The sequence below is a fragment of the Pseudoalteromonas sp. PB2-1 genome (genome assembly GCF_045040605.1).
GTDB classification, from domain to species: Bacteria; Pseudomonadota; Gammaproteobacteria; order Enterobacterales; family Alteromonadaceae; genus Pseudoalteromonas; species Pseudoalteromonas arabiensis.
In genome coordinates, this window is sequence record NZ_CP090667.1 from 2,753,162 (window position 1) to 2,983,847 (window position 230,686).

Genomic DNA, 230,686 nt, shown 5'->3' on the forward strand with positions numbered 1-230,686 from the left:
AACAAGTTAGCGAGTTACAAGGGGAAAGAGTAAAGGAGTACCGTAGGCGTGAAATTTATTTCGCGCGATGGTTCAACGAGCCATCAGCTTTCAGACTGACGGCTAAACCTCCGCTCTTTACCTCGCTTTTCCTACCAATAATCGCACATTCCTCAAAGTTAATAACACTTTAATGCTGAACCAGCTAGGCTAATAACATCGTGTTTTAAAATATGGAGTTACTATGAAAAGGTCTTTGTTTAACAGTTTAATCATCGCCTCGATTAGCTTGCCGAGTTTGCAAGCCTGTGCTCAGCCGGAACAAAAGATTCCACTGGATGCCAGCGCGAATAACTACAAACTAGAATTAGTAAGCGAAGGAATTCAAATTCCTTGGGGTATGGCTTGGCTTAACGAGCGTGACTTACTCGTTACCGACAGACGTGGCGAGCTTAGGTTAATTCGTGATGGCAAACTCGTTGAGCAAACAGTTAAAGGAACACCTAAAGTACATGACGAAGGCCAAGGCGGCTTATTAGATATAGAGCTTGATCCGAACTTTGCCGACAATGGTTGGATTTACTTTTCGTACTCAGGCTATGAAGGTAATGGTGAAGGTTACAATACCTCGATTATGCGCGCCCGCTTTAAAGATATGACACTTGTTGACCAGCAACTGTTGTTTGATGGCGAGCCAAATATTAAAACAACGAAACACTATGGTTCGCGTATTGAGTTCGACAAAGACGGTTACTTGTACTTCTCTATTGGCGACCGTGGTAAAAGAGACGTTCACCCACAAAGCCTAGACTATGATGCGGGTAAAATTCACCGTATCAATAGCGATGGCTCTATCCCTAAATCAAACCCGTTTTATAACCATAAAACGACTCACAAAAGTATCTATTCGTATGGACACCGTAACCCTCAAGGTATGGCAATGCATCCTAAAACGGGGGTTATATGGAGCCATGAACATGGCCCTCGTGGCGGCGATGAAATTAACATAGTTAAAGCGGGTGCAAACTATGGTTGGCCTGAGATCACCTATGGGATCAACTACATTGGCACAACAATTACCGACGAAACCAGCCGCGCAGGAATGGAGCAACCTGATTGGTATTGGGTGCCTTCAATTGCCCCTTCTGGCATGGAATTTATCACCAGTGACAAATACCCACAGTGGCAAGGTCACATTGCCGTGGGTTCGATGAAGTTTGGCCACCTTGTTTTGGTGAAACTTGATGGTGACAAAGTAACTGGTCACAGTAAGGTATTTGAAGGGGTTGGTCGCGTACGCAGCCTTGCCACCCATCCTAATGGTGATTTATATCTTGGTGTTGATGGTGTGGGTGTTTATAAGGTTGTACCTAAGATATAACTGTAAGATGTGAACGTGCGGACTATCGCGTATTGTAGGTGTGAAATTTATTCCGCGCGATGATTTTTGCAATATCAAGCAATAAAAAACCACAGAGAAAGTTCTGTGGTTTTTTACGTATAGCTTACAGCGATTAACTTCGAGCTATTAATTATAAAACAATAATACTCGTTACTAGGTAAGCGATGAAGGTTAACGCACCGCCGAATAAAGCATACGGCATTTGGGTTTTCACGTGAGTTAATAAATCACACCCTGATGCAATGGCCGATACCGCGCTGGTATCTGAAATTGGCGAGCAGTGATCGCCAAACACACCGCCACCTAAAATAGCCGCAATCACTAATGAAGGTGGTAAACCCAAAGCTTGAATGAGCGGTACACCGATTGGAATCAGAATCGCGAATGTGCCCCACGAAGTACCTGTGGTAAATGAAATTACCGCACCGGTTAAAAATAACACTGGCACAACTAAGTAAATAGGTAAAAAGTCACCTACTAGGCCTGCCACAAATACTCCTGTACCTAAGTCTTTTAAGCTTGCACCTAAGGTGAGCGATAGCAATACAATAGACACTAATGGCAGTAACTCACCCATGCCTTTAAAGCCAATATCAACAAGCTTATGGTGAGTAAATTCACGAGAGCTAATCATTAGAAAGTAAGCCACAACACACGCTAAAATAGTGGCATATAGCACTGATTTAGAACCACTACCACTGGCAATATCGCCATCACCAGTCCAGAACATAAAGCCAACCATACTACCGATTAAGGTAATAAGTGGAATAAGCATGTAACGGGCTTTAGAGCCTTTTACTTCTTCTGCAAGCTCCGTTTCTTGCTGTTCAAAATTCTCTTCTGCTTGCTTTAAAGGGCCATGTACTTTGTCGAAGGTAATCGTATAAAACACGATAAGTAACGCGATAATAGCGTAGAAGTTATAACCAATGCTGCCCCACAGCACAGATACCGCAGACTCTTCCATTTCGTAATTACTCAGCAGACCAAGCACATATGCGCCCCAGCCATTGAGTAAAATTAAGATACACACAGGTGCGCTGGTACTATCAATAATGTAAGCAAGGCGCGCTCGGCTCATTTTAAATTTATCGAATAAGCCACGAGACAAAATACCCGAAGTTAGAACACTTAAGTTCGATTCAATAAATACCGCAATGCCCGAGAACATGGTTAAGTAACCCACTTGGCGCTTACTTTTTGCCACGCCCTTATTCATTAATAAATTAACCGTTGCAGCCACACCACCCGATTCACGAATGTAGGCAAGTAAAGCACCAATTAAAATACTAAAAATAAGAATACGGCTATTACCTGGGGAACTGGCAACTTCAATAACCCGCTCAATGGTATTGATAAAGGTGAAAAACAAGGTATTACCTTCACCATTCAGAGCAAGTAAAAACTCAGACGACGCAACCGCGACCAATAACGCCATGATCACTTCTTTGCGCCAAAACACAATTAAGATAGCAATCAAGGGTGGTAAAATTGAATACCAAGACATAAAAACCCTTTTAAATTAAGATCAATATTTTATTTTTATTATGCTAAAACCCGCTAAGCTTAATGGCTTTACCGCTAAACTCAACTTAAATCGACTAGTGATTTAATATACTCTCATAAATCAGTGAGATAATAGAGCCATACTTGCCTGTTTCGAAACGCTTTCCGACAAATTCGTAATTTTCTAGTGAGCCTTCAATGGGTGTATGCCGTGCATTGGTTAAAAGTACAATTGCTAGGTCATATTCGGGATCAATCACAGTTACTGTGCCAGTCCAACCTGTATGACCAAAGGCGCGGGGGCTGGCATAAGGGCCAAAATGCCATTTACGCGCTTGGTGTCCTGCTCTTCGCCACCCTAAGCCATACGTTTCATCACTCGCTTGCGGCTGAGTGAACTGCGCAAGCACTTGTGGGGTAAATAATTGTTTATTATCGTAGCCACCGCCGTTTAGCAAAACTTGCATTAATACAGATAAATCTCCTGCGGTACTAAAAAGCCCCGCATGTCCGGCTACGCCATCTAAGGCATAAAACGCTTTTTCATCATGTACTTCACCTTGCAGTACATCGGTACGAACATTTTCAAATTCAATACGTCCGCCGCGAGTGTTACCCTTTATTTCAGTGGCGGCAATTTGCGAGGTTAAAAAGCCTTTTTGTAATGGGTTATAAACCGTATGCGTTAAACCAAGTGGCTGATAAATTTGGCTTTCAACATAAGCATCTAGGGGCATACCGCTGATGCGTTCAACCAGCACACCTAACAACATATAGTCGATATCAGAATATAAGTGCTTTACGTTACGACCCGCCACAAAGGGGACACCAGTTAATAGTAGGTTTTTGGTACGCAGGCTATTTTGTGAAAAAAAGCGCTCACCAAATTTATTGTCTTTACGGTGAAAATCAACCACAGCGGGGTAACCTGCGCTGTGGGTAAGTAAGTCTTTCACTAAACGCTGCTCACGACCGCTGCCCCTAAATTCTGGTAGGTAATAAAACAGCGGTTTTTCTACGTCGAGTTTACCTTCGCTGGCAAGTTTCATCAGTGCAAAGTTGGTGGCAAACATTTTTGAGTTCGAGGCAATATCAAACAAAGTATCGTTTTGCATGGCTTGTGGGGTTTTAAGCTCACTGCCATCAGCATGGTACTTTTTAGCTGCGCCATAATGGCTTAATTTAATCAGTTTGCCATCTTTAACAATTGCAAGCACAGCCCCTGGAAAGCCCTCTTTAATCTCTTGATTAATTAATTCATCAACGGCGTTAAAGCTATATTGGCTGCTGCTCTTTACAAGTTTAGGAAAAGGGAAACGTAAGGTTAAGCTTGCATCCGCAGGCTGGATATTTTCAACTTTAAACGTATTGATGCCATCATGAGTACGTTTATACAAGCTGTATTGGTAGGTTTGCTCTGCGGTAAGTGGCGAGGCAATATTAATTTTTTCACCATTAATATAAATGTCTGCGCTAATCGCATCGTGATTTTCAATAATTATTTCACCACGACCTTTAAAAGCTGTAAATGTGCCCCTGTCGTTTACTAGCGCGCGACTACTCGGATCAAGTGCAGGAATACGTGCTATCACTTGTGCATTAGCCAGTGTTTTTGGCTCTGGCTCAACCGCTTGCTGTTGCTGCTGATATTCTGTAAATAACCGCTCAAGTTTTTTAGGAAAGTACTTTTCTAATAATGCAAAAAGGACGGATGCAGTTCTAGCATCATTATTACCACTTACATGCCAAGGTAAAAAGTGCATTTGAAAGGCACTCAAAGCATCTAGGGTTTGAAAATCTAGCTGCCCTGTTGCAATCACCTCATAGCCGTAGCTGCGCAGCGCTTTTTGCACAAGCTCTGTTGAAGGCTTTGATGCACTAAATAACTGCCAATATTTATCAACGGTGTCACTGTCGTACCACGCACCGATACCCGCTTTATAAAGTTGATACCAAGGAAAGCGCGGGCCAGGGTCGTTCTTACGGCTTGGGGCAATATCAGAATGACCAACCACTTGAGTTGGACCAATATCAGGGTTTCGAGCAAGAATATCTTTACTTAATTTGATAAGTAACTCAATTTGCTTGGCATCGTAATCAGGGTAGATACATAGTTTACTTGCATCATTTTGCATCGCAGGTTTACTTTGTTCAGGTGTGTGACAGGTAGGTACGTTAACGATTTCAATACCAATTGAGTGATCGTTTAAGTCTTCTCTGCCTTGCCAAAAACTACGTCCTGCGTGCCATGCTCTGTCTTTTTCATCAACGAGCTGAATAATTTCTAAATCGTCTTTTGGGTAACTTGAATCGCCCGACTCAGGTAATAAGTAATGAGAGCTTAGGCCTCCTTCATCGACTAATGCACGCATCGATTTTTCGTAATCAATGGCGGTGTAATGCATCACTAAAAACTTTACCCGATGACTGTAGTTGGCTGATTGCGTATAGGTATATTGATTACTGGCACAGCTAACTAATAATGCCGCACTACAAAGATAGCACAGCTGTTTAAGTAATGTTTTCAAAGAGATAAAACTCATAACCGATTCATACCTGATGATTTAAGCGTTGACGATTCTCAGCAATACAGTAGCAACACCCATGTAACATGTAAAATATTTTATTTTACATAAATGGAATAAAAAGCATATTTTATCTTTCTCATGGTAAATATTGAGTACACTCAATAATTAGTGTTGTATCTATTATGGAATAAAACTATATTATTCCATCTAAATTAAGAAAAATATTCCAAACTTAAGTCAGCTAAAACAAAAATAAGTCGTCATGTTAAACAGCCAATGTGCCATATTCATATTTGAAGCATGCAATAAGCAAGACTAAGTTAAATAAACAAAGTGAGCCCTATGTCTACTTTTGTAAAAATTAAAGCCTTACGCCAATCTTTATCGAGCAGCGAAGCTAAGCTGGCTGATTTCACATTAAATTCGGCTAACGCTATTCGTAATTTGTCATCGGTTGAATTAGCTAAAGTGGTTGGTGTGAGTCAATCAAGCGTGGTGAAGTTTTCACAAAAATTAGGTTATAAAGGTTTTCCAGCTTTTAAGCTTGCGGTGATTGATGCCCTTAATGATGAAAGTAGCGAACCCAAACTCCATGGCAAAATTACTTTAAATGATTCGCTTGAGCAAATCGCTGAAAAATTACTGAGCAGTAAGCTTGCTGTTTTAACTGAAACAAAAAACCTTAACGAAGCTGCTGCAATTGAAAAAGCTGTCGAGCTATTAAAATCAGCAAAACGCATTCTTATTTGTGGCGTGGGTGGTTCAGCACTGGTTGCAAAAGACTTTTCATATAAATTACAAAAGCTCGGTATGCCAGCAATCGCTGAGCCAGATGGACATGCGCAACTTGCCTATGTGGCCACCTTTTCTAAGGGCGACTTAGTTATTGCTATTAGTGAGTCAGGCATGACCCGCGAAATTGCCGAAGTAGTTAAACAGGCCAAGAAAAACGCAAGCTCAGTGATCTCAGTAACAAAATTTGGTAGCAGCCTAGTCGCCGACTCAGCAGATGTAAAACTCTACTCTGTCGCTGAAGGAGAATCTGTTCGCTTATCATCTATTTTAGCGCGAACAGCTCAGGACTTTGTAATTGATATTCTTTTTATCGCCCTTACACAATCGAGCCGCCAAGGCCGTAAATTGCTGGAACATTCTAACGAAGTTGTTGGCGAGTTTAAGAATAACTAATTTAGTTTTTTACGCTTATTTGAATAACAAAGCAGCTTAGGCTGCTTTTTTAATAATTTTTGTTTTAAATACGCTCCCCACCCCCATACAACTCCAAGCCCCAAATTTATACACTATAAAGCAGTGAGAATGTATTACAGAGTGCACAAACAGCATAGCGCCTTTGCATAGTATACAAACTGCCTATTTTTTACCTAAAACTACTTATATATTTTATTCCCAACAAACAACATTTAAATGAAAAAATATTCTTGACCAACACTAATAACACCTGTTTAATATGTGGGCAACATAATTTTAAAGTTCATGTCTCAACTGGGTAAGTAGTCCACCAAAGCATATAAATATAAGGACGGGAAACAATGAAACAACATGCATCCTCTCTCGCGCTAAGCTACATAGCAAAAGCGACCAATCATGCACTTCGCGCAAAAAAAACAGCCTTAACAGGTGTCGTTATGGCCGCAGCTTTAACAAGCGCACCAGCCTTAGCTAATCTAACGGGTGGGATCAAAGGTAAAGTATCAACACCAGCGGCACAACAATCATTGGCAGGGATCACAGTTACAGCCAAAAGTAATGTCATGCCTAAAGCACGAACCGTTACTACACGTGAAGATGGCAGCTACGACTTACCACAGTTAAAACCTGGTACTTATGAACTAACCTTCACCGACAAAAACGGCGTTTCACAAACCATGACGGTTGATGTTTTGCTTGAGCAAACATCGAGCCTCAATATTACGTTAGGTGGCGCAGACGAAAATGTTGAAGTTATCACCGTAACCGGTAGTAAATTATACCGCCAAGGTAAGTCAGCACTAACAAACTCTCTTGGTCAAGAAGGTATTAATAATGTACCTGTAGGCCAAGATTACCGTGATTTATTAAAACTTGTGCCAGGGGTAGAGCTTTCAGCAAATACAACATTAGGCCCCTCAGCAGGTGGCTCTGGTGTAGACAATTCGTATGGCTTTGATGGGGTAAATGTATCGCTGCCTATGTATGGTAACTTGGCGTCTGAACCTTCAACCCACGATGTTGCTTATGTAACCATGGACCGCGGTGGCGCGAAAGCGGTTGGTTTTAACCGCTCTGGTGGTTTTTCTGTTAATACCGTGTCTAAGTCTGGTACTGATGAATTCCACGGTAACATCGAATACAAAGCACAGCCAAAAAGCTTTGTTGCAACGCCAGTGGGAGAAGAAAGCTATGAGATGGATAAAAGCTGGCTAACAGCAAGTTTAGGCGGCCCACTTATCGAAGATACCCTCTATTTTTATACCTCATATTATCGCCCTGAAGAAACACGCTCTAATAAAGGTACGGCCTACGGTGATGTTAAAGACTATGAAAGTGTTCGTGATGAATACTTTGGTAAATTAACTTGGGCACCGACCGACGATATTTTAATTAATATTTCACAACGAACCTCGGATAAAACACTTAAAGGTCGCTCAATTGGTGCTTACGAAACAGATAGCGTCTCTGCAGGTGATAAAGCTGATCAAGATATCTTTACACTAGATGGTTCATGGATTTTAGGCTCTGCAACCACCCTATCATTCCAGTACAGTAAATTTGATTTAGAAACGGGTTCACAGCCTGATAACCCGCTTAGTGTTGTTCCTTCATTAAACGGCCAACTTGATGTCAATAATCTAACGGAAATGGGTTATTTTTCAGTACCTAGCTTAATAGACTATGATCCCGCTGACGGGTTCACCGAAGAGCAAATTGCGATACACAACGCTGGAGCCTCAGCACTCATCAACACCTATGGTTATCTAGAAGATGGCGTGATGAAAGGCAGTGGCGGTGTTGGTGCATTTGCAACTTATGATAATCAAAACTTCTATCGTGACTCTTTTGAAATAAACCTAGAGCATGAATTTGACTGGGGCGATACATATCACACACTTCATTTTGGTGCGAAGTGGGAAGAAGGTGAAGAGCAACTTACACGCTTATCAAATGGTTGGGGACGTATTGCATACATTGGTGGCTTAGTTGATCCTGATGCCGATACTGAAGGCTTTGACCCTGCTGATGCGGTTTACCGTGCCCATGTACAGCAAATGAGCTTAGCAACCGATGGCGGCACAACAGTTTCGGGGATTAACTCAGAAACGCGAAGCCTCAACTTTGAAATTAACGATACCATTGAGCATGGGGATTGGACCTATAACTTAGGTTTACTTGTTAGCCAAGACACTTGGTATGGCCAAGGCTTGAAAAAGAAATCTGGCACAATCTCTGGCTACGAAGTCGCTCCTGGCCACAAATATGAAATGTATCAAACAGATTGGAAAGATATGCTGCAACCGCGATTAGGTGCAACATGGACCTACTCAGGTGAAGACTCAATATTTGCCAACTTTGCAATCTATAACCCAGAAGCAAGCTCACTTTCACGGGCAGCATCTTGGGACCGTAATACCCGCGCCGAAATCGAACTGCTTTTAGATGAATCGGGTAATATTCTTTCGGCATCTCCGCGCCGTGGTTCATCGGGTAAAGCATTTCAAGAAGATATGAAACCTCGTCGTATTAACGAGTTTACATTGGGTACAACCAAGTATATTGGCTCAGACTTGGTATTGCGTGCTCACGTACGTCACCGTAAAGGTATGCACTTTTGGGAAGATATGCCAAATACAGCACGCTTAACAGACTACTCTGGCGTTGATGCTGACGGCGTACCACAGCATATTGCAGACAAAGGTTTATATATTGATAACCTAGATGCGATTCGCGATGAAATCGGTGGTTCTTCGTATGTAATCGCCGAGGTTGATGGCGGTGAAACCAAGTACTGGGAAGCAAGCATCGAAGCTGAGTACATGGGTGAAAATAGCTATATCAATGCCTCTTATGTATGGAGCCATTACTACGGCAACTTTGACCAAGACAACACCACCACAACCAACGATGCCAACAACTTCATCGGCTCGTCGTACTATGGTGATGGTCGCGGCCGTTATTCATGGGATAACCGCTACGGTAAGCTCTCAGGCGATAAACCACATCTATTAAAAGTGTATGGTTATTACACATTGCCTTGGGAAGCCAACTTAGGTGCTTATTTCGTATTCCAATCTGGTAGTGCATGGGAGAACTGGGATGGTACTCGATATGGTTACTCATCAACCACAATATCTAGCCACGTTAGCCGCTATGCAGAACCAGCTGGTTCTCGCAGAACAGCAAGTCATTGGCAACTTGACTTAAACTACACGCAAGACTTTAAGTTCTCAGGTGATATGGAATTACAATTGCGTGCTGACTTATTCAATGTGTTTAATCGTCAAACGGGCTATAACAAAAACCCATATGTATTTGATGAAAACTACGGTGAATCACGCAGCTACTATAACCCTCGCAGCTTACAGTTATCAGTTAACTTTAAGTTCTAAAAACCAGTTAAATCCTGTTGGGGGCCGCATATGCGGCCCTTTTTTATACTCAATAAACTGAGTAACATACCTATCTTGATTACGCTCTCGCTGCTCTATTTTTTAACGGATAGAGCCTGCATATTAAAATGTAGAGATAGAATTATAGAAAGCAGAAAAGCAGCCCCTAAAGGTAGCTTTAAGCGAGGAGTATTCTGATGCCTGTCAAGACATATAACCAAAGCCAAGGCGTTTCATAGCTGTTGTGTATCTATTTTAAGATTTAATTGAATCGTCAGGTTTGGCTAAAACTAAAAACGAGGCCTCTGCCTCGTTTAGTAATTATTACTGATAAAGTAAATAAGGTTGTCGCTGTCGTTTAAAGGTAGCTAAATCCTCCTGCCAGCTTTGCCTAATTTGCTGCTCAGTTTGGCCTGCTTCAATGGCTAAACGTAATTTATCAGTGCCTGCGAGCTTATCCATAAAGTCAGGACGTTCAAAAAAAGTCTGTTTGGTCTCTCGCAACGTGTGGTAGGCCGATATAAATACACTTAAATCTAGACCATGTATTGTTGAGTCACGTAAATCTTGACCAAATACTTCGACTCCTTTGAATTTAGGGTGCATTGAAGCACCTTTAATCGCCCTTGGCGTAAAACTAAACTCGCCGAGTTTAACTGGCGAGTAACCGACAACTTGAAACGGAAAGTCAGTGCCACGGCCAATAGTCACAGGGGTTGCTTCAAAGAAGCACAATGATGGGTAAAGCGCAATTGACTGGGCATTTGGCAAGTTAGGGCTTGGTTTTATTGGTAACTCATAAGCCATAGTGCGATCATAATTCACAACAGGCACGACGCTTAGCTCAAGCTTACCTGCGTCATTTATCCAACCTTCACCTTTGATCATTTGGGCAAGTTCAGCCACTGTCATACCGTGTAAAACAGGAATTTCGTGTATGCCAACAAACGAGCGAAATTTTGCTTCAAGGATAGGCCCATCAACATAGGCAATATTCGGGTTTGGCCTGTCTAGTACCACAACCTCTTTATTATTTTCAGCGGCGGCTTCCATCACGTAATGCATTGAGCTTATATAGGTATAAAAACGCACACCAACATCTTGAATATCAAAAATAATAACGTCTAAATCAGCGAGCATCTCAGGGCTTGGCTTTTTGTTGCTGCCATAAATAGATACAACATCGATACCTGTTTTAGCATCTACTGTGCTTTTAACGTGAGCGCCAGCGTCATGATCGCCGCGAAAACCATGCTCTGGGGCAAATATTTTGCTAACGACAACGCCTTTATCTAGTAATGCATCAACTAAATGTTGGCCATTGACCACTGATGTTTGGTTAACCACTAAGCCAACACGTTTTCCTTTTAATGCTGGTACATAGGCTTGAAAATTGGCTGCCCCCACCTGTAAAGGCAGTGCATTTTTAGGCGCTTGTACAGGCGTTTCTTGGCAACCTAAAAGCGCAAAACAACTAACGAGTAAAGCAGCTAATAAACGCATTATTCTTCAACCGCCTTACGTAAAAAGCCACCCGCTTTTGAAAGTAGCTGTTTTGCTTCAGGTGCAGGTTTTCCGGTTAATACGATTAAAATAGCCAGTTTCGCGCTTTGCTCTGCTTGCTTTAATGCATCAACAGCTTGCTGCTGGGAACAATCTGTTGCTTGCATAACAATACGAATAGCACGAGCATGTAGCTTTTCGTTACTAGCATTCACATCAACCATGAGGTTTTTATAGACTTTACCGGTGCGGATCATGCTGGCTGTACTTAGCATATTAAGTACGAGCTTCTGCGCGGTGCCCGATTTCATACGTGTAGAACCAGTCACAGCTTCTGCACCCACCACGGGGCAAATACCAATTTGTGGTAAACGCATCACTGCTGAATCAGGGTTACAAGTGACACCCACAGTGACACAACCTAGTGATTTAGCGTATTCAATTGCCGAGCAAACATAAGGAGTACGGCCACTGGCAGCAATACCAACTACGACATCTTTACTGGTTAAATTGGCATTTTTTAAGTCTTCAATAGCAAGTGTTGTACTATCTTCAGCGCCTTCTACGGCTTTTTTAACCGCAGTGTCACCACCAGCAATAATGCCGAGCACTTGCTGATCGCTCACGCTATAAGTAGGCGCACATTCAACCGCATCCAAAATACCTAAGCGACCACTGGTGCCAGCACCAATGTAGATTAACCTGCCACCTTGTTGAAATGCTTCAACTACATGATCGACAGCTTCACTAATTTGTGGGATCACTAGTTTCACGGCACCCGCTACTTTGTGATCTTCATTATTGATTTTAGTGAGGATCTCAGTGGAGCTGAGCAGATCGATATCCAAAGTGTCTGGGTTTTGTCCTTCAGAGACAATACCGTTTAACTCTTCGAGTAACTCACGTTGTTGCTTAAAGACGTGCTCAGGGCTCATTGGGTTGTCCTTTTTCAATAATGTCATGGTAATGCTTTACCGCTAAAATGGCGGCACCAGTTAATGAATCTCCTTTACAAGGAGATAATTCGTTTTGTAAAGCGAGTGGCAATAACGGCTGGCTAACTTTCGCCAAACCACCAATTAAAATCACCGGTAATGGCGAGTTGCCTCGGCTTTTATTGATTAACCCAACTACCGATTGGGTATGCTCTGTTAATACCGTTTTTGCCGCCTCACAGTCGTTTTGTAAGCTAAACACCAACGGACTAAATGCTGCATAATCCGCGGGTTTTGCTTGTTTAAGCCAACTACTAATTGTTTGACGAGTGCATCCTAGCTGTTCACTCAAACGAATCGTTAATCGGCTTTTTGGTAAATTGTAAATATCTATATCATTTAATAATTGCTGCACAGCCATCAGGCCGATACGTGCACCACCGCCAAAATCATCAACGGTAAAACCCCAGCCGCTCACCAACTTAGTTTGCTTTTGCGCGTTTAATCGTGCCCCAACAGCACCGGTGCCAAGGGCAATAACCACACATGGCTCACCAAGATTAGCACCATATAATGACGTAATGGCATCGCTGGTGATTTGTAAACTGGCAAACTCTATTTCATACACCAGTTTCAGCATCACTTTAAATTGCTCAGCAAGGCTCTGCGATGAACCACCGGCAATCCCCATAACGGTGACGATTTCACTTGGCTCTGCGCCACTTTGCTGGCAAACATCACGGGTCACTTTAACAATGTTTTCTAACGCTAAATCAAGATCATTCGAGATTGATGCTGAACCAGCTTGAGCATGAAATGTAGCACCACTTGCCTGCTCTTTTAGCTCAGCTAACACTTTAGTGCCGCCACCATCGATGGCTAAAATATAGCGTAAGGCCATTTATGCGCTCTTCTCGTGCGCCGCTTTACCTAGGCAACACACCAATGTCGCAAGCAAAGTGCCAATGCATAGCTGCCAAGTAAAGCCTAAGTAAAAACGCATTGACTCAGGTAGTAACCAGTCAATCATGTACGGCTGCATTAATAAGGTCACCATAAAGCCCGCTATTAGCGCTGCTAACACTGAACCTTCACTGCCTCGTTTGGTGAATAAGGTCGTAAAATACACACCTAGTAAGCCACTGTACGAAAACACCATTACACTTAGCGCAAATTTTAATAATGGCATATCACTGTATTGCTGCCAGAAATAACAAAGAATAGCCATGAGCGCTAAGGCAAGGCTCACCAGTGCCATCCCTACACGACCCGCTTTTACAAAGTGATGGTCGCTTACTTGTTTGTTTTGTTTTTCTAAGTACGGGCGATAGATATCTTGTACGATGACTGAAGACATCGAACTAAGCCCAGAGTTCAACGTAGAAATAGCGGCAGCAATAATACCAACGCTGACTAAACCTTTAACCCCAGCTGGTACTTCGTTTAATACGTAGTACATAAAGATTGTGATTTTTTCGCCATTAAATTCTTGTACAACCGTTTTCCCTGCCTCGCTATTCATTAATGCAGGTTGCTGATAAACAATATAAAGCAGCAAACCAATAAAGATAAAAATAGCCATAACTGGGATCACCATCACCACCGATAGTAATAACGCTTTACTGCCTTCTTTTGGGCTTTTACAGGTTAATAAACGCTGCGTCATATCTTGGTCTAAACCAAAAGCCGCGATGTTTAAAAGCACAAAACCTGTTAATACAGAGGCCATGTTAAACACCCCTGACGGGCCAAAATCTAAATCAAATTTAAACAGCGCAAGTTTTGAATCTGCACCTGGGCTTGGCTCATTCAGCGTTGCAATAATGGTTGAAAAATCAGCCGGAATTACACTCAGCAGGCACCAAATAACCGCAATAGCCGCACTAACATAAACAATACTTTGCAGCACATCTGAGTAAATAACACTGCGAATACCACCTAAAAAGGTATAAAGCAAACCAGCAAGTGCCAGCACTAAAGTCGCGATAACCACACTGTCAGCATTGATATTGCCATATAGAATCATCGCCACAGCAATAGCCGCCATGTATAAACGGGCGCCACTGGCAAACACTCGGCCAAATAAGTACATCAAGCCGCTACGGCGCTTTGCTTTAGGACCAATGCGTTTTTCTAATAACTCATAGACCGTATAAACTTTTTGCTGGTAGAACTTTGGAATTAAAAACGCCGATACCACAAATGCAGCAATAAACGCGCCTATATTGGTTGCAATGTAAGAGAAGTCCCCTTGATAGCCTTGATCTGGCCCACCGATAAACGTTGCCGCTGATTGCGACGTAGCTAAAACAGAAATAGCCACCATCCACGTTGGCATGCTATTTCCGCCTAGAAAAAAATCTTGGCTTGAGTTAGCGCGTTTGCGATTAAACCACCAGCCACTTAGCAATAAAATTGCACCGTAACTTGCGAATACGAGCCAATCGAGAAAAGCGTAATTTGCACTCATTTATTATCCTAACTCAAACCTTGTTGGAATATATTATTCCACCATTATGACAAAATTAAAATAGTTTTATTTTATTATTTTTATTCAGCTAAGCTAGGTAATTGCCACTGACTTTGCTTTTGTTGATATTGCGCCTTGGTCAAGCTGACTAATAACGGCTTTTTACGCTCATCTAACCAAGCAAGTAGAGCATCCATATCGCTTTCTGTCATTGCTGTACAACCTGCTGTAGGCTTACTTGGCGCTCGCCATAAATGCATAAAGATACAACTGCCCGCACCATTAATATTGCTTGGGTTATGCTTAACTACAATGCCTTTTTTATAAAGGTTATCTTGGCTGTAAATATCACGACGCATCCATTCTGAAGAGTCTTTTACGGCATCTTCGCCTACTTGTGCTTTATCAACCAATTGGTTGTAAAACGGCGAGCCTTTTACATCAATACAATAATCATTGGCGGTCATTGCTTGATAACTGAGGTTCGTTTGCAGTGAATCTAAATAGCCAAAGGCAGTACCTAGTTCAAAAACACCTGCTGGTGCTTTACCATCCCCTTCTTGTTTTTGCAGGCCAGGTTGTGCAGGATGCAGCCCCACTCCCCAAGCAAGACCTGTACGGCCAAGCACCACCGCATGTTGCTCGCCTTGTTGTTGCCAGCTACCGGCGCTTTTTTCAAAACGATACAGTGTGGCATCAATAGCATCACTATCATTAGCGACCACCACCACGAGCTGCTGATGACTGTTATCAATAACAGGTTTAGGTAACTCTTTGCTGGCACAAGCCGATAAACTCATAGCTGCAATAAGACTGACTAGTTTTTTCATGCTGGCCATACTCCGTTTGTAATTGGTTCAAGTCCCGCTATTGATTCAATGCCAAGACCTGGGGCATCGGATAAGCGTATTTGTGGGCCGCTAAATTCAACGCCCCCTTGCACAGGGTCATACTGACCAAGGGCAGGGCCATCTAAATCGATTTTACTGATTTGCTGCGCTTTGGCTGAGGCTAAATGTGCAGCACCAGCAACGGCAATACTGCCCTCTAGCATACAGCCAATCATACATTCCGCTTGGTATTGGGCTGTAATATTAGCAATCTCAATTGCTCGGCTTAAACCGCCCGTTTTCATTAATTTAATATTGATAATATCAACTGCACCAAGTTCTAAAAGTTGGATCACTTGCTTAGGTGAAAAGGCGCTTTCATCGGCCATAATCGGGGTGTTCACTCGCTCAGTAATATATTTGAGACCTTGAATATCACTGCTTTTTACTGGCTGCTCAACCAACTCTAATACCACGCCTGCTTGCTCTAGTTGTAGCAGTGCAAACACAGTTTGTTTGGCATCCCAGCCTTGATTTACATCTAAACGTAACTGCACCTTAGCGGCAAAGCCTGCATGGATTGCTTTTACACGTTCAATGTCTTGATTAAGGTTATTGCCGATTTTTATTTTTAATACATCAAAGCCTTGCTCAACCGCGCGCTGACAGTCACTGAGCATTTTATCTATGTTGTCGACACTAATGGTGATATCAGTTTTCAGCGCTGACTTACCACCACCTAGTAACTTATATAAAGGCGCTTGGTAGAGCTTACCCCATAAGTCATAAACCGCCAGCTCTAAGGCCGCTTTTGCACTGTTGTTACCAATCACCGTTGATTGAATAATGTGAGTAAGCTGATTGATGTTTTCGACTTCTTGCCCGACTAGTTTAGGGGCAATAAATTGCTGAATGACCGCTATCATCCCTTGATGGGTATCGCCTGTAATAACCGGTGTTGAGGCCGCAGAGCCATAGCCGATTTGGCCACATTCGGTGTCGATTAAAACCACTAAGTCTTCGATAAAACTCACTTCTCTCAGTGCAGTTTTAAATGGGGTAACTAATGGCACTTTGAGCTTTGCAAAGCGAACAGCTTTAATTTTCATATTGGCCTCTAGCGAATACGCTTAATGTTATAAACACGGTCTAAATAGCTGGTTTCTTGAGATAATCTAAGTGGCAATAAGGGCGTGACCGACACCCCATTCAAGGCACTACTATAAAAGCTACCATCGCCTTTGTTATAGCCTAAGCCTTTAACGTCATGAATAACATAAGGCTCGCCGTGATGCTCCCCTAAGTACATCATCACATGACCCGGAATATAAATTAGATCGCCAATAGCCATGTTTTTAACCGTCGGCAACTTAGCATCCGCCGCGGTATTTTTATCAAAACGACTATTTTGTCCGTATTCGCTGCTGCCTTGCTGGCCTGAATTACGTGGCATTAATAGACCAAAGCTTTTATAAATCTCACCAACAAACCCAGTACAGTCGCGGCCATTGTAATCATGCCCCCAACCATAACGCTCGCCTAAAAACTTAAAGCCTTGTTTAATCAGATTCTGCTCGTTGTAGTCTAGGTAGCCTAAATTTACATCGGCAGTTTTGCTGATCATCGCGGCTTTAATAACAAGTTTGCCTTGCTCATCGCGGGTAGGTAACTGTACAACATGGCTAGCATAGCTGTTTTGGCCGTTGAGCAAATACGGTACTTGCTCATTATCAACTAAAGGTAAGCGTACTCCCATATCGAGCTGTACTTCTGAAAGGCTTTCATCGCTTGGCACATAAGCGGTATTTACTTTTGCATCAGTTACCACCAAGAAGTTATCTTGTTCGCGATAAGCTTTTATTTTATCTGCATCTGCAAAAGCAAGATCTTCGGCAGGCGCCCACGCTAAGTAGTTGTAAGCACGTACTAACAGCCATTTTTTATCTGCGCTTTGATGCAATACAGCAACCGCTTCCCCTGGGAACATACCGCTTTCTTGAAAGCGATCTAAGTCTTGATCAAGGCCACTATTTAAAACCCGATCCCAGGTTGGAAAAGTGCGTAATGCCGTGCGCTTAACGACCACAGCAAAGCGTACTTCATTGTTATCAGCGACTTTATTAAGGTCTAAATTAGCCTGATATTTTGCAAAATCTTTCGCGGTGAGTTGCCGTCCGTCGGTAAAAAAGCGCGGGCTTTTTTGGAATTGAGCTTGCCGAATGAATGGCGCGTGTTAGCTCGTCTTTAGTGAGCGATTTTTGAAATGACAGTGGATCAACAATGTATTTATTATCTTTAATTAATTTCTCGTTGAAGGCTGCAATTTGCGCCTCCGTCATGATCATTTTTGCTGATGCACCTTTCGCTAACCAGTAACTTGGTGAAAGCTGTGACTGGGTGACCCCGATAACATCTGATTGCCAACCCTCAGCATGCATAGGTGCACTAAAAGCAACACCTAAAGTAATTGATAAAGCGATAATTGAACGACGCATAGCTGTTCCTTAATTCTTAGTAAATGCGTGAATTTAACAATTTAGCAAATACATGCTGCCCCTTACTTGCAGGCCAATAAGCTGTTCCGCATACACAAAACAAAATTCACAATTATTATTTTTTTTGGAATATTTTATTAAATTTACCACAAATTTATTATGAAGCAAGGTAACTTAATTTTCATACTTATTAACTTATTTGCATCCAAGGTGTTAGCAACTACGTTTATAGTGTAAACCTCCCTTGAAAAGGAATTTATAAAAATGAACAAGTTATACCTATTGCTGGGCTGCATTAGCTGCTCAGGAGACGCGTTAGCAAATATAGAAAAAATCACAGTGTATGGGCATCGCACAGGATTAATAGGTGAATCAATTAGTGCCTCTAGCGGTGTTATTGGTCAAGGTGAAATTGAAAACCGTCCCATGCTAAGAAGTACTGAAATGCTTGAACTCATTCCAGGTATGGCGGTAACGCAACATAGTGGCTCAGGTAAAGCAAATCAATACTTTATTCGTGGTTTTAACTTAGATCATGGGACTGATTTTGCGACCAATATAGATGGTATGCCGATTAATATGCGTAGCCATGGCCATGGTCAAGGTTATACAGATTTAAACTTCATCATTCCTGAAACGGTTGCCACCGTTAGCTACCAAAAAGGAAGTTATGATGCTCGACAAGGTGATTTTTCTACAGCCGGCAGTGCCTATTTTCACCTTACAGATAATCCAAAACACCAGCAACTCGACTTTACACTTGGTGAAGATAACTACTTAAGAGCAGTTGCCATAGGCCATATAAAAGTTGGCGACGGAAAATTAATAGCTGCAACAGAGTGGCAAGGTTATGATGGCCCTTGGCAAGACATTGATGAAGACGTAAATAAAAAGAACGCCCTACTTCGCTATGTGAACGAATCAAAAAGTGGCAACTTATCAATTACAGCTATGGCTTACGACAACAGCTGGAACTCTGCTGATCAAATCCCTCAAAGAGCTATTGCTCAAGGTATTATCTCTGAACTAGGGTCGCTGGACACCACGCTAGGTGGTGAATCGAGTCGTTATAGTTTATCGACGAACTGGCAAAACGAACACTTTGCAGCTAACGCTTATATTATTGATTATGAGCTAAATTTATTTTCTAACTTCTCTTATTTGCTAAATGACCCTATTAATGGTGACCAATTCAACCAACAAGATAAGCGCACAATTTCAGGCGGAGCTCTGAGCTATCAATTTTCCGATAAATTAAACGCTATACCTGTAAATCATAGTGTTGGTATAGAGCTTCGTAATGATAATATCGATAATGTGGGGCTTTATAATACGAAGGCCCGTAAGTTTTTATCTACTGTTCGTGAAGACAGTGTAGATGAAACAAGTTATGCCGCATTTTGGCAAACTCAATTAACATTAAGCGAGCAGCTTGAGGCGACTATCGGTGTTCGTTATGACTATTTAGATGCCAGTGTAGATAGCAACAATACGGCTAACTCAGGAGAAGCTGATGACGACTTGCTTGGTTTTAAAGCGAGCCTAACCTACTTATTCAGCGATAACTTGGCAGGTTATGCAAACTGGGGGCAATCCTTTCACTCAAATGATGCTCGTGGCGCGACAATTAGCCTAGACCCCGTCACGCTTGAAGCTGCTGACACTGTGGACTTACTTGTTAAAAGTAATGGTGCAGAAGTGGGTATGCGCTACTTTGATGAAAAGCAATTCAACTTTTCTGCCGCACTTTGGTGGCTAGAGCTTGATTCTGAATTATTGTTTGTTGGCGATGCTGGTAATACAGAAGCCAGTGATGCTTCAAAACGTTACGGCTTAGAGCTTAGTGCATACTATTGGCTAGCCGATACACTAAGCCTAGATGCTGAGGCATCATTCACTCACTCTCGTTTAGATATTGATAGTAACAATGACCGTATCGAAGGAGCTGTTCCTATCGTTGCAAGCGCCGGTATAAACTGGCAAGTAACTGAGCAATGGCAAACCTCATTACGCTTACGTCATATTGGTAAACGTATGTTAAGTGATGATGGCGACAAGCGCTCAGAGCCGCTTACAGTCGTAAATGGTCTTGTTAGCTACCAACAAACTCATTGGAAAGTAGGCTTAGAGCTACTCAATCTGTTCGATAGTAACGACCATGATATCGATTATTACTATGCTTCACGCTTAGCGGGAGAGCCCGCAGAAGGCATAGAGGATAACCACTTTCACCCTATTGAACCTCGTACAGTGAGACTTAATCTAAGTTTATTGTTTTAATAATCGCTCTATACGTTTTAAAACCTACGTATAGAGCCCCTACCGTGTGAGGTCGTCATTTATGGCGAAACTATCCTTAATGCGCGTGAAACAAGTTTCACGCCTACGGGGTACATTTTTCGTATTTTGAGTTGGGAGTTTAATTTGTGGTGTGAAAAGTGTGTGATTCGCGAATTTCAGGCACAAAAAAACCGACTTTCGTCGGTTTGTTCACTTTCTATTAGAAAGTGGCGGACGCGGGAGGATTCGAACCTCCGACCGCCTGGTTCGTAGCCAGGTACTCTATCCAGCTGAGCTACGCGTCCGCAGTGTAGTGATGCATGTATGAGTCTTGCATTGACTGTATCTTAAAGACACAAAAAAACCGACTGCTTGTCGGCTTATGTCACTTTCTAAGAGAAAGTGGCGGACGCGGGAGGATTCGAACCTCCGACCGCCTGGTTCGTAGCCAGGTACTCTATCCAGCTGAGCTACGCGTCCGCAAATTGCATTTTATAATCTTGCAGTGATTTTTCAAAAGTGGTGGGCGCAGGAGGATTCGAACCTCCGACCGCCTGGTTCGTAGCCAGGTACTCTATCCAGCTGAGCTATGCGCCCACTTTTTGATTTTAGTAAAGGATGGTGGGCGCAGGAGGATTCGAACCTCCGACCGCCTGGTTCGTAGCCAGGTACTCTATCCAGCTGAGCTATGCGCCCATTCTTTACTTTACAAGAAAACCATTAAAAAAATGGTGGAGAAGGAGGGATTCGAACCCTCGATAGAGCTACAAACCCTATACTCCCTTAGCAGGGGAGCGCCTTCGGCCACTCGGCCACCTCTCCATCTTGTGGGGCGTATAATAAAGATTTCAGGCAATATGTCAAACACTTTTCAAGGAAAATAGTGTAGATGGTCACAGAATGGTCATAACAACAAAAAACAGGCAATTTTTTGCTCAGTCTTTCGCTGGTTTTTCCTTATTAGTCAATATATCTAAGCCTGTTAAAGGAATTAGCTCATCAGTCATTTCTGCGAGATATTGATCTTGATAACCCAATTGTTGAAATTCAGCAATACACGCACGATAAAACGCTTCACGCTGGTGCTCGCTTTTATTAGCTTCAGTAGACAACTGCGAAGGCTTCTTTTTCATTATTATAAAGTCCATTTACGCATTGGATGATAATCGCGCAATTTTCTCATAACCAGGTTAAAAATAACACTATTACAATTACACTTTAGAATAAAAAGTTAAAAATACGTGACTATTAAAAAACAGCAATTCTGTAACTCTTTTTAGATCAGCTAATTAAAAAAAGAATGTAAGGGGACAAGCGGAAAATTTCAGAATTTTCTGATAACAAAACGCCGCTTAAAAGCGGCGTTTTAAAGACATTAGCTGATTAGTCAGCTTGAGGACGCATGTGTGGGAATAAAATCACGTCTTTAATGGTTGGTGAGTCAGTAAATAACATCACTAGACGGTCAATACCAATCCCCTCACCCGCTGTTGGCGGTAAGCCGTATTCTAATGCACGGATGTAGTCTTCATCGTAGTGCATTGCTTCATCATCACCGGCGTCTTTTTCTTCAACTTGACGCGAGAAACGCTCAGCTTGGTCTTGTGCATCGTTAAGCTCAGAGAAACCATTGGCTAATTCACGACCGCCTACGAAGAATTCGAAACGATCAGTCACGAATGGGTTTTCATCGTTACGACGTGCAAGTGGTGACACTTCCCACGGGTAAGCTGTGATGAAAGTTGGTTGAATTAACTTGTGCTCAGCTGTCTCTTCGAAGATTTCACATAAGAACTTACCTGGACCCCAAACGCAGTTTTCTGGCACTTTAACGTGTACTTGCTTAGCGTACGCTTTAAGTTCTTCAAAATGATTTTCAGGGTCATTAAATACAGCCGCATCAAAGTCTGGATTGTACTTAAGAATAGCTTCGCTCATTGTTAGGCGTGCAAAAGGTTTCCCAAAATCATATTCTATTGAATCTACCACTTCACCGTTTTCGTCTTTCGTTGTATTAACAACAATTGGTGAACCAAGTACGTCTGTCGCAACAGTGCGTAGCATGTCTTCTGTGATATTCATTAGGTCAATGTAATCAGCGTATGCTTGGTAGAATTCGATCATGGTGAATTCTGGGTTATGGCGCGTTGATAAACCTTCGTTACGGAAGTTACGGTTGATTTCAAATACACGCTCAAAACCACCAACAACTAAACGTTTTAAGTAAAGCTCAGGGGCAATACGTAAGTACATGTCGATATCAAGTGCGTTGTGGTGTGTTACGAATGGACGTGCAGACGCACCACCAGGGATCACTTGTAGCATCGGTGTTTCAACTTCCATGAAGTCACGATCAGCTAAGAAACGACGGATACCTTCGACAACTTTTGAGCGAATACGGAATGTTTCACGCGTCGCATCGTTAGTGATTAAGTCAACATAACGTTGACGGTATTTAGTTTCTTGGTCAGATAAACCATGGAACTTTTCTGGTAACGGACGTAATGACTTAGTAAGTAGCTCGTACTCTGTCATTTCTACGTATAGGTCACCTTTACCTGATTTATTTAGTGCGCCTTTAACACCGATGATGTCACCGATATCAAGTTGACCGTATTTTGCTTTTAATTCTTTTTGTACGTCTTTTGAGGCGTACGCTTGAATTTGGCCTTTCATGTCTTGTAACGCAAGGAAAGGACCACGTTTTGCAAGAATACGACCCGCTACTGATACAACGTGCTGCTCAGCAACTAATTCTTCTTTCGATTTATCACCAAACTCAGCTTGCAAATCAGCCGTGTAATGTTCACGACGGAATTGGTTTGGATGACCGTTGGCAGGGCAATTTTCGCGGATTGCGTCTAATTTGCCACGACGCTCAGCGATTAACTTATTTTCGTCTTGGATTTGATCAGTCATTTTTTAGCTCTTTTTTAGCTTGGTGGTTATAGGCCAGATTTAAGGCTGGCTTCAATAAATTTATCTAAGTCGCCGTCAAGAACCGCTTGAGTATTACGGTTTTCAACGCCTGTACGTAAGTCTTTAATGCGCGAGTCATCAAGCACGTATGAACGAATTTGACTACCCCAGCCAATGTCTGACTTTGCATCTTCTTGGCTTTGTTTCTCTGCATTTTGCTTTTGTAGCTCAAGTTCAAACAATTTCGCTTTTAGCTGTTTCATTGCTTGGTCTTTATTCTTGTGCTGTGAACGCTCATTTTGGCACTGAACAACCGTATTGGTTGGCACGTGAGTAATACGTACCGCTGATTCAGTGGTATTTACGTGCTGACCACCGGCACCAGATGCACGGTAAACGTCAATACGTAGGTCAGCCGGATTAATATCAATTTCGATATTATCGTCGATTTCTGGGTAAACGAATGCCGATGCAAACGAGGTATGACGACGACCACTTGAGTCGAACGGGCTCTTACGCACTAAACGGTGAACGCCTGTTTCTGTACGTAACCAACCGTATGCATATTCGCCAACGAAACGCACAGTTGCGCCCTTGATACCAGCCACATCACCATCAGTTGCTTCAACAAGTTCAACTTTAAAGCCTTTTGCTTCACCCCAACGTAAATACATACGCAGTAACATGTTACACCAGTCTTGTGCTTCAGTACCGCCTGAGCCTGATTGTAAATCAAGGTACGCATCGTTTTGATCTTGCTCGCCAGAGAACATACGACGAAACTCAAGCTTTTCAAGTTGTGCATTTAAATCTTCAAGTTCAGCTTCAGCTTCTTGGAAAGTTTCTTCGTCTTCAGCTTCCACTGCAAGTTCAACTAAACCTTCAACATCGTCTGTGCCCGTAACGAGATTATCAATGGTCTCGACGATAGCTTCTAGTGATGACTTCTCACGGCCTAACGCTTGCGCACGCTCTGGCTCGTTCCATACTGCTGAATCTTCAAGTTCTGCGTTAACTTCTTCTAACCGCTCTTTCTTAAGAGGGTAGTCAAAGGTACCCCCGAAGCAGTTCAGTACGTTCGCGAATTTCCTTGATCTGGTTAATCACAGGATTCACTTCAAACATGTACATTACTCCAAAATGGCTGATTTACCGCGCACAGCTTACGACAATAATTACGGTAAATTATCTACAAATATTAAAAACGCCCGATTTTAACAAAAAACCGAGCGTTTTATTAGCCTTTTATGCCGATAAAGACGATATTTTTATGTCACTTTTTGTAGCTCTCGAATAATCAGTTGTAACGAAAATTTGCCACGGAATTCATTTATATCGAGCTGATAAGCAGCTTTGACGTACCTCACTTCAGTGTCTGGCCATGCACGTACGTCAACACCAAATGCAATACCGTCAACTAAGCGCCCTGATTGATGCTTTAAAACCAGTTTTAAGTGCTTTTCACCGACAATACGCTGCTGTATTACTTCGAAAACATGTTCAAACACAGGCTCGGGAAATTGCTGCCCCCAAGGTCCTGCATTTTTTAGCTGATTGGCAAACTCCATCGAAAAGCAGTCATTGGGCAGTTCACCGTCGGTTAGCAAAATACTTTGTTTATGCTCATCAGTCAGTGTGTCGGTCACCATTTTCTCAAACACCGCTTTAAATTCATTAAAGCATTGCTCATTGATACTCAGCCCCGCCGCCATAGCATGACCGCCAAATTTGCTAATAAGATGTGGATACAGGGTATTTACTCGCTCGAGTAAATCGCGCATATGCAGCCCTTCAATTGAGCGGCAGGAACCTTTTATTTCACCATTATCGCCAGCTGCAAAAATAACCGTAGGACGGTGATACTTCTCTTTTAAGCGCCCTGCCAATATGCCTATCACACCTTGGTGCCAATCGGCTTGATATAAACAAATGGCATCCGGCACTGACTCTGTTTTAAACGCTAACCGGTCAAGCACGGCTTGTGCTTCAGTTTGCATGCCCTGCTCTATTTCACGGCGCTCATGGTTAAGGCTATCAAGCTCGCCGGCAATACGGCGTGCTTGATTTATATCGGTTGATAATAAACAGGCTATGCCTAAACTCATATCATCTAAACGCCCTGCTGCATTTAAGCGTGGCGCCAATGAAAAGCCAAAGTCACTGGCACTTAAACGAGCTGCATTGCGATTTGCCACTTCGATTAACGCACTGATCCCTGGGCGTGTTTTACCACTTCGAATACGTGCTAAACCTTGATGCACTAAGGTGCGGTTATTGGCATCAAGCGCAACCACATCAGCAACGGTGCCAAGAGCAACAATATCAAGTAATTCGGCCAAATTAGGCATTGGTTTATGCTGAAAATACCCTTGTTCACGTAAATGGCTGCGCAGTGCAATCAATAAATAGAACGCCACGCCAACCCCAGCAATGGATTTTGATGGGAATGAGCAGTCATGGCGATTTGGGTTCACTATCGCATCGGCGTTTGGTAATGCTTCACCTTGCAAGTGATGATCAGTGACCAGCACTTTAATACCTGCTTGCTTTACAATAGCAATGCCATCAATACAGGAGATGCCATTATCGACGGTAATCACCAGCTCAGGCTGCATTGTCACGATTTGCTCAGCAAGTGCAGGGCTCAAACCATAACCAAGGCTAAATCTGTCCGGCACTAAATAGTCTAGGTTCTGTAAACCAAACATAGCCAAACCTTGCATCAAGGTTGCGGTGCTCGTTGCACCGTCGGCATCAAAGTCACCCACTATTAGCACACGGCTTTGTGATGCCAGCGCGTCTTGTAATAACAACACAGCTTTGTCTATGTCTTTAAACAGCTTAAAGTCATGTAATGTTGCTGCACTATTATCTAATTCTTTGGCATCTTGAACCTGACGAGAGGCATAAATTTGCTTGATAACTGGATGTAAGTGATGTGGAAGATATGAGTCATCAACACGAGGGCGAACTTGGATTATTTTTTCCATGTTGGACGTATTACTTTCTTAGCTTAAAGCGGATTAAAGGCCTACCTAAATAGGCCTTTTTATAAAAAGATTATGAAGATGTTTTTGGCAATGCATCAAGTGCTTGGCTGATTTGCGCTGCTGATTGATAACCTGGGATCATCGTACCATCTTCTAAAATAATAGCCGGCGTACCCGACATACCAAAGCTTTGACCAAGTTGGTAATGCTCAGCGATTGGCGCACTACACCCTTCAACAGTGGCAACATCTGCACCCGCTTTGGCTTCTGTAAGCGCTTCAGCGGGGTCTTTTGCACACCATACATTCATTAAATCTTGGTAACCTTTACCACGTAAGCCACCACGTGGGAAAGCAAGGTATTTAACTGTGATACCTGCATCTAAAAAGTCATCTAATTCACGGTGTAATTTGCGACAGTACCCACAGGTGATATCAGTAAATACGGTGATAGAATGTTTCTCATTCTTTGCTTTATAAACGATCATTGAATCTTCATATTCAGCAATACCCGCTTTACGTACATCGCTCAACGCATGCTCTGTAAGGTTTACGCGATTTTCTAAATCAATTAATGTGCCTTGCATTAGAAATTGACCATCAGGGCTTGCGTAAAGTACCCCTTTATCTGTAATCAGTTCTTTAAGACCAGCGACAGGGCTTGGATTTATTTGCTTTACGGTTACACCTAATTCGGCAAATTTAGCGATGATAGGCGCATCTGCAGCGTCGGTGGTCGATACACCATTGGCAATCACATTAAGACTTGTGCCAAGCAATGCCGTGGCTAAAACTAACTTTTTCATAACTATCCTATATCCTGATCATTTCTAGTATAGACCGGTACATCTTTAAAAATCTTGCACTACGCACGTGGGTGATGTTGCTCGTGTACCGACTTCAATCTCTCATTGGCTACATGGGTATAAATTTGAGTTGTTGATAAGTCACTATGACCTAACATCATTTGTACCACCCTCAAATCAGCTCCATGATTAAGCAAATGCGTTGCAAACGCATGACGCAGCGTATGTGGTGATAATGGTGATTCAACTGATGCCAAAATAGCATAGTGTTTAATACGATGCCAAAAGGTTTGTCGTGTCATGCCGATTCCACGTTTAGATGGAAACACAAAATCAGTGGCATGCTTAATCATATGCGAACGGCCCACTTTCAGAAACTGTTCTAGCCAATACATGGCTTCTTCACCAAGGGGCACTAAACGTTCTTTATTACCTTTACCTTTTACAAACACCACAGCTTGACGCAAGTTAATCTGCTCCATTCGAAGCCCCACCAGCTCAGTAACACGAAGTCCTGTTGCATATAAAAGCTCAAGCATGGCCTTATCGCGAAGCCCCATTGGATCTTCGATATCAGGAGCCCCAAGGAGTGCTTCAACCTCGGCTTCTGACAGCGTTTTAGGTAATGACTGCCCTGCTTTTGGCTGAGCAATATTGACCATCGGCGAATCAGCTATCGCTTTTTCACGTACAAAATACTGATAAAAACGTTTAAGTGCGCTAATACTACGCGCGGTACTACGTGATTTAAGGCCTAAATCAACGCGATACGCTAAATACGCTTCAATATCTTCATTACTCACAGCTAGAAGATCTTTATCTTTTAAAAATTGACAAAACTTTTCAAGGTCACTGCGATAAGCAGCGAGTGTATTTTCGCTGACTCCCTGCTCAAGATACAGCGTATCTAAAAATAACTCTAAATGTTCGGCGTTATTTGCTGTTATTACACCTTTTTGGGCTTGGGAATTATTATCAGCCACGCGTACTCTCATCCTTATCAAGGTATCAATTGATTATACCTTACGGTAAACTTGCGCCTATCATATCAGGCAAATACACAGTGATAAATACGATGCAGATTGGTTTATTTTATGGTTCTACAACCTGCTACACAGAAATAGCAGCTGAAAAAATTCGCGATATTATCGGCCAAGACATAGTGAGTCTTCACAATATCAAAGATGAGCCATTAAAAAATGCTGAGCAATTCGATTTTGTTATTTTCGGCATTTCAACGTGGGACTTCGGTGAATTACAGGAAGATTGGGAATCAATTTGGGACGACATTAAAGATGTTAACCTAAATGGTAAAACCGTGGCTCTGTTTGGCATGGGCGATCAACAAGGTTACGGCCAGTGGTTCCAAGATGCGCTCGGTATGTTACACGATGAAATTTGCGACCAAACGATCACTTTATTAGGCAAGTGGCCAAATGATGACAGTTACGAGTTCGAGGCTTCAAAAGCACTCACTGAAGATGGTAAACAGTTTGTTGGCTTAGCACTTGATGAAGACAGTCAATATGAACTGAGCGATGAACGTATTGCCTCGTGGGTTGAACAAGTCATGACTGAATATAGCGAAAGCTTGTAAAAATAACGCCTATAAAGCCAAGCATTGCTTGGCTTTTCTAGTGTTTACTCTACACGCTGCCAATACTGGTTACGGTAGAAAAAAGCAATATAACCGCGAACTTCAAGTACTTGACCTTGTTCTTGTGGCGTCAGTTTTAAGGTATAGGTCTTACCGCTATTCGGGTCAAGAATCTCACCATCTTGCCAGCTTCCATCTCCCGCATCAGTTGCCCCCTCGATTATTGTCATGCCAAGAATTGGTTGATTTTTCTTATCACCATCACACTCTTCACAGATAGCATCCTGCTTTGCTGGATTTAGAATTTTTTCTACTTTGCCTGTTAATACGCCATTTTGTTCGCTAATGCGTACCAGTGATTTTGCTTCATTTGTCTCTTCATTTATTGTTTTCCAAAGTCCCACAGGATTCAACGCAGCAAAAGTATATTGAGAGAAAAGTAATGCACTTAAAGTTATAGATAAACGTAACATAAACAGCTCTTATAATTTTAAAACGCCACCACTATAGCAAGGCTTGAGTAAACACTCTATTTTTAGATAGTTACATTTTTAAATAAAAATCCTTACACAAAGAAACATACTCATCACTATAGCCGCCATCTGCAGCATGAATAGTCAAAGAATGTGTCTGACACACCTCAGACTGTAAAGAAAATAACATTAAACTTCGGCTGGGTGGCTTTTTTAATGTGGTGCGTACATTACACATACGCGCCAAGTTCCATCCTTTACACTTAGCTTGTTCAATAAAAGAAGATGCCTCTTTGCAGGGTAAAATTACATTGAGTAAGGTGTTGGCGTGACTTAACTTAGTACAACACTCAATTAACTCAGAAAAACCAAGACCATCTGTATGACGCGCCGTATTACGTGCTTCATTGTCCCCTTTTAGACTCGCATTAAAATACGGAGGGTTAGTAATAATTACATCAAAGGGCTGTGTTGATTGAAAAGACTGTATGGCACCATGATGTAAACAAATTTCAGGCCAAGGACTATTTGCAAAGTTAAACTTAGCGTCAATGCACGCCTCAGCATCTACTTCGATTGCCACCACTTTCGCCTTTGGAGCACGCTGTTTTGCCATCAAAGCAAGCAATCCCGTTCCTGTACCTATATCGAGAAGGGATTTTGCATTTGCCAATTCAGCCCAAGCACCTAATAAAATACCATCTGTCGAAACCTTCATCGCAGAACGAGTTTGCTCAACTGTAAATTGTTTAAACACAAAGCCTGACATTTTTTCACCTTTTCATTCACCACAGTGCTGATAGCTAGTATAATCAACTCTAATTGTCCTCTATTTATGTCACTCTATGCAATTTTCTGAATTTGATATCGATAACAAGCTGTTAAATGCCATCAATAAAATGGGTTTTGATACGCCAACAAGTATTCAACAACAAGCGATCCCTGAAGCACTACAAGGTCGTGATATTTTGGCATCTGCCCCTACTGGTACGGGTAAAACAGCCGCGTTTTTGATTCCTGCAATTCAATACTTGCTTGACTTCCCACGTCGCGATCCAGGTTTTGCACGGGTGCTGATCATGACCCCCACTCGTGAACTTGCTTATCAAATTCATGAGCAATGTGAACTGCTAGCTGCACAAACGCACTTAAAAATAGGTGTTGTCACGGGCGGTATTAACTATGGGACACATAAAGAGATTTTTGAAAGCAATAACGACATTCTTATTGCGACACCAGGTCGCTTAATGGAATACCTTGAAACTGAGAACTTCCATGCTGAAAACGTCGAAATGCTTATTCTCGATGAAGCGGATCGCATGCTTGATATGGGCTTTCGTAAAGAAATGCTACGTATCTGTGATGAAGCACGTAATCGTCGTCAATGCTTCTTATTCTCTGCCACGTTAGAAGGCGACAGCGTTGAGTTGTTTGCCGAGCGTATTTTGAATGACCCTGCACTACTCGAAGCAGAGTCGTCACGTAAAGAAAAAGGCAAAATTCACCAGTGGGTGCACTTAGCAGATGATTATAATCACAAATTAAAGATGCTCATTGATACGCTTAACAGTGACGAGCTGCAAAAAGCCATTGTCTTTGTAAAAACACGTGAGCGCCTTGAAACTCTGATTGGCGCTCTAAACAACGAAGGACTTCGTGTAGCTTGGCTACGTGGTGAAATGCCACAAGATAAACGCATGAAAGCAATGGAAAATTTCCATTCTGGTCGCAATAAAATTTTAGTTGCAACTGACGTAGCGGCGCGTGGTATTGATGTAGCTGATATTAGCCATGTAATTAACTTTGATATGCCCCGTACAGCAGATGTGTATGTGCACCGAATTGGCCGTACAGGTCGTGCAGGTAAAAAAGGCACAGCAATTTCATTTGTAGAAGCACATGACGTTGCTATTTTGGGTAAGGTTGAACGTTATATTGAACAAAAGTTAAAGCGTCGTGTTATTAAAGGGTTAGAGCCACAACACAAAGAAGCAAAGATCCCGTCGAAAAAGAAAAAGGATCCAGTAAAGATGAAGGCTAAAAAAGAAAGCAAAGGTAAAAGCGAAAAAGAAAAAATAATCTTCGTAGATACTGTAATAACTAAAAAATGCCGTGCTTGTCACGGCATTTTTGTGTGTACTTTTTGCTGCCGTTTTTACTAACTAGTGTGTAATTAATTCATAGCTTTTTTTCCTGAAATAACTAGTGAAAATATATTATCCTTTAAAATCAACATATTAAATATTGGAATAAAAATTGTAACTGGTTCAGCATATGCTCATCATTCACGAGGGAATCGTATGAACCGTTTTAAACTAACAGTAGTACTTACATCATTTTGTTGTATTTTTTTACTTGCATGCGCAACACAAGTTAGCGCTAATACCAGTGTATTAACTACTAGCACATCGGCTCAACCTCGACTTCAGCAATTAGCACTTCACAAGCTGATGAGTAATCCTAATTTTTCTATCGAGAACCTACAAGTTATTGTTAACGGTGATACGATTGAATTATACGGTTCCACGGAAACGGGCTTTAAACGCGCATTGGCACAAAAGTTTTTAGAGCACAGCCAAGGAGTTAGCCGTGTGAAAAATAACCTTAAAGTCAGCCAGTCTGATACCGCTAAGTTTTAAGGTTATTTTCTAAAAGAATAAGTAACTTAACGTTAGTTACTTATTCTCCTTTAGCGTCTAAATTGATAAATTTAGCAAGTTCTTCTGGTTGACCTGCTAGGCTCATAATTTGTTGGTTAATTTCTAGCATCGTTTTGCCCTCAGGTAAACTTGCAGACAAAGATAATGAAGATAAACCGTTGGCAAAATTAGTAATCGCTGTGGCTAAATCTGCGCTAACAGGAGCTTGTTGCAGCTGCATTGTGACCATTTGCTGAAATTGCTCGTGGGTCATACCTTGCGCTTTTAAAAAGCTTTCTACTACCGCTTTTAATTCACCTTGATTTTCAATCGCAAACTCTACACTGCGAGGCTCCAACTCAGACATGGCAGCCATCATCTTTGACTGCTGCTGAAGCTGTTGCTCAAGAGTTGGTTGTGCACCGCCAGAAGCTTTTTGTTGTTGGCTAATAGCAAGTGATGCTTCCATCAAAGGGGTAGACTTGGCTAACCCTAAATTAAACGTCACATCAGCTACATCCGCTGCGGTTACTTTCAGCGCAAAGTCACTATCACCTGAGTCTTTATTGTAATCAAGCGATGAGTCTACATTATAACTTTTAGAGGCTAGCTTACTGTTGGCGCTTTGTGGCAGCTGTGCCAAGAAAGAATCGCTAAAGCGAAAGTTAGTCATTACAAACCCAGTGTGTGGAGGAATGGCATCTTCCTCATAGCCTGTTACTTCAATGGTATCAATACTGGCAACTTGCTCATCACCTTCAACACTTTGCACTTTGATGCCAGATAGCTGCACACTGTTATTAAATACACTCGCTGAAATATTATCATACATCACCTCAACACCACTTTGGGCTGATAGTGCAGCAATTTGCTGATCAACCACTTTTTTCACTTCCTGTGTTGCTGTGTAGTTCGCATAATATGCGCCACCGGCAACAGCTGCGACAGCAACTGCAATTACTAACTTCTTCATTTTATTTCCTTTAAGTTGGTGCTAATTTCTTGAGAATGTTGAGCTTAAAGGTTCAACACAACCCTAGCTTATCAAATTGTCACTAATTAATTAATGACAAGAGCTCATGCACCGTTTTCACAGGCGTAATTTTTGCTCCTAAACCTTCCATTGATTTATGGTAGTTTCGATATGGAATAAATATTTCTGTAAAACCATGCTGTGCAGCCTCTTTTACTCGCGGCACACCACTATCTATAGGTCTGACATCACCGTTTAAGCTCAGTTCCCCCATGATGCAAGTTGTCCTAGGCACAACAAATTCATTGAGACTGCTTAACAGTGCCGCGACTAAAGCAAGGTCAATACAAGTCTCTGACTCATCTATCTTTAAGCCGCCAACAATATTGAAAAAAGTATCATGGAAAATTTTCGTTTTTGTATGTTTGCGTAATATACCGGTAAGCATTTTAATTCGATTCATATTCAATCCAACGCAAACACGTTGTGGAAACTCTGCTTCGGTTTCTGTTGTTAAACATTGAATTTCTAGGAGGAGGTTACGGTTCCCCTTACGAATACAAGTGATTGCTGAACCTGGCGATTCAGTACTTGAACCCGATAAAAATATCTCACTTGGGTTATCAACACTGAGCATACCGCGCTCACACATTCTGAAAATCCCCACCGTATCAATATCACCAAAACGGTTTTTGTTAGCACGTAAGGTACGTATTTGTCCGTCGTTAGTATCTATATGAAGCAGTGCATCAACAATATGCACTAACGTTTGTGGACCCGCTATTTCATTGTTTTTATTAACATGAGCAATGATAAACATAGTCACGTCATGTTGCTTACAGTATTGTGTTAGCGCTTGTGCTGCGCTTTTAACTTGCGATGGTGAACCGGGGCTGCCGTTTGCCGTTTCAGTTACCACGGCCTGAATTGAGTCAATAACAGCAAACTTAATTTTATTTTTATCAAGCTCTTCGATAATCGCTTCAACACTGGTTTCAGACAGTAAGTAAAGCTCATCTTGGTTGTAATCCAAGCGCAAGCGATTAACTCGATTTTTAAACTGCGATAATGATTCTTCAGCGGTACAGTACAAAGAGGGCATTAATTTTGACATACGCGCAATTAAATCGGACAACAAGGTCGTTTTACCTGCTCCTGGATCACCAGAAATAATATTCACCGAACCTGTGGTGACACCACCACTAAGCACGCGATCAAGTTCGCCAATTTCAGTCAGACGTTTTTCAGCTTCAGCCGTTTCGACCTCATTAATTTTTTTAGAACCGCCACCAGCGCCTCCCGCATAACCTGCCACCGCTGCGCGACTTGCAGCCTGTTTAGATTGCCCTGCTGAAGGTTTAAATTCTGCCAGTGTATTCCAAGCACCGCATTTACACTGCCCCTGCCAACGCTGATAGTTCATACCGCACTCTGTGCAGACAAATTCGATTTTTGCTGATTTTGCCATTGAGCTTTACCTATTTTGGTCGCTGATTTGTGATGTATTTAAATGTACAATAGACAACTGAACTAACGATTTAAGATGTCGGCATCTCTAGAGACGACACACAACGGACGTACCTCAAATCAATTCCCTTAAGGCTTTATTCGCTGAACTGCGTAATAACGCTATATTTTAGGGCATAGTTTTTGCTTACAAATAAAGTTTTACAGTGCTTGCCATTTATTTGGCGAATACCTATAACAATAACTAATGAAATAAAAAGTGGTTCGCAAGGCGTTTTAACACTGTGGTTGCCTGCTAGTATACCTACTTTTTTCGATTGACGGTGATGGTTTTATAAATGGCTGAAGACATACTGCTTAAATATGAAGACCTTGTTGAAGAGCTCAAGGCACATTTAGGCACTCCCCAGTTCGACAAACTATTTAAATCAAAGACAGCTAGCTTAACAAAGCCAGAGCAGTTTTTGATCAAAATGGAAATGTCACGTTTATCTCAGCCTGTGGCTCGCTTTATAGATTTACGAGGTCAAGTTACCGGTCAAGTTAGGCCTTACGAACACGAAGGCAAGCAACATTTTATGGACGACATGGCCATTGAGGTGTTCGAAGACGCAATCAAACGCCACGGTGGTTACACGCTTGCTGTATACGAAGCGGTTATGAATACCGAAAATAACCACAGAGTAATGCAAAAAAAAGCAAACGAAAATACCTCTTCAATCGAAGATAACGGCGACTTACCTGCCAAAGTAATTAAATTTGCCTCTTATGAAAGTCGTCGTGAAGAGCGCATGAACTACTCAATAAAAATTACTGTTGAGCTAGATAAGAGCGGCAAAATATCGGCTTCGACTTCAGACATCTCCCTAAGCGGCGCAAAAATCAAGCTCTCACCTAAATATAAAGTCACCAAGGGACAATTAATTGGTTTACGCTTAGTTGGGCTTGAACAAGACTTTGAGTTAGGTTTAAAAAACGGCATTCAATACGAAGTTGTTGCTGTAGAGCAAGTGTCGCGTGAGTACAATCATGTTCGCTTAAAACGCACCTTCATTGAGAATAATGAACAATTCGATAGCTTTCTAAAAAGCTTTATTCACGGCAATAAGCGCCGCTACAAGATTAACCTCGATAACACCTTGGATGCAGTTGTTTCGAAAGGCTATGAACAATATTATATCCCGCGTGTTACCTCGCTTTACACTTTTTTAAGCTTACAAGGTAATAAGTTATACCCCACTTTAGCGTTAACAACCGAAAATAATGCATTTATACATCGTTATTTTTGTGATGAACGTAAGCTGTCATGCTTATATAGCATTATAAACCAACAGCGAATAGGTCATCTTTTAAGTACTGTCGATGCAGTAAAAGAGGAGTACCTGTATACCTTTACGCATGTGGTCGCTGGAAAGATTTATTATTACTCAGCCACACGAACGGAACTTGATAGCCAACCTGAAATTCGAAATTTATTTTTTGGTTTTGGTAGCCAAAAAGAGAGCTGGCAATGCTTTAAGTTACAATTAATGCCAAGCCACCCTGAAGATTCATATATTCCGCTATCTTTACCGAGTAGTGCAGGTAAGGATATCGAAAAGCTAAATAAGCCACCAAGCCCTAGAGTTCAGGGGCTTATTAAAGATGTTAAGTACTTATTAATTCTAACTGCTGTTGGTTCGAAGTATGAGCAACACACTTACCAGCAACGTACATTCGACAAGCGGTTAGTGAATCAATTAAAGCAGTTTGGTCATACTAAACATAAAACGCCGCCGCCACTTACACCTGTCGCGCTTGAATACGTCAATTTACGCGCTCATAAACGTTATTTATATAAAACAGCGGTCTCTGTTACTCATAATGACAAATTAATTTCAGGCCATACTCGTGATCTATCGGTCATGGGTCTACAAATTGAGTGTGATAACCCTGTTGAGTTTAAAAAAGGCGATATAATTAAGTTAAGCCTTCCCGATTTACAAAAAATAACTAAAAAACATGACTTATCAAGCCTTGCTTATGAAGTGATGGCGATAAGCAAATCACTAACAACTGTTAACTTAAAAGTACACCGTCTTACTGACTTACCCCATATGGGCATTCAATTTTTCACGGCACTTATTGAAAACAATAAAGATAAGTTGCACGCCTGTGAAGAGTCCCCCAAAATACCAGGGCTTTCTACAGCACTAAGAAACATGGTGACTAAAAGTGTTTGCCAGCTTCCGTTGTACTTCCATAAGGAAGCCGCTCATTTTAAAGCAGGCGCGATCGGGCTTGGCTTATACCCGACGCCATTACATATACTTTTACAAAACTTTGCCCTGCTAAATGAGCAAACGCAGATCGATGGCTTTTTATCTACCGATCAGATCACAGAGGTGATCACACCACTGATTAAAGATCGTAGTCGCCAAGATCCACCTTTACCATTTACTTTATTTGTACGTTTTGATCCACGTAAAGCAACAATCAACGAAGCAATAACCAGCCGCTGTATTAGTGAAGATGACTATCAGCCACAGACCTTATTTATAAAAAAAGCACTCAAAAATGATTTAGTGTTTATCTTTCGTTTGTATGTGTCTCGCACTGGCCGTCCAGACATAGACTATTTATCAAATGAGCTTAAATATGTAAGCCAGTATGCACTACATAAAGCAAAAGACCTTGAAGAAGCACTCTGGGCTGTTGCAGGGGTTGGGGATGTAATTGACATAACAGATGAAGCGCTTACTCATTTTGATATTGATGAGGTACTCAAAACAGAAATGAATAAGCGTAAAAAAATATGGTTAAAGCGTGTAATCTAATGGGATTGCTAGTAGGTATGCAACTTGTAACAGAGAACCTTCATTAATTGCTGTATCTGCCTGTTCGACTACTTTAGGTTTACCATGAACAGCAACGCCAAGCCCTGCTTTAGCCATCATTTTTAAATCATTCGCGCCATCACCCATGGCAACGGTTTGACGGTTATCAAGCCCGAGTCTTTGTTGAATTTGCTCGAGCACGCGTGCTTTTTGCTCGGCATCAACAATCGTTCCAGTTACTTTACCTGTCAGGCGGTTATCTTTAAATTCGAGCGTATTGGCGTGCACTTCATCAAGACCAATAAGTGATTGAACGTGTTCTGCAAATGGCACAAAACCACCAGAAGCAATGGCAAGGTGCCAATTATGCGCTTTTAGATACTGGCACAATTCGGTAATGCCAGGCATCAGAGGTAGATTTAGCTTTAGCTCATTGATTAACGCTACATCGATACCTGCAAGCTTTGCTACTCGTTGATTTAAGCTTTGTGTAAAGTCAAGTTGACCTGCCATCGCTTGCGCAGTGACAGCTGCAACCTCATCGTACACATCAGCTAAACGTGCTATTTCATCAATACACTCTATCGTAATCGCTGTAGAGTCCATATCCATTAATAAGAGCCCTGCTTCATTCACATTAGCAGGGTTTGTAAGCTGCACTAACTGATAACCTTGCTCAGCAGAAAACGCTTGCAATAACAAAGGACTCAATGGCTTTGCTGAATCACTGTATAGGCACCATGCTGGTAACAGTGTTTCTGTAGGCTGATAGCAACAAATAGAGAGATTACTAAAACCATGTTGCGACAAAAACTCTACAAGGTTAAGCAATTTAGCTGCTGAGAATTCACAACCAAATGCAACACTTGCTACGCCATGATTTGCTTTAGGTAGTAAATTGGTCTGAATAAGATGATTATTTTTAATTTCATACCAGCAATTTAGTATTATTTCTTCGGCTAAATTTGCTGAACTGGTTGCAGCTAAGCTAAGCTGTGACATAGTGGCTCCAATTAGACTTATGTCTGTGATTAAACGCGTATTTGCTACTCGTAATCAATTAACTAATAAGGTTATTATACAGACTTAGTTGTATCATCAATCATAAAAGCTGTCAGCAGCGCATTCGGTGACTATGAAAAATAACCATCTTAAGCCTCCTTTTTCCGCCAGCTATCGCCAACGACTGGTGCGATTAAGCTTAGCGGCCGCATGTTTTGTGCTTTTAAGTTGGGTTGCGGTTAATAGTAGTTTTCAATCTCATCAACTACTTTATGACAGTTCAAATAGCACCGCTATCAGCCTCACTAAATTTATGGCACTCAATGCACAGACCCCTTTACAGGAGAAGAATAAGCCTGCGCTGAATATGCTGTGCAATAACATTGCTGAAGATGAGTTTGTTTTAGCAGCAACCATCTATGATCAACAAGGGATACAAATAGCCGCAAGTGATAACTGGCAAAGCCATCACACCTTTGGCTTACTGCCAGATTCAACACCAGGTATTAGCCGCTTAAAAACTCCTTTCGTAGAACCTGTGATAAGTGATGACGAGCGCCCTATTGGCTTTGTTGCTATTACTTATTTAACACAAGCTTCTATAGCGACAAGCCACAGCAGCTTTCATGATTTAGGCCGCCAAGTGCTTCTTATGCTTGTAATTACTTGTATTTTTACTTGGCAACTTGGCCGAGGGTTAAAACGCTGGCAAGTCAATCGTTATATGCGAAAAAGTGCGGAGCAAGATTCATAAAGTGCCTGAGCAAGCTCTTTTTGCGCATCGCCCGTTACATCTTTAAGTTCACACAAATGAGTAAATACATCACGCACTTTAAGTGGTGTATTTACCAGCCCTTGAAACCCTGCCAACGGCATTGATGGTGAATCGGTTTCAAGCACTAAATGCTGAGGCTCAATTGCGCTTATAACTTTACGAGTTTTAGCTGCACGTGGGTAACTTATCACGCCACCGATCCCCAACTTAAAACCTTGTTTTATATAACTCTGGGCTTGTTGTTCAGAGCCTGAAAAGGCATGAATAACACCACCGTATTTGGGTTTACAGCGCTTAAGTGAGCGAGCAATTAAATCGTGACTTTGTCTGTGATGCACAATCAGTGGTAAAGCAAGTTGGTTTGCAAGCTCTATTTGCCCTTCAAAAAGCTGCGTTTGTTTATCAAGGTCATCAATACTACGATCTAGGCCACATTCACCGACGGCAATAAATTGCCCTAAATGGGCTTTTGCTAGCTGCTCTAATTCAGCAAGTTGATGAGATTGGTGATCAGATAAAAAATAAGGATGTAAGCCTAGAGCAACTGAGATACTTGGCTCTGATTTAGCAAAAGAGAATAGTTTTGTAGATTGTGCCAAGCTCACACCCGGCACAATAAAGTGCTCGACCCCTATTTGCTTGCATGCTTTGATGAGCTCTGTGCGAGTCTCATCAAATTCGCTAAAATCAAGGTGGCAGTGGGAATCGATAAAACGCATTTAAGGATTTAAACGACCAAACTGCCAACTACCGTCGGCTTGGCGTTGATACATAAAGCGATCGTGTAAGCGGTGCGCACCACCTTGCCAAAATTCGATTTTAGTCGGTTCAACACAATAGCCTCCCCAAAAATCGGGGAGTGGAATTTCACCCTCAGAAAACTTTTGCTTCATTTTCGCGAATGTTTCCATCAACACCTTGCGTGATGACACTGGGCGACTTTGCTCTGATGCCCATGCAGCTAACTGGCTTTCTTTAGGACGCGATAAAAAGTACTTAGCCACAGCCGTTGTTGGTAAGGGTTTAGCCTCACCATAGACAATGACTTGTCGCTCCATATGGTGCCACGGAAAGTGAAGAGAAATTTTGTTATTACCTTTGAGCTCCTGCGCTTTGCGCGAGCCGGTATTGGTAAAAAACACAAAGCCATTTTCATCAAGATGCTTTAACAGCACGATACGCTGCGATGGCTGACCATGTTCATCAACCGTTGCTACCACCATCGCAGTAGGATCAGGTAAGTTAGTTGCAACAGCTTGCTCAAGCCATTTTTCAAACTGCTTGATTGGAGATGCATCAAGCATCTCTTCAGATAAACCATCCTGTAAATATTCACGGCGAATATCTTCAAGTTTCATAAAATTCCCTCTACGCTATCGGCTAAAGATTAATCAAGGTTATTGAGCTGTCAATTTTGTTGGGTTTCGCTGCGCTCAAAGCGAACTACACGAAGCAGAGTTCACCTAAGTAGTTTAGCCTAAGACAAGGCGGAAAACCGACTTATCGTTGAGTACTTAAGCCTCCTGCAAGTGTTCTGTCAAAGCGAACTACACGAAGCAGAATTCACCTAAGTAGTTTAGCTTAAGACAAGGCGGAAAACCGACTTATCCCTATGAGCATACGTGGTTTGTATGTGATTAGGGTCAGTCGGTTTGACAACGCAGTATTAGGTTAAAATACGACGGTGATTACATTTGCTCCATGACTTCGATACCTAAAAGATCCAACCCTGTTTTCAATGTCTTCGCAACCAAATTACACAGTACTAAACGGCTGTCACGAACACTTGGCTCTACGCCTTCTTTTAGAACTGGGCAGGCTTCGTAGAACGTCATATATAGGCTTGCTAGTTCATATAGGTATCCACATAATACGTGCGGTGTTGCTTCGCTGATCATTAGATCAAGTACTTCTTCTAATTGTAGAAGTTTAAGTGCCAGCGCTTTTTCTTGTGGTTCGTTGATTGCAACGTCTGCTGTTAATGACGCAGCATCAATACCTGATTTACGGAAAATACTGCGAACACGTGTGTATGCATATTGTAAGTAAGGCGCTGTCGCACCTTCGAAGCTCAGCATAGTATCCCAGTTGAAAATATAGTCGCTTGTGCGGTGCTTAGACAGATCCGCATATTTCACTGCGCCAATACCTACTTTACGGGCAATTTCGCTACGCTCTTCGTCGCTTAAGTCTGACTCACGCTCAGCAAGTTTAGCTGCTGCACGGGTAATTGACTCTTCAAGTAAATCAGCAAGTTTAACTGTACCGCCCGTACGCGTTTTGAATGGTTTGCCGTCTTCACCCATCATGGTACCGAATGGGCAAAATTCATAGCTTGTTTCATCACGTAATAAACCCGCTTTACGTGCTGTTAGCTCAACTTGATTGAAGTGTAAGCTTTGACGAGCATCTACAAAGATTAAGATACGATCAGCACCCAGTTTATTCGAACGGTAATCACAAGCAGCTAAGTCAGTTGTTGCATATAAGAAACCACCACCTGATTTCTGTACGATAAACACTGAAGGCTCACCGTCTTTGTTAGCCAGTTCATCTAAGAACACCACTTGTGCGCCTTCAGACTCAACGGCAATATCTTTGTCTTTTAATAGCGCGATAATGTTGGCAAGTTCGCTGTTGTAGGCACTTTCTGCCATGATGTCATCTTGCGTAAGTGTCACGTTCAGACGCTTGTAAACTTCTTCAGAGTGCTTTACAGACGTGGCAATAAATAACTTCCATAGTTTTTCACAGTGTGCATCGCCACCCTGTAATTTAACAACGTAATCACGGGCTTTATCAGCAAAGCCTTCTTCATCATCAAAGCGCTTTTTCGCATCACGGTAGAAGGTTTCTAAATCAGCTAACGCCACAGATTCTAAATCAACACCTTGCTTGATTTGATCTTCTAAGTGCGCGATTAGCATACCAAACTGCGTACCCCAGTCACCCATGTGGTTTTGACGAACAACGTCATCGCCACGGAACTCAAGGGCACGAACAACTGCATCACCAATGATGGTTGAACGTAAGTGACCTACGTGCATTTCTTTCGCAAGGTTAGGAGATGAGTAATCTACCACCACTTTTTGCGCCGTTGCATGTGGCGCAACAGCCAGCTTTTCGTCTTCATTTGCTGCTTTTAAGCTAGCTGATAAAAACTCAGGCTTTAAATGAATGTTGATAAAACCTGGGCCTGCGATTTCAGTTTTTTCTGCGATATCAGCAAGGTCTAGATTATCGATTATTTTTTGTGCTAGTTCACGCGGGTTTGATTTTAATTTTTTAGCCGCGCCCATTGCGCCATTGATTTGGTAATCACCAAACTGTGGGCGTGTGCTCTGCGTGACCGCTGGGTTAGTGTCTTCAGGTAACCCTGCTGCAACCATAGCAGCAATTGCCTTTTCGATTAAAAGAGTACGAATATTCATTGTAATTTTTACCTTTATGGCCCGCTGTGCGGGCACTTAAATTTGAAGCAGACTTAGCGTATTAGTTTTCGCGTGTATGGTTGAACTTGATGTCTGGATAGCGCTCCATCGACAAGTTTAGGTTTACACGACTTGGCGCGATATAAGTAAGGTTATCGCCACCATCAAGCGCTAAGTTGCTTTCGCACTTACGCTTAAACTCTTCAAGCTTTTTGGTATCGTCTGAGCTTACCCAACGTGCAGTGTTAACACTCACGCCTTCGTAAATCGCATCAACGTTGTATTCTGCTTTTAAGCGTGCCACAACTACATCAAACTGTAGTACACCGACCGCACCAACGATAAGGTCGTTATTAATAAGCGGTCTGAATACTTGCACAGCGCCTTCTTCAGAGAGCTGAACTAAGCCTTTCAACAATTGCTTTTGTTTTAATGGATCTTTTAAGCGAATACGACGGAATAATTCTGGTGCGAAGTTAGGAATACCACCAAACTTCATTTTTTCGCCTTGCGTGAAAGTATCACCAATTTGAATCGTACCATGGTTATGTAAACCAATAATGTCGCCCGCGTAAGCATCTTGCGCTCGCTCACGATCACCGGCCATAAAGGTTACCGCATCAGAAATACTCACTTGTTTACCAATACGCACATGGTTCATTTTCATACCTTGGCTATATTTGCCCGATACAATACGCATAAAGGCGATACGGTCACGGTGTTTAGGGTCCATGTTCGCTTGGATTTTAAATACGAAACCAGAGAAATTTTCCTCGGTTGCTACAACTTGGCGGTCTTCTGTTTCGCGCGGTAATGGCGCAGGCGCCCACTCAGTTAAGCCATCAAGAACGTGGTCAACACCAAAGTTACCAAGTGCGGTACCAAAATACACAGGTGATAGTTCACCTGCTAAGAACATATCTAAATCAAACTCGTGAGATGCGCCAATAACAAGCTCGAGCTCTTCACGTAGTTGCTCAGCAAGATCACTACCAATTGCATTATCAAGTTCAGGGTTGTCTAACCCTTTAATAACGCGCACTTCTTGAATTGTATGGCCTTGGCCTGTGCTGTATAAAATCGTCTCTTCACGGTGAATGTGATACACCCCCTTGAATTCTTTACCACAACCAATTGGCCAAGTAACAGGCGCACAGGCGATGTTTAACTCAGTTTCGACTTCGTCTAATAGCTCCATTGGGTCACGAATATCACGGTCACACTTATTCATAAAGGTTACAATAGGTGTAGTACGTAAGCGTGTTACTTCCATTAATTTACGAGTACGATCCTCAACACCTTTCGCCGCATCGATTACCATTAAACATGAATCAACCGCAGTCAATGTACGGTAAGTATCTTCAGAGAAGTCTTCGTGTCCTGGGGTATCAAGTAAATTAACTAGACGCTCATTGTAAGGAAATTGCATAACAGACGTGGTTACCGAGATACCACGTTCTTTTTCCATTTCCATCCAGTCTGATTTTGCGTGCTGGTTTGAGCCACGGCCTTTTACGGTACCGGCTTTTTGAATCGCTTGTCCGAATAACAGAACTTTTTCTGTAATGGTGGTTTTACCCGCATCTGGATGCGAGATGATCGCAAAGGTGCGTCGTTTATTAATTTCGGTAGTTAAATTAGACATGTAAGCCGCTTTTAGTCAGAACAAAGTGCCACTGATACTCACTCCATAAAAAGTAAGCAGCGCACACTGTAAAAATAAAATAGAATTGTGGCCATTATACCCTGTTTGTCTTAGCCAAAAAAGCAGCGATTGTAAGTAATTATTCAACCTTTTTGTTGTTTTAGTTGTTCATCTTTTTCTAAGCTTGTGTAATCAAGTTGTAACGCATACTATTGGTAAATTACACGGAGGGAAATAAAGTTAGGTCATGAAAACCAGTAAACTCAGCATTCGATTATTATGGTATATCACGCCGCTTGTGATCTTACCTTTGTTATTTTTAGGCGGGTTTACGCTGACCAATGTAACTAACTCCACAAAAAAACAAGCTGAACTTATTGTCAGCCGCTTTGTTGAGCAACAACAACAAAAAATATTTAACTATATTGACTCCTTCCACTCGATCACCCGACTTTTATCAACATCCCCTGTGCTTGCTGATTTTTTAGCTCGCGATACAGACTCAAAAACCCAATATATTGAACATTTGGGTGAGTTAATGAATGTATTTGCCAGCTATTCGGAGGCCTATCCTGATATTGTAAGTATTAACTACTTAGCGCCAGATGGAACCAGTGATGCCTTCTATTCGAGTCAATTAACACCCGCTCCTAAAGAGTATCCATTTTTTAAACAAGTACAGCAGTCAAACTTACGGCAACAACAGTTTATGATCGCAAAAGAGGATGGCTCCACCAGCCTGTATTTTGTGCATCCAATTTACAACATAGATTATTATTTGAAGCGCCCGCAACAACTAGGCTTTATTGTTGTACATGTTGAGCCCTCGATTTTAAACACCAGCATCCTCGAAGCGCCTTTTAATAATACCTTAAATTTGTTTTTAACCACTAAAGGGCAAATTCTTTTTAGCTCTGACTATGATTTACGGGGTAGTTATTTAAGTGAATATGAACTAGAGCAAATTAAGAGTCTTGCTGACTATGGCAAACTTGCCAGTATTGAACTTTCTAGCATTGATAAAGAAGAGCGTATTATTTACGCAGTACAAATGACCGATGGTGATTACTTTGTATCAACCACACCTAAAAACCTTCTCTACCAGTCTGGCAAAGCGATTAGCCTTATCACCGCTTTAATTGTCATTATTTCAGTGATCGCTTTACCCATTCTTATTTATATTGTTGTTCGCAACCTACTCCTCACCCCTGTTGAGTTACTTGGTGAAGCGAGCCACCGTGTTGGGGATGGCGATTTATCCGTGTATCTGCCAGCCCATACAAACGATGAAGTCGGCGTGCTTTTCAACGACTTTAACCACATGGTGAATCAAATTCGTCATTATCAAGATGAGCTTGAAGAATATAAACATCACTTAGAAGAAAAGGTAGAAAGCCGTACAAAAGCCCTTGAAGCTATGAACAGCAAGCTTGAGGTGGCCATTGCGCAAGCTGAACAAGCAAACCAATTAAAAAGCCGCTTTTTAGCTAATATGAGTCATGAAATTCGTACACCACTCACCGCAATTATGGGTTTTACAGAGCAACTCTTACATAATAAAAATGCAGTCAATGATGAGCAGCACTTAAGCACCATTTTACGTAATTCAAAACACCTACTTGAACTGATTAATAACATTCTCGACTTGTCTAAAATTGAAGCCGAAAAACTGGCCGTAGAGTGTAGCCCCTGTCACGTTGTGCAGCTTGTACATGACATAGACTCAATTATTCGCCCTTTGGCGAATGAAAAACAACTGCAATTTGATATCGATTACAGTTTACCCATCCCCAAAATCATCAACAGCGACACTACTCGTTTAAAACAAATTTTGATCAATATTGCTAGTAATGCGGTGAAGTTTACTGAGCACGGCTCTATCTCTATTAGCATTTGTTACAACAGCAGCAAACAATTCTTAGAATTTGCAATTAAAGATACCGGTATTGGCATGTCTGAGCGTGAAGTCGAAAGGGTATTTAAGCCATTCGAACAAGCTGATGCGACGACAACTCGCCGCTTTGGTGGCACGGGACTTGGGTTATGTATTTCAAAGAATTTAGCGCAATTATTAGGGGGTGATGTCCACCTAATTAGTGAGCCTGGCAATGGAAGTTGTTTCACAATTCAAGTAGCTTGCCACCTAAATGCTAAACAATTACAGGATGACGCCTTTATCTATGACCATAAACAGCTTTCACCGGATAAAGACTTACTCTTATCATTTGCTGAAAATAACTTTGATGCCAGTATTTTGGTTGCTGAAGATAATCCCGATAATCAGTTACTGATCAAGCTATTATTGCAGACATGGGGGCTTGAGCCTGATATAGCCAAAAATGGCGCAGAAGCTGTAGAAATGGCATTAGTTAATGACTACCAACTAATTATAATGGATATGCAAATGCCTGTAATGGGTGGCTTAGAAGCGACCCAAATGCTTCGACACGCAGCCTATGATGGCCCTATCATTGCGTTAACAGCCAATGTCATGAAGACTGATGTAGACAGGTATATCAAAGCTGGCTGCAACGAAGCTTTAGCAAAACCCATTGACAAAAGTGCCCTAGAACAAGTTTTAGTTAGTTATTTAAATATAGAAAAAGACAGCCAGAATAAGTGGGAAAACTTACTAAAAAGTGATAAGTTTCAACAAATTAATGAAAATTACCGCTCAAAGTTACCAGATTATTTGGGTCAAGTTATTCAGCTTTATCGTGCTAAGGAATGGGAAGCACTGCGCTCATTAGCACACAGCTTAAAAGGCAGTGCGGGATGTTTTGGCTTTGAAGCTATTCATAAAACCGCAGGGCAACTTGAAAGCGCGCTACGTAGTAATGATACTGAGCAGGTTGATGCAAGCTATGAATCACTTATTAGTGCACTTGAAAACGCCGCCTAATGGGCTTAAAAACGCAGCGTTAACCCCATTAAAATTGCGTTTTCATTGCCTGTTGCAGTTGGGTAGTAATTTTTTCGCACTGACATATGTGAGAAGCCCGCACGTTCATATAAAGCAATCGCACGATTGTTAGATTCGCGTACTTCCAAAAATAGGTTCTCAGCTTCATGCTGTTCGCCATACTCAATAAACGCCGCTAGTAATTGCCTTGCTATTCCCTGCCCTTGGTATTTAGGTGCAACACAAATATCCATCAAGGTGTAATCAGGGCCTGCCTTCTCACCGATATAGAAACCCAGCATGTCGTCGCCTTGAAAAGCAGCAAGATTAAAATAACGACCCGCTAAACACGATAACATGGTTTTTTCTGTCCACGGATGACTATGACAGGCATTTTCAATGACCATTAGCTGTGCAATATCATTTGCATCAACAGCTCTAAAGTTTATCAAGTTGTTCACCAATTAAAGACCAAAGTTGCTTTTTCTGCTCATTAGTGAGCTTATCGCTTGGCAAGCTTAAACAGCCCTCTTGCCAACTTATACTGGTAGCCTTAACAATCTGCGTTATTACTAAAGGAGACAACGCTTTTTCAAGATCTTGATGAAGCTGTAACGGAAGCGTTATGGGTGTTTGTTGAGGCGTAGATATGTGTTCAAGCGGAGCGTCAGACACAGTTTGAAAGTGTTGATTTAACTCTAAAGGTTGTACAGAAAATATCGCAGCGTAACTTGGGTTCATAACGACTCAATCATGATTAAGAGCAAGTAATATAAGAAGATTTGCGATTAAAGTAAAGTAGGAAGAAATGGCAGGGGCGGAGAGATTCGAACTCCCAACCGTCGGTTTTGGAGACCGCTGTTCTACCAATTGGAACTACGCCCCTGCAATGACGGTGAATTATATAGAGCTTTTTATAAAGGTAAAGTAAAAAAACACGATTTGCAGTTCAATTGCTTTCAAAATAAACAAAACGGCGAATTAGCAAGCTAACAAAGCTCTTTTTAAACATACCCAAGCTATCTGCAAAAAGTAAAAGAGCCAAACACAGTTATAATCATTTAAAGCACTTCATTCGCTTGAAAGATAATGTTGCTGAATAACAAGTTGAAGGTACTCAATAAATGCTTTTACTTTTTTGAACGGATATCTACGCCCAGAATAAAAAGCATACAAAACCAAATCTTCAGGCTCATCAGCTAAGGAATCTATTTTTGTTAACAGCCCTTCTTCTAGCTCTTGTCTGCACGCTTCAAAAGGAAGTATCGCAAAACCTAACCCTTTGAGTGCAGCAGACTTTGCCATATGCCCACTATTTACTTTATAACGGGATGCAACATTAACTGTGCCTGCTCGTTTGAATTTCCATGGCATTCCTTGTAAGACTGATAAACTTGTAATACAGGGAAGCTTACCAAGTTCAGTCGTTGAATTTGGTTTAGGATGTTTATCTAGTAAAAAAGGAGAAGCTACGACACAACTTGGCCAACGCACTAGCTCTTTTGCAACCCATCCAGAATCCTCCACAGGGCCTCGTCCAAAACGTATCACTATATCAAACCCTTCTAATAGCCCCTCTTCAGGATTAAGCTGAGTATCACAACTTAACTGAATGTTAGGGTGTTTATAACAAAACTCAGCCATAGCCTCTGCCAAAAACGGTAAATCAGGTGTAATGACTTTTAAATGCCCCGAAACTAAATCACTATTTTGATAGGTTTCTTGTAAAACATCCCCCATCGCAACAAGCAGCGGAGTTAAGTTTTGATAAAGAAGTTCTCCCGCTTCTGTCGCGACCATTTTTCGTGTTGTACGTTCCAATAACCGTACATTCAACGCGTGTTCTAAAAGTGCAACATGACGGCTCACATTTGATTTGGGAATTTGGCACAGCTCTGCGGCCCGCTTAAAACTTAATTGTTCAAATACCTTCTGGAAGCTAAGAAGCCACTGTAATTCAATATTGTTTAGCAAAACTATCTCATCAAATGGGATTTACAAACCAAAACTACCATATTTATCCTATTTATTGGACCAGTAATAATCATTTTTTTCTTAAACTGGGAAGATTTAAATGAGTTCAATTAAAAATATAGCCATTATAGGTGCAGGTGTTGCAGGCCTTGCGTTAGCGATATTTGCAAGAAAACAAGGTATCAAGGTTACCTTATTCGAAAGAAACACCAGCTTTTCTACAATCGGTGCTGGCGTTACGTTATGGCCTAATGCGACTTTTGTGCTTGAGCAGCTAGGTCTAATAGATGATTTCACCCAGTGTGGGGGTCAGCCAGTTGCTATGCGACAGTACGACAAACAAGCCACTCAATTGGGTGAGTTTAATATTCAAACACTAAACTCTCTGTGCGGCTTTCCAACTATTAGCATATTACGTCGTGACTTAATAAAGATACTCGCCGAGCGACTAGAGAAACTGGGTGCCACTATTCACTTCAACCAAGCCGTCAATACTCAGGACATTGCGCAATTAAAAGATAAGTTTGATCTTGTAGTAGGCTGCGATGGACGAATGCAATCGAAAGCTCGAGAGTATCTGTATAAAGTGCCTATGCCAACTAAATACCAAGGCTTCATTAATATAATTGGTACCAGTGAAATTGATCTGACCCCTTTTGAGCAGACAATTCATGACTTTAGAGTTAATAATGAACGCTTTGGTATAGTACCTGTAGCAAACCAACATTGTTACTGGGCTGCTGCATGGCCTAGTAACCTTGATAAAACGAAACAAATGGAGCAGTGGTTTGAAGAAATGCATGAGCGTTTTCAAGATTGGCCTAAAAAAGTTCAACAGGTACTTAATAGTTATAATCCACGCAGTTTAAAACGCATATTTGTACATGATATCGACCCACTTCCCTATTGGCACAAGGAGAATCTCATTATTATCGGAGATGCTGCACATGCTTCCTTACCCACATCGGGGCAAGGTGCTAGCCAAGCGCTTGAAGATGCTTGGCATCTAGCTCAATTATTTAAGACCGAATTTAGCCTCAATGTTATTTTGAAGAAGTTTTATGAAACTCGTATTCATAAAACCTCCAGCGCCCAAAACATGGGTAGACTAATAGCTCAGCATATCTTTCAACAATCATCTAATTCGGCCACAGATGCACCAAGTATATCCGCAGAAGAGCTCAGTCAACTCTATATGCAAGGACTAGACTTAACTCATACCAAATGATAACCGTCTAAATAACAAAAACCCGCTTCAAAAAAGCGGGCTTTGGCCCAAGTAGAAAATTCTGTCATATCACGACGAAGTTCTTGTTTCTCTTTAATACTAAGCCTCCACGGAGCAGAAGTGGTTCTATCCACCTTGTGTCGCCAACTTGTCGCTGTACATTTTAGATAGCGCATCAAAACATTGGTTACCAGCAAGAAGCCTCAAAGGGTTCATATATCCACTATTACAATCGATACCGTCCCATCGATATATTGGAGACGATAATTCTGTTTAGGCCGTGAATCGGCTTAACTTACTGTCGGGAATTAGTTGACCGCTACAAAGCTCGAGATAAAACCCCACACTCTCTGATGTGTGGGGAACTTTATGTAATAGGCTATTTACATAGCAGGTTGAATGCCGTTAGGGCAAGCACCTGGTGAGCCTGTGCCTGGAATAGTGGCCGGCACTGTTGGCACTGGGTAATCGCTCTCTAGTAATTGTATGGAATTGTGGTTGACTGCCGGTACGGTTTCAATATTACACCCGCGAGCGCCACCTGAATCGAAGCCACCACCGACTTTACCTTTACAAATGAAGGAGCAACTAAAGTGCGCATCTTGTAAATCGTGCACGTTATACTGCTGACAGCCAACAGCGGGGTCAGTGCCAACGGAAATGAGTTTACCTAACCATGCAGGGTTTTTTGCCCGACTCTCCAACTCTTTATTCACTGTTTCAGCGGTGGCACATCGACGTGTCACATAACGTGATCCATCAATGAGGTTTTCGACATCATTGATGCAATATTGATATTTGTAAAACTCAGCGGAAGCCAATGATTCAGGATTACCAGCAGCATCAGAGCCACAAACAGCAGTCTTGTGCGAGCGCTCGCAGATAAATTTCGGTCCACGGCACACATCGCATGATACTGGTGATGTCGGTGTTGGGTTAACCGCATCTCCTCCACGGCTGTTTTTGATAGGCAAGGTGGCGCTGACCGTTTGACCTTTAGTATCAGTGACCGTCAGCGTAATATCCCCTCCGATATAGGTGCATTCACTCGCAGGTTTGCTAATGGTTGCCGTTGGGTTGTCGGTTGTTTCACCACTTAGCACCACGCCTTTGGCTGGCGGTGTCCAGCTATAGGTGTAGGGTGGTGTGCCACCGGTAATTACCGGTGCATGCAAACTTACTAACTTATCGATACCATTTAGCGAAGTCAGATCCGCGTTTATGCTTTTAAGTGCGGCTGTCAGTTTGCGACTGTCGACTAACGGTAAAGTTGCCGGAGCTGCTGGTTTGATCAGCACTGTATAACTTTGGTTGCCAGCCTGATAATGACCTGGCGTATCACCAGCTACTATGTCGAGTTTATAGGTACCAGCAGTGCCTGTTTGCGGGTTGATGCTGATGGTAGCTGCATTTAGAGGAGCGAAGGCATCGGCTGGCGCGGTACTCGGCGTAACGGTCCACGAAATAGTCGTTGGCGTTATCGGTGCAGAACCTACGCTGCTTATAAAATCTACAGTAACATCTAACTTTGGATCACCTTCAGTTAAGGTTATGTCTGTTGCACTTTTTGGCATTACAACAATAGTCGGTTCATAAACCACGACATTTATCATGTCTTGCTGCGAAGCACCACCTACTATTGGCATCCCGACCACAGTAAAAGTGAGCGTTGTATCGCTCGTCACATCAGGTGCCGTAAATGAGGCGTTATATTGATTGGCACCACTTAGCGCAACTATTGGTATTCCTGCCGTTTGCGTCCATTGATAACTGGCGAGACTGCTGCCCGTTGCATTTAGAATAACTGTTTGCCCTGCGCGCACGCGCAGATCAGCACCAGCACTAATACTAGGCGCAGCCAATACTTCCACCATCGCCGTTTGTGATACTTTATTACCTGTTCCTTGTGCGGCAAAAGTGAAGATATATTGGTTCTCGTTTCCATAGGCTGGAGCGATAAAGGTACTGGTTAAACTGCGAACATCGCCCTTGACGCTGCTATTGCTGAGCGTAATGGTACTGGCCGCCGTAGGAAGTTGGCTCCACGTTAAACTTTGCACCGTTGCAGGGCTGCTTGAGTCTGCATCGATCACCGTACCGACTAAACTAACGATTTGTCCTTCATTGACATAAAGAACAGGAGTAACATGTGCCGATATATCGGGCTGGCCTTGCACTGTAACTGTTACTTGGTCTTTTTTGACTCGACCATTACTAGTAACCGAGAGTTCAAATACCAGGTCTTCGCTGGTGCCCGCAGCTTTAGCTGGAGAGGTAAATGATGCATTCAAAGTATTTGCATTTTTTAAAGGGGTGACATCTGAGCCTGAAATCTGCGTCCAAGTATAAACTGGTTCATTGGCATGTTGCACACTGCCGTGCAACTGTACATCACTTAAACTTTCAGCAATAGAAAAATCATTACCAGCGCTGACCAGTAAAGGTAAAGCGGGTACGGTCACGACAACGCTATCTTTAGCCGTATTACCCAAACTGTCGATTACCGTCAGGTTGTAGTTAAGCTCTACTTCATGGGTCAGAGACGGCGCGATAAATGATGGGTTCGCATCACTGATACTGCTTAGTGCGGCATTCGTATCATCTGTCCAACTATAGGTGTAGGGCGGTTTCCCTCCTGCAACATTCGCATTTAAGTACCCCGTTTGCGTGGGTGATAAATCAAAGTCGGCGCCCAAGTCGACACTCATGTGGCGATCTTGAATGGTCACTGCAACCGTGGCGGTAGCCGCATTGACCGAATCCGTTGCCGTAACTTGCAGTTTGATCGTAGTATCAGCATCCACATTGGGAAGGTCTAAGCTTGCATTCGCTGAGGATCCGTTGATAATGTTTGTTGTCGTCAGTGATGTTGTGCCGGCATCAGCAAGAGTCCATGCATAGCTTACCGCACCATCGGCATCTTTAGCCGATGCCAATAAATTGAGGGTATTACCTTCAGCCAATGTGCGTGTTGCTGCACCAGCTGTTACTTGCAAAGCATTGTTCACATGGTAAGTGACACTATCGGTAGCAGAGCCGTTAGCCGTATCATTTACTGTCACTTCAAGGGTCACAGTAGCAGGGCCATTCGGTGCGATAAAGCTTGGAGTAGCGGTGTTTGGATCTGTAAGGCTAATGCCTATACTAGTGGTTTCTACCCATAAATAACTGAGTGAACCAAAGGTGTTGCCAAGACTGACTCTCGGCTTCACTGTCTCATTTGCAGTTACGGTCGCATCATTAGAGGCGGTTACCATTAACGGCAACTTCGGTGGTGCGACTACTGGATCAACTGTCACAGTCATTTGTGCTTTTGCTACAGCTGACCCATCGCTCACTTCGACTTCTATTACAATATCTTGATGGCCGCTCACACTAGGAGCAGTGAAACTTGGCGAATCCGTTTTATCATCTGCAATCGTAATGGTTGGGCCACTTAATTGCGCCCACTGATAGTTTAAGGGACCACTGGCGTTCATCACTGTCGTTTTAGGGTGCACCACATGACCACTGTATACGCTTTCATGCCCAGCCATACTGAGCGCAAGTGTGGGTCTGCTTGGCGCATTAACAGGTACTGCCTGAAACTGAGTATCAGTAGTTTTAGTAATCACTTTACCTTCAGGTGAGGTATAGGTAATGGTTGCCTGAAGCTTAATGTTGGTATTACTGCTTACTGATGGCGCATTAATGATGGGCTGAGCTGTATTGTCACCAGCAATTATCAAGTCATTAGGTTTTGGATTTGGCTCAATCACCGTCCATAGGTAAGAAAGAGATGCCCCGTTATCTAAAGGGGGGACATGGATATCGATGCTTGGTTTAAAAGTTTTGCCGGATTCTACCTGAACGGGAGCTGCTGTACTGACTCCAGGGCCTGTTGCCAAGTGACTACCTATTTGGTTTTGATGAGGTGCCAGCTTAAATACAGGTTTAGCGGTATAAAGTAGCGAATCGGAAACAGTATTGGTGCCATCTGTCACAGTAACATTGACTCTAATACCTGTTTCTGAATTGACATTAGGCACAACAAACACAGGGTGCTCTGTTGTCGCATCTGTAAAGGCAACATCGCTACTCTCCCACAATACTGATACACGATCAAGCGTACCGGTGATAGTTGCTGCAGGATATACAAAATCCCCTTCTTCAACTAAACAGTTGGTGGTGCAGCCCTTTGGTTTAATAATCTGTACCGACAAAGGCGCAGTTGCCTTCACTTGAATATCGTGTGTAATACTCACTTGATGGCCATCGGCATCAGTTACTTGTACTACCCATTGAAAATCGGTGTCGGTTGTAACCTCTGGCGGCGTAACCTCGGTAGTTTTTCCATTAACACTACTTATCATAGCGTCTGGACCTTTTGTTTGCGTCCATTTATAGGTAAAAGGCCCTTTGCCACCATTAACCTCGGCAGTCAAACTAACAGAACCATGACCATTGTATACTTGATGCTTAGCACCTTGCTGAGGCTGTAAAGGTCCAGGCTTTATTTCTACTTGCTGTGTCTGTGATGTGCTTTTTCCGCTACTAATTTCAGTGGCTGTTACTTTAAATTCAAGTTTTCCCGGCTGCTTGGGCGCAACGAAAGATGTGGTTTGGCTGGCACTGTCTATTAAGTCTACTGTGGTACCGCTCACTTGCTGCCATTCATAGGTGAAGCTTCCACCGCCACCAGACTTTTCGGCTTTTGCTGTTAAGTGGACTGTTTGCCCTGAAGTGCTTTGCTTAACTGTATGTGACGATTGAGAGTTTGCATCAACTTTGCCCGTTCCAGTATTAACCTGGTTAACAAAGCTGATGCCCCTTGGCTTAACCGTGAGAACCACAATCGTATCAAACAACAAGCCGCTGGTGTCTTCAGTTTGTGCTGAGAAAAATAACTCTGTGTCCTGAAAAACATTAGGTGCTGTAACCTCAACTCGATTATCTATTTGTTGCCAAGATACTGTTTGTTCACTTAATAGTTCCCAACTTATCTCTTTGTCACTATCAACCAACCCATTAACCGTATAAGCCGCATTTAAAATGACCTTGTGTTCAGAAGAAACTTCCGTTGGGCCTGTAACCTCTAATGACTCAACATCTCCAATAACGTCAACCGGTGAGGTAATGTCTATGGTGATATCCTTGCTTAGCGACATACCTGAGAACCTAGCTGTTACACGAATACTAGCTTGCTCAATATTTGACGGTGCTACAAAGAACCCTTGGTTACTATTACTAACTAAGCCAAGTGGTAATACACTCTCTTCCATCCAAAGGTAACTCGCGCCATCAATATTTTGTCCATTTTGTTGTAACTGAACCTCAATCACTGCAGATTGACCCACTTCTACGGATAAAGGCGCTCGGACCAACTCAATTGTAAATTCTTTACTTGTACCTGATGACACTGAGGTTCGGTCACAGGCCACTAGAAAGAATAGCATTAAAAGTAAACCAAAACCTTGACTAGGCAATTTCATAAGTAACAGTATCCGTATCATAAAAAAGATAGAAAGTTTTAAGATTATTTAAGCCTAAAAAGCATAACCACACTTAAAACTTCGATAACCTAAATTGATACTAGACTCAAAATTAAAACTCTGCAATTTGTCCCTTTTTCATGAATCAAAAGAACACGATCTTACTGTTAAATTCAGTCCTGTTCTCGCAGTTCAGCTTATTAGGGTTGCCACACTCTTAGATAAACTAGCCTTGGAGTCTTGTGATGTGCCTGCCACTGGTGGTTACAGAAACCAACTGACCGACTATTCCAGCGAGTAATTATCCACCACATCCCCTCCAAAAGTGCCTACCATTACTAAGCTGGTATGACACAAATTCCATAGACCAACGTTGATTTAACACTATTGTCTTAGCTCTTTGCGTTTCTTCACACCCGCCCTCTTCAGTGTCGAGGCGATAGGCTTGCTTTTAGCTCTGAATCCAGCATTTTCCTTTGAGCAAATCCTGTAACATAAGCTACCCACACTGGGGATATTTAATCGCCAGCGACTGAGCCCAACAAACTTATAAGCCACACATTCAGTGTACCAACAGGCACACCGATTAATTGAAGAACGTTCCACCGCTACCACACCTGATATATCAGTGACGGTACATCCAGATGTCAAAAAAGAATCGTATGTAAACGACTATGATCATCTTTATCTATGGTTTTATATGTATTTTTATATTCGAAGTCTCTCGGAGCTGATCGGTAATGTTATAATCATAGCCTAGGCTCGATTTGGTTAAGTCAGTTGCGTTGACGATCAGGACGAGCGAGTCGAGTTACCTACTATTCTAAAAACTCTGTGTTTTACATTTAGGAATGATTAGTTAGCCAAACGAGTATAAGTAAAGTACTAAGAGAACTTTACAGGCTAATTAAAAATTATTTTAGCCTTTATAAAGTGTTAAATAAAACTGACTAGATATAATTAAATTTAAAGTAATTATTTTCGAAAATAGTTCTAAATATGTGTAACCTTGAAGAAAAGTGATGCTTAAAACCATTTCGATTTATTTTTAATCTTGTCTTAACTCAGCACCATAAAATACCCGCTACCTTACTCGCTTTATGTATTAGAGTTTTTACCCTTAGCAGAACAGCTTAATAGGTGAAAGGGCTCGAAGCTCGCAAAGACTAGGAGCTATTAATAGACATCAGCCTAAAAAGTCAAAGACGCATAAGCGTATTTTAATCTATCTGATATATAGTCGTTCAAACCCTATCTGATAATTCCTTGTTTTTAATTGCTGCCTATACAACTAAGTTCTTACTACTCGTCGACGTTTTAGTTCAGCTTTGGCTTAACGTCTGAGCCCACTTTTTCTTCAGCAATTAACGGTCGTGAAACTGAACTTACTCTGCTTAGTTACCATTTTGCTTTTGATCCGATTTTTTTATAGCTCATTGATATTAAGGTATTTCCAATCAGTAGAGCACATTATAAATAATCAAGAATGCTACAGCACAAAAGACAGTATTATATTACTTTATCACTTTAAAACTTTTCTGTTAGCTACCACTTTTGCACTCTATCTAACGGTCAAATTTCCCAAGAGATATCAACTCCAGTTCAGCTTCTGATTTAATCTGTATTTATGTGACACTCAAATTATTGTTAGTCAATACACTATTCAAAGGTACTTCCGTATCTAACAGCTTTAAGCTTACCTATTTTATGAATATCCATCGCGCTTTGAATCATATTTTACGCTCAAAATAACAATTTTCATCATTTCCATGTTAACCATATCACTTACCCCATTCTAAGTTGTTATACAACGCTTCTTAAAAATCGCTCGGTGAGTTAGCAGAAGGTCGAGAAAATATAGGTGATTACCTTCTTCAAGACGAGTAAAATTTGCAGGGCGTTTTCTTGGTTGATGAACTGTAGAGCGGCTAGTTAGATCGGTACACCATCACTGACTACGTACGGCGACCAAAGGGCCAGCGTCTTATTTTGTCGATTTGATCGACCGATCCATCATAAACTCGCCCTACCATCTTCAACCTATTTTGGAATACCTCCATTTTGTCAGCAATGACTTTCATCTTCAGGCAGTGCCCAGTGTTACGCAGCCACAGCCCTAAAAATAGAAGCCAGCACTACAACGAAAACTAATATCTCCGCAAGGTTTTTTAGGAAAGTAAAAATTCATTAAAAAGGCCAGTCAGAAATACTGACTGGCCTTTTTTATCTAACAGAAACTAGATTAGGTTTTTACAACCAAGTCTACTCCCACTCGATTGTTGCCGGTGGCTTACCTGAAATATCGTAAACAACACGTGAAATACCATCGATTTCGTTGATGATACGGTTAGAAACCACACCTAGGAACTCGTAAGGTAAGTGTGACCAACGTGCCGTCATAAAGTCGATTGTCTCTACACAGCGTAGCGATACAACCCAGTCGTATTTACGCGCATCACCCATTACACCTACCGATTTAACTGGTAAGAATACAGTGAAGGCTTGACTTACTTTGTGGTAAAGCTCTGCTTTGTGTAGCTCTTCAATGAAGATAGCATCTGCGCGACGTAGTAAGTCACAGTACTCTTTCTTGATTTCACCAAGTACACGAACACCTAAACCAGGACCTGGGAATGGGTGACGGTAAAGCATGTCGTAAGGTAGACCAAGCTCAAGACCAATTTTACGTACTTCATCTTTGAATAGCTCACGTAACGGCTCAACAAGACCCATTTCCATGTCGTCTGGTAAACCACCTACGTTGTGGTGAGACTTGATTACGTGTGCTTTACCTGTTGCTGATGCAGCAGATTCGATAACATCTGGGTAGATAGTACCTTGACCTAACCATTTTGCGCTTTTCAGCTTTTTAGCTTGCTCGTCAAATACTTTAATGAAGGTATGACCAATCGCTTTACGCTTATCTTCTGGATCTGACTTACCTGCTAAGTCTGCTAAAAATTGATCTTCAGCATCTACTTTAACAATGTTTAGGCCGAACTTGTTGCCAAACATGTCCATAACTTGCTGACCTTCGTTTAGACGAAGTAGCCCGTTATCAACGAATACACATGTTAGCTTGTCGCCAATTGCACGGTGAATAAGCATTGCAACAACAGATGAATCAACACCACCTGATAAACCTAAGATGACTTCGTCATCACCTACAGTTTGTTTGATACGCTCAATCGCATCGTCGATGATTTTAGCCGGAGTCCATAGCTTTTCACAGCCACAGATATCAATCGCAAAACGCTCAAGTAAACGTTGACCTTGATGCGTGTGAGTTACTTCTGGGTGGAACTGCACGCCGTAGAAGCGCTTTTCTTCCCAAGACATTGCAGCATGTGGGCATGTAGACGTTTTAGCCGTTGTTTTGAAAGTCTCTGGTACTTCCATTACTTTATCGCCGTGGCTCATCCAAACGTCTAGTACGCCTGCACCGCCATCAGTAATGTGGTCTTCGATAGCGTCGAATAACGCACAATCACCTACTTTTTCAACCTGCGCATAACCAAACTCTTTCTTATCAGAGCTGTGTACGCTACCACCTAGTTGCGTTGCCATTGTTTGCATGCCGTAACAAATACCAAGTACTGGCACGCCTGCGTTAAATACATACTCAGGAGCACGTGGGCTGTTTTCAAGTGTTGTAGACTCAGGACCACCCGACAAAATAATACCTTGTGGATTAAATTCGCGGATTTGCTCTTCAGTTACATCCCATGCCCATAGCTCACAGTAAACACCAATCTCACGTATACGACGTGCGATTAACTGTGTGTATTGCGAACCAAAATCTAAAATGAGAATTCGTGAATCGTGAATGTCTTTGCTCATGGAGTATCTCGTTAGTCAGGAACTGCTCTCCCAAAGGGAGATGATAAATAAATTAGGGCTAGCAAATGCTAGCCCATTGTAATTTCAATACCTTAAGGTAATTAACCTAAGCGGTAGTTTGGCGCTTCTTTAGTGATTTGCACATCGTGAACGTGTGATTCACCCATACCAGCTGAAGTAACACGAACAAATTGAGGTTTAGTATTTAACTCTTCAATTGTTGCACAGCCAGTTAAGCCCATTGCACTGCGAAGACCGCCCACTTGTTGATGGATGATTGTCGCAATAGGGCCTTTATAAGCAACACGGCCTTCGATACCTTCAGGAACAAGCTTGTCTGCTTCGTTCGATTTTTGGAAGTAGCGGTCTGATGAACCTTCTTTTTGGTCCATAGCGCCAAGGCTACCCATACCACGGTAAGACTTGTAGTAACGACCTTGATATAGCTCAACTTCACCCGGTGCTTCTTCAGTACCTGCTAACATTGAACCCACCATCACACATGATGCACCTGCAACAAGTGCTTTTACGATGTCACCTGAGAAACGAATACCACCGTCAGCAATAACAGGGATATCACGGCCTTTTAAGCCTTCAACTGCATCAGAAATAGCAGTGATTTGTGGAACACCACAACCTGTTACGATACGAGTAGTACAGATAGAACCAGGACCAATACCCACTTTAACAGCGTCAACACCCGCATCAGCAAGGGCAATCGCACCTTCAGCTGTTGCAACATTACCTGCTACGATTTGTAGATCTGGGTATGCTTGACGTGTTTGAGCAACACGGTCGATAACACCTTGTGAGTGGCCATGTGATGTATCGATAAGTAATACATCAACACCTGCTTCAACAAGGGCTGCGATACGCTCGTCAGTACCTGCGCCAACACCAACAGCGGCACCTACACGTAGACGACCTTGCTCGTCTTTACATGCGTTTGGTTTGTCTTGTGCTTTTTGATAATCTTTTACAGTGATCATGCCTTTAAGTTTAAAAGCATCATCAACTACGAGAATTTTTTCGATACGGTGCTCGTGCATTAGACCTAAGATTTCATCACGGTCTGCACCTTCTTTAACAGTCACTAACGATTCTTTTTTCGTCATAACGGTAGAAACAGGTTGCTCAAGTTTGGTTTCAAAGCGCATATCACGGCTTGTAACAATACCCACTAGGTTATTATCACCATCCGTCACAGGGAAACCTGAAAAACCTTTATCTTCTGCTAATGCTATGGCATCAGCAATTGTTAGATCCGCAGTCACAGTAACAGGGAAAGAAACAATGCCTGCTTCGTACGTTTTAACTTTACGTACGTTTTTAGCTTGCTCTTCAATTGTCATGTTTTTGTGGATGAAACCTAAACCGCCCTCTTGCGCTAGCGCAATCGCTAAACGAGCTTCTGTTACAGTATCCATAGATGCTGAAACTAGCGGCAAGTTAAGATTGATACCACGCGTTAAGCGAGTTGAAATATTTGCCGTGTGTGGCAAAACAGTAGAATGACCTGGTACTAGTAGTACGTCGTCAAAGGTAAGAGCTTCTTTAGCAATTCTAAGCATATTGGCAACTTCTCACATGTGGATCTGAGTATAAGGAATTGCGGCCAAATTTTATCAGCGTTCTAAACCCGAGTAAATAAAATTGTGCAATTATTTATGATAAAGTAGCCTTAGTTTATGGCAAAGAGATTAAATTTAGCTGCAATGGGTAATTCACAAGACATTTATACCGTATCACGCCTTAATAAAGAGATCCGAAGTGTGCTAGAACGCGGCTTTTCTTCTTTAGTGTTAAGTGGTGAAATTTCAAACTTTATTGCGCCTGCTTCAGGGCATTGGTATTTCACATTAAAAGACGATCGCGCACAAGTAAAAGCAGCTATGTGGCGCGGTAATAATCGTGGCCAAACATTTCGCCCAACGAATGGCGCACAAGTAACTGTGCGTGCCCGTGTATCTTTGTATGAACCGCGTGGTGATTATCAACTAATTGTTGAACATATGGCACCAGCTGGTGAAGGCTTATTAAAACAAGAGTTCGATGCGCTTAAAATGCGCCTTGCCGCCGAAGGCCTGTTTAGCTCAGCTTATAAAAAACCATTGCCAACACATATCAATCGCGTTGGCGTGATTACCTCGGCCACAGGTGCGGCCATTCGCGATATTTTAACCGTCTTGAAACGCCGTGCTCCCCAACTTGAAGTGGTGATTTATCCGGCCATGGTGCAAGGCGCTGATGCTCACAGCCAATTAATAGAAAAAATAAACATCGCCAATCAACGTAACGAAGTGGATGTACTGATATTGGGTCGTGGTGGTGGTTCATTAGAAGATTTATGGTGTTTTAACCATGAATTACTCGCACGCGCCATTTATGCCAGCAACCTGCCTATTGTCAGTGCTGTGGGTCATGAAGTAGACACCACTATCAGTGACTACGTTGCAGATATACGCGCAGCCACACCTTCTGCAGCAGCCGAGTTGGTCAGTCCAAATAGTGAGGAGTTACATAGCAGAGTAAATCAGCTTGTTAGGCATTTAAATCATGCCTTTAAACACGCGTTGGCAGTTAAACGTACTAGAGCGACGCAATTTGAGCATCGCTTACAACTGTGTCACCCACGAAATCAACTCAATCAGCAGGCACAAAAGCTGGATGAATTGAGCCTTGCTTTACATCGTGCTATGCAAAGTACAATTCAGCGCCATGAGCGAGTACTTGGCAACCTTACTCCTCGTTTAATGCAAAGCTCACCAGAAAAGCAACTTACTCGCTATGAGCACTTGCTTACCCAGCTGCAAGGTCGTTTAACACAAGCTATACAGCACCAATTTACAACATCCCGTAATCATCTATCACTGCAGGCGAGCCGCTTAGATTCAGTCAGTCCACTAAGTGTATTAGCGCGTGGTTATAGCATTACTAAAAACAAACAAGGTCAGGTGGTGAAATCAGTGTCACAGGTTAATAGCGGAGAATTGCTCACTACCGAATTGGCAGATGGCCAGTTGCAATCAAAAGTGGTTTGATTAATCTGTACTTACAACGATGACTAGCTCATCGTCACTCGAAGTGGTGGAAGTGTATTTGAACTGTTTCCACCAGCTTTGCAGCATTAAATCATCTGTTATATTTCGCCAATAATGCTCAGGAAGTACTGTAACGTCATCTGGGCGTTGTAACTTAAACTGACAAACTGAACTTTTACACTTAGAAACGCTGACATTTGGCTGTATAGGTAAGTCAGCCATAATTAAAAAGTCACTCATAGCTGTTTCAACTTGATAGGCCCATGTTTCATTGCGTTCTTGCTGTGCTAAAAGCGTGTAAAGCTGATCAAGGTGGGAGTCTATTTCATCGGATGTAAGTGCGTTAGTGCGATAACGTGCAATCACAGCCTGCTGGCTCTCGACTTGTAATTCAAGCTCGGCAATTTGCTGCTTAAGCGCTTCTTGAGTTAATTCTTCAGGTGAAGTTTGATGCCCAACATTAGAAACTCCACTCACACTAATAGGTGCAACTGGCGCTGCCTGCTCAGAAATAGCCGGCTCTATAACACTTATTTGCGCCCGCTCTGAAGTTGGCAAAACGGTGTTATCAGTTTGAAGCATAAACATGATGATAGCGCCACAAATAAATGACGCTACAATCGACAAACCAAAGGCTAATTTAGACAAGGTTCTTTTTGCTCTTTATTGTAAAGAACTACAGCATTGCACTGGTATGAGATGCATTGCTTGCGCTTGTGGTGCTGTCATCCAGAAAGTTTTGATTCATACTTTCCGCTGGACAAGGACAGCTCGGTTTACCCACCACTTTAGCAGGTACCCCAACAACGGTTGTATGTGCTGGAACAGGGCTTAATACGACAGAGTTTGCACCTATGCGTGCGCCCTCTCCTACCTCGATGTTACCCAACACTTTCGCACCGGCACCAATCAACACACCCGCGCGAATTTTAGGATGGCGATCACCTTGTTCGTTACCCGTACCACCTAAAGTAACCGATTGAAGAATCGATACATTATCTTCAATAACCGCTGTTTCACCAATTACAATCCCAGTTGCATGGTCAAACATAATACCATGACCCACTTTACAAGCAGGGTGAATATCAACACCAAATACCTCAGAAGTTCTACTTTGAATAAAGCGAGCAAGTTCTTTTCGATTCTGTAACCAAAGGCAGTTTGCAAGTCGGTGTGCTTGTATTGCATGAAAGCCCTTTAAGTTAAGTATCACCGTTAAGTAGCTATCTGCGGCAGGGTCACGATCTTTTACTGCTTTTATATCATGAGCGACATGGGTCAACATCAAATCACACTTAACAAAGGCCTGGTCAAACAATTCGCGAATTGTGAATGCTGAAACCACTGCATCCGCTAACTTATTAGCAACAATAAAACTTAGCGCCGAACCTAAGCACTCATGATTTAACACACACGAATAGACATGACTTGCTAAAAGAGGTTCACGAGTAACGACTTCGTTTGCTTCTTCGCGAAGCTTTTGCCAAATTTCATGACGCATAATTTTGCCTTTCTGGTTATACCTAACTGCTATTACTTAAGTTTAACGGATTTGTAGCAAGATGTACTAACCCGTTGTTTATTTGTTCTGGTTATATCTAATAACCAGAGCGTCATCGTTATTTGCTATTAAACATAAAAAATGCCCCTAGGCAGGGGCATTGATTAGTTATTATTGAAATACTTTTTCGACATCAAGTACTTTAATATTTTTCGCCGGTATCGCAAGTTTATAGTCTGCAATCACTTTATCTTCAGCAACAAGCTCTGCTGGTTTTTCAGCGTTGTACACCATAGGCGATGTTTGCTCTGAGGCTAGACGTTTTTGCATGTCCTTGCCGTCACCAGTAATAAACACATAGTGGATATTCTCTGTTTGCAAGTTATCGCGAATAACACGATTCACATCATCAAGGGTTAGCTTTTCAAGCTTGCCGCGCACATAGTCAACAAAGCTCTCTGTATTATAGAACTCACTATCAAGCGCATAACCTAATTGGCGATCTTGGCTTGCAACCATTTGTGGCACAAAGTTAATTAAGAAGTTACGCGTCGCTTCAAAATCTTCTTTGCTGATGCCATTTTTAATCAGCTTATCAAGCTCAAATAATGCCGTACGCGTTGCAAAGTGCGCATCGTTATTAGAACGAAGCGGACGTAACCACACTTGGAAAATTTGCTCTGAACGGCCTAAGTTAGCATCAGGTTTAGTTTGGAACATACCACGCGGGAAGTACTCAATGTAGGCATAGTCACCATAGTTCATACCACGGGTTTGACGAATACGCTGATACAAGAAGCTGTTTGAGCTACGGTGTTCACCAAAGTAAGAGCGCACTAACCAAAGTGCGGTCCAGTCATCGCTGCTACGAATTGTATCGATTGGGAATCCAAATGACACAGCGGTAGACTGCGCTGATTTTTCAACAATCGTTGCATGATGCCCTTGAAGGGCTGGCGCATCTGGGATCGTTAAACGACTTTCTTTACCTTGTGCAAGCGATGTTAAATCTTTCATCATAGTTGATTTAACATCACTCGGAATAGCACCAATTAAACCTACAGTTAACTTAGATTGGGTAAACTGGTTAGCATAAAACGCTTTTACATCGTCAAGCGTCAGTGCTTCGAGATCTGATAAATCACCATAGTTATAGCTTTCATACGGGTGGCCTTTATAAAGCTGATGATAAAGCACTTCTTTACCTAATTCTTCATCATTTGACGCTTTAAGGTCTGCTTTAATGCTATCGATAAGCTCTTTTTTCAGACGCTTGAAATCATCTTCTCTAAAGCCAGGATTTAACAATTGATCGCTAACAAGTGCATACCACTTGGCAGCATTGTCTTTATGCACACGACCACGTAAAGAAATCATCTCTTTATCGATTTGATAGCCAAAGCTTCCTGCCAGTGGGTATAACGCTTTTTGAATATCTTTGTAGCTCATCGTTTCTGAGCCACCTTGCGCTAGCATTGCAGCAGTGAGTGCCGCTAAGCCTTTTTTGCCTTGTGGATCAGCTGCTGCGCCGGTATTAAATAACCAGTTAACATCAACCAGTGGCGAGCTATTGGTTTTATCAAGTACTTTAAAATGACGCTCTGTTGGGGCTTGCTCAATACTGGCAACCGCCGCGTTTAAGTCAACCTCTTGATCAAAACCTGCCACTTTATCAAGCGCCGACATTGTCACAGTAGTACGGCTTGAATCAACAAAATATTTGTTTGCTACCGCTTTGATATCCTCAGGAGTGATGCTATCAGCAGTCGCGTAAAGTTGGTTAATCACCTCAGGGTCGCGCTCAAAGTGCATGTAGCTTGCAAGTGTTGAGGCAATTGACTGTGATGAATCAAGACCATTGATAAAGCTGTATTTTAAGTTAGATTTTAAATCAGCTAACTTTTGTGCATCAACAAGCTCTGTGCGTGCTTGTGCATAAGTACGGTTAATCGCATCACGCGCTTTTGCAAGGTCCGCTTCGTTTTCGACTTTTACAAAAACATGTAATAACCCAGGATCTTTAGTATCTGGGTTATAGGTAAACATTTGGCTGGCAATTTGTTTATCAACAACCAGCTCTTGATAAAGTGCTGAGTTGTTAGAGAAATAAAGCTGTGAGATCAAATCAAGGGCTGCACGGTCTTTTTGAGTTGGATCCCATGCGGTGCCTTTGTAAGACACAAGCAACCAGTGACCTGGTAAACCATCATTTTTCTCATGTACATATTTTGCTGCTTGTTGTTTTGGCTCAACAGGAATATCAGCTTGGTAATCACCTTTTTTCCAGTTGCCCCAGTGCTTTTTCACCATTGCCATGGTTTCTTGTGGATCAACATCACCAACAATAACTAAAGATACATATTCAGGTTTATAAAACTTAGCGAAGAACTCTTTACCATACGCCATTTGATCAGGCATAGCTTCAATGTCTTCAAAAAAGCCCATGGTGGTGTGTTTATAAGTATGTTTTTCGAATGCTTCGTTACGAACAGCAGAAAGTAACTTACGAATTGGGCTGGCATTATTCTTTAGATATTCCCCTTTTACGGTAAGCGCTTCAGTGCGGAACTGTTCTTCGCTGTAAGTCAGATTTTGAAAAATATCCGCTTCGATTTCGAGTACTTTATCTAAATGTTCTTTTGAGAAGTTTAAGTGGTAGTTAGTGTAATCGTTGGTTGTGTATGCGCGATTATCAACACCTGAGTTTTTTAGAATATCTGAATACACATCTTGCGGGAATTTTTCAGAGCCTTTAAACATCATATGCTCAAAGAAGTGTGCAAAACCGGTTTTACCTGCTTCAACCTCATTACGTGAACCAACCGATACCGGAATTTGCAGTGATACGACATCTGGGTAATCTGTTTTTACTACCATCACGCGAAGGCCGTTTTCAAGCTCTTCTAATAGGTAACCTTGACTAAATACACGATTATCATCTTGGTTTACTGACTGCTCAATGCCGGCTTCTTTAACCATAGTTGACTGTGAATTACTTGCGCATCCACCGAGCGCTAGCGTGACAGCAACAGCTGTTGCTAATAATCTAAATTTCATTATGTTCCCTTGTTAGTTATTTTTCTCATAGTTATTAATCGTTGATTATGCACCAAAGTACCAGAAAATATGAGGGTTGAAGGCAGAATTAATGTAAACAGGTGTGTCAATTTTTACGAACAACGGCCTCTTAAGTTGAGCAAAATTCATAGTCATTGAAAAACTTTCACGAAAAAAATCTATCTAGACGTCTAAATGGCTGCTATATTATCCTCATAGACGCAACTACAGCTGGAATGAGGATTATGGCTTTATCATTACAAGAGAAAATTGAAGACACCAATCAAGGTGTTTACCTTATTGGTACCACACCGCCTAAATCTGGCACTGATAAAGCTCAGCTTGAAACCATTGCGCAAAAGCTATTAGGTCGCTTACACGAAATTGAATACGATGGTGTGATTATCTATGACATTCAAGATGAAAGTAGCCGTACGGCAAAACCACGCCCATTTCCATTCAAAGAAACCGTCGATCCACGGGAGTACTCTCATTTATTACGTAACTTGTCTCAACAAGATGTCATTACGTACAAAAGCGTTGCTCAACGCGGTGAAGCTGAGTTTAACGAATGGCTAGCAGAAACTCGTAATGATTTTGATTTAAAAAACTTAGTGTTAGTTGGTAGCCCATCATCTCATGGCGATATCAAATTGAGCCTGCCAGATGCTTATAAAACACTTCAAAAACAAGATAATGATATATTTTTAGGTGGCGTTACTATAGCAGAGCGTCATGCCAGCAAACGCAATGAGCATGAGCGATTGCTTGAAAAAACGGAACAAGGTTGTCAGTTTTTTATCTCCCAAGCTGTGTATAACGCACAAGCCACAATCGATTTAATCACCAGTTATGCGCGTAGCTGTAAAGCGCTTAGCATTTCACCGAAACGAATCATTCTTACTTTCACACCCTGTGGTGGTGAGAAAACACTTGAGTTTATGCAGTGGTTGGGCATATCTGTACCAGAAGCAACAAAATGGCGCATGCTTGATTCCGCTAACCCACTGAGCGAGTCTGTACGTATTTGTCGTGAGAATCTAGACCTAATATTACAAAGCTGTGCGCATTTAAATGTACCGCTTGGCTTAAATATTGAGAGTTTAACTAACCGTAAAGAAGAAATTGATGCATCTATCAATCTTTACCGTTTACTTAAAGCAACGATGGAATTAAACCTAGCAGAAAAGCAAATAGCCTAAACACGCTTAGAGGCTTGCTTTTTCTCATACATATCTTCATCTGCACGTTTTAGTAGTTCAGCAAATGTTTCAGCACGATGACCAAGTGCGGCATAGCCGATACTAAGGCTAAGCTCTGGCAAGCCCTGACTTTGCAGGTTTGCCTTAAACGTGCTTTCAAGCTTTTTCATAATCGTATCGATACAATCACCATTATTAACTTGAAGAAGCGCAACAAACTCATCACCGCCTAATCGACCGATAATATCAGCCTCTCGTAAGGTGCCTTTCATTGTGTCAGCAAGGCTAATTAGAGCTTGATCTCCTACCTCATGACCATAATTATCATTAAGCGGTTTAAAGTCATTAATATCAATAAATAAGCAGCATACTTCAAAGCCTAGACGAGCTGCTAGATTTAATTTATGTTGCGAAAGTAAATCGAGGGCGCGGCGGTTATAGATATTCGTTAATGGGTCTAGCATCGCAATTTCACGCATTTGTGCGAAACTATCTAACAGTGCTAAATCATCTTCAACCATGTCTCTAAGTTGCTTTATCAGCTCTATTAGGCTTGGTTGATAATGAGTTTGCTCAAAATCCATCACACAAAATGTGCCAAATGGCTCTCCATTGGGCCAACAAATTGGTACACCCAAATATGATTCAATGCCATCTTTAATGTAGGGACTGTCATGCCACTGACTGTCCTCACTCACATGCGGGACATAAAGTGGTGCTAAATCACGCACCACTCGCTTACAAAAGATATTATCGTCAGCACTTGATTCTGCACCAACATCATAGGGGTTTTCTTGTTGTTGGCTTGACACAATGATGCGATACGCATCATCACTTTTCTGCACGATAAAACCAGCTGGCGCAGAAAATAGCTCAGTCATTAAATCGATTGTTTTTTGCCACTTTTGTAGCGAAAACTGGTTGTCCGGTTGACGAAATGCACATTTATTGGCTTCAAACATACTACACACTCAAATTAACCAGTGGATAGTTTAAATATACGCCAAATTTAACGACGTCTCGGACTTTTTTTTCCTAAAATACGTTTTTTGTCTCGTGAACGACGTGCTTTATTGGTGTTTTTTCTGATTTGTTTCGGCTCTTTGCTTAAGTCAGGTTCATAACCGGGTAACCACTGCGGTGTAAGGCGTGTATCGAGCAGAATATCAATTTCATCAAGCAGGTATTGCTCGTCAATACTCACCAGCGACATTGCAAAACCTTTTTCACCCGCTCGCCCAGTACGGCCTATTCGGTGCACATAATCCTCTGCAACATAAGGCAGTTCATAGTTTATCACGTACCTTAAAGAGGCAATATCAAGACCACGCGCAGCAACATCTGTTGCCACAAGTACACGCGTTGCGCCAGATTTAAAGTTTTGTAGTGCCTTGTCACGTGCGCCTTGGCTTTTATCACCGTGGATGGATTCGGTTTTTAGTCCATCTTTACACATTTCTTTAGCAAGTAAATCAGCGGTTTGTTTGGTACGGGTAAATATCAGCACTTGTTGCCAGTTTTTCATACCAATCATATGTGACACCAACTCACGCTTGCGATCTTCATCAACCGCATAAACAACTTGCTCTACTTCTGTCGCAGCGGAATTACGTTTATTCACTTCAACCAACTTAGGGTCATTTAAGAGCTGTTTGCTAAGGTTAAAAATGCTGTCATCAAATGTGGCTGAAAAAAGTAAGGTTTGACGCGCTTTTGGCACATGTCGCAAGATACGTTTTATCTCGTCGATGAATCCCATATCAAGCATGCGATCAGCCTCATCAAACACCAAGGCATTAATGCTTGAAAGCTTAATACTGCCTTTAATCACATGATCAAGTAAGCGCCCAGGTGTTGCTACCACAAGCTGTGCGCCTTTTATGGCTTTGATCTGTGGCCCAATACTGGCACCGCCATAAGCAAGTGCTGCTTTAATTGCGGTGTTAGCACCATAGCGCTCTACACTTGCAAATACTTGCTGAGCAAGCTCGCGAGTTGGCGTTAAAATAAGTATTTTAACCGTGTCAGGGAGTACCTTTTCAGATAACAAATTATGCAGTAGAGGTAACACAAACGCAGCGGTTTTACCTGTTCCTGTTTGTGCACTGCCCATCACGTCAGCGCCCGATAAAATAAGCGGGATTGTCTGCGCTTGAATTGCAGTTGGGGTTTGATAATTTTCCGCTTGCAGAGCTTCTAAAAGTTCGGGGGCAAGGTTTAATTCTGAAAAAGTCGCTACTGACATGATATGAAGTACATTGGCTATAAAGCGAGTATTGTACGCACATGGCCACAAACAAAAAAGGCGCTAATGCGCCTTTTATCTAAAACAGTACAATTAAGCGTGGTTTAGTGTACTTTTACGTTGATTATAAAAACTAATTAATTCATCAACCGTTGCTTGGCAGTACTCGCGAATGCCAGAAACAACCATGTGCTTTTCACCTGAACCGACTTTCTCACCATTTTCTAGTAAATTAAATCGTAAGATAATTTTTCCGCGTTTGCCTGTGTAAGTGAAATCAGGTTCAACAAACTCAAGCTCTGGCTCTTCAATATCAAGACGCTCTAGATTAATTAGCATTGATTCATAAATAACCATAGGTCTTGCAGGGTTAATCATTACATCTTGTTTCGCCATTAATGGGATAATAACATGCGGAAATGCGGCACCTGAAAACTCAACATAGTTCTTAATCAAACTATTTGTAAGTTTAGCGCATTGGCTTACAGCCCCTTCACGCTTCACTTTAAGCATGATTTTATCACCATCAGTAATGGCAAATTCATCAGCCCCAGCAGGAAAAGTTAATTGCGATGTTTCATCCACCATGCCTGCAAAAGTGAATTCCATTTTCTCACTGATGCCGTATTGGTTTAATACAAGTGAAAAAAGAAGATCACCGGGTACACAAAACTTTTTTGCGTCGATGTCGTGAAGTGGATTGAAATCATCCGCTACAGACTTAGCAAAACGACTTCCCTGCTCACGAGAGATAGAAACATAATCAGCGTGCTGCTGATAATAAGGACTTAACATAATTGTTCACTGCTTAAACTACTTATAACCTGACTATTCTACCAGAAAAAATGGGGAGAGAGGTCGAATCTGTTCACAATTCAACGTTTAAGAACAAAAAACATAAGAGTGCTTAGAAAACACTCTGGGCGATCTTGTATCTTTTTGTACACAACCGTTACTAAATAAAAACTGACGAACTATTTCCACACAAAATCATTCAATAAAAAATCAACTAAGGCATTAACATGAGTATTTTTCCATGCATAGCTTAAATGGTGATAACCACCTACTGAAGTAGATGGTTTAGAGGCGAAAACAATAAAGCCGAGCTGAGCTCGGCTTTATTGTAGATTGCATAGTAAAGCTATGCTTGTGGATAATCCCGATAAGCACGCTCAATATTTTTCGCTTGCTTCTTCGATACACCAATATGCGCGAGTGCCACACGTAAACGTGCACGTGAAAGGTCAGAACCTAAAATTTCCATCGCATCAAGAACCGATGTTGATGAAGTCTTCCCTGTGATAGCCACAAAAATTGGCTCAAGGAAGTCTTTAATCTTCAATTCATGGAAAGTTGCAACCGCTTTTGCAATCGCAAAAATCTCTGACTTCTCCCAGCTGCGTAAGCCTTCAAGTTGCCAGATAAAGAACTGTAATGCTTGGCGAGTTACATCTTCACCCGCTTTACCTGCCGTTAATAGCGCAGGGTCGTAACTTGGAATACCACCCACAAAGTGACCCGCAAGGTCAACCATGTCTGAAAGCGTATTAATACGTGTTTTTGCTTCTGGTAATACTTTAGCGAATAGCTCAGAATTAAATTTCCAATCAACAAAACGTTGCATTAGTTCTGCATCAGATAAATTCTCACGGATCCACATACCGTTTAACCAGCTAAGCTTATCCACGTCGAAAATAGGCCCACCCAGTGATACACGCTTCATATCAAAGTGTTCAATCATCTCATCTAAGGTGAACTTTTCACGCTCATCAGGCATTGACCAACCCATACGGCCTAAATAGTTTAATAGCGCCTCTGGTAGGTAACCCATTTCTTTATAGTAATTGATTGAAGTTGGGTTTTTACGTTTCGATAATTTTGACTTATCTGGGTTACGTAGTAACGGTAAGTGGCCAAGTACTGGCGCTTCCCAACCGAAGTCTTCGTATAATTTTAATAGCTTAGGCGCTGAGTTGATCCACTCTTCACCACGGAAGATATGGCTAATTTGCATGTGGTGATCATCAACAACGTTAGCAAGGAAGTATGTTGGGAAGCCATCTGCTTTAAGTAGCACTTGCATGTCTACGTTTTCCCATGGGATCTCAATTTCGCCACGTAGGTAGTCGTTAAACTTAAACGTGCCCTCACTTGGGATCTTCATACGTATTACGTATGGCTTACCTGCTTCAAGGTTCGCTTTGATTTCGTCTTCTGAAAGATTTAAACCACGACCATCGTATTTAGGGCGTAGGCCTTCGGCCATTTGCTCTTCACGCATTTGGTCTAGCTCTTCGCTGGTTGCAAAACAGTAAAATGCTTTACCCTGTTCAACTAACTGATGCGCAAATTTCTTATATAAATCGCTACGCTCAGATTGACGGTATGGACCAAACTCACCGCCCACATCTGGACCATGATCCCAGTTTAAGCCTAACCATTGTAAGCTATCCATAATAGCTTGCTCTGATTCTGGTGTACTACGAACTTGGTCTGTATCTTCAATACGTAACACAAACTCACCGCCTTGCTGCTTAGCAAAACAGTAGTTAAATAATGCGATGTATGCAGTACCTAGGTGCGGGTCACCTGTTGGTGACGGAGCAACACGGGTGCGAATTGTCATGGTTATATCTCTCAAAAGACAATTAAAAATTTGCCAAATGCTAGCACAGCACGGGCTATAATCGAAGTGAAAAGCCGCTTTATGCAGCGACTTTATCTAAATAAGCAATGATATCGTTTGATTCGTACAACCAAGTTACTTGGCCGTTTTCTTCAATACGTAAACAAGGTACTTTAATTTTTCCACCCTGCTCGTGTAACTCTTGACGAAATTGCTGGTTACCTTTCGCATCACGGGTTTCAATGGCTAAGCCTTGACGCTTAATAGCACGACGTACTTTTACGCAAAAAGGACATGCTTTGAATTGGTACAATTTAAATTGCGATGTCACTGAATCAAGTGCAGCTTGCTCAGCCGCAGGACGTTTTTTACTGCGTGGTGTAAAAATAAAATCAAAGAATAAAATAATGCGACCGAGTAACCAACGAACAAACTTCATGTAAAATCTCATACTGATTAAAATTGATGGTGGGCAATTTTAACACAGCAATAATCGCGACAACAGATTCAAAAAAGCTCTATTGAGTCATCAGGGCGCTTGCTCTCTTGAATCCCTAGCTCAGCGTACGATGTTACCTGATTACGACCATTATTTTTAGAATGATATAGTGCAACATCTGCTTTTTGAACAAGGCTTGCGACCATTTCAAACTCACAAATAGGTAAAAAACCGCAACTGACGGTTAGATTTCCAACTTGAGGAAAAGGATACTCTGCGACACAAGCACGAAAACGATTAAGTGCATTGCGCGCATCTGTTTCATCAGACGCTTGAAACAAAACAGTAAATTCCTCACCACCGTAACGAAAAACATAGTCTTCAATGCGAAAATTATTTTTAAGCAATTGGGCTACCAGTAAAATAACTTCATCACCAATAACATGACCAAAATTATCATTAACACGTTTAAAATGATCAATGTCCACCATCGCCAGATACCAGTGAGGATGGTATTGATGATCTTTTGGCTCAAGTGTCGCTTCTGCTGCGATATCAATCACTTTTTTATCAAAGGTTTGTCTATTTAATAGCTCAGTAAGGGGATCTAATTTAGACTTGTGTAGCAATGACAATTGGTTAGCATAGATATTTAGCATATAAATGGCTAACATACTTGAGCGATCTGAAAGCTCTTTTTCAGACTCTATCACCAGCACACCCATCACATTTCCTATATGGTAAATGGGCACATAGGTAGAAATAACCCCATAATTGCGGCTAATGCGAATTTTGTTGCGACTGACTTTCTCTATTAACTCACTTACTTCATGCTCATTTAACTCTTCAATAACTGAGTCTTTGTTAAGTAAACGAGCTGGTAGCCCAGGTTTGAATAACTTGTTCACATAAATAGCGAACCGTGAAAACTCTTCGAGCTCCGTCACCGCATTGATAAGCGCCTGATCAAGTTCAGGCTCTTCTTCTTGTTGCGTTATTGAGATTATCCAGTCATGTCCGCAAGCGTTTGCTGGCATTTAGAAAGCCCCCTAAACTAACTATAACTTTAGTCTAGTTAACTTTATAAAAATTACTAAAAAACTACAGTAAAATCATATCATCTCGATGGATAACTTCACTGCTGGGTGCAAATGCAAGTAGTTCGGTTATTTGCGATGAATGGCAGCCTTTAATTTGATCAATTTCTTGGTGGTTAAAATTAACAAGACCTTTAGCAATACACTGCCCTTGATTAGACACTACTTCAATCACATCACCGCGCTCAAACTGTCCTCGCACAGTCTTTACACCTTTTGCTAGTAAGCTCGCGCCACGCTCTTTAAGCGCAAGGCTTGCACCATCGTCAATCACTAATTGCCCCGTACTTTTAGGCCCTGCAAGTAACCACTTTTTGCGGCCATCTTTTGGCGCTGTAAGTTTTAAAAAACGTGTACCAGGAAGCTTGTCGGCCATGCAATTTAAAATCACATTTTTGCCCACACCTTTGGCAATAATCACCTCAACACCCGCGCGACGTGCAATATCGGCAGCTTGCAGCTTGGTTGCCATACCACCGGTTCCAAGTGTTGTACCACTGCCACCAGCAAGCTCTCTGAGTTCATCATTAATATGCTCAACTTCGTTGATAAGTGTTGCATTGGCATCAGAGCGAGGATCGCCAGTAAATAGCCCTTCTTGGTCAGTTAACAGTAACAGCTTTTCCGCATTTGCTAAAATCGCGACTAAAGCAGATAAGTTATCGTTATCACCGACTTTAATTTCGGCGGTGGCCACGGCGTCATTCTCGTTAATAATTGGCACCACATTGTGAGCAAGTAGCGCATTTAAGGTATCGCGAGCGTTTAAATAACGTTCACGGTCTTCTACATCGGCGCGAGTCAGTAGCATTTGCCCAACATTCACACCATATAAAGCAAACAAGCTCTGCCAAATATGAATAAGCTGCCCTTGACCAATTGCGGCCAGCATTTGTTTTTCAATCAAAGAACGGCCACAGGGGGTAACTAGTTGCTCGCGTCCAGCAGCAACCGCGCCACTTGATACTAAAACAACCTGATAACCCTGTTTTTTTAATTCGCAACATTGGCGAACAAGTTCAACCATATGTGCTTTATCTAATTTGTCTGTACCGCCAGTCAATACACTTGTACCTAGCTTTACAACAACGACGTGTGGCCTTTGCATGTGTGTTTTAAAGTCTGTAATAAATAATAGAGAATTTATATATACCAGTTAACAGTTTTTGAACAAGTAAAAAAAATTCATGCTAGGATCACGCTCTCGTTTTTTACTCAATATCGACACCTATGCCAGCCAGTATATGCTTAATCATCGCGACCTTTTTATGGGGTAGCTCTTACATTGCGTTAAAGCACGCAATCAATGTTTACGACCCTGTGTTAGTGATTTTTTTAAGAATGCTAACCACATTACTGATTTGTTTATGTTTATGGCGCTATGTGATCCGCTTTGAGTTTAAACAAGGTGACTGGAAGTATTTAATTGGTATGTCATTAGCTGAACCCTGTTTTTATTATTTATTTGAAGGGCATGCCCTTGAATACACGTCAGCATCACAAGCAGGGGTAATCGTCTCTTGTTTACCAATTATTGTCGCCATTTTGGCGTTCTTAATATTAAAAGAGTACATCAGTAAAGCTATTGTCGTTGGTTTTACCTTGTGTATTGGTGGCAGTATTTTATTAACGCTGTTATCACCAAGCACTGAACAAGCCCCTAATCCACTACTTGGTAACTTTTTAGAACTGATGGCGATGGTGTGCGCCGCCTTTTATACCGTAAGCGTAAAACACTTAGTGACACGCTATTCACCCCTTACCTTAATTGCAATTCAAGGTTTTAGTGGTAGCTTGTTCTTTGCGCCTTTTTTATTTTTTATCGAACTACCGAGCGAAAATCAGCATGATTTAAGTGCCCTATTGAGCATTCTATATTTAGGCTCATGTGTCACGTTAGGTGGCTATGGCATGTACAATTACGCCATCAGTAAAGTGTCGGTATTAACAGCTGCCGCCTACTCTAACCTCATTCCTATTTTTGCGTTAATTTTGTCAGCCATCCTACTAGGCGAAGTACTAACTGTGTGGCAATGGGTGAGTATTGCGGTGGTATTCGCCGGTGTTATTGTTAGTCAACGTCATCAAGAGCTCAAAGTTGACGTAGACGACGATAATTTATCAGCGGATACCAATAGCCTAAATTCAGTTCCTGACGCTAACGAATCAAAAGGATAACAGGTTAATAAATAAAGGCCTGATTGCGCTAAAAAGCCCTGTTCGCTTTGATGAATAACATCAATGCTGCGAACTTGATAGTGTTCAACCTGGCCATTTTGCAACTGCATAGAGAATTGCTCACCTACAGCGACATGTTTTAGAAATGCAAAGTGGGTGTCGTTATGACCGGCAATCACTACCCCATTTTTGCTGCCAAGTTCTCCACTTGGTAAAAAGTGCCCAGGGGCAAACGCGAGGTTTCGCCCCGACGCACCAGCAAGTACCGTCAACTCTTGCTGCTGACTTGGCCAATTTATGCGCGCGGTGACATAACCATCGGCGTAAAACCAAGGCCTCACTTGCTCATTAGGTCTTTGCAAAGCTTGCTGCCAAGCCGACTCAATTAGCGTCTGCGCAAGCCAAGCTTTCGCCTGCATATAACCGCCATTGGCAAGTAATGCGATGCCAAGTAAGGCGCTGCAAACTGGCAACGCTTTTTTTAGCGTCGCCATTGCCATAACCCCGAAAAAGCAAGTAACAGTAACCCAAGTAGCATAAATACGCGGCTTTGTCCGTCGGTTTGCGGTAGCGTCATGCCGTTAGGGAGTTTGTTGGCTACTTGCATTGAACGCTCTGCAATCTCATTACCCGCATAGTTATCAACCGCAATAAAGGCTGTAAAAGGGCTGAGCAAATGGTGCTGAAGTGCCAATGCTTCAACTTCTGCGCGCACCGCATCCTTTTCGTTATAAAGCAGCAGTGACTTAATTTTTTGTCTTGCCCAGAGTCTAGCGATACCTTCACCGTTTGCAGCATTGGCCGTTGCTAAGTTAATGGTCATGGGTCCTGTGTTTGTTTGCCCTTTTAATGTTAAGTGCTGACTGCCATCAAGCTTCATGGCAACCAAAACCGGCTCTGAAAAATACAAGTCAGGTAACGGCGAAGGCCAGTATTCAAGTGCTGCTTTATCGCCTTCAAACGCAAGCTCTGTAACAGCAGGATGTGCCAGCTTATCAAAAAGCAGCTGCATTTTTGGCTGTACTTGACTAGTGCTACTAATAAAAGTAAAAGTACCACGGCCAATATCAGCCGCTCTGGTCATAAAAAAGCTATTAGGCGCACTGCCAATACCCACAGTAAAAAGCCTGCTGTCACCCAAGTCAGATTGAATTTGCTTAAATAACTGCGTTTCGTTACCCACACTGCCATCGGTTAAAAACACCACTTGGCGTACAAAGCCATCATGCTGTTTGCCATCAAGTACCTGCGTCAGTGCTTTTGCGATTTCGGTGCCACCATCTGCTTGAAGGCCATAAATAAAGCGTTCAGCGCGGCGAATATTAAAATCATTAGCAATCATCGGCGTGTCACTTAATAGCGAGACTTCGTTATCAAAACCTATGACATTAAAACTGTCATTTTCATCCAGTAACGATAAGGCATAAAACAAGGCCTGCCTTGCCTGCTCCATAGATTGACCATGCATTGAACCTGAGGTATCAACAACAAACACCATCTCACGGGGAAGCCGTGCTTGCGAGGTAAAGTGATCGCTTGGCGGCACTAGCATTAATAAGCCATACTCTTGCCCTGCGACTGTTTCGGTAAAAAATGCAGCCTGTGAGTGAGCTTTATCAAGGGGTTTAAATGTTAGCTGAAAGTCTCTATCCATCGGAATGTCACGATTAAGCGATAATTGATAACGGCCAAAACTCGGGTTATCGACTTGCATACCGTCTAAGTTGGCGTTGATGTAACTAAGCTCTAGGCCAATATCCATCGAAATTGCAAGGTTTAGGCTCGCATCAGACTCTTGGCTTTTAGCATGGTGAAAAACAGGTTTTAGCCAAGCTGATGCCACTTGCTCTGTGTCAGTTGTTGGCTCAAACTTTTTCTCTGTATTAACTGTTTGCTGAAGATCTGCCGTTAAAGGTTCGTATCGCGGCGTAATAGTGGTCGGAAAACGCAACGAAAATACACCATCACGAAAACCGATGATCTCTTGGTATTGCAAGGTAATTTCAATTTCTTCCCCTGCTCCAAGATTTGCCACATCAGTAGAGAAAATATTAGCACGTTGCTGGCGCACTAAAGCGGCACGTTTACCCTGCTTTTGAGCTTGCACAAATTGCTGTTCAGCCTGCTGCTTAAGCGTAATATTGCCTGTGATAATGCGCTCACCAATTTGCATTTGCATGGCATGCACAGCACTTTCATCAGGTAACGGAAACACATAGCGGGCATTGACCGCAAATGGATGTGGGTTTTGATAACGTTGTTTAACAACAACATGATTAATCAGCCCCGTGAGTGTCATAGTGACATCGTTTTTCACTAGTAACCCCGACGACACCTGTCTATTTGAGTCATCATAAAAACGCAATTCGGCACTAGCGTTAGCAGCGAACACAGGGCTAACAGCATAACCTAACAGCAGGATGAAAAGGCTCATATACATGAGCCTTTTGGTACGTTTACTCAACATAATTAGTCACTCCATCGACCGATGAATTAGTGGTTACTTTGCGCTGTACGCAAACTACTTTGTGTCACAGGGCGCGTCGTCAATGTTACGCGGCGGTCAAAGATGTTGTCTTCGTAGTTATTTGAATCAGCAACACTTTGCTGCTCACCAAAGGCGGTTGCAGTTAAGCGGGTATGCGGCACGCCTTGTTTAATTAAGTAGCTTTGCACGGCATTTACACGCTGCTTTGAAAGCATTAAATTAGCCAACTCATCACCGCGCTGATCTGCAAAGCCATTTAAATCGATAGCCAGATTTGGCTGGGCAATCAGTAACTGAGCTACTTTGTCGAGTTGATTAGCAAAGTGCGGGGCAATTTCACTAGAGCCCGTTTTAAACTGCACCGTCATGGCCAGTAAAGTATTAAGCTGGGCTTGTAGTAACTGCTCTTTTTCATCCGCTAATAATTCAAGCTGCTCACTTAGGGCGGCGTTATCGGCTATCACTTGTTGGTAATCTGCGGTTTGCTCTTTCATTACGACTAATGCGTGAGCTTGTTCATCAATGGTGTTTTCTGCCGCTTCTTTTTCACCAATTAAGCCGCCTGCAAATGCGCCCACAAACGCGCCAATTGGACCGCCGACTAAGCCGCCAACTACGGCACCAGCACTAAGGCCTATCGCTGTTTCTTTTGGTGTATCTTGCTTTGTTTGATTTGCAGCAACCGCATACTGTGTTGTTGATAAAGCAGTGGTAATGACAGCGGCAATAATTAATTTTTTCATGGTTTAATCCTTTTTTTACTTAATTGCTTGGCAACATTGGTTGGTGTTGCGAACTTGGTATGGAGCTATTAAAACAAGTCGAAATGGCAATAAAGGGGATCAAAAAAGGCAAACTGCTGAGCAATTGTGGCAGAAAAATGGCAATCGCATTTTTGCCAGTACGCAAGGCAAAAAATTAGGTATAGTTCGCTATAGAAAGAATTTAAGTAAGTATTAACAATGAAGAAAATAGCAATCGTTGAAGATGAAACAGCAATCCGCGAAAACTACGCAGAAATGCTCAGTGCTCAGGGCTATCAGGTGGTAGGTTTTGCTGACAGAGCAAGTGCTGAACTGGCATTTAGTCAATCTTTACCAGACTTAGCCATTGTTGATATTGGTCTTGGCCATGAAGTAGATGGTGGTTTTTTACTTTGCCAAACTCTACGCAGCCTTTCTAAAACTTTACCGATTATATTTTTAACCGCTCGCGATAGCGAAATTGATACCGTGTGTGGCCTGCGCATGGGTGCCGACGATTATTTAACCAAAGACATCAGCATGGCGCATCTTGCTGCGCGAATTGGCGCACTATTTAGACGCCTCGATGCATTTGATCAACCCGCCGATCAAACCGCTCTTTTGCATCGCGGCACGTTAAAGTTAGATACCCAACGCATGCAGGTTTTTTGGCAAGAGCAACTGGTTGATTTAACTGTAACAGAATTTTGGATGGTGCATTCACTTGCGCAGCGTCCAGGTCATGTTAAAAGCCGTAACGAATTAATGAGTGATGCGAAAATTTATGTTGATGACAGCACGATTACCTCGCACGTAAAACGCATTCGAAAAAAATTTATTGCTTTAGATGATGCATTTGACTGCATTGATACAGTTTACGGTATGGGTTATCGCTGGGAGCAAGCTTAATGCTGCGTTTGGGGCTTAGAACAAAGTTTATTTTCTTATCCTGCTTTTTATTTTTATTACCTTGGCTTGGCTATGAGTATGTGTGGGAAATGGAAAAGTTCTTAAGGCAAGGGCAAGAAAAAACCTTAGTAGGCACAACACGTGCACTCGCCACCGCATTACATGAGCGCCCCGCTTTGTTTGACTCGCAAACCAACTTTTTAGATCAAGTGGTAAAAGGCCGTGATTTATACGCTTACAACCTAAATAACCCGATTCAACTTGATGGTAAACTGTCGGAGTGGCAGCCTTATCAAAGCTTATTTTGGCATTATGATAAGCGCTACTTACAAAGTTTAAGCAATGATCATCAACAGAGTGATCTTAGTTTTGATCACATGGTGGGCAAATACGAAAACTACCTTTATGCGGCGTTTAAAGTCACAGACAGCTCTTTGGTGTATCGTGCTAAAAATGTGCTTAGCTTTACCCGCAACGATCACTTACAGATCATGTTAAAAACACCTGCAGGTGAATTTAAACGTTATGTGGTGGCTGCCCGTCAAGATGGTTGGGTCAATGCCTTTGATGCTTCAACACAACAGCCGGTCACTAAAATTCAGGGGTATTTTAAAAGCACCGACACGGGGTATAACATAGAGCTGCGTTTTCCGCTTTCGATGTTAGGTAATAAGCTCGGTTTTGCGATTGAAGATTGGGATGAAGGCAAAGCTGAGCCTCAGCTTATGTCGACCTCAAACCTACAAAATCCCAATGATATCGGCTCTGTTTTAGTGCCTTCGCCAGAAATTAACCGTATTTTGAAAGGCATGGGCCACAGTGGCAGTCGAATTTGGGTCGTCGATAACCATCATCGTGTACTTGCGCAATCAGGCTCAATTCATCATGCCGATGGCGTTTGGGCAGACGGCCTAAAAGATGCGCCCGCAACAACGTGGTGGCAACGCTTTGAGCAAGATTATTTGCATCCTCTTTACTATAAAATATTAACTCGCCCAGAAAATGAATTTATTGATACCTTACATGATGTCGCTGCGATGCAAGGTACTCATATAGCCAGTGCTTTAAATGGTAAACCCGCATCATCATGGCGCTTAACCCCAGATAACAAAGCCGTTATTTTATCTGCTGCCTACCCTATTTGGATCCAAGATAAAGTGATTGGTGCAGTAATCGCAGAAGAAACCACCAATGGCGTGCGCACTCTGCGTAATAAGTCGCTAGAGAAGCTATTTAATGTCATTTTAGCGGTGATGCTTGTGGGCACTGTGACCCTGTTCTTTTTTGCGTCACGAATTTCCAGCCGTATTCGCCGCCTGCGTGATAATGCCGAACAAGCCATTGATGCCCAAGGGCGTATTACTGGCAAAATAACCTATGCCGATTCGAATGATGAAATTGGTGACCTTTCTCGTAGCTTTGCCAATATTGTTAGTCGTTTAAGTGGTTATACTGATTACTTAGAAAATATGTCATCACGACTCTCCCATGAACTACGCACGCCTGTGGCTGTTGTTCGCTCATCACTTGAAAACTTACAGATGCAGCCGCAATCTGAATTGAGTCAAAAATACCTCGACCGTGCCAGTGAAGGGGTTGAGCGGTTGGGTAAAATTATTACCACCATGAGCGAAGCAACGCGTCTTGAACAAAGTATTCAAAGCGCCGAAGCTGAAGAATTTGATCTGAGCAAGGTGATCACAGGCTGCATGCAAGGCTATCAAATAACCTATGGTGAAAGCCTATTTACCTTGTCGCTTTGTAAAGAGCCGTTAAATGTCAGTGGCGCACCCGAGTTTATTGCTCAATTGCTTGATAAGCTCATCAACAATGCACTTGAGTTTAAAACTTCACAAAGCACAATTTCAGTCAGCTTAATCAAGCAAGAGCAACATGCATTATTAAAAATCAGCAACCAAGGACCTCTGCTACCTGACGGTTTAGTTGAACACATTTTCGACTCAATGGTCTCGGTGAGAAGTCAGCAACATCAACAGCAGCCCCACTTAGGCTTAGGTCTTTATATTGTAAGGCTTATTTGCGATTACCATAACGGTAAAGTAGCCGCTGAAAATTTAGATGATGGCACGGGTGTTGTGTTTACTGTGGAGCTGCCTATTAAATAAGCGAATTTGTGTTACATATGATTACAGTTTAATGACGCATTATTCACCGATAATTCAGCTTCAACTGCTTAGTATTTGTCGTATAAATGGTAAATTCGACATTAAGGGGGGTATCATGCAGTCTGGATTACAACGCGAGGAAATAGAGTTTATTATGGGACTGTATAACTGTAATGATACAGCTGACAAACCAGTCAAACCTAAAAAGCCTGTAAAAAAAGCGGCCAATAAAAAAATTGATGCAGCGCAATATAAGTCACCAAGTTATTTGACCTAATCAATCTTAGCTCATTACAATAGCGCACCTTTGCAATGTGACGCTTTGTTATGAAAAAACACTCTCCAAAAAAAGAACTGATCTTACTGCCTGTTTTATTCGTCGCTATTCTGCTTTGTGTCGTAGGACACTTCTTACTTCAGCCAAATTATCAAGACAATCATACAGTGGAGTATTTACTAGCTGCATTGCCTTTTGCTTTATTTGGCCTAGTGATTATCGCCTTTAAAATTGCTAGTAAAAGCGATAATCAGGATTAGTTTATAAAACGTGATAACCAAACCAATCCGGTTTCATTGCTTGTGATTGCCCGCTTGGAGTTAACTTGATTGATAAGTGACTATCGAGCAAGTCAATCGCAAAACAATCATCGACATCGTGTAAATCATCCTTATGGAGATGGCTTAGCCCTGCAAGTAAAGACTCTTTCGCACGTTGTTTAGCTTCTTCACTGCTGCGAGCAACATAGAGTGCAAAATCATGCTGCTCTGCCAACCTATCAGCACGATAGGCACCTAGATTCACAAAATATAGTTTTTCAGGTTGTCCGTGCGCTTCTTCAACAACCTCTACCTTGTATCCATCAATGTGCTGAATTTGCATGTAACTATCCATGTGCACATTGTTTTTATCACCGACCCACTGTGCTTTTAATTTTGAGTATGTTTGTTCAATTGTGCTTCCCACCACAAATCGCACATCATGCATTTCTATGTGGCAACCTTGAATACGTCCACCAAGGTAGACTAAAAAAAGTGACATGAATTTTCCTTATGCTAGCTCTACATTAAGTTTTCTACATTAATGTTGTGTTTTTTTATTAGCTTATAAAAATCTGAACGGTTCCGTTTTGCAAGCTTAGCGGCCTCTGCGACATTGCCGGCTGCCATCTTTAAGGTATTGATTAGATAGTCGCGCTCAAACTCTTTTTTCGCATCATTCAGCGAAAGTGGTTCCGCAATACTTACATTACTATTGAGTGCAGATTCCACCAGTTGAGCAGAAATAACTCCGCCTGGCGTCAAGGCTACAACTTGTTCAATCACGTTTTGTAGTTGGCGAATATTACCAGGCCAATCATACCTCACTAGCGCATGCATCGCATCGCTTGCAAAACGTTTTTCGTCTTGATTCATGCGCTTTGCTATCTGCCCTGCAAAATGCTGTGCCAGTAAGCTTATATCTTCACGGCGTTCACAAAGAGGTGGTAGCTTTAAATTAACAACGTTCAATCGATAATAAAGATCTTCTCTAAACTGTTGGTTATTTATCGCTTCAGGAAGGTTTTTATGAGTGGCAGATACAACTCTGACATCAATTGGAATTTCTTCTTGGAAACCAACAGGGCGAATCGTTTTCTCTTGTAATACGCGTAGTAACTTCACTTGTAAGTTCAGTGGCATATCACCAATTTCATCTAAAAACAGTGTGCCGCCTTGTGCTTGCTGAAATAAACCTTGATGATCTTTCACAGCCCCTGTAAAGGCACCTTTTTTATGCCCGAATAATTCCGACTCTAATAGCTCACCAGGTACTGCACCGCAGTTAATCGCTACGAATGGACCGTCACTAACGTGGCTATGCTGATGGATTGCTTGTGCAAGTAGTTCTTTACCTGTGCCGCTGGCACCAGATATGAGTACGTTAACCTGTGTCGGCCCCAGTAACTTAACCTGTTCAAGTAAATGCAGCATCGCGCCGCTTCGCGTCACGATATTGGTTTGAGTGGGCGCTTCCTCTCCGTGCACGCCATGGATCTCTATTGCTTTTGCTAAGCTGTCAAATAACTCATCTTTATCAACAGGCTTTGTAATAAATGCAAAAATCCCCTGCTTTGTCGCCTCGACTGCATCAGGAATCGAACCATGCGCTGTCATCATAATGACAGGCATAGATGGGTAGCGGCTTTGCAACTGACGATGCAGCGCCATCCCGTCCATTTCGTCCATTCTTAAATCGGTAATTACCGCGTCGTAGGTTTTATTTTTAAGTTCTTGAAGAGCCACAATGCCACTTTCAGCAGTACTCACTTGATAACCTTTAGACTCGATTCTTATTGCTAACAGCTTTAATAAACTCGCGTCATCATCCACTAGTAACACGCGAGGTTTACTTACTTCATTCATACTTACTGCTCCTTAGTCTCTTCGCGAAGAAGAAGTTGCTGCTCAATCGTAGCCAGTGACGACAGTGTTTTTTCCATTTTTTCGGTTAATGCTTGCTTTGCTTGTTTCGCTTTTAAATGCTGCTTAACACTTTGCTTTTGAAGCCAAAGGTACTGCTTTATATCATCTGGCCAATAGTAAGCTTGATCTGTTTTGTCTAGTAACTCCAAGGTTTTTTCTGGATTTGCTTCGCTCTCTAGACACAGTGATTTAAACAACGCTTTGATTTCTTTTTCACCGACATAACTTACTTTTTTATGTGTGTTTTTATAGCCTCCGCATTGCTGGGCATGCCAAGCAATAACAATATTTGCAGGCGGATACATTGGCTCACTTTTCGGACGCGGCTTGGGATTTGGCTCTCCCTCTTCGGGTGTTACATGTTTTTTATTAACTACTTGCTGCGTTTGCTCTGTTACAGGCTTAGGTTCTAGCAACGAACAGCCCGAGAGCATTAGTGCAGCAATCATCATAAAATTGGCTTTATTAGCTAAGCCCATATCAGTTAACTCCCTGGGTTAATTGAATTGGTAATATTACGGTAAAACAGCAGCCATGTGGGTCGTTGTCTTCAAGCTTTAGTTCACCGTTTAATTGTTCAACTGTTTCTTTCACAATAGTAAGTCCTAAGCCACTGCCCATCTCAGCTTGGTTTTTGGCATTCTTACCTTGATAAAATGCACCAAAAATAGACATTTTTTCGGATTCATCGACACCAATGCCAAGATCGCTCACCGACACCATAAGCTTACTGTGTTTAAATGTCACCTTAATGGTAACTGCTTCTTTTTCTGGTGAAAATTTTAATGCGTTGGAAATAAGCTGCACTAAAATCATTTCTAATAATTCCGTTGAAATATAAAGAGAGCGGCTAGGTAACTCATTTAACCAAAGCAACGATTGGTCTCGCGCTATTAGGCGATGTTCAAAATGTCGCTCTATTTTGCTCATCATCACCGAAAAGTCTAATTCGGTGATGCTCTCCTTACTGGTGCGAATTGCATTATAATTTAAAAGGCTTTCAATCATAATGCGTAACCGCGCCATACTTTGCGTAATAAGCTCTAATACTGCTTGCTGCTCTGCATTAATAGGTCCAACTATTTCATCAACAAGTAGATCTGTTCCTTCAACCATAGAAGCCAATGGGGTTTTTAATTCATGTGTAACATGACGTAAGAATGTATCTTTTTGCTGTTCAAGCATATGTAGTTGCGCTTGTACCCACTGTAACTTGTTGCCCAACTCAATCAACTCAGCAGAACCTTTAACAGAAATATTTTGTTGCCAATGTCCTTGTCCCAGTTTATCGATAACAGATGTCAATTCGCGTAAACGCCCACTGATCCGCCATAAAAACCCGCCACTCACCAGCAAAGTAATAGGGATCAATGCCAATAGCCAATTTATAAATGACGCTTGTAAGGTTTTTAAGTGTTGTTGGTTTTTCGTGATGCGTAATTCATTCTGATCACGTAGCCACACCGTTTGCTCTGCAATTAGTTTACTGGCTGGTGCAAACAGCTCACCATCTTGCTTTTGTTCATCTACTAAGTGTTGCTGAGCAAAGCTCAACACATCAGCCAGCTGCTGCCATTGGTTAACGTAATCTGGTGAGGGACTCAAAAAAATTAGCTCATCAATGCTTTGCAAAGATGACTGCCATTTATTTGCAATTAAGGTATCAAGTGATTCACTTTTCAACACCCAGTTTTGCCTCGTTGCTCGCTCAAGGCTATTTAGGTCTTGCTTAAGACTATTAAATGTTTTGGTTACTAAGTAGTTATCGCTCACTATTTTTTGAGTGACAGCAAGCTGCTTGTTGAGCGCATTTAAAAATAGGATCACCACCAAAGATAAAGGCAATAACGATAAAAGAGTACTAAATACAAACTGCCCGATTAAGTTGGGACGCCAATCGAGTAGGTGTTTGAACTTGCTGCTAGCTTGCCTTTGCATAGGTTTCCTTCAAGGTGTGACAGGTATAAATTATCTATGAGCTAAGTTATACACTGGCTGAATTTTATCTGAAATTCAGCACTATTTTCACTAAAAAATCAATATCGTTGCAATTTGGAGACAAACTAAACAACTGATTTTAAAAGGTTAAATTTAAAAGTTTATTTTCCCGTTGCAAAAAAGACACAAAACCATGTAAGAATTTCTACCGACACACGCTCAAAAACACATAACAGTATGATAATTAAGAAATTTTAACTTTGGCATTGTTTTTGTATTAGAGTAAATAATTAATTTTCTTAGGAATTAAAATGAAGAAATTAGCCCTTGCTGTGCTGACGGCTGTGTGTTGTATCTCAACAGCGACTTATGCCCTTAATTTAAATGATTCTTTTAAAGAACTGGACAAAGACAGTAACGGCACTTTAAGTGAATCAGAGGCATCGGAAGACGCACTGTTACACGACAACTTTTCACAAATTGATACGAATCAAGATGGCCAAATTTCTTTTTCAGAATTTCAATTGTTTGTTCAATAGGAGATTGTAATGAAACAACTTATTGCCGCTTTCTCGCTGATGTTTTTAGTGATCAGCGCGACCGTTTTAGCATCACAAATGGATGTACGTTTCGCTAAATTTGATACGAATGCCGATGGTGAAATTTCGCTTACAGAAGCCACACAACATGAGGACTTACTGAAGCAGTTTGCTGATCTAGATAAAAATGACGATCAGGTTCTATCAGAGCAAGAGTTTGAGAAATTCAAACTTTAACGACTTAAAGTGTTTGCCATAATCCCTGAGGGAGTGTGTAAACGGATTTAATTTTGGGAATTAAATTATGGCAAGCACTTTCACTAACAAGGAGCGCAGTATGAAAATAGTCTCAGTTATTTCACTAATCCTTATTACGTTTAGCTTTAATAGCTTTGCATTAGATGTAAAACAACGTTTTAATCATCTCGATAAGGATAAAGATGGCTATTTAAGCCCTGACGAACTTACGCCTCAGCCTCATCTTAAAAAGCGTATAAGTCAGTGGGATCAAGATAATGACAAGCGCATATCACTCCTTGAGTTTAAAAATTATTTAACAAGTAAGAGCTAACAAACAATGACAAGATTAACCATCACCAGCTTAGTTTCATGTTTTCTTTTTAGTACTATGAGCTTAGCCTCTGGCAGTATTGGTGAGAAGTTTAAACAACTTGATCGCAATGATGACGGCTATTTAAGTCGCTCTGAATCAGCACGAGACCCAGCACTTTGGTCTCGTTTTCAAAGTTACGATAAAGACAAAGATAACAAGTTATCGCTCGCAGAGTTTGAAGTTTACGCTAGCAAATAAATTGAGGGTGTGCCAAGCACCCTTCCCCTGCCATTTTTGTTCAAGTAGTTGCAGTTTATTACAACTCTGATACTGTTTTTATAAATCAATAAAAACAAGACAATTATGAAATTCATCATCGGCTTACTCGCATCAGCATCACTATCCTGTTTTGCAAACACAACGGTCATCTATAACGTCAATGGCTACACACCGACCTATAAAGGGGATACTAAGCAGTTTTCAACACTGGTTATTAAAGACGGCAAGGTGGTCAAAACAGGCAATGACTCCTTAAAAGCCAGTTATCCTGATGCAACGGCCCTAGATGGTGAACAGGCGACTTTACTACCTGGGCTTATTGACGCTCATGGCCATGTTATTGGCCTTGGTAATAACCTATCACAACTGGATGTTAGAAATACCCGCTCAGTTGATGAGGTAGGAAAAAAGCTCGCAGAATTTGCGAAAGATAAACAAGGCTGGATCATTGGTCGTGGCTGGAACCAAGAGCAATGGCCAGGCGCGCAATTTCCTACGGCAGCAGACTTAGACCGCTATGTAAAAGATAAGCCTGTGGTACTGTCTCGAGTTGATGGCCATGCGGTGTGGGTTAATTCGAAAGCCATGGCGCTTGCTGGTATCGAAAAAGACACTCGCTCTCCTGCTGGTGGTGAAATTTTAAAACTGGATTCAGGGCTAGCTTCAGGTGTCTTCATTGATAAAGCAGAAACACTAATAACCCAACATGTACCAAAAGCAAGCCACGCCAGCATTAATACTGCTTTAGATAATGCAGGTAAACATTTGCTCAGCTTAGGCATTACATCAACTCATGATGCGGGTATTGATTATGATACGTGGCAAGTTTACAAAGAACGTGCCGAGCAAGGCACTCTACCGCTGAGAATTGTTGCTATGTTAAGCGCAAGCGACCCAAAACTAGACACCATGTTAAAAGCGGGTCGCTATAAAGATATGCATGACTACATGTCAATCAGAAGCGTGAAAGTATACGCCGATGGTGCGCTGGGTAGCCGTGGTGCTGCGCTAATTGATGAGTATGCTGATCGAAAAAATTACCATGGCTTAATGCTTGAAACACAGCAAAAACTCGAACAACTTTTCACCTTAAGCTTTGAAAATGGTTTCAGTGCGAACACCCATGCTATTGGTGATAAAGCGAACCGTATCGTATTAGATGCCTATGAAAAAGTATTTAAAAAATCTGGGGGGATTTTGTTACGTAACCGTATTGAGCATGCGCAGATTGTTACGCCCGACGATATTCCTCGCTTCAAATCACTAAAAATTATTCCCTCAATGCAACCTGTGCATGCCACGTCTGACATGCATATGGCTGAACAACGCTTGACCGATAAACAACTTACCGGTGCATATGCTTGGAAAACATTTTTAGAGCAAGGTTCAATTGTGGCTGCGGGCTCTGACTTTCCTGTAGAACTAGCTGACCCATTCGATGGTTTATATTCAGCCATTACTCGCATGGATCACAACCAGTTACCAAAAGGTGGTTGGCGGCCAAAAGAGCTATTATCGAGAGATGAAGCTTTGCGAGCGTTCACTTTAGGCGGCGCTTATGCTGCTCACCAAGAGTTTAAATTAGGCAGTTTAGAGCAAGGTAAATGGGCTGACTTTATTTTAATAAACAAAGACTACTTTACAGTTCCAGTTTCACAAATTCATGATATCAAGGTAAAGCAAACATGGATTGGTGGCGAACTAAAATATCAACGAGACCGCTAAACGGTCACTATTTAGCGTCAGTGGATGACTGACGCTTTAATTTAATAATATGGTAGATATTTACAAACGTCAGGAGTCCATTAGTGAATGCAACAGGAATGGCGTCAATTGCTATACCGTAACAAGTAAATGCAATACATCCGGCCAAATTAAACCAACGCAGCTTAACCACATCACTCATTGTTAAAGAAGCGACCAACAAAGCAGACGCTAAATAGCCTAAATATTCCCAACTCAATTGTTCTCTCCTAGGCTTTAGGTTAGCATTAGAGCTTGTCATTTTTTTTGACTTACTCATTGCTACTTTAACAATGAAAATAAAAAAGCTAACTTACTGAAAACCTTATAAAGCACAGTGAATACTTTGCTTAAAATCATTAACACGGGAAATGAAGGTAAAAGCAAGGCATAGCCTAGCTAGCAAGTTAGCGTGAATTCTTAGAATCTTAATGCTAACGTCATTAAGGTGTAATAAATAGGACAATTGTCCGAAGAGCGGCGTTAATGTTTCAATATCATTTTTCAAGTTATCTCGTTGAGCAATTACTTACTTTTGCTGGAAGTCGTTACCAACAAGCAAAAAAAGAAGTGCTGATCCATCAAGATCAACCTCTGTCTAAACTTGTATTAGTTAGAAGCGGAACTGTGTCGCTTAGTTATGATGTGGGTAATGGCCGCAGACTCTTACTCGGCCAGCTTGATTGTAATAACACCTTGATTGGCGAGATTGAAGCGCTAAACAACTTACCCTGCATTTACACAGTGACCTGTTTTAGTGATGTGAGTTATAACTTAATTGAGCTAAAACATTGGCGCTCACTGTTGCTAGAAAAGCCAGAACTCAGCTTGTACACAGCACAAACTATTGCTGCTAAGTTTCAAGAGAATCAGAAAATAAATCTCGATAAACTCCTATTGCCACTGAGTTATAACATCGCAAAAGACTGTTTATTAAGGGCTGAGAATAATAACCCAACACTGCTACGCGCCTACCCTACGGTTAATGCAGAAGCCGAACGGTTCGCAACCACTGAACGTGCTTATCGCCGCGTAGTGACAGAGCTGGTAGAAAAAGGATTAATAGTAAGAAGCAATCAAGGACTCAAGGTTGTTGATATAGAAAAGCTAAGCAACTATGTTGATAGCTTTTCACAATTGTGAGTATGTACCTACATACTCACTTCAGCTAAGCGGTAATCTATTTATTTAATAGTAGATCTTGAATGTTTGCTAAGTCTGACTTGCCTTCAATAATTTCATCTGGCGTTAAACCTGACAGCTCATGAGGGAAAACTAACCACTCATCAGACTCATGAATATAATACTCAGGTACCATGTCTACTTTTGAGTTTTTAGGCTTGTAATATGGGCAAGCAACACGAATATCTCGCGGTAAATTTAAGCGCATTAATTCAGAAAGTTTTTCTTTTAAAGCAAAAATACTACGTCCAGAATCAAATACATCATCAACAATCAATAACGAGTCATCTGCGTCGGCATTTTCGATAATATAATGCAAACCATGTACTTTAATTTCTTTTGATTGCTGATTAATACCGTAATAAGACGATGTACGAACAGCAATATGGTCTGTCTCTATACCTTTGTAATCGTAGTACTCTTGTACTGCGATACCGATAGGAGCACCACCACGCCAAATACCAATGATGAAATCTGGACGAAAACCATCTTCATAAACTTTAGCAGCAACGCGAAACGAATCTTCAAGTAACTGCTGCGCAGTGATATAGCACTTATCTGACATAAATAGAGACCCCAGTGTGAATTGATCATTCAAGTGTAGTTAATGAAATTTAAACTAACCACCTGATGAGAAAATGTGGGGCGAGATTTTATACTAAATGATGAAAAAAATCTTGTATCAGTTTGTAAATCACATTAAAAAACAAAAAAGCGCCTAATAAAGGCGCTTTTGGTAATATACTTCGTGTAGTACTCAATTAAGCTTTTTCAAGCAACGTTCTAGCAACCGTGCGCATACCTTGTGTTGTAGCACCCGCGGCCCACTCACTCGTACTACCCATATTGAATGCTGCAGCAAGGTCAATGTGCACCCAACCTTTACCATCGTTAGGAACAAAGCGCGATAAGAAGCCAGCAGCATTTGACGCACCGCCGTAACCGCCGCCTTTTTGTGGGCGACTATTTGCTGTATCAGCATAAGGCGATGGGCAGTTTTGTTGGTGCCACTTTTCAAGAGGGAGTGGCCATGCTGCCTCCATTTCTTGCTCTGCAAAATCTTGTACTTCACGCACAAAGTCTTTATCAAGGCCAAATAATGCATTGTACTCTTGACCTACAGCCACAAGTGCAGCCCCAGTTAGCGTTGCCGCATCAATGATTAATGGTGCGCCAGTTTCACCCGCAGCCATTAAGCCATCAGCAAGTACTAAGCGGCCCTCAGCATCGGTATTAACAATTTCAACTGTTGTGCCATTTTTATAAGTAAGAATATCACCTAGTTTATAAGCATGACCTGAAATTAAATTTTCAGCACAACATAAAAACAGCTTAATGCGTTTATTCACGCCACGACTAATAGCAAGCGCTAAACCAGCAGTAACCGTTGCTGCACCGCCCATATCGCATTTCATACCAAGCATGCCTTCGCTTGCTTTAATTGAATAACCCCCCGAATCGAATGTGATCCCTTTACCCACAAGAGCAGCATCAACAGGGGCATTGTCGTCACCGGTTGGGTTGTAATCTAGCTCTAATAATACAGGTGGACGCTCACTACCACGGCCTACAGCGTGAATACCTATCCATTGATATTCTAAAAGTGCATCACCTTTAATGATTTGGTAACTAACGTGCTCAGGCGCTAATGACTGAATAAACTCAGCCGCTTTACCTGCCAAGCTTTCAGGAAAAATATCATCGGCAGTGCCGTTGATCATTTGGCGAGCCCATGTCGCTGATTTTGTTAATGCAGCCAGTTCATTGCTATCTGTTTTTGCGTTTTCGGCAAACTCAACTGCATCTAAATTTTTTGGCGATACAAAGCCTTGATAAAAAGCCCATTGTGTTTCAGTGCACCAAACATCACCCGTTAGAGCAACATTCTTTAAGCCTTGATTCGCTAACGTACGCGCTGCTTTTTGTACGTTTTTAAGTGTATCTTGCTCAGTTAAATGAACGGTTGCGCCTTGTTCAGTAAAAGAAAGAGAGGCTTTTTCACCCCAATGCGCGGCAGCACCCTGCTCGCTAAGTTGAACTAAAAATTTTTCCGACATGTTAGAATACTCTTTGCGCTGAAAATTGTTTATCGAGTTTACTACAGCGAACGCGACATCCCAACCGCTTGCGATAAATAACCTTTACTAAACAGACTAAGGGTGCATTCTATGTCGCTATTCATTTACAATGAACGAACGCGTTTAATCAAAACAAAATTATGCATTTTTTACCACCTTTACAATCTGCTAAATTGCTCAAACGCTATAAACGTTTTTTAGCGGATCTTGAGCTAGAAACTGGCGAGCAATTTACCGCCCACTGTGCCAATACAGGAAAGATGACTGGTTGTGCTGAGCCTGGGTTTAGCGCTTATTACTCAACCAGTGATAACAAAAAACGAAAATACCCACACTCTTTACAGCTTACTAAAAATCATTTCGGACAGTTAATTTGCGTTAATACCGCAATAGCCAATCAAGTGGTGCATGAAGCATTAACACATAATGTAATAAAAGAGCTTTGCGACTACAGCACAATTCAAGCTGAAGTAAAATATGGGCAAGAGAACAGTCGTATCGATTTTTTACTCACCGCTAATGACAAAGCAAATTGCTACGTTGAAGTAAAGTCGGTGACATTACTAAGTGAAGATAACCCCCAATCAGGACAAGGCTATTTTCCCGATGCGCAAACAGTTCGTGGCCAAAAACATATCAGAGAACTTATCGAAATGGTGCAACAAGGGCATCGCGCCGTATTACTTTTTGCTGTGCTACACGAAGGAATTAGCCAAGTCAGTGGTGCCAAGCATATTGATGAAACGTATTGTTCGTTATTAACACAAGCCATTGATTGCGGTGTTGAGGTGTATGCTTATAAAGCTGATATCTCGGCCAGTGCTATTGCACTGACCGAGCAAGTTCCATTTATTGCTTAGTCATTGAAATATCTATTTCATCAATTAAGTTAAGTGCAATATCAGCCTCTTTGTAAAATAGAGGCCTCAACTTAGCCGTTTGCGAATAATAACGACTTTGATCATCAAAATGCTCTGAACGTGAGTCAGAACTTTGCGACATAGTCAGTAATCCTTTTGCAACCGGCCCATCTTCAGTAAAGTTCATCACAAACATCCAACTTGAACCATAGTTCACTGGGTAACCTTGTGATGATAAATTAGAAGCCAAAGGCTTACCCGTTATTGCATCAGGTAATGTTTGATAGTCTGCATAAGGAATTAATGTAGAACGAGTTAGATTACTTCTATCAAACCGAAAGACATTGAACCCTCCTTCAACATGCATCGGCCCAGCCCATGGTAATTGTTCACCCGAAGCATGACCACCAGCCAATGATTTTTCGACAAACTGCACATCCGCTAAACTACTCGTCAGCGATACACCATTTGACTGTAAATTAAGCATCGCATGCGCCAACGCTTTTAATGCAACATTGTCTTGGCGCAAAGTATGAGGAGTATTTGCAGGGTCTGTAACATCAAAATTAGTGTATAAATGAGTAGATGGATTAAACAAGTGAGCAAATTCACGAATTAATGCCGCCCCCTGAGTCTCTAAATTCATAGCCCCATTCCAGTTCGAAAAAATACCGCAAGCAGGGCTTACATCAACCGCAATATCGCTCGTCACCTGTACAGGTACATCACCTTGTGCCTGACACTGCATAGCAAGATCTGCAAATACAAGTTCGCCTAAATAAATACGGTTGCCTACCAGTGCTTGCTCTAATTCATCAAGAGTAAACTTAGCATCTTCGCCACCGCCATCTTGCAATAATTTTAGACCCATCCGCGTACGTAATGAGAGTGGTGTATGAACGTCACCATACTGAGCTGCAAAGCCAACAAGTGGCTCGTTTAGGTTTGTAACCCAATAACTATCATTTGAATTTTGTACATAGTCGGTGCGGGTGAGCTGAGGAGCTTCGGTAAATGGCACCTTACCCTGACTTTCAAATAGCTTCATATTTCCTGGCACTAAATCAAATCCAGTTGATTCTCTTAAGGCCACAAGTTCAGGTTGTAGACGGATGGCTAAATTGGCTGTGTCCTTTAATTTGAGAACGGTACTATCATCCACATAAAATACATTCCCAGCTTTATCTGCCGCCATGGTGTTGTTGAATGACACCCCATCAAACTTAGCGAACGACTCTTTCATATCATCAAGACTCACCGCCTGATTAAGCGCAGACCACTGGGCAACCACATCCATGTTAAATTCATTCGCATCTTTAATCGTAAATGCTTGGCTATCATTCCAGCCTAAACCATTAGCGGCGGGTGTCTCTAACATCAAACCATGATGGCTGTAATAAAATGGTTTTTGAAGCTCAATGGTCGTATTGGGGCCAATGGCAACCTCAACTGAAATTGTTTTACTGGTTATCGTATGCAGCTCATCTTCAACACGATAACTCATACGATCATCTTCATTTAATGCAAGTTGATAAATTAAAAAGTGACGTGCTGTTGAGAAGGTATGTGTCCATGCAACATGTTCATTAAAACCGATATTAATCACCCCTGGCATACCTTGCAAACTCCCTCCCATCACATTCATTGCACCGGGTACGGTTAAATGTGACTGCCAAAAACGTAGGTTTCCTTCATGGGGAAAGTGAGGGTTTGCTAATAATCCACCTTTGCCATTGGCCATCATCTCTTTACCCAAACCCCAACCATTAGAACCTAAATGCTTAAATTTCTTTTCTAATTTAAATTGCTTTGCTTGTTGATTGACATTTTTAACTAAACTGGAAACAGCGCTTGGCGCATTGCTACTTGGCGTAGGCAAATACTCATCACCGTCACCAGGGTTTGCAAAAAATGCGAGCTCTAAAAAGTTTGCTGAACTTGCCAACTGCACAGTTGCCATTGAATATGCCAGCATATCTTGTGCGGTTAAGCTTATCACCCAAGGTGCTGACGCACATTCAGGCGCTAGATTCGCAGCCCCCGTGTCATTGACATATTTATTAAAGCCTTGCACAAATCCCTCAAAGTGAGCACGGCTGGTTTCATCCAGTTCATCATAATGCTGTAATGCATATTCATTAACCCCTAATGCTTTGTAACCAAAATCAGAAATTAAGTGTTTAGAGTCACCACTACCAGCGACTTGGTCAGGGCCATAATATTTAGCACGTTCGCCGCGAGTTTTAATAATTTGATCCATCAACAAACAAGCATGATCTTTGGCATATGCATAACCACTACCAAATGCCAAGCTCTCAAGGTTTGTTGCCGTAATATGCGGCACACCGTAACTTGTCCAACGGATATTGGCTTCAAGTGTGCTGCCCTCGGCGAAGTTCGGAATAGCCACCTTTACAACCTCTTCAGGTTCTGGGGTTGTCGTGACAGGTGGTTCTGTAACATCATTATTGCTATCAGAATTGCAGCCTACAGTGAGTAATGCTGCGGCAATACTGAATACTAAAGGGTGGAGTTTCATTGTGCATCCTTATTATGGTTATTGTATCCATTGACCAGCTTGCCTTAATTAATTCACTAAATCTTGACTCTCTACGCAATATATTGACTTTGCGCGCCAACTCATGCAGCTTAATATTTCTAATAATAAAAAATGAAATCCTATGTTTTATGTCAGTAGTCAAATAATTCGTTCGTTATTCTATTTTCTTCAACGTCAAGGACTTGAATCAGAAAAGCTAAACTCATTACTGGCAGAGCGTGCTCATTATTTAGATGACACTTGCTATCGGTTTCCTGTTTCTGACTATGAATCGTTAATGTGCTTTGCAGATACTCAGCTTAATAAAGAGCATATTGGTCTGTTATTTGGCCAATCTCTGAAGGCACAAAATTGGGGATTACTTGGTCATGTTGCACTTGTCAGTCAAAACCTTGAAAAAGCACTACAGCACGCGCAAAAGCTAAATTCTTTAGTGAGAAATATAGGCCATATTGAATTAGTACATGAAAACCAACAATGCCGACTTAGCTGGCATGCAAAAGAGACAATAAATCACTACATGGTTGATGAATTATTCAGTAGCTGGTTATCCTTTGCTAAGCATTGCTGCCAGCAAAACGCAGAGCTTGCACTCGAGAAGGTACAGCTTACAAGAAAGCCTCCTTCACCTTTGTGCATGCTAGCTTATCAAGATACTTTTAATTGCCCTATCGAGTTTAATGCTGCCATAAACTGCCTGATTTTTGATGAGAAACTTCTTAGCAGTCCTTTACTGTCTCCTAATCCAGAACTTGAGCAAATCTTACTCTCTCAAGCAGGCGACGTTAGCCCGCATACTGATCACATTAACGAATTAAATGCATTTATCGCCAGCCAATTGCCCTATATCCCAACAGTCGAACAAGCAGCACAGCTACTTGGCTTTAAAAAGCGCACCTTACAACGTTACTTAACTGACCAACAATTAAGCTTTTCAAAAATAATCGATATACAAAGGAAGCAGCACGCAAAACAAATGCTATTACAAGGTTTTTCTGTGCTTGAAGTCAGCAATAAGTTAGGGTTTTCAGAACAAAGCGCACTACAAAGAGCCTTTAAGCGCTGGTATCAAACAACACCGAAGAAGTTTTTAAACGAACATAATTTTTAAGTTGTATTATTTTTTTTTGCCCATATTACTAGGCAAGTTTATAAAAAATTGACTAGCAGCAAGCGTTAATCAAACCAAGTAATTACTTTTTGCTCACTTCTTGGTTTAGGCACACAAGATTAATTAAAAATAAATTTGCCTCAACCTGCCGTTTCTGCTATTTATAGCCGCCGGCTAATGCTGGGCAATATATTAAGGATTTAGGAGAAAGTTATGCCAGACCAAAAAAGACTAGGGTTATTGGCTCAGGCCGGGTTAGAGCCGTATCAGGAACAGCCAGGTGAAGAGTATATGAATGATGCACAACGTGCTCATTTCAAAAAAATTTTAGAAGCTTGGCGTAACGATTTACGTAACGAAGTAGACCGTACTAAATCGCACATGCAAGATGAAGCTGCTAACTTTCCAGATCCAGTTGATCGCGCTGCACAAGAAGAAGAATTTTCATTAGAGCTTCGTACTCGTGACCGTGAGCGTAAACTGATCAAGAAAATTGAAAAAACAATTCAATTAATCAAAGAAGATGACTTTGGTTTCTGTGAATCATGCGGTATCGAGATTGGCATTCGTCGTTTAGAAGCACGTCCAACTGCCGATCTATGTGTTGACTGTAAAACACTTGCAGAAATAAAAGAAAAACAATCAGGCCGCGGTTAATTACTTTTTAAATTAACCCATGTCTACCACAGCCGTTAATACGCAAGCGCGTATATATCGTGGCCGTTTTGCGCCATCCCCGTCTGGGCCGTTACACTTTGGCTCATTAATAGCGGCTGTGGGAAGTTTTCTTGATGCGAAAGTTAATCAAGGTAAATGGTTAGTTCGCATTGAAGATATTGACACAACACGTGTTGTCCCCGGTGCTAGTGATGATATTTTACGCACATTAGAAGCTTATGGCCTGCACTGGGATGAACGTGTCACCTACCAAACAAAGCGCCTACAAGAATATCAATCCGTCTTGGATCAACTTATTGATCAAGGTTTAGTTTATGCTTGCCATTGTACTCGTAAACAAGTTAAAGCAATGGGGGGGATATACCAAGGCCAGTGTCAGTTAAAAGGTCATTCCTTCGTAAATTCGGCACTTCGATTATCCCAACAATTTGCCACTAGCCACTACAGCGATCTCATTCAGGGAAAGGTAGAAGTCGACCAAGCTTTAGCCAAAGAAGATTACCTTATCAAGCGTAGTGACGGTTTATTTGCTTATCAGCTAGTTGTTGTGGTCGATGATATTGCTCAAAAAATTAGTCATGTTGTGCGTGGTGCTGACTTATTAGAACCCACAGCACGACAACTCAGTTTATTTAAACAACTTAACCAAACAGCCCCACAATACGCTCACCTACCTTTGGCAGTTGCAAAGCCGGGCTTTAAATTATCAAAACAAAATTATGCCCCTGCCATTTCAAAAACAGCACCTAAGCCTGCGCTTTTTGATGCCTTTCGCTTTTTAGGCTTGAACCCCGAACCAGCTCTTTTGTCTGCAACGGTCGAAGAAATGCTAAAATGGGCTATTGCGGCCTACCATCTTGAATGTGTTCCCAAAGTAAAAGAGATTCAAGTAAGTGAGGATCCACATTCATCTTTTAGTAAATTTCAATCCATCCCAAAATAAATTGCCAATTTTAAAGGTCGAGTAACTTAATTTTTATGCCACGCTGGTATATGATAGCGACCCAAAGTGTGCGATTCATCAGCACCTAATTATAGCGCCACATTTTATGGACATTTACTGACTCAATCTCACACCGACGAAGTGAAAAAACAAACGCTATACTTGATGAGTTGCAAAGACCATGTCGTAGGAGACAGATTATTATTTCCAAGCTTTTTCAATTTTGTCGGCAAATTATTGGCCCAAACGCCACTGACACAAACAATGCCGTGCAAGCCAGCGAATTGCCTTTGGTGATCGAACGTAGTGAACATGGGATTTCACGTAAACAATTTAGCCCAAATGCAATCAAAGTATTGTACCGCTTAAAAGAAGGTGGCTTTGATGCTTACCTTGTAGGTGGTTGTATTCGAGATATATTGTTAGGTCAACAACCAAAAGACTTTGACGTAGTAACTAACGCAACACCTGAACAGATCAAAAGACTGTTTCGAAATTGCAGACTGATAGGTCGACGCTTTCGTTTGGCGCATATTGTATTTGGTCGTGAGATTATCGAAGTAGCGACCATGCGTGGACACCACGAAGCCGACGAAGCTAAAAATCAAATTAGTCAATCAAGCGAACATGGCCAATTGCTACGTGATAATGTGTACGGGAGTATTGAAGAAGACGCCGAGCGCCGCGACTTCTCTATTAATGCCCTTTACTACTCGATTAATGATTTTTGTATTTATGATTACGCTAATGGCATTAGCGCAATTAAAGCGAAGCAAATTGAGTTAATTGGCGATCCAGAAACGCGCTACAGAGAAGATCCTGTGCGTATGCTGCGCGCTGTTCGCTTTGCCACTAAATTAGGTATGAGTATTGCGCCTGCAACCGAAAAACCTATTGCAGGCCTGGCAAATTTATTAGACCACATTCCAGCAGCGCGTTTATTTGAAGAATCACTCAAGCTATTCTTAAATGGAAAAGCTGAAGAAAACTTCATTATGCTACGCCAATATGGTTTATTTAGAGCACTATTTCCAGCACTTGATAAAATCTTAGATGCCAATCCTGATGGCCTTGAGCATGCGTTTATCTTACAAATGTTTAAAAACACCGATAAGCGTATTAATGCAGATAAAAAAGTCACGCCAGCTTTCATTTTTGCAGCCTTGTTGTGGTTTCCATTACAGAGCATTGCTAAAAAGTTACAACAACGCGATCAACTGTCAGAGTACGATGCATTTGCACAAGCGATGAACAAAGTACTGAGTGAAAACGCGCAACATGTAGCTGTACCAAAACGCTTCACGCTAGGCGCTCGCGATATTTGGCATATTCAACAACGCCTTGATAAACGTGGTGGACAACGCGCTTATCGACTGACTCAGCAACCACGTTTTAAAGCCGCATATGACTTCTTACTGTTACGTGTTCAAGCAGGTGAAACTGAACTTCAAGAGCTTGCTAACTGGTGGACAAACTATTTAGGGCAGGACATAAATGGCCAAAAAGAAATGGTCAAAGCACTTGGTCATCAAGGTGGTCCAAAACGTCGTCGCCGTCCACGTAAGAAAAAAACAGAGCAATGATGAATCAAGTTTACTTAGGTTTGGGTGCTAACTTAAACGCACCTCAAGAACAAATACACCGCGCCATTACTGAGTTAAAAGCACACTCAGATATCGAGTTTATAAGTGCCTCTCATGATTACGCGAGTAAACCTATGGGTCCACAAGACCAGCCTGATTATGTTAATGCTGTAGTATGCATAAAAACAGAGTTAGCCCCAGAGCAATTACTCGATTTAACACAAAGCATAGAACTTAAGCATGGTCGTGTACGAAAAGAGCAGCGTTGGGGTCCGCGAACTCTTGATATTGATATTCTTTTATTTGGCGACCAAATAATTGATACACCTCGTTTGACGGTGCCACATTATGGCTTAACTGAGCGAGAATTTGTTGTGTATCCATTATTCGAAATAGCACCAACATTGGTACTACCAAATAGCCAAGCACTTGCTGATATAAAAAATACGTTGCCCTTAAACGATTTACAACAACTCCCTCAGCAGTAATTAACCAAGGCAAAGCCTCAGAGGAAATTATGTCTAAAATCACCGTTTCTACACTTAATAAAATGAAACAAGAACAACAAAAAATCACGGCATTGACAGCCTACGACGCCAGTTTTGCCAAATTGTTTCATGATAATGGCGTCGAGGTGATTTTAGTGGGTGATTCACTTGGCATGGTATTACAAGGTAACGACGATACTCTTGCCGTCACCAATACTGATATAGCCTACCACACCCGTTGTGTGCGCGCAGGCAGCCGCGACTTATTCGTTATTGCTGATTTACCGTTTATGACATACGCCAACCCAACAGATGCTTGCAACAACGCAGCTGAGCTAATGCGTGCGGGTGCAAATATGATTAAGCTTGAAGGTGGTGAATGGTTGCATGACAGCATTCGCGCCATGACTCAGCAAGGCATCCCTGTATGTGGTCACTTAGGCTTAACACCACAATCAGTGCATGTATTTGGTGGTTTTAAAATTCAAGGTCGTGAGCAATCTCAAGCAGATAAAATGGTTAGTGATGCTAAAGCACTCGAAGCTGCAGGGGCGCAATTGCTTGTTTTAGAGTGTATTCCGAGCGAACTGGCTAAGCGTATTACTGATGAGCTAAGCATTCCAACCATCGGCATAGGTGCAGGCAATAAAACTGACGGGCAAATCTTAGTAATGCACGACTTAGTAGGCATTTCAGCCGGTTACATTCCTAAGTTTTCAAAAAACTTCTTATTAGAGACGGGCACTATGCCTGCAGCTGTTCAAAAGTATTGTGAAGATGTAAAAAGTGGTGCTTTCCCAAGTACCGAACATGAGTTTAAATAAATGCAGTCAATCACCGAAATTAAATCGTTACGTAGTCAGATCAAGGCTTGGCGTCAAGCAGGCTTGAGCATTGCGTTTGTCCCGACTATGGGAAACTTGCACCAAGGCCACTTTTCATTAGTTGAAAAAGCAAAAACATTAGCTGATAAGGTTGTGGTCAGTATTTTTGTTAACCCTATGCAGTTTGGCGCTAATGAAGATCTTGATAACTACCCAAGAACACTTAGTGCGGATAAGCAAGGGTTAGCCGATTTAAATACTGATATCGTTTTCACCCCATCTGTAGAAACGATCTATCCAAATGGCTTAGGCGAACAAAGTTTTGTCGATGTGCCTGGCGTATCCATGGGCTATTGTGGAGGCTCTCGCCCTGGACACTTTAAAGGTGTGGCAACGGTTGTCACTAAATTATTTAACCTTGTTCAACCTGATTTTGCCTGTTTTGGTGAAAAAGACTTCCAACAACTGCAAGTCATAAAAACCATGACGCGTGATTTATCTATACCCGTTGAAATTATTGGCGTTCCTACATGTCGTGAAATTTCAGGCCTTGCTATGAGCTCTCGTAATGGCTATTTATCTGATGAGCAAAAAGACACTGCAAAAGCCCTGTTTGCCACGCTAAATAATACAGCAACGGCACTTAAACAAGGCAACGCAGATATCGCAACACTTGAGGTAGAAGCAAAAGCACAGCTTGAAGCAGCGGGGTTAAAACCTGACTACTATGCAATTGCCGAGCGCTCAACGCTAAAAGCTGCAACAAGCGAGGATAAACAACTCGTTATTTTAGCAGCAGCCTATTTAGGTACAGTGCGTTTAATTGATAATTTGCAAGTTGAGCTGGATTAAATACGCTTAATCTGGGTAAGATGGATTTAGAAGAACACAATATACTAGGGATCAGCATGAAAAAACTACCAGCCATTACAGCGTCATTGTTTGCTTTGACGCTTTTATCAGCTTGCTCAAACAAAATTGAAAACCCAGAAATGCAACAATGCGCTCAACAGAATTACCAATGTGAAAGCAGTTGTGAACAACAAAGTACCGCAGATGGATTAGTTCACAAAGTATGTAGCAATAAATGTATTGAAGCTTACAATCAATGTAAAGCGAATGCAGAAAAGCTTGGTGATGTAAAATAACCCCCCTTACTAGACACTGGTTATTTTTATAATCAGTGTCTTACTCTTAATAGAACCCTCGATTACAATTTTCAAACCTCAATTAAGCGTCTGCTAATTTTGTTCATATTTTTGCTCACCCTTTAAGCTATTCATATTAGAGCAAGCTTTCGTTCATTAAACTTACCCGTATTAGTGATGAACTGATTAACTAACAGTGTAATTATTTCTTACTAATCCCAAAATTACTTCTTACATTAGCAGTACCAACAAAAAAAATCATGATAAACAAGTGTTTATTTTAGGTCCGCTTTTTGCTGAGAACGTTAACGCAATTACAACAGCTCGACGTGATTATTTAAGGCTAAAGGAAAACAGAATGAAACCAGAAACCCAGACTAAGCTCTTCAGTGCATTAAAAAAGAAGACCTACTTGGGCGTATTATTAGCCATCTGTGCAGGCAATGCATACGCTATTGAAGAACAAACTCAACCACAAGCAACCAAAGCAGAGGAAGCGGTTGTTGAGCAAAAGCCTGCGATGATTACTATTCCACAAGAAAAGCTATTTGAAGTTATCACTGCGCGTGCGAAGAAATTAGCTTCAGAGCCTTATGTTGCACCTAAAGATTTAGAACTTGAAGCTTTAACAAGTATTGGTTATCAAGATTATCGCGCAATTCGTTTTCGTACTGAACAAGCTATTTGGAAAGATGAAAGCCTTTATGAAATCCAATTATTTCACCCAGGTTTTTTATATAAATCACCTGTTGCGATCAATACCCTAGAGAAAAATGCCGAAGTTAAAAGCTTGCCATTTAAAACGGATTATTATCGCTACGACGCAACCGCAGCCCCTTTAGAGCAAGAAATCAGTAAAGCCACAGAAAATGCGCAGTTAGGCCATGCGGGTTTTCGCTTACACTTTCCTTTGAATAACAATGAGTACAAAGATGAAGTCGCGGTTTTTCAAGGCGCATCTTACTTTCGTCTAGTAGGTCCGCATCAGGTATACGGTATTTCAGCGCGAGGATTAGCGATTGATACAGCATTAAGTTCAGGCGAAGAGTTTCCCGTTTTTAAAGAGTTCTGGCTAGTTAAACCGGCACCAGAAGACACCACTATCGTACTTTATGCACTTTTGGATAGTCCTTCAGTTGCAGGTGCTTATCGCTTTGAGCTGACTCCTTCAACCAATACTGAAGTAAAAACCGAGATGCAAATTTTTGCCCGTAAAGACATTAAAAAGTTAGGTATTGCACCGCTTACAAGTATGTTTTATCACGGTGAAAACAGTACCAAGTTCTTTGATGACTACCGTCCAGAAGTTCATGATTCAGATGGCTTATTAATGCAATCAGCACAAGGTCAATGGGTATGGCGTGCACTCAATAACCCGAAAAAACTGAGTGTTACTTCATTTAGCTATGATAGTCCGAAAGGCTTTGGACTCGCGCAACGTGACCGTGATTTCAATAATTACTTAGACACAGAAGCGCACTACCACAATCGTCCTAGCATGTGGATTGAACCTATCAATGATTGGGGCAAAGGACGTGTAGAGCTTGTTGAAATTCCGACAGACACCGAAACTAACGACAACATTGTTAGCTACTGGGTACCAGAGCAAGCTATGAAGGCTGGCGATAATTTAAGCTTCAGCTATAAGCTATCAACCTTCAATGCAACCCTTGCAACGCAAGATAAAGCCAGTGTGTTAAGAACCCGCATAGGTAGCGCGGCATTACCTGGTGAGAAGAATCCACCGCCAAAAAGTCATCGCCAATTTACCGTCGACTTTAGTGGCGAAAATATTAACCAATTGTCTGCAAACTTCGCACTGATGGCTGATTTAAATATTTCAGCTGGCCAAATCAGCGATAAAACAGTGCAGCAATTACCAAATAATCAAGGATGGCGCGTGGCATTTAAGGTGGCGCCTGAGGGAGATAAGCCCGTTGATATGCGCTTATCGCTAAAACTACGTGACAAAGAAATTAGCGAGGTATGGAGCTATGTCTGGTATCCAAATGACGTCCAATAGTAAAAAACTAACTGCAACTGCAATGCCGTTTAAAAAGACACGTGCTTGGCTTTTTACGTGCCTAGCACTGGCCATAACAGCCTATGGCGTGTGGATCATGTTCGATATTTTAAATTCAAACGGCATGACATTACTTGAGTACGCATTATTGGCATTATTCTCTGTAACCTTTGCGTGGATTGTTACTGCCTTTTGTAGTGGGTGTATGGGCTTTATTTTACAGCTCTTACGCATTGACCCATTAACATTGAAACGTCAAAAACCAATCGACGTTAATGCTGATGCTATTGCCCAAACGAAAACAGCCATTGTTATGCCTGTTTATAATGAAGATACAGAGCGTGTTATTGCAGGCTTTGAAGTGAGCCTTCGCTCGCTTGAAAAAACAGGGCAAATGCCGCATTTCGATTTTTATTTACTCAGCGATACGCAAGATCCAGACATTGCCCGCAATGAGCTAAAAGCATGGAATGCATTTACAGCACGCTTGGGTGATTTAGCGAAACACACTTTTTATCGTCGCCGTGAAGATAACAAGCATCGTAAAGTAGGTAACTTAACTGACTTTTGTGAGCGTTGGGGTAGCCAATACGAACATATGATAGTACTTGATGCTGACAGCATCATGACGGGTCAATGTATGCTTGAGCTAACATCAAGCATGATCAATAACCCTAATACTGGCCTTATCCAAACGATTCCGATTCCAGTTCGCCAAGATACTTTTTTCGGTCGTTTTTTACAATTTGCATCAATCTTATATAGTCCAATGCTAGCGACGGGGTCTGCTTTTTGGCAAACAAATCAAGCTAATTACTGGGGACATAATGCGATTATTCGCGTTGAAGCCTTTACGCAGTGCTGTGGCCTTCCAGTATTAAAAGGTAACGCGCCTTTTGGCGGTGAGATTTTAAGCCATGACTTTGTGGAAGCATCCCTGTTACACCGCAGTGGCTGGGATGTGCTATTACTGAGCGACGTTGAAGGTAGTTACGAAGAAGTACCCAGTAATATTTTAGACTACGCAATTCGTGATAGACGCTGGGTACAAGGTAATATTCAGCACTTAGGCCTACTCCCTAAATCGGGCTTGAAGCTGATGAGTAAAATGCACTTTTTATTTGGTGCTACGGCCTATATTTCATCATTAATTTGGCTATCAATGTTGGCATTAAGCACCTTAGATGCGGTAACACGTGCTGTAAACAGTGATGTGTATTTCAACCATGCGTACCAGCTTTTCCCAACATGGCAAATAGCAAAAACTGAATTAATCGACTCATTATTATTCATCACAATTGGTTTGCTGTTACTGCCGAAGCTACTGGGTATCATTGTCACACTCGTACACCGCAATAAAGCATTTGGTGGCACGATGAAACTCATTGCTGGCGCACTCATTGAAACTGTATTTGCCATTATCATTGCGCCACTTATGATGGTGTTTCATAGCTACTTTGTAGTGTGTGTATTTCTTGGCAAAAAAGTGAGCTGGGATGCGCAACCACGCGAGGGACGCATGGTTCCGTGGAAAGAAGCCATTGGCTATACATTATTCTCTACGGTTACGGCGTTTATTTGGGGTGGTGTTGCGTATTACTACACACCAACTTTCTTTTGGTGGTTATCGCCTATTTTAGTCGGTCTAATTTTAGCTGCACCAATTGTTCGATACTCAAGCAGTATTGGTCTTGGTGTTAAAATGCGCAAAATGGGTATTTTCCTTTGCCCTAGCGAGGTAATTGATGATGATACTCTCGCAGCACTGCGTGTTCATCAGCAAGAGATTGCCTTACCTGAGGACTCACAGGCAAGTTTTGATGTGCCAGCTTTACCTGACGAGTCACCAACGATCATGCCTATTCAAAGCTTTAAAGCACCTTCAGGGAAAAAGCGTAAGCAAGTTCGCCGTGCACAACAGCGGCTAAAAGCAAAACTACTTGCTAAGCTCTAAACTATAGACGAAAAAAAACCGCTCAAACTGAGCGGTTTTTTACTATGTCTGTTGGTTGTTACAGAAGGCCTAGCTTTTTAAGTTCAGCCATTGCCATTTTGCCTGAAAGTGGCACATAACCATCTTTCTCAACAATTTTTTGACCATCTACAGAAAGAACCATTTTTAAGAACTCTGCATCAATGGGTGCAAGTGGCTTGTTAGGGTGCTTGTTCACATAAACATACAAGAAACGAGATAATGGGTATTTACCAGTAGCAACGTTTTCTAGGGTTGCATCAACAAAGTTAGACCCTTTTTTCGCCAGTGGTACTGTACGTACACCTGATGTTTTATAACCGATACCTGAGTAACCAATCGCGTTTAGTGACGATGAAATTGATTGTACTACAGAGGCAGAACCTGGTTGCTCATTTACATTGTTACGGAAATCACCTTTACACAGTGCTTTCTTTTTAAAGTAACCGTAAGTACCTGATACTGAGTTACGACCATAAAGCTGGATGTCTTTAGCAGCCCAGTCACCCGTTAAACCTACATCACTCCAACGATTTGCTTGTGCATCAGCACCACATTTACGAGTAGAAGAGAAAATCGCATCAACTTGGTCAATACGTAAACCTTCAATAGGGTTATCTTTGTGTACAAAAACAGCAAGAGCATCGATTGCTACGCGTACTTCAGTAGGCTTATAACCGTAACGCTTTTCGAATGCTTCAATTTCTTTTGACTTCATACGACGGCTCATTGGGCCAAAGTTTGCTGTACCTTCAGTCAATGCTGGAGGCGCAGTTGAAGAACCCGCAGCCTGAATTTGAATGTTTACGTTTGGGTAGAAGCGCTTGTACTCTTCAGCCCAGAACGTCATCATGTTTGCAAGTGTGTCAGAGCCTACAGATGAGAAGTTACCCGAAATACCACTTGTCTTAGTGTATTCAGGCATATCTTTATCAACTGCAGCTGCTTGAGCTGATACAAATGTTGTTACAGCCACACCCATTGCGGCAACGAGGTTTTTGAATTTCATAGGGGTTACTCCGATTTGTTCGTCCCATTTCCTAACTGCCACCTACTTTAATTACACAAGATGACAGTTAGATTACCCTAAAATGACACTTTTATGACTTTGAATTATTTTCTGAAGAGCCTAGCAAACGAACAACTTTATCGCTGCCAAATGCAAACGAAAACGTTGAACCTTCACCGAGTTTACTTTTAATATCTAGGTGACTATCGTGACGTGTAAGCACGTGTTTTGTAATGGCTAAACCTAAGCCTGAGCCACCAGTTGTACGACTACGCGCCTTATCAACACGATAAAACCGTTCGGTTAAACGATTAATGTGTTCACTGGCAATACCATCACCATTATCCGTCACACTAAACGCAGCCAGATTATTTTTAAGCTGCCAATTAACCACTATTTTTCCACCAGGCTTGGTATAGTGGATAGCATTAAAAACTAAGTTTGAGAATGCGCTGCGTAACTCATCCTCAGCACCTTTAATATCCAAGGTTTCATCCACATTAAATATGAGCTCATGGCCTTTGTCTTGATTAAGTGACTTAGCTTCGGTTTGAATATAGGTAAGTAACTGCGGCACATTCACAGGCTTGTCGTTATCTTGACGACGCGCCCCTTCAATACGCGACAGTGAAAGTAATTGATTGACCAAACTATCCATACGCTTACATTGTTCAAGCATGGTTGTTTGTGCTTTTTCCCACATAGCCGGTGGCGGTAATGTGTCAGCATCAAGCATCTCCAAATAACCAGTCACAACGGTGAGTGGTGTACGCAGTTCGTGAGACACATTAGCCACAAAATCTTTACGCATCTGCTCAAGTTGCTTTAAGCGAGTAACATCACGTACCACCATCATCAGCTGTGAACTTGCATAGGGCATAACACGAAACTCTAGCGTTTGATCATAGCTATGGCCACCATCCAGTTCGAGCGGTTCATCAAAACACGCTTTATGCATGTACTTTGCAAATTTAGGATCGCGAATAAGATTATCTAAACGTTGTCCGTGATCGGTTGGCCACTGTAAACCTAATACCTTAAGTGCCAATTGATTACACCAGATAATGCTAAGATCTTTTTGTAACACCACCACCGCATCTGGAACGGCTTCTGCCCCGTCACGAAAACGACGAATTAAATCAGCCAGCTCATTACGTTTTTTACGATTTCGATGTTGTAAACGATAGATCCCCTCAAAGACCTGCTCCCACGCTCCCTCCCCTTCGGGTGGGTTAAAACTACGTTGATTAAGGAGCCAATCGCTAAGGCGATATAATTGATGATAGTGCCAAATTAGTAGTGCAAAAGAGCCTAAAAATAAAAGCAAAAAAGGCGCACCAACGAGTACGCCAACTAATAACAAGGGTAAGAAATACATAAACAGGCGTTTTGCTAACGCCTGTTTATTGACTACTCGATACATACACTCACTTAACCTTAAGTATGTAAATTAGCTAACTGTTGTCGGCTAAGGCACTTATAATTTACTAGAAAAACGATAGCCTGCACCGCGAACGGTTTGCACCAAACGGTCATGTCCAAGTGGTGCAATCGCTTTGCGTAAACGACGAATGTGCACATCAACAGTACGGTCCTCTACATATACATTTGTTCCCCATACATGATCAAGTAATTGCTCACGGCTGTAAACACGTTCTGGATGAGTCATAAAAAAGTGAAGTAATCTAAACTCAGTCGGACCCATATCTAATTCACTCCCTTCTGATGTAACGCGGTGTGAAATAGGGTCAAGACGTAAACCATGCACTTCAATGGCTTCTTCTAAAGAAGTAGGAGACACTCGGCGAATAACCGCTTTGATACGCGCCATGAGCTCTTTCGGAGAAAATGGTTTAGTTACATAATCGTCAGCACCAACTTCAAGACCACGCACTTTATCTTCTTCTTCTCCGCGTGCTGTCAGCATAATAATAGGGATTTGACGCGTATATTCGTTTTGCTTGAATTTTTTAGCAATTTGAATACCACTCCCACCTGGTAACATCCAATCTAATAAAACCATATCGGGGTATGGCTCTACCATCGCTTCAATGGCAGAGTCGTAATCTTCTGCTTCAATTGCTTGAAAACCATTTTGCTCTAAAACAAAAACCAGCATCTCTCTGATAGGTGCTTCGTCATCGACGACTAGTACTTTACGTGACATTCCAATTTATCTCTTTCGTTAGCGAACTGGTTTCATTATTATGACTAAGTATGACATTTTTATGAAAGTCTAACGAGTAATTCAAAAAGTACCAAAAAATCAAAGTATAAATCTGTATTTTTTAACTTTAAATGAGCTTTAATAACTAAAAGTCATACCTCAAGGTAACAGCTAGATGGTCTTGATCGGCGTTATTATCTAGTGAGAATTGCGTATACCACATGTACATCCTTGCCTGTTTTGACAAACTTCGTTCAATACCAATAGACGTACCGGTGCCTGAATCTTTTAACTTACCAAACTCGCCTTCCGCATCTTGATATTGCGCTAATAACTTATATTTATTTAGCTTATAAGAGGCGCTAAATAGAAAGCCATCTTCACTATCAGAGTCTGATATTTTTTCACTTTGTTGGTACATTCCACCTAACGTGAAATCACCTAACTTACCTTGTGCAGTAAACCGTGTGGTGTCATAACCTGCCACTTTGCTGTCGTGGGCTACACTAACGAAAAAAGGTGTCTTTTTAAATTTACTGTCGCCATACATGAATGCTGCTGATACGCCCGTTTCATCTTTTTGCTTTGAGTTATCTTCGGCAATATAGGTGACCACAAATTGCATATTGCCAACAACAGGCGAGTTGTAATGAAGTACATCTCCAAGACGGTTTTCACCATTAAAAAGAGCTTTTACATCACCGTTAAAATCATTCATTAGATCGATTTTTCCCTGTGATACTTTTAGCGCGGTATCGTGACGCCCTGCGACTATTTGCCCATAACGCCCTTGCAAGCCGACATACTGATTACGTGCTGTAATATTTTCTTCTGTTTTGCCATCACTATCTTGATCAGCGGCATTTACAGCAAACTCAAACTTATAGATAGCTTTAAAGCCATCACTAATATCACCGCTTCCCTTAATTCCTATGCGAGAGCTGTAACTCTCAACGGAAGTGTCACTCCCCTCCCCTGTGTCACTATTTGCAATACCTAAATGGGCTCGGCCATAAATATCAATTGCCTCGGCTGCACTATCAAAAGAAAATAAGCATAGAGCAAAGCTCGACAACATAATGACTGGTTTGTTCATAGGACGATCCTTAATTTAAGCAGTAACTTAAAAATCGAACATAAACTGTTATTGGTCAAGATATAAGCAAGTATTTAATATAAATATTTCAGATCACTGATCTACTAACTGAAACAGATCAGGATCAGGTTTTTACTAAGTTGATCAGTTTCAGATCAATTTTATACTTACATATCAGGCTAACTTATTGATTTAATGTTAAGGCTCTTAGTATTTCGTTTAAAAGCTGAGCAGAGAACAGGCTGAGATCAGTATTGAACTAGTAAAATAATGATCTGTGTAGTTTAAGGTTAGTAAAACGCTGATCCTAACAAGCTTGAGTAAGTAAATCGCTGATCCAATTTGATCTAGACAATAAAAAACCGGCATAGAAGCCGGTTTTATTGATTTAGTATCAATTACTTAATTTTTGGATCAAGCTCACCAGATAAATACTTAAGGTGCATATCATCTAAAGAAATAGCTTTGATCTTACTTGCTTGTCCCGCGGTACCGAATGACTCATAACGCGCTACACAGATCTCTGTCATAGCTTTGGTTGCTTCAGCTAAGTATTTACGTGGATCAAAGTTAGCAGGATTTAAAGCTAAATGACGACGAATCGCCCCTGTTGATGCTAAACGAAGATCGGTATCAATATTAACTTTACGAACACCGTATTTAATCCCTTCGATGATCTGCTCTACTGGTACGCCATAAGTTTCAGGAATTTCGCCACCGTATTGGTTAATAACTTCTAACCACTCTTGTGGCACTGAAGACGATCCATGCATTACTAAGTGAGTATTTGGGATACGCGCGTGAATTTCTTTAATACGATCAATCGCTAAAATATCGTCTGTAGGCGGACGAGTGAATTTATACGCACCATGTGATGTACCACATGCAATAGCAAGTGCATCTACATGTGTTTTACGAACGAAGTCAGCCGCTTCTTCAGGATCAGTTAGCATTTGCTCTGTAGAAAGTTTACCTTCTGCACCTACGCCATCTTCTTCACCTGCTTCACCTGTTTCAAGTGAGCCTAAAACACCTAGCTCGCCTTCTACAGACACACCGCAAGCATGTGCCATTTCAACTGTTTGACGCGTTACATCAACGTTGTATTCGTAGCTTGAAGGTGTTTTACCATCAGACATTAATGAGCCATCCATCATCACTGATGAAAAACCTAACTGGATTGAGCGCTGACACACACCTGGTGAAGTACCGTGATCTTGGTGCATTACAACTGGAATATGAGGCCATTCTTCAACGGCTGCTAAAATCATATGACGAATGAAAGGGGCACCGGCATAAGCACGTGCGCCAGCAGAACCTTGTACAATTACTGGGCTGTTTGTTTTATCAGCCGCTTCCATAATTGCACGCATTTGCTCTTGGTTGTTAACGTTAAACGCAGGAACGCCGTAACCATTTTCAGCTGCATGATCAAGAAGTTGTCGCATACTGATTAAAGCCATTTGGGATTCTCCAAATTGTATCGACAGTAGTTTCCTACTATCTAGTTTGAACGGATATGTTAGTTTTTGATGCATCACTGCATCACGAAAAGCCACAGCATTTACTATCGCTGACCGTTATAGCTGAAAATAAAATGAAGGTGAGAGGTATTTTATTAACAGCTAACCAGCATAACCAGACGACTGATTATGCTGGCTTCGCACTAATTACTTAGCACGTTCTTCAAGCATAGCAACCGCTGGCAGCTTTTTCCCTTCTAAAAACTCAAGGAATGCACCACCACCAGTTGAAATATAAGATACTTTATCGGCAATGCCGTATTTATCAATTGCCGCAAGCGTATCACCGCCACCCGCAATTGAGAACGCATTTGAATTCGCAATCGCATCCGCAATAGCACGAGTGCCGTTACCAAACTGATCAAATTCAAATACACCAACAGGGCCATTCCACACAACAGTGCCAGCTTTAGCAATAATATCTGCAAGCTGCTTTGCTGTATCAGGACCAATATCGAAGATCATATCTTCGTCTGTTACTTCATTAACATCTTTTAATGTTGCAACCGCTGACTCTGAGAACTCATTACCAACAACAACATCGGTTGGTACCGGAATTTCACCATTATTTGCTTTTGCCGCTGCACTTAATTTGTTTGCTTCATCAATTAAATCAGCTTCAAATAAAGATTTACCTACAGGGTGACCCGCTGCCGCAATAAAGGTATTCGCGATACCGCCACCCGTTACAAGCTGGTCAACGACTGTAGATAATGAATCAAGTACAGTTAACTTAGTCGATACTTTAGAACCACCTACAATCGCCACTAAAGGACGCGCAGGGTTATCAAGCGCTTTGCCTAGTGCGTCTAGCTCTGCCGCAAGTAGTGGACCTGCACAGGCAACATCAGCAAATAAACCCACACCGTGAGTAGATGCTTGCGCACGGTGAGCCGTACCAAATGCATCCATTACGTATACATCACATAATGCAGCGAGCTTTTTAGACAGTGCTTCGTCATTTTTCTTTTCGCCAACGTTAAAACGCACGTTTTCGAAAACCACCACTTCATTATCAGCAACGTCTACGCCTTCTAAGTAGTCTTTTTCAAGACGCACAGTTTGCTCAAGAGCATCATTTAAATAATCGACCACTGGGGCAAGTGAAAATGCTTCATCATATTCCCCTTCCGTAGGGCGGCCAAGGTGTGACATCACCATTACTTTAGCGCCTTTTTCTAACGCTAATTTGATAGTAGGTAATGCTGCACGAATACGTGCATCAGAGGTCACTTTACCTTCTTTAACAGGCACATTTAAATCTTCACGAATTAACACGCGTTGGCCGTTTAAATCTAAATCTGCCATTTTAATGACCGACATGGACTTCTCCTTAGTTAACGATACTAATATTATATTTATAAATTATTGACTTATAGCCACCATCGCACGCGCAGTATCGAGCATACGATTTGCAAAACCCCATTCATTATCGCACCACACCAACAACTTTATCAGTCGTTTATGACTAACACGTGTCTGTGTGCCGTCTATGATACAAGAATGTGGGTCATGATTAAAATCTACCGACACCAAAGGCTCTTCAGTGTAACTTAAAATACCATCAAGACGGTCTTTAGCTGCCAGTTTAAGTGCTTGATTAACCGCCGCTAAATCGACATCAGAATTAACGGTAACACTCAAATCCATGGCCGTCACATTGATTGTAGGCACACGCACTGCAATGGCTTCAAAGCGACTATGAAACTTAGGTAGTATACGCTCAATACCGCGAGCAAGTTTCGTATCTACCGGAATAATGGACTGGCTAGCTGCGCGTGTACGACGTAAATCATGATGATATGCATCAATCACTTGTTGGTCATGCATCGACGCATGAATGGTCGTAATTGCCCCAGATTCAATTGAAAATGCGTCATCTAATACTTTGATAACTGGCACAATACAGTTAGTTGTGCATGAGCCATTAGAAACGATTGTATGCTCTGCTTTTAATTCATCGTCATTAATACCATATACTATGGTGGCATCAACATCGGCATCAGCTGGCTGCGAAAATAATACTTTTTTTGCACCGGCATTTAAGTGTAGCTCAGCATGCTCTCGTGAGTGATATACTCCTGTGCATTCAAGCACTACATCAATGCCAAGGGTTTGCCAAGGCAACTCAGCGGGGTTTTCTTCAGCAAACAGTGCTATAGAATCATTAGCGACTGTTAGCGTATCTTCACCTAGATTAACAGGAAATGAAAAACGACCATGAGATGTATCGTATTTAAGGAGATGGGCAATGCCCTTTGGGTCGGCTAGTTCATTAATAGCGACAATTTTAATCTGATCTTCAAGCCCTGATTCGTACAAAGCACGGACGATGTTGCGCCCAATCCGACCAAAACCGTTAATTGCAAGTTTGATTGCCATGAAGAAGAAAATCCACTCTAGTTGCTTGCAGATAAAGGCAGCTGCCTTTTAGATGGCGGTATTGTAATCGACCTGACACATTTTTATAAGAGGTCAGGTGAAATAAAAATTGCTTAGCGTGTTTTAGATGGCGCAGTTTTGGTAATCGACCTGACACATTTTTATAAGAGGTCAGCCAAAATAAAAATTGCTTAGCGTGTTTTAGATGGCGCAGTTTTGGTAATCGACCTTACACATTTTTATAAGAGGTCAGCCAAAATAAAAATTGCTTAGCGTGTTTTAGATGACGCAGTTTTGGTAATCGACCTGACACATTTTTATAAGAGGTCAGGTGAAATAAAAATTGCTTGGCATGTTTTAGATGGCGCAGTTTTGGTAATCGACCTTACACATTTTTATAAGAGGTCAGGTGAAATAAAAATTGCTTAGCATGTTTTAGATGGCGCAGTTTTGGTAATCGACCTGACACATTTTTATAAGAGGTCAGGTGAAATAAAAATTGCTTAGCGTGTTTTAGATGGCGCAGTTTTGGTAATCGACCTGACACATTTTTATAAGAGGTCAGGTGAAATAAAAATTGCTTAGCGTGTTTTAGATGGCGCAGTTTTGGTAATCGACCTTACACATTTTTATAAGAGGTCAGCCAAAATAAAAATTGCTTAGCGTGTTTTAGATGGCGCAGTTTTGGTAATCGACCTTACACATTTTTATAAGAGGTCAGCCAAAATAAAAATTGCTTGGCATGTTTTAGATGACGCAGTTTTGGTAATCGACCTGACACATTTTTATAAGAGGTCAGCCAAAATAAAAATTGCTTGGCATGTTTTAGATGGCGCAGTTTTGGTAATCGACCTGAAGAGTTTATAAGAGGGCCAAGTAAAAAGAATTTCTTCGCTAGTAAATTACCACTCACCTTAACTCTAATTAAAAAGTAAGTTAGTTGCCCAACCCTCACACTAGTGCTAACATTTGTACACACAAAAGTCAGGAGTCTAGCATGGATACCAGAATTCAATTTCGAGTTGATGAAGAAACTAAACGACTTGCTCAGCAAATGGCACAAAGCCAAGGTAAAACACTTAGTGATGCTTGTAGAGAGCTCACAGAGCAATTAGCTGAACAGCAAAGAAAATCGCTGTCTCACGACGCTTGGTTAACAGAGCAAGTAAATCAAGCTTTCGATAAATATGAGGCTGGTGAAAGTACTTTTATCGACAACAAAACAGCTAAATCCCGCATGGCTGAGCGTAAAGCAAAAATACGCAATAGAGGCAATCTATGATCCTATGGGAAGATGAATCTTTAAATGATCGTGAAAAAATCTTCGACTATCTTTATCACTTTAACCCAAGTGCTGCAGACAAAACCGATGAGCTCATCGAAGCTAAGGTAGAAAATTTATTAGCCCAGCCTTTGATGGGCGTAGAGCGTACATGCATCAAAGGGCGACTGCTCATTATCCCTGAAATCTCGATGATTATTTCCTATTGGGTCGAGGATGACATAATACGTGTCATGCGTGTTCTACATCAAAAACAAAAATTCCCTCGAGATTAACCCTTTTCAAATAACGCCTGCTAATCAAACCACCTCCCCTACTTTTAATGGTTTACCCCGGCTGATTTGATGGCACTGCGCTAAGAATAACTCGGCAGTTGCCATGGCATCAGTAAGGGCATGGTGCGAGCTGTAATGCGGTAAATTGTAACGTTTGCGACATTCGCTGAGAGTTAAGTCATCGTGGCCAATTTCATGACCTTGTTTATGGAGGCGCTTTTTTTCAATCACAAAAGTATCAAGAATCAAACGCGCTTTTGCCTTTAAACCGAACTTACGACACGCTTGTTTTAAAAACCCCCAATCCAGCGCCGCATTATGAAACACCAAAATACACTCATCAAAATGCTCATGCAGCTTGCCAAGGATCGTTTCTAAGCTTTCGCCTGCATCTATATCTTGCTTAGCAATACCGTGATAAATCGGGCTTTGCTCTAAACTTTGCACGTCTTTATTTATTAAGTGCTGAGCACCGCTGAGTTTAATACATTGATCTTCTATCATCACCCACGCCACAGAGACGATTTCATGCTTGCGAGGATCAAGACCTGTTAATTCCATATCGATCACAATGTAGCGTTCTTTATAGGCATTAGACGCCAATAATTGCTTGCGTGCTAAATACCGACTTAACCAGCGTTTTACCATGGTGCTCTCCTATAAACTTCCGCGAGCAAATTTAAAGGCAGCAGCTTGCTGTGCTTGTTTAACCAAGTAAAACGCTTCTTTTAATTGGTGGCGCTCTAGGGAGTTTAAGGCATTTGGATTAATGCAGTTACTCGGTAGGCCTTCTTCATTTATTTGCGTACCTAAACGCAGCTGCGTTAAAAAACGCCAGCAATCTTTTAGGTTATACAAATCATCTTTATTGAGTAATGAAAATCTCATTAAGGCATCGATTCGCTCTTGCGTATTAGCCCGCTGAATACCCGCTTTGAGAGAATATAAACGCACTATATCGTTGATGATCACCACACCACGTTTTTTTAAATCAAGGTACTTATGCTGCTTGTCATCTTTTTCTAGCTTAAATTGATTAAACAATCCGATTGGTACAGGTGTATTTTTAATATCACTGGCCATAGCCGCATAGAATAAGTCATTTTTAGAAATACGTTTTAATTGTTCACAGAAGCTTGCATATAAGGTTGTTGAGCCTTCAATAAACCGTAAATCAAAAAATATTTTGCAATTGAGCATGGCCTCTGGCGTGGGGGAGGTAATCCATTTATAGAATTTTTCAGTCCATGCACTTATACCCATTCTGCACTGTGGGTTGCTCGCCATAATATTACCTGGGCAACGTTTAATACCGCATTCAGTCAACTGCTCGCATACAAACTCGCCCATACGTCTGAAGTAATCTTGCTGCTGTTCAGTTAACCCATCTGGCAACAGTAAACCATTGTCTTGATCTGAATGCAGGGTTTGTTCTTCACGGGCCTGCGAACCAAAGCAAATAAAGCTAAAGTTGGTTGGCGCAGCACCATTATCTTCTTGAAACAAAAGAATTAAGCGCGAGGTCAAGGCATCGGTTAAACCACTTAATAATTTACCAATCAGTGAGATATCATCGATATTATTCGAAAAACCTTTTAATAAGCTCGGGATTTCTTGCGAATAGCGTTTTAAGTCAACCACACTATGCGCTTTATAAATACGACCAATCAATTGCACAGGGTCACTTTTTTGCTGGCGCAATAAATCAGTGCTGGTTAGCATACCCAATGGTTTATGGTGCTCATCAAGTACAGGTAAATGATGAATATTGTATTTGAGCATCAAGTGCAACGCTGAAAACACCCGATTATTCTCAAAAATAAACTTTGGTTTAGCAGTCATAATACTGCTGACAGACTCTTGCGGGTCAACCTCATCGGCTAATACACGGTTGCGCAAGTCTCTGTCTGTAACGACCCCCACTAAACGCTCATTTTCTGTAAGCATAATCGACGAGACACCCTGTTTTTTCATTTTCTTAGCGATTTGTCGAATGCTCGCATCAGGTGCTGAGATGACTGCTTTTCGGTTCATCAACTCCGCTATTTTCTTTTCAGACCAACTCTCATTTTGACTCTTATAGTGAGATGAAAGCAGGCGATTCTTGTGAGCTCGCACAAAGTATTGCTCAAATACTTTGTATTCACGACGCAAATAGTCAAATGCCGCTTGGCCTAACATGTAGACAATGCCTTCCTTTTGCACAGAAATACTATTTTGAATGGCCTCGCCTGTTAGCAATGAGGGAAAGCCAAAGTAATCGCCAGTTGCCAACTTAGCAATCACATCGCCTTTTGCATCAACCAAATCGTAATCACCAGAGCGAATCAAAAACAACTTTGGATTTTCTGAGCTTAACCACTGATTTTGATTCTCACGGGTAAGGTAAATAATATCGAGATGGTTAACAAAGTACTCGCAGGCAGCCATATCAAGCTGATTAAAAGGGGTTTGCTGCATCACAAATTGGGCGACTTCCTGTTGCTCGGTATTCATGGTCATTCTCGCTATTCGATGGGGCAATATCTACACTACTCCCGTTTTAAATAAATAAAAAGCCCGACTTAAGTCGGGCTTTTAACCTTCAAGAGTGTGTTCTCATAAATGGCATTTTTAGTGCGCGTGCGCTGCGCTCGAACCTTTCGGGTTACGAATACTTTCAACCATTTCTTGGATTTCAACTGGCGTTTCAGCCGTTAGTTTAAGTACGATACCTGCCACTACAAAGTTAACAATCATACCAACTAGACCGATCCCCTCAGGAGAGATACCAAATAACCAGTGTGCAGGCGCATTTAGCTCAGGGCTTACGAACTTGAAGTAGATAATATAAGCCGCAGTGAAAGTAATACCTGTCACCATACCCGCGATTGCACCTTCTTTATTCATCTTCTTAGAGAAGATACCCATTATGATAGCTGGGAAGAAGCTCGCCGCTGCTAAGCCGAATGCAAAGGCAACAACCGAGGCCACAAACCCTGGCGGGTTAATACCAAAGTAAGCTGAAATCACAATCGCTATCATTGCCGCTAATCGCGCTGCAAGTAGCTCTTGTTTGTCACTAATATCTGGTTTTAAGGTACGTTTTAATAAGTCATGGGATACCGAGGTCGAGATTACCAATAGTAAGCCTGCAGTTGTTGATAGCGCTGCTGCGATACCACCCGCTGCAACTAATGCAATCACCCATGCTGGTAAGTCTGCAATTTCAGGGTTTGCAAGTACCATGATGTCGCGGTCAACATTCACTTCATTAGCGCTGTTTGGATCATCAATCTTACCTGCTGAGTAGAACATTTTGCCGTCACCGTTTTTATCATTAAAGGTAATAAGGCCTGTTCTTTCCCAGTTCTTAACCCATGCTGGCGCTTCAGCATACTCTGTACCGCTTCCATCTTTACCATTAATTGTATCGATCATGTTTACACGGGCAAACGATGCAACAGCAGGTGCAGTTGTATAAACAATAGCAATGAAAACAAGCGTCCATGCCGCTGAGATACGTGTGTCTTTAACACGAGGAACAGTGAAGAAACGAACGATTACGTGAGGCAGACCCGCAGTACCAACCATTAACGCACCTGTGATTGCGAATACATCAATCATGCTCTTCGAGCCTTCGGTATATTGCGCAAAGCCGAGTTCAGTACTGAGCCCATCAAGTTTATCAAGTACAAACTGTCCTGAGCCATCACTTAACGTTGCACCAAACCCTGTTTGTGGGAAGAAGTGACCCGTCATCATCATTGAAATGAAGATTGCTGGAACAAGGTAAGCAAATACCAGTACACAATACTGCGCTACTTGCGTATATGTAATGCCTTTCATCCCGCCTAATACAGCGTAGAAAAAAACAATCACCATGCCAATGTAAACACCGGTCTCAATATCAACTTCTAAAAAGCGAGAGAATACAACACCTACACCACGCATTTGACCTGCAATGTATGTAAAACAAATAAAGATGGCGCATAATATTGCCACAATACGTGCTGCTTGTGAGTAATAACGATCACCAATGAAATCGGGCACCGTAAACTTGCCAAACTTACGAAGGTAAGGCGCAAGACATAAAGCAAGAAGTACGTAACCGCCTGTCCAACCCATTAGATATACACCACCATCATAACCCGCAAACGAGATGATACCCGCCATTGAGATAAACGATGCTGCACTCATCCAGTCAGCGGCCGTTGCCATACCATTGGCCAGTGGTGGAACACCGCCACCAGCAACATAGAATTCATTTGTTGACCCTGCACGGGCCCAGATTGCGATGCCGATGTAAAGCGCGAAGCTTAAACCGACAATAATAAACGTGAGTGTTTGAACATCCATTGCTTAGCTCCTATTCGTCTACGCCGTATTTTTTATCTAACGTATTCATTTTGAAAACGTAAACAAAAATCAAAGCAACAAAGGTGTAAATTGCGCCTTGCTGGGAGAACCAGAAGCCGAGTTTAAACCCAAAAAAACGTACTTCGTTCAGTACATCTACCAATAAAATGCCAAAACCAAATGAGACGACAAACCACACTGCTAACAGTTTAAATAGCAGTGAAATATTTTCCGCCCAATAAGCTTTTGCTTGTTCTTCATCTTTAAAAGCCATTTTTATCCCCTTATACATTACCAATGTAATGAGTGGTATTAGTTGTCATAAACTAAGTTAGCAAGGGTTCAGCAATATGGAATTGATACCATAGTCGTAACAACCAGTTTACGTTTACGTAAACTGTAAAACCGCATTTGTAAACAGTCAGTAAAAAGCAATATTTAACAAAGAGTTAACCTGTAATTATAAATCTGCGAAATACTGAAAATAGCAAAAACGAATGATCTGCGACATTAGTCTAATAAAAATACAAAAAAATATTAAAGACAATGTTTTTCAATAAGTTAAATATAAAACTTTGTATATAGAAAAAATCAACACATCGAAATTATTGATAATTCTGATAAGGTAGAGTTATTACAATAATTACTGAATTTAGACATGACAGCTGCGCTTATTTTTGTTGCACTCGCCTACATTGGCGTGTTGTTCTGGCTAGCTAACTGGGGGGATAAAACCACTCCATTAGCAAAACGTATTAGCCATCACCCCTTTGTATACTCATTCTCTTTAGGGATTTACTGTACGTCTTGGACTTACTATGGTTCGGTGGGCACAGCTGCTACCAGTAGTTGGAACTACCTGCCTATTTTAATCGGTCCTGCGCTGCTGTTTTTCTTCGGTCAGGGCTTTTTACGTAAACTCGTTTTAGTCAGTAAAAAACAAAATATCACCACTATTGCCGACTTTATTTCAGCCCGCTATGGCAAACGTCAAACTACTGCAATTATGGTTACTATCATAGCCTTACTTGCGACTATCCCTTATATCGCCTTACAACTCAAAGCACTTAGTAGTAGCTTTTTATTATTGCAAAATGATAGCCGTATTTCGGGTTCTATGCTGGCACTGTCGGCGACCTTAATCATGGCAATGTTTGCTATCTTTTTTGGCACACGAAAAGTGGATGTAACCGAATATCGCTCAGGGCTGATGCTCGCTGTTGCATTCGAATCTATGGTGAAATTACTAGCTTTGGTTGCCGTTGCGGGACTTGCTTTATACACATTATTTAATTTGAGTACGGTGCAAACTGAGCAATTAACAGGCTCTATTTGGCAGCATTGGCATAACTTTGATTTTCTGAGCTTCAATTTTATTGGCCAGTCTTTAATGGCCGCAGCCGCTATAATCTGTTTGCCAAGGCAATTTCATGTGACCGTTGTTGATAACCAAGACAAACGTCACCTTTATACCGCACGTTGGGCATTTCCACTTTATTTACTGTTAACGGCGGCAATGATTTTTCCGATTGCGACAGCGGCTATTCATCCTGGTATTGGTAGTGGCTTTTCACCCGATAGCTTTGTGTTAGCACTGCCTTTAATACATGAAAACGCGTTTTTAACCACCTTTGTTTTTATTGGCGGTTTATCTGCTGCAACAGCGATGATTGTGGTCGCTACACTGACCTTAAGTACCATGATCTCAAACGATGTGGTTTTACCTTTAATGTTGCGTCGTAAGTTTAAACGTAACCTCATAACAAGTAGTTATAAATCACAGATTTTACTTGTGAGACGCTTCACTATTGCTGGCATTTTGATCTTATCTTATTTCTACCAGCAATGGTTTGGCCATGGTAAAGCGCTGGCAAGCATGGGCTTGGTTGCCTTTTCACTGGTTTCACAATTACTGCCTGCTATCGTCGGTGGCCTATACTGGCGTAAAGGCCATGCTTATGGTGTGTATGCTGGTTTGCTTGCAGGTGTTATTTGCTGGATTCTATTTTTAATGCTGCCTATTTTAGATGCGGGTAACAGCCTAGATGCCGAGTTACAGCAAACACTTATAACACGAGGTACGCTAATCGCATTATTTGCGAATATCGGCTGTTATATTAGCTTTTCACTGGGTGCTGATGAGCGCTTAATAGATAAGATTCAAGCCGCTGCATTTGTAAACCCGAAAGAGCAAGCGGTATTTGCAAGACGCTTAAATAAGAACGTTAAAGCCACGGTATACGACTTTAAAGTACTATTACAAACCTTCTTGGGTATTCAGCGCAGTCAACAGGTACTTGCACACTTTGCATTAAGCAATAAACTTGATGACAACAATGCTCACCCAGAGCCTGAGTTTATTGCCTATTGTGAGCGCGCTTTAACAGGCGTACTAGGCGCATCGTCTGCCCAAGCGCTTATTCATACCGTAGCCTCAGGGAAACGCATGGCGTTTGAAGAGGTCGTCAATTTCTTTGACGAAACAACGCAAGCACTGCAATTTAATCAAAACCTGTTGTTCACCTCGCTTGAAAATCTCAGTCATGGTATTTCAGTTGTTGATAAAGAACTCAACTTGGTTGCTTGGAATAAACGCTACGCAGAAATGTTCCACTACCCTGAGGGCTTTTTAGAAGTAGGCCAAGCGATTGAAGAGGTGATCCGTTACAACGCAGAACGCGGAGAGTGCGGCCCAGGGGAGATAGAACGGCATGTAGAAAAACGCGTGCAACACCTTAAAAATGGCAGCCCACACCACTTTATTCGTCACCGTCGTAATGGCCAAGTCTTTGAGATGATAGGCAACCCACTGCCTGATGGTGGGTTTGTGACCAGTTTTTCAGATATAACAGCGCATATTGAAACCCAAAACGCTCTTGAGGAAGTCAATATGGATCTTGAAAACCGTATCGAAGCACGAACGCAAGAAATACGAACGATTAACAAAGATCTGCAAGCGCAAATTGACAGTCGAGTACAAACTGAGCAAGCACTCACTTTGGCTAAAAAAGAAGCTGAGCAAGCGAATGACAGTAAAACTCGCTTTTTGGCACTGGCCAGTCACGATATCTTACAACCGCTTAATGCTGCTCGACTTTATTTAGCAGCCATTGATGACAAAACCCTCTCGAGTAATAACTTAAACAATTTTGAAAAACTCGGTGCAAGTTTAGATTCAACCGTCCACCTGATGTCTGCATTACTTGAAATAGCGAAGCTAGAACAAGGTGCGATGACGCCAACTCCACGCCATTTTAGTATTGACGATATTCTTGCCCCCCTTAAAAATGAATACGCAATTATGTCGAGTGAAAAAGGCTTGAAACTCACAGTGCGCTCTGCAGGGATCATTGTACATAGCGACATCACTTATCTGCGCCGAATTATTCAAAACCTTGTTTCCAATGCAGTAAAATACACTGATAAAGGAAGAGTATTAATTGCGTGTCGTAAACGAAAACACCATCTTCGTATTGAAGTATGGGATACAGGTCCTGGCATATCACAGTTGGAACAAGCAAAAATTTTCAACGACTTTTATCGTATTGAAGCAGGTGACAATAAAGGGGTCGGTCTTGGCTTAGGCGTGGTAAAAAGAATGGCAGACTTATTGTCTTTACGCTTAGATGTAAGCTCAAACCTAGGTAAAGGAAGCCGCTTTAGTATTGAAGTCCCTTATGGAGAGAGACAGTTTATACAACAAAAACAAACGCCGAAAAAAGGCATGGAAAACCGCTCTGCCATGAATATTGTCGCAGTAGATGATGACCCTGAAAACCTTAATGCAATGGCAAGCCTTCTACAAAAATGGCAAGCTAATTATCAGTTATTCGATAACGTAAATGCGATTATGGCATATGCTAAAGATCATCGTGCCCCAGATGTAATCCTGATGGATTATCAGCTTGGTCACGACTGTGACGGCATTACGTTAATCAAAACATTACGTGAAATTTGGCAAAGCCCTGTTCCGGCAATTTTAATTACCGCTGTACGTGATGAAGCGCTTAAACAACAAGCAAAAGCTGAGAACATCCACTATCTCAGCAAGCCTGTAAAACCAGCGAAGTTAAAAGCACTGCTTAATCACAGTGCATAACCTACTCTCTCTTTAAGGCAAAGCGTGTGGCTTTGCCTTAAATTTTTGAAACAGCCAACTTAGTGCAACCAATGAAATACCTAAGCCAATAAATGACACAGCCCTTAGCAGCCCTGTTAGATTTGCCATATCAATCAAGAATACCTTCAACACCACTAAGGCCAGTAACCCTAGTCCAAGCTTTTGCAGATCAACGATAGAGCGCAAGTGCCCCGCAATCAACACTAATGCACCTATCAATAACCATATTAACGAATATGTGTACAGTTCGGCGTCTGAGGTCGACTGCGCTAAATTAATAAGCTCACCTTGCCAGCTGTGGCGTATTTCAGCATTAATATAAAGTGCAAGAAAAGCACCTGCGAGGCAAATTAATGGCTTAACCAATTTAGTCTTAATAGGCTTTATTAACTTTGCAACCCATAAGGTTATTAATGCAGGCACCAACCAGAGCAGTAATAACCAGTTAATAATTGGCCACTGACCGATATTTATAGGCTCGAAGAAAGGATTCAACGCAGTGAGTAGTTTTAATGCAAATAAACCAGCCAGTGTTAAAAGTACAATCGCCCCAGCCTGATAAAGCCTTACCAAGTGTTGAGTAAACCTTGAACGCAATAAATACACACAGCCTAACACGCCCCAGTTACAGGCAAGTAGAATGTGTTCATACACCGATAAATTATCAAAATCAGGGTAACGTCCCACCAATTGATAACTTGTTTCAGTCGTTATAAACAAAGCTATACAATGTAAAGTGGCGCCTTCTAACCACACTCGAAGAGGTTGTTGATACCAAAACCTTGCGGCCCAGTAAAACAAACATGCACTGACAGGGTAAACAATGAGACTCCAGTGAACACCAAACAGGTTTGTATCATTATAATCCACTAACCAAGGGGCTACACTCAAGCGTGCGAGTAAACCTGCCACTAACGCTTTTAGTGGCCAACTTGGCATTGTGATGCTGTGCTTGTTCACATAAAAACTAATCAATAGCACTTGCACCGTTAATGCGAGAGTTAAACTACTTCCTTCAAGTAGCATAGTTAGTGCTAAACTAATATTAGCATTAGCACCAAGCCAGTAGCAGAATACCTGCAAAGGATGGTTGTTATTTGCTGAGAGTTTAAATTGCAGCGCACTGACCGCTAACAACACAACACACCATAGCGGATAAGCGCTCATTAAAGCATGGTCAGGGGTAATTAAATATAAACTCGCTACAATCACAAAGGTTGATAGTGAAGCGATTAATGTAAACCCTAAACGTTTTGGATACTTGCCTGTAAAGTACCACCCATAACTTAAAAACAACGCACTAAAAAACAGCCCTACTCCGTAGTTTTGCCTAAAAACAAAAAGCTGTTCTGAAAAATCAACTGTGTTGTTTTGTGCAAGCAATAATATTACAACACATGCCAAAGCGAGCAGTAGCCAGTTATCCCATACACTATTTTTTAAAATCAAAAACAGTAATAAAACAACAAATAATAAAGTACTAAGCTGCCATACAAGCAGTGCATTGGTAGTGCTCATTAATAAAAGAACAGGGGAAATAATTGCCAGTAGTAAAGGAGTATCTGGCAGTTGCCTTAGCATTTTTGTAAAGCGATAAGGGCGATGCTCTACCTGCCTGAGCTTTAACCCTAAACGCGGTATCGCAATCAATAGTAGAATACTCAAAGCTGCATACAGATTAATAAACCATAAAAAATGGCTTGATGCAGTGACAGCCACCAACCAAAACCAACCCAAGTGGCCAGCCCATAGCAAATACCATAACCAATGGCGTTTCACATAATGAGCCACTAAAGAGGCTGATACAGTAACAAAACCAACATAGGTCAGTAAGGCAATAAAGTCATTGCTTCCTGTGCTTACCCATATCGGCACACTATAGGCGCCAATTATGCCGATAACTGCGAGCAGTGGGCCAAACCTTAATGCCATCCAACTGGCAGCCAGAGATACAAAGGTCAAAATACCAAACGCAGATAAAGGCTGTAATAATTCGTAATGTGAATAAGCAAGTAAAGTTAAAGCAAAACAGCTTATAAAGCCGCCACTAGCAAGTGCCGCAGGTATGTAGTTACTAAATCCTTCAAAAACAATCCCTTTTCGGTGTAACACCTCGGCGACCGTAATTAAACTTACACCAAACACGGCCCCTAAAATAACCCGCATTGACTCTGATAATAAACCAGCTTCGAGTGAATAACGGGCAAGGAAAATCCCACCAAACGCCAGCGCTATTGCTCCTACCCACGTTAACCAATTGGCTTTAAATTGAGCAATAATTGGCGAGAAATAATCTGGCTTAGGCTGTTTTGAAACGCTAGGTTTAACAGAATGAGAATCAACTTTAAGTTGTTCAAGAGTGGTTGAGTCAGGCTCTGTGTTAGTGGGTGAAGGCTGTACATGCTCTCTTAATTGCGATTCAACATGAGCTGATACTTTAGCTTCATCAGCAAGATGCGGCTGATACGCCTTTGACGAAATCGTCTTCCTTAATGCTATCACTTCTTTTCTTAAATTTGAAAGCTGAAACAGGGCAACAATACCTGCCACTGACCCAAATAGAATTACAGCAACCAGTAACACTATTAACGCAATACCCTCATCCATACATCATCCTTGTGTCTATAAAGCAAACGCCCTAATTATCTCTACAATAAACACTTAGCGTAAGTAAAGCAACGAAGGTACGGAACCAAATCTGTTAAGGTTGATCGATGAGTGTTCGCTTTAATGTCATGTTAAAGTCAGAATCTGCTACGTCATCCTGATCTATAATGAAAACTTAAATCCTACTCACAAAAACCTCACTTTCATTCAAACCACCAATAACAAGTACCCTTTGTAATGCAGTGAATTGGACTAGGCTATTCTGAAATTAATTATTAGATAGTTGAAATTGCGCTATGCAGCACTTAAAAATTAGCAAATAATAAAGGCCACCAAAACGGGATTAGAATGAGGACTATGAACACGATTTTAACCACGCAATGCGATGATGATGTTGGCTTAATTGCCAAAATCACAGGCCTTTGTCATGAGCATAATTTAAATATCACACGTAATAATGAGTTTGTTGACAAAGACGCTAAGCGCTTTTTTATGCGTACTGAGTTAAGTGGCACGGTGTCAGATAACTTTTTACCTAGCCTTGCAACCTTACTTCCAGATGGTGCTGAGCTTGCACTGCATAGCAGCGAGAAAACCAAAGTTGTGTTGCTTGCCACTAAAGAAGCACATTGTTTGGGGGGGTTTTACTCAAACAATTTGAAAAAGCCCTGAATATTGAAGTATTAGCCGTTATCGCTAACTATCCAGACTTAGCCCCTTTGGCAGCCGGCTTTGATGTGCCATTTCATGTTGTTTCTCATGAAGGGTTGAGCCGTGCAGAGCACGATCAGCAAGTGGGTGACCTAATTGCCAGCTACCAACCTGATATTATTGGCCTTGCTAAGTATATGCGAATTTTAAGCCCTGAGTTTGTCGCTCGCTTTGAAGGTAAAATAATCAATATCCACCACTCATTTTTACCAGCATTTATCGGTGCAAAACCCTATCATCAGGCTTTTGAACGTGGCGTAAAAATCATTGGTGCAACAGCTCACTTTGTTAATAATGAGCTCGATGAAGGGCCAATTATTTTGCAAGATATAACCCATGTTAGTCATGCTGATACCGCAGAAATGATGGCAAAAATGGGGAAAGATGTAGAAAAAACAGTTTTTTGCAAAGCCTTACAGTTAGCCTCTGAGCATAAACTGTTTATTAACGGTAATCGCACCGTGGTATTTGCTTAAGTCATTTTAATGAAGAGGCTAATCGCCTCTTTATTATTTTTATTATCTAATTACGAGTTCGACTCAATAGGATCAAGTTGAAGTTTTGAGGCAATAAGGACCGCTTGAGTGCGGTTATATACACCAAGTTTTCTGAAAATAGCGGTAATATGCGCTTTTACCGTGGCCTCAGAAATATGTAATTCATAAGCGATTTGTTTATTCAATAAGCCTTCGTGTAAGTACTGCAACACTTTATATTGTTGTGGTGTTAATGAGGCTACCTGAGCGGCTATTTCTTTGTCTTCGCCATCAACCGCAGCGACTTTATCTTTAAGCTCAATGGGTAACCATACATCCCCTTCAAGAATATGGTTAATGGCTATGGCAATATCATCTGATGACGATGATTTAGGTATAAACCCCATCGCACCATATCCCATCACTTTAGAAACAATATTGATGTCTTCACTACCTGACACCACTGCTATGGGTAAGCTTGGATAGTCTTCGCGAATACGAATAAGGCCGTATAAATCGCCATTACCTGGCATGTGAAGGTCTAGCAGTAGAATATCAAGATCTTCTTGTTCGCTAAGCACTTGCAATGTGGTATCAAAGTTTTCCGATTCAAACACTTCTAAATCAGCGAACTTCGCACTCAATGCCCCTTTCAGCGCTTCACGAAATAACGGATGATCGTCCGCTATTAAAAACTGACTCATGGTTCACTCCTAATAAATTCGGCTGACACCTATTTCTAAGTGACAGCCGATATACTACGTTTAGAATCAACTTCTAATCAAGTTTTTAACGCATTTTTAACGATTTAATCTGTTCTCGATTAACTCATCAACCACACTCGGATCGGCCAGTGTTGAAGTATCACCTAACTGTTGGTGCTCATTTGCCGCGATTTTACGTAGAATTCGACGCATGATTTTACCAGAACGTGTTTTCGGTAGGCCTGGCGACCATTGGATCATATCTGGTGATGCAATTGGGCTTAGCTCTTTACGAACCCAGTTACGTACCTCTGCCGTTAACTCATCACTGACAGTCACGCCTTCATTTGGTGTAATATACACGTAAATGCCCTGACCTTTGATGTCATGTGGATAGCCAACAACAGCCGCTTCGGCAACTGCTTCGTGAGCAACTAATGCACTTTCGATTTCAGCTGTACCTAGACGGTGGCCTGATACGTTAAGCACGTCATCTACACGACCAGTGATCCAGTAGTAACCATCTTCGTCACGACGACAACCATCACCTGTAAAATACACACCTGGGTATGCTGAGAAATAGGTTTGCTCAAAACGTTCATGATCGCCATAAACTGTTCGCGCTTGTGAAGGCCAGCTATCTAAAATAACTAAGTTGCCATCAACTGCCCCTTCAAGCGTATTACCTTCGGCATCATACAATGCAGGCGCAATCCCAAAGAATGGACGTGTTGCCGAACCTGGCTTCATATCTGTTGCACCTGGTAGTGGTGTGATCATGATGCCGCCAGTTTCGGTCTGCCACCACGTATCTACGATTGGGCAATTTTCATTACCGATATGCTCGTAGTACCACGCCCATGCTTCAGGATTAATTGGCTCACCTACAGAGCCCATAATACGTAAACTAGTACGTTTTGATGTGGCCGTTGGCTCATCGCCTTTCGCCATCAAAGCACGGATAGCCGTTGGTGCAGTGTATAGGATAGTAACATTATGTTTATCAATGACTTCACCCATACGACCTGCTGTTGGGTAAGTAGGCACACCTTCAAAAACAACCTGAGTGCAACCATTAACTAATGGACCATATGCAATGTAGCTATGACCTGTGATCCAGCCCACATCGGCACTACACCAAAAGATATCATCTTCTTTTAAGTCAAATACGTACTCGTGGGTCATTGATGCATACACAAGGTAACCACCTGTGGTATGAACAACCCCTTTAGGTTGACCCGTTGAACCGGAAGTATAAAGAATGAAAAGCGGATCTTCTGCATTCATTGGCTCAGGTTCACATTCTGCCGGTAAATCTGCTATTAGGTCATGCCACCAAACATCATGGCTATTCCACTCAACATCGCCACCCGTTAACTGATGCACGATGACATGTTCCACACTGGTTACCGAATCTTGTGATACCGCTTCATCAACGTTTGCCTTAAGTGGCACGCAATTCCCTGCACGACGACCTTCATCAGAAGTAATTACAACCTTAGCGCCGGAGTCGTTAATTCGATCAGCAATCGCTGATGGAGAAAAACCACCAAATACAACAGAGTGAATGGCACCAATACGTGCACATGCTTGCATTGCATAGATAGCTTGTGGAGTCATTGGCATATAAATAGCGACGCGATCGCCTTTAGAAACACCTAATTTTTTAAGACCATTGGCGAGTTTTGCGACTTCATCATGCAGCTTTTGATAGCTAATGTTTTCGCTTTGTTCAGGGTTATCACCTTCCCAAATCAGGGCCGTTTTGTTTGCATTTTTAGCAAGGTGACGATCGATACAGTTATAAGAGGCATTCAATTGTCCGTCTTCATACCAACGAATATTAATGTGACCTTTATCGAATGACGTGTTCTTTACTTTATTATAAGGGGTCGACCAATCAAGACGTTTACCGTGCTCTCGCCAGAATCCTTCTGGGTCATCAATAGATTGCTTATACAGTGTATTATATTTATCGTTATCAACGAGTGCTGCATTCTTGATATGCGCTGGAACTGGATAGATACTTTGTGACATTGTTGTCGTCTCCATGTTAATTACTTGCCAAAGGCTTACTTCAAGGATCACTCAGCAAAGCGACTTAAAATATTAGACCTTAGTTGTATATCTCACCAATAAACAAAAAACTTCGTAATCACCTTCTATAATCAAGTCCAATGTACTAATACATCTGACTAACTACCTTAATTTAAACAAACTTTGTTGCTCATTAGTATTAGTACCACCTTAGTCTAATAGACCAATAGATAATTGAGAGAAATCACTTCTTAAACAACAGTGATACAACAACATACAAGTAGCTTTGACAGGAATACACATTATGACAACAAGAAAAGTAACAGCCTTGAAGACATTAACTGCATCAGCAGTACTTTGTGCGCTGACAGGCACAGTACACGCAGCCACCATAGGTAATACTGATATCACCTATGGCGGTTATGTAAAACTCGATGCAATGTGGAGTGATTACTCATCAGGTATACCAGACGGTTCAAGCGTTGGTCGCGATTTTTACGTGCCAAGTACGACTCCTGTTGGACCTGACGCAGACAATGATGCTGTCTTTGATATGCACGCCCGTCAATCACGTTTCAATTTTGGTACCGCAACCAAATTAGATAACGGAAAAACCATAAATACAAAGATTGAGATCGACTTTCTAGCATCAGCACCTGGTGGTAATGAGCGCGTTACTAATTCATATGCACCACGTATTCGACAAGCTTATGTCACGTATGACGGTTGGTTATTCGGTCAAGCATGGTCGAACTTCCAAAACGTAGGTGCTCTTCCAGAAACCCTTGATTTTGTTGGTCCAGCAGAAGGCACTGTGTTTGCTCGCCAAGCTCAGGCAAGGTACACAACGGGTAGTTGGTCTTTTTCAATCGAAAACCCTGAAAGTACCATTACCACACAAGGTGGTGCTCGCGTTGCAACCGATGATGCCGCAATGCCTGATTTTACAGCCCGTTATACTCACAAAGCGGATTGGGGTGAGTTAGTTGTGACAGGTCTTGCACGCCAATTAACCTATAAAAAGAATGGTATTGATGCCGATGAGTCTTCATTTGGTATTAGCGCGTCTGGTAAAGTAAACTTTGGTCAAAACAACCTTAAATTTATGCTGACACAGGGTTCAGGCTTAGGTCGCTACGTGGGTTTAAATGTTGCTCATGGTGCCGTGCTTGATGGTGATGATCTTGATGCCATTGATTCAACATCAGGCTTTATTGCCTATCAGCAACATTGGAATAGCCAATGGCGTTCAACATTCCTTTATTCATTCTTCTCTGCTGACAATAATAGTGACTTATTTGCGATCTCTGGCGATCCTACAGAAACCAGTCAAAGCTATAGTGCAAATATCTTATACTCACCTGTTAAAAAGCTTACGTTTGGTGTTGAGTATAAACATGCTGAGCGTGAACTAGAAAGTGGCACAGATGGCGATATGGATCGCTTGCAGTTCTCTGCAAAATACGTTTTTTAATCCCTAATCAGTTTTACTTCCTGAAGCGGCTTCGGCCGCTTTTTTTGTTTATTTTAAGCCAACACCGACAAACCTAATTGCAAACCATTTTCATTTAGATTACATTACGCATTAATTTACAATCTGAATTGAACTATTTGGGAATTTGCATGTCATCAACTAAATTTTTGCGCCTTTCACAATTAAGCTTAGTGACTTCAGCACTATTAAGTGGCCACGCTTTCGCTGCACAAGAAAAAGAACAACCTATTGAAAAAATAGCTGTTTATGGTCAGCACCATAAAAACTACATCACTGAAGAAGCGCAATCTGCAACAAAACTTGGGCTAACAATAAAAGAAACACCCCAGTCTATCTCTGTTGTATCTCGTGCATTAATGAATGACTTTTCACTTGATGATCTGAACTCAGTCCTTGAAAGTACACCAGGTGTCACTGTTGAGCAAATTGAAACTGATCGTACCTACTTTAAAGCACGTGGTTTTGAGATAACAAACTTTCAGGTTAACGGCATGGGTATGCCACAAGACAACGGCTCTATCCAGGGAACTTTAGACACCTCAATTTTCGATAGCGTTGAAATTGTCCGTGGCGCCAATGGTTTAATGACAGGTGCAGGTAACCCATCTGCAACTGTTAATATGGTTTTAAAACGCCCAACTTATCAAACACAAGTCAATGCATCTGTATCGTACGGCTCTTGGGATAGCAAACGCTTAGAGCTTGATGCATCAACTGCACTAAATGAAAATCACGCTGTGCGTGCTGTATTTACCAAACATAAAGCAGAGTCTTACCTTGACCGCTATGAGCAAGATAAAACAATTTACTACCTTGCTTACGAAGGCCAGTTAACGGATAGCACGGTAGTAACGGCTAACTACGTTAACCAGAAAAAAGATGCAGATAGCCCATTATGGGGTGCACTCCCTCTTTATTATAGCGATGGCTCAGCAACTAACTTTGATGAATCAACCAGTACAGCATCTGACTGGTCTTACTGGAACAACACAACAGAGCAGCTGTTCTTATCAATTGAACAAGCAATTACGAATACTTGGTTTTTAAAAGCAAGCTATGCGCACTTAGAAAATGAGCAAGATTCAGAGCTTTTTTATGTCTATAAAACACCTGATAGAGAAACAGGTTTAGGCTTAATAGGTTACGCAAGCGAATATGATCATAAAGATAAGCACGATATTTTAGATATCTATGCAACTGGTAAGTTCGACTTATTTGGCATGGAGCACGACCTATCGTTTGGTGTAAACCAAGCGGATATGGATAACGATGATATGTCTCTTTATGATAATGAAAATGGCTTCCCTCGCATGCCTGAACTTGGCGGTTGGGATGGCACAGCACCCACACCGACATTTGATGATGGTTTAACAGGTGCTGATATTACAAGTCGTCAGCGTTCTGCTTATATTTCTACACGAATTCGTGCCACAGACTCATTGAGTTTCTTAGCGGGTGTTAGCCATGTAAACTGGGAAACTGAGGGCGAGTCATATGGAAAAGCGAAAGATAAAGACAGTGATCAAACTGTACCTTATTACGGTGTAGTGTATGACATTAACGAACGCTTCTCTACGTATGCAAGCTACACAGAAACTTTTGTACCACAAACAGAGCGTGATATTAACGGAGATTACCTAGATCCAATCACAGGTAAAAGCAGCGAAATCGGCTTGAAAGCACAATTACTCGATGACAACTTATTCGTGACCTTTGCGTATTTCGATGCTAAGCAAGAAGGCCTAGCTATCGCTATTGCTGGTTCTCAACCAGATGACACACGCTACTATGGTGCAGATGGCATCAATAGTGACGGTTTTGAAATAGAAATGAGTGGCCGACTCAACGACACACTTAGTGCTAGCTTTAGCTATAGTAACTTAAATATCGATGGTGATGAGTTAGTAAAAGATTACACACCAGAGAATCAAGTTAAACTTGCTTTAACCCAGAAAGTACCTCAAATAGATGGCCTAACCTTTGGTTTAAATTACCAGTGGCAGGATGACACGCAACGTGTGCAACCGACACAGCCTTCAGGTGTGGTACCGGTCACAAAACAAGATGCCTATGGCTTACTAAACCTGATGGCAACCTATGACATTAATGATAATGTGAGTGTTAACTTTAATATCAACAACGTAACCAATGAGAAATACCTTCACAGCTTGTTCTGGGAGCAAGGTTACTACGGTGCACCACGCGGTTATGCTATGTCATTAAACTGGCAGCTATAATCTTGCTTTAGCGTTTTTAATAATCCTATTAAACGTGCTATAAAATCGCAGCTACGCCCCGTAGCTGCGGATTTACCCCGCGACAGCCCAAAAAACAACTTAACCTAAAACGCGATATAAAACCGCGCCTACGCCACCTTGTAACAACGGGTTTACCCCGCAACAACCCAAAAACAACTCAAGTTAAAGCGCGATATAAAATCGCGACTACGCCATCTTATAGCAACGGGTTTACCCCGCGACCAATCAAATAAACACGTAACCCGAAACGCGATATAAAACCACGACTACGCCATCTTATAGCAGCGGGTTTACCCGCGATAACCCAAAAAAACAACCTAAACTAAAGCGCGATATAAAATCGCGACTACGCCACCTTGTAACAACGGGTTTACCCCGCAACAGCCCAAAAAACAACTAAATCTTAAGCGCGATATAAAACCGCGACTACGCCATCTTATAGCAACGGGTTTACCCCGCGAGCATTCAAATAAACAACACGCGGCCACAGACTATTTCAGCCATAAAAAAACCGCTACATAGGGTAGCGGCTTTCTTTTGTTAAGTGCGGGTCAAATCACGCTTAACGATACTCTTTAAAACGATTTATAGCTCATCTTCTGCGATTAAGCCTGCATCTTCACCATCTTCTGGTTGTACAGTGGCTTGCAGTAATAGCATCTCGCGTAGTTTGCCTTCGATTTCATCTGCGATCTCAGGGTTATCTTTTAAGAACTTAATTGAGTTAGCTTTACCTTGGCCGACTTTATTACCATTATAGCTGTACCAAGCACCTGACTTTTCAACAAGTTTATGCTTAACACCTAAATCAATTAGCTCGCCATGTTTAGAGATACCTTCACCGTACATAATGATGAATTCAGCCTGTTTAAATGGCGGCGCAACTTTATTCTTAACGATTTTCACGCGGGTTTCATTACCAACGACTTCGTCACCTTCTTTCACTGAGCCGATGCGACGAATATCTAAACGTACAGAAGCGTAAAACTTAAGCGCATTACCACCCGTAGTTGTTTCTGGGTTACCAAACATAACACCAATTTTCATACGGATTTGGTTAATGAAAATACACAGTGTATTTGAGCGTTTAATGTTACCCGTTAACTTACGAAGTGCTTGCGACATTAAACGAGCTTGTAGGCCCATATGTGAGTCACCCATGTCGCCTTCAATTTCAGCTTTTGGTGTCAGTGCAGCAACCGAGTCAACAATCACTACATCTACAGCGCTTGAACGTACTAACATGTCACAAATTTCTAATGCTTGCTCGCCCGTATCTGGTTGGGAAACAAGTAACTCATCAATGTTTACACCTAGTTTTTGTGCATACACAGGGTCAAGTGCATGCTCAGCGTCAACGAACGCACATGTTTTACCTTGCTTTTGAGCTTGAGCGATAACTTGTAAAGTAAGCGTTGTTTTACCTGATGATTCAGGACCATATATTTCAACGATACGGCCTGTCGGTAAACCACCTATACCTAACGCGATATCAATACCAAGTGAACCTGTCGAGATAGCTTCAATATCAAGGGCTTTATTATCACCCAATTTCATAATTGAACCTTTACCAAATTGACGTTCAATTTGTGATAAAGCAGCGTCCAACGCTTTTTGTTTGTTATCGTTCATTCTGTTCTCCAAATCCGGCTAATGCAGACAGTATACTGTATGAAATCACAGTATCAAGCTAATTTTCTGATTTTATCAATTCAATTACTTTTTCTATTGAATAAACAATAGCTTGCTCTCTAATATTTGCTCTATTCCCAGAAAAAACCTGCTTGCTCGAATAGTTTTTCCCTGCAAAATGAATACAAAACCAGACTAACCCCACGGGCTTATCCAGTGTCGCACCTCCAGGGCCTGCAATACCAGAAACCGCAACCGCAATATCAGCTTTTGCTGCTTTTGCAGCACCCGGTGCCATTTCAAGGACAGTTTGTTCACTTACGGCACCGTAGGTGTTTAATGTTTGCTCGTTAACACCAAGTAGTTCATGCTTTGCCTGATTGCTGTAGGTGACAAAAGCACGGTCAATATAATTAGAACTTCCTGGCGTATCAGTAAGCGCATAACTCACGCCCCCGCCCGTGCATGATTCAGCGGTAGTGATCCATAAGCGTTTATCCGTTAAAATAGCTCCTAATTTCGCAGCAAGTGTTTTAATCTCTTGATGTAATTCCATATTCAGCCTTTGGGTAAGTACATGTCGTTTGATCTTTATGCACCGCACACTATAAAACAACAAACCCCTATGATGCAGCAGTATCTTAAAATAAAAGCAGAGCATCGAGATATTTTGCTGTTTTATCGAATGGGTGACTTTTATGAACTGTTTTTTGATGATGCCAAACGTGCCGCACAATTACTTGATATTTCTCAAACTCACCGCGGCAAAGCCGGTGGTGACCCAATCCCAATGGCCGGTGTCCCTTATCACGCTGTAGAAAACTACCTAGCCCGCTTAGTGCAAATGGGCGAATCCGTTGCTATTTGTGAACAAATAGGCGACCCTGCGACGAGTAAAGGCCCTGTAGAGCGCAAAGTCGTGCGCATTGTTACGCCTGGCACAATTTCTGATGAAGCCTTACTGCAAGAACGTCAAGACAACTTATTAACGAGTGTGTGGCAAAGCAACAAGGGTGTTTACGGAATAGCGTATCTTGATATCAATTCAGGGCGCTTTAATATTCTTGAAGTCAATACTGATGAAGCATTTAGCTCAACATTACAACGTTTAGCGCCTGCTGAGCTGCTTTACAGTGAAACATTTGCAAATGTGCACCTAATTGAGCATATAAAAGGCGCGCGTCGCCGTCCAGAATGGGAATTTGATTTAGATACTGCCCAGCACTTACTGTGCGACCAATTTGGCACTAAAGATTTAGTGGGATTTGGAGTCGATAAAGCTCATAACGCACTCATTGCTGCTGGGTGTTTAATGCAATATGTTAAGGATACTCAGCGCATTGCCCTGCCACATATTCGTGCCATCACTCTTGAACAAAATGAACATGCAGTGATCCTCGACGCTGCAACTCGTAAAAATTTAGAGCTCACGGTGAATCTTTCTGGCGGCTACGAAAACACCCTCGCGCAAGTACTTGATAGAACAGCAACAGCCATGGGTTCTCGCTTACTAAAACGCCGTATTCACACTCCAGTGCGCAGCAAAACTGAGCTTAACTCTCGTCTCAATGCAATAAGTGCGATTATTGATGCGCAACTATGCGGTGAGCTACAAGAATCATTAAAGCAAATTGGTGATATTGAACGTGTTATTGCTCGCTTAGCACTTTGCACCGCAAGACCCCGTGATTTAACGCGCTTGCGTAGCGCTTTGCAGGCTTTGGCACCACTGCACGAACTGCTAATGGATGCCAACAATCCACGTATTAGTCAGATCATCGCAAACTCGCAACAATTGCCTGAACTGCAAGATTTACTGGAACGTGCTGTTATAGAAACTCCGCCTGTACTTATTCGTGATGGTGGCGTTATTGCCCCTGGTTATAATAGTGAACTTGATGAATGGCGTGCGCTGAGCCAAGGTGCGACTGATATTCTTGAAAAACTTGAAGAGCGTGAACGTGAACGCACTGGTATTAGTACACTAAAAATTGGCTATAACAAAGTACATGGTTTTTTTATTGAAGTTAGCCGTGCCAATTCACATTTAGTGCCTGCGGATTATATTCGTCGCCAAACGCTTAAAAATAATGAACGCTACATCATTCCTGAGCTAAAAGAGCACGAAGATAAAGTACTGGGTAGCCAATCAAAAGCATTAGCCCTTGAAAAGCAACTTTACGAGCAGTTATTTGAATTTATTGCTCCGCATATCGAGCAGCTACAAACCATGGCAGCTGTGTTAGCCGATTTAGATGTATTAAATAACCTAGCAGAACGAGCACAAGCACTTAATTACGCTAAACCAACACTTTGCGATAACGACAATATCAGCATTAAGCAAGGCCGCCACCCTGTTGTTGAACAGGTCATGAAAGACCCGTTTATTGCCAACCCAGTAGAGCTCAATAATGACCGTAAAATGCTAATTATTACGGGTCCAAATATGGGTGGTAAATCAACTTATATGCGCCAAACCGCGCTTATCGTCCTAATGGCACATATAGGCTCTTACGTACCGGCAGATAGCGCCGAAATCGGTAACATTGACCGTATATTCACACGCATTGGCGCAAGTGATGATCTGGCATCTGGGCGCTCAACCTTCATGGTTGAGATGACAGAAACAGCCACAATTTTGAATAATGCTACCGCACAATCGTTGGTGCTAATGGATGAAATTGGTCGTGGTACGTCAACCTATGATGGCTTGTCACTCGCTTATGCTACTGCAGACTATTTAGCCTCAAAGATTGCAGCTAAAACCCTATTTGCAACTCATTACTTTGAATTAACAGAACTTGCAGAACAGCAACAAGGACTGGTTAATGTGCATTTAGATGCCATTGAGCACAACGACACCATTGCCTTTATGCACACAGTACTTGAAGGAGCTGCAAGTAAGAGCTTTGGCTTGCAAGTTGCAGCACTTGCCGGTGTGCCAAAAGCAGTAATTCAACAAGCAAAACAGAAACTAAAAATGCTCGAAAATCACCAGCCAGTCACAGCTCCTGTGCAGCAACAGCAAGCACTGGCTTTTGATAATGAGCCATCAGAGCTTGAATTAACCTTAAAACAGCTTGATCCAGACAGCCTCACGCCAAGGCAAGCACATCAGCTATTATATCAGTTAAAAGATTTACTTTAATTACCACAATAAAAAAGCTGACGTAACGTCAGCTTTATTGTGTGTTCTGAACCCGTAGGTTCTATACCCTTGATCAGGTATGCATTGTTGTCAAATTAAGTGAATTGGTCGAACAGGCTATCAGTGCTTAAACCTTCGTGTTGCAAAATATCTTTTAAGCGACGTAATGCTTCCACTTGAATTTGTCTTACACGCTCACGTGTTAAGCCAATTTCACGACCCACATCTTCAAGCGTTGATGGCTCGTAGCCAAGTAAACCAAAGCGGCGTGCTAATACTTCGCGTTGTTTTGGGTTTAATTCACCAAGCCAATCGACTATATGCTTGTTGATATCATTATTTTGTACTTCGCCCTCAGGGCCAGAGCCTTTTTCGTCAGCAATAATATCGAGTAAGGCTTTATCATTCTCACCACCAATTGGTGTATCAACTGAGGTGATTTTTTCGTTTAGACGCAGCATTTTTGTTACGTCTTCAACAGGTTTATCTAAACACTCTGCAATTTCTTCTGCTGTTGGTTCATGGTCTAGCTTTTGCGTTAATTCTCGTGCGGTTCTTAAATAAACGTTCAGCTCTTTAACAACATGAATGGGTAAGCGAATAGTACGGGTTTGATTCATGATGGCACGTTCAATAGTTTGACGAATCCACCACGTTGCGTAAGTTGAAAAACGGAAACCACGTTCTGGGTCAAATTTTTCAACAGCTCGAATAAGACCAAGATTACCTTCTTCAATAAGGTCAAGTAATGCAAGGCCACGATTGTTATAGCGACGAGCAATTTTTACCACTAAGCGTAAATTACTTTCGATCATTCGTTTACGAGAGGCTTCACAGCCTTTCAACGCTTTACGCGCAAAGTATACTTCTTCTTCTGCACTGAGCAGAGGAGAGAAACCTATTTCACCGAGATATAGTTGCGTTGCATCTAAATTCTTGGCTACTTCATCCTTTGCAAAAATATCTTCTTCGTTATCCACTTCCTCTAGTAAATCAGAAGATTCTTCTTCGACTACTGTATCGTCAAATTTATCGTCAATCGTTTCTGTTGTTTTCTCAAGTTTTGCTGTGTGACCCATAAGCGTCCTCCCGAGCAAATATGTGATTGAGCTAAATCACTTTATCAATACCCGTGGCTAAGGTAGATATTTAGCAGGGTTGACTGCTTTTCCTCGATAACGAATTTCAAATCTCAAAGCCGTTACTGAGGAGTCGGAACTGCCAATTTCTGCTATTTTCTGACCCGCCTTTACTTCCTGTTTTTCCTTTACGAGCAACTTGGAGTTGTGCGCGTAGGCACTTAGGTAATCATCATTATGTTTCAAAATAATTAAATTACCGTATCCCCTTAATGCGTTGCCAGCATAAACCACCGTTCCGTGTGCAGCAGCTAAAACAGATGCCCCTTTTTTATTAGCGATTTGTAAACCTTTGTAGCCATTTTCTTTAGTAGAAAAACGGCGAGTGACCTTACCTTGAGCGGGCCAGCTCCATATTACTTTCGTACTAGATTTACTACTTCTTACACTAACTTTTTTGTTGGCTTGTTTTTGAACATACTCTCGTTGTTTTGGCTGATCAAGCTCTTTTTTTAATTTTTTGTTATTTTTTTGTTTCGAAACAGTAGACTTTTTACTCCATTTCGTATATTTTTTCGTCTTTTTTGGTTTTACCGCTGCTTTTTTAAGCAAAATGCGTTGCCCAGGGTAAATTGTATAAGGTGCTGGAATACGGTTTATTTTTGCCAAAGAACGGAAATCTTTCTGAGCGCTAAACGCAATTGAGTAGAGCGTATCGCCTTTTTGTACTCGATAACTTGAGCCTGTGATATTAACTTTACGTGTGGTGGGATTGATTTGATTATCTAAACTACTGACCGGCGCAGGTGCATTACGAGAGGAGCAGCCAAAGAGCAAAATACTAAGAAACAAAGCAACATAGACTGTAAAATGCTTTCTCACTGTAAAATGCTCCTTGAAATGCTAACTGAAGGTTTTAAGTGCTATCGTAATAAAAAGTATGCAACCACAACTAAAATAACTAAACCCCAGCCAAGTGCTTCAACATATTGACGTAATTTTTGCTCCATTTTAACCCCACCCCACTTCATTAAAGCGGAAACCAAGAAGAATCGTGCACCACGACCAATGGCTGAGGCAATTAAAAAGGGCAAAAAGGCCATCTGCATTAACCCTGCCCCTATCGTAAACACCTTATAGGGGATAGGCGAAAATCCAGCGATAAATACAACCCAAACACCATAGGTTTCAAACCAACTAAGTGCTAAGTCAAACTTTGCTTGCCAGCCCATTTGAGCAATAAAAGGCTCTACAACTGGCTCAAATAGCCAATAACCTAACAGATAACCTAAAACACCACCAATGACAGATGCAATGGTAGTAAAGCTTGCAAAACGCCATGCTTTGCTTGGTTGTGCAAGCGACATTGGCGCCAGCATGACATCGGGTGGCACCGGAAAGAAAACAGATTCGGCAAAGCTCATCCCTGCTAAATAGCGCTCTGCATGGCGGTGCTTTGCCCACACAAGTGCCATATCATATAACTTAGTAAATAACTTCAAAGTATGACGTCCTATTCAATATCACCAGGTACCAAAGGTACAAATCGTACTGGTGCAACTACATGTTCACTAAATGTATCGCCATTTCTGACAACCATCATTAATTGTTGGTCTTGCTCGCCCACAGGGGCAATCATGACTCCGCCATCAGCTAACTGTGCTAATAACCCTTTTGGCATTGTTGCAGCCGCAGCTGTCACAATGATGCCTGAAAATGGAGCTTGAGACTGCCAACCCTGCCAGCCGTCACCATGTTTCATTGTTACATTATATAAATCGAGTTTATGTAAACGCCGTTTTGCTTGCCATTGCAGTGCTTTAATTCGCTCAACAGAACAAACTTTGCTAAATGTTTTGGCAAGGATCGCTGTTTGATAACCAGAGCCTGTGCCTATTTCAAGCACTTTGTCTTTAACACCAGCCAAACGTAAAAGCTCAGTCATCCGTGCAACAATATACGGTTGTGAGATAGTCTGCCCTTGGCCAATGGGTAATGCGGTATTCTGATACGCTTTGTGCTGCAATACATCATCAACAAATAAGTGTCTGGGTGTTGTTGCTATTGCTTCAAGTACGATAGAGTCCTCTACCCCTTCTCGCTTTAATAATTCAGCCAACGCTAACGCACTGCGATTATAATTAGTCAGCACCATTAATCTCCATATTTGCCAACCAGCTATCAACCGCTTGCAAGCTTTCTTTCGCTGTCATATCAACACTTAATGGTGTCACCGATGCATAACCATTGTTGATGGCATAAAAGTCAGTGCCTTCACCTGCATCGCTTTCAGCGCCTAACGTACCATACCAATATATATCACGACCCCAAGGGTCTTGCTGTTTAGTCATGGTTTCAGCTTTATGGCGAGAACCCAAACGCGTCACCTTCACGCCTTTTAATTCTGTTAGAGGAATATCGGGAACGTTTAGATTAATTATTTGATCTTTTGGTAATGGATGAGAAGCCAGCTCTTTAATAATGCTCACGGCAACGGCCGCTGCAGTTTCAAAATGGTTGCCTTCTTTAGAACATAACGAAACAGCAATGGCTGGCAATCCTAAATGACGTCCTTCAGTTGCTGCTGCTACCGTACCAGAATAAAGCGTATCATCACCTAAATTAGCACCATGATTAATACCTGCTACAACTAAGTCAGGCAGCTCGTCAGTGAGCTCGTTTACACCTAAATGAACACAATCTGTCGGTGTACCATTAATCGAAATAAACCCGTTATCTAGCCTAGTCGCTCGTAATGGGTTCATTAAAGTAAGTGAGTTACTTGCGCCACTGCAATTGCGATCAGGTGCAACTAACGTTACATCTGCAATTTGAATCAAAGCTTGGTGCAAAACTGCAATCCCTTTAGCATTGACCCCATCATCATTACTTAATAAGATTTTCATTTACGCATCCTTTTGTTTTTGCTCTCTAGGGCTAGCGTCTTGATAGTCCACCAGCTCACGCAGCAAGGCGGTAGCAAAACAGCCTTTTGGTAAACCAAAGCTTAACTTTAAAGTAGTTTCGTCTATGGTTTCTACTGCTAATGAATCGGGTATTAAGCGTAACATTCTACGCTCATTCTTTAGACCTAATTCAGCAAGCCCATCAATCCACGACTGATAAGGTGTAAGCCATTTTTTTTCAGTCTCGGTCAGGCCTTTTTCACCTTTGCCTACCATAGGCGCCGACATCACAATATCACCAGACGCTAAGCGTGCAATATTGTCGTCACTTATATTGTCTTCAAAAAAAGCATTACTACCGCTAAGCATAAACACTTCGCGGTGCATTGTTTTAGCAAGGCCATGCTCAGCAACCCGCATGCTCACTATTTCATTAAACACATAAGAGCGCGCTGCTGAAATCACTAAACCACGCAGTTTTTTATCGCGAATGCGCTCTCCCGCAAACATCCGTTTAGCCATCTCAAGGTTATGACCGCCATGACCAAAGCGCTGCTCACCAAAATAATTGGGGACGCCTGCTCGCACTGCATTGATACGACACAAAATATCCAAAGGCTTAGTCACATTACGTAACGTAATGGTAAAGCGATTACCTTTATGGCAGCCGGTTCTGAGCTTACGGTTATGGCGCTGCTGCGATATCACAAAGAACTGCTCGTTATTTAATTCACTAAATTCAATATGCTTTTTAATTGGTATTGGCACACTAAACCACTGGGTACAAACACCGTGGCGATCTTTTAGACCCGCGTAGCTTACATCGCGCGGTGATACACCTGCTTTTTCGGCAATGCGTTTAGCAACAAACTGTGTATTTTCGCCTTTTTTCACCACCTGTAAGCAGACATGCTCGCCAGAACCTGTAAACTCAATACCCAAGTCTTCATCAACCATAAAATCTTCAGCAAACGTTTTAAAGTCAGCCTTAGAAAGAGGTTTACCATATAGGTAGTTTAATTCGCTCATGAATTGTGTTTACTCATAATAACGACAGCGTGGCTTGAGATGCCCTCTTTACGTCCTTCAAAACCTAACTTTTCGGTGGTTGTCGCTTTCACATTAACCTGTGAAATGTCAGCTTCTAAATCTGCTGCTAAGTTTTCACGCATTGCTTGTATATGTGGCAGCATTTTTGGCGCTTGTGCAACAATCGTGACATCGGCATTGCCAAGTACGTACCCTTGCTGTTTAGCAAGCCCAACCACATGGCGTAATAAAATACGACTGTCGATGTTTTCGTATTCACTGGCTGTATCAGGAAAGTGCTTACCAATGTCACCCATAGCCAAAGAACCTAATATCGCATCACATAATGCGTGAATAGCCACATCACCGTCTGAATGTGCTAAGAACCCTTGTGGATAATCAATTTTTTCACCACAAATAACCAGCGGGCCTTCGCCGCCAAATTTATGAACATCAAAGCCATGGCCAATTCGAATCATGGGGTACTCTCATTTTGTTGTTTATTTAGTAGGAACTCAGCTAAATCTAAGTCTTCTGGTGTGGTGATCTTGATATTGTCGCTACGGCCTGGCACCAATTTAACGGGCTGCTTAGCCCACTCCATTGCAGATGCTTCATCCGTGATGGTTACACCATTTTTAAGCGCATTTGTAAGAGCATCTGTCAGCGCTTGATAAGGGAAAAACTGGGGGGTAAGTGCCTGCCATAAATCATCACGCGGCACTGTTTGCTTACAATGCGTCTCACCACGCTTTATGGTGTCTTTCACTTTTGAGGCTAAAATACCGCCTTCATTCACAGCAACACAGTCAGCGATCAAGCGCTCGATATCAGTTAAACATACCAGCGGCCTTGCAGCATCATGCACCAAAACCCAATCAGGAGGATTATCAGCAAGTGATAATAAGGCATTTAAGACTGAGTCAGCGCGCTCTTTCCCCCCGTTACTCGCTCTATACGGTTATCAATGCGCGGTAAATCCGCAAAATAGCCGTCACCATCGCTGATTGCAACTTTTATGGTGCGAAGGAGGTTAAGTTCAGCAAGCTTGCTAAGGGTATGTTCTAAAATCGTTTTGCCAGCAAGTTCAATATATTGCTTAGGCGTGGAGTGTTGCATGCGGCTACCAACCCCTGCGGCAGGGACGATAGCGGTAATTATTTGCTTATCTTTCATTATGTTGTTGTCTAGGTAACACTCGAATAAATGTTTCACCTGGTTTAATCATTCCTAACTCGTTCCTTGCACGTTCTTCAATTCCCTCTTGGCCGAGCTTTAAATCTTTTATATCAGCTTTAAGCACTTTATTTCGCTTCAAAAGCTTGGCATTGGTATCTTGATGAGACGTAACCGCTTGCTTAAGGCGAGTGTAATCCTGTACACCATTATGACCAAACCATAAACGGTACTGAATAAATAGCGCCAAACATAACAAGGCGAATTGAAAAACCCGCATTGAACACTCCTTCGCGGTTAAATTAAGTCTTTGGGCGCTTTAGGTTGCGCCAATTTATATTGCTTGCTAATAGCATTTCTCTTAAAGATAAACGCTTAGGTGTTACTCGTTTATTAAACTGCCATTGGTGACCACAGCACGCCGCTATCATTACCGCTTTAGAAGGCTTTAATAATTGAGCGTGCCTTCCTTCCAATGACTCACCCGAATGATTAAACCAGCCAAGCTCATTGCAATGTACCTTATTGTCGCTTACTTGATCTAAGCTGTCTATGCGTACTGTGGTACATTGACCGTCATTAATTAACACGGGAACAATTAACCCGCGCTTAGCGTATTGACTAAAAAAACGCGCTGACTCATTTTTACTATGCACAGGAGGCTGCGTTTTTTGCTTCTCGAGCCAACTACCATTTTGTGAATCAAGTTGTAGAGGCGCATCCCCACTCACAATTCGTATAGCAAGCCGTTCAATATAAAAAGGTAAACTGGCTAATAGTCGTCTTAATCTTGCCGCATCTGGCTCTTCAACTAAACGTGGAATTTCACGCGCATAAAAAGCATTACACAACTGAGCATACAAAGCCCGCTCGGCATCAGTTTGCCAAATTTCGGCTTGTTGTAACGATTTGCTCTGAGAGTTTGAAGTAGACAATGCGCGCTCTTATAAAACAATTGCTTGACTGTTTTATAGCATAGAGCGTTAATTGAGCGCTACTTTACTGCGCCTTTTTTACCCAGTTTGGCATTACCTGACTCTAAAAACTGCACAACAGCATCGCGTTTTTTGCCCATTAACAAACTGCCATCAGCTAAAAACATAAAGTTTTGCCAACAACGTTTAAAGACAGCAAAACTAGTTTCGATGATATTGTCGCGTGCCATGCAAAAATACACTGTTGTGTTGGCTTCCCAATCAAGGTGCGCCAAAATAGCCTCGGGGAGTTGCTCTTCGCCGGCTTCCCATGCATTTTCCCAATTAAGTGTCTCGATAAAGCTCTCTTCTTTGCCACACCAATCTGTTTTATCAAAAAAATCAGGGTGATCATGCTCGCGGCTGACCATGGTGCTCCAAAGCACAGCAGCACGTTCACTTGTCATTGGCTTAATTTGCTGCGCATCATCTGCGCTGATAGGCATATCTTTATGGCGAAAAACCCACGCTTTCTTGTATTCATCTAACGAAATATAATTCATAGTGTTGGCGATTTATTTAGCATTAATAAAGTGCAAAACGTAATTATACAAGAGATCAAAACATGACTACAGCAATAAAACTTCATCCTCTCAAATCAGGTATATATCAACACTACAAAGGCCAAAAATACAAAGTTGAGTATGTTGCCACCCACAGTGAAACCGAAGAGCAACTTGTTATTTACCAAGCACTGTATGGTGAGTTTGGCATGTGGGCACGCCCACTTAGCATGTTTTTAGAAACCGTTGAAATCGATGGCAAAACAGTGCCGCGTTTTGCATACCTTTCAGACACAGAATAACTATGGCATCATAGCATTATTAATCACTGCTCAGACCAGATAAGGTGACATCGTGCTTTTTAATTCAACCGATAACTACATTGCAAGTTCTGCATTAAAACAAGCCGTTAACGCGGCCATATTGCTCGAAAAACCGCTGTTGATAAAAGGCGAGCCAGGCACGGGGAAAACCATGCTGGCCGAGGAGCTTGCAAAAAGCTTAGACACCACGCTCATTCAATGGCATATAAAATCAACCACTAAGGCTCAGCAAGGCCTTTATGAGTATGATGCGGTATCACGTCTACGCGACAGTCAGTTAGGCGATGAACGAGTTCACGATATCGGCAATTACATTGTTAAAGGGAAACTATGGCAAGCCTTTACCTATGGTGAGCAACATAATAAACGCCCAGTGCTATTAATTGATGAAATAGACAAAGCCGATATCGAATTTCCCAACGACTTGTTATTAGAGCTCGATAAAATGGAGTTTCATGTTTATGAAACCGGCGAGCGTGTTATTGCTAAGCAACGTCCGATTGTGATCATCACGTCAAATAACGAAAAAGAGCTGCCAGATGCTTTTTTACGTCGTTGTTTTTTCCACTACATTGATTTTCCAAGTAGTGAAGAAATGGCACAAATTATCGATGTGCATCACCCTCACGTTAAACAAGATTTAGTACGCCAAGCACTCGAAGTGTTCTTTAACCTGCGCGATGTTAACGGCATTAAGAAAAAACCATCAACAAGTGAATTACTTGATTGGTTAAAATTGCTGATGGCTGAAGATATTGACGCTAAAACACTGCACGACAAGAGCCAAAAAGGTGGCCTAATGCCCATGTTTGGAGCGTTATTAAAGAACGAGCAAGACATCAGCCTGATTGAAAAACTTGCCTTTATGAGCCGCCGTTAAGATGTTAATTGCGTTTTTCTTTAAGCTACGCGAGTACCGCTTACCGGTTAGTTTGCGAGAGCTACTTGATTTGATCAATGCGCTCAAGCAAGGAGTTATTTTTGCCGATGTTGATGCATTTTATTACTTAGCGCGTACCATCATGGTGAAAGATGAAACCCATTTTGACCGCTTTGATAAAGCCTTTGCTGATTACTTTAGTGGGATTGCTGACCTTGATCTGCTCGAAAGCTTAAAACAGCAACATGCCTTGCCTGATGATTGGCTACGCAAAGAGTTCGAAAAGCATTTAAGCGACGAAGAAAAAGCGCAATTACACGCTATGGGTGGCCTTGATAAACTCATGGAAACCCTCAAGCAGCGCCTTGAAGAACAGCAAAAGCGCCATGCAGGCGGCAATAAGTGGGTTGGCACAGGCGGCACATCGCCGTTTGGCGCCTATGGTTATAACCCTGAAGGTGTGCGCATTGGTCAAGACGGTAACCGACATCGCCGTGCTGTAAAAGTATGGGATAAACGCAGCTACCGCAACCTCGACAGTGACCGTGAAATCGGCTCACGCACCATTAAGCTTGCCCTTAAAAAACTGCGTAAATTTGCCCGCACTGGCGCTAGCGATACACTGGATTTAACCGAAACCATCCGCGCAACCGCAAAGCAAGGCGGCATGCTCGATGTAAAAATGGCACCAGAGCGCCACAATGCGGTAAAAGTGTTGATGCTGTTTGATATCGGCGGTTCAATGGATGACTACATCCATACTTGCGAAGAGTTATTTAGCGCCGCCCACAGCGAGTTTAAACACCTTGAATTTTACTATTTTCATAACTGTTTGTATGAGCATGTTTGGCAAGACAACGAACGTCGTCACACAAACGTGATTGATACCAAGACCTTGATTAACAAGTTCACCAGCGATTACAAGGTCATTTTTGTTGGCGATGCCACTATGGGCCCCTATGAAATCGCCTACCCTGGAGGCAGTGTCGAGCATTGGAATGAAGAGCCAGGCAGTGCTTGGCTAAACCGTATCACCAACCATTTTGATAAAGTCGCTTGGCTCAACCCACAACCCGTTGAACACTGGCGCTATTATCAATCAATTGATTTTATAAAACAGTTAATGGACAACCGCATGTACCCACTCACGCTAGATGGGATTAGTAATGCGATTAGGGAGTTGAGTTAGAGCCGTCAGCCGTCAGTCGTCAGTCGTCTGATCTGTCGTCAGTCAAACAGCATAAAAACCGAGACATGAATGTAAAGTTACAATTGTTTATAAACACAAATAATTAAGCCCCTTCTCGATCAGCTATAAACTGACGGCTGAAAGCTGACAGCTCCCTTTACATTATCTTCCAAACCAAAAGCACCAGCGCAAAGCCTACTAAATAAAGCAGACCTAGCCAGCTTAGGGTGCGTAATAAAGGTGAGTGATGAATGCTGGGTTCTGAGCGTACTAAACTAAAGTTCAGCCATGCAAATACGGGAGTTGTAACAAAAGCGAGGGTCATAGCAAAAGTAAGCATTGGCCCAAGGGCTGATTTAAAAAATAAAATCACTGCCATGCCTGCAAATGCTTGTAATAATAGCCACATATTCAAGCTATGTTTTGACTGTTTAACGGGTAGCAATTTATGCGACTCATTTAATGTTCTGGCGTAGCCGTCAAGTACCGTCAGCGTGGTACCAAACATACATAAAAAAGCGATACCTGAAACCAGCGGCCTTGCCCACTCCCCCATGGTGAGTGCATACATATCAATCAACTGTTTGGCAAACGCCACGCCACCTAATTGAACGGCCTGTACGTGACCATATTGCACCAAAACACCTAATGAAAAAAACACGAGCGCAAGTGCTGCGGTAAGCCAGTAACCCAAATTAAAATCAAACAAGCCTTGTTGTTTTGTCACCGCTTGTTGATGTTGCTTTTCTTTTAGCCATAACGAGCTAATCGCTGAAATTTCGATAGGTGCTGGCATCCAGCCCATAAGTGCCACCATAAAGCCTAGCATGGCAAGTTCATACGGCGATGGGCCCACATAGTCAGCAGGTGCCACTACTGCATGGTTTATAGCACCATTATTAATAGCTACAATCAACGCAGCGACGGTTGTTACAGTAAGTAGCCCCATAATAAGCTTTGAAACATTATCGAGCGCCTTAAAGTGCCCCAATAACAAAATAAGCAAACACACAGCCAAAATCAGCCAGCACAACAGTGTAACCGAGATACTTATGGGTAACGCATAGTGCAACAAGCTGGCCGTTAATAGTAATACTCCTGCGGTATTCACCACAGCCGCAACAATATTCAGCGCAATAAAACTATAAAAGTAGCCTGGTCCTTTTTGCTTATAACCCTCAACTAAACTTTGTTTAGTGGCTAAGGTGTATTCCATACCAAATCGAAAAAATGGGTACTTTAATATATTTACTACAATGATTAGCCAAAATAGCTGCCAACCGAATAACGATCCTGCTTGTGTTGATGCCACTAAATGCGAGCCACCAATTGCCGCTGTAGCCATTAAAATACCCGGCCCTAAAGCATTTAATTTAGATTGCCAATTTGATACTGCTGATTGCATAGGTTTTGTGTTTTTTATTCTTAGTTACAAGCAACTTACAGCGTTTTAGATGAGATTGGAAGTTGGATAAGGTAGAAAGTAAAAACCAAAAAAGCCAACCGCTGTGAAGCGGATGGCTTTTCAATTTTAGTATAGGCTAGCCACTTCAGGCTAGCGCATTGTAATTAGCTCAGATCCATTTCTTGAATGATTTCGTGGGCGATTTCCGGCGTGGTACTGACCGGTTTTTCATGTAATTTGGCTTTCATTTGCCCTTTTCGATGTTTAAGTGATGCATCGAGTTTTTTAGCCGCGCTTGCGATAGCCGGATACATCACGTCATCTTCTCCTTTAACTGATAAACGCGTACCTTCATAAGTGGTACTGATCTCAGCTTGATACTTGTGATGTTCTTTTGAAAGAATAATATCGAGTGATATTAATGATGGAAAATGGCTAGCAATTTTCGAGAATTTCTCGTTGATGTGAGCTCTAACAGCCTCAGTAACGTCAACATGATGACCAGAAATATTAATCTTCATAGGGTATCCTTTTTTCTTGTTACCTCACAGTTAGTATTGGGGGCGAATTGAATTAACACAAGCGAAAATTACAGATAATTAGTAATTGATTGTAACCACAGATGATTTAGATCATGCTTTGCAGATAAAATATGCAAAAGCCCGCATCACACTGGCTTTCCACAGAGGTTAACAACTGCTTGTTAAGTGTACGAGCAACAGTAATCAGCGAAATCAGTTACCTTGACACGGAAGGTAACGTTCGCATCTACATTAAATGAATCTCCCGCCTTCATCGTTTGCCACTGTGTTTCGTCAGGCAGTAATACTTGCCACTCACCCGCTAGCAGCTCCATGTGCTCTTTTTGATTTGTGCCAAACTCAAACTCACCTGGTTGCATAAAGCCCAGTGTTTTAGTACTGCCATCGGCAAAAAGCACAACACGGCTTGACACTTTACCATCAAAATACACATTGGCTTTTTTTACAACACTTACACTGTCAAACTGAGTCATACTCACTCCTGTTATGTTTTATTATTAACGTATAGACATTGCCAGTTGTTAGTTTAGTATTCAAGGGGAGCTGAGTGAGAAATAATCAAGTCCGTTTAGCCGTAGTTAGCTATAAGCCGATCTTGCAAGCATGGTAGGTCGTGCTTTAGCACGAATATCTCTCACTTTAATTTGCGTTCAAAAAAATATGGCTGAATACTTTATGCGCACCTTGAATTCAAGCCTAACTGATACCATAATTAGGTATATATTGGTATTAAGGGCTATATTATGGCTAAGAACACTAGCATTACTTTGGGTGACCATTTTGACAGTTTTATTGCTAATCAAATTCAGAGCGGTCGCTATGGCTCGGCAAGTGAAGTCATTCGCTCCGCTTTACGTTTACTTGAAACCCAAGAAACTAAAATGAACACTTTACGCCAACTACTTGTTGAAGGTGAAGAGAGTGGAGTTTCGGATTATGATCTTGATTCGTTTATCAATGAGTTAGATAACGAAGAGAGAAAATGAGACCCTTTCAATTAACTAACAAGGCGAAATCTGATTTAAGAGATATAGCTTTATTTACCTCTTTGCGCTGGGGTCGTGAACAGCGAAATATTTATCTAAAACAGTTTGATGACTCATTCTGGCTGTTAGCCGAAAACCCTGACATTGGTAAAACCTGTGACGAAATTCGCGATGGCTACAGAAAATTTCCACAAGGAAGCCACGTAATCTTTTATCGTCAAATCGGCAGTCAAAATATAGAGGTTATCCGTATTCTCCACAAAAGTATGGATGTGAATCCAATTTTTGGCGTATAACGCCTCATTTAACAGGCTCAAATCTAACTTCTGGTATTCAACCAAAAAGCATAAGTTTTCGCGCGAAATAAATTTCACGCCTAAGGTGAGGTAATTTTTAACTTAAAGCTTAAAACTTAAGGCTTGCAGCTAAAACTGACAGCTTCGAGTCTGTTTGGATTTCACTTCGCTCACCAAACCGCCATAAAAAAAGCCCGCGCTGTGGTGATACAGCGCGGGCTTTTAAATTTTAGCAGCTAAAGCTTAGAACAAAGCGTTTGCTTTGTTTACGACGTTTTCAACAGTGAAACCAAAGTGCTTGAATAGCTCGCCTGCAGGTGCTGACTCACCAAAGGTGGTCATACCGACTACTGCGCCATTTAGGCCTACATATTTATACCAGTAGTCTGCGATGCCCGCTTCGATTGCTACGCGGCGTGTTACGCTTGCTGGTAGTACGCTTTCTTTATATGCAGCGTCTTGCTCATCAAATAAATCAGTTGAAGGCATAGAGACAACGCGTACTTTTTTACCTTGTGAACGTAGCTCTGTTGCTGCATCTTGTGCAAGCTGTACTTCAGAACCTGTGGCGATAAGGATAAGCTCTGGCTCACCGTCACAGCTCAGTACGTAACCCCCTTTTTTCACGTCGCTTAGTTGCTGTGCAGTACGCGTTTGTTGCTCAAGGCCTTGACGAGTGAAAATCAGTGATGTTGGGCCGTCTTTACGCTCAATCGCTTGTTGCCATGCAATCGCAGACTCAACTTGGTCACATGGACGCCAGTTAACAAGGTTTGGCGTTAAACGCATGCTAGCAATTTGCTCTACCGGTTGGTGCGTCGGACCATCTTCACCTAGACCGATTGAATCGTGCGTATAAACGAAGATGCTTGGCTGCTTCATCAATGCCGCCATACGTACTGCGTTACGAGCGTATTCCATAAACATTAAGAATGTAGCACCATAAGGAATAAAGCCTTTATGCAGTGCAATACCGTTCATAATTGCCGACATACCAAATTCACGTACACCGTAGAAAATGTAGTTACCACTTGCATCGTTTGCTTCTAAGCCTTTTGAGCCATCCCAAAGTGTTAAGTTAGAACCCGCAAGATCAGCAGAGCCACCCATGAATTCTGGTAATAACGGACCAAATGCGTTTAATGCATTTTGTGATGCTTTACGTGTTGCTGGATTTGCTGGGTTTGCTTGCAGCTCTTCGATGTAAGCTTGTGACTTTTCAGCCCAATCAGCTGGTAATTCACCTTTTGTACGGCGTTTAAACTCAGCAGCAAGTTCAGGGTGTGCACTTGCGTAAGCAGCAAATTTTTCGTCCCAGCTTGCTTCTAGTTGCTTACCTTTTTCTTTGCCATCCCATTCGCTGTAAATATCAGCTGGGATTTCAAATGCTTCGCCAGTCCAACCTAGGAACTCACGAGATGCTGTGATTTCATCTTCACCGAGTGGCGCACCGTGACAGTCATGGCTACCTGATTTATTCGGTGAACCGTAGCCAATCACTGTTTTACAACAAATAAGTGATGGTTTATCGGTGATGCTACGTGCTTCTTCGATAGCGGCGCGAATTGCATCAGGATCGTGCCCATCTACATCGCTTACTACGTGCCAACCGTATGCTTTGAAGCGCGCTGGCGTGTCATCGCTGAACCAACCTTCCACTTCACCATCAATTGAGATGCCGTTGTCATCCCAAAACGCAACTAGTTTACCTAGACCTAATGTACCCGCTAATGAACAGGCTTCGTGTGAAATACCTTCCATTAAACAGCCGTCGCCCATGAACGCATAGGTGAAGTGGTCAACAATATCGTGACCTTCACGGTTAAACTGTGCAGCAAGTGCTTTTTCGGCAATCGCCATACCAACCGCATTTGTGATCCCTTGACCTAATGGGCCCGTAGTGGTCTCAATACCTGGTGCATACCCATATTCTGGGTGGCCTGGTGTTTTTGAGTGCATTTGACGGAAATTTTTAATTTCTTCTAACGGCAGATCATAACCACTTAAATGTAGAAGAGAATAGATCAGCATTGAACCGTGACCATTTGAAAGAATAAATCGATCGCGGTCTGCCCACTCTGGATTCGTTGGGTTGTGCTTTAGATAATCGCGCCATAGTACTTCTGCGATATCTGCCATGCCCATAGGGGCGCCAGGGTGACCAGATTTGGCCTGTTGTACTGCGTCCATTGATAAGACGCGAATAGCATTTGCAAGTTCTTTGCGTGATGGCATGAATTCTCCTACCTTTATGTATTTGCGCTGGTTGTGTGTAAGGCACCATTCTTACTTAATGTAAGGGTACAGTGCAATTAAAAATCCGTATTAAATGCACCTATTATTACTGTTTATTAAGAACGAAATGTTATTAGTAATTTTAAATAGACGTCTAGGCGTAAAATTACTATGCAAACATATTTGTTTTAGATAAAATACGCCCCTTAATTTTTTAGCGCTATTACCGACGTATGTGAAGCGCAATATTTGTGAGCAGAAATACAATGGCAAAACATTTATTTACTTCTGAATCAGTTTCTGAAGGTCATCCGGATAAAATCGCGGACCAAATCTCTGACGCGGTTCTAGATGCTATTTTAGAGCAAGATTCTCATGCCCGTGTTGCATGTGAGACTTACGTTAAAACCGGTATGGTGATGGTGGGTGGTGAAATCACGACTAGCGCTTGGGTTGATATCGAAGAAATCACACGTAAAACAGTACGTGAAATCGGTTACACACACTCAGACATGGGATTCGATGCTGACTCGTGTGCAATCCTAAACACAATCGGTAAACAATCTCCAGATATCAACCAAGGTGTTGACCGTGCTCGCCCTGAAGAGCAAGGCGCTGGTGACCAAGGTTTAATGTTTGGTTATGCATGTAACGAAACTGACGTGTTAATGCCTGCACCTATCACGTATTCACACCGTTTAGTTCAGCGTCAAGCTGAGGTTCGTAAAAGCGGTGAACTTAACTGGTTACGCCCAGATGCAAAATCTCAAGTGACGTTTGCATACGAAAATGGCAAGCCTGTTGGTATTGATGCCGTTGTTCTTTCAACTCAACACTGTGATTCAATCTCACAAAACGACTTAGTTGAAGCGGTAATGGAAACGATTATTAAGCCAGTTCTTCCAGCTGAGCTTATCTCAAGCGCGACTAAGTTTTTCATCAACCCAACTGGCCGTTTCGTAATCGGTGGCCCAATGGGTGACTGTGGTCTGACAGGTCGTAAAATCATCGTTGATACTTATGGTGGTATGGCTCGTCACGGTGGTGGTGCTTTCTCTGGTAAAGATCCATCAAAAGTTGACCGTTCAGCTGCATACGCTGCACGTTACGTTGCTAAAAACGTGGTTGCTGCTGGTCTTGCTGACAAGTGTGAGCTACAAGTTTCTTACGCTATCGGTGTTGCAGAGCCAACATCTATCAGCATCGAGACATTTGGTACAGGTAAATTAGAAGAAGCGCGTCTAATCGAATTAGTACGTGAGCACTTTGACCTTCGCCCATATGGCTTAATCCAAATGCTTGACCTTGAGCGTCCTATTTATCAACCGACAGCGGCTTACGGTCACTTCGGTCGTGAAGAGTTCCCTTGGGAGCGCACAGACAAAGCAGACGCACTTCGCGCAGCTGCTGGCCTGTAATAGGTTATATAAGATGAAAAAGCGCCTTCATTTGGCGCTTTTTTGTTTAAAACTGCATCATTATCTTTTCATAAATTGCCACTGCCCAAACCAGTAGCAAAATAATTAATGCCAACGTCACTGCCGCTGAGGCCATATCTTTAGCTCGCCCCGATAATACATGGTACTCAATACCGACTCTATCAGTCAGCGCCTCTATTGCTGAGTTGAGTAGCTCAACTATCAACAATAATAAATAAGGAATAAATAACATCAGCCAATGGCTTAATGATTGGGCAAGCAACACTGATAACGGAAATAATATCAGACCTAAATAGGTTTCAGTGCGAAATGCAGATTCTTCTTTAAAAGCAGCTTTAAAGCCTTTGATTGAGCATTTGGTGGCTTTTAAAACACGCCCTACCCCAATACCATTTGGTTTGTTTACCAAGGGAATTTTTGGCTCTTTCATTTTCTTCCTACGACTAAATAGACTAATAAAAGGTATTTATGTATTAATAATCTGCCTTTAAGAAGCACACTTCCCAGGCACGCTTGGTGTGTTTAGGCGCGTAAACCGATTATAGTGGAGTTCCTTACGTAGTGACTGTAAGGTCTTAAACACACTTTTTAATGATACCTTGTTACTCAACCAATGTGGAATAGAACCCGCGGGGTCTGCATAAGCTTGATGGCTAACCAGTAAGTCATTTTGCTGGTGTGTTAAGCGCCAAAAAGCGGTTAAATCTTTAATACGCACGACGCCATTTACTGCCGGTTTTGCATGGGGCTGACTAATAATTTTAAGCTCTGTTTTGTGCTCACTCAGGCGGTGGTAACACGAGTAGCTAACCAAATCGCGATCTGAAACAGGCCAAGGGGAATTAAAGTGAGTGTGTACAAGCGTTTCAGAAGGGCTTAAACGCTCCATTAAGGTGACACTTTTCACATTTTCGAGCCAATTAGGTGCATTGTCGGTATCGCTCAATAGCGCCATAAAGTCATCGGCTTTCGCATTTTTTACCAGCACCGAGGCGTTTATTTCTATAATACCGTTTTGATGCGTTTTGTAAGTGACGTTTATGCCATCTTGCTGTTTGTAAGTTTGCCATTCGCTTGAGTTAGCAAATGCCGATATACTCAACACCGCTAACCCTATCCATAGGCAAACAGGCACAGGCTTACAACCAATATGGATCAGTATTGAAAGACGCGTGACGGCTTTGCTCCATTGCACTGACCAAAAAATCAGATTTCTGATCTAACCAAGCCTGAATTTTAGCAAGCTCTTCATCATCTTGACCTGCACATAGCTGTTTTAAATACTCAAGTGTACTAAGCTCATAAATACCATGAGAGATATCTAACCATGGAATTCGAAACTCATTTCTGTCATCAGTATTAAATAGCGCACCCAAGCAGTTACCACTTAATAGTGAATTTTCAAGACGGGTTCTAAGTGATAAATAGTCTTTGTCCGTAAACACTTGCTGCTCAGGAATAAGCTCGTGCATATCGTGCCAATCTTTGGCAAATAAACGCTTAGCGATTTCAGCAACCGGTTTTTCTGCGGCTTGAAACTCCGCTTGGCCCCATGATTTACGCCACTGTTTTTCAATTAACCATGTTGTAAGTTGCAACAACAAACGGTTGTATCGCTTGCTGTGAAACAGCTCTTGTACATCTTCAATACTTGGCTGTAATTCTTTTAAATCGTTGATGACTTGAGTCAGCTCAGGGGCGCTATTAATCTTTTTGTAATAGGCATGTCGCTTCGAGGTATAGGTTTTTAGCTGTATAGCATTTTCAACCCAAGCAAGCTCACTTAAAAGCCATTTTAGTTCAACTCGCAATGAATCCGTATCATCTTTACTGACGATATCATCAAATAACCAAAATGCATGACGGATAAGTCGAATTCCATCCGTAACTCGCTTTAAGGTTTTTAAGCTTGGCTTAATGAAATAACACGCTTCATGTTTTTGTACAAAACGAATAGCATAGTTAATGCTTGCCACTAATGCCTGCTCTTGTGTCGCACCACTGTTAAGCGGTACAAAACCAATCGATTTGCTCGCTTTCAAAGGCGTGTTATCGGCAAGGCGGTAACCACGCGCAGCCTTTGAATAAAGTCCTAAGCGCACATGACTTTCACTGACCAGTTTATCTGCTAAAGCAAATAACTCTTGGCGGCTGCCTTCTAATAACTCAATTTCCAACTCAGAAATAAGCTCAACCTGACCAGAGGCTGCTATTTCTCCTTTATCTAACACCACTTCGATTTTAGCGCCGCTATCGGTTTCAATTAACCACGTGCGACGAATAAAGTTAGTGCTGAAAATAGGGTAAAGGTTATCGGCTATCGCATTAACTTGCATTGCGTGAGGCCAGATTGACGCATCAAAGGCCAATAAATCAGGACGATTCCCTTCAAGAGGCAAATTATATTCAGGGCGTTGATGCAACCCCCCTACTACTTCACCGGCTAACTTAATAGTTTGCTCACAGTCTGTATCGCTGCAGCGTGTACGCAAGCCTATATCCAGTGCACGTAACTCACGACTCGGCGTGTCGTAATAGGCATTTTGTAAGCTGCGTGACGGTTTGTTGGTAACGGTTTTTGCAAATTGGGTAATTAATGCGGGGATCAGTGGAACAACGGCATCTGACACCAAAAACTTCAGTTCTATCTCAGTATCCATTCGCTTTGCGGAGTACATTTAAAATAAATAAGTGGTCAAAATAAACAAAGCAGCTACTTAATGCAAATTTTTTCCTGATTTTTACGATTAAGCCCATGCACGGATTACAATATCAGTCTTGCTATTAATAGTTGAAATCCCTACTATCTCTATACATAAAGAAATTATAAATTTAGCCACTTCTCGGCAAGATCACATTAACAAGGTAGATTGATGTTAAAACAGTGTATTTTTGGGTTGCTCCTTGCGGCCACCTCTTTTATTAGCTACGCAGAAGAAGCGCCAAGCAGCAACAACGAAAACACCGCCTACATAGTCGATAACCTGTACACTTTTATGCATTCAGGTCCGAGCAAAAACTACCGTATTTTGGGCTCTGTGGATGCAGGTACACAAGTAGAATTATTATCAGGTGAAGATAATGGCTACTTTAAAATTCGTGATGATAAAGAGCGCGAAGGTTGGGTAGAAGCAAAGTTCATCACTGAAAACGCTGGTATTCATCAACAGTTTCAAGCGCTGAATAACGACATGACATTAATGCAAGAGCAGTTACGTCAAGCAGAAATAGAATTGCCACAGCTACAAGAGCAAAACCGCTCTCTTAACGAACAAAACCAAGCCCTGACAGCACAAATCGATAAACTTAAAAATACTATCGAGTCTGAACGCAATGCTAAACAAGCAGCCAGTGCTAAAGAAAAGCGCCAATTACTTACATATGGCGGCGCAATTGCATTTATCGGCTTATTGTTGGGTATTATTTTAACGATTATGTTGTCTCGCCGTAAACGCTATGACGGCTGGGCTTAGTTCTAAACTTCCCATTTTAGATTAACAAGAAACCCTGCTTAGCAGGGTTTCCTTTTTTAGACTTAACCACTTTTACTACCAACATTGCTTTAAGGGGATTTTTGCTTAAGTGTATTAAGCACTTCTCGTTTTAGCACTAAAAAGCCCCCTTTATAACCTAAAATCAGTAGCAATAACATCAGCCCCCCTGGTATTAGTACGGCAATAAGTAAGGGGCCTAAAATAAAGCTATAAAAGAAAATACCGGGTAAAAATAATACATAGCCAATAAAGCGTTTTAATATGTCCATGGTGCTAACCTTTTATTAATTGAGCGCGCTCATTTTAAACTTGAGCGCGCTCAATTTACAATAGTCTTGATTGAGATTTTTTAAATTTCTGGTTAAATAGCATAAAAATTGGAGTGTGCAGTGACTAAGAAAGAGCAAACAAAACAGCAGATACTAACAGCCTCATGGCAGTTGTTTTCAGAGCAGGGTTATCATCAAACGAGTACGCGAGATATTGCAAAGGCAGCCAATGTTGCCAATGGCACCGTATTTAGTCACTTTGCGACTAAGGTTGCGATACTCAAGTACAGCTTTGAAAATGAACTGACAGACATTCTAAGCACCGCAGAGAGCTTAGATACCAGTACAACAGCCACAGATAGAATGTACCATTATGCTCGCTTTCTCTATGCTTTTTACTTGGCAAAAAAAGAGTTTAGCCGAGAGTTATTCAAAGAAATTATGTGGCAACAAAATGAACTTGAACCACAACTAAATGCTTTTAAGAAACGCTTGATAAATGATAATGACGCAACCCCTACAGATGCAGATATCATTATTGACCTTTACTTTATGACGCTGATGGATGGACTCAATCACGCTGATAGTTCTGTCGATTCAATGCTTGCGACTTTGAAAATAAAACTCGCTAAAATTAATATCAATTAGGCTGGTAATGGAAATACTTATGAGACTCCAGCATTCGCTGTTTATTTTTACACTGAAGTCACTTTTTAAAATACAAAAAAGGAAACCACGTAGGTTTCCTTATATTAAATATCGAATCGAAGCCCTGTGTCCTGTTTGATTTTTTCAATCACCATATAAGTATGGTGTGTGCCAACCCCTGGTATATCGACTAAATCCCCTAAGACTTGGCGATATTCGTCCATATCAGAAACACGCACTTTCAATAGATAGTCATAGCCTCCTGCAACCATGTCACATTCAACGACCTGAGGAATATTTAAAATATACTCTCTGAAAACTTTAAAAACAGAGGTGTTAGAAGTAACCAAAGACACCTGCACATGCGCTAATAAGCTCTGATTAAGCTTAGCTTCGTTAAGCTTAGCGTAATAGCCTTCAATATAGCCTTCTTGCTCTAACCGTTTAACACGGTCAAGGCACGGGCTGGGGCTCAAATTAACCTGTTTTGCGAGGTTTACGTTTGAGATTCTGCCATTTTTTTGCAGAGCGTCTAAAATTGCTAAATCAATGCGATCTAACATGCGTAATCTATTCGGGCTGGTCATAACAGAATTTTATGCGGCTAAGTTCAAGGTATGCCCTGTAAATTATCGTAAATTGAAAAATTTAACCAGCATATTCTGCTGGAATTTAATTAGAATGCACGAATTATATCAATGGTAAGAAATGCTTTTTTGGCGTTTCTAGACTCCACATACCAGAGGGTTACATATGCTATTTAATGGCGATTTGACAACTGAGTGTCCAATAAGACAAAAAATCCGTGATTTCTACCGTATTGACGAAAATGCGGTTATTGATCACATCTTACCGCTGGCTGAAGTAGGCGTAAAAGCACGAAGCCGTGCATGGGAACGTGCCCGTCAAATGGTTTTAAATATCCGTCGCGATCAAGATGGTCAAAGCGGTGTTGACGCACTGTTAAACGAATTCTCACTTTCGACAGAAGAAGGTGTGGTTCTAATGTGTTTAGCTGAGGCACTTTTACGTGTACCAGACAAAGCAACTCAAGACTCACTTATTCGTGACAAACTGGCAAAAGGTGATTGGAGCTCGCATTTAGGTAGCAGCGATTCTTTATTTGTGAACGCATCATCTTGGGGCCTACTAGTCACCGGTAAAATGGTTAACTACAGCGACAAATCGAAAGAACAGCAATTTGGTGTACTTAAGAAAACCATTGGCCGCCTAGGTGAACCCGTTATTCGTAAATCTGTGAACTTCGCGATGAAAATCATGGGTAAGCAGTTCGTAATGGGTCGTACCATTGACGAAGCGATTGAACGAGCTGCTGATAAAGAACAAAAAGGCTACGTATATTCGTACGATATGCTAGGTGAAGGCGCTCGCACGATGAAAGATGCTGAGCGTTATTTCCAAAGCTACATGACTGCTATCCACGCAATTGGTAAAGCAGCAAACGGCCGTGGTCCTATCAAAAGTCCAGGTATCTCTGTGAAAATTTCTGCAATACACCCACGTTATGAGTTCACTCATCGTGAGCGTGTGATGGCAGAAATCGTACCTAAGCTAAAGGAACTTGCACTTGCTGCGAAAAGCTACGACATCGGCTTCACTGTTGATGCTGAAGAAGCCGACCGTTTAGATATTTCATTAGATATTATCGAAGCCGTATTCAGCGATGATGAACTAGGTAACTGGAATGGCTTTGGCTTAGCTGTGCAAGCATACCAAAAGCGCGCTATTTTTGTAGTTGAATGGGTTGCTGACCTTGCGCGTCGCGTAGGCCGTAAGCTAATGGTTCGCCTCGTAAAAGGTGCTTATTGGGATACCGAAATCAAAACCACTCAACAAGATGGTTTAGACCACTTCCCTGTGTTCACACGTAAAGCAACAACAGACGTATCTTACAAAGCCTGTGCTATCAAACTACTAGAAGCTCGCGATGTACTTTACCCGCAATTTGCAACACACAATGCTTACACTGCGGCAACGATTTTAGAAGTTGCTAAAGGCGACCACGATGGATTTGAATTCCAGCGTCTGCATGGCATGGGCGAATCGTTGTTTGACCAAATTGTTGAACAAGAAAAAATTCAGTGTCGTGTTTACGCACCGGTAGGCCAACACGAAGACTTACTTGCGTACTTAGTGCGTCGTTTATTAGAAAACGGTGCTAACTCATCATTCGTTAACGCCATTGTTGATACCTCTAAGCCGGTTGAGTCACTACTGCCAGATCCAGTTGAAACTTTGCAAGGTTTACGCAACAAGTTCAATACACAAATTAATATGCCAATTGATTTGTACGGTGACGAGCGTGCAAACTCAAAAGGGATGGATTTAACGGATATTAATGTTATTACTCCATTTAAAGAGAACTTAGATGCATGGTTTGAAGAACACCGCATTGAATTAAGCGATGTACCTGAAGGTTCATTGCCAGTGAAAAATCCGGCAAACCACAAAGAAGTCATTGGTCATGTTAAGCTTCAAACTTCAGAAGACATGACATCACTTCTAGAAAATGCCGAAAAAGCATTTGAATCGTGGTCACAAACCCCTGTAAAAGAACGTGCAAACCTACTTCGTCGTGTTGCTGACATTTTAGAGCGTCACCACGATGAGCTAGTTGCTATTTGTATTAAAGAAGCGGGTAAAGTCGCACAAGATGGTATTGATGAAGTACGCGAAGCCGTTGACTTCTGTCGTTACTACGCTGCACGTGCAGAAGAATTATCACAAGACGAGCGCTTTGAAGCCCGTGGTGTAATCTTATGTATCAGCCCATGGAACTTTCCACTGGCTATCTTCTTAGGTCAAGTTGCGGCTGCTATCGTGACTGGTAACACGGTTATTGCAAAACCAGCTGAGCAAACAAGTTTAATCGCTCTTCGTACGATTGAACTGATGCTTTCTGTCGGCTTACCTGAGCATGTAGTGCAACCTGTTATTGCCCGTGGTAGCGAAGTAGGTAAAACAATTGTACCTGACGAGCGTATTCAAGCGGTTATGTTTACCGGTTCAACTGAAACAGGCACATTAATCTCACAAACACTGGCTGCACGTAACGATATCCAAGTACCGTTAATTGCAGAAACAGGTGGTCAAAACTGTATGATCGTTGACTCAACAGCACTTCCTGAGCAAGTGGTTGATGATGTGATCAGTTCAGGTTTCCAAAGTGCTGGCCAACGTTGTTCTGCGCTACGTGTATTGTTTATTCAAGAAGACGTTGCTGACGGTATTATTGAAATGCTAAAAGGTGCGTTAAAAGAGCTTCATGTTGGTGACCCTTCGCTACTTTCAACCGATATCGGTCCTGTTATCGATGAAAAAGCACTGAAAAACTTAAATGAGCACGTTGAGTACTTGAAAGGTAACGCAACACTTCATTACGAGTGTGCTATTCCTGATAACAACGAGAATGGCGCTTATTTCTTTGCTCCTCGTTTATACGAAATCAAAGACTTATCTGTACTTAAACGTGAAGTATTTGGTCCATGTGTTCACATCATTCGCTTCAAAGGCACTGAGCTTGATAGCGTTATCGATCAAATCAATGGTACAGGCTACGGCCTGACAATGGGTGTTCACTCACGCATTGAAGAGCGTTGTGAGTACTTAGCAAAGATGTCTCGTGCAGGTAACGTATACATCAACCGTAACATGATCGGTGCAATCGTAGGTGTGCAACCTTTCGGTGGTCGTGGCCTTTCAGGTACTGGCCCTAAAGCAGGTGGTCCTAACTATTTACAGCGTTTAGTGAAAGAGAAAGCGTCACCAGACAACGTACAAATGACGAACCTATCACCTGATGAGCTAGACACTCACCACTATTCAGGTGCGGCTGAGCAAGTTGCTAAGTTAATGGAGAACTCACTACGCGATGAAAAAATCTGGCGTGCTACACCATTAAATGACCGTGTTTCTGCTGTTCGTCAGTTATTAGCCAAAGTCGCAACAGTTGAAATTATCGACGAGCTTGCTGATGACTTAGCATTAACACTTGCAGACGCACGTGCGCAGCTTAACCGCCTTGAAAAGCACATGCGTAAACACACTGTATTACCTGGACCTACAGGTGAATCTAATACGCTTCATCTTGAACCGCGTGGTTGTGTGGTTTGTTATGCTGATAAGAGCACATCATTTAACTTCTGGGCAATCTCTATTATCACAGCACTTGCCGCGGGTAATACAGTAATTACTGTTGCCTCTGAGTTGTTCTATGAGGAAGCTGTTGCGTTTAGAGATAAGTTTATCTCAACGGGTATTGCTGAAGGTGTTTTCCAAGTTGCCAAGCCTAACCAATTGCAAGCTATCTTAGCGCACCCTCACCTTGCAGGTGCGGTTGTAGCTGCTCGTTCATCACGTTTAGGCTACTTCAGCCAGCAGCTAGCACAACGTAAAGGTGCAATACTGCCGGTAATTAGCTCTGAATATTATGACACGCTGATCAAACGTTTACTCACTGAGAAAACAATCAGTATAGATACAACAGCATCTGGTGGTAATACATCACTTATGACGCTTGTTGAAGATGACGAGTAAGCTTTAAGAATATCTTCTTAGTTAAGTTTTATAAGCCTCTGCAATTTTTGTAGAGGCTTTTTTCGTATAATCAGGTTAAACAATTGAAACTTTTCTGTTTTCAATTCAAAAAACATACTTATTACCTAAAAACTCACCTTTATTATTATTTACTCAGATACGAAATATCTGCTAGTTTTATAGTAATGTATTCAACTTGAAGTAATGTCCTTGAAAACACTTCCTATTAATCAACTTAAACTCGGCATGTTTGTGCAAAGCGTAACAAAACAAACAGGTAAGATCCGCATCAAAAACCAAGGTTGGGTAAAAACGCAAGGAAGTATAGATAAACTAATTAAAGCTGGCATTCTAGAAGTTGAAATTGATCCCGACAAAACACTCACTTTAAACAAAGAAAACAAAGTGGTGCAGAAAAAATCCCCCCTCCTGCTGCGGCTGAAAAAGTTGAGCAACATAACCCATGGCACACAACACACAGCGTTAGTGCGGAAATGACAAAAGCCAACAGCTTATACACTGAAGCCAAGTCATTGCAGAGCAAAGCCTTCGATGATATTCGAGCCGGCAATAAAATTGATGTTGCACCATTTCAAGAGCTAGCAAGTGGCTTTATAGACTCAGTGTTTCGTAACCAAGATGCCCTTGCCTGTATTACGCGTATGCGTGAAAAAGACGCCTACCTCCTAGAGCATTCAATCAATGTGTCTATTTTAATTAGTATTTTTGCTAAACACCTAGGTATTGATAGAGACATCATTCAAGAGATAGCAACAGGTGCCCTGCTGCATGATATTGGTAAGATAAATATTCCAGATCACATTCTCAATAAGCCTGGGAAATTGACAGATGAAGAGTATCAAGTGATCCAAAATCATGCCCGTTTTAGTAAAGAGATTCTCGAGGAGTCTGGGCTAAGCGGAATAGCGGTTGAAATTGCAGCTTTTCATCATGAACGTTTAGACGGCAGCGGCTACCCTTTTGGCAAGCATGCCGATGAATTAAGCCAATATGTACGCATGGCTTCAATTGTCGATGTATATGATGCCCTCACCGCCGAACGCGTCTACAAAGCAGGTATGGAGCCGATTAAAGCATTCAAAATACTCAAAGATGGCTGCCCTGATAGTTTTGATGGTGATTTGGTCACTAAATTTATTCAATGTATTGGTATTCACCCTGTCGGTACTTTAGTTAAATTAGAAAGCCAAAAATTAGCAGTGGTGACACGTAGCAACCCAACAAGTCCTTTAAAGCCGCAAGTTAAAGTGTTCTACAATGCAAAACATTCTCACTATACAGAAATACATGACATAGACCTTGCTAACAGTCGCTGCCATGAAAATCTTGAAGCGGCCATAAAACCAACTGATTTTAACATTGATTTAATTAAGTTTTTTAAACACTCAATTTTACCTTAGAAGTTATTCCCAAAAATATCCCTTCATTCGTTAATAGATTTGAAGCAGCCATTCGTTGCTTTATAAAAAACAACAATGAAGGGAATAAAATGAAAACACACACACCTCGCTATAGAAAGCACTTACTAGCATTGGCAATCGGAAGTGCCTGCTTGAGCTTAAACCTACAAGCAGCTCAAAATACTGAACAAGAAACTAAGCCTGCATCAGAAAAGAAAAAACTTCTCGATCTTGAGCGAATTGTCGTAACAGGTAGTGGTGGCCGCGGCCAAACCAAGCTTGAATCATCCGTATCAATTACTACGCTAGATGCCGAGCAACTTGCTAGAGAGGCCCCGCTAGGCACCGCCGATTTACTTGAAACTGTGCCTGGGTTTTGGGTCGAAGATTCTGGCGGTGAAACCAATAACAATGTGGCTCCAAGGGGCTTACGTGGCGGTGAAGGCTTTCGTTATATAGGTGTTGAAGAAGACGGCTTACCGGTTGTTTATGACGGTGTGTGGGTCGACTTTTATCAACGCCAAGACATCACTATTGAACACATGGAAGCTGTGCGTGGTGGTACATCAGGCCTATTAACAACCAATGGGCCTGCGGCCTTGGTTAACTTTATTACACGAAAACCTGATAGTGTCGAAGAAGCAACCATTCGTCTGACTACGGCGGATTATGGCCTATACCGCAGTGAGTTTTTCTATGGCACACCTATTAGTGAAAACTGGAAAATGTCGGTCGGTGGTTTTTATCGTCGCTCTGATGGCGTAAGGGATACAGAATTTACGGCTGATCACGGCGGACAACTGAGATTAAACCTTGTCCGTGAGTTTAATAAAGGTCAACTTACACTCTCTGCCAAGCACTTAAACGACCACACCACATTCTTTGTACCTATCCCTCTACAAGATCAAAAAAATCCAGAAGGGATCGCTGGTGTGGATCCACAGCACGGAACCTTAATCGGAAATGGTCAACGTCTTTTAAATTACCTACAAGAAGATGGTAGCTACAAAACACGCGATCTTAAAGATGGGCAGCATACTAAGTTTACCACTTTAGGCTATAACCTTGATTGGGAACTAAATGATCGTTGGCTGTTAAATACAGCAGGCCGTTATTCAAGCTTTGAAAACGACATGTACATTCTACTTAATTTCGATAACTCCACTTTAGTAAATGCCAACGATAGACTTGGTCAACAAGATGTACTCTCCATGCTTGACCAATTTGCAGCTGACGGCGCTGTTGCAGCTAAATATCAATATGTTGATACAGGCGAAATACTCAACGATGTAACAAACTTAAACGGCAATGGTTTAGTGACAACAAGCTATCCGCTTTATTCTCGATATGATGCCGAGCAATTCGTCAATAAACTCAATTTTACTTACGAAGGTGATCGCCACACGCTCACAATGGGCTGGCTATTCGCATACGTTGATGCAAACTCGCTACCCGTTGATAAATGGGAATCACAGTTCTTAACAGAAGTAAAAGATAATGCACGGCTTCTTGATATTGTTGCTCTGGATGACAACCAGCAAGTAGTCGGTCAATTAACCGACAACGGTTCAACAGGCTATGCACCTGGCTGGGGCCAAGCCACTGCATTTGGTACAAGCACATCACACTCACTGTTTATCAATGAGCAATTTCAAGCCACAGATAGTCTTCGTATTGACGGAGGCATTCGTATTGAGTGGTTAGAATTGGATAGTACCGCATCAGCAACCCAGTTTGCTGTGCCAGTGGATGGTGCTTTCGATGCCAATGGCAATGACATTGACAACAACCTTGCCAATAACTATGTTGATACCCCCTCGAACAACTACTTATCAAAAACCCGCGATGAAACGGAAACAGCATGGACGATTGGTTTTAACTATAAATTCTCTGACAGTGTTTCAATGTTTGGCCGCTATGCAGATGCGTTTGAGATGCCACGCTTGATGAGCTATGGACAAAATATACATGCCGGAATTGATGCAGACTTTAATGACAGTGTAAACCTTACCTTCAGTGAGTTTGGTGGACGTTATTCTGGCGACACACTCGGCGCATCAGTGACTTTATTTAGAACAAAGTTCAATGACCTAGTAGAGCGTAACTTTACCGGTAGTAATGGTGAAGTAGCTAATCAAACTATCGATACCGTCACCGACGGTATTGAATTTGAAGCCGTTTGGCAAGCACACGAAAACATTCAACTGGATTTAACGGGTGTGTTACAAGATCCTAAGATGGAAGGCTTCACCGGTGCTTTTAAACATTGGGAAGGCAAGCAAGTTAAACGTACACCTAAAATTCAGCTACGTTTAACGCCCACCTATTATTTTGATGATGGTGATGTTTATTTAACCGTACACCACTTAGGTGAACGTTATTCAGACGGCGAGAATAAGTTTGAACTCCCTGCATACACAACCGTCGATATGGGCGTTAATTATCGCTTTAATGACAGCGCTGCCGTTCATTTAAAAGCAACCAACCTAACTGACGAGTTAGGCTTAACTGAAGGTAATCCGCGTGCCATTAACGATGTCCAAGCTGGTTTCGACTATTACTACGCGCGCCCTATTTTAGGCCGAACCATTAGTGCTTCGTTAACCCTTAATTTTTAACCTACCCCTTGCTAATTTGCACTATGCCCAGTGCTGATTAGTTTATCCAAGCCCGCAAATGCGGGCTTTTCTTAGGAAATAACAATGATTAAAAATGCTTTTTACCAGTACTTGCGAAGCAGCTTTGTGTTATTCATTCTGCTATTAGCTCCTTATTATGTCAGCGCTAACATCACACCAAAGCCAACAAGCAGCCAATATGGTGAAGATCACTTTCACTTAATGCACAACACACAAATTAGCTATAACCACCAAGATGCAAAACAAGTGGCTCTGCAACTTGCTGAGTTTCTACGCCCACCAACCGGCTATGAATTACCTGTATTACACGCAAAAAATACGATGAAAAACACCATCGCTTTTAACATTACCGACTCAGTAGTGGCTAAGGAAGGTTATCAATTAATAGTGAGAAGTGGTTTTATTGAAATAAAGGCCAGCACAGCAAAGGGGTTATTTTGGGCGATGCAATCACTTAGGCAACTGCTCCCTATTGAAATAGAATCTCGTATGCCAATAAACCAACGAAGCTGGCTAATTACCAGTGCAGAAATACTCGACGAACCTCGATTTACCTATCGTGGCATGCATTTAGATGTCAGCCGCCATTTCTTTGATGTGAGTTTTGTAAAACAATACATTGATTGGCTCGCAATGCATAAGTTTAATGTTTTTCAATGGCATCTAACCGATGATCAAGGCTGGCGTATCGCCATTGATGCATACCCTAAACTTACTGAAATAGGCGCTACACGCCCTCATACAGTCGTTGGTCATACTTATGATTACAAACCTTTGTTTGATAACCAAAGCGTTTCAGGCTTCTATACAAAAGCACAAATCAAAGAAGTCGTAGAGTATGCTAAAGCACGTCACATCGAGGTGATCCCTGAGATAGATATTCCAGGACACAGCACGGCATTACTGGCTGCTTATCCTGAGCTGTCTTGCCACCAGCAGGCAGTCGACGTACAAGCACAATTTGGTATTTTTGAAGACGTGCTATGCCCTCGCGAGGATGTGTTTGAGTTTTTATCTGTTGTTTACAAAGAAGTCGCAGCACTTTTCCCTAGTAAATACATTCATATAGGGGGTGATGAAGTAATAAAAAAACAATGGTTAGAAAGCCCCATTGTGAAAAAATTAATGCAGCAACATGACCTCACTACGCCAGAGCAAGTACAAAGCTACTTTATTAAGCGAGTTGCTAAAATAGTGCAGGATCTTGATAAAACAGTCATTGGCTGGGATGAAATATTAGAAGGTGGAGTTGCTGATGATGCTGTCATCATGTCTTGGCGAGGAACCGAAGGAGGCGTGCAAGCAGCAAAAATGGGACATCAAGTCATTATGAGTCCGTACCAGTATATCTATTTTGATGCCTATCAATCTCGTAACCTTGATGAACCCAAGGCAATTCACGGATTATCGCGTTTAAAAAATGTGTATCAATACGACCCTGAGCCTAGCCATTTAACCTCTCAACAGCGCGAATATATTATAGGTGCTCAAGGCGCACTCTGGACTGAGTATATTAAAACACCGCGTCATGCTGAATACATGCTATTCCCTAGACTCAGTGCGCTAAGTGAAACCTTATGGTCAAATAAAGAAGGTAAATCATGGCATGATTATAGTCAGAACCGCTTACCTAGCTTATTAAAACGCTATCAAAAAATGCATATCAATACCGCTAAAAGTAGCTATAAACCGATTATCAGTAGTACAGTTCAAGACAATAAACTGCTTGTCACAATAACCACTGATATCGAAGGTACTGCTATTTATTATACGCTTGATGGCAGCGAACCCACTTTAGCGTCTAATAAGTATCAAGCACCTATCACGATTAAATCATACACCCAAGTCCGTGCTCGCAGCTATGTAAAATCACAAGGGCAACTTATTGGCGATGCACGCCTTACACTTAGCCCTCACCTAGCACTGGGTAAAAACATCACCCTAACCTACCCTGCAGCTGAGCAATCAGCGCATAAATTGCAAGATGGTCAGTTTGCATTTGATCAGTTTTATAGTGTCGAAGATTACGCTATTTTTTATGACACCGATCTTGAGGCCATTATTGATTTTGAATCACCGACTTTAGTTAAACAAGTGCAATTAGGCTATAACAGTGGTCGTCACCGCCAGTTGCATCCGCCAACAGAAATAGTCATTCTCGGCTCTGATGATAAGCAGCAATGGACAACACTGGCAAAAGTAACCTCACCACAGGGCCCTATGTCGGTATTATCTTTTCAGCCGACAACATTACGCTTTTTAAAAGTGATCGCTATCAATAGCAAGAAATCTCAGGACATTCAGATCCCTAAACTTCCTTTATATATTGATGAAATTGCAGTTCATTAACGTGCTTAGCCCTAATACAAAAGCAGTATTTAGGGCTTTTTTTAAATTTTAATTCCCAAATCTTCTTCTTAAGACGTTTATAAAATTAGAGTCAACTTGCGGTACCAGCTCTATCTATACAATAACAATGTCTTAGGAGCCACCATGTTTGCAAAGAAGCACACAATTACAACAACACTATCGAGCTTAGCACTACTCACAGCAAGCCAATTTAGCATTGCACAACCTCACCCCGATAACCTTGCTTTAAGCTGGCAAGTCATTGACCATGGGATTGGTGAGAATATTTTTCTTGGTAGTTTAACAATCACCAACAATGGCTTAGAACCATTAGGTGAATCGGGCTGGTCGTTATTTTTTAGCTCAGTAAGACCACCAGCCAGTGTTCTGCCAGACTCTGACCCAAATGGACAATACGCACGCCAACATATTGCCGCACAAAAACTAAGTCTAGAAAATGCAGATGCCGCCAAAAGCGGTGACTACTTTGTTTTAAAACCTATTACTGGTTTTACACCTATTCAACCTGGGGAGTCGCGTGAAATTGAGATCATTGCTCAATACTGGCAAATGCTGAAAAATGACTCTCCTTCTGGCTTTCATATCAGCTATAACGGACAAACGCCTCAAGCTGTACTTGTTGATGTGTTTATGGACCCTAGCGATCCTAAACAAACGACACAGGCCACAAATGATGTGATGCCCGTGCAAACCACCGCATTAAGATATGCTGAAAATAATGCATCGATTCTCTCATTGCCATTAAAAAACCAGCTGGTTCCACAACCTCATTCAGTCGTTACAATCGACAATGAGTTTTTAACATTGATGAGTCAGCTAACAACGATTTCTGCACCAGCATCACTTAATAAAGAAGCGGCTTTTTTACAAACTGCTTTAAGCGACATATTAAGTGGCACATTTGCAGTTAATACAACCACTCAAAATGGCCCAAATCATATCAAGTTACAACTTGATCCACATTTAGATACTAACCAAGATAATCAAGCTGATAAAAGTGCCTACAAACTAGAAATAGATCCATTTACAGGTATTACAATTACAGGCAGCGATGAGCAAGGTGTATTTTACGCAATACAAACACTACGCCAGATGATCCCCACATCAGTGTATAAAAACGCAAAAAACTCAAGCACCTTATCCGACAACACCATTCTACCTGCCACGACGATTTTAGACGCGCCTCGATTTGAGTACCGCGGCATGATGCTTGATGTTTCTCGTAACTTTCAGTCAAAGGAAACTGTGTTTAAGCTGTTAGATTTAATGGCTTTTTACAAACTAAATAAGTTTGAGATTAATGTCGCCAACGACGAAGGCTGGCGATTAGAAATTCCTGGTATTCCTGAGTTAACTGAATTTGGTGCTAAGCGTGGCTATGACCTCAATGAAACATCTATGCTGCATACATTTATGGGCGCAGCCAATGAATTTGCTCAAGGTGATGGCATTGACAATAAACCAAGTGATAAAACAGCAGCGAATTTAGGTACCCCGCCCAGTTTTCAAGGGTTCGAAATCGCGCAGCAAAACTACCTAGGTAAGGGCTGGGGTTTTTACACTGTTGAAGACTTTAAAGAAATTTTGCAATACGCAGCCGACCGTCATATTGATGTTATTATTGAATATGATTTTCCTGCTCATGCCCGCGCAGCAATTAAAGCAATGGAATATCGCTACAATAAGTACAAAAATACAGACCCAATCGAAGCGTCTAAATATAGATTAATCGACCCACTCGACCAGTCTCAATATTACACACCACAGTTTTACACTGACAACTTTATCAATCCATCCTTAGAGAGCACGTTTACTTTCTTAAATCATGTTGTTGAGCAAACACGTGCAATTTATGATGCAGTACCTGATGCAACCATCACACGCCTGCACGGCGGGGGCGATGAATTGCCTCACTTAGGTCCAAACGAATGGTGGGCACAATCTCCTGCAATACAACAAAACCCTGCCACAGCAGGAAAAACAGATGCTGAAATTTTTGATTACTTCTTTCTTCGTTGGAAGCAAATAATTAATCAACACGGCTTCGATATGGCAAGTTGGGGAGACGTGTTGTCTCACAACGGCACAGGCAATGTTGACTACGGCGATATCTACCCTGTGTTTTGGAATAATGTCTGGGGCTGGGGAAATGAACATCAAGCTTATAAGTTCGCAAACCAAGGTAAAAAAGTAGTACTTGCTCATGCAACTAACTTGTATCTTGATTTAGCTTACAACAAGCACCCTGATGAAATTGGTTATCATTGGGCAGGCTATACAGACACGAAAAAGACATTTGAGTACCGCCCATTTAATATTTATGCCAACGCGGTAAAAGACAAACTTGGCAACCCTGTACCATGGGATCCTAAGTGGGTTTTACTCAGTGAAACGGGTAAACAAAACGTGCAAGGTATTCAGGCGCAGCTGTTTGGTGAAAACCAAAAATCACCCGAAATATTAGACTACATGACATTTCCTAAGTTACTCGGCGCAGCAGAGCGAGCTTGGGTGCAAGATATGCCAGCCGAAGGTTTAGCCACTGAACAAGCATGGCATACATTTACAAACACATTAGGGCAACATGCCTTACCACTATTGGACTACTACCAAGTTGTCGATATTAATGCTCAAATACCTAAACAGTTTGGAGTAAATTATCGTATCCCACTCCCCGGGGCGACGATAGATAATGGCCAGTTAATCGTTAATACACGATTTGTTGGCATGCAGACCCAGTACTCATTAGACAATGGAATGACATGGCATGACTATACAGGACCCGTAACATTAACAACATCAAGTGCTGTTCAACTAAGAACAGTGAGTGATTCAGGCAAAGTGAGCCGAGTGGCCACCTTGAATTAATAGTCAACACTGACGAGCCGACTATGTTCGGCTCGCTACATGCAATACAAATGGAAGAGTAGGATGCGGATTCATGCCACCGTTATTATCTTTTAGACGCAAATCCATTGATTCAGTCGATACCGAATCAGACTGTCAGCGTAGTCGCCGCCAGCAAGTTGAGCAGTTGTTTTTAAAGCAACAGCAAAAACTGATACGTCATATCATGAGTAAAGGACTAGACAAACGTGAAGCAGAAGATGTTGCGCAAGAAGCCTTTGTTAAGCTGCTAGGGTTAGAGCAAGAAAAAATAAGCAATTACATCGCTGCTTACCTGTATAAAATAGCAACTAATTTAGCAATAGATAAATTAAGACGTAAAGCACGCAGCCCATTTGATGAGTTTATCTCTGATACAGATAACAGCACGCAACCTGTCAGCTCTATAAACCCAGAGAAAACACATCATAATAATGAGTTGCTAAAAGAAATGGAAAAATCTCTCATTAGTTTGCCTGATAAATGCAGACTAGCATTCTTGTTATATAAAATACGAGGACAAAGCTACGAAGAAATAGCTTTAACCTTACAGATTTCACCCAGTATGGTAAGAAAATATGTTTTACGTGCAGTTCGTCATTGCTACCAGCAATTGCAACATGAGCTTTAGTCATGAGTTTTAAGGATCTTAGCATGAACCCATCACCGAACGACTTAGCAAATATCGAAGAGCAAGCTGCTGAGTGGTTACTTGTATTAGATGAAAAGTTTACTGAAAGCGAAACAAATCGCTACCCTGACGAGCTTAACGAGTGGCTAGCTCAAAGCACAGTCCATCGTGAAGTGTTTGAAAAAATGCAGTCGCTTTGGACGACATCAACCGTATTAAGTGATGAGTTTGTGACACAGCAATTGGCTGAGCTTGATGCTGTTACGTCTAACAAAACACGTTCTAAATATCGCGCTATAACAGGCTATTTAGCCATAGCAGCGAGCTGCTTGCTATTTGGTTTTATTTTCTTAGTAAATCAAGAGTCGCCTATAAAAACAATGAGCACTGTGAGCCCCCAAGCAAGTGCAAATAACAAAGTATCAAATGAATTTTTTCATACCACAATTAATGAGCATCGCTCTTTTACTTTAGACGATGGCAGTCAAATAGACTTAGGTGCGAATACTCAACTTGCCGTTCGTTATAGCAACGCATCTCGCGAACTAATTTTATACCAAGGCGAAGCACTTTTTAATGTCAGTAAAGATAAGCAAAGACCCTTTGTTGTGCGTTATCAAAACAGTGAAGTAACAGCGTTAGGCACCATCTTTAATATACGAGCAAATCCAGCCTCTATTCGTGTTGATGTGCTAGAAGGCAGTGTCTCTGTGGCTCAACAAGACGCTGTCACACTCACTCAAGGACAAGCTGTCGAAATGACAAAGGCAGGTAAAGTTACACACACTAAAGCACAAGGTGACTCGCTGACTATGGGCTGGCAAAAAGGCTATTTAGTCTACCAAAATGCGCGCTTGGGTGATGTGCTTAATGATGTTGCAAGGTACAGTGAAGTTCAAGTTAATTTAAGCGATAAAAAACTAACAGAACTCACCTACAACGGCACATTCTTAACAACTGAAATCGAAGGTTGGTTAAGTAGTTTAGAAAAAATTTACCCTATTACAGTGACTCAAAAAGGCCATGTTTTTACATTGACAGCAGATTAGCTAAAAGTGTCATAGCGAAAATAAGCTAAAAGTGGTACAAAGTTTAAACAATAATAAAAATATCTAATTAAACTATGTTGTTAAGACTATTAACCACAACACTAATATGGTTAATATTATTTACTAGCAAAGCACATGCTAGCACTGACTATGCATTCGATTTAGCTGAAGCAACCTTGCAACAGCGCTTGCTCGATATTGCAGCGCAAAGTGGCTGGCAGCTCAGTGCTGCCTCAATCAGTGAACATAGCGTGCTTCCACCTTTACAAGGGGACTTCACGTTGAGTGAAATACTCACTGACGTCCTGCAAGGCTCTCGCTATCAGTTCACACTCGCTTTGACTGAGCAGCGCATCTTTGTCACGTTATCAAAGCAAACGCCCACTGATGATTTTGAGCGCATCATCGTAACAGGCGTCAGTGGTAAAAGTCGTAATATCTTAAATTCTTCCATTTCTATTACACAACTATCCAGCTCTAAGCTTGAGCAACAAACACCTTATTCAAGCGCTGAGGTGCTTAAAAATGTCACCGGTTTTTGGGTTGAAGACTCAGGCGGCGAAACAAACAATAATGTCTCACCAAGAGGCTTAAGAGGCGGTGAAGGGTTTCGTTTTATTAGTTTGATGGAAGATGGCTTGCCCATTACCTACGATGGAATATGGGGAGATTTTTTCTTACGACCCGATCTGACCCACCAGACCATCGAAGCTGTACGTGGTGGTAGCAGCGGTATTTTTACCCTTAATGGCCCTGCGGCTATGGTGAACTATATAACAAGACAAGGCTCTGCAATACCATTTAACCTAATCAAATTAAGTCATGGCATCAGCTATGATTACACACGCTTTGACGGTGTCTTTACGGGCCCTTTAACTGATGAACTGTTTTATACAATCGGTGGATTTTACCGTACCTCAGATGGTATTCGTGAACCTGGCTATAAAGCGGATAAAGGAGGCCAATTTAGTACAAAAATCAGTTGGTTAACTGACAGTTTTGAATTTGACTTTAGCTACAAACACCTAAATGATAAAACCAGCTTTTATGCTCCGCTAATTTTAGAAAATAAACAAAAAATTCAACAACTCGATAGTCTTGCCTATGACGATGGCACGCTATTAAGTGACGATTTAAAATTGTTAGCGTTTCGCACTCCTGAAGGCCCGCTTGTTCATGATCTGGGTGATGCTCAGCACACACAAATGAATAGTTACACGTTAGTATTTAAAGCGCCACTGAGTGACAAAGTAAATATCACTAACCGCACTCGTTACGCCAAGCTAAACAATGAACTTTACACGCTTATGAATTTAGGCAACCAAACTATTGTTGATGCCCAAAGCCGTTTACAACAACAAGATATAACCGACTTTAAACACTCTTTTGAAGATACAGATTTAACCGCACAGTACCGACGGGTCAGCGACAACAAATTAATCGATGACCCTAGCCGCCTCAATGAAAATGGCTTAGTCACCTCCAGTTTCCCACTGCACTCACACTACAAACAACAACAGTTGATTAACCACTTTCGAATCAATTACCTTGATGATCACTGGTCACTCAGCTTAGGGCATATTTATGCGCACAGCGACTTTAGCTCATTACCCCTTGACCAATGGCTTGGTGAATTACTCACTGATGTAAAGCATCAACCTGATCGTTTAGAAATTGTACTGACAAATAATCAAGGAGAAGTTGTTGGTAACTTCAATGAACAAGGCTTTTTATCGTATGCGGGTCCTGTGTATTTAAAAGGAGTCGGTTTATCTGAGTCCCATTCTTTTTATGCTAATTTTGATTGGCAAATCACAGACAGCCTTAGGTTTGACCTTGCGCTTCGTAATGAAAACCTCAACTTAGACAGCACCCTATTTGAAGGCGCAATATCACCAACCAATTCGCTAAAGCCTTATTACTCGCATTACCTTGCCCCAAGTTCATTACATGACACATTTAACCAAACAGCGTTTAGTGTTGGCGCGAATTATCAGATACAGCAACACCTTGCCGTATTTGCTCGCTACTCAGACGCTTTTGAAATGCCTCGATTAATTAATTTTGGTAATGCGCGTGGTTGGGCTTCCAACAATATTGAGCGAGACCAGCAAAACTTTGGCAAACCAATACGTTTAACCTTGGGTGAAATCGGCTTACGACTGCAAACATCACATTGGCAATTTAGTGGGGCTTTATTTGATACTAATTTTGACCCGCTTCCTTTTACTGTTTATAGAGGTGCAACAGGGCCACAAAAGGCAATTTTAATTAACACACAAACGCAAGGGTTAGAATTTGAATTCAGCTACCAATACAACGCATCTTGGCAATTCAAAGGCGTTGGGGTATGGCAAGATGCAGGGTTCTATGGGATCCCATCATCCCTTCCTCAAAGCGAGTTTAATGGTAACCAAATAACCCGCACACCTGAGCTACAGTTTCGACTGACACCGGAGTATAAGTCAGACAATTTTCAAGCTGCGATCACATGGGCTTACATCGGCGAGCGATACTCCGATACCGCCAATCAATTCGCATTGCCAGCTTATCAAACATGGGATTTTTTCAGTGAGTTCACCATGAATGAGCAGTTAAGCTTACAGCTAGAAATTAAAAACCTCACCAACACGCTTGGTTTAACAGAAGGCAATCCCAGAGATGATTTAAACCACCAAGATCCCCTATTTTATGGGCGACCTATATTTGGTCGTAATATAAAAGTCGCCCTAAGCTATCAGTTTTAGTAAAACCTATTCAGGCCAATCTTGTAGTGCTTTCAAAGTAAACTCGTAACCATCGTAACTGAGCAAACTTTGCTCTGGCGTAATCTCGACCACTGACAGCACACCTATACTGTCACCTTCATATAATTCACGGCCATTTAGCTTAATCCAACGTTTTGATGTTTCTGACGCATAAATATGTGCCTGATACTTAATCGTAGGTAACTGGTTTTGTAACGATACAGGTAATAGCTCAATGGGCTCGGCATAGGATGAGTTTTTCGTACTGTGAGTGACTTCTGAAAAATGCTGACTATCAACATCCTGCACCGCTTTAGCAAATGCATCTTTCAACGTATCGGGCACATCTTTAAGCTCGTCATTGTCGAGGGTTTGCTGAGGGGGGGCTGATGGCTCGCTATTTAGTGGCTTACCCAATACCTTATATTTACTTAAATCAATACCTTGGTCGCTTACCTGTCGCGAGCTATTATTTTGCGTCATTTGCACAGGCTGTGAAAACTGCGGCTGTGTTTGATAAATCGGTTGACCTTGATAAATTGGCTGTTGATAAACAGGCTGCCCCTGATTGACATACACAGGAACTGAATTTACTGGCACCTGAACCCATTGATATTGTTGCCCTTGCACAGGCATTTGCTGCATTGAAGGTTGCGGGAGTTGTGTTGACGTTACAGCCGCATTTATTGCGTGTGGCTGAGCAGCCGTTTGCGCAGCGTCAGTGGCAGCTTGTTCCGTATTCTCCACTGTCTCTTTTTTATCAAGCGTTTGCTGCGTGCTTGTAACAACTGCGCTATCCAATGACTTATTATTTTGTAGCCATTTGCCAATTGAAAACCCTGCCATCAGCGTCAAAATCGCAGCTAATAAAAGCCCAAATGACAGGGCAAGGCGTCTGTAACGAGTTAATTCCTGCTGCTGTTTTAATTGTAATGCAGCTTGGTCATGCTCAGCGGCGGTTTGCTCATGCTGACCAGATTGTTTAATTGCATCTAAAAGTAATGACATAAATGAGCACTCTTTATATTAGGTAGGATAAACCAATACCCACACCTAAGACGACTAAAAATGAAACAGGGTAAAGCCAAACATAATTGGATTGTGTATTGGCGGTTGCTGTAATGACTGTGCTACTTGGTGGCAAAGCTTCCTCGGCAGAACGCATCACCAGTTCACTATCTATGCTCAACTTTTGTTGAGAAAAAGCACCCACTAAACAGCGTTCACACAATAGGTTAATCAATCTCGGGACGCCCTGCGTCACTTGATAGATAGCCTTTAGAGCATCCCTGGAGAACAACGCTTGTTCGGTTCCTGCTTTAGACAAACGATGTTTAACATACGCAAATACTTGCCCTTCTGTTAGCGGTAATAGATGATAGCGTGCTGTTATACGCTGTGCCAATTGCCTAAGTTCTGTGCGTTTAAGTAATGCTTGTAACTCTGGTTGTCCCACTAAAACGATTTGTAATAGCTTTTTATGATCCGTTTCTATATTGGTCAATAAACGCAATTGCTCAAGTACATCAGGAGCAAGTAATTGCGCTTCATCAATAATTAAAATGGTGTGGCCACCCGCGCTATTATTTGACTCCAAATGCTTTTTGATCACATCGGTTAATGTTTTCAACGTCGCATTATTGCTGTCGTAAGTAATATTTAATTCATCACAAATACTGGCCAACAATTCAAGTTGCGATAAGGCAGGATTATGAATTTGTGCAACTTGTGTATTTTCTGGAAGCTGTTCTTGCAGGCTTCTTGTTAATGTTGTTTTCCCTGTCCCCACCTCACCTGTCAGCAATACAAACCCTCCCGCTTCTCCTAGGCCGTAAGTTAGATGCGCTAACGCTTCTTTGTGGCGTTCACTGAGAAATAAATATTCAGGGTTCGGAGCAATCGAAAAAGGTTTTTCTGACAAGCCAAAATAGCTTAAATACACCGTGATATTCCTTGCGTTTAAAATCACGGCCTATAATGGCAAAAAAAAACGCCACTTAAAACCTTGTTCGCATTTTAATGAATAAATAACGTAAAATACCAAAAAGGCAAAATAGCAGGTGAACTATGCAGGTTTATTTAGTGGGTGGCGCAGTCAGGGATGCCCTACTGGGTCGTGAGATAAAAGAGCGTGATTACGTTGTGGTTGGTGCGACACCAGAAGAACTACTTAAGCAAGGCTATCAACAAGTTGGTAAAGATTTTCCTGTTTTTTTACATCCAAAAACAAAAGAAGAATATGCACTCGCTCGCACAGAGCGAAAGCAAGGGGAAGGGTATACTGGCTTTATTTGCGACTTCGCCCCTGATGTCACCTTAGAAGAAGATTTAATACGCCGTGATCTGACCGTTAATGCCATTGCTCAAGCGAAAGACGGCACATTGTTCGATCCATTCAACGGCCAAAATGATATTAAAAACCGTATCTTACGCCATGTGTCTGATGCCTTTAGTGAAGATCCTTTACGCATTCTCCGTGTTGCTCGCTTTGCAGCCCGCTATCATTACTTAGGCTTTACCATTGCACCTGAAACTAACCGTTTGCTTATGTCTATGGTGGCGAATGGCGAGCTTGAAACGCTCACCGCAGAACGTATTTGGCTAGAATGCGAAAAGTCATTAAGTGATGGAGCCTTCGCGGAATTTTTAAATGTATTATTCGCTATAAAAGGCTTACACGTAATCAGTCCTTTCCTTGAAAAGCAGTGGGACAGTGCCTTATATCGCACCTTACAAGCCCGCTTTAATTATGCACAGCAACGTGGAATTACCAATACTGCATTACTGTTTAGCCAAGTAACACTTTCGTTCAGTGAAGAGGCAATTAAAACGCTCGCTCAGAAAATTCGTTTACCCAATGAAGTACGAGATTTAGCATTAAACGCGCAAGCACACAGGCAAACACTGTGTGCTAGTCAATTAGATAGCAATGCGGTTCTTAGCTGCTTTAATCAGCTTGATTTGTGGCGACGCCCAGAGCGCTTCGAGCAAGTTTTAGAAGCGCTTGAGATCAGTGAACAAAAACCACTTAACTTTGCTAATGAACTTGAACAAGCAGCCAAGCAAGCACGCGCTGTCAATCCTCAGCAGTTTATTGCTCAAGGTATAAAAGGGGCTGATATAAAAACCGCGCTTGAAAAAGCGCGGTTAGAAATAATTCAACGTTACTTTTCGTAACGAACTAGGCGTAAATACAGATCCGACGTTTTCGCATGTAAGCTATTTACGCCTTTATCAAATTGATAAACCCAAGCAAGATCAGTTCGTTCTTTACCTGAGGTACTGCTCCAGTAGTTTTGTAATTTGGTGGCATAGAAAACTTGTTCATTAATGCTCGGTTGAACACATTGATGTTCTAAAATGCTTGCCAATTCTTTTATGTTTGGCACATGCCAGTCGCTATACTGAGCATAATCACTCATCGTTGCGCCGCGTAATGCCTCACCCCATGATAATTGTTGGCTCGTTCCTTCACAGTTTAATGTTTCTGTATTATAGCTTTGACCAAAGCTACAGCGTTGCCACATTAACCCTGTTTTGCTATCGCTTACCGTGCCATCGTCATTAATAACAAACCGCGTTGTTGGCGTCGTTTCTGCGACACCGTCGTAACACACTTGTGCTTGAGCAACACCGGCTGATGCTGCAAATAATCCAACCGATACTAGTAAAGATAATTGACGCATTTTACTCTCCTGGTGTTCTAACTAAGCGAACAAACGCTGTATTGTTTTTTGGATACGCTAAATCGTTCGCGCTACTCATATCAATAATATAGGCCTGCGATAAACTCGTACCATCAGCAGCAGTTTGTGATGTCCAGTACGGCATAAATGCGTCACTATTACTGCTTAACTGGGTCGCATCAGGTTGATTTGGGAAAAACTCACTACTCAGTAAGCTTGCTTCACCTTGTTTAGAGTAATCGAGCAAGCCTTGCAACTCAGTATAAGTAGGCACTCGCCAGTTTGTGCCCCCGCAAAAATCAGTGGCATTAACTTCTTCTACATAAGTTTGTAAACCACAGGCGGTATTACTTGAACATGTTGAATTTGGCGCACCTTGCACACTTCCTGTTTGTGCTCCATTTCCCTCATCTAAATACCAAGTGTAGTGATTTGTTGAGGCACGGACAGTCGTTGCCGGTGGCAGAGCTGAACTTGCCGCTTTTACTTCCCAAATCAACCCCGTCACATTATCTCGAACGCAGCTAAAGTTTGTGGCATCATCGGGCAACTCATCTGCAAATTGGTTTAATTTTGTGAAATCAAATGCCAAGTCGCCTTGCCCCACCTTATCAAGCTGATTAGCAACACTGTCTCTGCCTAAATCAGCATCTTGATTTGGGAAATCGTCACTGTTGCAATTAATTTTTTGCGAATTGTTATAACAATCATTCATGCCCGTATCGTTAATGTAACCAAGTGGTTTAGGGCGAATATCAATAACCACTGTATCGGTATCACTACGTGACTTACTATCCGTTACAGTGACTTCAAAACTGAGTTCCGTGTCTGAATCAACATCTGGGGCAGTGAATGAAGTGATACATTGATTTTGATTTGCAAGTGTCACAACCTCACCCGTTACCTGCTGCCAAAAACATTGCTTGGTTGTGGTAACAACCTCACTATTAGTCGCATCAAGTGTTACGGTGTCAAACTCAATAACCTGCTGATCTTGCCCTGCATTTGCAACAATAATCTCGTTCGTTTTATTTAACGTAAACGTTTGTTCGATACTTGCTGAGCCCCCTTCGTCATCAGTGACAGTCAACTGCCATGTCATTTGTGTATTCGCTTCAAGCAGAGGATGATTAAAGCTGATTGTTTTATCTGTATAGCTATTGATAACGAGATCTGGGCCTGACAGTTGTGACCAAAGATAACCGTTTATTGAACCATTTTCGTCAAGATCGAACGACTCTTCACCACTTAAAATAATTTCATCATTATACTGAGAAGGGAGTTCTTCAGGGGCGATTTGTGTGATCACAGGTTGTGGAAGCTGATTATTAGAGCTGATAAAAATGCTCACTTCATCACTCACTAACTGACCATCAGCTGTTTGGTAATCCACACGAAGTACCAGTTCTGAATCGAGCTTAATATCAGGCGCTGTTAAAGATTGCTCAGCACCATCAGCAGGAAACCCTTCTATAGCGGGGCCACTCACCCGCTGCCAAGTAAAGGTACCATCCGCTGGCGAGCCTTTTGCCACGACAGTAAATTCACTTTTTTCTATTATTTGTTGATCTGCGCCTGCGTTAACTGTCGCAGCAGTAGGGGTATTGTCGCTATCACTACCACCACCGCCACATGCTGTTAGTGTTGTTATAACAATAGCAAGAAGGGGCACTCGTCTCATGTTAATCACCTTAGAAAACAAAGCCAGAGTCATTTCCAGCCGTCAAATTAGTGAATAGCAAGCAAGTAAAGTGCCAAATTAAAGAAGGGCTTAGAGATAGCTATCCTGATGAATACGCACAAATAGCTTAGTGCCTATTTTACTGTAATCCACCTTATATTCACGTCCATCTAAGGATTGAATAAAGAGCAACCGCTTTTCTTCTGCGAAAACATCTGCACTCGTAATATAAACCATTTCAAGGTAGCGCTCTTTCGCTTCACGACGATTTTTTGGCAGTTCTTCTTTAAAAGGTTCAAGCCCGTTTTGGGTCACCTTAATTCGTGGGTGGTTTTCGCCATTCACGATAACTAGATCGAGCTTTCTATCTTTATGAATTATCGTGTTTCGACCACTTTTAATAAAAGAACGTTCTTGACTCATAGCCTTATCCTGCTTACTACCACCTAACGATTCACATTTTTGTGTAATTGAGTATTTATAAACTCATTAGGGTTTAATTTCCAACGATTTAAATATGCACTAAATTGCCAAATATCAGTATCGAGTACATTGGCAGGTAACAGTAGATCATACCCTGTCAATTGACCAAGATGCCGTGTTCGATTGGCAAACATAGCTATCAATCCTTTGTAACGCTGCCCGCTTGGAGCCGTGTATTGCGTATCCTCAATTAACCATTCTGATGGGCAATCCCCATTTTTGCAATGTTTTTGAACTACTTGCATAAACAGGTGACGCTGCTCAATCAATAATCGCCCTGCGATTCTTGGCTGTATCTGCATCAAAAACTCATCTATGTTATTGAGTTTAATACCAACTGCATTTAACTCAAGGTATTCTAAGCCTTGTTCCACTTTTGGTATACCACTATGATGAAAATTCTCTCTATTTAACTGCCAATATCCGACTTTATGACGATAAATGAGCGCATCTTCGCAGAATGTGAAACTAAAGTAGGGTTCCTGCGTTTTTAAATAACCAATGAATATCGCTGCAATACAGCTACTCGCGAGAAAAATCTCGATAATGCTAATTTCGCCAGGCCTTAGCAAATTAAATAACATAATAAATGTTAGCCCAATCCCACCCACTAGCAAAAACTCGATACCATGACGGGATGCGTGAGCACGAATATTCAAAATATCAGACATATTAACCATACACAGAAAAATAAAATACGAACATAACAATGCCCACTAACACGACTTTTCGTAACATCAGGCAGTAGTTACATTTTGACTCTTTACTCATAGCAAACACTCACTTTTAGTTACATTTCAGGAACAAACTCAGCCATTTTTTTACTTTTACGCCAAATGCACAAATTTACGGGATACCTGACATACTCGACACGTACTAATTTTGTACACTACACTCAACTAATTCTCTGGTAACACAATGATGTATTCTACACAATCTGGCAAAGCGCTTTTTCCTTTTATTATTACCCTGTTATTAGGGTTATGTGTTTATTTGTACTTACCTTCAAGCCAAGGTGAACAAACTGGCTTTGGTGATACTGCAACTCAGGTCAGCGCACACACCGTTACCTCAGAAGAAAATGCGGTACTTATCGAAGCAATAGGTAGTGCTCGCGCTAACCAAGCCATTTATATTCGTAGTGCCCAAAGTGATTATGTGACTGATATCTACTTTAATGATGGCGACTTGGTCAGTAAAGGTCAAAAACTCGTACAACTTCAGTCACAAGAAGAACAACTGACCGTTAAAGAACTCAGTATTAACCTCAGAGAAGAAAAACGCCAACTAGAGCGTTTAACCGAGCTTTCACGCTCACAAGCAACAGCAAAATCATTACTTGAAGAGCAATTATCACGTGTAGATGCAACCGAAGCTCAGCTTGAAAGTGCAAAAACAAAACTTGCTGAAATGACGATTACAGCGCCATTCTCGGGATTGTTAGGTAAACGTGAGATATCTATTGGTACCTATGTAAGTAGCACCACAAATATTACCACCTTGGATGACATCAGCATTATTAAAGTTGATTTTAAAGTGCCTGAAAAATACCTAGCACAATTACAGCTTGGTATGAAAGTCATGACTCAAAACGATGCCTACCCAGAAAAAACCTTTAATGGCAAAGTGACTCATATTAGCTCACGTATTGATTCAGTAACACGCAGTGTTGAAGTAACAGCCAGCTTTGTAAATAGTAGCCGTTTACTACGCCCAGGTATGCTACTAAATACCGCCTTGCAGCTTAGTTCAAACCAAGCGCTTATGGTGCCAGAAAAAGCGGTTATTCCTCAGCAGGATAAACACTATGTTTTCCAAATTGAAGACGGCGTGGTGAACAAGGTTGAAGTACACGTTGCTGGCCGTCACAATGGCTGGGTTGCTATTGATAAGGGCCTTGAGAATGGCCAACAAGTTGTCACCGAAGGGATCATTAAAATCCGTACCGGCAGTAAAGTTAGTATCAAGGGCTAAAGCATGAAAATTACAGATACTAGCGTTAAACGTCCGGTCTTTGCGATCGTAATAAACTTATTGCTGCTTACCTTTGGTCTCGTTGCATTTTCAATGCTACCCCTGCGTGAATACCCTGATATTGAAACGCCAATTGTGAGTGTAAGCACAGAGTACACAGGGGCCAGCGCAGAGATTATCGAAACCAAAATAACCCAAGTACTCGAAAACCGTATATCGGGTATTGAAGGCATAAAAAGTATTAACTCATCAAGCCGCAATGGCCGCTCTAACATCACCATTGAGTTTAATATCAGTCGTGATATTGATGCCGCATCAAACGATGTTCGTGAGCGTGTAGCGAGAGCACTTGATAGCCTACCGGAACAAGTTCGCCCACCCGAAGTTTCAAAATCGAATAGTGATGAGAGTCCGATTGCTTGGTTCGTGCTAAACAGTACAACGATGGACTCATTACAGCTATCTGACTACGCACAGCGTTTTATTGTCGACCGTTTAGCCGTTGTTGACGGTGTTTCAAACGTTCGTGTAGGTGGTGAGCGTAAATACGCAATGAAAATTTGGCTAAACCGCAAAGCCATGGCTGCTCGAGGTATCACCAGCAGTGACATCGAAAATACCCTTCGTACAGAAAACGTAGAACTTCCGGCAGGTGAAATTGAATCAATTGACCGTGATTTTACCGTTCGTACTGCCCGTAGTTATAAAGACCAGCGTGATTTTAGAAACCTTGTAATTAAGCGTGGTGATGACGGCTACTTAGTTCGCCTTGGCGAAGTTGCAGATGTTCACTTAGAAGCGGCCGACGACGAAAGCCTATTTCGTGGTAATGGTCGAAATATGATTGGTTTGGGTATCGTAAAGCAAGCCAAAGCGAATACCTTAACTGTGGTTGATAACGCTCGCGCTGAGCTTGAAAAAATCAAACGCAACTTACCTGAAGGTACCACCATTGAAGACAGTTATGACTCGTCTGTTTTCATCAAAGAATCGATTGATGAGGTGTACCGTACCCTCGCAATTTCAATGGCACTCGTTGTCTTAGTTATTTACTTATTCCTTGGCAATATTCGCGCAACCTTAGTGCCTGCAGTAACAGTACCTGTGGCTCTTGTTGGTAGCTTTATGTTCTTACTTGCAATGGGCTACTCAATCAACTTACTTACCCTGCTCGCTTTAGTGCTAGCTATCGGCCTAGTGGTAGATGACGCCATTGTGATGCTTGAAAATATCCACCGCCGAATTGAGCTTGGCGAGCCGCCTTTACTTGCAGCATTTCGTGGTGCCCGTGAAGTAGGATTTGCTATTATTGCCACCACACTTGTGCTCATTTCTGTATTCGTGCCGTTGGTATTTATGGATGGTCGAATTGGCGCGTTATTTACCGAGTTTGCTATGGCGGTGAGTGCTGCAGTGTTCTTTTCAAGTATCACAGCACTAACACTGTCTCCCGCTTTATGCTCAAAAGTACTTAAAGCCTCAGAGAAAGAAAGTAAATTTAGCCAATGGATGGATCGCTCGTTTAGCAAAATAGAGAATGCCTATCGCAACTCATTGCAATCGAACATGAGCCGTAAATGGAGTCTATTATTTACCATGATCTTAATGGGTGTTGTCAGCTTTATGCTATTTAAGCAGGTACCATCAGAGCTCACTCCAAAAGAAGACCGCGGCACTTTCTTTATCATGATGAGCGGCCCTGAAGGCGCAAGTTATGAGAATAACGCAGCAAACATGGCCAAAATTGAAGAGCGTTTAATGCCTTACTCTGAGTCAGGAGAATTAAGCCGCGTACTTATTCGTGTGCCAGGTTGGGGCGGCCAAGGTGGTGTAGCAATCGTTGGTATGGCCGATTGGGATAAACGTAAGCGTTCAACATGGGAAGTGATGGACGAAATTAGCGGTAAAATGACCGAAGTGACAGATATTAGAGCATTTGCAATTATGCGCCGCGGTATTGGTGGCGGTGGCTCATCGCGCCCAATTGAGTTTGTGTTGCAAGGTAACGATTATGACCAACTTGCCGATTGGCGAGACCGCATCATAGAGCGTGCAGAGAAAAACCCTGGCCTTGTGCGTATTGACCATGATTATAAAGAAACGTTTCCACAGTTTTTAATCAATATAAACAAGAATAAAGCCGCAGATTTAGGCGTATCCGTTTCCGATGTAGGCCGCACTTTAGAGACCATGTTAGGGCAACGACGTGTCACAACCTTTATCGACCGTGGTGAAGAGTATGACGTAATTCTCAAAGGGACCAAGGAAGACTTTGCTAACCCAACAGATATCTCGAATATCTACTTGAAATCGCGCAGTGGTGAACTCGTTCCACTGGACAGCCTTATTACCTTAAAAGAAGAAGCAACCGCATCGCGATTAAACCGTTACAACCGTATGCGTGCAATCACGTTAAGTGCAAACTTAGCTGATGGCTACACACTAGAAGAAGCACTTAATTTCTTAAACCAAGTAGCCGCTGAAGAAAATGACATTGATGGAGCCATTGATTACAAAGGTGAATCGCAGTTGTTTTACGAAGGTGCATCAGCGATGACCTATGTGTTCATTCTTGCGCTCACAGTGACCTTCTTGGTACTTGCAGCCCAATTTGAAAGCTTTGTACATCCCTTTGTGATCATGCTAACCGTGCCACTTGGCCTAGTTGGCGCGCTCTTTGGTTTATGGTTTACAGATCTGACGTTAAATATTTACAGCCAAATAGGTATCGTGATGTTGATTGGTTTGAGCGCCAAGAACGGTATCTTAATTGTTGAATTTGCTAACCAACTACGTGACAAAGGCGTTGAATTTAACGAAGCCATTACCCAAGCGGCAACACAACGCTTACGCCCTATCATCATGACGTCACTCACCACTGTGATGAGCTCTGTCCCGCTTGTACTTGCAAGTGGCCCAGGTGCAGAGAGCCGAATGGTTATTGGTGTTGTGGTATTTACCGGTGTTATTGTAGCTACGTTACTAACATTATATGTAGTTCCCGCAGCGTACACAGCGCTTGCCCGTAATACTCAGTCACCCGAATACTTACAAGGTAAACTTGAACAGCAAGCGAAAGACAAACCGCTGGAAGACATTTAACGAGTCTTTAGCGATAATAAAACGCCGTCTTTACGGCGTTTTGTTTTTTCAGCTATAGTCAGCAAAAAGGTGAGGAAATTAAAATGGAAAACAACATACAAATAGCCACTTTTGGCGGTGGTTGCTTCTGGTGTATTGATGCCGCATTTAGACGTGTTAAGGGTGTGCTAAACGTCAGCTCTGGTTATGCTGGTGGTGACATTGAAAACCCGAGTTATCAGCAAATTTGTACTGGCTTAACCGGTCACGCCGAAGTCGTTCAACTTGATTTTGACAGCAGTATTATTAGTTACCACAGCTTACTTGAAATGTTTTTTACTTTGCACGATGCCACGCAACTAAACCGTCAAGGTAATGATGTTGGCACCCAGTATCGCAGTGTTATTTATTACCACGATGAACAACAAAAAGTGGCGGCTGAGACAATGATTGCTAACTTACAAAAGCAAATTCGCGAGCCAATAGTCACTGAAATAAGCCCACTCACTAACTTTTACCCTGCGGAGCAATACCATCAAGACTACTATACCGAAAACCCTAACCAAGGCTATTGCAGTATTCTTATTGCACCTAAACTTGAAAAATTCGCTCAGCATTACGCAGATAAACTAAAATAAAAAAAGCCCGCTAAGTAGGTAGCGAGCTTTTAGACGCAGAACTAATAATTTTCTTTATTAGAACTGATAACGGGCACCTACAAACAAGCGACGCTCAGCCGTGTTGTAGTAATAAAGCTCGTCGTTGATGAAGTCACCATCTAAGTCAGTGCCATAGGCATCAACGGCGTTGTACTGTTTATCGAACAGGTTTTCTACGCGAAGTGATAAGGTTAAATTATCAGTGGCTTGGTAGTGACCTACAAAATTCCACAGAGTATATGAAGGCAAGTGCGTGAGTTTACCATCGCGGTCTCCTCGGTACTGCATATCAATACCCGCATCAAAGTCGCCCCATGCTTTATGTAGTGACCAGTTCACGCTTTGTTTTGATACATAAGTCAGCGCTTCACCTGTTTCAATATCTTCTGCTGATAGATAAGTAAAGTTAACACTATGATCAAAACCAAATACTTGGTTTTCGAAACTAAACTCTATCCCTTCGTGGCGAGCTTCATTGATATTTGTTGGCTGCCAATTACCTGATGCATTTGGTGCCCACGCAATTTTGTTATCTATTTCATTACGGAAAATAGCAATATCCAGGCTAATGTCATTCACATTTAATGATAAGCCTAACTCTTGGTTATCAGATGTTTCAGGCAATAAATTGGGATTTCCTGGGCTTGGTTCAGGGAAATATAAATCATTAAATGTGGGCGATTTAAAGCCAGTGCTTTGGCTTACACGGAATGTTGCGATGTCGTTTAAGTGATAACCCACAGCAGCAGTATAAGTTGTTTCGTCGCCGAACTGTTGGTCATCATCTTGGCGTAGCGTTAAATTAGCAAGTACTTGTTCATCATCATAATAAGCACCAATAAATGCTGCAAACACTTCGCGGCTATCTTTTAAGTAAGTACCAGAGTTAGTATTTACTTTATCTTTATACCAATTTAAACCACCGCTTAGTGTCAGCGCTTGATTGAAAAAGTATTGACCGTTGTAATCGATTTGCTTACGTTCAGTTTCAAACTTATCGACCACAGCAGCACCTGTATAGTCGATACGTGAATCGTCTGAGCTGTCGCTTGAGATTGCAATATCAATCGCATGGCTGTGTTTTTCAAAGGCCTTTTTCCAACCTAATGAAGCTTGATAATTTTCGAATTCACCTTTTTCTACCCTGCTATCCGCAGGACTAAAAGAACTATCGTACTGCGCTTCACCTTCTGAGTACTGACCTTGTAATAAAAGCTCCCCTAGTTGCTCATTTTGATAGCCTAGGTTAAAGCCAAGGTTTTTATTTTCATAGCCATCTTCATCGGGTGCTACGCCTTGCAATACATCAAAGCCATCTGTTTTTTCATAACCAGCATTAACAGCAATATCAACACCAGCAAACTGACCACCAGTAGCCACTTGGTACTCTTGATAAGAATCAGAACCAAATGTAACATCTAAGGTCGTGTTTTGTGCTTTGCGAGTAATAATATTAATCACACCCGCTAATGCATCAGAACCATACACAGCAGCGCGAGAACCTTTAATAACCTCAACACGTTCAATACTGTTTAAAGGAATATTGCTAATGCCTTTATAGCCAAGCGTTGCAGACCCTGTGCGCACACCATCAATTAAGATAAGTGTATGACGTGTGCCTGAACCACGCAGTGAAACACCTGCGTTTTGACCAAAGCCACCATTGGCATTGATTTGAAAGCCTGCGCGGGTGGCAAGTAAACTTGGTAGGTCTCGCGCATAGCTAGCTTCAATATCAGTGCGGTTAATGACAGTTACGCTGGCCAATACATCATTAATTGATTGTTCGAATTTATTCGCCGTGACTGTAATATGCTCGATTGACTGCTCATCCGCAGACACAGAAAAAGACAACGCAGCAGCAACCGCTACGCCTAAGGTAGATTTATTTAGCATGATATCCCCTCGCCTGTGCCCACCGCACACGCAAATAGTAAGTTACTCCAAGGCCGGTCTCCGGACTTTGCGCATGCAGGGCACACACATTACCGTTGCGGGGGCAGTGTTGGCATTGTTTTCTCCATGAAAACGCACCAGCTTCCCGATTATCTTGCTGCTACTTCAACCTTTGAAGTATAGGTACCTTAGAAGGTACAGCAAGCACCTTGAAAATAGGCCGCTATTGTGATGATTTTAGGGATAAAAGTCAATGGACGGCTATACTGCTAAAGGCTTTTTTATCAACAAAAAAGCCAAACGAATAGACCGCTTGGCTTTTTAGTGAAATTTAATTCATTTTTCATGCACTAGATTATGTATATAGTGCAAACAGCGAATTAATCGCGGAAGTTCTTAAATTGAAATGGCTGACCTAAATCAGCAGTACGCACAACTTGCATCGCTTCTTGTAAATCATCACGCTTTTTACCCGTAACACGTAATTCTTCACCTTGAATGGCTGCTTGCACTTTGATTTTTGAATCTTTGATTAACTTAACGATTTTCTTCGCTACGTCTTTTTCAATACCTTGCTTAAGTGCAACATCACGCATAACGTACTTACCACTGCGCGACTCATCTTTAAGCTCAAGGCTAGATACATCTAAACCACGCTTTGAAATTTTCGCAGCGAGAATATCAAAAAGCTGCATAACTTGTTGTGGTGCTTCAGCTTTTAGCTTGATTACTTTATCACTTAATTCGATTGATGCATCAACACCACGAAAATCAAAACGCGTCTCAAGCTCACGCTTAGCGTTGTCTACTGCATTTTGCGCTTCGTTCATTTCTACTTCAGAAACAATATCAAATGAAGGCATGGGGTTCTCCTAACAAATTTTCAAAATTAATATGGCAAGGATTATAACGTCAATTTTATAAATCTTTACATATTTCTGCACGCCGTTCAGGTGCGATAATAATTATGTTTGATATACTGCGGGTTCATTTTTAAACGACTTTTAGGATTTTTTCGTGACAAGGCGCGTTTACCAAGTTCTTTTTTTAATAAGCATTATCGGCTTCACTTTCTTATTCGCCAAAGAAATTAAAGGCGTGGGTAGCCTTTTTCCGCATATAGATAAAGTCGCACATTTTGGCATTTTCTTCGTGCTCGCTATGGTAATGGATAAAGCATTTAAACTCCCTCTTGTAGTGCAAATTCTGCTACTTGCAGGCTATGGTGCTGCTATTGAATTTATGCAAGATATGCTGCCTTACCGACAAGCTTCTGTTGGTGATTTTGTTGCTGACTTTATTGGTGCTGTAAGCTACTTTGTTATAAAGCTTGGTTTTCATTTAGGTAATAAGCAGCGCAATGGCTAAGACTCTCATTGTTGGTGATGGCGCAATTGGCTTATTATTTAGCTATTTTTTATCCACGCAGCATGACATCACATTACTTACCCGAAAACCAACCCTGACCACCCGCTTCTATCAAACGAGTAATGGTAAATCACACCCTATTAAAGCTCGCCTTATTAATCATCAAGAGCTTGCTGGGTCAGCCCCCTTTGACTTGGTGGTGATCACTGTTAAAGCATTTCAGGTGCAAGCGGCTTTTAAGCAAATAACACCTTACCTTAGTAAAGAGTGCCAGATCGTTATTTCTCATAATGGCATGGGTAATGTCGATGAAATCAATGCCCAGCTGTTACCTACTCAGGGATTAGCGTTTTTAACAACGCGTTTAGCTGGGTTTAAAGTAACACCTTATAGTGTAAACCATACTGGAAATGGTGAAAGCGTGCTGGGCGCATGTAATATAGCGGCAAGTGAAAAGCTCAATGAGCTTAAACACCTATTTAGCAGCCTACCGCACTTTTCTGTAAGCGATGATATTCACTCATTGCGCTGGCAAAAACTGTTAGTGAATGTTGCTATTAACCCATTAACAGCCATTCATAACGTTAAAAATGGTCAGTTACGTGCACCGCAATTTAGTACACGCATCATTAATTTGCTCAGCGAAGCCTGCCTTGTGGCCAATAAACAAGGTATTAAAGTAAAGCTCAACGAGGCACTGGATCAGGCCTATTGTGTGATGACTGCAACCGCTGAAAACTTTTCATCTATGCAGCAAGACATTAGCCATAATAGAGAGTCTGAAATTGATGCTATCTGTGGTTATGTATGTGAGCAAGGTGCAAAGCTGGGTGTAAAAACCCCTCATAATCAAGCAATGCTCTGTTTGATAAAAACCAAATCAGCTGAGTTTTCATAAAAGTAAGCACGCTTCGAGGGAAAAAGTAAACGGCGCGCAGGCGTCAAACGTGTTTTGCGCAAAACAAGCCATTCCACTAGCCATAAAAAAAGCGCGAACGTGTCGCGCTTTTATCAGTATCCCTTATGGGCGATACACTTTTACGTTACTGTAGCCTTCTTCGTGCAGGATCAGCGCTTGCAACTGGCTCATTACCCCTTTCGCACAATATAGGTAATATTCTTTATCTTTTGGTAAGTCACCAAATTTAGTCGCTAAGCGGAAGAAAGGTAAATGCACAACATCAATACCTTCAAGCTCCAGTGGATTGGCATCTTCTTCCTCAGGTGAACGTATATCTACAACAACCGCCCCCTCAGGTAAGTCAGATACAGATTCAGTCTCTTTCACTTCTTCTTTTGCTTCGGTGTCGATATCCCGGATATCCATCACACGCGCATTTTCAACGACCGTATTTAGCACGTCGAAATCAAACTTAGCTTCTTCGGCAAGAATCGTTTTGATTTTAGCTTTAACCGTTGGCTTTTTAGAGATCACACCACAGTATTCAGGCATGCTTTCTGCCATTTCGGCGGTACCAATTTGACGCGCAATATTAATAATATCTTGCTTGTCGTGTTGGATTAACGGACGAATGATTAAAGTTTCAGTCACACGGTCAATGACACTCAAATTCGCAAGTGTTTGACTTGAAACCTGCCCAATACTTTCACCTGTTACGAGTGCTTGCACACCTAGTTTTTCTGCAACTTGACTACCGGCACGCATCATCATACGTTTTAGAACCACACCCATTTGGCTGTTTTCTACGTTTTCAAGGATTTCAGCAACAACAGGTTCAAAATCAACCGTCACGAACTTAACTTTATGAGTAGAGCTAAATTGCTTCCAGATGTAATAGCTCGCCTGCTTAACACCGATTTCGTGGGCTGCACCACCTAAGTTAAAGAACAAGAAGTGAGTACGCGCCCCCTTACGGATCATTTGATAACTGGCAACACCAGAGTCAAAACCGCCCGACATAAGCGATAATACATCTTCTTGTGTTGGCAGCGGGAAGCCCGCCATACCTAAGTGAGTTTCAGTAACTATATAGGCTTTATCATCACGCACTTCTAAACGTACTGTTACTTCAGGGTGAGATAATTTAACGCGCGCCCCTTCAACATGCTGGTTTAAACCACCACCTACGTAGCGCTCTACATCGCTCGATGTAAAGTCATGCTTACCTGAACGCTTACAACGCACGCAGAATGTTTTGCCTGCAATAGTATGGCCAATTAGCTCAAGTGCTTTTTGGTAAATATCGTCAATTGAGTCGAAGCCTGTTTCTGTTACTTCAATAAACTGTACGATACCAGGAATGCGTTTTAAGCCATCAATGATATCTAAGCGAACTTGCTCAGAGTCTAGGAGGCTTACCACTGAGATATTGTCCCAGTTATTTCTAACCTGCACTTTTTCGTCAACGCGACGTAAAACGATCTTAATGTTATTTTCTAATAACTTGGTGAAACGCTTACGAACAGACTTACTCTTAATAGCGATTTCAGGATGTAATTTGACGATAAATTTAAGCATAGTTCACTCTTAGACAGTGGGATTCACACGGCCCGAGGCATACCAACCTCAAGGGCGCGCGATTATAACAAAAATTATAGCGTCTAGGAAATAAACTGCTTTGTAGGATTATTGTTCGCTTTGCTCAGTGGCAGCAAGTGCTAAGTACTTTGCTCTTAAGTTGTTTACTTGTTCCAAATGTTGCTCTGTACAATGTGCTTTTAATAGCAATAGTACTTTTAAGATACCGTTATAGATATCTTCTCTGGCAAGCTCGCCGCTCAAGCGACGGGCTTTAATGTAAGGTGTCCAAAAGCTCACTGTCATTTTAAGCATATGGGCAAGCTCTGTTACATCGGCGTCATCAATAGTAATAATACCACCTGAACGTAATGCAAATAACACCTCTTTTACCTGCTCTAACAGCGCAGCTTGAAACTCGATATAGTCTTTTTTTAATACTTCATCACGGGATAAAATATCACCCAAATTATCGTAAAAAAATTGAAATCGCCACATCAGTTCAAACAAAGAGTCTAAATACCCTGCTAAGTTTTCAAGCGCATTATCTTCTGGTTTTAATGGCTTAAAGTGCGTATGGAGATGTTCACTGTATAAAGCAAAAATGTGACGAATAATGTCTTCTTTATTTTTAAAGTGATAATACAGATTGCCAGGGCTAATACCCATGTGTGCAGCAATGTGGTTAGTCGTAATAGCACGCTCTCCATGGAGATTAAATAGCTCAATGCTGGTATGTATGATTTTATCCTTTGTGCTCATATGCTGCTTACTCTATTTTTATATTTATTACGATCTGAAGTTCATTTTCAGCCAAGCAGTATAAACAAATGCGTGGCAATAAAATACTACCTTGAAAAATTCTAACTTCAATCGGCTTAGTACCTTATATAAAACCAAAAAATCTAATAGGATGCTCTTACTTCAAAGCTGCATACGAGTGAAAACACTGTTACTATAGCAAGCAAATTTTTAACTAGCTGATAGATATGAACGTTACTGCAATCTACCCAGGTACCTTTGACCCGCTAACGAATGGGCACACAGACCTCATCCATCGAGCAGCTAAAATGTTCGACAAAGTCATTGTGGCTATTGCTCATAATCCAAGTAAACAACCCTGTTTTACACTAGAAGAACGTGTAGAGTTAGCAAATACAATTTTAGCCCACCTTAAAAATGTAAGCGTGATCGGCTTTTCTGGTTTATTAGCTGACCTTGCCCGTGAGCATAAGGCTGAAGTACTCATTCGTGGTATTCGTGCTGTATCTGACTTCGACTATGAGTTTCAGCTAGCAAATATGAACCGACGCCTAAACCCTGATTTAGAAAGTGTGTTTTTAACACCCGCTGAAAAAAACTCGTTTATTTCCTCGACGCTCGTTAAAGAAGTTGCCCGTCATCATGGTGATGTGAGCGAATTTGTTAACCCTATTGTCGCCACCGCATTACAGGAAAAAATACACGGATGAAACTAAAAAAGTTCATTAGCTTAAGTGCTTTACTAATGATCTCTGCACCAAGCTTTGCTGAGCCATGGATAGAAAGTGATGACCCTTTGTTAAGGGCTTCTATAGAGATGCTATTTAATCAAGGAATTATAAAACAACCTATCAATAGTTACCCGCTTATGTGGCAAGGTATTGCAGGTGATTTAGCAGCTATCGACCCTAATAATTTACAGGAACGTAGTTTTTTCGCGTATCAGCACGTTAAGCACGCTCTCAATAACGCCAAACGAAAAAACAGTTCTGGGGTGCGCTTCAATTACAATAGTGAACCCGAGACACAACAGGGCTTTACGACACGCGATCAGCAAAAAAGTGGTATTAACAGCTATGGTTCAATAACCGGTAAGCGAGTAAGTGCCAAAGTAAGTGTGAACTATGCTGACGAGTCACTCGACGGAAAATACACAAATTATCATGGTAGTTATCTAGCCGTGTTAATGGGTAACTGGTCAATCAGTGCAGAGCAAGTAAGTCATTGGTGGGGCCCGAGTAACGACAACGCCTTGTTACTATCGAATAACGCAGCTCCGATGAAAGGCCTGCGCTTTTCCCGTGCAAACAGTCAATATGTTGGCCCTAGTTGGTTATCATTTATTGGTAATTGGCAGTTAACTGGTATTTACGCTAAACAAAAACCATTTTTAAATAGCAGTGAAGAAGGCGATTATTGGGCTTTAAGGTTTGCAAGTACACCATTAAAAGGGCTTGAAATTGCAGTAAATACGGCAAGTTCTGATTATCTTACTGATGAATATATCGATTCAGTTACACTCGAAAGCCAAACATCGACCCATCGCCTAACAAGTATTGATGTTAAATACTCAACATCCATAGCACAGCAACCTGTTGCATTTTATGCTGATGTAATGGGGCGTAATGAAAGTGGCCTTGCACCAAGTGATCCTTTTTATACTGTGGGTATTGAAAGCTACTTTGGTTCAAATGACAGTTTACTGAAAACCTATTTTGAATACTCAAATACAGAGCAACAATGCAGCCTTACAGCTGATTGTGTATACGGCTCGGGTAGCTACACACAAAAACAAAGACTTATTGGCAGCTCTGTGCCTAAGCAAAGTAAATCGGCTGTGTTAGGTGCTTATTACCATACTCTAGATGGTTATGGAGGTCATGCAAAGCTACGTTGGATTGACAGTGAAGCGGAAGAAACACCTGCAGATATGACGCAATTACAATTAGAACTTGGTTATCAACAATCTTTATTTAGTGGTCTTTGGAAAGTAACCGGACTTGTATCAAGGGGTGAAATAGGCAATGACTCTGACACAAATACTGGCTTAAGAACAAGCTGGGAATTTCGTTTTTAAACCGCTATCACGGGTCAAGTAAGCTTTGCTTGACCCCGACCCCATCTATACAACTTTACAAGTCCTAGAAAGTCTTTGTTACATAGCAGCGCAATTATCATCATTATATCCATCGTATTAACTGTCACGGTGTACACATCCCAAAACCACCAATGACCAGTAAAGTGGGCATAGTTGGTGTCGTAATACATTGCCAGAAACAATAAAATATTCACCGAGAGCCCTGTAAAAATATATAACTTTGCAGGGACCTCATTTAGGTTTTTTTTACGGGTAACAAACCAAATGAAAGACAACATAATTAAGTCTGACGCAGCCCAAATTAAATATGCAAGTGTCGTATTGAGGATGTTGTAGCCTAAAGTAACGTTAAGGAGTGGATCACTTACCATATAAGATAAAAACATTGCCAATGCTATCCACATCACTGTTTTATCTCCACCCCCTACCGATGAAGACTTTTTTACCATGTTGTACAAAAAGGCCATCAAAAAGCCCCACATGATAAAAGTGGCAAGATACACACCTAAGTATTCTTGGAGATATTCAAGCATACAATAAACCTCTAGCAGGCTTTAGCTTTAATATGACTAACAAGTGCTCCAAGCTTTAAAAAATCTTTGTTAGTTAGTAATGCTACTAACATCATAATGTCCATTACGTTAACAGTAACAGTGTAGAGATCCCATAACCACCACCGTTCTTCATTTCCGTTAACACTAACATCAATATAAAGGCATAAAAATAAAAAGCTATTTGTTAATAATCCTACCGTAACATATAGCTTTGCTGGAAAATCACTAATTGAGCTATTTCTAGTGATTAACCAAATTATTGCTAGACAGGCTAAATCTAGACAAAACCACAACATAAATACAGAGGCATACCGTAAAGATTCAATTTCAAATGCCATTGTAATTAAAGGATCAGTGAGCAAATATGATAAAAATATTGTCAGAGAGATCCACATTAATGTTTTATCTCTGCATACTATTGATGACTTGCTTACCATGTTAAATAAAAAAGTCATCAAAAAGCCCCACATAATAAAAGTTGCTAAGTATGAACCAAATGTTTGCTGAAAATTTAATATTAAATTACTAAAGTTCATAAGTTAAATTGACTACAACCATTATTATTAATTTTGGAGGAACTTGAAGATAAGCTTTATCTGTACTAGGTATTTTATCGGTAGCTAAGCTTATTTTTCTTTGTCTTTTTAGAAAAATATTTTCTGCACTTACCAATAAACAAGAAGTCTTTATTGGTAATCAAGGCAACAATCATTAGGAAATCAACAACATTCACACCAATTGAATAAAATGTCCAAAACCACCAGACTTCCCTATTCCAGAGAACAATTAGATCAATGTGTATCAATCCATAGAGGACACTATTTATAACTAAACCAGCATAAATATATTTTGCAGCTACAGATGTGTGTTTTAAGAAGTAATGTGAAAAGAGAATAAGTATGAGTGTGACTACATCGTAAATAAACCACTCTATATACAAGTTAGTGTTGGAGTTTTCTAGGTTAATAAAGTGGTTACTACTAAAATAAGATACAGCCATAAAAAAGGAAGTAACTACTAATGATTTATTTCGGTTAAGCTCGCTTACATAAAAAAACAAATTAAGTAAGAACGCCATTAGCATTCCTAAAACTATAATTGTGTCGAAATGTAAACCGAGCGAGCTTAAATCAAAATACATCTAACTTACTATTTCCAAAATTTATGTCTCTTTCTTATCAGGGAAAACAAGACCACCACCACCACGTTGTAGTTCATTGCTGCCAGATAAAGACAGTGCTTGACTAGATAGAGTTACTGTATCAGATTGTAAGGTTTTATTACTAGTAGTTTGTTCTAATGCAGGCTTAGTTTGCTGCATTTGGTTATAAGCTTGCATCTGCAGCTGACTATTATTTGAAATTTGCATGATTTAAATCCTTTAAGTTTAAATTGTAGTTAACGTGTGACGAATCACAAACGTACTCAGCGCTCTCGTTTTATTGACGCTTTTTGTACATTTTTGCAGCATTTTTGCTACATATCAAACTAAGCAACTAACGATCCAACTTTTCGCTTAAACAGATCTTTTTGATCAACTCAGCAAATTTCAGGCATAAAAAAACGCACAGGGGTAACCGTACGTTTTTACTATCCAGGGAAATTAAGCTACGTTTTTACACGGGATCACCGCATTCTCACGAGGCCTTAAAATAAATTCCATTGCGACTTCATCGCAATTGTCTTTGCGAAGGCAAAGCTCACAATCTTTCATGACTTTTTCCGGTAAGCTATCTTTGCTGCAATAGCTGAAGCCTTGTTTTTTAAAAAAATCAGGCACACGCGTTAATACAATGACACGGCTAAGCGCCAACTTTTTGGCTTTAACTAATAAGTGCTCAACTAATTGTTTGCCTTGGCCTTTGATACTCATCTTTGGATCAATCCCTAAAGATCGGATCTCTGCAAGTCCTGTATCGTAAATATACAATGAGGCGCAGCCAGCAACCTGGTCTGCAACCTCCGTGACTACAAATTCATTAATTGAATGAATCATGTCACTTTTAGCGCGAGGTAGGTTTTCCCCATTCATTGCCCAGTATTGAATTAGCTGAGCAATGCTCTCAACGTCATTTAAATTTGCATCGCGTACTTTTATTTGCCGTTTTTTTTTGCATATTCAATTGCATTAGAGACTTGCTCAACAGAGGTACCACCTAATGCCTGACGTGCTTTTATACATGCGTCTATTTCTAATACAGGATAGACATCTGACTCGAAAATGCTATGTACAGATTTAAATTGTTCTAAACTTAAATCTTCTAAGTTATTCCCTTTAGAAATAGCCATTTGCACTAAGGTACCAACAATGTGGTGCCCTTCTCTAAAGGGGATGCCTTTAGCCACTAAATAGTCAGCAAGCTCAGTCGCATTTGAGTGACCGCCTTTTGCAGCAGCAAGGGTTTTATCTGCATTAACTTTAATACCTTTGATGCACGCTTGCGCCATATGAATACACGCAAGCCACGTTGGCATCGCATCAAATAAGCCTTCTTTGTCCTCTTGCATATCTTTATTATAAGCAAGCGGCAGTGCTTTAAGTGTCATCATCATGGCGCTAAATGCACCAAATACACGGCCCGTTTTACCACGGATTAACTCAAGTGCATCTGGGTTTTTCTTTTGCGGCATTAATGATGAGCCTGATGTTACCCCATCAGACAGCTCTATAAAGCCCGCTTCGCCTGAGTTATAAAAAATCAGGTCTTCGGCCATACGCGATAAATGAATCATTGAAATTGACGCGCAGCTTAATAGCTCAACCACAAAGTCACGGTCAGATACAGCATCTAAACTGTTACGTGTTGCTGCGGTAAAACCTAACCCTTCGGCAAGAGTTTGCCTATCTATTGGGTACGCCGTACCCGCTAAAGCACCGCTACCGAGTGGACAATAATTCATACGATTTTTGGCATCGGTTAAACGGCTTTCATCACGCTCAAGCATTTCAACATAGGCCATACACCAATGGCTAAATAATACAGGTTGTGCACGCTGTAAGTGTGTGTAACCCGGTAGAATAGTGCCTAACTCACGCTCAGCTAAGGCAATAAACTCACCTTTAAGCTCTGCAATGGCTTCAAGAATATGCTCGGCAGTATCACGACACCATAAACGGAAATCTGTCGCTACTTGGTCATTACGACTACGACCCGTATGAAGCTTTTTAGCAAGATCGCCCACTTTATCAATCAGTGCTGACTCAACATAAGAATGAATGTCTTCATGCCCTGCTCCAGCCACTGCTTGTGGGTTTGCTTTAACTTCATCTAACAGCTTATTCAGTGCTGCAACGAGGTCATCATATTCTTGCTGATTTAACACATTAACTTGCTTAAGCGCTCCCGCCCAAGCAACCGAACCAATAATGTCTTGCTCTGCAAGTTGATAATCAAAAGGAAGTGAATCGTTAAATTGCTTAAACGCTTCATCTGGCCCCGTAGAAAAACGTCCGCCCCATAATGCCATTGAACTGCCTCCAAACTCGGCGATTGCCCCGCTTTGCAAGGCAATAATTAAATTACTTTTTCGTTAGTGCTGAGATTCTGCTAGATAGCGAGAATAAACGAATGAAGCCTTCTGCATGTGATTGGTCATATACATCATCTTCGCCGAAGGTTGCGAAATCTTCACTGTATAAGCTATTCGGTGATTTTTTCTGTACCGCAGTGACTTGACCTTTATAAAGCTTAAGCACCACTTCACCGGTTGCGAGTTTAGACAGAGATTCAGCCCCAGCTAGAATCGAATCTTTCAATGGTGTAAACCAACGACCGTCGTAGACAAGGTGTGAAAACTCACCACCCAGTACTTCTTTCCATTTACGGCTTGATTTATCGAGCACGAGTTCATCAACCGCTTGTAATGCGGCCATGATCACTGTGCCCCCTGGTGTTTCATAACAGCCACGCGACTTCATACCGACTAAACGGTTTTCGACGATATCAACACGACCCACACCGTGTGGCGCAGCAATGTCATTTAATTTAACTAAACAGTCATAAGGTTTAAGCGTCTCACCATTTACCGCAACCACTTCACCTTCGACAACATTTAATGTCACATATTCAGGTTCGTTTGGTGCTTGCTCTGGCGAGTTAGTCCAAGTCCATACTTGCTCACTTGGTTGGCACCATGGATCTTCAAGCTCACCACCTTCGTGTGAAATATGCCACGCATTAGCATCACGGCTATAAATTTTTGTAGCAGACGCTGAACACGGAATATCACGCTCAGCCAAGTAATCAAGTAGTGATTCACGGCTCGATAAATCCCACTCACGCCATGGTGCGATTACTTTAAGATCTGGCGCAAGGGCTGCGAAACATGACTCAAAACGCACCTGATCGTTACCTTTACCTGTACAACCATGTGAAAGCGCATCAGCACCTACTTTACGGGCAATCTCTACTTGGGCTTTTGCAATGATTGGGCGCGCCATAGACGTACCGAGTAAATAAGTACCTTCGTAAATAGAACCCGTTTTTAAGGTTGGGTAAATATAGTCACTGACCATTTCGTCTTTTAAGTCAACCACATAACATTCAGATGCGCCTGAAGCGATTGCTTTTTCTTCTACGCCTTCTAGCTCTTCAGCGCCTTGACCTACATCAGCAACAAATGCGATAACTTCACAGCCGTAGTTTTCTTTTAACCATGGCACGATTGCCGATGTATCTAGACCACCAGAATAGGCTAATACGACTTTTTTGATTGAACTCATTGGTGTTCCTTAAACAAAATTTGGATTTAATAATGTGACAAGCAGTGCGTTTTGCGCGTGCATACGGTTCTCTGCTTGTTGAATAATTTTTGATGCTGGGCCATCCATTACCTCAGAGGTAATTTCAAACTCACGATGAGCCGGCTGGCAATGCAACACAGTTTGCGCACCAGTTTGCTCAAGTAGTGCTTGATTTAACTGGTACGGCATATATTTAGCTTTCACCTGCTCAAGCGGTGTTTTATCGCCCATCGATACCCACGTATCAGCATAGACTGCATTTGCACCCACTGCCGCTTCAATTCTGTCGCTAACCATGACAGACGCTCCATTCATCGCTGCAATTTGCTCTGCTTGCTTAAGAATTTGCGAATCTGGCGAGCTTCCTTTCGGGCACACAGCGACAAAATCAGTCCCTAAAGTAGCAGCTAATAGCATTAGAGAGTGTGTGACGTTGTTACCTTCACCTAAGTATGCAAGCTTTAGTTTACTGACATCACCATGCACTTCTTGTAGCGTTAAAAAGTCAGCGAGTGCTTGGCATGGGTGGTATAAATCGCACAGACTATTTACCACAGGGACTGACGAAAACTCAGCAAGGGTGGTTAATGTTTTATGTGCAAATACGCGAGCAACAATGCCATCAGCCCAAGTTGAAATATTTAAAGCAAAATCTTTTACTGACTCACGCGCACCCATTGCGCCATTTTGTGAATCTAAATAAACAGCATGACCACCCAATTTATTAATACCAATATCAAATGATAAACGGGTACGTAAGCTTGGTTTTTCGAATAAGGTAACCACTGACTTGCCCGCTAAAGCTTGGCTAAAATCGACTGGGTTTGCTTTAATTTTTTGCGCTAAATCGAGTAGTTTAAGCGCGCCTTTTTGGTCTAACTCAAGACCAGATAAAAAGTGAGTAAACATGTAATACCTATGGTGTAATTTTCGTTCCTACGTGCTCGCCTTGTAATAAGGCGACTAAGTTTTCTGGCTTTAGCCAGCTTGAGATATACACACCACGTCGTAAATGTTGGGCAGCAAGAAGGCTGGTCTTAACTTTGACCTCCATCCCGCCCTGAATAACTCCTTCAAGAATTAATGCATCTATTTGCTGCGTATTAAGTTGATGTAGCGGTTGTTTGTTTGCATCAAGCACCGCTTCTACATCAGTCATAAAAATAAGTTCTGCATCAAGTTCTTTTGCAATCGCTGCTGCTGCTTCATCGGCATTAACGTTGTACCAAAGCCCATCTTCGCCAAAGCCAATAGAGCTCACTAAGGGTAAGCGGCCTTGCGCAATTAAACTTGGTAAAACACTGTCGGTGCCATCAGCGCATTGTCCAACTTGCCCAAGTGCTTTTAATTTTTGCTTAACCACAACGCCCGCTTCATAGAGGCTCATCCCCACAGGCTTATGCCCTGAAACAATTGCTTGACTCATTAGCTGTTTATTCGCACAGCCAGCCAGTGCCCCAACAATATAAGGCATTTGTTCTTTTGGACTGATACGTAAACCTTGGTGCTTCGCACTGGCAAACCCTGCGTCTTTAAGCCACGCATCAACTAATGCACCACCACCATGAACAATCACAAAGTTGGCCTGTTGCTGTGCTACAAGGACGTCAAATAAAGCTTTTGCGGCATCAGCTGTATTTAATACTGCACCGCCTATTTTAATTACCCATGTTTTCATCATAACGCTCCTACTAACCCGGTATGATGAGGAAGTCCCATCGCTAAATTAATACATTGCAATGCTTGCCCTGCGGCCCCTTTTAATAAGTTATCAATGGCCGACATAACAATCAGTTGCTCACCTTTTTGTTGCCATGCAATATCAACAAATGGTTGTTTAGCCACGCCTTTGATGCTTGGAATTTTATTGCCGAGTAAACGAATTAACGGCTCATTCGCTAGCACTTGATATGCCGCGCTCACTTGCTCTGCTGTCACACCTGGTTTTAATTGCACATAAATAGTTTCTAAAATTCCGCGAGGAAAATTACCTAAATGTGGGGTAAATAACACAGGGTGACCAAGGTACTGCTCAATCTCAGGTGTGTGTCTGTGGTTAAACAAGCCATAAGGAGCAAGTGACACTTCGCAAAAGTGCGTATTCACACTGGCCTTCCTACCCGCACCGGTTACGCCAGAGACAGCATTAACAATGATGGTTTGCTCAGCTAATAAACCCGCTTCTTTAAGTGGCTTTAAAGAATTAAGTGCCGCTGTTGGGTAACACCCTGCTACAGCAACAAGGTTTGCTTTACTAATCGCATCGCTATTCCATTCAGCCAAACCATAAGCCGCTTGCTCTAAAAGCTCAGGATGTTCATGCGCGAAACCATAATAAGTTAGGTAATCCTCATTCCCAGCTAAACGGAAGCCGCCCGATAAATCGAAAACTTTTTTGCCCATGGCTAAAAATTGTGGCGCAAGATCAACACTCACTTTGTGATCAGTACATAGACACACATAATCAGCAGTGTTATTTATTTCCTGAAAAGCCTCAGCTGTTAGCGGTTGCAGCGGGTACGCTAACAAGCCTAAGTGCTCGGGGTATAAATCGCTTAATAATTTATCTTTATCTAAGCTCCCTTCAGACACATAACACGCTTGTAGAGTCAGTTTTGGATGCTTTGCAACTAAACTTGCTAGCTCTGCGCCGCTATAACCACTTGCGCCAATAATCACTACTTTCATTGCTTACTTTTACCTATTAAATCTATTTATCGATACGCCTAAAATTACTCGCCTAATTGCGAATAAAAACACTGTCTAAAGTAATGAAATCAGGTTATCGTCGTTTTGTGTTCATAGTGCCGTTTTAAAATATATTTATGCTTAAAAAGTGAATTGATATTCATCATAAATACTTTTATATTGTTATGCAATTAGATTGAATAATTATTTTTGGATTTTTTATGTCATTCCCCTCTTTTTTATCTATGTATCAGCAGCTAATTGCTGCCCCCTCAATCAGTTCGATTGAAGACTCTCTGTGCATGAGCAATAAAGAGGTGATCACCTTGCTCGCTACTTGGTGCGAAAGCCTTGGTTTCACATGTGAAATAACAGAGCTCGAAAACGGTAAAGGCCGTTATAACTTATTAGCGAAACGTGGTGAGGGTGATGGCGGTTTAATGCTTGCAGGTCATACCGACACGGTACCTTTTGATGATAGCCGCTGGAACTATAACCCTTTTCAACTCAGTGAGCATGACAACAAACTTTATGGCTTAGGCAGTATTGATATGAAAGGATTTTTTGCCTTTGTATTGCAAGCAATCAGTGAACTCGATGAATCCAAGCAAACAGAGCCATTACTAATTCTTGCCACCGCTGATGAAGAAACCACAATGGCAGGGGCGCAACAAATTTGTCGTCATCCTAATTTAAAACCAGCACGCTGTATTATAGGTGAACCAACAGATATGACCCCAGTGTTCACTCACAAAGGCCACATGAGCACTGCGATTCGTGTGATTGGTCGCTCAGGCCATAGTTCAGATCCAGAACGTGGTTTAAACGCCATTGAAGTGATGCATAAAATGATTGCAAAATTGTTAATCATTAAAGAAGAATTAAAGAATAAATATTCAATTGAACATTTTCAAATCCCGTACCCAACTTTAAACCTTGGCCATATTCATGGTGGCGATAACGCAAACCGTATTTGCGGCTGCTGTGAAATGCACATTGATATGCGACCTTTACCAGGTTTAAGTGTGCAAGAACTGCAAGCAATTTTGCTAACTGCTGCTGAAGAGATTAATGCACACTACCCTAATGCGGTGAGTGTTATTGACTTACACGAGCCTATTCCAGCATTTAGTGGCAATACAGATACTGCGCTTGTTAAACTTGCCGAACAAGTATCAGGCCAGCCTGCCGTTGCTGTAAATTACTGCACTGAAGCACCGTTTATTCAACAGCTTGGCTGTGAAACAATTGTCATGGGGCCTGGTTCAATAAATCAAGCCCACCAGCCCGATGAGTTTTTAGCGATGGAAAAAGTCAAACCTTCACAAGAAATCATCAGCAAAATGATTAAAGCAAGTTGCTTTCGTAATGAGTAAAAAGGGAGCTTGATGCTCCCTTTTCTAATTCACTCACTAATCCATATATTTACTTAAGTACTTTTTAAAGACAGGGTCGGTTTTCGCTAGGGCTTTTTGCTCTGCTAAAATATCTTTGAGAATTGTTTTAGAGGTTAATGGATTAGCCAATACAACCCTAAACACAACCGTTGGTTGATGGTCATATTTTGCAGGTGTTAAACGTGTACGCGATACAAAAGAGCGTCCTGCTTCACGCTGACGCTTTTGCATACTTGCGGTAAAACGATTCAACGAAGCGTAAATATCTAACTTCGTTTCTTCGTCAGCATCTTTAAGCTTAGCTTGGATTTCTTTTGGTACGTAGCGATAGGTTAATAGGCAAAGCTCAGGCTCTGAGATTAATTCAAAATCTTCATCCTGCTTAATCATGTCGGCGAAAGTACGAGCTTTCACGATACTACGGTCAATCAACATTTCGTAGCCTTTACGGCCAATAACACGTAAGCAAGCATGCACTAACATTGCCATACCTGGGCGACTGCCCTCTAAAGTATGACTGCCTAAATCTTTAGAGCCTTTACGAAGAATATATTCCGCATGATGCTCTATTGCATCTGTGGCAGCAGGGTCTTTAAATAACACAAGGCCTGCGCCCATTGGCACATACATTTGCTTATGGGCATCAATGGTGATTGAATCAGCGCGTTCGATGCCACTTAATAAATGACGGTAATTTTTAGATAATAAAGTTGCCCCGCCCCATGCTGCATCAACGTGAAAGTGACAGCCAAGCTCTTCGCTTAAATCGGCCATTTCGTTAAGTGGGTCTATACTGCCGGTTTCAGTCGTTCCAGCTACCCCAACTAGCGCCATAACTTTAATGCCAGATGCTTCAAGTTCATGGGCTTTTTCACGCATGGCTTGAACATCAACCTTGTTGTTTTCACCTGTTTTAATAGCAACAATGTTATCGCGTCCGATGCCAAGTAAATCAACCGTTTTACCAAGCGAATAGTGGCCTCGCTCTGAAACGAGTACAGCAAGTCCTTTATAGCCATAGTGCAGCATGCCAGCAATTAAACCTTGTGCTGCAATGCCTTTATAGTCACCATCGGCTTTTAATAAACGGTTGCGAGCAATCCATAAGGCGGTAATGTTGGCAACGGTTCCCCCAGAACAAAATGCCCCTAGCGATGTTTTTGCACTATGCATCCACTTGTTATAAAACGCATCCTCTTCACCATAGGCTAAATGGTGCATCATCCCTAAAACTTGTCGTTCTAGTGGCGTAAATGCTTTTGACGTTTCTATCTTTACTAGGTTTTGGTTTAGACCCACCATCAATTTTGATAGCGGTAACACAAAATGTGGCAAAGCGGATGTCATGTGGCCAATAAAGCTTGGCGCAGCTGTGTGAACTGAGTGTGCAACTAACTGCTCCATAATGTCTTGCGCGTAGTCAGAGACAAAAGTGGGCTCTTCTGGGATATTTGCCGACTGAAAATCTTTTTCAATCTCATGCAATGGCTTTTCAATTGCCGCAATATTCTCATTTAAGAATCCTGCAAGATTGCTTGAAATCTCTGATTCTATTCTACTCAAGGTTGAGTCCGGTGCTTCAGGCACCGTAAAAATACGAATCAAACTTTCTTTAGAGGCGACGGCACAACGCTTTTGATCCATCTTAATACCCATTATAAGCAGCTAAAATGCACCTAATGCTGAAACAATAAGGTTTGAATTTAGCGGCACTGTTGCTACGAAATTGGCTAACTTTACTGGAATATCACAAAAATGTCTCGTTTAAAGCTAAAAAGCCACGAATTCGGTGACAAAAAAATGATGTATCAATGAAATTTGCGCTAATTTTCTACTATCAGCCAGTTATTTTTTAAGTATAATCATCACACCACTGATAAAGGAATAATTATGTCCAAAGGAATGCAAAAGACCGGTTGGCTGCTTTATGGATTTGCCACTTTTTTTATCAGCTTATTTGGTTATATCTACTACACCTATGAGACCGCTCGTAGTGAGATAATGGCTGGCATTGATTCAAAGCTTCTCAATGCGGCTGTGAGTGTTAACCATATTTTAGGTAAGGATTACCACAATCAAGTCAACGCTGGCATACCAATCTCTTCGGCTGTTTATAAGCAAAAAATGAGAGCCCTCTCAGAATACGCCAAGCAAATGGACTTAGCGTATGTGTATTCTATGGTACTTCGGGACGATACCGTTTTTTTTAGCGCATCGAGTTATACCCAAAAGGATCAAAACGGCGGCCGTATCACGCAGTTTATGGATCCCTACACCGAAGCAACCAAAATAAATAAAGACGCTTTTTTTTCTACAGAGCCTGTTTTCGAAGTGTCAAAAGATCAATGGGGACACTTTAAAAGCATTTTTGTTACTTTCATCGATGAGAATGGCCATACCTATCTTACTGGTGCCGATATAACAATTACTGACCTCAACCAACAGTTACAACTAAGCGTAACACGCGCGACTATTACAGGGTGCTTCTTCTTTTTTATTGCCTCCTTAATTGCAGGGCTTTACTTTTTACAACTTAAACGCTCTCTTTCTACGGATGCGCGTACAGGCTTTGCTAACCACGTAGCGCTGGAATATTACCTTAAAAAAAGCACCAAGCACCGCATGGAGCTTGCAGTCATTACAATTAATGAAGTTGAGGATATTAGTAGCTTTTATGGCACAGAAGTAAGCGACAAGGTAATGGCCAGTTTATTGAACTATTTTCAGTCTCGCCTACCCAACGATGCGCTGGTATTTCGTCTTGCTACCAATAAAATAGCACTGTTACATACACGCGGTGCAGAGCAAGACTTTGATGACACTATTAACGCCTTTAATCAATCAATCCCTGTACTTAACGAGCCGTTTATTTATGTTAGTTTGCATGCAGGCATTGCCTCTGGTAATAAGCTAATGCTGATTGAAAACGCACATATTGCTCTTCAACAAGCAAAGTTAAACAATCAACGTATTATTCGTTACGAGAATGTCTTTAAACAAGTAGAAGAACAGTTTAGATACAATGTAAAGCTGGCTAAAAAAGTAAAAGAAGCGTTTGATAACAATCGTATCGTTCCCTATTTCCAACCCATTTATGATACGCAAACAAAGCAGGTAACTCATTACGAAAGCTTAGCAAGAATGGCATCAGCACAAGGGCGCATCTATACACCAGATTACTTTCTAACTGTTTTGAAACGCTCTCGAATGGACGGATTACTAACACGTACCATGTTTACTCGCTGTATTGAGCAATTTCGAAAAACCTCAATTAGCTGGAGCATTAATATTACAGCGCAAGATATTCTGGACCCCAGCTTAAGTGAGTTTTTAGAACAGCAGTTAAGACGCTACCCACAACCCAACAATATTATTTTTGAGTTTCATGAAACAGAAGCAATTGCCTACTTTAGTGAAGTAAAAGCATTTATTAGCTTACTTAAAAATAAAGGTGCGCAGGTTATGATTAACGAATTTGGTGCAGGATATTCAAACCTCTCAAATATCTTAAAGCTTGAAGTTGATGGTCTAAAGCTAGACCGCGGCTTAGTTAGCCAAGCACATACCAATGATGACAGCTATATGTTTATTGAACATTTAGTGAAGTACGCCAAACAACTTAACCTTGATGTCGTTGCCGAACAAGTCGAGAGCGAGCAAGTGGCTGAAGCACTTTCCAAAGCAGGTATCACATTAATGCAAGGAAACCACTTCGCGCCACCCACGCCTTATGTGCCTCAGTCATAATGGCAAAGACACAGTGCGTGTTATAGGTTTATTACTAAGCGATGACTCTGTTGGCCACTGGCCCAATATTTACGCTCAAATGGTGTAATAGCGGTATCGCTTTCATACAACTCAACATCGCACTTATGCCCTGCAAGCTCAAGCGAGCGAGCAAATTCCTTTACGTAAATGTCCCAGTTGCTTCTAAGCTCTAAACGCCCACCTAATTTAATAATAAATGGGAATATAGCAGCACCGTGCCAGCGCCTTTGTAGGTGTTTGGCTTTTGGCCAAGGGTTTGGATACAACAAGTAATGGTGCGTGGGCTGCCAGTTAGCAGCCACCGCTAAACGCCAAAAATCGTTTAAATCAGCTTGCACTAAAATGTACTGTCCTGCATCGGTTTGCTTGTACTCAATGTCATGCTTATCCAAGCGATGAGATGATTTATCTATACCAATCACTAACGCATCTGGGTGACGCTTTGCTAAGTTAGCGGTACTTTCCCCTACACCACAGCATGAATCAAGAATGAGTGGCCCAGCAAACGTCTGCACCTTTTCGTTTACCTGATCAAAAGCCGCTTGCGTATGCTCTGCAATCGGCTTCTTAAATTCGGCACTTAGGTGTTTTAAAACAATTTCATCCAGCTTTTCATGTAAGCTAGGTTGATTCGATACAATACTTCTCGAATTTGCATCCGTCATTAGTGTCTAAGCCCCACACCACGTTTGATTAGGGTTAATGCTAACGTAAATAAACCCACAATAAATAAACCAAGTACACCAAATGCCACCGATAAGTCGACATCAGACACACCTAAGAAACCATACCGAAATGCATTTACCATATAAATAATTGGGTTTACTTGCGATACGCCTTGCCAAAATTCTGGCAATAAAGTGATAGAGTAAAACACCCCACCAAGATAAGTCAGCGGCGTTAAAATGAAGGTTGGGATAATACTAATATCATCAAAGCTATTAGCATAAATTGCGTTAATAAGTCCGCCTAACGCAAACACAGCCGAGGTTAGTATAACCGTTGCCATAATCACAAAAATATTGTGAATTTGAATATCAACAAACAACAAAGATACACAGGTAACAATCAAACCAACTAACATACCACGCGTCATACCACCGCCCATGTAGCCGAGTACAATAATGTAATTTGGCACTGGCGCAACTAATAGCTCTTCTATGCTTTTTTGGAATTTAGTTGAATAGAAGCTTGAGGCCACATTCGAGTAAGAGTTGGTGATCACCGACATCATAATCAGGCCCGGTACAATAAACTCCATATAACTAAAGCCGCCCATATCACCGATACGAGAACCAATCAGGTTACCAAAAATCACAAAATACAGGCTCATCGTGATTGCAGGCGGTACTAATGTTTGCACCCAAATACGTAAAAAGCGAATACACTCTTTGATCCAAATACTTTTTAGCGCTACACCATATTTAAACATTATTCGCCTCGCCCCTGTTCTAATAATCCAACAAACAGCTCTTCTAAACGGTTTGCTTTATTTCGCATACTAAGTACTGTGTTACCTTGCTCGGTTAGTGCACTAAATACGTGATTTAAGCCCTGAGACTTTGCCACTTCAACTTCTAAAGTATGGTCATCAGTCTGTATATAGTTGTAGCCTTCAATGCTAATTGGCTGCACAGGCTGCTTTAAATCAAGTACAAAGGTTTCTTTATCAAGCTTGGCAAGTAACGCTTTAATAGTGGTGTTTTCAACAATCACGCCGCTGTCGATAATCGCGATGTTTTTACATAGCAGCTCTGCTTCTTCGAGGTAGTGCGTGGTCAAGATAATGGTGACACCTTGTTTATTTATCTCACGAAGAAAATCCCACATTGAGCGGCGTAGCTCAATATCCACACCTGCAGTTGGCTCATCTAAAATAAGTAATTTAGGTTCATGCATCAGCGCACGAGCAATCATTAAACGGCGTTTCATACCACCTGAAAGGGTGCGCGCTTGCTTATCTTTTTTTTCAAATAAACCGAGCTGCTTTAAATACTTTTCTGCACGTTCATGCGCCAGCTTTCTGGGTACACCATAATAACCCGCTTGGTTAACCAAAATTTGGTTAAGCGTTTCAAACTGACTGAAATTAAATTCTTGCGGCACTAAACCAAGTTCAGATTTAGCGGCTTCTAGGTGAGTATCAATGTCGTGACCAAATACCTCTACGCGACCAGCGCTTTTGTTCACTAACGATGAGATAACACCAATGGTGGTTGATTTACCAGCCCCATTTGGGCCAAGCAAAGCAAAGAAGTCGCCTTGCTGAACTTGTAAATCAATGCCTTTTACAGCTTCAACACCATTTTTATAAACCTTTTTCAGGCCTTCAATATTTAATGCGATCGTTTTTTCGCTCACTGTTTGCCCTCTCCATAACCCCAACGTTTCGTCAAAGTATGTTCAATGTTTAAATGATCTAAAATTCGCGCCACCATAAAATCAACCAGATCTGAAATCTGCTCAGGCTGGTGATAAAACCCAGGTGCCGCAGGCATAATGGTGACGCCAAGCTTTGCTAGTTTCAGCATGTTTTCAAGATGAATCTCGCTAAATGGCGTTTCACGCGGGACTAAAATCAGCTGCCCACGTTCTTTTATAACCACGTCAGCGGCGCGCTCAAGTAAGTTATCTGATGCCCCAACTGCAATGGCAGACACTGAGCCTGCACTACATGGGCAAACCACCATTTTCTTCGGCGCAGCTGAGCCAGAGGCAACAGGACTAAACCAGTTATCTTTACCAAATACTTTTAGTTGTTCTGGCGCGGCATTAAAGAGCGTACTGAGCTGTTCAGTTGCTTTATCTTCGTTGCCCGACAGTTTTATATTCGATTCAGTATCAAGCACCACTCTTGCCGCACTTGAGATCAGTACATACACCTGAAACTGCTGCTCAAGTAATACCTCTAGTAACCGTAAGCCATAAGGGGCACCTGAGGCACCGCTAAAAGCTAAGGTTATTTTATCTTTAAATTGCATACAGTTATGCTCCGTATACTGGTTAGTTTTGTTCAAGTGTGCTGATTAAACGCTGATGAATACCTTCAAAGCCACCATTACTCATTATTAAAATATGTTGTGACGGCGCACTTCCTTCAGCAACTGCGGCAATGATTTCCTCAGTGCTTGGCATACAATGCATACCTGCTTTATCTGCGTATTCTTTTAATGACCAGCTTAAGTTTTCAGGTTCAAATAAATACACGTCATCGGCAGCTTTTAGAGAATCAATCAAGGTTTGTTGATGCACACCCATTTTCATGGTGTTTGAACGCGGCTCTAAAATGGCAATAATCTTCTCATCGCCCACTTTTGCACGTAAACCTGCAAGAGTTGTTTTAATTGCCGTTGGGTGATGTGCAAAATCATCATACACTTTAATACCATTCACATCGGCTTTTAGCTCCATGCGGCGCTTAGGAGAAATAAACTCTGCTAAACCAGCAATGCTCACTGACACAGCAATCCCTACATGACGAGCGGCTGCAATGGCCATAATAGCATTTTTAACATTGTGCTCGCCCATCGCTTGCCATGACACAACGCCCTGCACTTCCCCAGCTAATAACACTTCAAATTCACTGCCATCAGCTTTAAGTAAACGGTAATCCCAGTCACCCGACAGTGTTTCGCTCTCGCTCCAAAGACCTCTTTCAATCACCTCTTGTAGTGCTTCATCTTGGCTTGGCCAAATGACTTTGCCACTACAAGGTAGTGTACGCATCAGGTGGTGAAATTGTTTCTTTATTGCATTTAAATCTTCAAAAATATCCGCATGATCAAATTCAAGATTATTTAGAATCAAAGTGCGTGGTAAGTAATGTACAAACTTACTGCGTTTATCAAAAAAAGCGGTATCGTATTCGTCGGCTTCAATTACAAAAAATGGGGTTTCGCCAACACGTGCAGACACACCAAAATTTTGCACTATGCCACCAATTAAAAACCCAGGTTTCATACCGGCATACTCTAATAGCCATGCCAGCATACTCGCTGTGGTTGTTTTGCCATGCGTACCCGCAACAGCTAAAACCCACGAATTCTGCAATAAATTATGTTTTAACCATTCTGGGCCTGAGGTATAAGGCAAGCCTTTATCAAGCACATATTCAACACAGGGATTGCCACGGCTCATGGCATTACCAATCACCACCATATCAGGGGTTGGCTCAAGTTGTGCAACGTCATAACCTTGAGTTAGAGTAATACCCAGCTCTTCTAATTGTGTGCTCATCGGCGGGTACACATTTTGATCAGAGCCTGTAACTGTATGACCTAACGATTTAGCGATTGCGGCGATACCACCCATAAAGGTGCCACAAATTCCAAGAATATGAATATGCATCTACTGTCCTGAGCAAAATGAATGATAGATAAAATAAGCCGTTATAATGCCAAATATAAGCTTTACTTACCATTACTACACGGCAATAGACTTTTGCCAAATAACCAACATAAAAAAACACCTCAATTTGAGGTGCTTTTCTAATCAAGCTGAATCTCTACCTACAGCATTAAAAATGCAAACAAACCGACACCAAGTAGTAAACGATAGATAACAAATGGCATCATCCCCATACGCTCAATCACTTTTAAGAAAAAGAAAATACAGGCATACGCAGATATAAAAGATAAGCCAGCACCAAGCATCAAGGTATTCCACTCAACGATATGATCGCCTAAAGCCAACTCTATTGTATAATATAGTCCCATCATTAAAATAACAGGAATGGCCAATAAAAATGAAAAGCGCGCGGCACTTTGCTTATTCATACCCAGCATTAAACCTGCGGTCATAGTAATACCTGACCGTGATGTGCCTGGGATCATAGCCATCGCCTGTGCCATGCCGATCATCAGTGCAGATTTCCAGTTCAGTTGGTAAATCGTTTTGGTTTGCTTACCTTTTGCATCGGCATACCAAAGTAATAAGCCAAATAAAATAGTCGTTACCGCGATCACCCATGCACTACGTAGGTAAAGCTCTATTAAATCTTTAAAAATAAGCCCAAGAATAGCGGCAGGTATCGTGCCTACTATGATCCACCAGCCTAGCTTACTATCATCGGTTGCACCTTGTGAGCCAAACGATTTAAACCAAGCACCAAGAATATCGACCACTTCTTTTCTAAAGTACAAAACAACTGCACCTAAGGTTCCAACGTGAACAGCCACATCAAATGCTAAACCTTGGTCTTGCCACCCGAGAATCTGCGACGGAAGAATTAAATGCGCTGAGCTAGAAATAGGTAAAAACTCAGTCAGTCCTTGAATTAAAGCTAAAACAATTATCTCAATAATACTCATGGGTTAGTAAACTCCACCTTCCATAGTTTTTGTTGCGGGTTATCATAATTATCCCATAGCTGAGACAGGGTTAGCTTCGCTACGGGGTGAAAAAAATCGGGAGCTATTTCTGCTAAAGGCTGAAGCACAAAAGCATTTTTTGTAATTTCATCTCGCGGTAATTGTGCAGGATAATCGCATATAACATCATCATAAAAAAGTAAGTCTAAATCGAGTGTACGCGGGCTAAACTTTTTATCTGCACGGGTACGACCATTATCAAGCTCAATTTGTTTCAATAATTTGCACAACTTCTCAAGAGGCATATCCGTTTTGGCCGCAACCACTGAATTATAAAAATTACTCCCTGCAAAACCAACCGCTTCACTCTCATAAACTGATGAGTGTACAAAATCGGGGAAGTAAGGTTTCAAGGCTATGAGCGCTTGGCGAAGATAATGCTCTTTATTGACATTAGAACCTAGACTAATAAATATTTGCGCCATTATTAGCTCACCTTACGGCGGGTGATCTCAACGCCCACCGTTTGCGCTTGTGGCACAGCGGCTGGTTTACTGACACGAATAGTCACTTGGTTGGTGGCAAATTCAGTAAGAATAAGTGCAGCTAATTGCTCAACTAAGGTTTCAAGCAACTCAACAGGCTTCGCCGTTGTATGTTCAATGACACGCTCACTCACTTTTGCATAATCAAGCGCAAGGTTTATATCATCGGTTGCTGCAGCGGCTGAGATATCACAAAGCATTTCAATGTCAAAATATAAGCTTTGTTTACTTTCTTTTTCAAAATCATATACACCGATGATGGTGTCTACGTGCAGTTGTGATATATATACCTTGTCCATTAAGACTCCAAATGACATAAATATGTAAGGTAAAACAACCTTATGCGCCTATTGATCTTAATAATACGCTTTATAAGCTGTCATAATGTTTTAATATATTGAAATTACCCCTACAATGACGGATAGATTGTTAGTATTTTTTTGTAACAATCTAATCGAAAAATAGCGGCAGACGGTTTTGCCGCCAATGATAGCCCAAAAGTGCCGATTAAAAAATAAGGAAGCGCGTGTTAGCAGTTTTAATGTTAGTTTTAGCCTATTTACTAGGATCGGTTTCGTCCGCTATCCTTGTTTCTCGGCTATTTATGCTACCAGACCCACGCAGTCATGGATCGAATAACCCTGGAGCGACCAACGTTTACCGCCTCGGTGGAAAGTTACCCGCTGCATTAGTGCTTGTGTTTGACATATTAAAAGGAACGATCCCAGTTTGGGGCGCTTACTTTTTAAACATAGAGCCTCTGATGCTCGGTCTCATCGGTGTTGCAGCATGCCTAGGTCACATGTATCCATTATTTTTTGGCTTTAAAGGCGGAAAAGCCGTTGCCACTGCTTTTGGTACCTTGCTTCCTATAGGCTTATCTTTAGGTGGGATGCTAATCACAACTTGGCTACTAATTATTGCAATTACACGTTATTCATCACTCGCGGCATTAGTAACCGTCTCTCTTGCGCCTCTTTACACATGGTGGATAAAGCCACTTTATACATTACCAGTCACATTTTTAACGGTATTAATTATTTTTCGCCACAGAGCGAACATGACGCGTTTAATGTGTGGTGATGAGCCAAAAGTTGGGGCTAAGAAAAAAGCCCCAGAAAATGAATAAGCCTTATAACGGCTCAAGTGAATCGATTGGCCAGCGCGGCTTAGTTTTCATATCAAGGCTTGCAAATTGCCCTGCTTTTAAGCGCTGCATACCGGCATAAGCGATCATTGCGCCATTATCTGTACAAAACTCTGTGCGCGGGTAATACACGCGCCCTTTCATACCTTGCATTACACGTTCTAGCTGCGAACGTAGTTGAACATTGGCACTTACACCACCTGCAATCACTAAACGCTTAATGCCTGTTTGTTTTAATGCACGTTTACATTTAATGATAAGCGTATCAATAACGGCTGTTTGGAATGCATGTGCGATGTCAGCTTTAGTTTGCTCGTCATCATCATTATCACGAATCGCAATTGATGCTGCGGTTTTCAAACCACTAAAGCTAAAGTCTAAACCTGGTTTATCTGTCATCGGGCGTGGGAATACAAATCGCTCTGGTGTACCTTGCTCCGCAAGTTTTGCTAGACGAGGGCCGCCAGGGTAATCAAGACCTAATAATTTAGCGGTTTTGTCAAACGCTTCACCCGCCGCATCATCCACCGACTCACCTAATACTTCGTACTCACCAATACCTGACACTTTAACCATCATAGTATGACCGCCCGAGACAAGCAGCGCAATAAACGGAAATTCAGGCTGCTCTTCTTCAAGCATAGGGGCAAGTAAATGACCCTCCATATGGTGAACAGCCACAGCGGGGATGTTCCAGCCATAGGCTAGTGAACGGCCAATCGAGGTGCCCACAAGTAAAGCCCCCACAAGGCCTGGGCCTGCCGTATAAGCAATGCCATCTAAATCTTCTGGGCCGCAACCCGCTTGTGCAAACGCCGCATCAATTAACGGTAAGGTTTTGCGTACATGGTCTCGTGATGCAAGTTCTGGCACTACACCGCCATAGTCTGCATGCACTTTGACTTGGCTGTATAGTTGATGTGCTAATAAGCCTTGTTCATCATCGTAAATGGCAATACCTGTTTCATCACATGATGATTCAATACCTAAAATTCGCATCAATTACTCCGCCAATAAAAAACAAACGCGCATTTTACAGCGAAAATACGCATTACTGAACATTAAATTGCAATACCAATATTGGTTTGGCCGTCAGATACTGCAAGCTGCTTAAGCTCTTTAACGTTTTCTGAGGTAATTCGGCCCATTTGCTCTACAAAATCAATAAGTTCAGCAAGCACATCAATTTCATATTGCATTAAAGGGTGCTCACGTACGGCCTTGTTATCAGCCAACTCACCATCGACGGTCAGTTGATACTCAATATAACGTGCGACTGAGGCCTGAGAAATTTTACTGATGTTTAGAAATTCTTGTTCATCTTTTGCCATTAAACCATGCAGCATTCCAAGCAATGCAGTTGCCGTATCAATCGCTGGGTATACGCCAAACATATCAAAATCATTTAATTCAGGTACATTAGGCTCAATTTTCTCAATTTGCTTCTCAAGACTAATTTTACTTTTGGGTAGTAAAATTTTCTCCCAACACACACTTAACGCACTACGAAACACGGATCCGTCACCAAACCCCGTGGCTTCGCTAAATAGGGCATAGTTAGGCAACATACGCTCAAGCAATGCGCCACCTAAAACCGCCTTTTGTAAATAGTTTAATTCTCTAATACGTTGAAAATTATTCGCTTTCGTCATTCTTTACAGTCCCACAAGACCAACATATTTCAAACGTTGACCCATTAAGCTCGCTACATGTTGGGCAAACCCAGTCAGGAGCAGATTGTTTCACTTGCTGGTAGTTTATCAATATTTCGCGCGCCTGGCGCTCTTTTATCGCATAAACTCGTACTTCGACTCCCGTTTGCTCAAATGGGATCTCGCCGAGAGCGCCTTGTAACATTTCGCCTTGCAGCTCACATTGAATTCCTGCGCTTTCTAACAGTCCTTTAATTATGTTAGCTTGCAAGGCGTTCTCAGCCCTAAAAATCCCCACCCAAGTAAATGAATCACCAGTATTATCTTGATTTAAATTATTTTTTTGCAAATTGATTCTCTTTTACTTTGCACGACTTTAAACCTAAGCTACTCTAGCTATTGACCTTTGTGCAACCCATATTTAAAGGCGGCTTAATGACACTTACAACCCCTGGACTACTCTTCCCTGCAATTTCTCTTTTGTTGCTAGCATATACGAATCGCTTTTTAGTACTTGCTCAGTTAATTCGTGAGCTTAACGCACGTGAAGGTGACAGCATTCGTCCTTTAGTTGTTGCACAAATCGAAAACCTTAGAAAGCGAATTAAATTAATTAGAGTGATGCAAGTATATGGTGTAGCTTCATTTTTTATGTGTACACTTTCTATGTTTGCTTTATTTATTGAGTTTAATACCACAGGCATTGTGCTATTTGGGATAAGCCTTGCTAGTCTCGCTTTATCGTTATTAACGTCCTTGTATGAAATCCACATTTCGTGCGATGCAATCGAAATCGAACTTCAGAATATCGAAAAAAAACCACTTTCAGATAAGGCAGAGTAAATTTCTGCTTCTATACTTATTGTTACGAGAAATAACAATAAGTGGTACGTGCGTGGATGACTTTTTGTTTTCTGATGAACCATTAGAAGAAAGTAATATACAAACTGAAGAGCCTGAATATTGGCACATTCTTGTTGTTGACGACGAAGAAGATATCCATCAGGTCACTAAGCTTGTGCTTGCAGGTTTCACCTTTGAAGGGAAAGGATTGCGCTTTTACGATGCCTATTCGGCAGCCGAAGCCAAAGAGTTTTTAAAAAAGGACATCCCCTTCTCAGTGGCTTTGGTTGATGTTGTTATGGAAACCAATCATGCAGGGCTTGATTTAATTCAATATATACGTGATGACATTGATAATCACGATATTCGCCTAATATTAAGAACAGGACAACCTGGTGAAGCACCTGAGGAATCTATTATTCGTGATTACGACATAAACGACTATAAGAACAAAACAGAGCTCACTGCAATAAAAATCAAAACATTACTTTATTCTGCCCTGAGAGCGCATCGCGACATTCAGATCATTGACCGTCATAAACATGGTCTTGAGCAAATAATTAATGCTTCGGCAAACTTTTTAAAATGCGAGAGTGTTCGTGAGTTTGCATCAACAATTTTAAGTCATGTCACCAACGTGATGGGTATAAATGATGCCCAAATATACTGCGCTGCCGCCGTCAACTTGCAATCATCCCCCGCCACTGATTTCCAATTGCTCGCCGCATCTGGCGTGGGTCCAACGCCAAAACAAAGCACAATTCCTGATGAAGTAAAAAGCTTATTTATAGATGCCCATGATCGTAAGTCTTCATTAAAAACAAGTACTGACTATATAGGGTATTTTCCAACTAAAGCTGGCCTTGAAACCATGCTATACGTGCACAAAGGCACAAAGCTTCAGCCAACAGATCATCAGCTTCTTGAGTTTTATGCAAACAATATAGCACTGGCTTATGACAACCTAAAACTACGCGAGATGGTAAAAGATTCACAAAAAGAGTTATCGTATATCTTGGGTGAAGCAGTTGAAAAACGCTCAAAAGAAACAGGCTCACACGTAAAGCGTGTCGCACTTTACAGTGAACTCTTAGCAAAACTCTCTCAGTTAGATCCATTTCAGTGTGAAATTATTAAACTTGCCTCCCCATTGCACGACATAGGAAAAATAAGCATTCCTGACAATATCCTAAATAAACCTGGCAAATTAGATGAGCAAGAATGGGAGATAATGAAAAGTCACGCTCAAATCGGCTATGAAATACTAAAAAATTCAAGTAATGAGATTTTAAATTGTGGTGCAACAATCTCTCATCAACATCATGAAAAGTGGGATGGTACAGGTTATCCTCAAGGTTTAGCAGGGAGTAATATTCATATTGTCGGCCGTATTACCGCTATTGCCGATGTATTCGATGCGCTATGCAGCGATCGCTGCTATAAAAAAGCGTGGCCATTAGAAGACGCATTAACATTAATAAAAGAGCAACGCGGGAAACATTTTGATCCAACTTTAGTCGATATATTACTTGAAAATTTAACACTTTTCCTAGAGATTAAAGACCGATACCCTGATTAGTGTAACTTTTCGGTAAAACAACACTTTCCAAAATAGGTACTATAATTTACTATGCCATCGTAAAGTATAATTATTTTGCCTGGATGTAAGGGCTTACTTATAACAAGGGACTATTTAAAGTGAGATTTGAACAACTTGAACAATTCGTTGCACTAGGCGTGCTCAGGCATTTCCGCCAAGCTGCAGAAAAAACCCAAATTAGTACTTCAGCATTAACTCGCAGTATTCAAACACTCGAAGATGAAATCGGCTATGAGCTTGTCACCCGCTCTACACGTTCGGTTAAACTAACCAAAGAGGGTGAGCTTTTCCTAGAATACGCGCAACAAACGCTTAATAATTTAGAAGAAACGAAGAAACGTTTATTTGAATCATTAAATGGCTGCGTAAACGAAAAGCTTGTCATTGGTTACACGACTAAAGCGAGTACTGTTGTACCTGTTTCTTGTGGGCAATTTTTAGCTCAGTACCCACATGTCAAAATTGAAATGCAACTACAAGAGCAAGGCGAACTCATTCGTAAATTGCAACTGGGTGAAATAGACATAAGCGTGTGCTCGCAGGCAATGAATAGTATTGGCAGCGACATCCACTTACCAGACCAACTTATCTTATTTGTTTCAAAAGATCACCCGCTTGCTAATAAGAGCGATATTAGTAAACGTGATTTGGCTGACTACCCAATGTACAGTTGTTTTGCACAGTCGAAGCAAGTTCAGACGATGCTTACCGAAGCAGTTGACTCATTCAATAAATCATCAAGCATTAAAGTTGGTAGCATTGAACAAGTGATGGATGGCCTTAAAAAGTCAGATCATATTGCCATTGCAAGCATTGAACATGCTAACAGTGTTTCTTCTGACCCTGAGCTACTTTTATTGAAAACAAATAAAGGGATCGCTCATGAACAATTAGTTATTCAAACGAATGAGCAGGTTAATGAAAACTCGCACATTAGTCATTTATTAGATTTAATTGAAAAGACAGCGTTATCTAGTCACAACTAACGCATACATTTAAGCTAGCCTTGCAAACAAAGGCTAGCTCCCTTCTTCACTTAATCATCAACATACTGCATAAAAAGCGTGCATGATTCTTTTTTTCAGATACACTTACGCACCTTTTTTTGATTGTGCACATGAATGACCGCGCAACTTATTTCAAACACTTATTTAGACGCAATAGAACAAACCGGTTATGCTATTGTTGAAAACGCAATTGATGAAAACTTACTAACTGATTTAATTGCAGATTGTTATCGTATAAATCCGCATTTTCATACTGCGGGGATTGGCCGTTTGAACGATCAACAAGTTGATAAAACCATCCGTAAAGATAAGACCTTTTGGTTTGATAGTTCAAGCCAAGCACAAATTACTTATCTTGCGACCATGGAAGCGATAAAGACACAGTTAAACCGCAGTTTTTTCTTAGGGCTGTTTGACTATGAATGTCATTATGCAAAATATCAACAAGGTGACTTTTATAAAAAACATTATGATGCCTTTAAGGGTCGTTCAAACCGTATTTTTACAACCGTCTGTTATTTAAATACACCCGATTCAGGTGGTGAACTGATCATATATAAGCCTAAAAGCAAAGATATTGAGGTCATTGTAAAACCACAAGCAGGCACACTTGTGATGTTTGAAAGCGAACGCTTCATGCACGAAGTATTACCAGCAGAAGATGTTCGCTACTCGATTGCAGGCTGGTTTAGAAAAAATGCCTCGATCAGCGGAATTATAGATCCGCCGAGATAATGCCCCGTTAAAATGGCAATGGCAAGGAAGCTATTAAGCCTATAAATATCACTAAACCCACATAGTGATTATTTAAAAAAGCTTTAAAACAAGGATCTCGCTCTCGATTATGAATCAGTTTTTGTTGATAAAGTAAAAAACCAACTCCAGCAGCTAATCCAAGCCAATAATACAGACCGAGTTGGTTACTAAGGCCTATATAAGCAAGAATCGCTATAAACAAGGCATTAAGTAAAAAGATAATCTGCCTATCATAACTCGCAAACAAAATAGCCGTTGATTTAACACCTATTTTCAAATCATCATCTCTATCAACCATGGCATACATGGTGTCATAAGCCACAGTCCAAACAAGGTTAGCAATAAATAAAAGCCATGCTTCTACAGGAACTGAACCAATCGAGGCCATATAAGCCATTGGGATAGCCCAACTAAATGCCGCCCCAAGCACGACTTGGGGTAACTGGGTATAACGCTTCATAAACGGATAGCAAAATGCCAAGGCTAGTGCGCCAAACGACAGCAATATCGTTGACCATCCGAGAATTAACACTAAGCCAAATGCCACTGTGATAAGCAGCACAAATAAACTCAGAGCCTCACCACTTGAAACTAACCCCGCAGCCAATGGGCGCTGTGCTGTGCGTTTTACTGAGCCATCAATTTTACGGTCTGCGTAATCATTAATCACACAACCGGCACTGCGCATTACAAAGACCCCTAAGCTAAATACGACAAAATTTAGCAAACTCGGGGCGCCTTGATTGGCAAGCCAAAGTGCCCAATATGTTGGCCAAAGCAATAACAAAGTCCCTATTGGTTTATCGGTACGCATCAATTGCTTATAGTAAGGAATGTGTGCGACGTGTAATGCAGCTAATTTCATAAGTAAATATAGGCTCCAGGCAAGAAGACTTCAGCAACTAAAAAATGCGCACGAGCTAGCGAAAACACACTGCGTCTACCCCATAACATCTGCGGTTCTAAACCTAATTCATTTATAAGAGAACCTAGTTGGTGTTGCTCTGAAAATTCAGCCACTTCAATTTCGGTGCGTAAAAGACTGGGATCTTGGAAAATAACATCGCCTAAAGGTCTTGTACCCATACTTAACAATTGCTGCTTTTTTAGGGTATCATCTGCTGGCAGCCAACTTTGCGCATATACCATAGGCTTGTTATCACAAAGTAATAATACTTCGCGGTTTAATGCGTGACTTAAAGATGTATTTAATAGTGCTTGCTGCTCTGAGGTTAAGTCAAAAGGTGCTTCATTGAGCACGTGAACAGAAAACTGTTGGCAATGACTTTTGAGCTTAGCGGTCAATGAGCCCGCTTCAAGCAACCAGCTTTGTTGCTGCTGCGTTAAATGTGGATAGGCTGATGCCGATTGCCAATCAGCAACTAATGATATTGGGAATTTAGTCACAACAACTCAGTATTTTAAGAAACCGCGCAAATGATATCACTGCAAAACGTTTGGCAAAAGCCATCATTTAATCTCAATAACAGTTAAAATTCTTACAACAACCTGTATCTCTAGTAAGTTTGGGTATAGACTAAAAACCATTGAAAGGGTGGACTATTTTTAACTATGAAAAAATCGTTATTATCAATTTATTTGATATGCCTATTAGCAGTTAATGCAACAATTAGTTTTTCGGCACATGCCGAGTCAAAAGTCGGTTATTTTGGTTTTGAGCCAGACATAATTACCAATTATATTGGCCAAGGTAACAAAAAGCTTGGTTATGTACGTATTACGGTCGATCTTATGCTCAATGACATGTCAGATATCCGTGTCGTAGAACATCATACCCCTTTGCTGCGTGATGCGATTGTTGAAATTCTTTCTAAAGAGCCAGAAGAGAATATCAAGTCGCTTACCGGTCGAGAAGAAATTAGAAAACGCTGTACTGAAAAGTTAAAAACACTTTTAAAACAAGAGACTGGACAAGAAATAGTGCGTGAAGTGTTGTTCACTAAATACTTATATCACTAGCCATAACAAGTGACGGCAAACGCCGTCACAGATTACTTTAACGGCGCGAAAGTAACTTATCTGATACAGCATAAGCCATACCTGATAAAAGCCCCGCAAGATGCGCCCAGTTAGCCATATTGACAGGTAACATTTCAACAAAGCCTAAAATCAGCCAAACAAGCATAAAGCCAACAATACTCTTGCTGACTAAAGGCGGCTCTGTTGGCCTCATTACACTGTATATCCAACAAAAGCCTAGCAAACCGTAGACAACGCCACTCAAGCCACCAAAATTAGGCCCAACCAATAAAAACTGAGCCCAGTTACTGATAAATGCGGTCACTAAAAATAAGCCGACTAAGGTTAACTTTCCACTGCGCTTTTCAATGTCATTACCTAGTGTCATCCACCAAATTAAATTAAAAATTAAATGGATAGCACTAAAATGCACGATTGCTGGTGTAAACCAACTAAGCGGTTGCGCAGGATTAAACTGTAGCATCCGATAAATGGTATCAAAACCACCGAGTAAAAAAGCCACAAAAATCGCTATTGATACTAACGTAACAGTGCGATTGAGCCAGCTTAATGCTTTAAAACGCGCTTTTAGGTTGAGCGACTGACCTTGATAAGAAAGTGATGACTGTGTGCTCCCCACTTGCCAAGAGGCTTGCAGATACTTTTCATCGTGTGGATTTGCCGCAAACTCTTGCCATAATGGCTGAGCTTGATGAAAATGCTCTGGAGCAACACAAATAATGACGGTTTTACCATCTTCAGAGCGAAGCTCACCCTGTAAGCCTTTGCTTTTAATATAGTCAATAAATCCCTGCGCCGCGCGAGGATTATTTATGCTGCCCAGTTCAATCATCGTTCAATATGCTCCGGAAGTTGTGTTTGCCAAGCTGTAAAGCCTCCATCCATGCTGTAAACATCTTCAAAGCCCTGCTCAACTAAGTAGCTCGCAGCACCTTGAGAACTTACACCATGATAGCAAACAATAATGATTGGCTGATCGAACTCTTTATTCATCATAAATTCGCTAATATTAGCATTTGATAAATGCTCAGAGCCAGGAATGTGCCCCGTTTGAAACGAGTTAGGATCACGAATATCGGCAATCACAACGTCTTCTTTATCTAAAAGCGCAAACGTGTCGCTTACTGAAATATGTTTGTATGACATAATACTCTCTAAACTAAAAAGGCGGCAATATGCCGCCTTATCACTATAAACGGCACTAATCCCAGTTAAGGATTACTTTACCAGATTGGCCTGAAATCATTGTATCAAAGCCCTCTTGGAAATCATCCACAGAGAACTGGTGAGTAATAATTGGTTTCAGATCAAGGCCTGATTGAATTAAGCTTGCCATTTTATACCAAGTTTCAAACATTTCACGGCCGTAAATACCTTTGATAATTAAGCCTTTGAAAATAACTTGGTTCCAATCAACCGCCATATCTGAAGGTGGAATACCTAGCATAGCGATTTTGCCACCGTGATTCATGTTATTAA

The 230,686-nt window shown here is 41.6% G+C and carries 196 protein-coding genes, 6 tRNA genes, 4 pseudogenes and 1 riboswitch (1 of these 207 only partly in view); of the genes and pseudogenes, 74 read left to right on the top strand and 132 right to left on the bottom strand.

Annotated elements, in window-relative coordinates; genetic code table 11:
* Positions 1-223 precede the first annotated feature (223 nt).
* On the top strand, positions 224-1,360 hold the full coding sequence (locus L0Z67_RS12900) for a PQQ-dependent sugar dehydrogenase (RefSeq protein ID WP_405128098.1): 1,137 nt from the start codon (positions 224-226) through the stop codon (positions 1,358-1,360).
* A 151-nt stretch (positions 1,361-1,511) separates the two neighbouring features.
* Here the strand turns inward: L0Z67_RS12900 and L0Z67_RS12905 are convergent, their stop codons facing one another.
* Positions 1,512-2,888, bottom strand: coding sequence for a Na+/H+ antiporter NhaC family protein (locus L0Z67_RS12905; RefSeq protein ID WP_062569592.1), 1,377 nt, complete (start codon positions 2,886-2,888; stop codon positions 1,512-1,514).
* Positions 2,889-2,982: 94 nt separating this feature from the next.
* Positions 2,983-5,430 carry a penicillin binding protein PBP4B gene (gene pbp4b / locus L0Z67_RS12910; RefSeq protein WP_405128099.1) on the bottom strand — a complete coding sequence of 816 codons (2,448 nt, stop codon included), beginning with the start codon at positions 5,428-5,430 and terminating at the stop codon, positions 2,983-2,985.
* A 327-nt stretch (positions 5,431-5,757) separates the two neighbouring features.
* Between pbp4b and L0Z67_RS12915 the strand changes: the two genes are divergently transcribed.
* The gene (locus tag L0Z67_RS12915) at positions 5,758-6,603 is read left to right on the top strand and encodes a MurR/RpiR family transcriptional regulator (protein ID WP_062569591.1); all 846 of its coding nucleotides are present in this window, start codon (positions 5,758-5,760) and stop codon (positions 6,601-6,603) included.
* 362 nt (positions 6,604-6,965) lie between these two features.
* Complete coding sequence (locus L0Z67_RS12920; RefSeq protein ID WP_405128100.1) at positions 6,966-10,019, top strand: carboxypeptidase regulatory-like domain-containing protein; 3,054 nt, start codon at positions 6,966-6,968, stop codon at positions 10,017-10,019.
* 324 nt (positions 10,020-10,343) lie between these two features.
* Here the strand turns inward: L0Z67_RS12920 and L0Z67_RS12925 are convergent, their stop codons facing one another.
* The 8 genes from L0Z67_RS12925 to L0Z67_RS12960 all read right to left on the bottom strand — a co-directional run bounded on the left by L0Z67_RS12925 (position 10,344) and on the right by L0Z67_RS12960 (position 18,252).
* Positions 10,344-11,522 carry an exo-beta-N-acetylmuramidase NamZ domain-containing protein gene (locus tag L0Z67_RS12925; RefSeq protein WP_405128101.1) on the bottom strand — a complete coding sequence of 393 codons (1,179 nt, stop codon included), beginning with the start codon at positions 11,520-11,522 and terminating at the stop codon, positions 10,344-10,346.
* A complete protein-coding gene (gene murQ, locus L0Z67_RS12930) occupies positions 11,522-12,457 on the bottom strand; it encodes an N-acetylmuramic acid 6-phosphate etherase (RefSeq protein ID WP_237114356.1) in 936 nt (311 codons plus the stop codon). Before murQ ends, L0Z67_RS12925 begins: the two co-directional genes overlap by 1 nt.
* Positions 12,447-13,358, bottom strand: coding sequence for a BadF/BadG/BcrA/BcrD ATPase family protein (locus tag L0Z67_RS12935; protein ID WP_405128102.1), 912 nt, complete (start codon positions 13,356-13,358; stop codon positions 12,447-12,449). Before L0Z67_RS12935 ends, murQ begins: the two co-directional genes overlap by 11 nt.
* A complete protein-coding gene (locus L0Z67_RS12940) occupies positions 13,359-14,927 on the bottom strand; it encodes a sodium:solute symporter (protein WP_405128103.1) in 1,569 nt (522 codons plus the stop codon).
* Between the two features lie 80 nt (positions 14,928-15,007).
* On the bottom strand, positions 15,008-15,757 hold the full coding sequence (locus tag L0Z67_RS12945; RefSeq protein WP_083515321.1) for a L,D-transpeptidase: 750 nt from the start codon (positions 15,755-15,757) through the stop codon (positions 15,008-15,010).
* On the bottom strand, positions 15,754-16,866 hold the full coding sequence (locus tag L0Z67_RS12950; RefSeq protein ID WP_193987704.1) for a mandelate racemase/muconate lactonizing enzyme family protein: 1,113 nt from the start codon (positions 16,864-16,866) through the stop codon (positions 15,754-15,756). Before L0Z67_RS12950 ends, L0Z67_RS12945 begins: the two co-directional genes overlap by 4 nt.
* 8 nt (positions 16,867-16,874) lie before the next feature.
* On the bottom strand, positions 16,875-17,843 hold the full coding sequence (locus L0Z67_RS12955) for an SH3 domain-containing protein (RefSeq protein ID WP_405128104.1): 969 nt from the start codon (positions 17,841-17,843) through the stop codon (positions 16,875-16,877).
* A gap of 46 nt (positions 17,844-17,889) precedes the next feature.
* A complete protein-coding gene (locus tag L0Z67_RS12960) occupies positions 17,890-18,252 on the bottom strand; it encodes a hypothetical protein (RefSeq protein ID WP_405128105.1) in 363 nt (120 codons plus the stop codon).
* Between the two features lie 264 nt (positions 18,253-18,516).
* Between L0Z67_RS12960 and L0Z67_RS12965 the strand changes: the two genes are divergently transcribed.
* The gene (locus tag L0Z67_RS12965) at positions 18,517-20,532 is read left to right on the top strand and encodes a TonB-dependent receptor (RefSeq protein WP_405128106.1); all 2,016 of its coding nucleotides are present in this window, start codon (positions 18,517-18,519) and stop codon (positions 20,530-20,532) included.
* Between the two features lie 228 nt (positions 20,533-20,760).
* Here the strand turns inward: L0Z67_RS12965 and L0Z67_RS12970 are convergent.
* The 11 genes from L0Z67_RS12970 to xerD form a co-directional block, all read right to left on the bottom strand.
* Positions 20,761-20,837: transfer RNA gene (locus L0Z67_RS12970), tRNA-Arg, on the bottom strand.
* Positions 20,838-20,935: 98 nt separating this feature from the next.
* A tRNA-Arg gene (locus L0Z67_RS12975) sits at positions 20,936-21,012 on the bottom strand.
* A 40-nt stretch (positions 21,013-21,052) separates the two neighbouring features.
* Positions 21,053-21,129 (bottom strand) — tRNA-Arg (locus L0Z67_RS12980).
* Positions 21,130-21,151: 22 nt separating this feature from the next.
* A tRNA-Arg gene (locus L0Z67_RS12985) sits at positions 21,152-21,228 on the bottom strand.
* 33 nt (positions 21,229-21,261) lie between these two features.
* Positions 21,262-21,354: transfer RNA gene (locus L0Z67_RS12990), tRNA-Ser, on the bottom strand.
* Positions 21,355-21,467: 113 nt separating this feature from the next.
* Positions 21,468-21,665 carry a hypothetical protein gene (locus tag L0Z67_RS12995; protein WP_062569582.1) on the bottom strand — a complete coding sequence of 66 codons (198 nt, stop codon included), beginning with the start codon at positions 21,663-21,665 and terminating at the stop codon, positions 21,468-21,470.
* A 250-nt stretch (positions 21,666-21,915) separates the two neighbouring features.
* Positions 21,916-23,451: a lysine--tRNA ligase gene (gene lysS / locus L0Z67_RS13000; RefSeq protein WP_062569581.1), complete on the bottom strand. Its 1,536-nt coding sequence runs from the start codon at positions 23,449-23,451 to the stop codon at positions 21,916-21,918.
* A gap of 26 nt (positions 23,452-23,477) precedes the next feature.
* Positions 23,478-24,576, bottom strand: a protein-coding gene (gene prfB, locus L0Z67_RS13005) for a peptide chain release factor 2 (RefSeq protein WP_130149625.1) whose coding sequence is annotated in 2 segments (ribosomal slippage) — positions 23,478-24,500 and positions 24,502-24,576 — 1,098 coding nt in all. Because the reading frame shifts where the segments join, the coding sequence is not laid out codon by codon here.
* A gap of 143 nt (positions 24,577-24,719) precedes the next feature.
* A complete protein-coding gene (gene recJ, locus L0Z67_RS13010; RefSeq protein WP_405128107.1) occupies positions 24,720-26,441 on the bottom strand; it encodes a single-stranded-DNA-specific exonuclease RecJ in 1,722 nt (573 codons plus the stop codon).
* A 70-nt stretch (positions 26,442-26,511) separates the two neighbouring features.
* Complete coding sequence (gene dsbC, locus L0Z67_RS13015) at positions 26,512-27,246, bottom strand: bifunctional protein-disulfide isomerase/oxidoreductase DsbC (RefSeq protein ID WP_062569578.1); 735 nt, start codon at positions 27,244-27,246, stop codon at positions 26,512-26,514.
* A 59-nt stretch (positions 27,247-27,305) separates the two neighbouring features.
* Positions 27,306-28,193: a site-specific tyrosine recombinase XerD gene (xerD, locus tag L0Z67_RS13020; RefSeq protein ID WP_405128730.1), complete on the bottom strand. Its 888-nt coding sequence runs from the start codon at positions 28,191-28,193 to the stop codon at positions 27,306-27,308.
* A 128-nt stretch (positions 28,194-28,321) separates the two neighbouring features.
* Between xerD and fldB the strand changes: the two genes are divergently transcribed.
* Positions 28,322-28,843, top strand: a complete 522-nt coding sequence (fldB, locus tag L0Z67_RS13025) for a flavodoxin FldB (protein WP_062570025.1) — start codon at positions 28,322-28,324, stop codon at positions 28,841-28,843.
* A gap of 44 nt (positions 28,844-28,887) precedes the next feature.
* On the opposite strand, the gene L0Z67_RS13030 is transcribed toward fldB, so the two are convergent.
* Together L0Z67_RS13030 and L0Z67_RS13035 are read right to left on the bottom strand one after the other, a co-directional pair.
* Positions 28,888-29,316, bottom strand: a complete 429-nt coding sequence (locus L0Z67_RS13030) for a DUF2147 domain-containing protein (RefSeq protein WP_062569576.1) — start codon at positions 29,314-29,316, stop codon at positions 28,888-28,890.
* Between the two features lie 70 nt (positions 29,317-29,386).
* Complete coding sequence (locus L0Z67_RS13035) at positions 29,387-30,085, bottom strand: tRNA1(Val) (adenine(37)-N6)-methyltransferase (RefSeq protein ID WP_405128108.1); 699 nt, start codon at positions 30,083-30,085, stop codon at positions 29,387-29,389.
* A 76-nt stretch (positions 30,086-30,161) separates the two neighbouring features.
* Here L0Z67_RS13035 and srmB point away from each other — a divergent pair, with 76 nt between their 5' ends.
* Positions 30,162-31,478: an ATP-dependent RNA helicase SrmB gene (srmB, locus tag L0Z67_RS13040; protein ID WP_405128109.1), complete on the top strand. Its 1,317-nt coding sequence runs from the start codon at positions 30,162-30,164 to the stop codon at positions 31,476-31,478.
* Positions 31,479-31,616: 138 nt separating this feature from the next.
* Positions 31,617-31,955, top strand: a complete 339-nt coding sequence (locus L0Z67_RS13045) for a hypothetical protein (protein ID WP_062569573.1) — start codon at positions 31,617-31,619, stop codon at positions 31,953-31,955.
* 40 nt (positions 31,956-31,995) lie between these two features.
* On the opposite strand, the gene L0Z67_RS13050 is transcribed toward L0Z67_RS13045, so the two are convergent.
* Both L0Z67_RS13050 and radA read right to left on the bottom strand, forming a co-directional pair.
* Entirely contained in the window at positions 31,996-32,928 is a 933-nt protein-coding gene (locus L0Z67_RS13050; protein ID WP_405128110.1) for a hypothetical protein, read from the bottom strand.
* Between the two features lie 82 nt (positions 32,929-33,010).
* Positions 33,011-34,396, bottom strand: a complete 1,386-nt coding sequence (radA, locus tag L0Z67_RS13055) for a DNA repair protein RadA (protein ID WP_062569571.1) — start codon at positions 34,394-34,396, stop codon at positions 33,011-33,013.
* A gap of 337 nt (positions 34,397-34,733) precedes the next feature.
* On the opposite strand from radA, the gene L0Z67_RS13060 reads away from it, so the two are divergent.
* Positions 34,734-37,211: a PilZ domain-containing protein gene (locus L0Z67_RS13060; RefSeq protein ID WP_062569570.1), complete on the top strand. Its 2,478-nt coding sequence runs from the start codon at positions 34,734-34,736 to the stop codon at positions 37,209-37,211.
* Here L0Z67_RS13060 and serB read toward each other — a convergent pair.
* Complete coding sequence (gene serB, locus L0Z67_RS13065) at positions 37,194-38,213, bottom strand: phosphoserine phosphatase SerB (protein WP_237114366.1); 1,020 nt, start codon at positions 38,211-38,213, stop codon at positions 37,194-37,196. The two genes, L0Z67_RS13060 and serB, sit on opposite strands and share 18 nt — an antisense overlap.
* 133 nt (positions 38,214-38,346) lie before the next feature.
* Between serB and L0Z67_RS13070 the strand changes: the two genes are divergently transcribed.
* A complete protein-coding gene (locus tag L0Z67_RS13070) occupies positions 38,347-38,967 on the top strand; it encodes an AhpA/YtjB family protein (RefSeq protein WP_130149613.1) in 621 nt (206 codons plus the stop codon).
* Here L0Z67_RS13070 and L0Z67_RS13075 read toward each other — a convergent pair.
* From L0Z67_RS13075 to prfC, 4 genes are all read right to left on the bottom strand, one after another.
* Positions 38,934-39,707 (bottom strand): TatD family hydrolase, encoded by a 774-nt coding sequence (locus L0Z67_RS13075; protein WP_405128111.1) that lies wholly within the window; start codon positions 39,705-39,707, stop codon positions 38,934-38,936. The genes L0Z67_RS13070 and L0Z67_RS13075 overlap by 34 nt on opposite strands.
* Positions 39,708-40,346 carry a pyridoxamine 5'-phosphate oxidase gene (gene pdxH, locus L0Z67_RS13080; protein ID WP_062569566.1) on the bottom strand — a complete coding sequence of 213 codons (639 nt, stop codon included), beginning with the start codon at positions 40,344-40,346 and terminating at the stop codon, positions 39,708-39,710.
* A gap of 330 nt (positions 40,347-40,676) precedes the next feature.
* Positions 40,677-42,419 carry an arginine--tRNA ligase gene (gene argS / locus L0Z67_RS13085; RefSeq protein ID WP_237114369.1) on the bottom strand — a complete coding sequence of 581 codons (1,743 nt, stop codon included), beginning with the start codon at positions 42,417-42,419 and terminating at the stop codon, positions 40,677-40,679.
* Positions 42,420-42,480: 61 nt separating this feature from the next.
* Complete coding sequence (gene prfC / locus L0Z67_RS13090) at positions 42,481-44,064, bottom strand: peptide chain release factor 3 (protein ID WP_405128112.1); 1,584 nt, start codon at positions 44,062-44,064, stop codon at positions 42,481-42,483.
* Between the two features lie 247 nt (positions 44,065-44,311).
* Here prfC and L0Z67_RS13095 point away from each other — a divergent pair, with 247 nt between their 5' ends.
* On the top strand, positions 44,312-46,966 hold the full coding sequence (locus L0Z67_RS13095; protein ID WP_405128113.1) for an ATP-binding protein: 2,655 nt from the start codon (positions 44,312-44,314) through the stop codon (positions 46,964-46,966).
* Between the two features lie 5 nt (positions 46,967-46,971).
* On the opposite strand, the gene rimI is transcribed toward L0Z67_RS13095, so the two are convergent.
* From rimI to L0Z67_RS13115, 4 genes are all read right to left on the bottom strand, one after another.
* Positions 46,972-47,418 carry a ribosomal protein S18-alanine N-acetyltransferase gene (rimI, locus tag L0Z67_RS13100; protein WP_062569562.1) on the bottom strand — a complete coding sequence of 149 codons (447 nt, stop codon included), beginning with the start codon at positions 47,416-47,418 and terminating at the stop codon, positions 46,972-46,974.
* Positions 47,405-47,707, bottom strand: a complete 303-nt coding sequence (locus L0Z67_RS13105) for a hypothetical protein (protein WP_193987716.1) — start codon at positions 47,705-47,707, stop codon at positions 47,405-47,407. The genes rimI and L0Z67_RS13105 overlap by 14 nt, the downstream gene beginning before the upstream one ends.
* A gap of 68 nt (positions 47,708-47,775) precedes the next feature.
* Positions 47,776-47,852, bottom strand: a tRNA-Trp gene (locus L0Z67_RS13110).
* A 185-nt stretch (positions 47,853-48,037) separates the two neighbouring features.
* Positions 48,038-48,940: a LysR family transcriptional regulator gene (locus tag L0Z67_RS13115; protein ID WP_062569560.1), complete on the bottom strand. Its 903-nt coding sequence runs from the start codon at positions 48,938-48,940 to the stop codon at positions 48,038-48,040.
* A 100-nt stretch (positions 48,941-49,040) separates the two neighbouring features.
* Between L0Z67_RS13115 and L0Z67_RS13120 the strand changes: the two genes are divergently transcribed.
* Entirely contained in the window at positions 49,041-50,168 is a 1,128-nt protein-coding gene (locus tag L0Z67_RS13120; protein WP_405128114.1) for an FAD-dependent oxidoreductase, read from the top strand.
* Here L0Z67_RS13120 and L0Z67_RS13125 read toward each other — a convergent pair.
* The 4 genes from L0Z67_RS13125 to guaB all read right to left on the bottom strand — a co-directional run bounded on the left by L0Z67_RS13125 (position 50,156) and on the right by guaB (position 61,050).
* Positions 50,156-50,302, bottom strand: a complete 147-nt coding sequence (locus L0Z67_RS13125; protein ID WP_157066207.1) for a hypothetical protein — start codon at positions 50,300-50,302, stop codon at positions 50,156-50,158. The two genes, L0Z67_RS13120 and L0Z67_RS13125, sit on opposite strands and share 13 nt — an antisense overlap.
* 249 nt (positions 50,303-50,551) lie before the next feature.
* Entirely contained in the window at positions 50,552-55,639 is a 5,088-nt protein-coding gene (locus L0Z67_RS13130; RefSeq protein WP_237114373.1) for a PKD domain-containing protein, read from the bottom strand.
* 2,262 nt (positions 55,640-57,901) lie between these two features.
* Entirely contained in the window at positions 57,902-59,479 is a 1,578-nt protein-coding gene (guaA, locus tag L0Z67_RS13135; RefSeq protein ID WP_062569557.1) for a glutamine-hydrolyzing GMP synthase, read from the bottom strand.
* A gap of 101 nt (positions 59,480-59,580) precedes the next feature.
* A complete protein-coding gene (gene guaB / locus L0Z67_RS13140) occupies positions 59,581-61,050 on the bottom strand; it encodes an IMP dehydrogenase (RefSeq protein WP_062569556.1) in 1,470 nt (489 codons plus the stop codon).
* A 117-nt stretch (positions 61,051-61,167) separates the two neighbouring features.
* Between guaB and xseA the strand changes: the two genes are divergently transcribed.
* Entirely contained in the window at positions 61,168-62,520 is a 1,353-nt protein-coding gene (gene xseA / locus L0Z67_RS13145; protein ID WP_405128115.1) for an exodeoxyribonuclease VII large subunit, read from the top strand.
* Here the strand turns inward: xseA and L0Z67_RS13150 are convergent, their stop codons facing one another.
* The 3 genes from L0Z67_RS13150 to L0Z67_RS13160 form a co-directional block, all read right to left on the bottom strand.
* The gene (locus tag L0Z67_RS13150; RefSeq protein ID WP_062569555.1) at positions 62,521-63,168 is read right to left on the bottom strand and encodes a hypothetical protein; all 648 of its coding nucleotides are present in this window, start codon (positions 63,166-63,168) and stop codon (positions 62,521-62,523) included. It lies immediately after the preceding gene.
* Positions 63,169-63,196: 28 nt separating this feature from the next.
* Positions 63,197-64,021 (bottom strand): serine O-acetyltransferase, encoded by an 825-nt coding sequence (cysE, locus tag L0Z67_RS13155; RefSeq protein ID WP_062569554.1) that lies wholly within the window; start codon positions 64,019-64,021, stop codon positions 63,197-63,199.
* 171 nt (positions 64,022-64,192) lie between these two features.
* On the bottom strand, positions 64,193-67,078 hold the full coding sequence (locus L0Z67_RS13160) for a pitrilysin family protein (RefSeq protein ID WP_062569553.1): 2,886 nt from the start codon (positions 67,076-67,078) through the stop codon (positions 64,193-64,195).
* A 245-nt stretch (positions 67,079-67,323) separates the two neighbouring features.
* Here L0Z67_RS13160 and L0Z67_RS13165 point away from each other — a divergent pair, with 245 nt between their 5' ends.
* On the top strand, positions 67,324-68,280 hold the full coding sequence (locus L0Z67_RS13165) for a methylenetetrahydrofolate reductase (RefSeq protein WP_062569552.1): 957 nt from the start codon (positions 67,324-67,326) through the stop codon (positions 68,278-68,280).
* Here the strand turns inward: L0Z67_RS13165 and L0Z67_RS13170 are convergent.
* The 7 genes from L0Z67_RS13170 to proB all read right to left on the bottom strand — a co-directional run bounded on the left by L0Z67_RS13170 (position 68,277) and on the right by proB (position 75,795).
* Complete coding sequence (locus L0Z67_RS13170; protein ID WP_062569551.1) at positions 68,277-69,242, bottom strand: sensor domain-containing diguanylate cyclase; 966 nt, start codon at positions 69,240-69,242, stop codon at positions 68,277-68,279. The genes L0Z67_RS13165 and L0Z67_RS13170 overlap by 4 nt on opposite strands.
* Positions 69,243-69,289: 47 nt before the next feature.
* Complete coding sequence (locus L0Z67_RS13175) at positions 69,290-70,525, bottom strand: DEAD/DEAH box helicase (RefSeq protein ID WP_062569550.1); 1,236 nt, start codon at positions 70,523-70,525, stop codon at positions 69,290-69,292.
* Positions 70,526-70,618: 93 nt separating this feature from the next.
* Positions 70,619-71,320, bottom strand: a complete 702-nt coding sequence (locus L0Z67_RS13180) for a DUF3581 domain-containing protein (RefSeq protein ID WP_062569549.1) — start codon at positions 71,318-71,320, stop codon at positions 70,619-70,621.
* Positions 71,321-71,666: 346 nt separating this feature from the next.
* Positions 71,667-73,151: a glutamate--tRNA ligase gene (gltX, locus tag L0Z67_RS13185; protein ID WP_062569548.1), complete on the bottom strand. Its 1,485-nt coding sequence runs from the start codon at positions 73,149-73,151 to the stop codon at positions 71,667-71,669.
* Positions 73,152-73,230: 79 nt separating this feature from the next.
* A complete protein-coding gene (locus tag L0Z67_RS13190; RefSeq protein ID WP_062569547.1) occupies positions 73,231-73,590 on the bottom strand; it encodes a glutathione S-transferase N-terminal domain-containing protein in 360 nt (119 codons plus the stop codon).
* Between the two features lie 68 nt (positions 73,591-73,658).
* Entirely contained in the window at positions 73,659-74,627 is a 969-nt protein-coding gene (locus L0Z67_RS13195) for a GGDEF domain-containing protein (protein WP_062569546.1), read from the bottom strand.
* Between the two features lie 64 nt (positions 74,628-74,691).
* Entirely contained in the window at positions 74,692-75,795 is a 1,104-nt protein-coding gene (proB, locus tag L0Z67_RS13200; RefSeq protein WP_062569545.1) for a glutamate 5-kinase, read from the bottom strand.
* 122 nt (positions 75,796-75,917) lie between these two features.
* Between proB and L0Z67_RS13205 the strand changes: the two genes are divergently transcribed.
* Complete coding sequence (locus tag L0Z67_RS13205; protein WP_062569544.1) at positions 75,918-76,865, top strand: DMT family transporter; 948 nt, start codon at positions 75,918-75,920, stop codon at positions 76,863-76,865.
* Here the strand turns inward: L0Z67_RS13205 and L0Z67_RS13210 are convergent.
* From L0Z67_RS13210 to pdsO, 3 genes are read right to left on the bottom strand one after another with little or no spacing between them, the layout of a single operon-like run.
* The gene (locus tag L0Z67_RS13210) at positions 76,772-77,359 is read right to left on the bottom strand and encodes a class GN sortase (RefSeq protein WP_062569543.1); all 588 of its coding nucleotides are present in this window, start codon (positions 77,357-77,359) and stop codon (positions 76,772-76,774) included. The two genes, L0Z67_RS13205 and L0Z67_RS13210, sit on opposite strands and share 94 nt — an antisense overlap.
* Positions 77,347-79,332: a marine proteobacterial sortase target protein gene (locus tag L0Z67_RS13215; RefSeq protein ID WP_062569542.1), complete on the bottom strand. Its 1,986-nt coding sequence runs from the start codon at positions 79,330-79,332 to the stop codon at positions 77,347-77,349. The genes L0Z67_RS13210 and L0Z67_RS13215 overlap by 13 nt, the downstream gene beginning before the upstream one ends.
* A gap of 26 nt (positions 79,333-79,358) precedes the next feature.
* The gene (gene pdsO, locus L0Z67_RS13220; protein WP_062569541.1) at positions 79,359-80,096 is read right to left on the bottom strand and encodes a sortase-associated OmpA-like protein PdsO; all 738 of its coding nucleotides are present in this window, start codon (positions 80,094-80,096) and stop codon (positions 79,359-79,361) included.
* Between the two features lie 219 nt (positions 80,097-80,315).
* Here pdsO and pdsR point away from each other — a divergent pair, with 219 nt between their 5' ends.
* The 4 genes from pdsR to L0Z67_RS13240 all read left to right on the top strand — a co-directional run bounded on the left by pdsR (position 80,316) and on the right by L0Z67_RS13240 (position 83,668).
* Complete coding sequence (gene pdsR, locus L0Z67_RS13225) at positions 80,316-81,005, top strand: proteobacterial dedicated sortase system response regulator (RefSeq protein WP_237114382.1); 690 nt, start codon at positions 80,316-80,318, stop codon at positions 81,003-81,005.
* Positions 81,005-83,131, top strand: coding sequence for a proteobacterial dedicated sortase system histidine kinase (pdsS, locus tag L0Z67_RS13230; protein ID WP_405128116.1), 2,127 nt, complete (start codon positions 81,005-81,007; stop codon positions 83,129-83,131). Before pdsR ends, pdsS begins: the two co-directional genes overlap by 1 nt.
* Before the next feature lie 115 nt (positions 83,132-83,246).
* A complete protein-coding gene (locus L0Z67_RS13235; protein ID WP_157066206.1) occupies positions 83,247-83,408 on the top strand; it encodes a hypothetical protein in 162 nt (53 codons plus the stop codon).
* Between the two features lie 50 nt (positions 83,409-83,458).
* Positions 83,459-83,668: a hypothetical protein gene (locus L0Z67_RS13240; RefSeq protein ID WP_062569538.1), complete on the top strand. Its 210-nt coding sequence runs from the start codon at positions 83,459-83,461 to the stop codon at positions 83,666-83,668.
* Between the two features lies 1 nt (position 83,669).
* On the opposite strand, the gene L0Z67_RS13245 is transcribed toward L0Z67_RS13240, so the two are convergent.
* Genes L0Z67_RS13245 through L0Z67_RS13260 form a run of 4 tightly spaced genes read right to left on the bottom strand, consistent with a single transcriptional unit; the run spans position 83,670 to position 87,532 of the window.
* Complete coding sequence (locus tag L0Z67_RS13245; RefSeq protein WP_193987729.1) at positions 83,670-84,170, bottom strand: DUF1543 domain-containing protein; 501 nt, start codon at positions 84,168-84,170, stop codon at positions 83,670-83,672.
* A 20-nt stretch (positions 84,171-84,190) separates the two neighbouring features.
* The gene (locus tag L0Z67_RS13250) at positions 84,191-85,534 is read right to left on the bottom strand and encodes a sigma 54-interacting transcriptional regulator (RefSeq protein WP_193987730.1); all 1,344 of its coding nucleotides are present in this window, start codon (positions 85,532-85,534) and stop codon (positions 84,191-84,193) included.
* Between the two features lie 2 nt (positions 85,535-85,536).
* Complete coding sequence (locus L0Z67_RS13255) at positions 85,537-86,073, bottom strand: hypothetical protein (RefSeq protein WP_193987731.1); 537 nt, start codon at positions 86,071-86,073, stop codon at positions 85,537-85,539.
* Position 86,074: 1 nt separating this feature from the next.
* Entirely contained in the window at positions 86,075-87,532 is a 1,458-nt protein-coding gene (locus tag L0Z67_RS13260; RefSeq protein ID WP_062569534.1) for a sensor histidine kinase KdpD, read from the bottom strand.
* Between the two features lie 311 nt (positions 87,533-87,843).
* On the opposite strand from L0Z67_RS13260, the gene L0Z67_RS13265 reads away from it, so the two are divergent.
* The 5 genes from L0Z67_RS13265 (at position 87,844) to L0Z67_RS13285 (ending at position 90,628) form a co-directional block, all read left to right on the top strand.
* Entirely contained in the window at positions 87,844-88,071 is a 228-nt protein-coding gene (locus tag L0Z67_RS13265; protein ID WP_062569533.1) for an EF-hand domain-containing protein, read from the top strand.
* Between the two features lie 9 nt (positions 88,072-88,080).
* On the top strand, positions 88,081-88,308 hold the full coding sequence (locus L0Z67_RS13270) for a hypothetical protein (RefSeq protein WP_062569532.1): 228 nt from the start codon (positions 88,081-88,083) through the stop codon (positions 88,306-88,308).
* A gap of 100 nt (positions 88,309-88,408) precedes the next feature.
* Entirely contained in the window at positions 88,409-88,642 is a 234-nt protein-coding gene (locus tag L0Z67_RS13275) for an EF-hand domain-containing protein (RefSeq protein WP_062569531.1), read from the top strand.
* Between the two features lie 6 nt (positions 88,643-88,648).
* On the top strand, positions 88,649-88,882 hold the full coding sequence (locus tag L0Z67_RS13280) for an EF-hand domain-containing protein (protein WP_062569530.1): 234 nt from the start codon (positions 88,649-88,651) through the stop codon (positions 88,880-88,882).
* 105 nt (positions 88,883-88,987) lie between these two features.
* On the top strand, positions 88,988-90,628 hold the full coding sequence (locus L0Z67_RS13285; protein ID WP_237114386.1) for an amidohydrolase: 1,641 nt from the start codon (positions 88,988-88,990) through the stop codon (positions 90,626-90,628).
* Positions 90,629-90,635: 7 nt separating this feature from the next.
* On the opposite strand, the gene L0Z67_RS13290 is transcribed toward L0Z67_RS13285, so the two are convergent.
* Positions 90,636-90,866: a YgjV family protein gene (locus tag L0Z67_RS13290; protein WP_062570023.1), complete on the bottom strand. Its 231-nt coding sequence runs from the start codon at positions 90,864-90,866 to the stop codon at positions 90,636-90,638.
* A 266-nt stretch (positions 90,867-91,132) separates the two neighbouring features.
* Between L0Z67_RS13290 and L0Z67_RS13295 the strand changes: the two genes are divergently transcribed.
* Positions 91,133-91,789 carry a Crp/Fnr family transcriptional regulator gene (locus L0Z67_RS13295; RefSeq protein WP_062569528.1) on the top strand — a complete coding sequence of 219 codons (657 nt, stop codon included), beginning with the start codon at positions 91,133-91,135 and terminating at the stop codon, positions 91,787-91,789.
* Between the two features lie 37 nt (positions 91,790-91,826).
* On the opposite strand, the gene L0Z67_RS13300 is transcribed toward L0Z67_RS13295, so the two are convergent.
* Positions 91,827-92,393, bottom strand: coding sequence for a phosphoribosyltransferase (locus L0Z67_RS13300; RefSeq protein WP_062569527.1), 567 nt, complete (start codon positions 92,391-92,393; stop codon positions 91,827-91,829).
* Between the two features lie 196 nt (positions 92,394-92,589).
* Positions 92,590-93,885 (bottom strand): aminopeptidase PepB, encoded by a 1,296-nt coding sequence (gene pepB, locus L0Z67_RS13305; RefSeq protein ID WP_062569526.1) that lies wholly within the window; start codon positions 93,883-93,885, stop codon positions 92,590-92,592.
* A gap of 161 nt (positions 93,886-94,046) precedes the next feature.
* Between pepB and sfsA the strand changes: the two genes are divergently transcribed.
* Complete coding sequence (sfsA, locus tag L0Z67_RS13310) at positions 94,047-94,766, top strand: DNA/RNA nuclease SfsA (RefSeq protein WP_062569525.1); 720 nt, start codon at positions 94,047-94,049, stop codon at positions 94,764-94,766.
* Here the strand turns inward: sfsA and L0Z67_RS13315 are convergent.
* Positions 94,756-97,305, bottom strand: coding sequence for a penicillin acylase family protein (locus L0Z67_RS13315; protein WP_405128117.1), 2,550 nt, complete (start codon positions 97,303-97,305; stop codon positions 94,756-94,758). The genes sfsA and L0Z67_RS13315 overlap by 11 nt on opposite strands.
* 142 nt (positions 97,306-97,447) lie before the next feature.
* On the opposite strand from L0Z67_RS13315, the gene L0Z67_RS13320 reads away from it, so the two are divergent.
* The 10 genes from L0Z67_RS13320 to mdoH all read left to right on the top strand — a co-directional run bounded on the left by L0Z67_RS13320 (position 97,448) and on the right by mdoH (position 108,078).
* The gene (locus tag L0Z67_RS13320) at positions 97,448-98,437 is read left to right on the top strand and encodes an AraC family transcriptional regulator (protein WP_193987738.1); all 990 of its coding nucleotides are present in this window, start codon (positions 97,448-97,450) and stop codon (positions 98,435-98,437) included.
* Positions 98,438-98,650: 213 nt separating this feature from the next.
* Positions 98,651-99,094 (top strand): RNA polymerase-binding protein DksA, encoded by a 444-nt coding sequence (dksA, locus tag L0Z67_RS13325; protein ID WP_062569522.1) that lies wholly within the window; start codon positions 98,651-98,653, stop codon positions 99,092-99,094.
* Between the two features lie 19 nt (positions 99,095-99,113).
* Positions 99,114-100,058: a tRNA glutamyl-Q(34) synthetase GluQRS gene (gluQRS, locus tag L0Z67_RS13330; RefSeq protein WP_405128118.1), complete on the top strand. Its 945-nt coding sequence runs from the start codon at positions 99,114-99,116 to the stop codon at positions 100,056-100,058.
* 233 nt (positions 100,059-100,291) lie between these two features.
* Positions 100,292-101,641: a polynucleotide adenylyltransferase PcnB gene (pcnB, locus tag L0Z67_RS13335; RefSeq protein ID WP_405128731.1), complete on the top strand. Its 1,350-nt coding sequence runs from the start codon at positions 100,292-100,294 to the stop codon at positions 101,639-101,641.
* Complete coding sequence (gene folK, locus L0Z67_RS13340; protein ID WP_193988985.1) at positions 101,641-102,129, top strand: 2-amino-4-hydroxy-6-hydroxymethyldihydropteridine diphosphokinase; 489 nt, start codon at positions 101,641-101,643, stop codon at positions 102,127-102,129. Before pcnB ends, folK (L0Z67_RS13340) begins: the two co-directional genes overlap by 1 nt.
* 29 nt (positions 102,130-102,158) lie before the next feature.
* Complete coding sequence (gene panB, locus L0Z67_RS13345) at positions 102,159-102,953, top strand: 3-methyl-2-oxobutanoate hydroxymethyltransferase (protein ID WP_062569519.1); 795 nt, start codon at positions 102,159-102,161, stop codon at positions 102,951-102,953.
* Entirely contained in the window at positions 102,954-103,805 is an 852-nt protein-coding gene (gene panC, locus L0Z67_RS13350) for a pantoate--beta-alanine ligase (protein ID WP_405128119.1), read from the top strand. It begins immediately after the preceding gene.
* Positions 103,806-103,861: 56 nt separating this feature from the next.
* Positions 103,862-104,101 (top strand): hypothetical protein, encoded by a 240-nt coding sequence (locus L0Z67_RS13355; protein ID WP_062569517.1) that lies wholly within the window; start codon positions 103,862-103,864, stop codon positions 104,099-104,101.
* Between the two features lie 358 nt (positions 104,102-104,459).
* Entirely contained in the window at positions 104,460-106,124 is a 1,665-nt protein-coding gene (locus L0Z67_RS13360) for a glucan biosynthesis protein (RefSeq protein WP_237114393.1), read from the top strand.
* A complete protein-coding gene (gene mdoH, locus L0Z67_RS13365) occupies positions 106,096-108,078 on the top strand; it encodes a glucans biosynthesis glucosyltransferase MdoH (RefSeq protein WP_405128120.1) in 1,983 nt (660 codons plus the stop codon). Before L0Z67_RS13360 ends, mdoH begins: the two co-directional genes overlap by 29 nt.
* Positions 108,079-108,136: 58 nt before the next feature.
* Here mdoH and L0Z67_RS13370 read toward each other — a convergent pair whose 3' ends face one another.
* From L0Z67_RS13370 to L0Z67_RS13405, 8 genes are all read right to left on the bottom strand, one after another.
* Entirely contained in the window at positions 108,137-109,105 is a 969-nt protein-coding gene (locus L0Z67_RS13370) for a PstS family phosphate ABC transporter substrate-binding protein (RefSeq protein WP_130149561.1), read from the bottom strand.
* Between the two features lie 91 nt (positions 109,106-109,196).
* On the bottom strand, positions 109,197-110,528 hold the full coding sequence (phoR, locus tag L0Z67_RS13375; protein ID WP_237127165.1) for a phosphate regulon sensor histidine kinase PhoR: 1,332 nt from the start codon (positions 110,526-110,528) through the stop codon (positions 109,197-109,199).
* A gap of 54 nt (positions 110,529-110,582) precedes the next feature.
* Positions 110,583-111,272, bottom strand: a complete 690-nt coding sequence (gene phoB / locus L0Z67_RS13380) for a phosphate regulon transcriptional regulator PhoB (protein WP_054551169.1) — start codon at positions 111,270-111,272, stop codon at positions 110,583-110,585.
* Between the two features lie 145 nt (positions 111,273-111,417).
* A complete protein-coding gene (locus L0Z67_RS13385; RefSeq protein ID WP_193987744.1) occupies positions 111,418-112,368 on the bottom strand; it encodes a porin in 951 nt (316 codons plus the stop codon).
* Between the two features lie 398 nt (positions 112,369-112,766).
* Positions 112,767-113,831 (bottom strand): class II fructose-bisphosphate aldolase, encoded by a 1,065-nt coding sequence (gene fba, locus L0Z67_RS13390; RefSeq protein WP_062569512.1) that lies wholly within the window; start codon positions 113,829-113,831, stop codon positions 112,767-112,769.
* A gap of 207 nt (positions 113,832-114,038) precedes the next feature.
* Positions 114,039-115,214: a phosphoglycerate kinase gene (locus tag L0Z67_RS13395; protein ID WP_405128121.1), complete on the bottom strand. Its 1,176-nt coding sequence runs from the start codon at positions 115,212-115,214 to the stop codon at positions 114,039-114,041.
* 42 nt (positions 115,215-115,256) lie between these two features.
* Positions 115,257-116,273: an erythrose-4-phosphate dehydrogenase gene (gene epd, locus L0Z67_RS13400; RefSeq protein ID WP_062569510.1), complete on the bottom strand. Its 1,017-nt coding sequence runs from the start codon at positions 116,271-116,273 to the stop codon at positions 115,257-115,259.
* 697 nt (positions 116,274-116,970) lie between these two features.
* On the bottom strand, positions 116,971-117,186 hold the full coding sequence (locus L0Z67_RS13405) for a hypothetical protein (protein WP_405128122.1): 216 nt from the start codon (positions 117,184-117,186) through the stop codon (positions 116,971-116,973).
* An 84-nt stretch (positions 117,187-117,270) separates the two neighbouring features.
* Between L0Z67_RS13405 and L0Z67_RS13410 the strand changes: the two genes are divergently transcribed.
* On the top strand, positions 117,271-117,555 hold the full coding sequence (locus L0Z67_RS13410; RefSeq protein WP_062569509.1) for a type II toxin-antitoxin system RelB/DinJ family antitoxin: 285 nt from the start codon (positions 117,271-117,273) through the stop codon (positions 117,553-117,555).
* Entirely contained in the window at positions 117,552-117,830 is a 279-nt protein-coding gene (locus L0Z67_RS13415) for a type II toxin-antitoxin system mRNA interferase toxin, RelE/StbE family (protein ID WP_062569508.1), read from the top strand. Before L0Z67_RS13410 ends, L0Z67_RS13415 begins: the two co-directional genes overlap by 4 nt.
* A 24-nt stretch (positions 117,831-117,854) precedes the next feature.
* Here the strand turns inward: L0Z67_RS13415 and L0Z67_RS13420 are convergent, their stop codons facing one another.
* The 4 genes from L0Z67_RS13420 to L0Z67_RS13435 all read right to left on the bottom strand — a co-directional run bounded on the left by L0Z67_RS13420 (position 117,855) and on the right by L0Z67_RS13435 (position 122,442).
* Positions 117,855-118,478, bottom strand: a complete 624-nt coding sequence (locus tag L0Z67_RS13420; protein WP_062569507.1) for a 3'-5' exonuclease — start codon at positions 118,476-118,478, stop codon at positions 117,855-117,857.
* Between the two features lie 9 nt (positions 118,479-118,487).
* Positions 118,488-120,326 carry a DUF294 nucleotidyltransferase-like domain-containing protein gene (locus tag L0Z67_RS13425; RefSeq protein ID WP_405128123.1) on the bottom strand — a complete coding sequence of 613 codons (1,839 nt, stop codon included), beginning with the start codon at positions 120,324-120,326 and terminating at the stop codon, positions 118,488-118,490.
* A gap of 117 nt (positions 120,327-120,443) precedes the next feature.
* A complete protein-coding gene (locus tag L0Z67_RS13430; RefSeq protein WP_062568812.1) occupies positions 120,444-122,168 on the bottom strand; it encodes a sodium:solute symporter family protein in 1,725 nt (574 codons plus the stop codon).
* A 10-nt stretch (positions 122,169-122,178) separates the two neighbouring features.
* Positions 122,179-122,442 (bottom strand): DUF4212 domain-containing protein, encoded by a 264-nt coding sequence (locus L0Z67_RS13435; protein WP_004586074.1) that lies wholly within the window; start codon positions 122,440-122,442, stop codon positions 122,179-122,181.
* Between the two features lie 384 nt (positions 122,443-122,826).
* On the opposite strand from L0Z67_RS13435, the gene L0Z67_RS13440 reads away from it, so the two are divergent.
* Positions 122,827-126,267 (top strand): PAS-domain containing protein, encoded by a 3,441-nt coding sequence (locus tag L0Z67_RS13440; protein ID WP_062568811.1) that lies wholly within the window; start codon positions 122,827-122,829, stop codon positions 126,265-126,267.
* Positions 126,268-126,279: 12 nt separating this feature from the next.
* Here the strand turns inward: L0Z67_RS13440 and L0Z67_RS13445 are convergent, their stop codons facing one another.
* On the bottom strand, positions 126,280-128,895 hold the full coding sequence (locus L0Z67_RS13445) for a DUF2339 domain-containing protein (RefSeq protein WP_405128124.1): 2,616 nt from the start codon (positions 128,893-128,895) through the stop codon (positions 126,280-126,282).
* 357 nt (positions 128,896-129,252) lie between these two features.
* On the opposite strand from L0Z67_RS13445, the pseudogene purU reads away from it, so the two are divergent.
* Positions 129,253-130,082: pseudogene (purU, locus tag L0Z67_RS13450) on the top strand (formyltetrahydrofolate deformylase).
* A gap of 50 nt (positions 130,083-130,132) precedes the next feature.
* On the opposite strand, the gene L0Z67_RS13455 reads toward purU, so the two are convergent.
* Together L0Z67_RS13455 and acs are read right to left on the bottom strand one after the other, a co-directional pair.
* Entirely contained in the window at positions 130,133-130,786 is a 654-nt protein-coding gene (locus L0Z67_RS13455; RefSeq protein ID WP_062568808.1) for a response regulator transcription factor, read from the bottom strand.
* Positions 130,787-130,882: 96 nt separating this feature from the next.
* The gene (gene acs / locus L0Z67_RS13460) at positions 130,883-132,823 is read right to left on the bottom strand and encodes an acetate--CoA ligase (RefSeq protein ID WP_405128125.1); all 1,941 of its coding nucleotides are present in this window, start codon (positions 132,821-132,823) and stop codon (positions 130,883-130,885) included.
* A gap of 304 nt (positions 132,824-133,127) precedes the next feature.
* On the opposite strand from acs, the gene L0Z67_RS13465 reads away from it, so the two are divergent.
* Both L0Z67_RS13465 and L0Z67_RS13470 read left to right on the top strand, forming a co-directional pair.
* A complete protein-coding gene (locus L0Z67_RS13465) occupies positions 133,128-134,297 on the top strand; it encodes a DcaP family trimeric outer membrane transporter (protein WP_405128126.1) in 1,170 nt (389 codons plus the stop codon).
* Between the two features lie 149 nt (positions 134,298-134,446).
* Complete coding sequence (locus L0Z67_RS13470; protein ID WP_062568805.1) at positions 134,447-136,555, top strand: TonB-dependent siderophore receptor; 2,109 nt, start codon at positions 134,447-134,449, stop codon at positions 136,553-136,555.
* 606 nt (positions 136,556-137,161) lie between these two features.
* Here the strand turns inward: L0Z67_RS13470 and recA are convergent.
* Together recA and L0Z67_RS13480 are read right to left on the bottom strand one after the other, a co-directional pair.
* Positions 137,162-138,208, bottom strand: coding sequence for a recombinase RecA (gene recA, locus L0Z67_RS13475; RefSeq protein WP_193987749.1), 1,047 nt, complete (start codon positions 138,206-138,208; stop codon positions 137,162-137,164).
* A 58-nt stretch (positions 138,209-138,266) separates the two neighbouring features.
* Entirely contained in the window at positions 138,267-138,764 is a 498-nt protein-coding gene (locus L0Z67_RS13480; protein ID WP_193987750.1) for a CinA family protein, read from the bottom strand.
* Between the two features lie 21 nt (positions 138,765-138,785).
* On the opposite strand from L0Z67_RS13480, the gene mutS reads away from it, so the two are divergent.
* Positions 138,786-141,356 carry a DNA mismatch repair protein MutS gene (gene mutS / locus L0Z67_RS13485; RefSeq protein WP_062568802.1) on the top strand — a complete coding sequence of 857 codons (2,571 nt, stop codon included), beginning with the start codon at positions 138,786-138,788 and terminating at the stop codon, positions 141,354-141,356.
* Between the two features lie 95 nt (positions 141,357-141,451).
* On the opposite strand, the gene rpoS is transcribed toward mutS, so the two are convergent.
* From rpoS to L0Z67_RS13540, 11 genes and pseudogenes are all read right to left on the bottom strand, one after another.
* Positions 141,452-142,435, bottom strand: coding sequence for an RNA polymerase sigma factor RpoS (rpoS, locus tag L0Z67_RS13490; RefSeq protein ID WP_062568801.1), 984 nt, complete (start codon positions 142,433-142,435; stop codon positions 141,452-141,454).
* Positions 142,436-142,492: 57 nt separating this feature from the next.
* Positions 142,493-143,317 carry a peptidoglycan DD-metalloendopeptidase family protein gene (locus L0Z67_RS13495; RefSeq protein WP_193987751.1) on the bottom strand — a complete coding sequence of 275 codons (825 nt, stop codon included), beginning with the start codon at positions 143,315-143,317 and terminating at the stop codon, positions 142,493-142,495.
* 41 nt (positions 143,318-143,358) lie between these two features.
* On the bottom strand, positions 143,359-143,937 hold the full coding sequence (locus tag L0Z67_RS13500) for a YqaA family protein (protein WP_062568799.1): 579 nt from the start codon (positions 143,935-143,937) through the stop codon (positions 143,359-143,361).
* Positions 143,938-143,948: 11 nt separating this feature from the next.
* The gene (locus L0Z67_RS13505; RefSeq protein WP_062568831.1) at positions 143,949-144,587 is read right to left on the bottom strand and encodes a protein-L-isoaspartate(D-aspartate) O-methyltransferase; all 639 of its coding nucleotides are present in this window, start codon (positions 144,585-144,587) and stop codon (positions 143,949-143,951) included.
* The gene (surE, locus tag L0Z67_RS13510; RefSeq protein ID WP_193987752.1) at positions 144,577-145,341 is read right to left on the bottom strand and encodes a 5'/3'-nucleotidase SurE; all 765 of its coding nucleotides are present in this window, start codon (positions 145,339-145,341) and stop codon (positions 144,577-144,579) included. The genes L0Z67_RS13505 and surE overlap by 11 nt, the downstream gene beginning before the upstream one ends.
* Positions 145,342-146,370 carry a tRNA pseudouridine(13) synthase TruD gene (truD, locus tag L0Z67_RS13515; protein ID WP_405128127.1) on the bottom strand — a complete coding sequence of 343 codons (1,029 nt, stop codon included), beginning with the start codon at positions 146,368-146,370 and terminating at the stop codon, positions 145,342-145,344.
* Positions 146,367-146,849, bottom strand: a complete 483-nt coding sequence (gene ispF, locus L0Z67_RS13520; RefSeq protein WP_062568796.1) for a 2-C-methyl-D-erythritol 2,4-cyclodiphosphate synthase — start codon at positions 146,847-146,849, stop codon at positions 146,367-146,369. Before ispF ends, truD begins: the two co-directional genes overlap by 4 nt.
* Positions 146,846-147,546 (bottom strand): annotated as a pseudogene (gene ispD / locus L0Z67_RS13525) (2-C-methyl-D-erythritol 4-phosphate cytidylyltransferase). Before ispD ends, ispF begins: the two are co-directional and overlap by 4 nt.
* On the bottom strand, positions 147,536-147,826 hold the full coding sequence (ftsB, locus tag L0Z67_RS13530; RefSeq protein ID WP_062568794.1) for a cell division protein FtsB: 291 nt from the start codon (positions 147,824-147,826) through the stop codon (positions 147,536-147,538). Before ftsB ends, ispD begins: the two are co-directional and overlap by 11 nt.
* Positions 147,827-147,848: 22 nt before the next feature.
* Positions 147,849-148,481 carry a hypothetical protein gene (locus tag L0Z67_RS13535; RefSeq protein ID WP_062568793.1) on the bottom strand — a complete coding sequence of 211 codons (633 nt, stop codon included), beginning with the start codon at positions 148,479-148,481 and terminating at the stop codon, positions 147,849-147,851.
* A 59-nt stretch (positions 148,482-148,540) separates the two neighbouring features.
* The gene (locus L0Z67_RS13540) at positions 148,541-149,023 is read right to left on the bottom strand and encodes a DUF2947 domain-containing protein (RefSeq protein ID WP_062568792.1); all 483 of its coding nucleotides are present in this window, start codon (positions 149,021-149,023) and stop codon (positions 148,541-148,543) included.
* A gap of 62 nt (positions 149,024-149,085) precedes the next feature.
* Between L0Z67_RS13540 and L0Z67_RS13545 the strand changes: the two genes are divergently transcribed.
* The 3 genes from L0Z67_RS13545 to L0Z67_RS13555 are packed head-to-tail and all read left to right on the top strand — an operon-like array spanning position 149,086 to position 151,415.
* Positions 149,086-149,325, top strand: a complete 240-nt coding sequence (locus L0Z67_RS13545) for a DUF1653 domain-containing protein (RefSeq protein ID WP_193987754.1) — start codon at positions 149,086-149,088, stop codon at positions 149,323-149,325.
* A 52-nt stretch (positions 149,326-149,377) separates the two neighbouring features.
* Positions 149,378-150,226 (top strand): MoxR family ATPase, encoded by an 849-nt coding sequence (locus tag L0Z67_RS13550; RefSeq protein WP_062568790.1) that lies wholly within the window; start codon positions 149,378-149,380, stop codon positions 150,224-150,226.
* Between the two features lies 1 nt (position 150,227).
* On the top strand, positions 150,228-151,415 hold the full coding sequence (locus L0Z67_RS13555; RefSeq protein ID WP_193987755.1) for a VWA domain-containing protein: 1,188 nt from the start codon (positions 150,228-150,230) through the stop codon (positions 151,413-151,415).
* A 157-nt stretch (positions 151,416-151,572) separates the two neighbouring features.
* Here the strand turns inward: L0Z67_RS13555 and L0Z67_RS13560 are convergent, their stop codons facing one another.
* The 3 genes from L0Z67_RS13560 to L0Z67_RS13570 all read right to left on the bottom strand — a co-directional run bounded on the left by L0Z67_RS13560 (position 151,573) and on the right by L0Z67_RS13570 (position 153,835).
* A complete protein-coding gene (locus tag L0Z67_RS13560) occupies positions 151,573-152,760 on the bottom strand; it encodes an NRAMP family divalent metal transporter (protein ID WP_405128732.1) in 1,188 nt (395 codons plus the stop codon).
* A 224-nt stretch (positions 152,761-152,984) separates the two neighbouring features.
* Positions 152,985-153,341: a ribosome hibernation-promoting factor, HPF/YfiA family gene (hpf, locus tag L0Z67_RS13565; protein ID WP_062568786.1), complete on the bottom strand. Its 357-nt coding sequence runs from the start codon at positions 153,339-153,341 to the stop codon at positions 152,985-152,987.
* 182 nt (positions 153,342-153,523) lie between these two features.
* Entirely contained in the window at positions 153,524-153,835 is a 312-nt protein-coding gene (locus tag L0Z67_RS13570; protein ID WP_193987757.1) for a pyrimidine/purine nucleoside phosphorylase, read from the bottom strand.
* Between the two features lie 270 nt (positions 153,836-154,105).
* Between L0Z67_RS13570 and L0Z67_RS13575 the strand changes: the two genes are divergently transcribed.
* Both L0Z67_RS13575 and L0Z67_RS13580 read left to right on the top strand, forming a co-directional pair.
* Positions 154,106-154,348, top strand: coding sequence for a type II toxin-antitoxin system ParD family antitoxin (locus tag L0Z67_RS13575; RefSeq protein ID WP_062568784.1), 243 nt, complete (start codon positions 154,106-154,108; stop codon positions 154,346-154,348).
* Positions 154,345-154,644, top strand: coding sequence for a type II toxin-antitoxin system RelE/ParE family toxin (locus L0Z67_RS13580; protein ID WP_062568783.1), 300 nt, complete (start codon positions 154,345-154,347; stop codon positions 154,642-154,644). The genes L0Z67_RS13575 and L0Z67_RS13580 overlap by 4 nt, the downstream gene beginning before the upstream one ends.
* A gap of 243 nt (positions 154,645-154,887) precedes the next feature.
* Here L0Z67_RS13580 and tkt read toward each other — a convergent pair whose 3' ends face one another.
* Complete coding sequence (gene tkt, locus L0Z67_RS13585) at positions 154,888-156,879, bottom strand: transketolase (protein ID WP_062568782.1); 1,992 nt, start codon at positions 156,877-156,879, stop codon at positions 154,888-154,890.
* A 266-nt stretch (positions 156,880-157,145) separates the two neighbouring features.
* Between tkt and metK the strand changes: the two genes are divergently transcribed.
* Positions 157,146-158,297, top strand: coding sequence for a methionine adenosyltransferase (gene metK, locus L0Z67_RS13590; protein WP_062568781.1), 1,152 nt, complete (start codon positions 157,146-157,148; stop codon positions 158,295-158,297).
* A gap of 46 nt (positions 158,298-158,343) precedes the next feature.
* On the opposite strand, the gene L0Z67_RS13595 is transcribed toward metK, so the two are convergent.
* From L0Z67_RS13595 to L0Z67_RS13605, 3 genes are read right to left on the bottom strand one after another with little or no spacing between them, the layout of a single operon-like run.
* Positions 158,344-158,748 carry a diacylglycerol kinase gene (locus L0Z67_RS13595; RefSeq protein WP_062568780.1) on the bottom strand — a complete coding sequence of 135 codons (405 nt, stop codon included), beginning with the start codon at positions 158,746-158,748 and terminating at the stop codon, positions 158,344-158,346.
* A 57-nt stretch (positions 158,749-158,805) separates the two neighbouring features.
* Positions 158,806-159,423, bottom strand: coding sequence for an START domain-containing protein (locus L0Z67_RS13600; RefSeq protein WP_193987758.1), 618 nt, complete (start codon positions 159,421-159,423; stop codon positions 158,806-158,808).
* A 34-nt stretch (positions 159,424-159,457) separates the two neighbouring features.
* Entirely contained in the window at positions 159,458-160,978 is a 1,521-nt protein-coding gene (locus L0Z67_RS13605; RefSeq protein WP_062568778.1) for a CYTH and CHAD domain-containing protein, read from the bottom strand.
* Between the two features lie 213 nt (positions 160,979-161,191).
* Between L0Z67_RS13605 and L0Z67_RS13610 the strand changes: the two genes are divergently transcribed.
* Positions 161,192-161,791, top strand: a complete 600-nt coding sequence (locus L0Z67_RS13610) for a TIGR04211 family SH3 domain-containing protein (RefSeq protein ID WP_062568777.1) — start codon at positions 161,192-161,194, stop codon at positions 161,789-161,791.
* An 89-nt stretch (positions 161,792-161,880) separates the two neighbouring features.
* Here L0Z67_RS13610 and L0Z67_RS13615 read toward each other — a convergent pair whose 3' ends face one another.
* Positions 161,881-162,081, bottom strand: a complete 201-nt coding sequence (locus L0Z67_RS13615; protein WP_237114403.1) for a hypothetical protein — start codon at positions 162,079-162,081, stop codon at positions 161,881-161,883.
* 120 nt (positions 162,082-162,201) lie between these two features.
* Between L0Z67_RS13615 and L0Z67_RS13620 the strand changes: the two genes are divergently transcribed.
* Positions 162,202-162,729, top strand: a complete 528-nt coding sequence (locus L0Z67_RS13620; protein ID WP_237114404.1) for a TetR/AcrR family transcriptional regulator — start codon at positions 162,202-162,204, stop codon at positions 162,727-162,729.
* A 104-nt stretch (positions 162,730-162,833) separates the two neighbouring features.
* Here the strand turns inward: L0Z67_RS13620 and L0Z67_RS13625 are convergent, their stop codons facing one another.
* Entirely contained in the window at positions 162,834-163,316 is a 483-nt protein-coding gene (locus L0Z67_RS13625) for a winged helix-turn-helix transcriptional regulator (RefSeq protein WP_062568774.1), read from the bottom strand.
* Between the two features lie 166 nt (positions 163,317-163,482).
* Here L0Z67_RS13625 and putA point away from each other — a divergent pair, with 166 nt between their 5' ends.
* The 8 genes and pseudogenes from putA to L0Z67_RS13665 all read left to right on the top strand — a co-directional run bounded on the left by putA (position 163,483) and on the right by L0Z67_RS13665 (position 181,029).
* Entirely contained in the window at positions 163,483-167,286 is a 3,804-nt protein-coding gene (gene putA, locus L0Z67_RS13630; protein WP_062568773.1) for a bifunctional proline dehydrogenase/L-glutamate gamma-semialdehyde dehydrogenase PutA, read from the top strand.
* A 210-nt stretch (positions 167,287-167,496) separates the two neighbouring features.
* Positions 167,497-168,707 (top strand): annotated as a pseudogene (locus L0Z67_RS13635) (HD-GYP domain-containing protein).
* Between the two features lie 89 nt (positions 168,708-168,796).
* A complete protein-coding gene (locus tag L0Z67_RS13640) occupies positions 168,797-171,325 on the top strand; it encodes a TonB-dependent receptor (protein ID WP_062568771.1) in 2,529 nt (842 codons plus the stop codon).
* A gap of 84 nt (positions 171,326-171,409) precedes the next feature.
* Entirely contained in the window at positions 171,410-173,695 is a 2,286-nt protein-coding gene (locus L0Z67_RS13645) for a family 20 glycosylhydrolase (protein ID WP_405128128.1), read from the top strand.
* Positions 173,696-173,839: 144 nt separating this feature from the next.
* Positions 173,840-176,584: a family 20 glycosylhydrolase gene (locus tag L0Z67_RS13650; protein ID WP_405128129.1), complete on the top strand. Its 2,745-nt coding sequence runs from the start codon at positions 173,840-173,842 to the stop codon at positions 176,582-176,584.
* Between the two features lie 73 nt (positions 176,585-176,657).
* On the top strand, positions 176,658-177,233 hold the full coding sequence (locus L0Z67_RS13655) for an RNA polymerase sigma factor (RefSeq protein WP_062568768.1): 576 nt from the start codon (positions 176,658-176,660) through the stop codon (positions 177,231-177,233).
* Positions 177,234-177,256: 23 nt separating this feature from the next.
* Positions 177,257-178,282 carry a FecR family protein gene (locus L0Z67_RS13660; protein ID WP_405128130.1) on the top strand — a complete coding sequence of 342 codons (1,026 nt, stop codon included), beginning with the start codon at positions 177,257-177,259 and terminating at the stop codon, positions 178,280-178,282.
* 74 nt (positions 178,283-178,356) lie between these two features.
* Entirely contained in the window at positions 178,357-181,029 is a 2,673-nt protein-coding gene (locus tag L0Z67_RS13665) for a TonB-dependent receptor (protein ID WP_405128131.1), read from the top strand.
* Between the two features lie 6 nt (positions 181,030-181,035).
* Here L0Z67_RS13665 and L0Z67_RS13670 read toward each other — a convergent pair whose 3' ends face one another.
* Complete coding sequence (locus L0Z67_RS13670) at positions 181,036-182,037, bottom strand: general secretion pathway protein GspB (RefSeq protein WP_405128132.1); 1,002 nt, start codon at positions 182,035-182,037, stop codon at positions 181,036-181,038.
* Positions 182,038-182,050: 13 nt separating this feature from the next.
* Entirely contained in the window at positions 182,051-182,971 is a 921-nt protein-coding gene (locus L0Z67_RS13675; RefSeq protein WP_062568764.1) for an ExeA family protein, read from the bottom strand.
* A 125-nt stretch (positions 182,972-183,096) separates the two neighbouring features.
* Between L0Z67_RS13675 and L0Z67_RS13680 the strand changes: the two genes are divergently transcribed.
* Positions 183,097-184,206, top strand: a complete 1,110-nt coding sequence (locus L0Z67_RS13680) for a tRNA nucleotidyltransferase (protein WP_405128133.1) — start codon at positions 183,097-183,099, stop codon at positions 184,204-184,206.
* Here the strand turns inward: L0Z67_RS13680 and L0Z67_RS13685 are convergent.
* The 4 genes from L0Z67_RS13685 to L0Z67_RS13700 form a co-directional block, all read right to left on the bottom strand.
* Entirely contained in the window at positions 184,194-184,715 is a 522-nt protein-coding gene (locus L0Z67_RS13685) for a DUF1566 domain-containing protein (protein ID WP_062568762.1), read from the bottom strand. The two genes, L0Z67_RS13680 and L0Z67_RS13685, sit on opposite strands and share 13 nt — an antisense overlap.
* Position 184,716: 1 nt before the next feature.
* A complete protein-coding gene (locus L0Z67_RS13690; protein WP_405128134.1) occupies positions 184,717-186,396 on the bottom strand; it encodes a PKD domain-containing protein in 1,680 nt (559 codons plus the stop codon).
* A 90-nt stretch (positions 186,397-186,486) separates the two neighbouring features.
* Entirely contained in the window at positions 186,487-186,819 is a 333-nt protein-coding gene (locus tag L0Z67_RS13695) for a hypothetical protein (protein ID WP_062568760.1), read from the bottom strand.
* 23 nt (positions 186,820-186,842) lie between these two features.
* The gene (locus L0Z67_RS13700; RefSeq protein WP_062568759.1) at positions 186,843-187,559 is read right to left on the bottom strand and encodes a DUF2982 domain-containing protein; all 717 of its coding nucleotides are present in this window, start codon (positions 187,557-187,559) and stop codon (positions 186,843-186,845) included.
* Between the two features lie 241 nt (positions 187,560-187,800).
* Between L0Z67_RS13700 and L0Z67_RS13705 the strand changes: the two genes are divergently transcribed.
* From L0Z67_RS13705 to msrA, 3 genes are all read left to right on the top strand, one after another.
* A complete protein-coding gene (locus L0Z67_RS13705; RefSeq protein WP_062568830.1) occupies positions 187,801-188,853 on the top strand; it encodes an efflux RND transporter periplasmic adaptor subunit in 1,053 nt (350 codons plus the stop codon).
* 3 nt (positions 188,854-188,856) lie between these two features.
* Complete coding sequence (locus L0Z67_RS13710; RefSeq protein WP_405128135.1) at positions 188,857-191,955, top strand: efflux RND transporter permease subunit; 3,099 nt, start codon at positions 188,857-188,859, stop codon at positions 191,953-191,955.
* Positions 191,956-192,038: 83 nt separating this feature from the next.
* Complete coding sequence (msrA, locus tag L0Z67_RS13715) at positions 192,039-192,572, top strand: peptide-methionine (S)-S-oxide reductase MsrA (protein ID WP_130149509.1); 534 nt, start codon at positions 192,039-192,041, stop codon at positions 192,570-192,572.
* A 57-nt stretch (positions 192,573-192,629) separates the two neighbouring features.
* On the opposite strand, the gene L0Z67_RS13720 is transcribed toward msrA, so the two are convergent.
* Together L0Z67_RS13720 and L0Z67_RS13725 are read right to left on the bottom strand one after the other, a co-directional pair.
* Positions 192,630-194,489, bottom strand: a complete 1,860-nt coding sequence (locus tag L0Z67_RS13720; RefSeq protein WP_405128136.1) for a TonB-dependent receptor plug domain-containing protein — start codon at positions 194,487-194,489, stop codon at positions 192,630-192,632.
* 33 nt (positions 194,490-194,522) lie between these two features.
* A riboswitch (cobalamin riboswitch) is annotated at positions 194,523-194,695 on the bottom strand.
* 174 nt (positions 194,696-194,869) lie between these two features.
* Positions 194,870-195,352, bottom strand: coding sequence for a YajQ family cyclic di-GMP-binding protein (locus L0Z67_RS13725; RefSeq protein ID WP_054551104.1), 483 nt, complete (start codon positions 195,350-195,352; stop codon positions 194,870-194,872).
* Positions 195,353-195,506: 154 nt separating this feature from the next.
* Between L0Z67_RS13725 and L0Z67_RS13730 the strand changes: the two genes are divergently transcribed.
* Both L0Z67_RS13730 and L0Z67_RS13735 read left to right on the top strand, forming a co-directional pair.
* Positions 195,507-195,857 carry a VanZ family protein gene (locus tag L0Z67_RS13730; protein WP_130149507.1) on the top strand — a complete coding sequence of 117 codons (351 nt, stop codon included), beginning with the start codon at positions 195,507-195,509 and terminating at the stop codon, positions 195,855-195,857.
* Positions 195,850-196,755 carry a ketopantoate reductase family protein gene (locus L0Z67_RS13735; RefSeq protein WP_405128137.1) on the top strand — a complete coding sequence of 302 codons (906 nt, stop codon included), beginning with the start codon at positions 195,850-195,852 and terminating at the stop codon, positions 196,753-196,755. The genes L0Z67_RS13730 and L0Z67_RS13735 overlap by 8 nt, the downstream gene beginning before the upstream one ends.
* Before the next feature lie 123 nt (positions 196,756-196,878).
* Here the strand turns inward: L0Z67_RS13735 and thiI are convergent, their stop codons facing one another.
* Positions 196,879-198,336, bottom strand: coding sequence for a tRNA uracil 4-sulfurtransferase ThiI (gene thiI, locus L0Z67_RS13740; protein WP_405128138.1), 1,458 nt, complete (start codon positions 198,334-198,336; stop codon positions 196,879-196,881).
* A gap of 108 nt (positions 198,337-198,444) precedes the next feature.
* A complete protein-coding gene (locus tag L0Z67_RS13745; protein WP_062568752.1) occupies positions 198,445-199,098 on the bottom strand; it encodes a TetR/AcrR family transcriptional regulator in 654 nt (217 codons plus the stop codon).
* 227 nt (positions 199,099-199,325) lie between these two features.
* On the opposite strand from L0Z67_RS13745, the gene coaD reads away from it, so the two are divergent.
* Positions 199,326-199,808 (top strand): pantetheine-phosphate adenylyltransferase, encoded by a 483-nt coding sequence (coaD, locus tag L0Z67_RS13750; protein WP_062568751.1) that lies wholly within the window; start codon positions 199,326-199,328, stop codon positions 199,806-199,808.
* Positions 199,805-201,175, top strand: coding sequence for a capsule assembly Wzi family protein (locus tag L0Z67_RS13755; RefSeq protein WP_405128139.1), 1,371 nt, complete (start codon positions 199,805-199,807; stop codon positions 201,173-201,175). The genes coaD and L0Z67_RS13755 overlap by 4 nt, the downstream gene beginning before the upstream one ends.
* A 14-nt stretch (positions 201,176-201,189) precedes the next feature.
* Here the strand turns inward: L0Z67_RS13755 and L0Z67_RS13760 are convergent, their stop codons facing one another.
* From L0Z67_RS13760 to argC, 9 genes and pseudogenes are all read right to left on the bottom strand, one after another.
* Positions 201,190-201,729 (bottom strand): hypothetical protein, encoded by a 540-nt coding sequence (locus L0Z67_RS13760; RefSeq protein WP_237114416.1) that lies wholly within the window; start codon positions 201,727-201,729, stop codon positions 201,190-201,192.
* 11 nt (positions 201,730-201,740) lie between these two features.
* Positions 201,741-202,286, bottom strand: a complete 546-nt coding sequence (locus L0Z67_RS13765; protein ID WP_405128140.1) for a hypothetical protein — start codon at positions 202,284-202,286, stop codon at positions 201,741-201,743.
* Between the two features lie 74 nt (positions 202,287-202,360).
* On the bottom strand, positions 202,361-202,828 hold the full coding sequence (locus L0Z67_RS13770; protein WP_405128141.1) for a hypothetical protein: 468 nt from the start codon (positions 202,826-202,828) through the stop codon (positions 202,361-202,363).
* A gap of 84 nt (positions 202,829-202,912) precedes the next feature.
* Positions 202,913-203,119 carry a hypothetical protein gene (locus L0Z67_RS13775; RefSeq protein ID WP_371354495.1) on the bottom strand — a complete coding sequence of 69 codons (207 nt, stop codon included), beginning with the start codon at positions 203,117-203,119 and terminating at the stop codon, positions 202,913-202,915.
* A gap of 234 nt (positions 203,120-203,353) precedes the next feature.
* A pseudogene (argH, locus tag L0Z67_RS13780) lies at positions 203,354-205,218 on the bottom strand (argininosuccinate lyase).
* Positions 205,219-205,270: 52 nt separating this feature from the next.
* Positions 205,271-206,473 (bottom strand): argininosuccinate synthase, encoded by a 1,203-nt coding sequence (locus tag L0Z67_RS13785; protein ID WP_193987777.1) that lies wholly within the window; start codon positions 206,471-206,473, stop codon positions 205,271-205,273.
* Positions 206,474-206,482: 9 nt separating this feature from the next.
* Positions 206,483-207,403: an ornithine carbamoyltransferase gene (locus tag L0Z67_RS13790; protein WP_062568743.1), complete on the bottom strand. Its 921-nt coding sequence runs from the start codon at positions 207,401-207,403 to the stop codon at positions 206,483-206,485.
* A 7-nt stretch (positions 207,404-207,410) separates the two neighbouring features.
* Positions 207,411-208,172, bottom strand: coding sequence for an acetylglutamate kinase (gene argB, locus L0Z67_RS13795; RefSeq protein WP_405128733.1), 762 nt, complete (start codon positions 208,170-208,172; stop codon positions 207,411-207,413).
* Positions 208,172-209,182: an N-acetyl-gamma-glutamyl-phosphate reductase gene (gene argC, locus L0Z67_RS13800; protein ID WP_062568741.1), complete on the bottom strand. Its 1,011-nt coding sequence runs from the start codon at positions 209,180-209,182 to the stop codon at positions 208,172-208,174. Before argC ends, argB begins: the two co-directional genes overlap by 1 nt.
* A gap of 221 nt (positions 209,183-209,403) precedes the next feature.
* Here argC and argE point away from each other — a divergent pair, with 221 nt between their 5' ends.
* Complete coding sequence (gene argE, locus L0Z67_RS13805) at positions 209,404-210,558, top strand: acetylornithine deacetylase (RefSeq protein ID WP_405128142.1); 1,155 nt, start codon at positions 209,404-209,406, stop codon at positions 210,556-210,558.
* Positions 210,559-210,594: 36 nt separating this feature from the next.
* Here argE and panP read toward each other — a convergent pair whose 3' ends face one another.
* Entirely contained in the window at positions 210,595-212,223 is a 1,629-nt protein-coding gene (gene panP / locus L0Z67_RS13810) for a pyridoxal-dependent aspartate 1-decarboxylase PanP (RefSeq protein ID WP_130149495.1), read from the bottom strand.
* Positions 212,224-212,469: 246 nt separating this feature from the next.
* On the opposite strand from panP, the gene L0Z67_RS13815 reads away from it, so the two are divergent.
* A complete protein-coding gene (locus L0Z67_RS13815; protein WP_237114422.1) occupies positions 212,470-214,326 on the top strand; it encodes a GGDEF domain-containing protein in 1,857 nt (618 codons plus the stop codon).
* A 20-nt stretch (positions 214,327-214,346) separates the two neighbouring features.
* Here the strand turns inward: L0Z67_RS13815 and L0Z67_RS13820 are convergent, their stop codons facing one another.
* The 8 genes from L0Z67_RS13820 to folB form a co-directional block, all read right to left on the bottom strand.
* Entirely contained in the window at positions 214,347-215,012 is a 666-nt protein-coding gene (locus tag L0Z67_RS13820) for a tRNA (guanosine(46)-N(7))-methyltransferase TrmB (RefSeq protein ID WP_062568738.1), read from the bottom strand.
* Entirely contained in the window at positions 215,012-215,779 is a 768-nt protein-coding gene (locus tag L0Z67_RS13825) for an ABC transporter permease (RefSeq protein ID WP_036970898.1), read from the bottom strand. Before L0Z67_RS13825 ends, L0Z67_RS13820 begins: the two co-directional genes overlap by 1 nt.
* Complete coding sequence (locus L0Z67_RS13830) at positions 215,779-216,708, bottom strand: ABC transporter ATP-binding protein (protein ID WP_405128143.1); 930 nt, start codon at positions 216,706-216,708, stop codon at positions 215,779-215,781. Before L0Z67_RS13830 ends, L0Z67_RS13825 begins: the two co-directional genes overlap by 1 nt.
* Positions 216,705-217,328 carry a flavin prenyltransferase UbiX gene (locus tag L0Z67_RS13835; RefSeq protein WP_062568736.1) on the bottom strand — a complete coding sequence of 208 codons (624 nt, stop codon included), beginning with the start codon at positions 217,326-217,328 and terminating at the stop codon, positions 216,705-216,707. Before L0Z67_RS13835 ends, L0Z67_RS13830 begins: the two co-directional genes overlap by 4 nt.
* Positions 217,329-217,350: 22 nt before the next feature.
* Positions 217,351-218,694 carry a UDP-N-acetylmuramate:L-alanyl-gamma-D-glutamyl-meso-diaminopimelate ligase gene (gene mpl, locus L0Z67_RS13840; RefSeq protein WP_405128144.1) on the bottom strand — a complete coding sequence of 448 codons (1,344 nt, stop codon included), beginning with the start codon at positions 218,692-218,694 and terminating at the stop codon, positions 217,351-217,353.
* 161 nt (positions 218,695-218,855) lie between these two features.
* Positions 218,856-219,656, bottom strand: a complete 801-nt coding sequence (locus tag L0Z67_RS13845) for an undecaprenyl-diphosphate phosphatase (protein ID WP_062568734.1) — start codon at positions 219,654-219,656, stop codon at positions 218,856-218,858.
* Positions 219,653-220,141: a 2-amino-4-hydroxy-6-hydroxymethyldihydropteridine diphosphokinase gene (gene folK / locus L0Z67_RS13850; RefSeq protein ID WP_062568733.1), complete on the bottom strand. Its 489-nt coding sequence runs from the start codon at positions 220,139-220,141 to the stop codon at positions 219,653-219,655. The genes L0Z67_RS13845 and folK (L0Z67_RS13850) overlap by 4 nt, the downstream gene beginning before the upstream one ends.
* A 2-nt stretch (positions 220,142-220,143) precedes the next feature.
* Entirely contained in the window at positions 220,144-220,500 is a 357-nt protein-coding gene (folB, locus tag L0Z67_RS13855; protein ID WP_062568732.1) for a dihydroneopterin aldolase, read from the bottom strand.
* A 227-nt stretch (positions 220,501-220,727) separates the two neighbouring features.
* Here folB and plsY point away from each other — a divergent pair, with 227 nt between their 5' ends.
* Positions 220,728-221,330 (top strand): glycerol-3-phosphate 1-O-acyltransferase PlsY, encoded by a 603-nt coding sequence (gene plsY, locus L0Z67_RS13860; RefSeq protein ID WP_237127192.1) that lies wholly within the window; start codon positions 220,728-220,730, stop codon positions 221,328-221,330.
* Between the two features lie 3 nt (positions 221,331-221,333).
* Here the strand turns inward: plsY and tsaD are convergent, their stop codons facing one another.
* The 3 genes from tsaD to L0Z67_RS13875 form a co-directional block, all read right to left on the bottom strand.
* A complete protein-coding gene (gene tsaD / locus L0Z67_RS13865) occupies positions 221,334-222,347 on the bottom strand; it encodes a tRNA (adenosine(37)-N6)-threonylcarbamoyltransferase complex transferase subunit TsaD (RefSeq protein WP_062568730.1) in 1,014 nt (337 codons plus the stop codon).
* Positions 222,348-222,409: 62 nt separating this feature from the next.
* A complete protein-coding gene (locus L0Z67_RS13870; RefSeq protein WP_062568729.1) occupies positions 222,410-223,000 on the bottom strand; it encodes a YjaG family protein in 591 nt (196 codons plus the stop codon).
* Positions 222,984-223,349, bottom strand: coding sequence for a DUF2007 domain-containing protein (locus L0Z67_RS13875; RefSeq protein ID WP_062568728.1), 366 nt, complete (start codon positions 223,347-223,349; stop codon positions 222,984-222,986). The genes L0Z67_RS13870 and L0Z67_RS13875 overlap by 17 nt, the downstream gene beginning before the upstream one ends.
* An 86-nt stretch (positions 223,350-223,435) precedes the next feature.
* Here L0Z67_RS13875 and L0Z67_RS13880 point away from each other — a divergent pair, with 86 nt between their 5' ends.
* The 4 genes from L0Z67_RS13880 (at position 223,436) to L0Z67_RS13895 (ending at position 227,185) form a co-directional block, all read left to right on the top strand.
* Positions 223,436-223,843, top strand: coding sequence for a DUF2721 domain-containing protein (locus L0Z67_RS13880; protein ID WP_062568727.1), 408 nt, complete (start codon positions 223,436-223,438; stop codon positions 223,841-223,843).
* 52 nt (positions 223,844-223,895) lie between these two features.
* Positions 223,896-225,422 (top strand): DUF3369 domain-containing protein, encoded by a 1,527-nt coding sequence (locus tag L0Z67_RS13885; RefSeq protein ID WP_237114427.1) that lies wholly within the window; start codon positions 223,896-223,898, stop codon positions 225,420-225,422.
* A 119-nt stretch (positions 225,423-225,541) separates the two neighbouring features.
* Entirely contained in the window at positions 225,542-226,429 is an 888-nt protein-coding gene (locus tag L0Z67_RS13890; protein WP_062568725.1) for a LysR family transcriptional regulator, read from the top strand.
* A gap of 135 nt (positions 226,430-226,564) precedes the next feature.
* Positions 226,565-227,185, top strand: coding sequence for a 2OG-Fe(II) oxygenase (locus tag L0Z67_RS13895; protein ID WP_062568724.1), 621 nt, complete (start codon positions 226,565-226,567; stop codon positions 227,183-227,185).
* Positions 227,186-227,192: 7 nt separating this feature from the next.
* Here L0Z67_RS13895 and ubiA read toward each other — a convergent pair whose 3' ends face one another.
* Together ubiA and L0Z67_RS13905 are read right to left on the bottom strand one after the other, a co-directional pair.
* Positions 227,193-228,071, bottom strand: coding sequence for a 4-hydroxybenzoate octaprenyltransferase (ubiA, locus tag L0Z67_RS13900; RefSeq protein ID WP_405128145.1), 879 nt, complete (start codon positions 228,069-228,071; stop codon positions 227,193-227,195).
* Positions 228,068-228,613, bottom strand: coding sequence for a chorismate lyase (locus tag L0Z67_RS13905; protein WP_062568722.1), 546 nt, complete (start codon positions 228,611-228,613; stop codon positions 228,068-228,070). The genes ubiA and L0Z67_RS13905 overlap by 4 nt, the downstream gene beginning before the upstream one ends.
* A 165-nt stretch (positions 228,614-228,778) precedes the next feature.
* Between L0Z67_RS13905 and L0Z67_RS13910 the strand changes: the two genes are divergently transcribed.
* A complete protein-coding gene (locus L0Z67_RS13910) occupies positions 228,779-229,186 on the top strand; it encodes a flagellar basal body-associated protein FliL (protein WP_062568721.1) in 408 nt (135 codons plus the stop codon).
* A 37-nt stretch (positions 229,187-229,223) separates the two neighbouring features.
* On the opposite strand, the gene glpG is transcribed toward L0Z67_RS13910, so the two are convergent.
* The 3 genes in view from glpG to tdh are tightly spaced (at most 55 nt apart) and all read right to left on the bottom strand, a layout consistent with a single transcriptional unit that may run on beyond the window.
* A complete protein-coding gene (glpG, locus tag L0Z67_RS13915; protein WP_062568720.1) occupies positions 229,224-230,039 on the bottom strand; it encodes a rhomboid family intramembrane serine protease GlpG in 816 nt (271 codons plus the stop codon).
* Complete coding sequence (gene glpE, locus L0Z67_RS13920; protein ID WP_130149478.1) at positions 230,036-230,353, bottom strand: thiosulfate sulfurtransferase GlpE; 318 nt, start codon at positions 230,351-230,353, stop codon at positions 230,036-230,038. The genes glpG and glpE overlap by 4 nt, the downstream gene beginning before the upstream one ends.
* A gap of 55 nt (positions 230,354-230,408) precedes the next feature.
* A protein-coding gene (gene tdh, locus L0Z67_RS13925; RefSeq protein WP_405128146.1) for an L-threonine 3-dehydrogenase crosses the window boundary here: on the bottom strand, positions 230,409-230,686 show its end. The gene runs 748 nt beyond the window's last position; 278 of the gene's 1,026 nt are visible here — the last part of the coding sequence; its start codon lies beyond the right edge, outside the window; the stop codon is at positions 230,409-230,411.

Coding starts and splice junctions, on each gene's coding strand:
- L0Z67_RS12900 (WP_405128098.1), top strand. CDS start 224: ATGAAAAGGTCTTTGTTTAACAGTTTAATCATCGCCTCGATTAGCTTG.
- L0Z67_RS12905 (WP_062569592.1), bottom strand. CDS start 2,888: ATGTCTTGGTATTCAATTTTACCACCCTTGATTGCTATCTTAATTGTG.
- pbp4b (WP_405128099.1), bottom strand. CDS start 5,430: ATGAGTTTTATCTCTTTGAAAACATTACTTAAACAGCTGTGCTATCTT.
- L0Z67_RS12915 (WP_062569591.1), top strand. CDS start 5,758: ATGTCTACTTTTGTAAAAATTAAAGCCTTACGCCAATCTTTATCGAGC.
- L0Z67_RS12920 (WP_405128100.1), top strand. CDS start 6,966: ATGAAACAACATGCATCCTCTCTCGCGCTAAGCTACATAGCAAAAGCG.
- L0Z67_RS12925 (WP_405128101.1), bottom strand. CDS start 11,522: ATGCGTTTATTAGCTGCTTTACTCGTTAGTTGTTTTGCGCTTTTAGGT.
- murQ (WP_237114356.1), bottom strand. CDS start 12,457: ATGAGCCCTGAGCACGTCTTTAAGCAACAACGTGAGTTACTCGAAGAG.
- L0Z67_RS12935 (WP_405128102.1), bottom strand. CDS start 13,358: ATGGCCTTACGCTATATTTTAGCCATCGATGGTGGCGGCACTAAAGTG.
- L0Z67_RS12940 (WP_405128103.1), bottom strand. CDS start 14,927: ATGAGTGCAAATTACGCTTTTCTCGATTGGCTCGTATTCGCAAGTTAC.
- L0Z67_RS12945 (WP_083515321.1), bottom strand. CDS start 15,757: ATGAAAAAACTAGTCAGTCTTATTGCAGCTATGAGTTTATCGGCTTGT.
- L0Z67_RS12950 (WP_193987704.1), bottom strand. CDS start 16,866: ATGAAAATTAAAGCTGTTCGCTTTGCAAAGCTCAAAGTGCCATTAGTT.
- L0Z67_RS12960 (WP_405128105.1), bottom strand. CDS start 18,252: ATGCGTCGTTCAATTATCGCTTTATCAATTACTTTAGGTGTTGCTTTT.
- L0Z67_RS12965 (WP_405128106.1), top strand. CDS start 18,517: ATGAACAAGTTATACCTATTGCTGGGCTGCATTAGCTGCTCAGGAGAC.
- L0Z67_RS12995 (WP_062569582.1), bottom strand. CDS start 21,665: ATGAAAAAGAAGCCTTCGCAGTTGTCTACTGAAGCTAATAAAAGCGAG.
- lysS (WP_062569581.1), bottom strand. CDS start 23,451: ATGACTGATCAAATCCAAGACGAAAATAAGTTAATCGCTGAGCGTCGT.
- recJ (WP_405128107.1), bottom strand. CDS start 26,441: ATGGAAAAAATAATCCAAGTTCGCCCTCGTGTTGATGACTCATATCTT.
- dsbC (WP_062569578.1), bottom strand. CDS start 27,246: ATGAAAAAGTTAGTTTTAGCCACGGCATTGCTTGGCACAAGTCTTAAT.
- fldB (WP_062570025.1), top strand. CDS start 28,322: ATGCAGATTGGTTTATTTTATGGTTCTACAACCTGCTACACAGAAATA.
- L0Z67_RS13030 (WP_062569576.1), bottom strand. CDS start 29,316: ATGTTACGTTTATCTATAACTTTAAGTGCATTACTTTTCTCTCAATAT.
- L0Z67_RS13035 (WP_405128108.1), bottom strand. CDS start 30,085: ATGTCAGGCTTTGTGTTTAAACAATTTACAGTTGAGCAAACTCGTTCT.
- srmB (WP_405128109.1), top strand. CDS start 30,162: ATGCAATTTTCTGAATTTGATATCGATAACAAGCTGTTAAATGCCATC.
- L0Z67_RS13045 (WP_062569573.1), top strand. CDS start 31,617: ATGAACCGTTTTAAACTAACAGTAGTACTTACATCATTTTGTTGTATT.
- L0Z67_RS13050 (WP_405128110.1), bottom strand. CDS start 32,928: ATGAAGAAGTTAGTAATTGCAGTTGCTGTCGCAGCTGTTGCCGGTGGC.
- radA (WP_062569571.1), bottom strand. CDS start 34,396: ATGGCAAAATCAGCAAAAATCGAATTTGTCTGCACAGAGTGCGGTATG.
- L0Z67_RS13060 (WP_062569570.1), top strand. CDS start 34,734: ATGGCTGAAGACATACTGCTTAAATATGAAGACCTTGTTGAAGAGCTC.
- serB (WP_237114366.1), bottom strand. CDS start 38,213: ATGTCACAGCTTAGCTTAGCTGCAACCAGTTCAGCAAATTTAGCCGAA.
- L0Z67_RS13070 (WP_130149613.1), top strand. CDS start 38,347: ATGAAAAATAACCATCTTAAGCCTCCTTTTTCCGCCAGCTATCGCCAA.
- L0Z67_RS13075 (WP_405128111.1), bottom strand. CDS start 39,707: ATGCGTTTTATCGATTCCCACTGCCACCTTGATTTTAGCGAATTTGAT.
- pdxH (WP_062569566.1), bottom strand. CDS start 40,346: ATGAAACTTGAAGATATTCGCCGTGAATATTTACAGGATGGTTTATCT.
- argS (WP_237114369.1), bottom strand. CDS start 42,419: ATGAATATTCGTACTCTTTTAATCGAAAAGGCAATTGCTGCTATGGTT.
- prfC (WP_405128112.1), bottom strand. CDS start 44,064: ATGTCTAATTTAACTACCGAAATTAATAAACGACGCACCTTTGCGATC.
- L0Z67_RS13095 (WP_405128113.1), top strand. CDS start 44,312: ATGAAAACCAGTAAACTCAGCATTCGATTATTATGGTATATCACGCCG.
- L0Z67_RS13105 (WP_193987716.1), bottom strand. CDS start 47,707: ATGAACCCAAGTTACGCTGCGATATTTTCTGTACAACCTTTAGAGTTA.
- L0Z67_RS13120 (WP_405128114.1), top strand. CDS start 49,041: ATGAGTTCAATTAAAAATATAGCCATTATAGGTGCAGGTGTTGCAGGC.
- L0Z67_RS13130 (WP_237114373.1), bottom strand. CDS start 55,639: ATGAAATTGCCTAGTCAAGGTTTTGGTTTACTTTTAATGCTATTCTTT.
- guaA (WP_062569557.1), bottom strand. CDS start 59,479: ATGAGCAAAGACATTCACGATTCACGAATTCTCATTTTAGATTTTGGT.
- guaB (WP_062569556.1), bottom strand. CDS start 61,050: ATGCTTAGAATTGCTAAAGAAGCTCTTACCTTTGACGACGTACTACTA.
- xseA (WP_405128115.1), top strand. CDS start 61,168: ATGGCAAAGAGATTAAATTTAGCTGCAATGGGTAATTCACAAGACATT.
- cysE (WP_062569554.1), bottom strand. CDS start 64,021: ATGCGTCATGAAATTTGGCAAAAGCTTCGCGAAGAAGCAAACGAAGTC.
- L0Z67_RS13160 (WP_062569553.1), bottom strand. CDS start 67,078: ATGAAATTTAGATTATTAGCAACAGCTGTTGCTGTCACGCTAGCGCTC.
- L0Z67_RS13165 (WP_062569552.1), top strand. CDS start 67,324: ATGGCTTTATCATTACAAGAGAAAATTGAAGACACCAATCAAGGTGTT.
- L0Z67_RS13170 (WP_062569551.1), bottom strand. CDS start 69,242: ATGTTTGAAGCCAATAAATGTGCATTTCGTCAACCGGACAACCAGTTT.
- L0Z67_RS13175 (WP_062569550.1), bottom strand. CDS start 70,525: ATGTCAGTAGCGACTTTTTCAGAATTAAACCTTGCCCCCGAACTTTTA.
- L0Z67_RS13180 (WP_062569549.1), bottom strand. CDS start 71,320: ATGTTAAGTCCTTATTATCAGCAGCACGCTGATTATGTTTCTATCTCT.
- gltX (WP_062569548.1), bottom strand. CDS start 73,151: ATGACAATTCGCACCCGTGTTGCTCCGTCACCAACAGGTGACCCGCAC.
- L0Z67_RS13190 (WP_062569547.1), bottom strand. CDS start 73,590: ATGAAGTTTGTTCGTTGGTTACTCGGTCGCATTATTTTATTCTTTGAT.
- L0Z67_RS13195 (WP_062569546.1), bottom strand. CDS start 74,627: ATGCCAGCAAACGCTTGCGGACATGACTGGATAATCTCAATAACGCAA.
- proB (WP_062569545.1), bottom strand. CDS start 75,795: ATGCAAAGGCCACACGTCGTTGTTGTAAAGCTAGGTACAAGTGTATTG.
- L0Z67_RS13205 (WP_062569544.1), top strand. CDS start 75,918: ATGCCAGCCAGTATATGCTTAATCATCGCGACCTTTTTATGGGGTAGC.
- L0Z67_RS13210 (WP_062569543.1), bottom strand. CDS start 77,359: ATGGCGACGCTAAAAAAAGCGTTGCCAGTTTGCAGCGCCTTACTTGGC.
- L0Z67_RS13215 (WP_062569542.1), bottom strand. CDS start 79,332: ATGTTGAGTAAACGTACCAAAAGGCTCATGTATATGAGCCTTTTCATC.
- pdsO (WP_062569541.1), bottom strand. CDS start 80,096: ATGAAAAAATTAATTATTGCCGCTGTCATTACCACTGCTTTATCAACA.
- pdsR (WP_237114382.1), top strand. CDS start 80,316: ATGAAGAAAATAGCAATCGTTGAAGATGAAACAGCAATCCGCGAAAAC.
- pdsS (WP_405128116.1), top strand. CDS start 81,005: ATGCTGCGTTTGGGGCTTAGAACAAAGTTTATTTTCTTATCCTGCTTT.
- L0Z67_RS13235 (WP_157066206.1), top strand. CDS start 83,247: ATGCAGTCTGGATTACAACGCGAGGAAATAGAGTTTATTATGGGACTG.
- L0Z67_RS13240 (WP_062569538.1), top strand. CDS start 83,459: ATGAAAAAACACTCTCCAAAAAAAGAACTGATCTTACTGCCTGTTTTA.
- L0Z67_RS13245 (WP_193987729.1), bottom strand. CDS start 84,170: ATGTCACTTTTTTTAGTCTACCTTGGTGGACGTATTCAAGGTTGCCAC.
- L0Z67_RS13250 (WP_193987730.1), bottom strand. CDS start 85,534: ATGAATGAAGTAAGTAAACCTCGCGTGTTACTAGTGGATGATGACGCG.
- L0Z67_RS13255 (WP_193987731.1), bottom strand. CDS start 86,073: ATGGGCTTAGCTAATAAAGCCAATTTTATGATGATTGCTGCACTAATG.
- L0Z67_RS13260 (WP_062569534.1), bottom strand. CDS start 87,532: ATGCAAAGGCAAGCTAGCAGCAAGTTCAAACACCTACTCGATTGGCGT.
- L0Z67_RS13265 (WP_062569533.1), top strand. CDS start 87,844: ATGAAGAAATTAGCCCTTGCTGTGCTGACGGCTGTGTGTTGTATCTCA.
- L0Z67_RS13270 (WP_062569532.1), top strand. CDS start 88,081: ATGAAACAACTTATTGCCGCTTTCTCGCTGATGTTTTTAGTGATCAGC.
- L0Z67_RS13275 (WP_062569531.1), top strand. CDS start 88,409: ATGAAAATAGTCTCAGTTATTTCACTAATCCTTATTACGTTTAGCTTT.
- L0Z67_RS13280 (WP_062569530.1), top strand. CDS start 88,649: ATGACAAGATTAACCATCACCAGCTTAGTTTCATGTTTTCTTTTTAGT.
- L0Z67_RS13285 (WP_237114386.1), top strand. CDS start 88,988: ATGAAATTCATCATCGGCTTACTCGCATCAGCATCACTATCCTGTTTT.
- L0Z67_RS13295 (WP_062569528.1), top strand. CDS start 91,133: ATGTTTCAATATCATTTTTCAAGTTATCTCGTTGAGCAATTACTTACT.
- L0Z67_RS13300 (WP_062569527.1), bottom strand. CDS start 92,393: ATGTCAGATAAGTGCTATATCACTGCGCAGCAGTTACTTGAAGATTCG.
- pepB (WP_062569526.1), bottom strand. CDS start 93,885: ATGTCGGAAAAATTTTTAGTTCAACTTAGCGAGCAGGGTGCTGCCGCG.
- sfsA (WP_062569525.1), top strand. CDS start 94,047: ATGCATTTTTTACCACCTTTACAATCTGCTAAATTGCTCAAACGCTAT.
- L0Z67_RS13315 (WP_405128117.1), bottom strand. CDS start 97,305: ATGAAACTCCACCCTTTAGTATTCAGTATTGCCGCAGCATTACTCACT.
- L0Z67_RS13320 (WP_193987738.1), top strand. CDS start 97,448: ATGTTTTATGTCAGTAGTCAAATAATTCGTTCGTTATTCTATTTTCTT.
- dksA (WP_062569522.1), top strand. CDS start 98,651: ATGCCAGACCAAAAAAGACTAGGGTTATTGGCTCAGGCCGGGTTAGAG.
- gluQRS (WP_405128118.1), top strand. CDS start 99,114: ATGTCTACCACAGCCGTTAATACGCAAGCGCGTATATATCGTGGCCGT.
- folK (WP_193988985.1), top strand. CDS start 101,641: ATGAATCAAGTTTACTTAGGTTTGGGTGCTAACTTAAACGCACCTCAA.
- panB (WP_062569519.1), top strand. CDS start 102,159: ATGTCTAAAATCACCGTTTCTACACTTAATAAAATGAAACAAGAACAA.
- panC (WP_405128119.1), top strand. CDS start 102,954: ATGCAGTCAATCACCGAAATTAAATCGTTACGTAGTCAGATCAAGGCT.
- L0Z67_RS13355 (WP_062569517.1), top strand. CDS start 103,862: ATGAAAAAACTACCAGCCATTACAGCGTCATTGTTTGCTTTGACGCTT.
- L0Z67_RS13360 (WP_237114393.1), top strand. CDS start 104,460: ATGAAACCAGAAACCCAGACTAAGCTCTTCAGTGCATTAAAAAAGAAG.
- mdoH (WP_405128120.1), top strand. CDS start 106,096: ATGTCTGGTATCCAAATGACGTCCAATAGTAAAAAACTAACTGCAACT.
- L0Z67_RS13370 (WP_130149561.1), bottom strand. CDS start 109,105: ATGAAATTCAAAAACCTCGTTGCCGCAATGGGTGTGGCTGTAACAACA.
- phoR (WP_237127165.1), bottom strand. CDS start 110,528: ATGTATCGAGTAGTCAATAAACAGGCGTTAGCAAAACGCCTGTTTATG.
- phoB (WP_054551169.1), bottom strand. CDS start 111,272: ATGTCACGTAAAGTACTAGTCGTCGATGACGAAGCACCTATCAGAGAG.
- L0Z67_RS13385 (WP_193987744.1), bottom strand. CDS start 112,368: ATGAACAAACCAGTCATTATGTTGTCGAGCTTTGCTCTATGCTTATTT.
- fba (WP_062569512.1), bottom strand. CDS start 113,831: ATGGCTTTAATCAGTATGCGACAACTTCTTGATCATGCAGCTGAAAAT.
- L0Z67_RS13395 (WP_405128121.1), bottom strand. CDS start 115,214: ATGTCGGTCATTAAAATGGCAGATTTAGATTTAAACGGCCAACGCGTG.
- epd (WP_062569510.1), bottom strand. CDS start 116,273: ATGGCAATCAAACTTGCAATTAACGGTTTTGGTCGGATTGGGCGCAAC.
- L0Z67_RS13410 (WP_062569509.1), top strand. CDS start 117,271: ATGGATACCAGAATTCAATTTCGAGTTGATGAAGAAACTAAACGACTT.
- L0Z67_RS13415 (WP_062569508.1), top strand. CDS start 117,552: ATGATCCTATGGGAAGATGAATCTTTAAATGATCGTGAAAAAATCTTC.
- L0Z67_RS13420 (WP_062569507.1), bottom strand. CDS start 118,478: ATGGTAAAACGCTGGTTAAGTCGGTATTTAGCACGCAAGCAATTATTG.
- L0Z67_RS13425 (WP_405128123.1), bottom strand. CDS start 120,326: ATGAATACCGAGCAACAGGAAGTCGCCCAATTTGTGATGCAGCAAACC.
- L0Z67_RS13430 (WP_062568812.1), bottom strand. CDS start 122,168: ATGGATGTTCAAACACTCACGTTTATTATTGTCGGTTTAAGCTTCGCG.
- L0Z67_RS13435 (WP_004586074.1), bottom strand. CDS start 122,442: ATGGCTTTTAAAGATGAAGAACAAGCAAAAGCTTATTGGGCGGAAAAT.
- L0Z67_RS13440 (WP_062568811.1), top strand. CDS start 122,827: ATGACAGCTGCGCTTATTTTTGTTGCACTCGCCTACATTGGCGTGTTG.
- L0Z67_RS13445 (WP_405128124.1), bottom strand. CDS start 128,895: ATGGATGAGGGTATTGCGTTAATAGTGTTACTGGTTGCTGTAATTCTA.
- L0Z67_RS13455 (WP_062568808.1), bottom strand. CDS start 130,786: ATGAGTCAGTTTTTAATAGCGGACGATCATCCGTTATTTCGTGAAGCG.
- acs (WP_405128125.1), bottom strand. CDS start 132,823: ATGTCACAAAGTATCTATCCAGTTCCAGCGCATATCAAGAATGCAGCA.
- L0Z67_RS13465 (WP_405128126.1), top strand. CDS start 133,128: ATGACAACAAGAAAAGTAACAGCCTTGAAGACATTAACTGCATCAGCA.
- L0Z67_RS13470 (WP_062568805.1), top strand. CDS start 134,447: ATGTCATCAACTAAATTTTTGCGCCTTTCACAATTAAGCTTAGTGACT.
- recA (WP_193987749.1), bottom strand. CDS start 138,208: ATGAACGATAACAAACAAAAAGCGTTGGACGCTGCTTTATCACAAATT.
- L0Z67_RS13480 (WP_193987750.1), bottom strand. CDS start 138,764: ATGGAATTACATCAAGAGATTAAAACACTTGCTGCGAAATTAGGAGCT.
- mutS (WP_062568802.1), top strand. CDS start 138,786: ATGTCGTTTGATCTTTATGCACCGCACACTATAAAACAACAAACCCCT.
- rpoS (WP_062568801.1), bottom strand. CDS start 142,435: ATGGGTCACACAGCAAAACTTGAGAAAACAACAGAAACGATTGACGAT.
- surE (WP_193987752.1), bottom strand. CDS start 145,341: ATGAAAATCTTATTAAGTAATGATGATGGGGTCAATGCTAAAGGGATT.
- truD (WP_405128127.1), bottom strand. CDS start 146,370: ATGAGCGAATTAAACTACCTATATGGTAAACCTCTTTCTAAGGCTGAC.
- ispF (WP_062568796.1), bottom strand. CDS start 146,849: ATGATTCGAATTGGCCATGGCTTTGATGTTCATAAATTTGGCGGCGAA.
- ftsB (WP_062568794.1), bottom strand. CDS start 147,826: ATGCGGGTTTTTCAATTCGCCTTGTTATGTTTGGCGCTATTTATTCAG.
- L0Z67_RS13540 (WP_062568792.1), bottom strand. CDS start 149,023: ATGAATTATATTTCGTTAGATGAATACAAGAAAGCGTGGGTTTTTCGC.
- L0Z67_RS13545 (WP_193987754.1), top strand. CDS start 149,086: ATGACTACAGCAATAAAACTTCATCCTCTCAAATCAGGTATATATCAA.
- L0Z67_RS13555 (WP_193987755.1), top strand. CDS start 150,228: ATGTTAATTGCGTTTTTCTTTAAGCTACGCGAGTACCGCTTACCGGTT.
- L0Z67_RS13560 (WP_405128732.1), bottom strand. CDS start 152,760: ATGGCTACAGCGGCAATTGGTGGCTCGCATTTAGTGGCATCAACACAA.
- hpf (WP_062568786.1), bottom strand. CDS start 153,341: ATGAAGATTAATATTTCTGGTCATCATGTTGACGTTACTGAGGCTGTT.
- L0Z67_RS13570 (WP_193987757.1), bottom strand. CDS start 153,835: ATGACTCAGTTTGACAGTGTAAGTGTTGTAAAAAAAGCCAATGTGTAT.
- L0Z67_RS13575 (WP_062568784.1), top strand. CDS start 154,106: ATGGCTAAGAACACTAGCATTACTTTGGGTGACCATTTTGACAGTTTT.
- L0Z67_RS13580 (WP_062568783.1), top strand. CDS start 154,345: ATGAGACCCTTTCAATTAACTAACAAGGCGAAATCTGATTTAAGAGAT.
- tkt (WP_062568782.1), bottom strand. CDS start 156,879: ATGCCATCACGCAAAGAACTTGCAAATGCTATTCGCGTCTTATCAATG.
- metK (WP_062568781.1), top strand. CDS start 157,146: ATGGCAAAACATTTATTTACTTCTGAATCAGTTTCTGAAGGTCATCCG.
- L0Z67_RS13595 (WP_062568780.1), bottom strand. CDS start 158,748: ATGAAAGAGCCAAAAATTCCCTTGGTAAACAAACCAAATGGTATTGGG.
- L0Z67_RS13605 (WP_062568778.1), bottom strand. CDS start 160,978: ATGGATACTGAGATAGAACTGAAGTTTTTGGTGTCAGATGCCGTTGTT.
- L0Z67_RS13610 (WP_062568777.1), top strand. CDS start 161,192: ATGTTAAAACAGTGTATTTTTGGGTTGCTCCTTGCGGCCACCTCTTTT.
- L0Z67_RS13615 (WP_237114403.1), bottom strand. CDS start 162,081: ATGGACATATTAAAACGCTTTATTGGCTATGTATTATTTTTACCCGGT.
- L0Z67_RS13625 (WP_062568774.1), bottom strand. CDS start 163,316: ATGACCAGCCCGAATAGATTACGCATGTTAGATCGCATTGATTTAGCA.
- putA (WP_062568773.1), top strand. CDS start 163,483: ATGCTATTTAATGGCGATTTGACAACTGAGTGTCCAATAAGACAAAAA.
- L0Z67_RS13640 (WP_062568771.1), top strand. CDS start 168,797: ATGAAAACACACACACCTCGCTATAGAAAGCACTTACTAGCATTGGCA.
- L0Z67_RS13645 (WP_405128128.1), top strand. CDS start 171,410: ATGATTAAAAATGCTTTTTACCAGTACTTGCGAAGCAGCTTTGTGTTA.
- L0Z67_RS13650 (WP_405128129.1), top strand. CDS start 173,840: ATGTTTGCAAAGAAGCACACAATTACAACAACACTATCGAGCTTAGCA.
- L0Z67_RS13655 (WP_062568768.1), top strand. CDS start 176,658: ATGCCACCGTTATTATCTTTTAGACGCAAATCCATTGATTCAGTCGAT.
- L0Z67_RS13660 (WP_405128130.1), top strand. CDS start 177,257: ATGAACCCATCACCGAACGACTTAGCAAATATCGAAGAGCAAGCTGCT.
- L0Z67_RS13665 (WP_405128131.1), top strand. CDS start 178,357: ATGTTGTTAAGACTATTAACCACAACACTAATATGGTTAATATTATTT.
- L0Z67_RS13670 (WP_405128132.1), bottom strand. CDS start 182,037: ATGTCATTACTTTTAGATGCAATTAAACAATCTGGTCAGCATGAGCAA.
- L0Z67_RS13680 (WP_405128133.1), top strand. CDS start 183,097: ATGCAGGTTTATTTAGTGGGTGGCGCAGTCAGGGATGCCCTACTGGGT.
- L0Z67_RS13685 (WP_062568762.1), bottom strand. CDS start 184,715: ATGCGTCAATTATCTTTACTAGTATCGGTTGGATTATTTGCAGCATCA.
- L0Z67_RS13690 (WP_405128134.1), bottom strand. CDS start 186,396: ATGAGACGAGTGCCCCTTCTTGCTATTGTTATAACAACACTAACAGCA.
- L0Z67_RS13695 (WP_062568760.1), bottom strand. CDS start 186,819: ATGAGTCAAGAACGTTCTTTTATTAAAAGTGGTCGAAACACGATAATT.
- L0Z67_RS13700 (WP_062568759.1), bottom strand. CDS start 187,559: ATGGTTAATATGTCTGATATTTTGAATATTCGTGCTCACGCATCCCGT.
- L0Z67_RS13705 (WP_062568830.1), top strand. CDS start 187,801: ATGTATTCTACACAATCTGGCAAAGCGCTTTTTCCTTTTATTATTACC.
- L0Z67_RS13710 (WP_405128135.1), top strand. CDS start 188,857: ATGAAAATTACAGATACTAGCGTTAAACGTCCGGTCTTTGCGATCGTA.
- msrA (WP_130149509.1), top strand. CDS start 192,039: ATGGAAAACAACATACAAATAGCCACTTTTGGCGGTGGTTGCTTCTGG.
- L0Z67_RS13720 (WP_405128136.1), bottom strand. CDS start 194,489: ATGCTAAATAAATCTACCTTAGGCGTAGCGGTTGCTGCTGCGTTGTCT.
- L0Z67_RS13725 (WP_054551104.1), bottom strand. CDS start 195,352: ATGCCTTCATTTGATATTGTTTCTGAAGTAGAAATGAACGAAGCGCAA.
- L0Z67_RS13735 (WP_405128137.1), top strand. CDS start 195,850: ATGGCTAAGACTCTCATTGTTGGTGATGGCGCAATTGGCTTATTATTT.
- thiI (WP_405128138.1), bottom strand. CDS start 198,336: ATGCTTAAATTTATCGTCAAATTACATCCTGAAATCGCTATTAAGAGT.
- L0Z67_RS13745 (WP_062568752.1), bottom strand. CDS start 199,098: ATGAGCACAAAGGATAAAATCATACATACCAGCATTGAGCTATTTAAT.
- coaD (WP_062568751.1), top strand. CDS start 199,326: ATGAACGTTACTGCAATCTACCCAGGTACCTTTGACCCGCTAACGAAT.
- L0Z67_RS13755 (WP_405128139.1), top strand. CDS start 199,805: ATGAAACTAAAAAAGTTCATTAGCTTAAGTGCTTTACTAATGATCTCT.
- L0Z67_RS13760 (WP_237114416.1), bottom strand. CDS start 201,729: ATGCTTGAATATCTCCAAGAATACTTAGGTGTGTATCTTGCCACTTTT.
- L0Z67_RS13765 (WP_405128140.1), bottom strand. CDS start 202,286: ATGAACTTTAGTAATTTAATATTAAATTTTCAGCAAACATTTGGTTCA.
- L0Z67_RS13770 (WP_405128141.1), bottom strand. CDS start 202,828: ATGGCGTTCTTACTTAATTTGTTTTTTTATGTAAGCGAGCTTAACCGA.
- L0Z67_RS13775 (WP_371354495.1), bottom strand. CDS start 203,119: ATGCAAATTTCAAATAATAGTCAGCTGCAGATGCAAGCTTATAACCAA.
- L0Z67_RS13785 (WP_193987777.1), bottom strand. CDS start 206,473: ATGAGTTCAATCAAAAAAGTCGTATTAGCCTATTCTGGTGGTCTAGAT.
- L0Z67_RS13790 (WP_062568743.1), bottom strand. CDS start 207,403: ATGTTTACTCACTTTTTATCTGGTCTTGAGTTAGACCAAAAAGGCGCG.
- argB (WP_405128733.1), bottom strand. CDS start 208,172: ATGAAAACATGGGTAATTAAAATAGGCGGTGCAGTATTAAATACAGCT.
- argC (WP_062568741.1), bottom strand. CDS start 209,182: ATGAAAGTAGTGATTATTGGCGCAAGTGGTTATAGCGGCGCAGAGCTA.
- argE (WP_405128142.1), top strand. CDS start 209,404: ATGTCATTCCCCTCTTTTTTATCTATGTATCAGCAGCTAATTGCTGCC.
- panP (WP_130149495.1), bottom strand. CDS start 212,223: ATGGATCAAAAGCGTTGTGCCGTCGCCTCTAAAGAAAGTTTGATTCGT.
- L0Z67_RS13815 (WP_237114422.1), top strand. CDS start 212,470: ATGTCCAAAGGAATGCAAAAGACCGGTTGGCTGCTTTATGGATTTGCC.
- L0Z67_RS13820 (WP_062568738.1), bottom strand. CDS start 215,012: ATGACGGATGCAAATTCGAGAAGTATTGTATCGAATCAACCTAGCTTA.
- L0Z67_RS13825 (WP_036970898.1), bottom strand. CDS start 215,779: ATGTTTAAATATGGTGTAGCGCTAAAAAGTATTTGGATCAAAGAGTGT.
- L0Z67_RS13835 (WP_062568736.1), bottom strand. CDS start 217,328: ATGCAATTTAAAGATAAAATAACCTTAGCTTTTAGCGGTGCCTCAGGT.
- mpl (WP_405128144.1), bottom strand. CDS start 218,694: ATGCATATTCATATTCTTGGAATTTGTGGCACCTTTATGGGTGGTATC.
- L0Z67_RS13845 (WP_062568734.1), bottom strand. CDS start 219,656: ATGAGTATTATTGAGATAATTGTTTTAGCTTTAATTCAAGGACTGACT.
- folK (WP_062568733.1), bottom strand. CDS start 220,141: ATGGCGCAAATATTTATTAGTCTAGGTTCTAATGTCAATAAAGAGCAT.
- folB (WP_062568732.1), bottom strand. CDS start 220,500: ATGGACAAGGTATATATATCACAACTGCACGTAGACACCATCATCGGT.
- tsaD (WP_062568730.1), bottom strand. CDS start 222,347: ATGCGAATTTTAGGTATTGAATCATCATGTGATGAAACAGGTATTGCC.
- L0Z67_RS13870 (WP_062568729.1), bottom strand. CDS start 223,000: ATGACGAAAGCGAATAATTTTCAACGTATTAGAGAATTAAACTATTTA.
- L0Z67_RS13880 (WP_062568727.1), top strand. CDS start 223,436: ATGACACTTACAACCCCTGGACTACTCTTCCCTGCAATTTCTCTTTTG.
- L0Z67_RS13895 (WP_062568724.1), top strand. CDS start 226,565: ATGACCGCGCAACTTATTTCAAACACTTATTTAGACGCAATAGAACAA.
- ubiA (WP_405128145.1), bottom strand. CDS start 228,071: ATGAAATTAGCTGCATTACACGTCGCACACATTCCTTACTATAAGCAA.
- L0Z67_RS13910 (WP_062568721.1), top strand. CDS start 228,779: ATGAAAAAATCGTTATTATCAATTTATTTGATATGCCTATTAGCAGTT.
- glpG (WP_062568720.1), bottom strand. CDS start 230,039: ATGATTGAACTGGGCAGCATAAATAATCCTCGCGCGGCGCAGGGATTT.
- glpE (WP_130149478.1), bottom strand. CDS start 230,353: ATGTCATACAAACATATTTCAGTAAGCGACACGTTTGCGCTTTTAGAT.